General features: G+C 61.5%; 210 protein-coding genes and 7 pseudogenes (2 of these 217 only partly in view). 112 read left to right on the forward strand and 105 right to left on the reverse strand.

The genetic code is table 11. From position 1 onward, the window contains the following. Positions 1–333, reverse strand: partial view of a GatB/YqeY domain-containing protein gene (locus J2J99_RS15510; RefSeq protein ID WP_077991780.1) — the 5' portion only. 120 nt of this gene lie to the left of the window's left edge; 333 of the gene's 453 nt are visible here — the first part of the coding sequence; its start codon is at positions 331–333; its stop codon lies beyond the left edge, outside the window. Positions 334–603: 270 nt separating this feature from the next. Between J2J99_RS15510 and carA the strand changes: the two genes are divergently transcribed. Then, positions 604–1809, forward strand: a complete 1206-nt coding sequence (gene carA / locus J2J99_RS15515; protein WP_012484607.1) for a glutamine-hydrolyzing carbamoyl-phosphate synthase small subunit — start codon at positions 604–606, stop codon at positions 1807–1809. A gap of 459 nt (positions 1810–2268) precedes the next feature. On the opposite strand, the gene J2J99_RS15520 is transcribed toward carA, so the two are convergent. From J2J99_RS15520 to J2J99_RS15540, 5 genes are all read right to left on the reverse strand, one after another. Next, a complete protein-coding gene (locus J2J99_RS15520) occupies positions 2269–3975 on the reverse strand; it encodes an adenylate/guanylate cyclase domain-containing protein (RefSeq protein WP_168297499.1) in 1707 nt (568 codons plus the stop codon). 89 nt (positions 3976–4064) lie between these two features. Further along, on the reverse strand, positions 4065–4313 hold the full coding sequence (locus J2J99_RS15525; RefSeq protein ID WP_168297500.1) for a hypothetical protein: 249 nt from the start codon (positions 4311–4313) through the stop codon (positions 4065–4067). Positions 4314–4500: 187 nt separating this feature from the next. Beyond that, positions 4501–5505, reverse strand: coding sequence for an ABC transporter substrate-binding protein (locus J2J99_RS15530; protein ID WP_168297501.1), 1005 nt, complete (start codon positions 5503–5505; stop codon positions 4501–4503). Positions 5506–5546: 41 nt separating this feature from the next. Continuing rightward, the gene (locus tag J2J99_RS15535) at positions 5547–6413 is read right to left on the reverse strand and encodes an ABC transporter permease (RefSeq protein ID WP_168297502.1); all 867 of its coding nucleotides are present in this window, start codon (positions 6411–6413) and stop codon (positions 5547–5549) included. Between the two features lie 13 nt (positions 6414–6426). Beyond that, positions 6427–7206: an ABC transporter ATP-binding protein gene (locus J2J99_RS15540; RefSeq protein WP_168297503.1), complete on the reverse strand. Its 780-nt coding sequence runs from the start codon at positions 7204–7206 to the stop codon at positions 6427–6429. A 102-nt stretch (positions 7207–7308) separates the two neighbouring features. On the opposite strand from J2J99_RS15540, the gene J2J99_RS15545 reads away from it, so the two are divergent. Further along, positions 7309–7974, forward strand: a complete 666-nt coding sequence (locus tag J2J99_RS15545) for a response regulator transcription factor (protein WP_168297504.1) — start codon at positions 7309–7311, stop codon at positions 7972–7974. Continuing rightward, positions 7961–9328 carry a sensor histidine kinase gene (locus J2J99_RS15550; RefSeq protein WP_246638829.1) on the forward strand — a complete coding sequence of 456 codons (1368 nt, stop codon included), beginning with the start codon at positions 7961–7963 and terminating at the stop codon, positions 9326–9328. Before J2J99_RS15545 ends, J2J99_RS15550 begins: the two co-directional genes overlap by 14 nt. Before the next feature lie 45 nt (positions 9329–9373). On the opposite strand, the gene J2J99_RS15555 is transcribed toward J2J99_RS15550, so the two are convergent. Next, positions 9374–9763, reverse strand: coding sequence for a limonene-1,2-epoxide hydrolase family protein (locus J2J99_RS15555; RefSeq protein ID WP_168297506.1), 390 nt, complete (start codon positions 9761–9763; stop codon positions 9374–9376). Positions 9764–9843: 80 nt separating this feature from the next. Further along, on the reverse strand, positions 9844–10584 hold the full coding sequence (locus J2J99_RS15560) for an SDR family oxidoreductase (RefSeq protein ID WP_168297507.1): 741 nt from the start codon (positions 10582–10584) through the stop codon (positions 9844–9846). 105 nt (positions 10585–10689) lie between these two features. On the opposite strand from J2J99_RS15560, the gene J2J99_RS15565 reads away from it, so the two are divergent. Together J2J99_RS15565 and J2J99_RS15570 are read left to right on the forward strand one after the other, a co-directional pair. Then, positions 10690–11631 (forward strand): LysR family transcriptional regulator, encoded by a 942-nt coding sequence (locus J2J99_RS15565; RefSeq protein WP_168297602.1) that lies wholly within the window; start codon positions 10690–10692, stop codon positions 11629–11631. A gap of 271 nt (positions 11632–11902) precedes the next feature. Further along, positions 11903–12189 (forward strand): annotated as a pseudogene (locus J2J99_RS15570) (elongation factor G); the annotation flags it as partial. On the opposite strand, the pseudogene J2J99_RS15575 reads toward J2J99_RS15570, so the two are convergent. Continuing rightward, a pseudogene (locus tag J2J99_RS15575) lies at positions 12148–12360 on the reverse strand (adenylate/guanylate cyclase domain-containing protein); the annotation flags it as partial. The pseudogenes J2J99_RS15570 and J2J99_RS15575 overlap by 42 nt on opposite strands. A gap of 143 nt (positions 12361–12503) precedes the next feature. Continuing rightward, on the reverse strand, positions 12504–13085 hold the full coding sequence (locus J2J99_RS15580) for a dihydrofolate reductase family protein (protein ID WP_168297508.1): 582 nt from the start codon (positions 13083–13085) through the stop codon (positions 12504–12506). A gap of 233 nt (positions 13086–13318) precedes the next feature. Between J2J99_RS15580 and pdxR the strand changes: the two genes are divergently transcribed. Further along, a complete protein-coding gene (gene pdxR, locus J2J99_RS15585; protein ID WP_205918916.1) occupies positions 13319–14764 on the forward strand; it encodes a MocR-like pyridoxine biosynthesis transcription factor PdxR in 1446 nt (481 codons plus the stop codon). Between the two features lie 518 nt (positions 14765–15282). Then, entirely contained in the window at positions 15283–15603 is a 321-nt protein-coding gene (locus J2J99_RS15590) for an antibiotic biosynthesis monooxygenase family protein (RefSeq protein WP_168297510.1), read from the forward strand. A 16-nt stretch (positions 15604–15619) separates the two neighbouring features. On the opposite strand, the gene J2J99_RS15595 is transcribed toward J2J99_RS15590, so the two are convergent. Both J2J99_RS15595 and J2J99_RS15600 read right to left on the reverse strand, forming a co-directional pair. Further along, complete coding sequence (locus J2J99_RS15595; RefSeq protein ID WP_168297511.1) at positions 15620–17023, reverse strand: MATE family efflux transporter; 1404 nt, start codon at positions 17021–17023, stop codon at positions 15620–15622. Between the two features lie 145 nt (positions 17024–17168). Continuing rightward, positions 17169–18413: a TCR/Tet family MFS transporter gene (locus tag J2J99_RS15600; RefSeq protein ID WP_168297512.1), complete on the reverse strand. Its 1245-nt coding sequence runs from the start codon at positions 18411–18413 to the stop codon at positions 17169–17171. 333 nt (positions 18414–18746) lie between these two features. Here J2J99_RS15600 and J2J99_RS15605 point away from each other — a divergent pair, with 333 nt between their 5' ends. Then, positions 18747–19739: an aldo/keto reductase gene (locus tag J2J99_RS15605; protein ID WP_168297513.1), complete on the forward strand. Its 993-nt coding sequence runs from the start codon at positions 18747–18749 to the stop codon at positions 19737–19739. A gap of 69 nt (positions 19740–19808) precedes the next feature. On the opposite strand, the gene ypfJ is transcribed toward J2J99_RS15605, so the two are convergent. Next, positions 19809–20729, reverse strand: coding sequence for a KPN_02809 family neutral zinc metallopeptidase (gene ypfJ / locus J2J99_RS15610; protein WP_168297514.1), 921 nt, complete (start codon positions 20727–20729; stop codon positions 19809–19811). 231 nt (positions 20730–20960) lie between these two features. Between ypfJ and J2J99_RS15615 the strand changes: the two genes are divergently transcribed. Together J2J99_RS15615 and carB are read left to right on the forward strand one after the other, a co-directional pair. Further along, positions 20961–21989, forward strand: a complete 1029-nt coding sequence (locus J2J99_RS15615) for a zinc-dependent alcohol dehydrogenase family protein (protein WP_168297515.1) — start codon at positions 20961–20963, stop codon at positions 21987–21989. A gap of 169 nt (positions 21990–22158) precedes the next feature. Further along, on the forward strand, positions 22159–25647 hold the full coding sequence (gene carB, locus J2J99_RS15620; protein ID WP_168297516.1) for a carbamoyl-phosphate synthase large subunit: 3489 nt from the start codon (positions 22159–22161) through the stop codon (positions 25645–25647). A gap of 113 nt (positions 25648–25760) precedes the next feature. On the opposite strand, the gene J2J99_RS15625 is transcribed toward carB, so the two are convergent. After that, complete coding sequence (locus J2J99_RS15625; RefSeq protein WP_168297603.1) at positions 25761–27215, reverse strand: UdgX family uracil-DNA binding protein; 1455 nt, start codon at positions 27213–27215, stop codon at positions 25761–25763. Continuing rightward, on the reverse strand, positions 27215–28447 hold the full coding sequence (locus J2J99_RS15630) for a putative DNA modification/repair radical SAM protein (protein ID WP_168297517.1): 1233 nt from the start codon (positions 28445–28447) through the stop codon (positions 27215–27217). Before J2J99_RS15630 ends, J2J99_RS15625 begins: the two co-directional genes overlap by 1 nt. Positions 28448–28711: 264 nt before the next feature. Between J2J99_RS15630 and greA the strand changes: the two genes are divergently transcribed. Continuing rightward, entirely contained in the window at positions 28712–29188 is a 477-nt protein-coding gene (greA, locus tag J2J99_RS15635) for a transcription elongation factor GreA (RefSeq protein ID WP_004672775.1), read from the forward strand. Between the two features lie 28 nt (positions 29189–29216). After that, a complete protein-coding gene (locus J2J99_RS15640) occupies positions 29217–30275 on the forward strand; it encodes a glycosyltransferase family 4 protein (RefSeq protein ID WP_168297518.1) in 1059 nt (352 codons plus the stop codon). A gap of 222 nt (positions 30276–30497) precedes the next feature. On the opposite strand, the gene J2J99_RS15645 is transcribed toward J2J99_RS15640, so the two are convergent. Continuing rightward, complete coding sequence (locus tag J2J99_RS15645; protein ID WP_168297519.1) at positions 30498–31832, reverse strand: dicarboxylate/amino acid:cation symporter; 1335 nt, start codon at positions 31830–31832, stop codon at positions 30498–30500. A 225-nt stretch (positions 31833–32057) separates the two neighbouring features. On the opposite strand from J2J99_RS15645, the gene J2J99_RS15650 reads away from it, so the two are divergent. Both J2J99_RS15650 and J2J99_RS15655 read left to right on the forward strand, forming a co-directional pair. Further along, the gene (locus J2J99_RS15650; protein WP_168297520.1) at positions 32058–33932 is read left to right on the forward strand and encodes a sensor histidine kinase; all 1875 of its coding nucleotides are present in this window, start codon (positions 32058–32060) and stop codon (positions 33930–33932) included. A gap of 2 nt (positions 33933–33934) precedes the next feature. Then, positions 33935–35281: a sigma-54-dependent transcriptional regulator gene (locus J2J99_RS15655; protein WP_168297521.1), complete on the forward strand. Its 1347-nt coding sequence runs from the start codon at positions 33935–33937 to the stop codon at positions 35279–35281. A 1-nt stretch (position 35282) separates the two neighbouring features. Here J2J99_RS15655 and J2J99_RS15660 read toward each other — a convergent pair whose 3' ends face one another. Continuing rightward, positions 35283–35750, reverse strand: coding sequence for an Lrp/AsnC family transcriptional regulator (locus J2J99_RS15660; protein WP_009992419.1), 468 nt, complete (start codon positions 35748–35750; stop codon positions 35283–35285). Positions 35751–35981: 231 nt separating this feature from the next. On the opposite strand from J2J99_RS15660, the gene trxB reads away from it, so the two are divergent. The 5 genes from trxB to J2J99_RS15685 all read left to right on the forward strand — a co-directional run bounded on the left by trxB (position 35982) and on the right by J2J99_RS15685 (position 40859). Further along, the gene (gene trxB, locus J2J99_RS15665) at positions 35982–36956 is read left to right on the forward strand and encodes a thioredoxin-disulfide reductase (RefSeq protein WP_168297522.1); all 975 of its coding nucleotides are present in this window, start codon (positions 35982–35984) and stop codon (positions 36954–36956) included. Positions 36957–36978: 22 nt separating this feature from the next. After that, positions 36979–37875, forward strand: a complete 897-nt coding sequence (locus J2J99_RS15670; RefSeq protein WP_004671024.1) for a LysR family transcriptional regulator VtlR — start codon at positions 36979–36981, stop codon at positions 37873–37875. Between the two features lie 563 nt (positions 37876–38438). Continuing rightward, a complete protein-coding gene (locus tag J2J99_RS15675) occupies positions 38439–38732 on the forward strand; it encodes an ArsR/SmtB family transcription factor (RefSeq protein ID WP_168297604.1) in 294 nt (97 codons plus the stop codon). A gap of 124 nt (positions 38733–38856) precedes the next feature. Continuing rightward, on the forward strand, positions 38857–39981 hold the full coding sequence (locus J2J99_RS15680; RefSeq protein WP_168297523.1) for an alkene reductase: 1125 nt from the start codon (positions 38857–38859) through the stop codon (positions 39979–39981). Between the two features lie 77 nt (positions 39982–40058). Continuing rightward, complete coding sequence (locus tag J2J99_RS15685) at positions 40059–40859, forward strand: aminoglycoside phosphotransferase family protein (protein WP_168297524.1); 801 nt, start codon at positions 40059–40061, stop codon at positions 40857–40859. Here the strand turns inward: J2J99_RS15685 and J2J99_RS15690 are convergent. Then, positions 40856–41881, reverse strand: coding sequence for an NAD-dependent epimerase/dehydratase family protein (locus tag J2J99_RS15690; RefSeq protein ID WP_168297525.1), 1026 nt, complete (start codon positions 41879–41881; stop codon positions 40856–40858). The two genes, J2J99_RS15685 and J2J99_RS15690, sit on opposite strands and share 4 nt — an antisense overlap. A gap of 92 nt (positions 41882–41973) precedes the next feature. On the opposite strand from J2J99_RS15690, the gene J2J99_RS15695 reads away from it, so the two are divergent. Together J2J99_RS15695 and J2J99_RS15700 are read left to right on the forward strand one after the other, a co-directional pair. Then, positions 41974–42879, forward strand: coding sequence for a LysR family transcriptional regulator (locus J2J99_RS15695; RefSeq protein ID WP_168297526.1), 906 nt, complete (start codon positions 41974–41976; stop codon positions 42877–42879). A 246-nt stretch (positions 42880–43125) separates the two neighbouring features. Further along, complete coding sequence (locus J2J99_RS15700) at positions 43126–43641, forward strand: GrpB family protein (RefSeq protein ID WP_168297527.1); 516 nt, start codon at positions 43126–43128, stop codon at positions 43639–43641. A 2-nt stretch (positions 43642–43643) separates the two neighbouring features. Here the strand turns inward: J2J99_RS15700 and J2J99_RS15705 are convergent, their stop codons facing one another. Then, positions 43644–43925 (reverse strand): DUF2188 domain-containing protein, encoded by a 282-nt coding sequence (locus J2J99_RS15705; protein WP_004671042.1) that lies wholly within the window; start codon positions 43923–43925, stop codon positions 43644–43646. A 227-nt stretch (positions 43926–44152) separates the two neighbouring features. Here J2J99_RS15705 and J2J99_RS15710 point away from each other — a divergent pair, with 227 nt between their 5' ends. After that, positions 44153–45250 (forward strand): calcium:cation antiporter, encoded by a 1098-nt coding sequence (locus tag J2J99_RS15710; RefSeq protein WP_168297528.1) that lies wholly within the window; start codon positions 44153–44155, stop codon positions 45248–45250. A 25-nt stretch (positions 45251–45275) separates the two neighbouring features. On the opposite strand, the gene J2J99_RS15715 is transcribed toward J2J99_RS15710, so the two are convergent. The 3 genes from J2J99_RS15715 to J2J99_RS15725 form a co-directional block, all read right to left on the reverse strand. Beyond that, a complete protein-coding gene (locus tag J2J99_RS15715) occupies positions 45276–46145 on the reverse strand; it encodes a 3-deoxy-manno-octulosonate cytidylyltransferase (protein WP_168297529.1) in 870 nt (289 codons plus the stop codon). 44 nt (positions 46146–46189) lie between these two features. Then, positions 46190–47092, reverse strand: a complete 903-nt coding sequence (locus J2J99_RS15720; protein ID WP_168297530.1) for a glycosyltransferase family 8 protein — start codon at positions 47090–47092, stop codon at positions 46190–46192. A gap of 260 nt (positions 47093–47352) precedes the next feature. Then, positions 47353–48555: a pyridoxal phosphate-dependent aminotransferase gene (locus tag J2J99_RS15725; protein ID WP_168297531.1), complete on the reverse strand. Its 1203-nt coding sequence runs from the start codon at positions 48553–48555 to the stop codon at positions 47353–47355. A 235-nt stretch (positions 48556–48790) separates the two neighbouring features. Between J2J99_RS15725 and J2J99_RS15730 the strand changes: the two genes are divergently transcribed. From J2J99_RS15730 to J2J99_RS15745, 4 genes are all read left to right on the forward strand, one after another. After that, positions 48791–50464 (forward strand): ArnT family glycosyltransferase, encoded by a 1674-nt coding sequence (locus tag J2J99_RS15730; protein WP_168297532.1) that lies wholly within the window; start codon positions 48791–48793, stop codon positions 50462–50464. A 234-nt stretch (positions 50465–50698) separates the two neighbouring features. Continuing rightward, a complete protein-coding gene (locus J2J99_RS15735; RefSeq protein ID WP_168297533.1) occupies positions 50699–53080 on the forward strand; it encodes a marine proteobacterial sortase target protein in 2382 nt (793 codons plus the stop codon). After that, entirely contained in the window at positions 53070–53843 is a 774-nt protein-coding gene (locus tag J2J99_RS15740) for a class GN sortase (protein WP_168297534.1), read from the forward strand. The genes J2J99_RS15735 and J2J99_RS15740 overlap by 11 nt, the downstream gene beginning before the upstream one ends. A 60-nt stretch (positions 53844–53903) precedes the next feature. Further along, complete coding sequence (locus J2J99_RS15745; protein WP_168297535.1) at positions 53904–55046, forward strand: PQQ-dependent sugar dehydrogenase; 1143 nt, start codon at positions 53904–53906, stop codon at positions 55044–55046. 4 nt (positions 55047–55050) lie between these two features. On the opposite strand, the gene J2J99_RS15750 is transcribed toward J2J99_RS15745, so the two are convergent. Then, positions 55051–55476: a DUF3052 domain-containing protein gene (locus J2J99_RS15750; protein ID WP_168297536.1), complete on the reverse strand. Its 426-nt coding sequence runs from the start codon at positions 55474–55476 to the stop codon at positions 55051–55053. A gap of 125 nt (positions 55477–55601) precedes the next feature. Between J2J99_RS15750 and J2J99_RS15755 the strand changes: the two genes are divergently transcribed. From J2J99_RS15755 to J2J99_RS15765, 3 genes are all read left to right on the forward strand, one after another. After that, positions 55602–56492, forward strand: a complete 891-nt coding sequence (locus tag J2J99_RS15755) for a DMT family transporter (RefSeq protein WP_168297537.1) — start codon at positions 55602–55604, stop codon at positions 56490–56492. Between the two features lie 486 nt (positions 56493–56978). Beyond that, positions 56979–57194: a cold-shock protein gene (locus J2J99_RS15760; protein WP_003561293.1), complete on the forward strand. Its 216-nt coding sequence runs from the start codon at positions 56979–56981 to the stop codon at positions 57192–57194. 148 nt (positions 57195–57342) lie between these two features. Beyond that, complete coding sequence (locus tag J2J99_RS15765) at positions 57343–57804, forward strand: BA14K family protein (RefSeq protein WP_168297538.1); 462 nt, start codon at positions 57343–57345, stop codon at positions 57802–57804. 59 nt (positions 57805–57863) lie between these two features. On the opposite strand, the gene J2J99_RS15770 is transcribed toward J2J99_RS15765, so the two are convergent. Beyond that, a complete protein-coding gene (locus J2J99_RS15770) occupies positions 57864–58736 on the reverse strand; it encodes an oxidoreductase (protein ID WP_168297539.1) in 873 nt (290 codons plus the stop codon). 35 nt (positions 58737–58771) lie between these two features. Here J2J99_RS15770 and J2J99_RS15775 point away from each other — a divergent pair, with 35 nt between their 5' ends. Beyond that, entirely contained in the window at positions 58772–59230 is a 459-nt protein-coding gene (locus J2J99_RS15775) for a winged helix-turn-helix transcriptional regulator (protein WP_168297540.1), read from the forward strand. A 45-nt stretch (positions 59231–59275) separates the two neighbouring features. Here J2J99_RS15775 and J2J99_RS15780 read toward each other — a convergent pair whose 3' ends face one another. From J2J99_RS15780 to J2J99_RS15800, 5 genes are all read right to left on the reverse strand, one after another. Further along, on the reverse strand, positions 59276–60652 hold the full coding sequence (locus J2J99_RS15780) for an ATP-binding protein (protein ID WP_168297541.1): 1377 nt from the start codon (positions 60650–60652) through the stop codon (positions 59276–59278). 77 nt (positions 60653–60729) lie between these two features. Beyond that, positions 60730–61431: a response regulator gene (locus J2J99_RS15785; RefSeq protein ID WP_004680166.1), complete on the reverse strand. Its 702-nt coding sequence runs from the start codon at positions 61429–61431 to the stop codon at positions 60730–60732. Next, a complete protein-coding gene (locus tag J2J99_RS15790; RefSeq protein ID WP_168297542.1) occupies positions 61432–61923 on the reverse strand; it encodes a MarR family winged helix-turn-helix transcriptional regulator in 492 nt (163 codons plus the stop codon). A 672-nt stretch (positions 61924–62595) separates the two neighbouring features. Continuing rightward, positions 62596–62865: a hypothetical protein gene (locus J2J99_RS15795; protein ID WP_168297543.1), complete on the reverse strand. Its 270-nt coding sequence runs from the start codon at positions 62863–62865 to the stop codon at positions 62596–62598. A 207-nt stretch (positions 62866–63072) separates the two neighbouring features. Further along, complete coding sequence (locus J2J99_RS15800) at positions 63073–63690, reverse strand: DUF1236 domain-containing protein (protein ID WP_168297544.1); 618 nt, start codon at positions 63688–63690, stop codon at positions 63073–63075. A gap of 287 nt (positions 63691–63977) precedes the next feature. Between J2J99_RS15800 and J2J99_RS15805 the strand changes: the two genes are divergently transcribed. Then, complete coding sequence (locus J2J99_RS15805; RefSeq protein WP_168297545.1) at positions 63978–64631, forward strand: MBL fold metallo-hydrolase; 654 nt, start codon at positions 63978–63980, stop codon at positions 64629–64631. A gap of 56 nt (positions 64632–64687) precedes the next feature. On the opposite strand, the gene J2J99_RS15810 is transcribed toward J2J99_RS15805, so the two are convergent. From J2J99_RS15810 to J2J99_RS15825, 4 genes are all read right to left on the reverse strand, one after another. Further along, the gene (locus J2J99_RS15810) at positions 64688–65029 is read right to left on the reverse strand and encodes a tRNA-binding protein (protein WP_168297546.1); all 342 of its coding nucleotides are present in this window, start codon (positions 65027–65029) and stop codon (positions 64688–64690) included. 11 nt (positions 65030–65040) lie between these two features. Further along, on the reverse strand, positions 65041–65868 hold the full coding sequence (gene proC, locus J2J99_RS15815) for a pyrroline-5-carboxylate reductase (protein WP_168297547.1): 828 nt from the start codon (positions 65866–65868) through the stop codon (positions 65041–65043). Between the two features lies 1 nt (position 65869). After that, positions 65870–66370, reverse strand: a complete 501-nt coding sequence (locus tag J2J99_RS15820) for a type III secretion system chaperone family protein (RefSeq protein ID WP_004680153.1) — start codon at positions 66368–66370, stop codon at positions 65870–65872. 390 nt (positions 66371–66760) lie between these two features. Next, complete coding sequence (locus tag J2J99_RS15825; RefSeq protein WP_168297548.1) at positions 66761–67021, reverse strand: accessory factor UbiK family protein; 261 nt, start codon at positions 67019–67021, stop codon at positions 66761–66763. A 203-nt stretch (positions 67022–67224) separates the two neighbouring features. Here J2J99_RS15825 and lgt point away from each other — a divergent pair, with 203 nt between their 5' ends. The 6 genes from lgt to J2J99_RS15855 all read left to right on the forward strand — a co-directional run bounded on the left by lgt (position 67225) and on the right by J2J99_RS15855 (position 73212). Further along, entirely contained in the window at positions 67225–68073 is an 849-nt protein-coding gene (gene lgt, locus J2J99_RS15830) for a prolipoprotein diacylglyceryl transferase (protein ID WP_168297549.1), read from the forward strand. Positions 68074–68090: 17 nt separating this feature from the next. Next, positions 68091–69191, forward strand: a complete 1101-nt coding sequence (locus tag J2J99_RS15835; protein WP_168297550.1) for a class I SAM-dependent methyltransferase — start codon at positions 68091–68093, stop codon at positions 69189–69191. Between the two features lie 110 nt (positions 69192–69301). Next, positions 69302–70096: a peptidoglycan editing factor PgeF gene (pgeF, locus tag J2J99_RS15840; protein ID WP_168297551.1), complete on the forward strand. Its 795-nt coding sequence runs from the start codon at positions 69302–69304 to the stop codon at positions 70094–70096. A 5-nt stretch (positions 70097–70101) separates the two neighbouring features. After that, positions 70102–71253 carry a M24 family metallopeptidase gene (locus J2J99_RS15845; protein WP_168297552.1) on the forward strand — a complete coding sequence of 384 codons (1152 nt, stop codon included), beginning with the start codon at positions 70102–70104 and terminating at the stop codon, positions 71251–71253. A 102-nt stretch (positions 71254–71355) separates the two neighbouring features. Continuing rightward, complete coding sequence (locus tag J2J99_RS15850; protein ID WP_168297553.1) at positions 71356–72174, forward strand: hypothetical protein; 819 nt, start codon at positions 71356–71358, stop codon at positions 72172–72174. A 105-nt stretch (positions 72175–72279) separates the two neighbouring features. Further along, positions 72280–73212: a ribose-phosphate pyrophosphokinase gene (locus tag J2J99_RS15855; protein WP_168297554.1), complete on the forward strand. Its 933-nt coding sequence runs from the start codon at positions 72280–72282 to the stop codon at positions 73210–73212. A gap of 81 nt (positions 73213–73293) precedes the next feature. On the opposite strand, the gene J2J99_RS15860 is transcribed toward J2J99_RS15855, so the two are convergent. Beyond that, positions 73294–74322, reverse strand: coding sequence for an aldo/keto reductase (locus tag J2J99_RS15860; protein WP_168297555.1), 1029 nt, complete (start codon positions 74320–74322; stop codon positions 73294–73296). Positions 74323–74438: 116 nt separating this feature from the next. On the opposite strand from J2J99_RS15860, the gene J2J99_RS15865 reads away from it, so the two are divergent. Continuing rightward, on the forward strand, positions 74439–75344 hold the full coding sequence (locus J2J99_RS15865; protein ID WP_168297556.1) for a LysR family transcriptional regulator: 906 nt from the start codon (positions 74439–74441) through the stop codon (positions 75342–75344). 53 nt (positions 75345–75397) lie between these two features. Here the strand turns inward: J2J99_RS15865 and J2J99_RS15870 are convergent, their stop codons facing one another. Beyond that, on the reverse strand, positions 75398–76861 hold the full coding sequence (locus J2J99_RS15870; protein WP_168297557.1) for a hypothetical protein: 1464 nt from the start codon (positions 76859–76861) through the stop codon (positions 75398–75400). A gap of 303 nt (positions 76862–77164) precedes the next feature. Between J2J99_RS15870 and J2J99_RS15875 the strand changes: the two genes are divergently transcribed. The 5 genes and pseudogenes from J2J99_RS15875 (at position 77165) to J2J99_RS15895 (ending at position 82325) form a co-directional block, all read left to right on the forward strand. Continuing rightward, entirely contained in the window at positions 77165–77779 is a 615-nt protein-coding gene (locus tag J2J99_RS15875) for a 50S ribosomal protein L25/general stress protein Ctc (RefSeq protein ID WP_168297558.1), read from the forward strand. A gap of 190 nt (positions 77780–77969) precedes the next feature. Then, positions 77970–80321 (forward strand): EAL domain-containing protein, encoded by a 2352-nt coding sequence (locus J2J99_RS15880; protein ID WP_168297559.1) that lies wholly within the window; start codon positions 77970–77972, stop codon positions 80319–80321. A gap of 24 nt (positions 80322–80345) precedes the next feature. Continuing rightward, the gene (locus J2J99_RS15885) at positions 80346–81059 is read left to right on the forward strand and encodes a substrate-binding periplasmic protein (protein WP_168297560.1); all 714 of its coding nucleotides are present in this window, start codon (positions 80346–80348) and stop codon (positions 81057–81059) included. An 89-nt stretch (positions 81060–81148) separates the two neighbouring features. Beyond that, entirely contained in the window at positions 81149–81880 is a 732-nt protein-coding gene (gene pth, locus J2J99_RS15890; protein ID WP_168297561.1) for an aminoacyl-tRNA hydrolase, read from the forward strand. Then, positions 81877–82325: pseudogene (locus J2J99_RS15895) on the forward strand (GNAT family N-acetyltransferase). The gene pth and the pseudogene J2J99_RS15895 overlap by 4 nt, the downstream one beginning before the upstream one ends. Before the next feature lie 25 nt (positions 82326–82350). Here the strand turns inward: J2J99_RS15895 and clpS are convergent. Further along, positions 82351–82662, reverse strand: a complete 312-nt coding sequence (gene clpS / locus J2J99_RS15900; protein ID WP_168297562.1) for an ATP-dependent Clp protease adapter ClpS — start codon at positions 82660–82662, stop codon at positions 82351–82353. Positions 82663–82986: 324 nt separating this feature from the next. Between clpS and ychF the strand changes: the two genes are divergently transcribed. Next, positions 82987–84090, forward strand: a complete 1104-nt coding sequence (gene ychF, locus J2J99_RS15905; protein ID WP_168297563.1) for a redox-regulated ATPase YchF — start codon at positions 82987–82989, stop codon at positions 84088–84090. Positions 84091–84109: 19 nt separating this feature from the next. Here ychF and J2J99_RS15910 read toward each other — a convergent pair whose 3' ends face one another. Continuing rightward, a complete protein-coding gene (locus J2J99_RS15910) occupies positions 84110–85183 on the reverse strand; it encodes a hypothetical protein (protein WP_168297564.1) in 1074 nt (357 codons plus the stop codon). 80 nt (positions 85184–85263) lie between these two features. On the opposite strand from J2J99_RS15910, the gene J2J99_RS15915 reads away from it, so the two are divergent. Together J2J99_RS15915 and J2J99_RS15920 are read left to right on the forward strand one after the other, a co-directional pair. Further along, positions 85264–85752, forward strand: coding sequence for a MaoC family dehydratase (locus J2J99_RS15915; protein ID WP_168297565.1), 489 nt, complete (start codon positions 85264–85266; stop codon positions 85750–85752). Continuing rightward, entirely contained in the window at positions 85749–86216 is a 468-nt protein-coding gene (locus tag J2J99_RS15920) for a MaoC family dehydratase (RefSeq protein ID WP_168297566.1), read from the forward strand. Before J2J99_RS15915 ends, J2J99_RS15920 begins: the two co-directional genes overlap by 4 nt. Positions 86217–86239: 23 nt before the next feature. Here J2J99_RS15920 and J2J99_RS15925 read toward each other — a convergent pair whose 3' ends face one another. From J2J99_RS15925 to petA, 4 genes are all read right to left on the reverse strand, one after another. Beyond that, a complete protein-coding gene (locus J2J99_RS15925; protein WP_168297567.1) occupies positions 86240–86782 on the reverse strand; it encodes an adenine phosphoribosyltransferase in 543 nt (180 codons plus the stop codon). 264 nt (positions 86783–87046) lie between these two features. Next, positions 87047–87931: a cytochrome c1 gene (locus J2J99_RS15930; RefSeq protein ID WP_168297568.1), complete on the reverse strand. Its 885-nt coding sequence runs from the start codon at positions 87929–87931 to the stop codon at positions 87047–87049. Between the two features lie 25 nt (positions 87932–87956). Next, positions 87957–89237: a cytochrome b gene (locus J2J99_RS15935; protein WP_168297569.1), complete on the reverse strand. Its 1281-nt coding sequence runs from the start codon at positions 89235–89237 to the stop codon at positions 87957–87959. 14 nt (positions 89238–89251) lie between these two features. Next, entirely contained in the window at positions 89252–89830 is a 579-nt protein-coding gene (gene petA / locus J2J99_RS15940) for a ubiquinol-cytochrome c reductase iron-sulfur subunit (RefSeq protein WP_168297570.1), read from the reverse strand. A gap of 286 nt (positions 89831–90116) precedes the next feature. Between petA and J2J99_RS15945 the strand changes: the two genes are divergently transcribed. Next, positions 90117–91049, forward strand: coding sequence for an endonuclease/exonuclease/phosphatase family protein (locus J2J99_RS15945; protein WP_168297571.1), 933 nt, complete (start codon positions 90117–90119; stop codon positions 91047–91049). Here J2J99_RS15945 and J2J99_RS15950 read toward each other — a convergent pair. Next, entirely contained in the window at positions 91005–92918 is a 1914-nt protein-coding gene (locus tag J2J99_RS15950; protein WP_168297572.1) for an ABC transporter ATP-binding protein, read from the reverse strand. The genes J2J99_RS15945 and J2J99_RS15950 overlap by 45 nt on opposite strands. Before the next feature lie 161 nt (positions 92919–93079). On the opposite strand from J2J99_RS15950, the gene J2J99_RS15955 reads away from it, so the two are divergent. Next, positions 93080–93310 (forward strand): CopG family transcriptional regulator, encoded by a 231-nt coding sequence (locus tag J2J99_RS15955; protein ID WP_168297573.1) that lies wholly within the window; start codon positions 93080–93082, stop codon positions 93308–93310. 91 nt (positions 93311–93401) lie between these two features. On the opposite strand, the gene J2J99_RS15960 is transcribed toward J2J99_RS15955, so the two are convergent. Then, complete coding sequence (locus tag J2J99_RS15960) at positions 93402–95258, reverse strand: ABC transporter ATP-binding protein (protein WP_168297574.1); 1857 nt, start codon at positions 95256–95258, stop codon at positions 93402–93404. Between the two features lie 382 nt (positions 95259–95640). Here J2J99_RS15960 and J2J99_RS15965 point away from each other — a divergent pair, with 382 nt between their 5' ends. Both J2J99_RS15965 and J2J99_RS15970 read left to right on the forward strand, forming a co-directional pair. Beyond that, positions 95641–96102 carry a tRNA (cytidine(34)-2'-O)-methyltransferase gene (locus tag J2J99_RS15965; protein ID WP_168297605.1) on the forward strand — a complete coding sequence of 154 codons (462 nt, stop codon included), beginning with the start codon at positions 95641–95643 and terminating at the stop codon, positions 96100–96102. A gap of 183 nt (positions 96103–96285) precedes the next feature. Continuing rightward, complete coding sequence (locus tag J2J99_RS15970) at positions 96286–97932, forward strand: Na/Pi cotransporter family protein (protein WP_168297575.1); 1647 nt, start codon at positions 96286–96288, stop codon at positions 97930–97932. 3 nt (positions 97933–97935) lie between these two features. Here the strand turns inward: J2J99_RS15970 and J2J99_RS15975 are convergent, their stop codons facing one another. Continuing rightward, entirely contained in the window at positions 97936–98193 is a 258-nt protein-coding gene (locus J2J99_RS15975) for a hypothetical protein (protein WP_168297576.1), read from the reverse strand. A 178-nt stretch (positions 98194–98371) separates the two neighbouring features. Between J2J99_RS15975 and hemF the strand changes: the two genes are divergently transcribed. From hemF to J2J99_RS15990, 3 genes are all read left to right on the forward strand, one after another. Then, on the forward strand, positions 98372–99283 hold the full coding sequence (hemF, locus tag J2J99_RS15980; RefSeq protein WP_168297577.1) for an oxygen-dependent coproporphyrinogen oxidase: 912 nt from the start codon (positions 98372–98374) through the stop codon (positions 99281–99283). Positions 99284–99386: 103 nt separating this feature from the next. Then, positions 99387–99650 carry a hypothetical protein gene (locus tag J2J99_RS15985; RefSeq protein ID WP_168297578.1) on the forward strand — a complete coding sequence of 88 codons (264 nt, stop codon included), beginning with the start codon at positions 99387–99389 and terminating at the stop codon, positions 99648–99650. A 112-nt stretch (positions 99651–99762) separates the two neighbouring features. Continuing rightward, positions 99763–99948: a DUF1059 domain-containing protein gene (locus J2J99_RS15990; protein WP_010029983.1), complete on the forward strand. Its 186-nt coding sequence runs from the start codon at positions 99763–99765 to the stop codon at positions 99946–99948. A gap of 71 nt (positions 99949–100019) precedes the next feature. Here J2J99_RS15990 and J2J99_RS15995 read toward each other — a convergent pair whose 3' ends face one another. The 3 genes from J2J99_RS15995 to J2J99_RS16005 are packed head-to-tail and all read right to left on the reverse strand — an operon-like array spanning position 100020 to position 102540. Next, the gene (locus tag J2J99_RS15995) at positions 100020–101273 is read right to left on the reverse strand and encodes a CCA tRNA nucleotidyltransferase (RefSeq protein ID WP_168297579.1); all 1254 of its coding nucleotides are present in this window, start codon (positions 101271–101273) and stop codon (positions 100020–100022) included. Then, positions 101270–101920, reverse strand: coding sequence for a CoA pyrophosphatase (locus J2J99_RS16000; protein WP_168297580.1), 651 nt, complete (start codon positions 101918–101920; stop codon positions 101270–101272). The genes J2J99_RS15995 and J2J99_RS16000 overlap by 4 nt, the downstream gene beginning before the upstream one ends. Next, entirely contained in the window at positions 101917–102540 is a 624-nt protein-coding gene (locus tag J2J99_RS16005; protein WP_168297581.1) for a DUF1285 domain-containing protein, read from the reverse strand. The genes J2J99_RS16000 and J2J99_RS16005 overlap by 4 nt, the downstream gene beginning before the upstream one ends. Positions 102541–102698: 158 nt before the next feature. On the opposite strand from J2J99_RS16005, the gene J2J99_RS16010 reads away from it, so the two are divergent. Genes J2J99_RS16010 through J2J99_RS16030 form a run of 5 tightly spaced genes read left to right on the forward strand, consistent with a single transcriptional unit; the run spans position 102699 to position 109950 of the window. Beyond that, positions 102699–103709 carry an AAA family ATPase gene (locus J2J99_RS16010; RefSeq protein WP_168297582.1) on the forward strand — a complete coding sequence of 337 codons (1011 nt, stop codon included), beginning with the start codon at positions 102699–102701 and terminating at the stop codon, positions 103707–103709. 13 nt (positions 103710–103722) lie between these two features. After that, complete coding sequence (locus J2J99_RS16015) at positions 103723–104643, forward strand: DUF58 domain-containing protein (RefSeq protein WP_168297583.1); 921 nt, start codon at positions 103723–103725, stop codon at positions 104641–104643. Next, positions 104640–107456 (forward strand): DUF4159 domain-containing protein, encoded by a 2817-nt coding sequence (locus J2J99_RS16020; RefSeq protein WP_168297584.1) that lies wholly within the window; start codon positions 104640–104642, stop codon positions 107454–107456. Before J2J99_RS16015 ends, J2J99_RS16020 begins: the two co-directional genes overlap by 4 nt. Before the next feature lies 1 nt (position 107457). Continuing rightward, positions 107458–109530 (forward strand): hypothetical protein, encoded by a 2073-nt coding sequence (locus J2J99_RS16025; RefSeq protein WP_168297585.1) that lies wholly within the window; start codon positions 107458–107460, stop codon positions 109528–109530. Between the two features lie 3 nt (positions 109531–109533). Next, a complete protein-coding gene (locus J2J99_RS16030) occupies positions 109534–109950 on the forward strand; it encodes a GNAT family N-acetyltransferase (RefSeq protein WP_168297586.1) in 417 nt (138 codons plus the stop codon). On the opposite strand, the gene J2J99_RS16035 is transcribed toward J2J99_RS16030, so the two are convergent. After that, a complete protein-coding gene (locus J2J99_RS16035; RefSeq protein WP_168297606.1) occupies positions 109951–110514 on the reverse strand; it encodes a GNAT family N-acetyltransferase in 564 nt (187 codons plus the stop codon). A gap of 264 nt (positions 110515–110778) precedes the next feature. Here J2J99_RS16035 and J2J99_RS16040 point away from each other — a divergent pair, with 264 nt between their 5' ends. Next, entirely contained in the window at positions 110779–111765 is a 987-nt protein-coding gene (locus J2J99_RS16040) for a glutathione S-transferase family protein (protein ID WP_168297587.1), read from the forward strand. Positions 111766–111771: 6 nt separating this feature from the next. On the opposite strand, the gene J2J99_RS16045 is transcribed toward J2J99_RS16040, so the two are convergent. Further along, positions 111772–112251 carry an NUDIX domain-containing protein gene (locus J2J99_RS16045; protein WP_168297588.1) on the reverse strand — a complete coding sequence of 160 codons (480 nt, stop codon included), beginning with the start codon at positions 112249–112251 and terminating at the stop codon, positions 111772–111774. Positions 112252–112321: 70 nt separating this feature from the next. Between J2J99_RS16045 and J2J99_RS16050 the strand changes: the two genes are divergently transcribed. From J2J99_RS16050 to J2J99_RS16065, 4 genes are all read left to right on the forward strand, one after another. Then, the gene (locus J2J99_RS16050) at positions 112322–113230 is read left to right on the forward strand and encodes a metallophosphoesterase family protein (protein ID WP_168297607.1); all 909 of its coding nucleotides are present in this window, start codon (positions 112322–112324) and stop codon (positions 113228–113230) included. 159 nt (positions 113231–113389) lie between these two features. Further along, the gene (locus tag J2J99_RS16055; protein WP_168297589.1) at positions 113390–113950 is read left to right on the forward strand and encodes a tetratricopeptide repeat protein; all 561 of its coding nucleotides are present in this window, start codon (positions 113390–113392) and stop codon (positions 113948–113950) included. A gap of 187 nt (positions 113951–114137) precedes the next feature. Then, positions 114138–114647, forward strand: coding sequence for an RNA polymerase sigma factor (locus J2J99_RS16060; protein WP_168297590.1), 510 nt, complete (start codon positions 114138–114140; stop codon positions 114645–114647). Position 114648: 1 nt separating this feature from the next. Then, positions 114649–115491, forward strand: coding sequence for an anti-sigma factor family protein (locus tag J2J99_RS16065; protein ID WP_168297591.1), 843 nt, complete (start codon positions 114649–114651; stop codon positions 115489–115491). Between the two features lie 42 nt (positions 115492–115533). On the opposite strand, the gene J2J99_RS16070 is transcribed toward J2J99_RS16065, so the two are convergent. Further along, a complete protein-coding gene (locus tag J2J99_RS16070; RefSeq protein ID WP_168297592.1) occupies positions 115534–116511 on the reverse strand; it encodes a quinone oxidoreductase family protein in 978 nt (325 codons plus the stop codon). Between J2J99_RS16070 and J2J99_RS16075 the strand changes: the two genes are divergently transcribed. Then, complete coding sequence (locus J2J99_RS16075) at positions 116510–117001, forward strand: winged helix-turn-helix transcriptional regulator (RefSeq protein WP_205918920.1); 492 nt, start codon at positions 116510–116512, stop codon at positions 116999–117001. The two genes, J2J99_RS16070 and J2J99_RS16075, sit on opposite strands and share 2 nt — an antisense overlap. A gap of 12 nt (positions 117002–117013) precedes the next feature. Here the strand turns inward: J2J99_RS16075 and leuA are convergent, their stop codons facing one another. The 3 genes from leuA to J2J99_RS16090 form a co-directional block, all read right to left on the reverse strand. Beyond that, positions 117014–118738, reverse strand: coding sequence for a 2-isopropylmalate synthase (gene leuA, locus J2J99_RS16080; protein ID WP_168297594.1), 1725 nt, complete (start codon positions 118736–118738; stop codon positions 117014–117016). 333 nt (positions 118739–119071) lie between these two features. Further along, positions 119072–120271 (reverse strand): benzoate/H(+) symporter BenE family transporter, encoded by a 1200-nt coding sequence (locus J2J99_RS16085; protein WP_168297595.1) that lies wholly within the window; start codon positions 120269–120271, stop codon positions 119072–119074. 412 nt (positions 120272–120683) lie between these two features. Further along, complete coding sequence (locus J2J99_RS16090) at positions 120684–121268, reverse strand: ATP-dependent Clp protease proteolytic subunit (protein WP_168297596.1); 585 nt, start codon at positions 121266–121268, stop codon at positions 120684–120686. Between the two features lie 229 nt (positions 121269–121497). Between J2J99_RS16090 and J2J99_RS16095 the strand changes: the two genes are divergently transcribed. Continuing rightward, positions 121498–122271, forward strand: coding sequence for a DUF2076 domain-containing protein (locus J2J99_RS16095; protein WP_168297597.1), 774 nt, complete (start codon positions 121498–121500; stop codon positions 122269–122271). Between the two features lie 146 nt (positions 122272–122417). Here J2J99_RS16095 and queF read toward each other — a convergent pair whose 3' ends face one another. The 6 genes and pseudogenes from queF to J2J99_RS16125 form a co-directional block, all read right to left on the reverse strand. Then, on the reverse strand, positions 122418–122882 hold the full coding sequence (queF, locus tag J2J99_RS16100) for a preQ(1) synthase (protein WP_168297598.1): 465 nt from the start codon (positions 122880–122882) through the stop codon (positions 122418–122420). Next, positions 122882–123796 carry a CDF family cation efflux transporter EmfA gene (gene emfA, locus J2J99_RS16105; protein WP_168297599.1) on the reverse strand — a complete coding sequence of 305 codons (915 nt, stop codon included), beginning with the start codon at positions 123794–123796 and terminating at the stop codon, positions 122882–122884. Before emfA ends, queF begins: the two co-directional genes overlap by 1 nt. 182 nt (positions 123797–123978) lie before the next feature. After that, the gene (locus J2J99_RS16110) at positions 123979–124656 is read right to left on the reverse strand and encodes a DUF2161 domain-containing phosphodiesterase (RefSeq protein WP_168297600.1); all 678 of its coding nucleotides are present in this window, start codon (positions 124654–124656) and stop codon (positions 123979–123981) included. Between the two features lie 14 nt (positions 124657–124670). Beyond that, positions 124671–124910 (reverse strand): hypothetical protein, encoded by a 240-nt coding sequence (locus J2J99_RS16115; protein WP_168297601.1) that lies wholly within the window; start codon positions 124908–124910, stop codon positions 124671–124673. 144 nt (positions 124911–125054) lie between these two features. After that, a complete protein-coding gene (locus tag J2J99_RS16120; RefSeq protein WP_168300634.1) occupies positions 125055–127244 on the reverse strand; it encodes an anthranilate synthase in 2190 nt (729 codons plus the stop codon). A 398-nt stretch (positions 127245–127642) separates the two neighbouring features. Continuing rightward, positions 127643–128341 (reverse strand): annotated as a pseudogene (locus J2J99_RS16125) (TonB-dependent receptor plug domain-containing protein); the annotation flags it as partial. 194 nt (positions 128342–128535) lie between these two features. Between J2J99_RS16125 and J2J99_RS16130 the strand changes: the two are divergent. Next, positions 128536–129510: an extensin family protein gene (locus J2J99_RS16130; protein WP_221111308.1), complete on the forward strand. Its 975-nt coding sequence runs from the start codon at positions 128536–128538 to the stop codon at positions 129508–129510. 112 nt (positions 129511–129622) lie between these two features. Here the strand turns inward: J2J99_RS16130 and J2J99_RS16135 are convergent, their stop codons facing one another. Continuing rightward, positions 129623–131302: a formate--tetrahydrofolate ligase gene (locus J2J99_RS16135; protein WP_168300632.1), complete on the reverse strand. Its 1680-nt coding sequence runs from the start codon at positions 131300–131302 to the stop codon at positions 129623–129625. Positions 131303–131390: 88 nt separating this feature from the next. Between J2J99_RS16135 and J2J99_RS16140 the strand changes: the two genes are divergently transcribed. Beyond that, positions 131391–131849: a YqhA family protein gene (locus J2J99_RS16140; protein WP_246735418.1), complete on the forward strand. Its 459-nt coding sequence runs from the start codon at positions 131391–131393 to the stop codon at positions 131847–131849. 11 nt (positions 131850–131860) lie between these two features. Here the strand turns inward: J2J99_RS16140 and J2J99_RS16145 are convergent. Then, positions 131861–132790 (reverse strand): annotated as a pseudogene (locus tag J2J99_RS16145) (COG3904 family protein); the annotation flags it as partial. Positions 132791–133120: 330 nt separating this feature from the next. Between J2J99_RS16145 and J2J99_RS16150 the strand changes: the two are divergent. After that, a complete protein-coding gene (locus tag J2J99_RS16150; RefSeq protein WP_168300631.1) occupies positions 133121–133846 on the forward strand; it encodes a helix-turn-helix transcriptional regulator in 726 nt (241 codons plus the stop codon). Between the two features lie 122 nt (positions 133847–133968). On the opposite strand, the gene J2J99_RS16155 is transcribed toward J2J99_RS16150, so the two are convergent. The 3 genes from J2J99_RS16155 to J2J99_RS16165 all read right to left on the reverse strand — a co-directional run bounded on the left by J2J99_RS16155 (position 133969) and on the right by J2J99_RS16165 (position 136979). Next, positions 133969–135099, reverse strand: coding sequence for a DUF2333 family protein (locus J2J99_RS16155; protein WP_168300630.1), 1131 nt, complete (start codon positions 135097–135099; stop codon positions 133969–133971). Between the two features lie 134 nt (positions 135100–135233). Then, entirely contained in the window at positions 135234–136307 is a 1074-nt protein-coding gene (locus tag J2J99_RS16160) for a hypothetical protein (RefSeq protein ID WP_168300629.1), read from the reverse strand. Between the two features lie 69 nt (positions 136308–136376). Continuing rightward, a complete protein-coding gene (locus tag J2J99_RS16165; RefSeq protein WP_168300628.1) occupies positions 136377–136979 on the reverse strand; it encodes a thymidine kinase in 603 nt (200 codons plus the stop codon). A 236-nt stretch (positions 136980–137215) separates the two neighbouring features. On the opposite strand from J2J99_RS16165, the gene J2J99_RS16170 reads away from it, so the two are divergent. The 6 genes from J2J99_RS16170 to aptA all read left to right on the forward strand — a co-directional run bounded on the left by J2J99_RS16170 (position 137216) and on the right by aptA (position 142940). Beyond that, positions 137216–138172 (forward strand): choline ABC transporter substrate-binding protein, encoded by a 957-nt coding sequence (locus tag J2J99_RS16170; protein ID WP_168300627.1) that lies wholly within the window; start codon positions 137216–137218, stop codon positions 138170–138172. Between the two features lie 76 nt (positions 138173–138248). Beyond that, entirely contained in the window at positions 138249–139094 is an 846-nt protein-coding gene (choW, locus tag J2J99_RS16175; protein WP_168300626.1) for a choline ABC transporter permease subunit, read from the forward strand. Continuing rightward, positions 139091–140143, forward strand: a complete 1053-nt coding sequence (gene choV / locus J2J99_RS16180; RefSeq protein WP_168300625.1) for a choline ABC transporter ATP-binding protein — start codon at positions 139091–139093, stop codon at positions 140141–140143. The genes choW and choV overlap by 4 nt, the downstream gene beginning before the upstream one ends. A 31-nt stretch (positions 140144–140174) precedes the next feature. Further along, complete coding sequence (locus J2J99_RS16185) at positions 140175–140924, forward strand: HugZ family pyridoxamine 5'-phosphate oxidase (protein WP_168300624.1); 750 nt, start codon at positions 140175–140177, stop codon at positions 140922–140924. Positions 140925–141033: 109 nt separating this feature from the next. Beyond that, positions 141034–141351 (forward strand): ArsR/SmtB family transcription factor, encoded by a 318-nt coding sequence (locus tag J2J99_RS16190; protein WP_168300623.1) that lies wholly within the window; start codon positions 141034–141036, stop codon positions 141349–141351. Positions 141352–141614: 263 nt separating this feature from the next. Continuing rightward, positions 141615–142940: an omega-aminotransferase AptA gene (gene aptA / locus J2J99_RS16195; protein WP_168300622.1), complete on the forward strand. Its 1326-nt coding sequence runs from the start codon at positions 141615–141617 to the stop codon at positions 142938–142940. A gap of 76 nt (positions 142941–143016) precedes the next feature. Here the strand turns inward: aptA and J2J99_RS16200 are convergent, their stop codons facing one another. Next, on the reverse strand, positions 143017–143931 hold the full coding sequence (locus J2J99_RS16200; protein ID WP_168300621.1) for an HD-GYP domain-containing protein: 915 nt from the start codon (positions 143929–143931) through the stop codon (positions 143017–143019). Between the two features lie 462 nt (positions 143932–144393). Here J2J99_RS16200 and J2J99_RS16205 point away from each other — a divergent pair, with 462 nt between their 5' ends. Together J2J99_RS16205 and ade are read left to right on the forward strand one after the other, a co-directional pair. Beyond that, positions 144394–145497 (forward strand): branched-chain amino acid ABC transporter substrate-binding protein, encoded by a 1104-nt coding sequence (locus J2J99_RS16205; RefSeq protein ID WP_168300620.1) that lies wholly within the window; start codon positions 144394–144396, stop codon positions 145495–145497. A 118-nt stretch (positions 145498–145615) separates the two neighbouring features. Then, positions 145616–147313 (forward strand): adenine deaminase, encoded by a 1698-nt coding sequence (gene ade, locus J2J99_RS16210; protein WP_168300619.1) that lies wholly within the window; start codon positions 145616–145618, stop codon positions 147311–147313. Between the two features lie 49 nt (positions 147314–147362). Here the strand turns inward: ade and bglA are convergent, their stop codons facing one another. Beyond that, entirely contained in the window at positions 147363–149057 is a 1695-nt protein-coding gene (bglA, locus tag J2J99_RS16215; protein ID WP_168300618.1) for a beta-galactosidase BglA, read from the reverse strand. Positions 149058–149341: 284 nt separating this feature from the next. On the opposite strand from bglA, the gene J2J99_RS16220 reads away from it, so the two are divergent. The 7 genes from J2J99_RS16220 to J2J99_RS16250 all read left to right on the forward strand — a co-directional run bounded on the left by J2J99_RS16220 (position 149342) and on the right by J2J99_RS16250 (position 156410). After that, positions 149342–150922, forward strand: coding sequence for a peptide ABC transporter substrate-binding protein (locus tag J2J99_RS16220; RefSeq protein ID WP_168300617.1), 1581 nt, complete (start codon positions 149342–149344; stop codon positions 150920–150922). 48 nt (positions 150923–150970) lie between these two features. Continuing rightward, positions 150971–151894, forward strand: a complete 924-nt coding sequence (locus tag J2J99_RS16225) for an ABC transporter permease subunit (protein ID WP_168300616.1) — start codon at positions 150971–150973, stop codon at positions 151892–151894. Continuing rightward, the gene (locus tag J2J99_RS16230; RefSeq protein ID WP_168300615.1) at positions 151891–152808 is read left to right on the forward strand and encodes an ABC transporter permease; all 918 of its coding nucleotides are present in this window, start codon (positions 151891–151893) and stop codon (positions 152806–152808) included. Before J2J99_RS16225 ends, J2J99_RS16230 begins: the two co-directional genes overlap by 4 nt. Before the next feature lie 2 nt (positions 152809–152810). Further along, on the forward strand, positions 152811–153818 hold the full coding sequence (locus J2J99_RS16235) for an ABC transporter ATP-binding protein (RefSeq protein ID WP_168300614.1): 1008 nt from the start codon (positions 152811–152813) through the stop codon (positions 153816–153818). Continuing rightward, the gene (locus tag J2J99_RS16240) at positions 153811–154797 is read left to right on the forward strand and encodes an ABC transporter ATP-binding protein (protein ID WP_168300613.1); all 987 of its coding nucleotides are present in this window, start codon (positions 153811–153813) and stop codon (positions 154795–154797) included. Before J2J99_RS16235 ends, J2J99_RS16240 begins: the two co-directional genes overlap by 8 nt. A 159-nt stretch (positions 154798–154956) precedes the next feature. After that, a complete protein-coding gene (locus tag J2J99_RS16245; RefSeq protein ID WP_168300612.1) occupies positions 154957–155298 on the forward strand; it encodes a hypothetical protein in 342 nt (113 codons plus the stop codon). A gap of 224 nt (positions 155299–155522) precedes the next feature. After that, positions 155523–156410: a sugar kinase gene (locus J2J99_RS16250; protein ID WP_246638841.1), complete on the forward strand. Its 888-nt coding sequence runs from the start codon at positions 155523–155525 to the stop codon at positions 156408–156410. A gap of 84 nt (positions 156411–156494) precedes the next feature. Here the strand turns inward: J2J99_RS16250 and gstI are convergent, their stop codons facing one another. Continuing rightward, positions 156495–156686 carry a glutamine synthetase translation inhibitor GstI gene (gene gstI, locus J2J99_RS16255; RefSeq protein WP_168300610.1) on the reverse strand — a complete coding sequence of 64 codons (192 nt, stop codon included), beginning with the start codon at positions 156684–156686 and terminating at the stop codon, positions 156495–156497. A 431-nt stretch (positions 156687–157117) separates the two neighbouring features. On the opposite strand from gstI, the gene J2J99_RS16260 reads away from it, so the two are divergent. After that, positions 157118–158158 (forward strand): glutamine synthetase beta-grasp domain-containing protein, encoded by a 1041-nt coding sequence (locus tag J2J99_RS16260; protein WP_168300609.1) that lies wholly within the window; start codon positions 157118–157120, stop codon positions 158156–158158. A gap of 241 nt (positions 158159–158399) precedes the next feature. After that, positions 158400–159581, forward strand: a complete 1182-nt coding sequence (locus J2J99_RS16265; RefSeq protein WP_168300608.1) for a glycosyltransferase family 4 protein — start codon at positions 158400–158402, stop codon at positions 159579–159581. Positions 159582–159587: 6 nt separating this feature from the next. Here J2J99_RS16265 and J2J99_RS16270 read toward each other — a convergent pair whose 3' ends face one another. Then, positions 159588–160601, reverse strand: a complete 1014-nt coding sequence (locus tag J2J99_RS16270; RefSeq protein WP_168300607.1) for an alpha/beta hydrolase — start codon at positions 160599–160601, stop codon at positions 159588–159590. Between the two features lie 159 nt (positions 160602–160760). Here J2J99_RS16270 and J2J99_RS16275 point away from each other — a divergent pair, with 159 nt between their 5' ends. Further along, the gene (locus J2J99_RS16275; protein WP_168300606.1) at positions 160761–161198 is read left to right on the forward strand and encodes a MarR family winged helix-turn-helix transcriptional regulator; all 438 of its coding nucleotides are present in this window, start codon (positions 160761–160763) and stop codon (positions 161196–161198) included. Positions 161199–161368: 170 nt separating this feature from the next. Here J2J99_RS16275 and der read toward each other — a convergent pair whose 3' ends face one another. From der to J2J99_RS16290, 3 genes are all read right to left on the reverse strand, one after another. Further along, positions 161369–162790, reverse strand: a complete 1422-nt coding sequence (gene der / locus J2J99_RS16280) for a ribosome biogenesis GTPase Der (protein WP_168300605.1) — start codon at positions 162788–162790, stop codon at positions 161369–161371. A 16-nt stretch (positions 162791–162806) separates the two neighbouring features. Then, the gene (locus J2J99_RS16285) at positions 162807–163490 is read right to left on the reverse strand and encodes a tetratricopeptide repeat protein (protein ID WP_168300604.1); all 684 of its coding nucleotides are present in this window, start codon (positions 163488–163490) and stop codon (positions 162807–162809) included. A 105-nt stretch (positions 163491–163595) separates the two neighbouring features. After that, entirely contained in the window at positions 163596–164180 is a 585-nt protein-coding gene (locus tag J2J99_RS16290) for an NnrU family protein (protein WP_168300603.1), read from the reverse strand. Between the two features lie 121 nt (positions 164181–164301). Between J2J99_RS16290 and J2J99_RS16295 the strand changes: the two genes are divergently transcribed. Continuing rightward, entirely contained in the window at positions 164302–165291 is a 990-nt protein-coding gene (locus tag J2J99_RS16295) for a polysaccharide deacetylase family protein (protein ID WP_168300602.1), read from the forward strand. Between the two features lie 210 nt (positions 165292–165501). Here J2J99_RS16295 and sbmA read toward each other — a convergent pair whose 3' ends face one another. After that, positions 165502–166767, reverse strand: coding sequence for a peptide antibiotic transporter SbmA (gene sbmA, locus J2J99_RS16300; RefSeq protein WP_168300601.1), 1266 nt, complete (start codon positions 166765–166767; stop codon positions 165502–165504). A gap of 125 nt (positions 166768–166892) precedes the next feature. Further along, positions 166893–168107, reverse strand: coding sequence for a YbfB/YjiJ family MFS transporter (locus J2J99_RS16305; RefSeq protein WP_168300600.1), 1215 nt, complete (start codon positions 168105–168107; stop codon positions 166893–166895). A gap of 137 nt (positions 168108–168244) precedes the next feature. Between J2J99_RS16305 and J2J99_RS16310 the strand changes: the two genes are divergently transcribed. Beyond that, positions 168245–168805 carry a PadR family transcriptional regulator gene (locus J2J99_RS16310; protein WP_168300599.1) on the forward strand — a complete coding sequence of 187 codons (561 nt, stop codon included), beginning with the start codon at positions 168245–168247 and terminating at the stop codon, positions 168803–168805. Positions 168806–168954: 149 nt separating this feature from the next. Here J2J99_RS16310 and map read toward each other — a convergent pair whose 3' ends face one another. The 7 genes and pseudogenes from map to glpK all read right to left on the reverse strand — a co-directional run bounded on the left by map (position 168955) and on the right by glpK (position 175299). Next, on the reverse strand, positions 168955–169713 hold the full coding sequence (map, locus tag J2J99_RS16315) for a type I methionyl aminopeptidase (protein WP_168300598.1): 759 nt from the start codon (positions 169711–169713) through the stop codon (positions 168955–168957). A 37-nt stretch (positions 169714–169750) separates the two neighbouring features. Next, the gene (locus J2J99_RS16320) at positions 169751–170812 is read right to left on the reverse strand and encodes an LLM class flavin-dependent oxidoreductase (RefSeq protein ID WP_168300597.1); all 1062 of its coding nucleotides are present in this window, start codon (positions 170810–170812) and stop codon (positions 169751–169753) included. Positions 170813–171026: 214 nt separating this feature from the next. Then, a pseudogene (locus J2J99_RS16325) lies at positions 171027–171319 on the reverse strand (GIY-YIG nuclease family protein). A 177-nt stretch (positions 171320–171496) separates the two neighbouring features. Beyond that, the gene (locus tag J2J99_RS16330; RefSeq protein WP_168300596.1) at positions 171497–171964 is read right to left on the reverse strand and encodes an SRPBCC family protein; all 468 of its coding nucleotides are present in this window, start codon (positions 171962–171964) and stop codon (positions 171497–171499) included. A gap of 98 nt (positions 171965–172062) precedes the next feature. Continuing rightward, complete coding sequence (locus J2J99_RS16335; RefSeq protein WP_168300595.1) at positions 172063–173322, reverse strand: RNA polymerase sigma factor; 1260 nt, start codon at positions 173320–173322, stop codon at positions 172063–172065. Continuing rightward, positions 173319–173693, reverse strand: coding sequence for a YciI family protein (locus J2J99_RS16340; RefSeq protein ID WP_168300594.1), 375 nt, complete (start codon positions 173691–173693; stop codon positions 173319–173321). Before J2J99_RS16340 ends, J2J99_RS16335 begins: the two co-directional genes overlap by 4 nt. A gap of 112 nt (positions 173694–173805) precedes the next feature. After that, positions 173806–175299: a glycerol kinase GlpK gene (gene glpK / locus J2J99_RS16345; RefSeq protein WP_168300593.1), complete on the reverse strand. Its 1494-nt coding sequence runs from the start codon at positions 175297–175299 to the stop codon at positions 173806–173808. A gap of 154 nt (positions 175300–175453) precedes the next feature. Here glpK and J2J99_RS16350 point away from each other — a divergent pair, with 154 nt between their 5' ends. From J2J99_RS16350 to xdhC, 4 genes are all read left to right on the forward strand, one after another. Then, positions 175454–176230, forward strand: coding sequence for a 3-hydroxybutyrate dehydrogenase (locus J2J99_RS16350; protein ID WP_168300592.1), 777 nt, complete (start codon positions 175454–175456; stop codon positions 176228–176230). A 28-nt stretch (positions 176231–176258) separates the two neighbouring features. Beyond that, the gene (gene xdhA, locus J2J99_RS16355) at positions 176259–177725 is read left to right on the forward strand and encodes a xanthine dehydrogenase small subunit (protein ID WP_168300591.1); all 1467 of its coding nucleotides are present in this window, start codon (positions 176259–176261) and stop codon (positions 177723–177725) included. A 223-nt stretch (positions 177726–177948) separates the two neighbouring features. Further along, entirely contained in the window at positions 177949–180288 is a 2340-nt protein-coding gene (gene xdhB, locus J2J99_RS16360; protein WP_168300590.1) for a xanthine dehydrogenase molybdopterin binding subunit, read from the forward strand. Positions 180289–180408: 120 nt separating this feature from the next. Beyond that, positions 180409–181221 carry a xanthine dehydrogenase accessory protein XdhC gene (xdhC, locus tag J2J99_RS16365; protein ID WP_168300589.1) on the forward strand — a complete coding sequence of 271 codons (813 nt, stop codon included), beginning with the start codon at positions 180409–180411 and terminating at the stop codon, positions 181219–181221. On the opposite strand, the gene J2J99_RS16370 is transcribed toward xdhC, so the two are convergent. Continuing rightward, positions 181197–181391, reverse strand: coding sequence for a hypothetical protein (locus tag J2J99_RS16370; protein WP_168300588.1), 195 nt, complete (start codon positions 181389–181391; stop codon positions 181197–181199). The two genes, xdhC and J2J99_RS16370, sit on opposite strands and share 25 nt — an antisense overlap. A 101-nt stretch (positions 181392–181492) precedes the next feature. On the opposite strand from J2J99_RS16370, the gene J2J99_RS16375 reads away from it, so the two are divergent. Then, positions 181493–182389 (forward strand): LysR substrate-binding domain-containing protein, encoded by an 897-nt coding sequence (locus tag J2J99_RS16375; protein ID WP_168300587.1) that lies wholly within the window; start codon positions 181493–181495, stop codon positions 182387–182389. A 55-nt stretch (positions 182390–182444) separates the two neighbouring features. Here the strand turns inward: J2J99_RS16375 and J2J99_RS16380 are convergent, their stop codons facing one another. Together J2J99_RS16380 and J2J99_RS16385 are read right to left on the reverse strand one after the other, a co-directional pair. Continuing rightward, positions 182445–182777: a hypothetical protein gene (locus J2J99_RS16380; protein WP_168300586.1), complete on the reverse strand. Its 333-nt coding sequence runs from the start codon at positions 182775–182777 to the stop codon at positions 182445–182447. Positions 182778–182939: 162 nt separating this feature from the next. Then, a pseudogene (locus J2J99_RS16385) lies at positions 182940–183565 on the reverse strand (Type 1 glutamine amidotransferase-like domain-containing protein). 125 nt (positions 183566–183690) lie between these two features. Between J2J99_RS16385 and J2J99_RS16390 the strand changes: the two are divergent. From J2J99_RS16390 to J2J99_RS16400, 3 genes are all read left to right on the forward strand, one after another. Further along, on the forward strand, positions 183691–184929 hold the full coding sequence (locus J2J99_RS16390; protein ID WP_168300585.1) for a urate hydroxylase PuuD: 1239 nt from the start codon (positions 183691–183693) through the stop codon (positions 184927–184929). Further along, positions 184926–186260 (forward strand): guanine deaminase, encoded by a 1335-nt coding sequence (gene guaD / locus J2J99_RS16395; protein WP_168300584.1) that lies wholly within the window; start codon positions 184926–184928, stop codon positions 186258–186260. Before J2J99_RS16390 ends, guaD begins: the two co-directional genes overlap by 4 nt. A gap of 84 nt (positions 186261–186344) precedes the next feature. Next, on the forward strand, positions 186345–187487 hold the full coding sequence (locus tag J2J99_RS16400) for an alpha-hydroxy acid oxidase (RefSeq protein WP_168300583.1): 1143 nt from the start codon (positions 186345–186347) through the stop codon (positions 187485–187487). Between the two features lie 73 nt (positions 187488–187560). On the opposite strand, the gene J2J99_RS16405 is transcribed toward J2J99_RS16400, so the two are convergent. The 3 genes from J2J99_RS16405 to J2J99_RS16415 are packed head-to-tail and all read right to left on the reverse strand — an operon-like array spanning position 187561 to position 191122. After that, positions 187561–188001, reverse strand: a complete 441-nt coding sequence (locus tag J2J99_RS16405) for a hypothetical protein (protein WP_168300582.1) — start codon at positions 187999–188001, stop codon at positions 187561–187563. Then, on the reverse strand, positions 188001–189326 hold the full coding sequence (locus J2J99_RS16410; RefSeq protein WP_168300581.1) for a phosphatase PAP2/dual specificity phosphatase family protein: 1326 nt from the start codon (positions 189324–189326) through the stop codon (positions 188001–188003). Before J2J99_RS16410 ends, J2J99_RS16405 begins: the two co-directional genes overlap by 1 nt. Positions 189327–189337: 11 nt before the next feature. Continuing rightward, the gene (locus J2J99_RS16415) at positions 189338–191122 is read right to left on the reverse strand and encodes a bifunctional alpha/beta hydrolase/class I SAM-dependent methyltransferase (protein WP_168300580.1); all 1785 of its coding nucleotides are present in this window, start codon (positions 191120–191122) and stop codon (positions 189338–189340) included. Positions 191123–191322: 200 nt separating this feature from the next. On the opposite strand from J2J99_RS16415, the gene J2J99_RS16420 reads away from it, so the two are divergent. From J2J99_RS16420 to J2J99_RS16435, 4 genes are all read left to right on the forward strand, one after another. Continuing rightward, positions 191323–191934, forward strand: coding sequence for a CDP-alcohol phosphatidyltransferase family protein (locus J2J99_RS16420; protein ID WP_168300579.1), 612 nt, complete (start codon positions 191323–191325; stop codon positions 191932–191934). Positions 191935–192118: 184 nt separating this feature from the next. Continuing rightward, the gene (locus tag J2J99_RS16425; RefSeq protein WP_246735417.1) at positions 192119–193258 is read left to right on the forward strand and encodes a PspA/IM30 family protein; all 1140 of its coding nucleotides are present in this window, start codon (positions 192119–192121) and stop codon (positions 193256–193258) included. A gap of 5 nt (positions 193259–193263) precedes the next feature. Further along, entirely contained in the window at positions 193264–193911 is a 648-nt protein-coding gene (locus tag J2J99_RS16430; RefSeq protein ID WP_168300577.1) for an OB-fold-containig protein, read from the forward strand. Further along, on the forward strand, positions 193908–195629 hold the full coding sequence (locus J2J99_RS16435; protein ID WP_168300576.1) for a flotillin family protein: 1722 nt from the start codon (positions 193908–193910) through the stop codon (positions 195627–195629). The genes J2J99_RS16430 and J2J99_RS16435 overlap by 4 nt, the downstream gene beginning before the upstream one ends. A 27-nt stretch (positions 195630–195656) precedes the next feature. Here J2J99_RS16435 and J2J99_RS16440 read toward each other — a convergent pair whose 3' ends face one another. From J2J99_RS16440 to J2J99_RS16475, 8 genes are all read right to left on the reverse strand, one after another. Then, the gene (locus J2J99_RS16440; RefSeq protein WP_168300575.1) at positions 195657–196397 is read right to left on the reverse strand and encodes a metallophosphoesterase family protein; all 741 of its coding nucleotides are present in this window, start codon (positions 196395–196397) and stop codon (positions 195657–195659) included. Continuing rightward, entirely contained in the window at positions 196398–196754 is a 357-nt protein-coding gene (gene uraH / locus J2J99_RS16445; RefSeq protein ID WP_168300574.1) for a hydroxyisourate hydrolase, read from the reverse strand. Beyond that, positions 196751–197251: an ureidoglycolate lyase gene (locus J2J99_RS16450; protein WP_168300573.1), complete on the reverse strand. Its 501-nt coding sequence runs from the start codon at positions 197249–197251 to the stop codon at positions 196751–196753. The genes uraH and J2J99_RS16450 overlap by 4 nt, the downstream gene beginning before the upstream one ends. Before the next feature lie 5 nt (positions 197252–197256). Then, a complete protein-coding gene (locus J2J99_RS16455) occupies positions 197257–197619 on the reverse strand; it encodes a HepT-like ribonuclease domain-containing protein (protein WP_168300572.1) in 363 nt (120 codons plus the stop codon). Continuing rightward, positions 197616–198116, reverse strand: a complete 501-nt coding sequence (gene uraD / locus J2J99_RS16460; protein ID WP_168300571.1) for a 2-oxo-4-hydroxy-4-carboxy-5-ureidoimidazoline decarboxylase — start codon at positions 198114–198116, stop codon at positions 197616–197618. Before uraD ends, J2J99_RS16455 begins: the two co-directional genes overlap by 4 nt. Then, positions 198116–199039, reverse strand: coding sequence for an allantoinase PuuE (gene puuE / locus J2J99_RS16465; RefSeq protein WP_168300570.1), 924 nt, complete (start codon positions 199037–199039; stop codon positions 198116–198118). The genes uraD and puuE overlap by 1 nt, the downstream gene beginning before the upstream one ends. 113 nt (positions 199040–199152) lie before the next feature. Next, entirely contained in the window at positions 199153–199860 is a 708-nt protein-coding gene (locus J2J99_RS16470; protein WP_168300569.1) for a DUF1045 domain-containing protein, read from the reverse strand. Positions 199861–199975: 115 nt separating this feature from the next. Then, positions 199976–201154, reverse strand: a complete 1179-nt coding sequence (locus J2J99_RS16475) for an NAD(P)/FAD-dependent oxidoreductase (protein ID WP_168300568.1) — start codon at positions 201152–201154, stop codon at positions 199976–199978. Here J2J99_RS16475 and mnmC2 point away from each other — a divergent pair. Then, complete coding sequence (gene mnmC2, locus J2J99_RS16480; RefSeq protein WP_168300567.1) at positions 201153–201881, forward strand: tRNA (5-methylaminomethyl-2-thiouridine)(34)-methyltransferase MnmC2; 729 nt, start codon at positions 201153–201155, stop codon at positions 201879–201881. The two genes, J2J99_RS16475 and mnmC2, sit on opposite strands and share 2 nt — an antisense overlap. 26 nt (positions 201882–201907) lie before the next feature. On the opposite strand, the gene J2J99_RS16485 is transcribed toward mnmC2, so the two are convergent. Beyond that, on the reverse strand, positions 201908–205303 hold the full coding sequence (locus J2J99_RS16485) for a response regulator (RefSeq protein ID WP_168300566.1): 3396 nt from the start codon (positions 205301–205303) through the stop codon (positions 201908–201910). A 342-nt stretch (positions 205304–205645) separates the two neighbouring features. Between J2J99_RS16485 and J2J99_RS16490 the strand changes: the two genes are divergently transcribed. Then, positions 205646–205954, forward strand: a complete 309-nt coding sequence (locus tag J2J99_RS16490; protein WP_207600929.1) for a hypothetical protein — start codon at positions 205646–205648, stop codon at positions 205952–205954. Between the two features lie 72 nt (positions 205955–206026). Beyond that, positions 206027–207142: a DNA alkylation repair protein gene (locus J2J99_RS16495; protein ID WP_168298482.1), complete on the forward strand. Its 1116-nt coding sequence runs from the start codon at positions 206027–206029 to the stop codon at positions 207140–207142. 59 nt (positions 207143–207201) lie between these two features. Here the strand turns inward: J2J99_RS16495 and J2J99_RS34490 are convergent, their stop codons facing one another. After that, positions 207202–207333 carry a hypothetical protein gene (locus J2J99_RS34490; RefSeq protein ID WP_259664568.1) on the reverse strand — a complete coding sequence of 44 codons (132 nt, stop codon included), beginning with the start codon at positions 207331–207333 and terminating at the stop codon, positions 207202–207204. 55 nt (positions 207334–207388) lie between these two features. Between J2J99_RS34490 and J2J99_RS16500 the strand changes: the two genes are divergently transcribed. From J2J99_RS16500 to J2J99_RS16510, 3 genes are all read left to right on the forward strand, one after another. Then, complete coding sequence (locus J2J99_RS16500) at positions 207389–209077, forward strand: DEAD/DEAH box helicase (RefSeq protein ID WP_168298502.1); 1689 nt, start codon at positions 207389–207391, stop codon at positions 209075–209077. Positions 209078–209341: 264 nt separating this feature from the next. After that, positions 209342–210331 carry an AraC family transcriptional regulator gene (locus J2J99_RS16505; protein ID WP_168298480.1) on the forward strand — a complete coding sequence of 330 codons (990 nt, stop codon included), beginning with the start codon at positions 209342–209344 and terminating at the stop codon, positions 210329–210331. Between the two features lie 56 nt (positions 210332–210387). Next, entirely contained in the window at positions 210388–211596 is a 1209-nt protein-coding gene (locus tag J2J99_RS16510; RefSeq protein ID WP_168298478.1) for an MFS transporter, read from the forward strand. A 125-nt stretch (positions 211597–211721) separates the two neighbouring features. Here J2J99_RS16510 and J2J99_RS16515 read toward each other — a convergent pair whose 3' ends face one another. Next, positions 211722–212621 carry a DMT family transporter gene (locus J2J99_RS16515; RefSeq protein ID WP_168298476.1) on the reverse strand — a complete coding sequence of 300 codons (900 nt, stop codon included), beginning with the start codon at positions 212619–212621 and terminating at the stop codon, positions 211722–211724. A 414-nt stretch (positions 212622–213035) separates the two neighbouring features. On the opposite strand from J2J99_RS16515, the gene J2J99_RS16520 reads away from it, so the two are divergent. The 3 genes from J2J99_RS16520 to J2J99_RS16530 are packed head-to-tail and all read left to right on the forward strand — an operon-like array spanning position 213036 to position 216223. Continuing rightward, a complete protein-coding gene (locus J2J99_RS16520; protein ID WP_168298474.1) occupies positions 213036–214445 on the forward strand; it encodes a circularly permuted type 2 ATP-grasp protein in 1410 nt (469 codons plus the stop codon). Further along, complete coding sequence (locus J2J99_RS16525; RefSeq protein WP_168298472.1) at positions 214445–215386, forward strand: alpha-E domain-containing protein; 942 nt, start codon at positions 214445–214447, stop codon at positions 215384–215386. Before J2J99_RS16520 ends, J2J99_RS16525 begins: the two co-directional genes overlap by 1 nt. Before the next feature lie 12 nt (positions 215387–215398). Continuing rightward, positions 215399–216223, forward strand: a complete 825-nt coding sequence (locus J2J99_RS16530) for a transglutaminase family protein (RefSeq protein WP_168298470.1) — start codon at positions 215399–215401, stop codon at positions 216221–216223. A 104-nt stretch (positions 216224–216327) separates the two neighbouring features. Here J2J99_RS16530 and araD read toward each other — a convergent pair whose 3' ends face one another. From araD to chvE, 6 genes are all read right to left on the reverse strand, one after another. Continuing rightward, the gene (gene araD, locus J2J99_RS16535; protein WP_168298468.1) at positions 216328–218067 is read right to left on the reverse strand and encodes an L-arabinonate dehydratase; all 1740 of its coding nucleotides are present in this window, start codon (positions 218065–218067) and stop codon (positions 216328–216330) included. A 63-nt stretch (positions 218068–218130) separates the two neighbouring features. Beyond that, positions 218131–219564, reverse strand: coding sequence for an aldehyde dehydrogenase family protein (locus J2J99_RS16540; RefSeq protein WP_168298466.1), 1434 nt, complete (start codon positions 219562–219564; stop codon positions 218131–218133). A 69-nt stretch (positions 219565–219633) separates the two neighbouring features. Further along, positions 219634–220629, reverse strand: a complete 996-nt coding sequence (gene araD1, locus J2J99_RS16545; RefSeq protein WP_168298464.1) for an AraD1 family protein — start codon at positions 220627–220629, stop codon at positions 219634–219636. Positions 220630–220744: 115 nt separating this feature from the next. Beyond that, positions 220745–221956, reverse strand: a complete 1212-nt coding sequence (gene mmsB / locus J2J99_RS16550; RefSeq protein ID WP_168298462.1) for a multiple monosaccharide ABC transporter permease — start codon at positions 221954–221956, stop codon at positions 220745–220747. Next, the gene (gene mmsA, locus J2J99_RS16555; protein ID WP_168298460.1) at positions 221953–223491 is read right to left on the reverse strand and encodes a multiple monosaccharide ABC transporter ATP-binding protein; all 1539 of its coding nucleotides are present in this window, start codon (positions 223489–223491) and stop codon (positions 221953–221955) included. The genes mmsB and mmsA overlap by 4 nt, the downstream gene beginning before the upstream one ends. A 96-nt stretch (positions 223492–223587) precedes the next feature. Beyond that, positions 223588–224652 (reverse strand): multiple monosaccharide ABC transporter substrate-binding protein, encoded by a 1065-nt coding sequence (gene chvE, locus J2J99_RS16560; RefSeq protein WP_004668889.1) that lies wholly within the window; start codon positions 224650–224652, stop codon positions 223588–223590. A gap of 271 nt (positions 224653–224923) precedes the next feature. Here chvE and J2J99_RS16565 point away from each other — a divergent pair, with 271 nt between their 5' ends. Next, positions 224924–225928: a LysR family transcriptional regulator gene (locus J2J99_RS16565; protein WP_168298459.1), complete on the forward strand. Its 1005-nt coding sequence runs from the start codon at positions 224924–224926 to the stop codon at positions 225926–225928. A 151-nt stretch (positions 225929–226079) separates the two neighbouring features. Next, positions 226080–226550, forward strand: a complete 471-nt coding sequence (locus J2J99_RS16570) for a hypothetical protein (RefSeq protein ID WP_168298457.1) — start codon at positions 226080–226082, stop codon at positions 226548–226550. Here J2J99_RS16570 and J2J99_RS16575 read toward each other — a convergent pair whose 3' ends face one another. Next, positions 226551–226835, reverse strand: coding sequence for a hypothetical protein (locus J2J99_RS16575; RefSeq protein WP_168298500.1), 285 nt, complete (start codon positions 226833–226835; stop codon positions 226551–226553). 198 nt (positions 226836–227033) lie between these two features. On the opposite strand from J2J99_RS16575, the gene iolG reads away from it, so the two are divergent. After that, entirely contained in the window at positions 227034–228026 is a 993-nt protein-coding gene (iolG, locus tag J2J99_RS16580; RefSeq protein WP_168298455.1) for an inositol 2-dehydrogenase, read from the forward strand. 794 nt (positions 228027–228820) lie between these two features. Here the strand turns inward: iolG and J2J99_RS16585 are convergent. Continuing rightward, positions 228821–229068, reverse strand: partial view of an ROK family transcriptional regulator gene (locus J2J99_RS16585; RefSeq protein ID WP_168298453.1) — the final stretch only. It continues 976 nt past the right edge of the window; 248 of the gene's 1224 nt are visible here — the last part of the coding sequence; its start codon lies beyond the right edge, outside the window; its stop codon occupies positions 228821–228823.

Here is a 229068-nt window from a genome sequence, read left to right on the forward strand (position 1 = left end):
GGCGATGATCGCCGAGACGTTGGCACGCACTTCGCTCTCCGACAGCTGCTTCGGCATGAAATCCTGGATGACGGTGATTTCGGCGCGCTCCTTGGCGGCGAGTTCCGGCCGGGAATTCTCCTCGTAGATCTTGGCCGATTCGTCGCGCTGCTTCACCATCTTGGCAAGAATCTGCAGGATTTCGTCGTCGCTCGCCTGCTCCTTGCCGGCGCCGCGATTGGCGATATCGCGATCCTTGATCGCGGCCTGAATCAGCCGGACGGTAGAAAGCCGCTCCGAATCCTTGGCCTTCATCGCCTCTTTCAGCTGGGTGGCGAGTTGATCGCGCAGCATGGTCTCTTCTCCGTTTTTGATGCCGTTTCATAAACCACGCCGATGCAACGGATCAAATAAATTGCGCGATCGGCGAGATAAAGAGCAGGAAAACGGCCGTAATCCCGGTTACAAAGATTGACGCTCAGCGTTTGCGTGGCTATCTACCGCCACCTGCACCAAAATTCGTGATCAGGACTGAAGCGCGCGGCATTGCCGTGCCCAGACGCCTGCGAGATCAAATGGCAGCCAGCGCGGCAACGCGCATCGGCCGCCGGAAACGGGATGAAGATGACCGCGACAGCACCCTGGACAATCGAAAAGCCAACCGCCCTGCTCGTTCTCGCCGACGGCACGGTGATCGAAGGCAAGGGCATCGGCGCCACCGGCAAGATCCAGGCCGAGGTCGTCTTCAACACGGCACTGACCGGCTATGAAGAGATCATGACCGACCCTTCCTATCTCGGTCAGATCGTCACCTTCACCTTTCCCCATATCGGCAATATCGGCACCAATGATGAAGACATCGAAGATCTGACGCCTGCCGCTCGCCACGGCGCCGTCGGCGTCATCTTCAAGGCCGACATCACCGAACCTTCGAACTACCGCGCCGCCAAGCATCTCGACCAGTGGCTGAAGGCCCGCGGCATCATCGGTCTCTGCGGCATCGACACCCGCGCCCTGACCGCTTGGATCCGCGAGAACGGCGCTCCCAACGCAGTGATCGCCCACGATCCGAACGGTGTCTTCGACATCGAGACGCTGAAGGCCGAAGCCAAGGCCTGGAGCGGCCTCGAAGGCCTCGACCTTGCCAAGATCGCCACGTCGGGCCAGTCCTCGCAATGGACCCAGACGCCCTGGATCTGGAACGAAGGCTACGGCGAGCTCGGTGCCGCTGATGCCAAGTATCACGTCGTCTGCCTCGACTACGGCGTCAAGCGCAACATCCTGCGCCTGTTTGCCGGCCTTGACTGCAAGGTGACCGTGGTGCCGGCGACGACGAGCGCCGAAGACGTGCTCGCCATGCAGCCGGACGGCATCTTCCTGTCGAACGGCCCCGGCGATCCGGCGGCAACTGGCGAATATGCCGTGCCGGTGATCAAAACGCTTGTTAAGACCGATATCCCGGTCTTCGGCATCTGCCTCGGCCATCAGATGCTCGGCCTCGCCCTCGGCGCCAAGACCGAGAAGATGCACCAGGGTCATCACGGCGCCAACCATCCCGTCAAGGATCACACGACCGGCAAGGTCGAGATCGTCTCGATGAACCACGGCTTCGCGGTCGACTCGAAGTCGCTGCCCGATGGCGTTGAAGAGACTCATATTTCGCTTTTCGACGGCACCAATTGCGGCCTGCGCGTCCTCGGCAAACAGGTGTTCTCCGTCCAGCACCATCCGGAGGCCTCTCCCGGCCCGCAGGACAGCCACTATCTCTTCCGCCGCTTCATCAACATGGTGCGCGAGAAGAAAGGCGAGCCGGCGCTCGCCGAACGCTGATTTCAAGAACTGCCGATTTCGCAAGAGCCCGCTAAACCGGCAGCCACTAAAGTGACGTGGAATCTCTTGAATCTTGAAAGGCAGCGATGAGAGGAAGGACCGCTTTCTGCCGAAGCGGTCTTTCTTCGTTATACAAAAATAAGGCTGCTTCGTGCCCCCATTTCGAACGTTGAAGCAGACCTGGCCCTGCCGGAAAGCAGATATTGTCTAGTTTCAAGGTAACGGCATCTCGGCGAAGCTGCATAAATGTTTCGCAAGCATCCTGTCTTCACTCTGGGTTACGGCTCATCGCCACCATGATGCAAGGCGGTCCAGCGGAAAAGTCATGCGAGGCTCGGGCTGGTTAACGCGTTTTGTGGAGCGTCTGAAGAAGCTTGACACTGCGATCCAGACCGCCGTTCTCGCGCGCGCTCCCTTGATCACGCCCTTGAACGCGCCGGAGATTGTTCCCGCCCGCTGTCACGTCTCCGGCAGGCCAGCCTTTCGGAAGCCGTCGACAATGTGGTCTCGTACAGATGCATCACGCAGCGGCTGGGAGTTCAGCCAATGACCGATGGTGAAATGAGGGTGGGCGATCAGGAACAATTCTGCTTCTCGCCGCGCCTCCTCATTGTGGCCCAACTGCGCAAGCGCAGCGGCCAGGAATTTCCGTGAGTTCGTACGATACGTGTCTTTCCTGCGGAGTGTAGCGGTTGCCGCCTCATAGTCACCCGCGGCGTATTGCGCCTGACCAAGATGACAAAGATACCAGCACGCCGGATAGGGATTGAGCCGCAGAGCTTTTTCGATCTGCGCCAGTCCGTCGGCAACCCTGCCGTCCAGCACGGACATATCAGACATGGCGGCCCACGTGTCGGCGTGGTTGGGGTCGAGTTTCAGGGCCATGGCAAAGGCGGCCTCCGATTCCTCCCATCGCCGTTCATAGGCCAAAATAGTCCCCAGAACATAACGGCAGCCCGCATCATTGGGATCCAGGTCGACCGCCTTCTGGGCTGATGTCACCGCCATGCGACGGTTAGGATCTTCGGGCTCGCCGAAATGAGTCCAGGCTAGCCAACGGTTATAGGCGAGCAGACCGAGCGCCTCGGCATATGTTGGCTCGAGCTTGACCGCGCGTTGGAGCAGCATATAGGCCTCACGCTCGGTTTGCGGCGACTCCTCCGTCAGGAGACGGGCGCGTACACACAGATCGTAGGCCTCGAAGTTCCTCGGCCGATTGCGCGGCGTCGGGATGGTCAGCCGGCCGACGAGGGCTTCAATGATCTTGGCATTGACCTCATCCTGTAATTCGAAAACATCTTCCACCGTCCTGTCGAACCGTTCGGCCCACAAGTGCTGGCCGCCATGCGCGTCGATCAATTGGGCATTGATGCGGACACGGCCCATTGCGCGTCTGGCGCTCCCCTCCAGGACGTAGCGGACGCCGAGTTCCTGGGCGACCAGCTTTACGTCGACCGGCTTGCCCTTGTAGCCCCACACGGAATTGCGCGCGATGACGAACAGGCCCGCCGTGCGGGAAAGGTCGGTGATCAGGTCTTCGGTCAAGCCGTCGACGAAAGGCGCGTCCGCTTCATCCCCACTCATGTTCGTGAACGGCAATACAGCGATCGAGGGACATTCGGGCAGCGGCAAAATGCTTTGCAGCGCATCCGGCCAATGCCACAGGTGGACCGGGCGAGTGAGGTTCTTCAGGTAGCGTTCGCCTGCATCGAAGAACCGGTCGCCGATCTTGCCGACGATCTCGCCATGAACGCTGGCTGAAATGCAGATGCCTCCCGGCGCGGCCAGCGTCTCGAGGCGCGCCGCGACATTGACGCCGTCGCCGAGGACGTCCCAACCCTCGTCAATGACATCTCCCAGATTGACGCCGACACGCAAAAGCAGGCGCCGGTCCCCGGAAGCCTCAACAGCAGTGGTGGCCCGTTGCATTTCCAAGGCTGCGGCGACCGCTTCCACCGCGCTGCCGAATTCGATCAGGAAGCCGTCGCCCACGACCTTGAAGATGCGACCGTTGTGACGCATCACAGCCGGCTCGATGACGCCGGAACGGAGTTCCCTGAGATTCGCCAGCGTTGCGACTTCATCAGCCTCCATCAGGCGTGAATATCCCACCACATCCGCAACGACGATGGCGGCAAGGCGACGCTGAAGAGATTGGTCCGTCATGTGAGGACAAGCCCAACGACCAAACTCCCAAGGTATTGTTCAAGTGCCGGCGAGTCAACAAGCAGGCGACCTCCACCTCCATCAAGCCGTCATCCCTCTTTGTGACCGACGGCGTCGAAGTGGACGACGCGGAGATAAGTATCCACGGAAAGCGGACGGTTCTTGAACGTCTGGTGATGACCGGCGAACGGCTGGTCGCCAGCGGCGGTTTCCGCTGAGATGGGAGTGAAAAGCGCGCGCTTCCTCAGCACGCGCATACTTGGATACCGGTCCACCCACCCTCCGTCGTCCTCGGGTTTGATCCGAGGACCCACGTCGGCGTCTTCGGCTGTGGCCATGGATTCCAGGCTCATGGCCTGGAATGACGGAGGCCGGAGGTGCGTTTCCGCCCAACTCGCCGGCGGCGCGGACCGGAGAGTTTCGATGCGCTTGCCGCGATGTCATTTGCGACAACCGTATCAACCGCACTGAGAAAGTTGACGAAGGCCAAGACATCGGAATGTCTCGACCCTCGCTGGGAGGGCCTTAGCTGCCTTTGCGATCCGCAAGCTGTGGCACGAACATATCGCTCCACTTGCTTGGCACGTTCTTGATCAGGCCGGCGCGGTGCATGAAATCGGCAAAATTCATGATCCCGTTCGGGGTCGTATCAAACTTCGCGTCCTTGTCCTCGATCATCTCCTGCGCATCCGCGGGCTCGACCTTAACCTTGGAGCTTTTGGAGAAGATTTCCGCCGCCTGCTTCTTGTCCTTGGCAATCAGGCCGTTGGCTTCATCGAGCGCATCGATGAAGGCCTGCGTCATCTTGGGATTGGCATCGACAAACTTCTTCGGTGCGAAGGTGACGTCGAGTGTAATGTTGCCGAGATAGTCCGTCGAGCTCAGCACCCGGTGAACGTTTGGCGACTTGGCTTCGATGTACTGGAAGGGAGGGGACGTAAAGTGGGCGTTGATTTCGGTTTTCCCACTCACGAGAGCGGCCAATGCTTCGGGATGAGGAAGGCTGACCGTGAGAGGATCGAGCTTCGCGTAGTTCTCTTCGCCGAACTCCTTCGCGACAATCATCTGCAGCACGACGGCGGCAAGTGATGTCTTGATGCCTGGAAGTGCGATCTTATCGCTACTCTTAAAGTCTTTGAGCGACTTGATCTCGGACTTGTTCGTGTTGAGCCACAGCGAAGTGGAGCTCATGCCCGAAACGCCAACGACTTCAACGTTGGGGATGCCCTTCGCCTTGGACCACAGCGTAACGAAGCCCGGAGCACCCGTTCCGGCAAAATCCAAGGTACCGGCCATCATGGCGTCGTTGATGACATTGCCGCCATCAAGCGAGAGCCAGGAAACCTTGACGTCGCCAAGACCGGCTTCCCTGGCATGCTTCTCGAGAAGTTTCTGATTCTCCATGACGATCAAGGGCAGATAGAGAATGCCGAAGCCCTTGGAAATCCTGACTTCGCTGACCTCCGCACGCGCAGCAGTGGCGAGCAAACCAGCTGCAATCAGACCTAAAAATGCCTGTTTCAGTTTCATGTCTTTCTCCTCCTTGTAAACATGAATTCTTCGTTCGATGACTAGTGTTGCATGCCCCAGCGGCGAACCGTTTTGCGCTCGATGGCTGCAAAGATGATATTTTCTACAAAAAGGCCGATCAGGATGACGGTGAACAGGCCAGCGAACACATTTGCCGTTTCAAGCTGATTGCGGTTTTCGTAAATGAACCAGCCAAGTCCACCTGAACCGGACGACACACCAAAAACCAGTTCCGCTGCGATCAAGGTGCGCCATGCGAACGCCCAGCCCACCTTCAACCCGGTCAAAATGGCGGGAAAGGCTGCGGGAATAAGGATGAGTCGGACAAGCGTGAGGCGCTTGAGGTGGTAGTTCTGGCCGACCATCTTGAGTGTGGGCGAGACGGAGCGGAAGCCGGCATGGGTGTTGAGTGCAATTGCCCACAGGACTGAGTGAACCAGAACGAAGATAACGCTGCCGGAACCAAGACCGAACCAGATAAGTGCCAGAGGCAGAAGCGCGATCGCCGGAAGCGGATTGAACATCGAGGTCAATGTCTCGAGCAGGTCCGCACCCAGCCGTGATCCAATTGCAAGGGTGGTCAGCAATGAGGCGAGAACGATACCGATGCCGTAACCGACGATCAGCGTTCTGAGCGATACGATCATACGATCGGGAATGACGCCGTTGACGATATTGGAGACAAAGGCTTCAACCGTCTGCCCGAATGTCGGGAACAGAAGAGGATTGGCAAGCCAGCGGCCATAGATTTCCCACATGAGGGCCAGAATCAAGAGAATGAAGGCTTTTCGCAGAAAACCGAGGCGATAGACGCGTTCGAACGCACTGACAGACTTGGCGACAATCGGAGCGTTGCCGGAATTCACGTCGTTTATGATTTCCGGTCTGAATGTGAAAAGATCGGTCATTTTGGTCATCCCGTCAGTGTGATGCGAACAGCATGTCGTTGATGCGGCTCTCGAGTTCCGCCTGTCTGGCAGTTCCGAGTTGATCCGGCGCGATGCTGTTGAGCTCGGCCTTGACCTCGCCAGGATGGGGCGACAGCAACAGAATGCGTGTACCGACGCGGATTGCTTCTTCGATCGAGTGCGTGACAAAAAGAACGGTGAATTTGGTATCGTCCCACAGACGCAGGAGCTCGTCCTGCATCTTGCGGCGAGTCAGCGCATCGAGAGCGGCGAAAGGCTCGTCCATGAGAAGGACATCGGGCTCCATAGCCATTCCGCGTGCAATTGCCACGCGCTGCTTCATGCCGCCAGAAAGCATGTGCGGGTAGCTGTTCATGAACCTCGCCAGCCCCACTTTTTCGATGTAAGACTCTGCGCGGTCACGCGCTTCGGCACCCGAAAGGCGGCCCGACGCGGTGAGCGCGAACCTGACGTTCTCGAGAACCGTCTTCCACGGAAGCAGTTGATCGAACTCCTGAAAGACCATCATGCGGTCTGGACCAGGCTCGGCAACCGGGCGGTCCTTGATCGTGATTTCACCTTCCGTCACAGGAAGATAGCCACCGATCGCCTTCAACAGAGTGGATTTGCCGCAGCCCGACGGGCCAAGAAGAATGAAGCGGTCGGAATTGTGCACATCGAAGCTCACGCGGCGGGTCGCGGTGATCAACGCGTCAGGTGTTTTATATTGTATCGTGACGCCTTCAACGCGCAGCAAAGGTGCCGGCGTCACGCCAGTGGATAGCGTGTCCATCAATCCTCCCAAGATATAGTCTGCAACTCCTCTAGTGCGATTTGAAGGTTACCAAGCTATTCTGACTCTTGTCTGACTCAGGCAGCGGGGAGGCGTGGGAGCGTGCGAGTTTTAATCGTGGAGGATACCGAGGACATTGCGAAAGCGATCTCTATCCGTTTGGAAAATGCGGGCCACGCCGTGGATCTGGAAGCCGATGGAGCCAATGCCATCGATCTCCTGAATGTTCAGACGTACGATCTGGTTATTCTCGACCTGACATTGCCTGGCTGCGACGGGCTCGAGGTTCTGCGCAACATTCGCTCCCGCCGCGTGAAAACGCCGGTTCTTGTGCTGACGGCACGCTCCGAAGTCAACGAGAAGATCAGCGCTCTCGATCTGGGTGCCGATGACTATTTGACCAAACCTTTCGACTATGGAGAACTGGAAGCGAGAGCGCGAGCCTTGATGAGACGCAATGACGGGCTGGCGGATAATCGCATTTCTTTCGGCGCTCTTGTGGTGGACCGCAAGGCGCGAGTGGCAGCGGTCGATGGCCAGCCGCTCAGCCTCACACGAAGGGAGTTGACCGTTCTTGAAATACTCGCTTCAAGGCCGGAGAGAATTTTCTCCAAGGAAGAATTGGTCGATCAGCTTTTCAATTTCGATCAGGATCCCAGCTCCAACGCCGTCGAGCAATTTGTCGCCAGGATAAGGCGAAAGCTCAGTGGCTCTTCCGTGGAGATCCGAACGTTGCGCGGCCTTGGGTATCAAATTGTCTCTACGTGAATTCAGCCGATCGATCAGGGTCAGGATACTCGGGCTTGTTGCAGGCGTTCTTGCTGGTGGAGCTGTCATTTTAGGCTGCATGGCGTTTTACGCTGCCAATACCGCAGCGCGAGAGGCCTATGACCGGCTCCTTGGAAGCGGTGCAGTCCAGTTTGCAGAAAACGTCTTTGTGCAAGGCGGTGTCGTGACGCTGGACCCTCCAGCCTCGACCATCTCAGCCCTTGCTGCCTACGATCTTGTCTTCTATCGCATTGTCGACCCACGGGGTATTGTCGTTGCAGGGAGCGAGGACCTTTCCCACACGGCGCTGCCTCAGCAGACGCAGAAAGAGTTGGTTTTCGAAGATGGCGTCTATGCGGATCAGCCCGTGCGCATGGCCACGATCTCGAAGAAAATCGAAAATCCCGCCGTTACCGGCTGGGCAGAGATCACGGTCGCACAGACGATACATGCTCGCATCGGCCTCGCCCGTAGGCTGACATACGAGGCGCTCGTAGTGATCGGTGTGATGTTCTTGCTGGCCGTGTCGGCGACCACGCTCTCGCTGCGATTTGCCCTGAAACCGCTCATACAGATCGAGCACGAGATCCAGTCGCGCGATCCTGACGATCTGTCACCGATTCATGCCGAGCCTCCGGTCGAGATACGCAACCTCGTCCAGTCCATCGACGGGTTCATGCGCCGACTGTCCGAGCGAATCGCGATGTTCCAGAGGTTCATCGGAGATGCCGCACATCAGATGCGCACACCGCTCGCTGCACTCGACGCACAGGTCGAGATGCTTTCAAATGCGAAGTCCGATGCTGCAATAAAGGATTCAATCTCACGGATAAGGGAAAGGAACAACGAACTGGGGCGCCTCACCGGCCAATTGCTCGATCATGCCATGATCCTCCACCGCATCGATGCGGCTCGATTTGATCCCGTGGATATCAACGAGTTTGTCAAGCTTGTAATGTCGAAAGCGGTGCCACTTTCGATGTCGAGGGAGATTGACGTCAGCTTCAGGCCTACAACCCCTGATATCGTTCTTTCCGTCGATGCGGTCAGCCTCCGGGAGGCAATCTCAAACCTCATCAATAATGCCTTGGCTCACGGAGCGACCTCCAAGCTGGAAGTGGAGGTCAAACCTCTTCCAGGAAGCGTGAGCATCATCATCCGTGACGACGGAGATGGTTTCGCTGCCGACCCACAATCGCTGCTTGCTCCGTTCGAAAAAGGGCCCAAATCCCGCGGCTCGGGATTGGGCCTGACAATCGCGTCTGAGGTCGCGAAAGCGCACAACGGCTCACTGCTTTTTCGACGAGAAAATGATTTCACCGTTGTTCAGCTCATTCTGCCGGTGCCGCCCTGATGCTGAGACGTTGTCGTCCATAAGCAGCCAATATATTCTATCGAGTTATTTCGCGATGAGAGCCAACTGCCGATCGAAATCAGAGGGATCGAAATAGTCGCGCCATACGGTGATCACTCCCTCCACGACCGTCAGCGTCCCCATGACCGGAAGTATGATTTTTCCACCGCCCTCATGCAGGAACACATCAAGCCGTTCGTTAAGGACGACATTTCCGGCCGCCGCGATCTGTGTGACCGTCCAATCAACCGTGAATGTCGTTCCAATTCCGAAATCCCGGTGAAACTTTCGGACATTCTCACGCCCGACGATGTTCGGGAACGGTACGTTGTCATACAGCAGTTCTTCGGAAAGCATGGCGATCGCCTCGTCGATGTGGCCGGTGTTCCAGTGGCCGAAGAAGGTCAGGGCTGCCTTGGTTGGGTCAGTCGACATTCAGTGAATTCCTTCTAGACGGGTTCGAAAACCCTAGCGACAAATTTCGGAGAGTTCTGGCTCGCAAAGCTGAAAAGCATTCAGACCAGCCGCGATCCACCGTCGAGGTTGAGCGTCGCGCCGTTCATCCAGCCATTCGCCATGAGGAATACGACTGCCGCCCCGGCTTCCTCGGCGCTCCCGAGACGATGTAAAGGCAATGTTGCCCTGAGACCCTGGACAAAGGCGTCGCGACCGTCGCCAAGTGCCTTGCCGAGCAGTGGAGTATCGATCGGACCCGGCGAAAGGGTGTTCACCCGGCGCGGCGCGAGTTCCAACGCAAGGCCGCGTGCCAATGCTTCCATCGCTGCCGAAGCGGCAGCGAGAACCGCGGTCCCATAGGCATTCGGCCGGTCGCCCAGCGCTCCGGAGATGAATGTCACCGAACCGTCGGCAGCGAGCCGGTCTCCAAGGGACCGAAGAATATATATCGCCGCCCAGACGCGCTCTTCGAACGCGCGGCGGAGATGGTCGACATCGGCTTCCAGCACCTGGCCGACGACGAAGCTTCCGGCCAGCAAGACGAGGTGATCGACATGTTCGATGTCAGCGAGCGCGGATTCGATAGCGGCGCGCTTGGTCACATCAGCCGCCCTCCAGCCACTGAGGCCATGTTGTTCTGCGGCTTGTCTTGCCCGTTCGGCGTCAGATCCGACCACGATGACTTTTGCGCCGAGGGACTTGGCTTGAGTGGCTGCGGCGAGGCCGATCCCCGAGGTGCCGCCGACGATGAGAATGGTTTTGCCTGAAAGGGTATCCGAGATGTTTGATTGAGCGCCCATCGCTCTGGCTCCGTTTTGGAGGCGCTCGATTGCGCCGATGGCCAGAAAGTAATTCCAACTCCTTCGATTGATAATTGGCCCAATATTCGCTTTACTCATGCCATCATGGCACAAATCGGTATAGAACGTCTCACTGGCCTGATTGCTTTTGCGCGGGCCGCGTCCCTTGGAAGCTACACGGCGGCAGCCCGCGCGCTTGCGGTGTCACCGTCGGCCGTCAGCAAGAGCGTCCAGCGGCTCGAGCAGCAGCTCGGCATTGTCCTGTTCCTCCGCACCACGCGCTCTCTGACGCTTACGCCGGAGGGCCGCGATCTGCACGATCGCGCGCTACGTCTCTTGCGGGAGGCCGAGGATATCGAGCAGGCCGCAATGGCCGCCCGCGCCGAACCGTCCGGCATTCTCCGGATATCCGCACCACTTCCGGTCGGCGTGCATATACTCGGTCCCGCGCTTCCTCGCTTGCGCGCACGCCATCCGAAACTCGCAATCGATCTGCGCCTGGGAGATCAGTTCGTAGACATGATCGAGGAGGGTATAGATGTCGCCATTCGGGTTGGAGCACTGGCCGACTCGCGTTTGAAGTCCCGACGGCTTGCGTCGCATCGCCTTTGCGCCTTTGCTTCGCCCGAGTATCTGAGACGACGGGGTACGCCTCGACATCCTGACGAACTAGCGGCGCATGACTGCGTCAATTTTCGCTTCCAGAGCTCGGGCCAGACACTTCGCTGGCCTTTTGCATCAGGAAAACGAGTCTTCGAGGCCACGCCAGAGATTGGGATCACGGTGGACACAAGCGATGGTGTCGCCGCTGTCCTCGTCGCCGGCGGCGGCGTCGGCATCTCTCCAACCTACATCGCCGCGCCCTATGTGAAACGCGGCGAACTCGTGCCGATCCTCGCCGCCTTCGCCGTCGACCGCTCCAGCATGATTGCGCTCTGGCCAGAGAGCCGCCGCGCCAATCCGAATGTCAAAGCATTTCTGACATTTCTCGATGAGGTTTTCCCGGCGCGCCCACCTTGGGATGAAGTGGTGTTTGCCGGACAGTAGTGTTGCGGGCTCGGATGGCGCTACCGGGAAGGCCAGACTTCGGCCCTGATCGCAATCCCCGAAAACGCCGCCCGACCGGCTTGGCCGTAGGTCTGGGCTAGATTCAAACAGCCCGAAAGGCTCGAGGCCGGAGCTTGTAAAATCCGCGTGGGAGCAGAACACCGGTTCCTCTCCAGGTCATTGTGGAGCTGAACACCTCTGGCGCCTTGCAGCGGTTCAGGGCATCCTATGATGGCTGAGAATTGTGGTTATGGCAGTTGGAGGATTGCCGATGCGCTGCTTTACCGTGCTTGGACCCTCACAGACCGGAAAATCGACAGTCGTGGAAAAGCTCGGCTCGCTGGAGGGCACGCCGAGAAATCCAGCTCCCCTTATGGACTGAACCTCACGGAATTCACCTTTGGAAATGAGGCGTGGTGTGCACTGGATGCGCCGGGACCCAACGAAGCTTTGGTGCATGCGCAGCAGGCGCTTCTTGCCAGCGACGCCTGCATACTGTGCGTTTCATCGGCACCCGAGGAGGCTGTGCTCGCCGCGCCCGACAGCAGCGGTGGCCCGTTGCATTTCCAACGCTGCTGCGACCGCTTCCACCGCGCTGCTGAATTCGATCAGGAAACCGTCGCCCACGACCTTGAAGATGCGGCCGTTGTGGCGCATTACAGCCGGCTCGATGACGCCGGAACGGAGTTCCCTGAGGTTTTCAAGCGTTGCGACTTCATCAGCCTCCAGTGCCGGCGAGTCAACAAGCGGTAAGAGGGCCGGATCGGTGTCGGCACCAGACGGGGTCTCGCCGCAAACGGCCCTTTGCATCGAGCAGATGTTCGTGGCTGGCCAGCTTCAAGGCATAGTAGAGCGCCCCGTCTCGTCAGACCCTAGAAACTGGCTTGGCGACGGACACGATAGCGGATGTGTGTCGCCGCCGGCGTGTCGATTACCCTGACAAGCTCCAGCTCGATCTCTGACGGCAAAACATCGAACAGCCGGCGGCCGTGACCGAGCAGCACCGGGATCAGATGGATCTGGATCTCGTCCAGCACCCCGGCCCGGAGTGCTTCTTGCGCCGTGTAACCACCCCGCAGTTGCACGTCCCGATCACCGGCCGCGGCCTTCGCCAGCGCCATCGCGCTCTCGATTCCTTCGTTCACGTAGGTCACCAACGGATAACCCCAACGGGCAGCGGGCGGCGGAGGCCGGTGACTGGGCACGAAGATCGGAGCGCCGCCATGACTGCCTCCCCAGTGATCCATGAGCTCGGCAGTCCGCCTGCCAGCAAGAACTGAACCGGCCGCCTTCCATTCGGCCTCGAATTCACGGACAGGCCCGGCTTGAGCGGATCCCTCGTCCGCATCCGCCCAGTGGTGCAGCCGCTCTCCATCCTCGCCTCCAAGATAATCGTTTTCGTCGGCGATATACCCATCGAGTGACATCGACATGTCGAGGATGGATTTGGACATTTCGTTCTCCTATGACGACTGAAGGTCAAGTGTGCGAAGGCTGCTGTCGGCAGGTGCGGTGGGCGCCGTGCCTGGGTCCGATCATTCAGGTTCGTTAGACCAATTCACGACGATCAATGTTGCACGGAGATTGGACTGTCGAAAGGACCGATTATCACAAAATCCATGGAACCAATCTTCGTGATGCGGTAGAGGTGCTTGACGCAACCCCTCAGACTTGGTGGAGACCCAACTTGGTCCTTGCGCTGGAGCTTGATATTCGGCTGCCCGACAAAAACACGGGCCAGCTTGTCAGCCAATTGCATCGACAACTTCGGACAGCGATCGTCAGCGGTCGGTTGCGCGCTGGAACGCAATTGCCCCCCACTCGGAAGTTGGCGCTGGAGCTCGGGATTTCCCGCAATAGCGTCGTCGCTGCGTACGACCTGCTGCTCAGCGAGGGTTATCTGAGCGGCAAGGTAGGGTCCGGGAGCTTCGTCAACGAGATGCGGGGTCTTCGTTCCGGTCAACGAAGACGTCCTGACTCAGATTTCACCTCGCTGATTGCGCCGTTGTGGCGACGCCCACCGACAATTCCCAGCACCAGCGTGCCAAAGACCGTCAGCTACGATTTCAGGTTCGGACACCCGGATGTTGCGCATTTCCCTCATCACATATGGCAACGGCTGTCAGGTCGCGCGATGCGGCAAGCCCTTCGGCGAGGTGAAGAGGCCGGTCCGCCTGAAGGCCTCCAGGTCTTGCGTGAGGCCATCGTGCAGCATGCGTCGTTTTCCCGCGCGATTTCCTGCCAGCCTGAGAACGTCGTGGTAACCAACGGCGCGCAACAAGGCTTTTCGCTGCTCGCACAAGTCCTCGTGCAATCAGGCAAGACAGTCGTTGCGATCGAAGATCCCGGCTACCGCCCAGCGAGGCTTGCGTTCGCGACCGCCGGCGCAAGGATAATGCCGGTGCCCGTCGATGCCGAGGGCATCGTGGTCTCCAAACTGCCGCGAGACGCCGGCGTCATCTATGTCACGCCGACGCACCAATCTCCGCTTGGCGTGACTATGTCCGCCAGGCGGCGAACCGAGTTGCTCGCTTTTGCCGAGACACATTCGGCCGTCATTGTCGAGGATGACTACGACAGTGAATTCCGATACGGCGACCGCCCGCACGACGCCCTGCAGACTTTTGATGAGTCTGGGGTCGTCTTCTACGTCGGCACCTTTACGAAGAGCATGTTTCCCAGCTTGCGGCTGGGCTTTGTGGTATCCCCACCCTGGGCAAGCGACGCGCTGATCGCCGCCAAGCGCGTTGCTGACGGGCAATGCGCGGCGATCCTGCAAGCCACGTTGGCAGACTTCATTCTTGAGGGCCATCTGGCGCGCCACGTACGAAAAATGCGCAGCGTCTACAGCACCAGGAATGATACCGTGCTCAAATCGCTGATTGAGCATCTCCCTGACTTGCTGGAGCCGATTCCAACGTCGGCCGGGATACACTGTGCTGCGTTTTTCCGAACACCGGTCGACATCAATGACGTGATCAACCGAGCGACGAACGCAGGTATCGCAATAGAAGATCTTGATCGGTTCTGGGTTGCGCCTCCACCAAGATCGGGCCTGGCTTTCGGATTCAGTGCAATAGACGAAAGCCGGATCAAAGACGGTATCGCCTTGCTGGCAAAGATCTTGACCTAGGACCCACGTGTCTTGCGCGACGTCATTCTCGATGGCACGTGGCGCCGGTTTTCCCGCTCCGCTCAATCGCCGGGCCCTATGGTGCTGTCGCCTTCGATGAGGCGACCGGGCGTTGGTTGTTGTTGGCCGTCTCTTGCTTCTTGAACGTCTGGTGATACGCGGCGAGCGGGGCTTCGGCGGAAGTGCCCGGTTCTGTTCGCGAAATGGGGTTCTGGGGAGACCCGAACTGCACCTGCGCTAAGTCTGCATTTCTGACTAGCTCTCCAGATGCGGCCAGTCTCCTTCCGGCCCCAAAACGGTCGTTCTTTCACGTCGAGCCCACCGACCGCTGCTGGCGCACAGTTGTTACCCAGCTAAACCACGATATAGGACGCAATGCCGTCAATCTGAAACACGACGGCTTCAGGAAGCGGTCGCAATTCCAGGTGAGTGACCGGACGTCTTCGCTTCCATATTGACCTCAACCATACTTGAGGAATTACAAACGCCCCGCAGACATCCGATGCAGGAGAAAAGGGATGAGCGGAGCTTTTTATCGTGTCGATAAGTTCGTCGTGCCGGCTGCGGCGCGCGAGGAATTTCTCGTCAAAGTGATGATGACCCACAAACTGCTGGAGGCGCAGGAGGGTTTCATCGATCATAGGGTGCTGGAGCAAGTCGCCGGTCCCGGCGAATTCAATTTCGTCACCATTGCCGAATGGGAAAATACCGAGGTCGTCGAGCGTGCGCGGGCAGTCGTCGCGGCCGCCCACAAGGCCGCCAATTTCGATCCGCAGGAGATGTTTGCCCGTCTCGGCATTCGCGCCGATATCGCCAGCTACAAACCTGTCGCCGCTTGAGGAAGGACGGCGCGCCTCAAGCGCCGGCCGGCGCGCCTTCCCGGCGAAGAAGAAGGTAGAAGCGAGCGCAGAGCATGACGGCGGCAGCCGCCAGTCCGACGAGGAAGCCGAACCAGATGCCAATGCCGCCGAAGCCGAGCGGGAAGGCAAAGGCCCAGGCAAGGAAGAAGCCGATCGGCCAATAGGCGATCAGCGCCATGATCATCGGCACGCGCGCATCTTTCAGGCCGCGCAGCAATCCGTTGGCGATCACCTGCAGCCCGTCGACGAGCTGGAAAAGCCCGGCAACGACGATCAGCGGCCCGGCATAGGCCAGCACTTGCGGCGCCTCGGGCGAGCTGACGTCGAGGAACCAGCTGCCGAGGAATTGCGGCATCGTGGCAAAGAACACCGAACCCACCGCCGAGATCGCGCAGGCGATGACGACAACCATGATCGAAGCGCGCACCAGCCCGTCATAATCGCCCTGCCCGTGCGCGACGCCGACGCGCACTGTCGCCGCCTGGCTGAGGCCTAGCGGAATCATGAAGGCGATCGAGGCCCACTGAAGGGCGATGCCGTGGGCGGCAAGCTCGATGGTGCCGATGTAGCCCATCAAGAGCGATGCCACCGTGAACAGGCTGACCTCGGCAAGCACGGTAACGCTGATCGGCAGGCCGAGTCGGATGACTTCCAGCAGTGCATGCCAGTCGGGCTTCCAGAACCGCACGAAGATCTCGTAGCGGCGTGTCTCCTCCCGCTTCTGGACGAAGGCAAGGATGAAGAGGAAACCAGCTGTCTGCACCACGACCGACACGATGGCCGCGCCTTCGAGCCCCATTGCGGGGAAGCCGAAATGGCCGAGCACCAAGGCATAGGCGAAGATCGCATTCATCACAAGGGTGACGATGGTGACATTGAGGATGATGCCCGCCTTGCCGATGGCGCTGACGAGGGCCCGCATGACGTTGAAGAGCAGCGCCGGCAGCACGCCGAACTGGCCGATCATGATGTAGCCATGGGCAAGCTTCGCCACCTCCGGCTTCTGTTGCGCGAAAAGAAGGATCTGCTCGGAATTGAAGAAGGCGGGCTGCATAATGACCCAGTACCCGATCACCACCCAGAGGCCCATACGCAGCGCCCGGCGCACGGAGACGATGTCGCCGCGGCCATAGGCCTGCGCCACCATCGGGATGACGGCGATGGCAAAACCCGATCCGAAGATCAGGATCGTGAACAGGAACTGGGCCGACAGCACCATCGCCGCCAGATGCTCGGCGCCGAGACGCCCGACAATCATAACGTCGGTGGTGTTGATGCCGAGCTGAGCGAGCTGGGCGCCGATCAGGGGAATACCGAGCGCCAGCGTTGCGCGGAAATGTGCGCCCCAACGGTTATCGTTTGTCGGCGCAAGCCTGCGCGCGTCGATCGGCGTGTCCATGACACCAGTCCTGTGATTGAAATCTGCAACGCCGCGCAAGTATGCGGCAAAATATCCTTCGGACTTAAATCAAAGCCTCGCAAAGAACTACCCCAGAACGGGCAGATGATGAAAAATTCATCATGGCATCACTATTTCTGATTGATCAGCCGGCCGCTTCCAGCGCCTCGGCCGGCTCACGGACCCGAACCCTGGTGAGGAATACCGCGGCGGCCAAGAAGATGAGCACGGCGGCGGTGAGATAAGGCGCACCGGCAAAGGTGACGGCCGCCTCGGGCCGCGTGAAATAACCAAACATCTGTGTGAAGATCAGCGGCCCGACGATCGTGGTGATGCTGCTGAGACTGGTCAGCGCGCCCTGCAACTCGCCCTGCGCCGAAGGCGGCACCTTGCCGGCGGCGATGCTGCGCAGCGGCGGATCGGCGACGTTTTCCATCACGGTCGCGACGATGACGACGTAGACGACCCACCCCTCCCAGGCGAAGGCATAGCCGGTCAGCCCTGCAGCCGAGAAGCAGAGGCCGAGGACAGCCGTCTTCCACTCGCCAAGCAGCGGCACGATCCGCGGCAGGACAAGCCCCATGACGAGCGCGGCGCCGATCCCGTAGATACCGAGCGACAGGCCGATCTGCCCCTCGCTCCAGCCGTAACGATAAGTCGAGACGAACGACCAGACGGAGGGATAGACGGCATGCGCAAGGAAAAACAGGAACATCACGAGGCTGACCCAGCCGATGCCAGGGTAGTGACGCATCTGGCGAAGCGCGCCGAGCGGGTTGGCGCGCTTCCACTCGAAGCGGCGGCGGTTCTTCGCTTCCAGCGTTTCCGGCAGCAGGAAGCAGGCGGCGATAAAATTGAGGAGCGACAGCGCTGCCGCGCCAAGGAACGGCACACGCGGCCCGAACTCTCCGAGGAACCCGCCGATGACGGGGCCGATCGTGAAGCCGACACCGAAGGCGATGCCAATCAACCCGAAATTCTTCGCCCGGTTCTCCTCGGTGCTGATATCGGCGATGTAGGCCGAGCAGGTGGCGAAGCTGCCGCCGCTGATGCCGGCGAGCACGCGGCCGACGAACAGCATCCAGAAGCTGGTGGCGATGCCGCAGATGAAATTGTCGATCGCAAAGGTCAGCACCGAAAGCAGAAGCACCGGCCGACGGCCGAAACGATCGGACAGGTTTCCGAGCAGCGGTGCGAAGAGGAATTGCATCCCGGCGTAGACGAGCATCAGCCAGCCGCCGTCGATCGCCGCATCGCTGACACTGCCGCCGGTCAGTTGCTCCAGATAGGCGGGCAGCACCGGCATGATGATGGCGATGCCGATAATGTCGAGGAAGAGAATGACGAAGACCAGGAAAAGGCCGCGGCGAACGAATTTCGGGTCAAGCATAAGGCATCTCTACAGCGAATTGTTTCTGAAAAGACGATCTCGTCGCCGCTCAAGTGACATAGCTCAGAAAGAAACGTGAAACAATCCGTGAACATTTCAAAGTTTTTGATGCAGCAGCACGGGAAGTTTATGAAATCCCTCAACCGCCGGGCGCAGCGGGGTCGTGGTCAGCTATTGCCCTCGCGGCAACGGCGTCCAGATCACAAAGAGCAGCGTCATTCATTGTGCATTCCCATGCACAGCCCGTTCGGCATCCATCGGATTATCGCCGAGTTGCTTAGGCAGTAAAACGGCATGCGACGGCGCCGCACGGCGCAAATCAAGGAGAAGACAATGCAGACCTATCGCTTGGGAAAGACGGGACCCGAAGTCTCGGTCATCGGCCTCGGCTGCATGGGCATGTCGGGGATGTATGGCCCCTCTGACCGCGCCGAAAGCATCGCGACGATCCATGCCGCGCTCGATGCGGGCGTCAACCTGCTCGACACCGGCGATTTTTATGGCATGGGCCATAACGAAATGCTGATCGGCGAGGCTTTGAAGGGCCGCAGGCGCGAAAATGCCATCATTAGCGTCAAGTTCGGCGCGCTGCGCGATCCTGCCGGCAGCTGGGACGGCATCGATGCCCGCCCGGTCGCGGTGAAGAACTTCCTCGCCTATTCGCTGCAGCGTCTCGGCCTCGATTATATCGACATCTACCGCCCTGCCCGCCTCGATCCGAATGTGCCGATCGAGGACACCGTCGGCGCCATCGCCGATCTGGTGAAATCCGGTCATGTCCGACATATCGGTCTGTCGGAAGTCGGCGCCGAGACGATCCGCCGTGCCGCCGCTGTCGCGCCGATCGTCGATCTCCAGATTGAATATTCGCTGGTCTCTCGCGGCATCGAAGAGAAGATCCTGCCGACGACACGCGAGCTCGGCATCTCGATCACCGCTTACGGGGTGCTCTCGCGCGGCCTCATCAGCGGCCACTGGCAGAAGGGCTTGGCCGCGGCCGGCGACTTTCGCGCCTACAGCCCGCGCTTCCAGGACGGCAATATCGAGCAGAACCTCGCCCTCGTGGAAAAACTCCGCGAGATCGCCGAGGCAAAGAGCGTCTCGGTCGCCCAGATCGCCATCGCCTGGGTCGCCGCCAAGGGCAAGGATATCGTCCCGATCATCGGCGCGCGCCGCCGCGACCGGCTCACCGAAGCGCTCGGCTCACGTGCGGTGGATCTGTCGGCAGACGATTTCGAAGCCATCGAACGCGCCGTGCCGAAGGGCGCTGCCGCCGGCGGGCGTTATCCGGAGCAGATGCTGCAGCATATGGATAGTGAGAAGTAAGGCGTGGGCCGAGGGGCCTGAAGCGAAGGTTTACGCGTGTCGCCCCCTCACGGCAGAACCTTTGCGACCTTAAACCGGCCCCGAGAACGTGTCACAAGCTGATAGCTGGCCGCTGTCGAAGCCGCGTTTGAACCATCGGACGCGCTGCGCAGAGGTGCCGTGGTTGAAACTCTCAGGCACGACGTAACCCTGCGACCGTTTCTGCAGCGTGTCGTCACCGATCTGCTGGGCGGCGTTCAGTGCTTCCTCCAGGTCGCCGGACTCCAGCAGCCCCTTCTGCTGGGTAAATTTGCCCCAGATGCCGGCAAAGCAATCGGCCTGCAGCTCGACGCGCACCGACATCTTGTTGGCATCCTCCTCGCTCATGCGCTTGCGGGCCTCATTGAACTTCGGCAGGATGCCGAGCAGGTTCTGCACATGGTGGCCGACCTCATGGGCGACGACATAGGCTTCGGCGAAATCGCCCGAAGCGCCGAACCGGTCGGAGAGTTCCTGGAAGAAATCCGTGTCCAGATAGACCTTATGATCGCCGGGGCAGTAGAACGGCCCGGTCGCTGCCGATGCCGAGCCGCAGGCCGATGCTGTCGCGCCCGAGAACAGCACGAGGCGCGGCTCCTCGTAGGTCCGGCCCTGCGACTGGAAGATCCCGTTCCACGTATCCTCGGTCTCGGCGAGCACAGTGCGCATGAAGGCGGTCATTTCGTCATTGGCGGGCGTGCGCGTGCCTTCGGACTGGCTCTGCTCGTAGCCGGGGCCGCTCGTCATGCTGCCGGTGTCGAGCACCTGCAGCAGATCGACGCCCATCATCTTGAAGATGAAATAGATGATGACGAGGAAAATGATCGTGCCGATGCTCAACCCGCCGCCAGCGCGGCGAACGCCGCCGCCGGAAGGAAAGCTGAAGCCGCCGCCGCGGCCGAACCCGCCGCTGCTCGGATCGCCGCGGCGATCTTCGATATTGTCGGACTGACGCCGGCCTCTCCATTCCATCTTTTCTCTCCCGGCAATGCCCGTGCTTGCACTCAAGGAATCTATATATCCGTCGACGCAGGGAATTCCAGCTGCTTCATCGGGCGATAGGCCGGCTCTTTGGCACGGCGATCGCAGCGCGGATGCAGCCGGTCGGCACCCGGCTTCACATAAAGAAGACGTCCCAAGCGCTTGACGGGACTCCGGCTTTGGCTCTTCCTGATGACGAGGAGAAAACGGGAGGACAAGCCGATGAAGGCCGTACGCCTGGAAGCAACAGGAAAGTTGGGGCTGTGCGAGATCGAAAAGCCGGCACCAGGCCCGGGCGAACTGCTGGTCCGCGTCGAAGCCTGCGGCATCTGCGGCACCGACCGCCATATCTTCCATGGCGAATTTCCTTCCAAGCCGCCGGTGACGCTCGGCCATGAATTTGCAGGCATCGTCGAGGCGGTTGGAGCCGGCGTGACCGATTTTCTCCCCGGCATGCGCGTGACCGGCGATCCCAACATCTCTTGCGGCGGCTGCGAGGAATGCCGGCGCGGCCGCGTCAATCTCTGCCGAAAGCTGCAGGCGATCGGCATCCACCGCGACGGCGGCTTCGCCGAATATGTCTGCATGCCTGAAAGTCAGGCCTTCGCTCTGCCGACCGATCTCGATCCGCTTCACGGCGCCTTCTGCGAGCCGCTCGCCTGCTGCATCCACGGCGTCGATCTCGCCGGGCTGAAAACCGGCTCGTCGGCCCTGGTGCTCGGCGGCGGCGTCATCGGCCTGCTCACAATTCAGCTGGCACGGCTTGCCGGCGCGACCCGCATCGTGCTGGTGACGCGCAGCGCCGAAAAGCGGCGGCTGGCCGAAAGCCTTGGCGCGACGGCAACGGCCGATCCCGGTAACGTCGATCTCGTTGCCCGTATCATCGCCGAAGACGGGCTTCTGCCCGGCGGCGCCGACGTCGTCTTCGAATGCGCCGGTGTGGCCGAGACGATGCAGCAGGCGCCCCGGCTTGCCCGACGCGGCGGCACCGCCGTCATTCTCGGCGTCATGCCGCAGGGCGCCACGATCGAGATCGAACCCTTCGATCTGCTGTTTCGCGAAGTCGCGCTGATCAGTTCCTTCGTCAATCCCTTCACCCATGCCCGCGCCGCCGATCTCATCGCCTCCGGCAGCGTCAGAGTCGACCCGCTGATATCCAGGCGGATCGGGCTGGAGGAGGCCCCGGACGCGATCACCAATCCGGCCCGCAGCGGCGAAATTCGGGTGCTCGTCGTGCCGGACGAGAAATAGGTTTCACGCCATATCCGGATTCCTGTCGATTCCGCGATTTATGGGGTTCCGTTTGCAAATACATTTGCCTATAAGCCGCTTCTAGCCTGAAAAGACCCAGCATGCGCAACCGACCCGGTGATCTCCACCCTGGCCGGCTTTCTGCGCAGCCAGACAATGGATATCGCCCATGCCGAAGCGCCAAGACATCAAATCGATCCTCATCATCGGCGCGGGACCGATCGTCATTGGCCAGGCTTGCGAATTCGATTATTCCGGCACCCAGGCCTGCAAGGCGCTGAAGGAGGAAGGCTACCGCGTCATCCTCGTCAACTCCAATCCGGCGACGATCATGACCGATCCGGGCTTGGCCGACGCCACTTACGTCGAGCCGATCACCCCCGAGGTGGTCGCCAAGATCATCGCCAAGGAACGCCCGGATGCGCTGCTGCCGACCATGGGCGGCCAGACGGCGCTGAACACCGCGCTTTCGCTGAAGCGCATGGGCGTGCTCGACCGCTACAATGTCGAGATGATCGGCGCCAAGCCCGCCGCCATCGACATGGCCGAAGACCGCGCGCTGTTCCGCGAGGCGATGGCCCGCATCGGCCTGGAAACGCCGCGCTCTATGCTGGCGAACGCCACCGATATCAAGGACCTCGACCGCAAGACGCACGAGGCCGAGCGCAGCAAGCTGCGCGAAAGCCTCTCCGGCTCCGACCTCGACAAGGCATTGGACGAGCTGGAAAACCAGTGGAATCTCGGCGAGAGCGACCGCAAGCAGCGTTATTTGAACCACGCCATGGCGATTGCCGCCCAGGCGCTCGACCATGTCGGCCTGCCTGCCATCATCCGCCCCTCCTTCACGCTCGGAGGCACCGGCGGCGGCATTGCCTATAACCGCTCGGAATTCTTCGAGATCGTCGGCGGCGGCCTCGACGCCTCGCCCACCACCGAAGTGCTGATCGAAGAATCCGTGCTCGGCTGGAAGGAGTTTGAGATGGAGGTCGTCCGCGACAAGGCGGACAACTGCATCATCATCTGCTCGATTGAGAATATCGATCCCATGGGCGTCCATACGGGCGATTCGATCACCGTCGCCCCGGCGCTGACGCTGACCGACAAGGAATACCAAATCATGCGCAACGCATCGATCGCGGTGCTGCGCGAGATCGGCGTCGAGACCGGCGGCTCGAACGTGCAGTTCGCCGTCAACCCGAAGGACGGTCGCCTCGTCGTCATCGAAATGAACCCGCGCGTCTCGCGCTCTTCGGCGCTGGCGTCCAAGGCCACCGGCTTCCCGATCGCCAAGGTCGCTGCGAAGCTCGCCATCGGCTATACACTCGACGAACTGGAAAACGACATCACCGCCGGCGCGACCCCCGCCTCCTTCGAACCGTCGATCGACTATGTCGTCACCAAGATTCCGCGTTTCGCCTTCGAGAAATTCCCCGGCGCCTCGCCGGTTCTGACGACCGCGATGAAATCGGTCGGCGAAGTCATGGCGATCGGCCGTACCTTTGCCGAATCGCTGCAGAAGGCGCTGCGCGGCCTGGAAACCGGCCTGACCGGCCTGGACGAAATCGAAATCCCCGATTTCGAGGAAGGCGAATCCAGCCAGAACGCCATCCGCGCCGCCATCGGCACACCGACACCCGATCGCCTGCGCATGGTCGCCCAGGCGCTGCGCCAGGGCCTCAGCATCGAAGAGGTGCACGAAGGCTGCAAGATCGACCCCTGGTTCATCGCCGAACTCAAGAACATCGTCGACATGGAGGCCCGCATCCGCGAACATGGCCTGCCCGGCGATGCCGCCAACCTGCGCATGCTGAAGGCGATGGGTTTCTCCGACGCGCGCCTTGCGACACTCACCGGCAAGCGCCCGAAGGAAGTCGCCGAACTGCGCAACGGCCTGAACGTCCGCCCTGTCTTCAAGCGCATCGACACCTGCGCGGCCGAATTCGCTTCGCCGACCGCCTACATGTATTCGACCTATGAGACGCCTTTCGTCGGCGCTGCCCGCTCGGAAGCTCAGGTCTCCGACCGCAAGAAGGTCGTCATCCTCGGCGGCGGCCCGAACCGCATCGGCCAGGGCATCGAGTTCGACTATTGCTGCTGCCACGCCGCCTTCGCGCTGAAGGATGCGGGCTATGAAGCGATCATGATCAACTGCAACCCGGAAACCGTCTCGACCGACTACGACACGTCCGATCGTCTCTATTTCGAGCCGCTGACGGCGGAAGACGTGATCGAGATCCTCCGCGCCGAGCAGGAAAAGGGCGAAGTCGTCGGCGTCATCGTCCAGTTCGGCGGCCAGACGCCGCTGAAGCTTGCCGAGGCGCTGGAAAAGAACGGCATTCCGATCCTCGGCACCGCGCCCGACGCGATCGACCTTGCCGAAGACCGTGACCGCTTCCAGAAGCTGCTGATGAAGCTCGACCTCAACCAGCCGAACAACGGCATCGCCTATTCGGTCGAGCAGGCGCGTCTCGTCGCCGCCGAAATCGGCTTCCCGCTGGTCGTGCGCCCGTCCTACGTGCTCGGCGGCCGCGCCATGCAGATCCTGCATTCGGAGGGCCAGTTGCAGACCTATCTGCTCGACACGGTTCCGGAACTGGTGCCCGAGGACATCAAACAGCGTTATCCCAACGACAAGACCGGCCAGATCAACACCCTGCTCGGCAAGAACCCGCTGCTTTTCGACAGCTACCTCACCCATGCTATCGAAGTCGACGTCGACTGCCTTTCCGACGGTACCGATGTCTATGTCGCCGGCATCATGGAGCATATCGAGGAAGCCGGCATCCATTCCGGCGATAGCGCCTGTTCGCTGCCGCCCCGCTCGCTGCCTGTCGAACTGCTCGACGAACTGGAGCGTCAGGCCAAAGCCATGGCGAAAGCGCTGAATGTCGGCGGCCTGATGAACGTCCAGTTCGCCATCAAGGACGGCACCGTCTACGTGCTCGAAGTCAATCCCCGCGCCTCGCGCACCGTGCCCTTCGTCGCCAAGACCATCGGCGCGCCGATCGCCAAGATCGCCGCCCGCGTCATGGCCGGCGAGAAACTCGACGCGACCTTTGCCGCCTATGGCGAAAAGCCCGATCCGCGCAAGCTGACGCACATCGCCGTCAAGGAAGCCGTCTTCCCCTTCGCTCGTTTCCCCGGCGTCGACACGCTGCTCGGCCCGGAAATGCGCTCGACCGGTGAAGTCATCGGCCTCGACACCGATTTTGCGCTCGCCTTCGCCAAGTCGCAGCTCGGCGCCGGCGTCGAGCTGCCGCGTGACGGAACGGTCTTCGTCTCGGTGCGCGACGAGGACAAGCCACGCGTGCTGCCGGCGATCCGCATTCTCGTCGAACAGGGTTTCAAGGTGCTGGCGACCGGCGGCACCGCCCGTTTCCTCGGCGAAAACGGCATCACCGCCACCAAGATCAACAAGGTTCTGGAAGGTCGCCCGCATATCGAGGATGCGATCCGCAACCGCCAGGTCCAGCTCGTCATCAACACCACCGACGGCAACAAGGCGATCTCGGATTCCAAGTCGCTGCGCCGCGCGACGCTGATGCAGAAGGTGCCCTATTATACGACGATGGCCGGCGCCGAAGCCGCCTCCCAGGCGATCAAGGCGCTGAAGGCCGGCAATCTCGAAGTCCGGCCGCTGCAGAGCTACTTCGCCTGAGATCAGGGCAACTCCAGCAAAACTAAGCCCGCGATTTGCGTCCGGAATAGAGTATGAACTGGAACAGCGTCGGCGCTCCTTGAGCGCTGACGATGGGCTCAACCAGAATCAACTTATGCGGACGCCCTCATAAGCCGCTGAATCTCCACCATATCCTCGCGATAACGCGCCATTTCCTCCGCCTTCAGCCGTTCATCGCGAATGCGCAGCAGATAGGACGGATGCACCGTCACGAAGAGCGTGCGCCCGCCTTCGATCGCCATCGCCCTTCCTCTGACATCCTCCAAGCGCTCCTTCACATCGGTCAGCGCCGCAAGCGCCGTCGCCCCCAAAGCGACGATCAGTTTCGGCTTAACGAGCGCTATCTCCAGATCGAGCCACCAGCGGCAATGCTTCACCTCACCCATATTGGGCTTCTGATGGATGCGCCGCTTGCCGCGCGGCTCGTATTTGAAATGCTTGACGGCATTGGTGACATAAAGCGTCGATCGGTCGATGCCCGCCTCCGCAATTGCCTGATCGAAAAGCTTGCCCGCAGGACCGACGAAAGGGCGCCCTGCAATATCCTCCTGATCGCCCGGCTGCTCGCCGACGAACATCACCGCCGAATCGTGCGGCCCCTCCCCGAATACGGTTTGCGTGGCTTTGGCGTGAAGCGGACAACGGGTGCAGACGGCAGCCTCGGCGCGCAGCGCCTCCAGCGTGCCGGCCGGCGCTTCAGGTTCTGGGGGAAGGTTGCGCGCAGCCTGCTGCAGCCGGTCGTGAAACGGCAGCGATCGCGTTGCCTCCCTTGCCGCCATCTTTCGCACCTTGCTTTCGGCCGATGCGATCAAGCCAGGAATGAGATCGGCTTCCGGCAGGTTCTTCCAGTATTTTTTCGGCATTTCCGCCTGCATCGCCTTCACCTTCACCCGAGCCGGATTGAAGATGCTGGCATAATAGGTGCGCCAAAGCTCATCGGTTACGTCGGTAAGATTGAGCTTCTCGCAGGGTTCGTCGCGGATCGTCAGCCGCTCGCCGTCCCAGGCGGCCGAGCCCTTGGGCGTGGCGATCAACCAGTCCATGTCGGTGAAACGCCGTTGGAAGAAGGGTGCCGTGCGCCGGACGATGTGGTGGTCCGGCTCGAACCAGGCGATGAATTTACGCCGCCCGGCCGAAACCGCGCCAACCTCCTTGAAGCGGACGAAGGCGGTCATCTTGTGCGCGTCGCGATGCACGTTTTTCGCCATCAGCCGGGCACGCACGACATCCTCGTCGGAGGTCACTTCGAGCAGCTGCCGGTCCAGCTGCAGCCGCCAGAGCAGGCGGTAAAGCAGGCAAAACCGCGCCGGATCGGAGTGACAGAGAACCGTCTCGGCAAGCTCGATGAAGGCGGGCGACACGGTCATTGGCTTGGATGACGCCGCCGGCGCCGGCGGCATGGCGTCGCGTTGAAACGAGAGATCGGCCTCCGCGCTTCTTTCGCGCCAGTCGATGTCGTCGGGCACGATGCCGGCGGCCGCCAGGGCACGTGCGGCGTCGCGCCATTCGCCAAGTTCACCGCGTCCTGCAAGCACGACCCGGCGCATCACAGCAGAGACAATTGTTCAGGCTGCGGCTCGAACATGGCGCGAAGGTCCGGCCTGTCGATCAGCCGGCGCGGCGACCAGCCTTCCGCCGAGATGAAGGACTGGACCTTCTTGATCGAAACGCCGAGCCGCGAGAGATCATCGAGCCGCAGGCGGCGAAACCGGCGCGCCGAAACGATCGCCTTGACGGTCTTGGTGCCGAGACCGGGCACACGCAGCAATCGTTCACGTTCGGCCCTGTTGATGTCGACGGGAAATTCGCCCCGGTTGGCGAGCGCCCAGGCGAGCTTCGGGTCGAGATTCAGATCGAGCATGCCGCCCGCCTGGTTGGCGGTGATCTCGTCGATGCCGAAGCCATAGAAACGATAGAGCCAGTCGGCCTGGTAGAGCCGGTGTTCGCGCATCAGCGGCGGCTTGATCAGCGGCAGGTTTTTCGACGAATCCGGGATCGGGCTGAAGGCGGAATAATAGATACGCTTCAGGCCATAGCTGCTGTAGAGCCGGCAGCTGGTCGCAAGGATGGTCGCATCACTCGCGCCGTCGGCGCCGACAATCATCTGCGTGCTCTGACCGGCCGGGACGAAACGCTGACGTTTCTTGCTTTTCAGCGTCCGCTCGCCGGCGGCCTCGATCTTCAGCCTGAGATCAGCCATCGAACGCCGGATATTGGCAGGCTTCTTTTCCGGCGCCAAGCGGGTGATGCCGGTATCCGTCGGCAGTTCGATATTGAGCGACAACCTGTCGGCATAAAGCCCCGCCTCCTCGATCAGCCGCGGCGACGCCTCGGGGATCGATTTCAGATGGATATAGCCACGAAAATTATGGGCCACCCGCAATTCGCGGACGATGCGGACCATCTCCTCCATGGTGTAATCGGACGAGCGAATGATGCCGGAGGAAAGGAAGAGACCTTCGATATAATTGCGGCGATAGAATTCCAGCGTCAGCCAGATAACCTCTTCGGGCGTAAAACGCGCCCGTTCGACATTGCTGGACGAGCGATTGACGCAATAGGCGCAGTCGTACACGCAGAAATTCGTCAGCAGGATCTTCAGGAGCGAAATGCACCGCCCATCCGGCGCGTAAGCATGGCAGATGCCCGATCCCTCGGTCGAGCCGAGCCCGCCGCTTGTGCCCGAATCGCGTTTCACCGTGCCGCTGGAAGCGCAGGAAGCGTCATATTTGGCGGCGTCCGAAAGAATGGCCAAGCGTTCTGCGAGCGACTTCTTCATCCCTATGTTCACTATATGTTCTAACGCATGATGTCAATCCGTCGGCTCCCGCCTCTGCTGTTTTCCGGCGCAGCAGTCGATCTCGCAGGGGGTTGCGTTTCATCCATGCGAATTTTCTGGAAATCGACCTTGGCGATCTGCTATAAGCACGTAACTAGGATTGTGGCACGGTTCCGAAGCTCCCCTTCGGGACCTGTTTTCTTTTGTGTGTACCCGACTGCGCGGAGCAAGGGCCGGCGGCCACAGGGAGTGAAGGACAGAAAAATGGTTGATAAGGTACCGATGACACAGGGTGGTTTCGTCAAGCTGCAGGAAGAGCTGCGCTGGCGTCAGCAGGAGGAGCGCCCGCGAATCATCGAGGCGATCGCCGAAGCCCGTGCTCATGGCGACCTTTCCGAAAACGCCGAATACCACGCCGCCAAGGAAGCCCAGAGCCACAATGAAGGCCGCATCACCGAGCTGGAAGACCTGACGGCGCGCGCCGAGGTCATCGACCTGACGAAGATGTCCGGCGACAAGATCAAGTTCGGCGCCAAGGTGAAGCTCGTCGACGAGGACACCGAGGAAGAAAAGACCTATCAGATCGTCGGCGACCAGGAAGCCGATGTCAAAGCCGGCCGCATCTCCATCTCCTCCCCGATCGCGCGTGCGCTGATCGGCAAGGAAGTCGGCGATTCGATCGAGGTCAATGCTCCCGGCGGCTCCAAGGCCTACGAAATCCTCCAGGTTTCCTGGGGCTGATCGCCCGCCCAGCCACGAGACCCATCCCTTGCCTGATATGCGTGACGTCGAGATCATCGCGCCCAATTTCAAGCGCCGGCTCTCCGGCGTCACGTCGACCATCGTCCAGCTCATTCCGTGCCAGATCTGGCTCGGCATGAGGATCGCGACCCTCGGTCCCGGCCTGCCGGAAGGCCTGCCGAAACTGAGATGGTCACAGCTCCCTGGTCTGTGGCGCAGGCCGGCGCGCCGGCGCCATCGCGTCTGGCACGCCCGCCGCAACAATGAGATGGCCGTCGGCATCCTGCTCCGCCATCTCCTGCGCATGCCGCTGAAGCTCATCTTTACCTCGGCCGCGCAACGCCGCCACACCGCCTACACGAAATGGCTGATCCGCCGCATGGACGCGGTGATCGCGACCAGCGACCGTTCCGGCTCCTTCCTCGAAGTACCCCATACCGTCATCCAGCACGGCGTCGATCTGTCCCTGTTCCACCCGCCGGAAACGGCCGAAGATGGCATCGCCGCGACGGGTCTGCCCGGCCGCTATCTTGTCGGCTGCTTCGGCCGCGTGCGCCATCAGAAGGGCACCGATCTGTTCGTCAAGGCGATGATCGAGCTGCTGCCGCAGCACCCGGATTGGACGGCGGTCGTCTCCGGCCGTGTAACCGCGGAGCACGTGGCCTTCGGCGATAAATTGAAGGCCGAAGTCGCCGCCGCAGGCCTCGCCGACCGCATCATCTTCCTGGGCGAAGTGCCCGATATCAAAGTCTGGTATCGCCGCCTGACGCTTTACGTCGCCCCTTCCCGCAACGAGGGCTTCGGCCTGACGCCGCTTGAAGCCATGGCCTCGCGCACCGCGGTCGTGGCCTCGGACGCCGGCGCCTATGCCGAACTCATCGCCGAAGGCGAGACCGGCTCGGTCGTCGCCGCCGGCGACGGTGAGGCGCTGACGCGGGCAATCGCTCGCTATGCCGCCGATCCCGCACTGGCGATTGCCCATGGGGAGAACGCGCTGCGCCACGTCAGGGCGAATTTTGCCCTGGAAAAGGAAGCAACCGCCATAGGCGCCGTCTACGACCGGCTTCTTGGCGGCAATCGCGGCTGAGTGGAGCGAGAAGCGGCCGTCAAATAACGGGGCCGCTGAAAAAATCCGCCAACACTTCCTTTGGCATGCCCAGGCTTGCCCCTGAGCATCTGCCTCGGGTCGATAGGGCAGCAGATCCTCGGCACAGGCCGAGGATGACGACGAGTAGAGAACAAACTCTCAATAAGCGAACGGCCCGTCGGATAACGGGCCGCTGCAAAGATTACCAACAGTCGGGCGGGTTTATTCAGCTGGTTGCAGCCCAGCCGCCGGAGCCGTCTCTTCCGTCTGTCCGCCGAGCGCCGCTGCGAGCTGCGCCGTGTCCAGCTCGTTTTCCCAGCGTGCCACGACGATCGTCGCCACCGCATTGCCGACGAGGTTGGTCAGTGCCCGGCACTCCGACATGAAGCGGTCGATGCCGAGGATGAGCGCCATGCCGGCGACCGGCACGGAGGGCACGACGGAGAGGGTGGCCGCAAGGGTGATGAAGCCGGCGCCGGTGATGCCCGCAGCACCCTTGGAGCTCAGCATCGCTACCAGCAGCAGCAGGATCTGGTCACCCCAGGAAAGATTGATGCCGGTTGCCTGGGCGATGAAGAGGGCTGCCAGCGTCATGTAGATATTGGTGCCGTCGAGATTGAAGGAATAGCCTGTGGGAATGACGAGGCCGACGACCGAGCGCTTGCAGCCGGCCTTTTCCATCTTGTTCATCAGGCCCGGAAGTGCGGCTTCAGAGGACGACGTGCCGAGCACCAGCAGCAGTTCTTCCTTGATGTAGCGCAGCAGCGCCACGATCGAGAAGCCGTTGTAGCGGGCGACCGCGCCGAGTACGATGAAAACGAAGAGCAGCGAGGTGAGGTAGAAGGTGCCGATCAGCATGGCGAGGTTGGCGATCGATCCGACGCCGTACTTGCCGATCGTGAACGCCATGGCGCCGAAGGCGCCGATCGGGGCGGCCTTCATCAGGATGGCAACGAGCTTGAAGACGGGGGCCGTCAGGGCGTTGAGGAAATTGACGACCTGCTCGCCCTTTTCGCCGACCATGGCCAGCGCGATGCCGAAGAGCACCGAGAAGAACAGCACCTGCAGAATATCGCCATCGGCAAAGGCGCCGACGATCGTCGACGGGATGATATTCGTCAGGAAGCCGACGATGCTCTGCTCATGCGCCTTATCGGCAAAAGTGGCGACGGCCTTCGGGTCGAGCGATGCCGGATCGATGTTCATGCCGGCGCCGGGCTGGACGACGTTGGCGACGATCATGCCGATGACGAGCGCCAGCGTCGAGAAGGTCAGGAAGTAGAGCATCGCCTTGCCGGCGACGCGGCCGACCTTCTTCAGGTCGCTCATGCCGGCAATGCCGGTGGCCACCGTCAGGAAGATGACCGGAGCGATCACCATCTTGACGAGCTTGATGAAGGCGTCGCCGAGCGGCTTCAGTTGGGTGCCGAGGTCGGGATAGAAATGACCGAGAATGATACCCGCAGCGATAGCGGCGAGAACCTGGACGTAGAGATGGGAATAAAAGGGCTTTCTACCCTTGCTGTCCGCGACTGCATCGAGTGGTGCTGCGATCATGATGTCCTCCTAAAGGCTCGTCCGGAACGAACTCCGGCCTCCCGAGCCGTTCGCTTCAATCCAACAGCTCAGCCGTTGTTGCACTGATCTTCGCAATCGCCGTGCCAGTTTCGTGCCATCCGCCTAAACCGTTGTGTTTATGTCAGAAAAATCTTCTGACAGGCCAGCGGCCCATCCAAGCAATGCGAAAACCCACACAAATCCATTTGCGTCGCGTGCGGAAAAATGCACAAATCCGCCATGTCCTTGTCAATCTCGCAAAGGCTTTGGCCCTCCCTGCCCTTGCACCACCGCATTCGCCGGATGTGGTGGGCCTATGCGGTGATTGCGCTCTCAGTCGTCGCCGCAGGTCTCTTGGCGGGTGGCGAGGTCGGCCGGCGCCGGGCGGAGGCTGCCCTGGAGGAACAAGCCCGCACCGATGCGAGGATGAACGTGGCGCTGCTGCGCACCGTCCTCGAAAAATACCGGGCGCTGCCCTTCGTGCTGTCGCAAGATGCCGCGCTCGCCGCCGCCCTGGCTGGACGCGACGCCGGCACGTTTCAGCAGTTGAACCGGAAGCTCGAGACACTGGCCGCCGGCACGAAGGCCGCCGTCATCTATGTCATCGACAAGGGCGGAATCGCGGTTTCAGCCAGCAACTGGCGCGAACCGACGAGCTTCGTCGGCAACGACTATCGCTTCCGCGAGTATTTTCAGGGCGCTGTCGCTCGAGGGCAGGCCGAGCATTTCGCGCTCGGCACCGTCAGCAAGAAGCCCGGCCTATATATTTCCGAGCGGATATCAGGCGGTGACGGTCTCCTGGGCGTTGTCGTCGTCAAGGTCGAATTCGACGATATCGAGGCGGATTGGAATGGCTCGGGCGCCCCGTCCTACGTCATCGACGATCGCGGCATCATCCTCATCACCAGCATTCCCTCCTGGCGGTTCATGACGATCGGCCGTATCGCCGAGGATCGGCTGACCGCGATCCGCGAGAGCCTTCAATTCGGCGACGCACCGCTTCAACCGCTGCCGCTCGATACCGTCAGGCACCTTGGCGACAGGCTTGATGTCGTCGAGATCGTTACGCCCGGCGGCGCCGGAAAAACCAGCTTCCTCGATGTGGGGATGCCGATCCCTGCGACCGGCTGGCATCTGCAGCATCTTGTTGCATTGGGGCCGTCCGTCGATGCCGCGGTCCGCGAAACGCGCATGCTGGCGGTGCTCTTGCTTTTGCCGCTCCTGGCGGGTGCAGCCTTCCTCTTGCGCCGCCGCCAGACGACCACCCTCCGAATCTTCAGGGAGCAGCAGGCGCGCGAAGAACTGGAACGGCGCGTGGCCGAGCGGACGCTTGATCTCAGCCAGGCGCGGGATCGGCTGCAGGCCGAGATCGCCGGTCACCGCAGCACCGAGCAGAAGCTGCAGGCCGTACAGCAGGATCTGGTGCAGGCCAACCGGCTGGCAATCCTGGGCCAGGTGGCCGCCGGCGTCGCCCATGAGATCAACCAGCCGGTGGCGACCATCCGCGCCTATGCGGACAATGCCCGCACCTTCCTCGACCGCGGCCAGACGGCGCCCGCCGGTGAAAATCTTCGGAACATCGCCGCTCTGACGGAGCGCATCGGCTCGATCACCGAGGAGCTGAAGAGCTTCGCCCGCAAGGGCCGCGGCAGCGCCGAACCGACAGGCCTGAGGGACGTCATCGAGGGCGCAGTGATGCTGCTGCGCAGCCGCTTTGCCGGCCGCATGGATACGCTCGACATCAAGCTGCCGCCGGCCGAACTGCAGGTCATGGGCAGCAGGATCCGTCTCGAGCAGGTGCTGATCAACCTGCTTCAGAATGCGCTGGAGGCCGTGGCCCCGAAAGCCGACGAGGCGCGCGTCGAGGTCAGGACATCGAATGACCAGGAGATGGTGACGCTGACGGTCGCCGACAACGGCCCCGGCATTTCGCCCGATATCCGCAAGGGCCTGTTCACGCCCTTCAACACCTCGAAGGAAAAAGGTCTCGGCCTTGGACTCGTTATCTCCAAGGATATCGTCGGCGATTACGGCGGCCGGATGGAGGTAGAGAGCGACGGCAGTGGGACAAGGTTCATCGTTCATCTGAGGAAGGCTTGATCATGGCCACACCGATGCCCGTTGCGCTGATCGATGACGACAGGGATCTGCGCCGTGCCACAGCCCAGACCCTCGAACTCGCCGGCTTCTCCGTCTCGGCCTATGACGGCGCGAAGGCCGCGCTGGCGGAACTAACGGCCGATTTTGCCGGCCCCGTTGTCACCGATATCCGCATGCCCGAGATCGACGGGCTGCAGCTGTTCGCCACGCTGAAGGGCATGGACGGCGACCTGCCGGTGATATTGATGACCGGCCACGGCGATATTCCGATGGCCGTTCAGGCCATCCAGGACGGCGCATATGATTTCATCGCCAAACCCTTCGCTGCCGATCGGCTCGTGCACAGCGTACGCCGCGCAGGCGAGAAGCGGCAGCTTGTTCTGGAAAACCGCGTGCTGCGCCGGGCCGCCGAAGATGCGCAGGAGACTTTGCCACTGATCGGCCAGACGCCTGCCATGGAAAACCTGAGGAAAATTCTGCGTCACATCGCCGATACCGATGTCGACGTGCTGATCGCCGGCGAAACCGGCAGCGGCAAGGAAGTCGTCGCCCAGATCCTGCATCAGTGGAGCCACCGCCGGAAGGGCAATTTCGTGGCGCTGAACTGCGGGGCGCTGCCTGAAACCGTCATCGAAAGCGAGCTGTTCGGCCACGAGGCCGGCGCCTTTACCGGCGCTCAGAAGCGCCGCACCGGCCGCATCGAACATGCAAGCGGCGGGACGCTTTTCCTCGACGAGATCGAAAGCATGCCTGTCGCCACGCAGGTCAAGATGCTGAGGGTGCTGGAGATGCGCGAGATCACCCCGCTCGGCACCAACGAGGTACGCCCGGTCGATCTGCGCGTCGTCGCGGCCGCCAAGATCGACCTTGGCGACCCCGAGGTGCGCGGCGATTTTCGTGAGGACCTCTATTACCGGCTGAATGTCGTGACGATTTCGATTCCGCCGCTGAGGGAACGCCGCGACGATATTCCGCTGCTGTTTTCCCACTTTTCCGCCCGCGCCGCCGAGCGCTTCCGCCGCGATGTGCCGCCGCTTTCGGAGGCGGTTCGCCACCACCTTGCCACCCATTCATGGCCCGGCAACGTACGCGAACTCTCCCATTATGCCGAACGCGTGGTGTTGGGCGTCGAAGGCGGCGCAGCCCCATCCCCTCCCCCGCAGCCGACCGGCGGCACGCTGCCTGAGCGGCTGGAACGCTACGAGGCGGAAATCATCCGCGACGCACTCGCCAGCAACGACGGCGACGTGCGCCGCACCATCGAGGCGCTCGGCATTCCGAGAAAGACGTTTTACGACAAGCTCCAGCGCCACAGCATCAACCGCGGCGGTTATGCCTCGCGTAAATAGCTCAGACTTCCACCAGCCCGAGCTTCTTCACCTGGCGGATCGTCAACATGGTGCGCACGGTATCGACATGTTCGTTCGCCGTCAGCACCTCGATGACGAAGTCCTGGAAGTGGGTCAGATTTTCCGCTACGCAATGCAGCAGGAAATCGCTGTCGCCCGAAACCATCCATGCCTGGCGCACCAGCGGCCATTCGGTGGTGGCGGCAGCGAAAGCCTTGAGATTGCCTTCCGACTGATGCTTGAGCCCGACCATGCAGAAGGCGACCAGATCGAAGCCGAGCTTCGGGCTGTTCAGCATGGCGTGATAGCCTTCGATGATGCCGGCTTCCTCCAGCTTGCGCACCCGGCGCAGGCAGGGCGGCGCCGAAATGCCGACGCGATCGGCGAGCTCGACATTGGTCATGCGGCCGTCGGCCTGCAGCTCGCGGAGGATCTTTATGTCGATGACGTCGAGTTCGGTGCGACCCACATCATGGCCTTTCTTTAATTCTCCGCGGCGAGCTTCTATATAAAGCGGCGGAATACGCAAGAAAGTTTCACGCTGATGACCGATTCTTGCACAACAGGGTAATTTGCCTTGTTGGTAACGCAAGGCTGCCCTTGAATAAAAGCATTGGTCGTTCATAAATGGCGCATGGACCGCGAAACGGCCGCATTCGCTATTTAGCCGCCGCCCTCCTGCCAGTCGAAAGGAAATGACATGCCCGCCCGCCACACCAAGGTGCTCATCATCGGTTCCGGACCCGCGGGCTATACCGCGGCGGTCTATGCCGCGCGCGCCATGCTGAAACCGGTGCTGATCGCCGGTCTCGAACAGGGCGGTCAGCTGATGATTACCACCGATGTCGAGAACTATCCGGGCTTCGCCGATCCGATCCAGGGTCCCTGGCTGATGGACCAGATGCTGCAGCAGGCAAAACATGTCGGCGCCGAGATCGTCAACGACCTCGTGACCGAGGTCGATCTGAACCAGCGTCCCTTCGTCGCCTGCACCGACAGCGGCCAGGTCTGGACCGCCGATACGCTGATCATCGCCACCGGCGCGAAAGCCAAGTGGCTCGGCATCGAAAGCGAACAGCATTTCCAGGGCTTCGGTGTTTCGGCCTGTGCCACCTGCGACGGCTTCTTCTACCGCAACAAGGATGTGATCGTCGTCGGCGGCGGCAACAGCGCCGTCGAAGAGGCGCTCTACCTCTCCAATATTGCCAAGTCGGTCACTCTCGTCCATCGCCGCGATACCTTCCGCGCCGAGAAAATCCTGCAGGAACGCCTGTTCGCCAAGGAAAACGTCAAGGTGCTATGGAATACCGAAGTGGCCGAAATAACCGGCATGCCGGCCAAGCCCCCGATGCCGCAATCCGTCTCCGGCGCCCGCCTGCGGGACGTCAGAACCGGCGCGATCACCGAGATGGCGATCGACGGCGTCTTCGTCGCCATCGGTCACGCGCCGGCAACCGAGCTCTTCAAGGACAAGCTGAAGCTGAAGGGTAACGGCTACCTCTGGACCGCGCCGGATTCGACCGCGACCAGCCTCGAGGGTGTCTACGCCGCCGGCGACGTGACCGACGACACGTTCCGTCAGGCCGTCACCGCCGCCGGCATGGGGTGCATGGCAGCTCTCGAAGCCGAGCGATATCTGACGGGCCACATGCCCGTCGCCGTGGCCGCGGAGTAAGATCGGCATGAGAGGCGGGGGAATGCCACTGGATTGGGACAAGCTGCGTATTTTCCACGCAGCTGCCGAGGCGGGTTCATTCACGCATGCGGCGGATAAACTGCATCTGTCTCAATCCGCCATCAGCCGCCAGGTGAGCGCGCTGGAGCAGGATGTCGGCACCAAGCTGTTTCACCGCCATGCGCGCGGCCTGATCCTGACGGAACAGGGCGAACTACTGTACCGCACCGCCCATGACGTGCTGCTGAAGCTCGAAACCGTGAAGATGCAGCTCACCGAGACGACCGAGACGCCGTCCGGAAAGCTGCGTGTGACGACGACTGTCGGCCTCGGCCAGGGCTGGCTGACCGACAAGATCCAGGAATTCCTGCAGCTTTATCCCGATGTGCAGATCCAGCTCATCCTCGACAACGAGGAAGTGGATGTGAACATGCGCCATGCCGACTGCGCAATCCGCCTGCGTCAGCCGCAGCAATCCGACCTCATCCAGCGCAAACTCTTCACCGTGCACATGCATGTCTATGCGGCGCCCTCCTATATCAATCGTCATGGCGAACCGCAGAAGATCGAAGATCTCGACAATCACCGCATCATCACCTTCGGAGAGCCGGCGCCGAGCTACCTGCTCGACGTCAACTGGCTCGAAGTCGCCGGCCGTTCGTCCGACAACAAACGCATCCCGCATCTGCAGATCAACAGCCAGACCTCGATCAAGCGCGCCTGCCTGCTCGGAATCGGCGTCGCCTGCCTGCCCGACTACATCGTCGGCCGCGACCCCGGCCTGATTCAGCTGGCGATCAATGCCGATGTCCCCTCTTTTGACACCTATTTCTGCTACCCTGACGAGATCAAGAACGCCGCCAAGCTGAAGGCCTTCCGCGATTTCATCGTCAGCAAGGCCAGAAACTGGAACTTTTGAGCCAATCTTGAACCAGTTTTATGGAATGATTTCCATACTATGCAGAGAGCGCATGACTGGCATGCACAAATGTGGGTTGCCGTTTGCCCATTAAACCACCATATCGCACATAGCTGATGCACATGGTGGCTTTTCCTCCCAGTTCCACCGCATTGGCTGTTCCCCTCTGGAGGTTTTTGACCTTCACAATTATAAGGGCCCTGGTTTTCCAGCGGCCCTCTTTTTTTGCTTTTGCTCACCGAGAAATGCCGCATCGCAAAAAAATTGTGCGGCGCATAGCAGGCATGCACAAAAAAGCATTGAAACCTGCCTAAGGAAGCACCATATCCCCCTCAGCTGATGCATTTCGTGGTTTCTCTCCCAGTACCACCGCATTGGCTGTTCCCCTCTGGAGGTTTTTGACCTTCACAATTATAAGGGCCCTGGTTTTCCGGTGGCCCTCTTTTTTTGCCCAAATTTTGCGCACCCAGCGACAGGCTGCACCTCACGTCTCCGTGATTTGCATATCGACCAGCATCGATCCATATATCGAGAAAATACGATTTATGGATCGACAAACCGCGATGGACAAAGACGAGATCATCAAGGCGCTCGCGCATCCCACCCGGATGGCCATTCTGAGCTGGCTGAAAAATCCCGAGCAACATTTTCTCACGCAGGAACATCCATTCGAAATGGGGGTTTGCGCCAGTCAATTCGAACGGTGCGGCCTGTCGCAATCGACGGTTTCTGCCCATCTCGGGACACTGCACCGCGCCGGTCTCGTCACCACCAGACGCGTGGGACAGTGGATCTTCTACAAGCGCAACGAGGACACCATCGCAGCCTTCCTCAAGCAGCTGACACAGGATCTGTAAAATGCCCGCCGCAGCCCTGGTTGCCCTGATCGGCCTGGACGCAACGGCGCTCGACCATCTCTCCGCCAGGGCCCGGGCCGCCCTTGCCCCTGCTGAGTGATCCCCCGCAAAAGAAAGGACCATCATGGCCAAGCTTTTCAAACCCACCAAGGTTGGCGACATCACCGTCAAGAACCGCATCGTCATGGCGCCGCTCACCCGCAACCGCTCGCCGGGCGCGATCCCCAACGACCTCAACGTCGAATATTACCGCCAGCGCGCCACGGCAGGGCTGATCATCACAGAGGCGACTGCGATCACCCATCAAGGCCAGGGTTATGCCGACGTGCCCGGTCTTTATAGCAAGGAAGCGCTTGAAGGCTGGAAGCGTGTGACCGACGCGGTTCACGCCGCCGGCGGCAAGATCGTCGTTCAGATGTGGCATGTCGGCCGAATTTCGCACACGACCCTGCAGCCGGATGGCGGCAAGCCGGTCTCCTCGACCAATCGCGTCGCCACGGCCAAGACCTATCTGGTCAACGCCGACGGCAGCGGCAGCTTCGCCGATACCTCAGAACCGCGCGCGCTCGAAATCGCCGAAATCCCTGGGATCGTCGAGGATTACCGCAAGGCTGCCCGCGCCGCCATCGACGCTGGCTTTGACGGTGTCGAGATCCATGGCGCCAACGGCTATCTGCTCGACCAGTTCATTCGTGACGGCGTCAATGACCGCACCGACCGATATGGCGGCTCGATCGAGAACCGCACGCGGCTCGTCTTTGAAGTCGTGGATGCCGTCGTGAGGGAAATCGGTGCCGGCCGCACCGCAATCCGCATTTCGCCGGTGACTCCATCGGGCGAGAGCTACGATTCCAATCCGCAGGCCACCTTCACCCATGTGGTCGAGGGACTGGCCAAATACGACCTCGCCTATATCCACGTCATCGAAGGCCAGACCGGCGGCGACCGTGATTACCAGCAGGGCGACAATCCTCCCTTTGACTACAAGGCGCTGCGCCAAGCCTATCAAACGGCCGGCGGCAAAGCCAACTGGATGGTCAATAACGGCTATGACCGCGACCTAGCGGTCGATGCCGTCGAAAGCGGCCGCGCCGATCTCGTCGCCTTCGGCAAGCCCTTCATCGCCAATCCCGACCTCGTCGAACGGCTGGCGAAGAACTTGCCGCTCAACACGCCCGACCAGTCCACCTTCTACGGCGGCGGCGCCAAGGGTTACATCGACTATTCCCTTGTCGAGAAGGTCGCCTGAGCCCTTCGGATCCGAATTGGGAAATCCCGCCGAGAGGCGGGATTTCCATTTCCGCTGCATCTTTGTAGGTTGTCGCCATGTTCGCTCCCTATCTCGACCGCTGGTCGCTCATATCAGACGGCGAGCCGATCCTCACGCATTCGAGCCGCCTGCTGCCGGTCCTCTGGCAGGAAAGGCCCGCGATGCTGAAGGTGGCGACCGATAAAACCGAACGATATGGCGCGCTGTTGATGCAATGGTGGGACGGCGACGGCGCGGCCCATGTCTACGCCCATGAGGGCGACGCCGTGCTTCTGGAACGGGCGACCGGAAAACGCTCGCTGCTTGCCATGGCGATGAAAGACGAAGACGACGAGGCAAGCCGCATCCTCTGCCGGACGGCCGCGAGGCTGCACGCGCCGCGGCAAAAGCCGCTTCCCGACCCGATACCACTCACCCGCTGGTTCCGAGAACTGGCACCGACGGCCGATAAAGTTGGCGGCACATTTGCCGATTGCTCGACGGTCGCCAATGCCCTTCTTTCCGACCCGCGGGATGTGACGATCCTCCACGGCGACATTCACCACGGCAATATTCTCGATTTCGAGACGCGCGGCTGGCTGGCGATCGATCCGAAGCGCCTTCATGGCGAACGCGGCTTTGATTTCGCCAATATTTTCGCCAACCAGGAACTGCCTGTCATCACCGATCTCACCCGTTTCCGCCGCCAGCTCCCCATCGTCTCGATGGAAGCGAGGCTGGAGCCGAAGCGGCTTTTACAGTGGATCGCCGCCTATTCCGGCCTTTCCGCCGCCTGGTTTTTCGGAGATGCAAACACGCCTCAGGTCGAGACGGCCCTGACGGTCGCCCGGCTCGCTCTTTCCGAACTTGTGGCTTAACGTCCATCCTCCAGAGAATGCCCGATAAGGGCAGGCACCGTCTGACGGTGCTGCGGTTCGGACAGGCAGCCGAGCGCCACGAGCGTCGCCTTGACGGCCTCGTCGATCGGTGTGTGCGGTTCTTTTCCCAGTTCAGCCGTCAGTCTGGTGTTCGACATCCGCAACGGCACCTTCCACAGATAGCGCATCTCCTTGATCTCCCGCATCATGGGAAGGAAGGGCGCTGCGAGCGGCACGATCCACCAAGGAAAACGCCCGATCTTCGCCTTGCCGCCGGCAACGCGCCTGATCGCTTCTGCCATCTGCATTCCGTCGGCATCCCAGAACCCGTCCATGTGATAGACCGCAAAGGACGGCAGCCGATCAGCCCGTTCGATGAACTGCACCATGGTTTCCGCCATGTCGGGCAAGTAGGTCCACTGATGACCGACGCCCCGCCGTCCAGGGTTCTTGATCGTGGCGACGGGCTTGCCCGGCGTCACGAGGCCGGAGGAGAACCAGCTGTTGGCAGTGGCGCCCGGACCGAAGAAATCGCCGGCGCGGACGATGATGACGCCGATGCCGGCTTGCGCCGCCGCCTTCAACCGTTCTTCCATCTCGACCCGGATGGCGCCTTTCCGGGTCACCGGATGCTGCGGGCTCTCCTCCGTCGGCATCGGCAGGGCATCGGGACCGAAATTATAGACGTTGCCGGGCAGCACGATGCGCGCGCCGACAGCGCGAGCAGCGGCAATGCTATTGTCGAGCATCGGCAGCACCAGCCTGTCCCAGTCGCGGTAGCCCGGCGGATTGACGGCATGAACAATTAACCCGACGCCCTCGGCCGCCTTCAGAACATCGCCGGCATTCATCGCATCGCCCTGTACCCATTCGAAAGCCGGCTCTTTCCCCATCGCCCGTTGCGCATCACGGTTCAGCGCACGAATCCGCCAGCCACGCCCCAACAGCTTTCGCGCAACCGCGCCACCAATCCCACCGGTCGCGCCGAGAACAAGGGCGGTCATTTCTATCTCTCTGCTCATCACATGCTCTCCTTCGTTTGCATGAAATGAATATGCTCCGCTCTCAGATAAACGAAATTGACGAAATGAGTGCATCCAATATACAAAAATATATGGACTCCGAACCTAGCTGGGATTTCTATCGCAGTTTTCTCACCGTGCTCCGGCACGGATCGCTTTCGGCCGCCGCCCGCGAGCTGGGGTTGACGCAGCCGACCATTGGCCGCCATGTCGATGCCCTGGAACTGGCGATCGGCGCCGAGCTCTTCACCCGATCGCCGAACGGTCTGCTGCCGACCGACGCGGCACTGGCGCTGAAGCCTTATGCCGAGACGCTGGCGGCAACCACGGCCGCACTTTTGCGCACCGCATCCAGCCAACGCGAACGCGTCGCCGGAACGATCAGGATCAGCGCCAGCGAGGTCATCGCCGTCGAAGTGCTGCCTGCGATTCTCGGGCCGCTTCAGGACGCCCATCCCGAGCTCCAGATCGAGCTTTCGGCTTCCGATGCGGTCGAGGATCTGGTGAACCGCGAGGCCGACATCGCCGTGCGCATGGCCGAACCGCAACAGGATGCACTCGTCGTGCGCCGCATCGGCGATATCCCGCTGGGCTTCCACGCCCATCGCCGCTATCTCGAACGATATGGCATTCCGCAAAGCGTGGCAGATCTCGCCAATCATCGGCTTATCGGCTTTGACCGGCAGACCGCCTATGTCCGCCTGGTGATGAAGCGCTATCCGGTGCCCGATGGCATCAAATTCGCCTACAGGACTGACAGCAATCTTGCCCAGCTTGCCGCGATCCGCGCCGGCGTCGGCATCGGCCTCTGCCAGATCGGGCTTGCACGGGAGAATCCTGACCTCGTGCACCTCCTGGCCGATGCTTTCAACATCCCGCTCGGCACGTGGGTGGCGATGCACGAGAGCCTGAAATCGTCGCCACGCTGCCGCGTCACTTTCGACGCGCTGGTCAACGGCCTGCAGGATTACTATCGGTACTCGACTAGAACAGGATGATTTTAGGCCCGGTCGGCCTAAGATCTGAATCCTGTTCTATTTCGTCCGAAAACCGCTCACACTTTTCGGCATCATGCTTCAGCGGATAGTCGCAAATCGCAATCGATTTCCGAAGGGAATCATGCACAATTCAATGCATCCGGCGGTCCCCACCGCGATGTGGCGTCACTTTATACCTTTGTTTTTCATGGCTTCCTGACACCAGCCGCATCACCATTTTGCTGAACTTGCTCTAACAGGATAAAGATGACACCTCACAATCCGGTGGAACTGGTGCCTTACGATCCGCAGTGGCCGGCGGATTTTCGGCGCATCCGCAGCCGATTGCTCACCTGGCTGCCGCAGGCGCTGTGCATCGAACATATCGGCAGCACGTCGATACCGGGCATGACCGCCAAGCCTCTCATCGATATCGACATCGTCCTTCCCGGCCTCGAGCATATCGCAGATGCCACAGCGTTGCTTCTAGCGGAAGGCTATGAACCGCGCGGCAATCGCTATGACGACGAGGTCTGGGCGTTTTTATCGAGAGGTTCGGTACCGGCGGAGCGTGTCTATCTTTGCCCGGCCGGCAACGGCACGCATCGAAACAGGCTGGCTTTCCGGGATTATCTCATCGCGCATCCGAAGTCGGCGAGCGAGTATGCCGCGCTGAAACGCAGACTGGCAGCCGAGTTCAGGACGGACGGCGATCGCTATACCGCGCAGAAGCGTCAATTTGTCGACACGATCGTTGCGCGGGCATTGAAGGGCAATGCTTAGCGTCATGCGCCGTGCGGGGCTCCGGCCGCGCGATCCTGCCACAGGCCGTCCACCACTTCCGTCTCCGGCCGGTCTCCGCCCTCGGCGTATTCCTCATGCCACTTGCCGTTTTCATCCTGCCAGCTGATCTCGGCGGAATCGCCGCCGACTTGCTGTTCGGCCGCAACAATACGCGCAGCTTCAAGCGCCTCGGCATGGCTCGGAAACGCTTCGGAATAGACGCCTCCCAACCTGTAGGCCCAGCCGCCGTCATGCGGCACGACTTCGTAGACCACCTTGATCATGCATCCGTCTCCTCATTTTTTGCGCATACACACGCTTCCGGACAGGATCCGGATCATCGCGACCGCTTGACGAGAATACGAGGATGCCGCGATCTGCTTTCCGGCCCCGATTGCGGTCAGTATTCCATTAAACGCCGAAGACTGCAAATAGCAGTGCGCCGTGGCGCGCTTCCCATCCGGAATCAGTGACTTAGTTAAGAGGCATGGACCGGAACCGGAGCTGAAACTTGGCCATCACTTCACGCTTTAAAGAGGAAAAATATCTGGTCGCCGCACTTGCCGTTGCGGCGATCGCCTATGTCCTGGAGCATACTGTGCTCGAAATGGGACGCGGTGTCGCGCTGCTTGCCGCCGCTGCCTTGGTCGGCACCATCGTGCTTGCGTCGATCCGCGTCGCCCATCACGCCGAACTGCTCGCCGTCAAGGTCGGCGATCCCTACGGCACGATGATCCTGACACTCTCAGCGCTCGCCGTCGAAGTCATCATCCTCGCCATCATGATGACTGGCGAGAGTTCTCCGACGCTGGTGCGGGACACGATCTATTCGGCCCTGATGCTCGACATCAACGGCATTCTCGGCCTCGCCGCCCTTCTCGGCGGCCTCAAGCACGGCGAGCAGCCCTATAACGACAATTCGGGCAAGACCTACGGCGTGATGATCCTCACCGCCATGGGCATTTCGATGATCGTGCCGGAATTCGTGCCTAGGGATAGGTGGCACTACTATTCCGCCTTCACCATCGTCGCGATGATTGCGCTTTACGGCCTCTTCCTGCGCATGCAGGTCGGGCAGCACAGCTATTTCTTCAGTTACAGCTACCCGCGATCCGAGCGGAAGAAGGAAAGTCACGGCGAACGCGGCAGCGAGGCGTCGGCCGCGGTCTCGATCATGACGATCCTCGCAGGCGTCGTCATCATCGGCCTGTTGGCGGAGTTCATGTCGGTTTTTATGGCTGAGGGCCTGCGCGATAGCGGCGTCCCGATCGCGGTATCCGCGGTCGTCGTCGCGGCGATTTCAGCCGCACCCGAGATTCTGACTGCCTTGAGAGCAGCACTGAGGAACCGCATGCAGGCGACGGTCAACATCGCCATGGGCGCCTCGCTGTCGACGGTAATCCTGACGGTACCCGTCATGGAGGCGATCGCGCTCTACACCGGCCAGCCCTTCATCATGGCGATGACCCCGGTGCAGACGGTGATGGTCGCGATCACGCTGATTGCCGCGGCAATCAATCTCAACGACGGCGAGACCAACGCCATCGAGGGCATGACGCATTTCATCCTGTTTTCCACCTTCGTCATGCTGACGGCGCTGGGGCTTTGAAGACAGAACAACGCGGTGAAGCAGCTTATCCCTTCGACTTTTCGAGGAAGCGCTCTTTACGGGTTTTCGGCTTGAAGCGCCGGAAGAAGTTTTCAACGGCGCGAATGGATTTGGTGACCGACATCAGCCTGTCGATCTGGCCGTTGGCATTGTGGAGCCGTTCGGACAAGACTTCGGCCGCCGTCATCGCGATCTCGATCGGCGGGACGTCAGGAAACCTTTTGGCCAGCGCCGAATAGGGGCTGGCATCGACGCCGCCCATCATCGAGATCGAGCCCATTCTGGCAAAAAGTCGCAGGAAGATCTGTTCGAACGTCCAATCGTGCACGTCGAAGACCTTCCACTTCTCGCTTCTCTTGGCCGAAAAGCCGGCAAGCAGGATCTTGCCCGGCAGCTTCAGATCGGCAAGCCAGAGCGCCATCGCAAAGCCGCTGGTGGCGATCCTGCCCGCCGGGTAGAGATCGCCAAGCATTTGCGTCAAGTCGAGGTGGCGGGCCTTGGCGTCCTTGAAGCGGCTTTCCTCGCTGAAGTTTTCCTCCGGGGAGACGCGAATATTGATCACACCCAGGAAGTCATCGCCGGCAAAGAAGCGCAGAACATCGCCCACCTCGCGCCGGTGGACGATATTGGCGCCCATCACGCCGCTGCGGACAACCAGCACCGCATGGCCGGCGAAGGGCTCGTCGAGCACCTTGTAAACCTTGTTGAAGAAGACATAGAGCGCCGTCTCCGGCAACTCGCTTCGCAGCCGCTCAAGATCGACCGCTTCGCTATTCGCCACAAGCACGATATGGGAATAGCGCGACAGCAGCGCCTTCCACCCTTCCGGTGCCAACAGATTCAATCCGCCATCTTCGGCGGCCGTAGTCCTGATATCGCTCGGAATTGATTCCATGGCTCACATGCACTTTCCAAGGACGATGCGCTCGCGGCGTATCACTAGCTGTTGCTGAAATAGGCGCGCATCCGTGCAAGCCGCGTCAGCCCGCCGATCTGCTTTCCCACATGAGAGAAGAAACCGGCAACTCGGCCCGCCGCCGACGGCTGTCTGCAGAAGGAGACCCACGGCGTGTTGCGGAGATCCACAGCATAACGCTCGGCCATCCGACGGTGCACCCAGGGAACGGTCGCCTGCCACGGTTTCTTGCGGCCGGTGAAATGGAGGATCGCCGGCCTGGCGATGAACGGCAGCAGTCCCGTCTGCGTGTTCCAACGCGGATCGAGCGCCAGCCAGTCGCCGTCGAATGTGACGTTCAACGCATCCTGGTCGTTGTTCTCGAACAGATGCGAGCGCTCCTCGAAGATTTCCCGGGTCCTGGCAAAAAGCCCCTTCGCCCGGCAGACCGACCAGTCGAACAGCAATACGCCGGCGTTGAAGTAGCGCCCGCCGCTCATGCCGATCTTTCGCTGCCGTGCGCCGGCTTTCTCCGGGAAGGCCATGACATAGTCGTCGACCGCGGCAAGCGCCTTGCCCTGGAGGTTCCGCGCGAAAAGTTCATCGACAGACGCCACCGCCAGTACATCGGCGTCGAGGTAAAGCAGGCGCTCGATATTTTTGGGAATTTGCAGATCCATATAGAGCCGCGCCAGCGTGGCCGCCGACCAACGGCCGCGCGCCTGGCGCGCCGTATCCGGCGTCGCATAAGGCAGCACATTGATTGTCATGCCATGCAGTCGCGCGAAATTTTCGACCTCGGTGACCTCGTTCGGCTTCAGGTCGATGCCGAGAAGCAGAAACTCCACACCGGGAATGTCGAGATTGCGCTTGACGGAAAGCAGGGTGCAGCAGGCAGCCGGCAGCATGTTAACGTCAGAACAGACGATGACGGCACTCTGTTGCAAAATCCGGTCTCCGAAAGCGGCAGCTTGAACTTGATGCCGGGATATCTAGTTGGTTTGGCGGCCGCCCGCAACCTGAGTTCACCCGCGCCGCCTGCGCTCCCCGTCACGATTTGAATCGGAATTCAACGACTTGCGCGGCAAAGCGGAATCGATTCCGCAAGGTCTTCAATCAGGATGTGAGCCTATAGCCGCATCGTCAACGCGCCAACAAAAAGCCCGCCGTCGCCGGCGGGCTTTCGATCGATGTTATCGCAACCGGCTTACTTGCAGGCGGCGCAGAAGCGCTGGATACGGCGGCAGGCTTCCTCGAGCAAATCCTCCGACGTTGCGTAGGAGATGCGGAAGTTCGGACCGAGGCCGAAGGCCGAACCGTGAACGACGGCCACTCCTTCCGATTCCAGAAGCTCGGAGACGAAATCCTCATCTGACTCGATGACCTTGCCGGAGGGTGCGGTCTTGCCGATCAAGCCCTTGCAGGACGGATAGACGTAGAAGGCGCCTTCCGGAACCGGGCAAACGATGCCCTTGGCCTGGTTCAGCATGGAGACGACGAGATCGCGGCGGCCCTCGAAGATCTTCTTGTTGGCGGGAATGAAGTCCTGCGTGCCGTTCAGCGCCTCGACGGCCGCCCACTGGGCGATCGAGGTGGCGCCTGAAGTCTGCTGGCCCTGGATCATATCCATCGCCTTGATGAGCTGGATCGGGCCGGCCGCATAGCCAATACGCCAGCCGGTCATGGCATAGGCCTTGGAGACGCCGTTCATCGTCAGCGTGCGGTCATAGAGCTTGGGCTCGACTTCGACAGGCGTGACGAACTTGAAGTCGCCATAGGTCAGGTGCTCGTACATGTCGTCAGTCAGCACCCAGACATGCGGATGCTTCATCAGCACGTCGGTCAGCGCTTTCAGTTCGGCATGCGTATAGGCAGCCCCCGTCGGGTTGGACGGCGAGTTGAAGATGAACCACTTGGTCTTCGGCGTGATCGCCTTTTCGAGATCGGCGGCCTGAAGCTTGAAATTGTGCTCCTGGGTCGCGGAAACGAAAACCGGCGTGCCGCCGCAGAGCGCCACCATTTCAGGATAGGACACCCAGTAGGGCGCCGGGACAATGACTTCGTCGCCGGGGTTCAGCGTCGCCATGAAGGCGTTGAACAGGATCTGCTTGCCGCCGGTGCCGACGATCGTCTGCTCCCAGGAATATTCCAGACCGTTCTCGCGCTTGAACTTGGCGGCGATCGCCTTGCGCAGTTCGGGAATGCCGGAAACCGGCGTGTACTTCGTCTCGCCGCGGTTGATCGCGTCGATGGCGGCCTTCTTGATATTCTCGGGCGTATCGAAATCCGGCTCGCCGGCGCCGAGGCCGATGACGTCGCGTCCTTTTGCTTTCAGCTCGCGCGCTTTCTGGGAGACGGCGATTGTGGCTGAAGGCTTCACACGGGAAAGAGCATCGGCAAGGAAGGCCATGATATCGGTCCTAATGGTTGAAACGGGCAGAAAGCCGGGACCGGAGTTCTGCGGTTAGCTCTATGTCCAATGTATGACGGCATTTCAAGCGCAAAGGCGTGATGGGGGCAATGATTCTTATTGATCCTTCGGCCATAAGGGCTAGCCGGGCTTGATGACAATTATGCAAGAGGATTAGAGTCAATACTCAATTTGGATGAATTGCTTTTCAAGCCGCTGCTGATGAACTGCCGCCATGACAAAGCCGCCCCGCAAGCCCTCCACGCCACTGCGTCTCGCGCCGGACGACCTGGAATTGAATCGGTCCAAAAGTCGGCAGGACCCGCAGGACACGATCGACCGGGAAACGGCTGCTCGCAGCTACCTCAACCTCGACACGGCGATCCTGCTGGGAATTCTGCTTATCGCGGTGGTCTTGAGGTTCCACAAGATCACCTTGCCGCTTGTCGACGGCTTCAGCTGGCGCGAGACAAGCACGGCTATGATGGCCGACAATTTCCAGCAGCGCAGTTGGAACATCTTCTTTCCGGAGGTCAGCTGGACCGGGCCCGGACCAGGTTATCAGGGCCGCGAGTTCCAGATCGTCAGCTATATCACTGCCCTGCTCTACCAACTCTTCGGCTGGCACGACTGGTTCGGCCGTGTGGTTGCAGCCCTTTTCGGGCTGGTGACGGTGTTCTCGCTGCACAGGCTGACAGCGCTGTGCTGGGGTGAGAGGCATGCCCATGCGGCGGCGCTCGCCTACGCGCTGATGCCGGCGGCGATCATGATCGACAGCTCGTTTCTTCCCGATCCCGCCATGCTGGCCTTGGTCACTCTTGGTATCTGGCTGTTCGTCAAATTCTGGGCCAGCGGTAGCAACTGGCTCCTGCCGCTCGCCACGGCCAGCTTCTCGCTCGGCGCGCTGTCAAAGCCGCCGGGCATCGCTGCCGGCGCCGTCATCTTTTACCTGATGGTCTGCTGGATCCTGGAGAAGAAGTGGAAACCGGCGCGCTTAGTCTTCCTGTCGGGGCTTTTGAGCCTGGCCATTATCGGCGCTTATTTCAGCTGGGCGATCTATCTTGCCCGCAGCTATCCGCCGTTCCATTTCGCCGGCAGCGGCGGCTATATCTGGGATTACGGCGTCTGGTCATACGTCAAGGACAGGTTCTACTTCCAATCCGCATGGAACACTTCCGTCCTGTGGTTCTATGGCTATCCCTTCATGCTGCTGTTCGCGGTCGGATTGTGGATGCCGCCCAAACCCGCCGAAGATCCGAAGCAACGTGTTCTTTCGGCCATTCCCTATGTGTGGCTGGCTGCCGCATTGATTCTTTATCTGACGGCGGCGGGCGAGATCACCGCGAATGTGTGGAACTTCCACATCTTCCATGTGCCGGTCGCGATATTCTGCGGCCATGGCGCGCTTCTTCTGGCAACGCTTGCATCGAGAACCTTTTTAACGCCGGCGGTGGTGCTTCGTTTGATCTGCATCGTGGCCGTAGCGCTCGGCTGGTCGACCCTTCCGCTCGTCAGGACCATGAAGAAACCAATCGCGATGAAGGGCAAGCTGCTTGGCGAGGAACTGGCACGGCTGAGGCAACCGGGCGACCTCGTCGTCGCCATCGCGCCCGAAGTCGGCGATCCCGTCGCAGTCTACTACAGCAGGGCGCGCGGCTGGGTGTTCCCACCCGGCGGAGGCGATACGGAGTGGTCGAAATTCGTCGCCGATGACGCCACCGCGATCGCACAGCTCGAGGAACTGCGCGCGCAGGGGGCGGATCTGTTCGGCGTGACCAAGAACGCCACAGACAAGCAGGACCTGCTGTTCGTCGAGCATCATAAGGGCGTGATCGACTATCTGGACAGGACCGCAACCAAGCTTACCGATTCAGACGATTTGCTGGTCTACAGGATCACCCGCCCATGAAAGCCGCGACAGAGAGGCATGCTCTGTGACCCTTTTCACCACCGGCACTTTCGCGGTGGCGACGATCGCGTTTTCGTCGCCTAAATCTTTTGAAATCAGACAGATCGGCGGGTTTCGTCATCGCCACGAATAAGCCGCAACAAATGCCGCACACCGCCGCAATTCGGTCGCGAGCGCGCCGAGATCGAAGCCTCATCATTGCGTTATCCAAAATTGGTTATTGAGGGTACGCCAATGTTTCTGGAAGATGAGCTCGCCATCGGGCGCATCCGCATGCGCCGGATTTCCATTTCATTTCTTGTCGCCGCCACCGCCTTTGTCGCCTGCCTCGCAGCCATACTCGGGCTTGCCTCCGCCGCCCGTGCCGAGGCGCAGCAGACATCCGGCCAGCTCGCGGCCCTTGTGCGGCCGAACGACGTCAATAGCGGTTCGCTGCTCTTCCCGTCGAAAGAGCCCGGCTTTTATGTCGAGGCGCCGCGGCTGAAGACCGACGTCGCCATCGATGTCTCCGGCCCGCTCGCCAGGGTGAAGGTGACGCAGCGCTTCCAGAACCCAAGCCAGGGCTGGGTCGAGGGAACTTACGTCTTCCCATTGCCTGAGAATTCTGCCGTCGACGCGCTGAAGATGCAGGTCGGCGAACGCTTCATCGAAGGCCAGATAAAGCCGCGCCAGGAAGCCCGGGAGATCTACGAGCAGGCCAAGGCCGAAGGCAAGAAGACGGCGCTGCTCGAACAGCAGCGGCCGAACATTTTTACCAATCAGGTCGCCAATATCGGCCCCGGCGAAGAGATCGTCGTACAGATCGAATACCAGCAGAGCGTCCAGCAGTCGGGCGGCGAGTTTTCGCTGCGCTTTCCGATGGTGGTGGCGCCGCGCTACAATCCGGCGCCGATCGTCCAGACCGTCGAATTCAACAACGGCGCCGGCTTCGCCACGCCGCGCGATCGGGTGGAAGATCGTGAGAAGATCGAATCCCCTGTGCTCGATCCGCGCGAGAATGCCAAAATCAACCCGGTCTCGCTGACCGTCGACCTCAAGGCCGGCTTTCCGCTCGGCGACGTCCAATCGTCCTTCCATGCGGTTGATATCCGGCGGGACGGCGACGAGGCGAGAACCATCGGCTTGAAGGGGGATTCCGTCCCCGCCGACAAGGATTTCGAACTAACCTGGAAGGCCGCTCCCGGCAAGACGCCGAGCGCTGGGCTCTTTCGCGAGGTGAAGGACGGCAAGACCTATCTCCTCGCTTTCGTCACCCCGCCGACGGCGCCGGACGCGGCAGCGCCGGCAAAACGCGAGGTGGTCTTCGTCATCGACAATTCCGGCTCCATGTCAGGCCAATCGATCGAGCAGGCAAGACAAAGCCTGGCGCTCGCCATCTCCAGATTGAACCCGGACGACCGCTTCAACGTCATCCGTTTCGACGACACGATGACCGACTATTTCAACGGCCTCGTCGCCGCCACCCCTGATAACCGCGAGAAGGCCATCGCCTATGTCAGGGGTCTGACCGCCGACGGCGGCACGGAAATGCTGCCCGCCCTTGAGGATGCGCTGCGCAACCAGGGACCAGTCGCAGGCGGAGCGCTACGCCAGGTCGTGTTCCTGACAGACGGAGCGATCGGCAACGAACAGCAGCTCTTCCAGGAAATCAGCGCGAACCGCGGCGATGCCCGCGTCTTCACCGTCGGCATCGGCTCGGCGCCGAACACTTATTTCATGACCAAGGCCGCCGAGATCGGCCGCGGCACTTTCACCGCAATTGGCTCGACCGACCAGGTGGCAAGCTGCATGGGCGAGCTTTTTGCCAAGTTGCAGAACCCAGCCATGACCGATATCGCTGCCACCTTCGAAGGCACCCAGGCCGAGGACATCACGCCGGACCCGATGCCGGATCTTTATAGCGGCGAGCCCGTCGTGCTGACCGCGGAGCTGCCGCGGGACAAGCCCGCCGGCAAGCTGCAGATCGTCGGCAATACGGGCAACCAGCCCTGGCGTATCGAGATCGATATCGCTCACGCCGCCGACGGCAACGGCATCTCCAAGCTCTGGGCGCGGCGCAAGATCGACGATTTCGAAGCCCGCGCCTATCAACGCCAGGATCCTGCCGCACTCGACAAGGATATCGAGACGGTGGCGCTGGCCCACCACCTGGTTTCCCGCGTCACCAGCCTCGTCGCCGTCGACGTCACCCCGTCGCGACCGGCAAACGAGCCGCTCGGGGCGGCGAAGCTGCCGCTCAACCTGCCCGACGGTTGGGATTTCGGGAAGGTGTTCGGCGAAAATGCTGCGCCGCTTGGCGGCGGGCAAGACCATGGCTCGACCACGCCGACGGAGGCTTCCGGATCGCAGCAGGCTACCGCCGTCATCCAGGGGCGCCGCGCAACGCCCGAGATCGCGAACCTGATGGCCGCAGCGCCGACCGCGAAAGCCGCCACCATGATCGCGCAGAAGACATCGACCGTGAACCTGCCGCAGACGGCGACCCGCGCCGACAAACAGATCATCCGCGGGCTTACCATGCTGATCTTGGCGCTGACGGCGGCAAGCGGACTAGCCGTCTGGCGCCGTCGTCTCAAAGGCGTCTTCACCGTCGGAGGCAGGCGCAATGGCCGCTAGTCGCCCTGCCCGCGGGAAACAGGAGGCGGCGGAATTCGAGCCGCTTCCGAGCTACCTGGAACTCGCCATGGCCGCGGCCACAGCTCACGACAGACCGAAGATGCGCCAGAAGAAGGGCTTCTTCCTCTGGCGTCTTTCGTCGATCGAAAAGGCGATCGCCATTGGAATTGCCGGCCTTGCGCTCTACGGCCTGGCCCTGATCGGCGACGGTTTCCTGCTGAAGGCGAAGGCAGACCTTTCCCAGGTCCTGCTGAAACGCGCCTTCTCTGCCGAACTGCGGGGCGAAGCGACGAAACCCTGGCCCTGGGCGGACTTCACCACGGAAGCCAAGGTGCGCGCACCGCGTCTCGGAGAGGAGGCAATCGTGCTTTCCGGCGCTTCCGGCGAAGCCCTCGCCTTTGGTCCTGCCTGGCTCGCCAATACGCCGCAGCCAGGCGATGAAGGCACCGCGGTGATCGCCGCCCATCGCGATACTCACTTTCGCTGGCTGCAATATATAAAACCGGGCGACGCCATCGAAGTCACCCGCCGCAACGGCAAAGTCCTGACCTTCAAGGCCGGCGAAGGCCGCATCGCTCCCTGGGATGCCAGCGGCATCGATCCCGCCTCCGACGGCCGCCACTTGGTGCTGACCACCTGCTGGCCCTTCGACGCGACCGAACGCGGGCCGTTGCGCTACATCCTCGAAGCCGAACTTGTCGATAGCGAGGCCACAGGTTCCGTTCAACCGGCAAACACAAAGCCGTTATTGCAGGTGGAATGAGGGTTGAAGCCCTCCCCTGTCCGCTCCAGCTTTGAGGCTTAAGAGACGACAGGGAATAAGATGAAGAGACTGCCCGCCTTCCATTTCGCCACAGCCCTTATTTTGTGCGGCGCCGCATCGGCTGATGCCGCCGATACCGTCAACACGCAGGGCCCCACGGTCCGTGTCGAAAAGCTCACCGACGGGCTCGACCATCCGTGGGCAGTCGAGGTCCTGACCGACGGCGCCTATCTCGTCACCGAGCGGCCGGGCCGAATGCGTGTCATCCGCGACGGCAAGGCCTCCGACCCGATCGCCGGCATACCCAAGGTCAGCGCCCGCGGCCAGGGCGGGCTGATGGATGTGGCGCTCGCGCCGGATTTTGCGACATCGAGAAAGCTCTATTTCACCGCCGCCGTTGCCAATGCCAAGGGTTCCGGCACCGAAGTCTTCAGCGCCACGCTGTCCCGTGACGAAAAGCGACTCGACGCCGTCACACCTGTTTTCACCATGCGGCGCTTTACCTCGGGCGACATTCAGTACGGCTCGCGCATCGCCATCGCGACCGATGGCACGCTCTTTATCAGCGTCGGCGACCGCGGCGACCGCAATCGCTCGCAGGACTGGCAGGACGACGCCGGCTCGATTATCCATATCAATGCCGACGGCAGCATTCCCGCCGACAATCCGTTCAAGAACGGCGGCAAGGCGCTGCCGGAAATCTGGTCGAAAGGCCATCGCAACCCGCAGGGCATCACCTTCGACATCAAGGACGGCAAGCTCTATACCGTCGAACACGGTGCGCGCGGCGGCGACGAGATCAATGAGCCCGAAGCGGGCAAGAATTACGGCTGGCCGATCATCACCTATGGCCGCGACTATTCCGGCGCCGAGATCGGCGAAGGCACCGCCAAGAAAGGTCTGGAACAGCCACTGTATTACTGGGATCCGTCGATCGCGCCGGGCGCGATCGCCGTCTATCGCGGCGCCATGTTTCCGGAGTGGGACGGCAATTTCATCGTCGCGGCGCTGAAGTTCCAGTTGCTCTCGCGCATGCAGCGCGACGACAGCGGCGCCTTCGTCGCCGAAGAACGCCTGTTCGAAGGCGAGTACGGCCGCATCCGCGACGTCGTCGTCGCGCCCGATGGCGCGCTGCTGATGGTGACCGATGAAGATAACGGATCGCTGCTCAGAGTTTCGCGCGCTGGGGCCGATAACGGATGACAGATCATAACGCCGCGCGCAGCTCCTTGCGGATGACGAATTTCAGCCCGGACCAGATCGCGTCGATGGCGCAAACCTTGACGTCGACGAGACCGGTCGGAAGGAGGATCTCCCGCAGCACATCCTCGATGACATCGGTCGGCACCCGCGAACTCTTTTTCGGCCAGGAGATCCAGAGCATGCCGTCCGGCTTGAGAACATCGAAGAGCTTAGTCGCGACAGCCTCCAGCGCCGCCCGTTCGGTCACAAACAGATGCACATAGTCGAATTCTCGCCGAGGTGTTTCAGGAAGCGCGCGGACCACCGAAGTGAAACCGTCGAAACCATTGATGTCGCCGATCGTTTCCGGAACGTCGAGAAGTGCGGACGCCTGCCCACGCGCGAGCCCAAGCTTCGTCGCGAGCGGCGTGCCGGAATAGCCTGCTGTCATATTGCTCGCCTTTCCATGTGTCGCATGCCTTCACCCGCCGACCGGGATGAAGTCTTCATCCTTGCCGAAAGGAAACGCAACTGCTAACCGCATAACTCATATTTCCCTGCACCATCGAGGCCGACATGACGCGCGTCCAGGCGAACCTCCTTCTGTTGCTTGCAGCCGCCATTTGGGGCGGCGGCTTCGTCGCGCAGTCGACGGCGATGAAGGCGATCGGCCCCTTCTGGTTCATCGGCCTGCGTTTTGCCGTCGCCACATTTGCCGTACTGCCTTTCGTCCTTTTCGAAGCACGCAAGACCAAGGCGAAGACAAGCAAGCGGCATGCGGGACTCTACGTGCTGACTGGCCTTGCCCTTTTCGCCGGCGCCGCCACGCAACAGGTGGGATTGCAGACGACGACGGTGACGAATTCAAGCTTCATCACCGGTCTCTATGTCGTCTTCGTGCCGCTGATCGCCGTGCTCTTCCTGCGCCGTGCCCCGCATTGGATCATCTGGCCGGGCGCTCTGATGGCTGTCGCGGGCATTTACCTCCTGTCCGGCGGTCATCTCTCAGCGCTGACGTCGGGCGATCTGCTGACCGTCGTCTGCGCCATCTTCTGGTCGATTCAGATCACTCTTGCCGGCACGACGGTTTGCGAGACCGCAAGGCCTCTCGCGCTTTCCGCCACGCAATTCGCCGTCACCGCGATCTGCGCGCTGGCAATTGCGACCGTCGCCGAACCGGTCAGTCTTTCGTCCGTATGGGCAGCAGCCCCGCAGATCCTCTATGTCGGCATCTTCTCCTCGGGGCTGGCCTTCGTGCTGCAGGTGATCGGCCAGCGCTACACGACGCCCTCGCAGGCGGCGATCTTCCTCTCTTCCGAAGCTCTCTTCGGCGCATCGCTCGCAGCGCTGCTGCTCGGAGAGTCGATGTCGGCGACGGGCTATACAGGTTGTGCGCTAATGTTTATCGCTATGCTTGTAGTCGAATTCGTGCCGAGCTTCGCCCGCCGGGGCCTGCGGGCCGCCTGAACACGCGTCCAAATATGGTTGGATGGCCGGTCTAAAAAAAAATTCACGGAACCGCAAAGACGCGCTCACGTTGCATTCTTGGCAAAATCTGCCCGAAATTTATATTGCAGACGATACAAAACGTTAATCATGCTCGTTCAGCGAAGGAAATTTTGCGTTTTTGAGCAAAATGGCCCTTGGCGGGAGTGTGCCCTGAACGACACGTTAAAAAACTTTTGCTTGCCAAAATCCCGGAAACGCCGCACTCTCGCCTCGTTCGGGCATTTTGCGAGCATGGGAAGTCCTTAAGTATTTGCGCGCCGGAAACGCTAATATTCCGGTCAGCCGGTTCCGAAAAAGGCAGGCGAAAGTCCTGTCTGGGGCAGGCCGAGGTAGAGGGGACCTTTTTCTCACATTTCAAGAATTGCCTGCCAACACCTCCCGCAAGGAGGCAATGCTATGATGCTGCCCGTGTGGATGGCGGGCAGAGAGAAAAGGACCTGACGCATGGCCGAGACTGGCACTGTAAAATTCTTCAATACCGACAAAGGCTTCGGCTTCATCAAGCCGGACCGGGGCGGCGCCGATATCTTCGTTCACATTTCTGCCGTCCAGGCCTCCGGGCTGGCCGGTCTGACGGAAAACCAGAAGGTAAGCTTCGACACGGAGCCGGATCGCCGCGGCAAGGGCCCCAAGGCCGTCAATCTGCAGATTGCGGGCTGAACCCTTAACAAGGCCGTCGAATTTCGAGTTGAAGCCCGGCAGCAATGCCGGGTTTTATCATTCAGCCTTCGTTCAGCTAGCGGGCTGTACGTCTAGCATCATCGAGAAAGGAACCGGGGTTCGGTTCCCGGGATTAGGATTTATGCTGATGAACAGGCTCGCAAAAACTCTCCTGCTGACGGCAACGGCTGCTGCACTTACCCTTTCTGCCATCGGCGAGGCATCGGCTGGCGATCGCCATTGGCACCATCATAACAACAATGACGCCCTCGTTGGCGGCGCCGTTGGCCTCGCCACCGGCCTGATCGTCGGCTCGGCTATCGCCAATGCCAATAACGGCCCTGTTTACGATGAACCCCGCTACATCGACCCGCCCTACCAGCCCGGCTATTACGAGCCCGCTCCGGTCTATCGCGCCCCGCGTCGCGTCTATGTCGAGCAGCCGCAATATGTCGAAGAGCCGCGATATTATGCGCCGGTCCGCACCGCCGTGGAGCCCTGGTCGCCGCAGTGGGAGCGTTATTGCTCTTACCGCTACCGCTCCTTCGACCCGCGCAGCGGCACTTATATCGGCAATGACGGCCGCAGCCATTTCTGCACCGCCGGCTGATCTTCCGACAATTCATCATAAAGCGCCGCTCCTGGGCGGCGCTTTTGTTTTTGGCTTCGTCAGCCGGCCTTCTTCTCCCACGGCATCGGCTGCACCTCGGCATCCGGCTCGAAATCAGTCGAAACGCTGACGGCGCGCCATTCCCGATCGGCCGCGATGCGCGCGGCATCCGCCTTCTCGACATTGCGCACCGCATCGGTGCCGAGCAGCAGCCGCAACGGCGGCTCGTCGAGACCGGCGATATGGAGGACGACCGCCGCCGCTTTGGCTGGGTCGCCGGGCTGGCGTCCGTCATATTCGCGCTGGAAGCGCACCGTGGCCCCGACCGTCTCCGAATATTCCGCCCGTCCCTCTGCAAGCACCGTCGAGGCGCCGGCGAAATCCGTCCTGAAGCCGCCGGGCTCGATCACCGTCACCTTGATGCCTAACGGGGCAACCTCCTTGGACAACACTTCTGAAAAGCCCTCGACAGCGAATTTGGCGGCCGAATAGGCGCCGCGCCCGGCAGGTCCGATACGCCCGCCGACGGAGGAGAACTGGATGATATGCCCCGCCCCCTGCCCACGCATTAGGGCGATCACCGCCTTGGTCATGATGATCGTACCGAACAGGTTGGTCTCGATCTGGGCGCGGAAATCGGCAAGGCTGGTATCCTCGATCGAGCTGACATTGCCGTAGCCGGCATTGTTGACGAGCACATCGATGCGCCCGAACCGCTTCACGCCGGCCTCGACCGCCGCTGCCGCTGCCGCCTCATCGCTCACGTCGAGCGCTAGCGTCAGCACCTGGCCGCCATACCGCTCCGAGAGATCGGCAAGTTGGAGGGGATCGCGTGCCGTCGCCACCAGATTGTCGCCGGAGGCCAGAACAGCCTCCGCCAGCGCCCGGCCGAGACCGCGCGAACTCCCCGTAATCAACCAGACCTTCGACATTGGAAACCTCTCCTTCATTGGCTCCCAACCCATGTATGTTCTATTCTTTCCGATCGAAAGAAGGTACCGAAACGATCCATACACACCTCGAGGTAACTGAAGTGGTCGGCGACATATTCGATTTCTGCTGCGATATGACGGATGAACAGGATGCGCGGGCGCGCGCCTTGATCGAGCGGGCGGCGGCGAAGTGGCCGCTGCGCATTCTGCACGTGCTCTCCGATGCAGGCGCTCCTCTGCGCTTCTCGCGCCTCATGGAAAGGGTCGAGGGCATCAGCCAGAAAGTGCTGACACAGACGCTGCGCACGCTCGAAAGCGACGGCCTCATCATCCGTACACTCTACCCGCAGGTGCCGCCGCGCGTCGAATATGAATTGACGCCGCTCGGCCGCGACCTCCTGATAGAAGTCGCAACACTTTGGCGGTGGATCGTCGAGCGGCTCGGCGATTTCGATGCGCGCAAAGCCGCAAAGCTCGCTGCGACGAGCGCCTGAAGCAAATCCAGGAAAAGTGAAGCCGCTTGAAAAGCCGAGACCGCTCTAGGCCGGGATGCGGATCGTCGCCCTCAAGCCTCCGAGCGGGCTGTCGCTGAGCGTGACGTTGCCGCCGTGGCTGCGGGCTATGTCACGGGCGATGGCGAGACCGAGCCCGGTGCCTGACGCATCGAGATTGCGCGCCGCATCCAGCCGGAAGAACGGTTTGAACACGTCCTCGCGATTCTTCTCCGGAATGCCCGGCCCGTCATCGTCGAAGACAACGGTCAGCCATTTTGCGTTGTGCTTGGCCTCGATATCGAGCCTAGTGGCATAGCGGCGCGCGTTCGAGGCCAGGTTGGTGACGAGACGCGTGAAGGCGTTCGGCCTGACCGATATCTCGTCGTCGCCTTCGATCGAATAGGCGAATGTCTTGCCGTGCAGGGCGAAATCGGCTTCCAGTTTGGCGAAGACCTCGCTGAGCTTCAGTTCGCCGACATCCTCTTCGACCTCGCCGCGTGCGAAGGCCATATAAGCCTCCAGCATCGTCTGCATATCATTGACGTCATCGTTCAGACCATGCAGATCGGGATTGTCGCCGGCAAGCGCCAGTTGCAGTTTGAAGCGGGTGAGGATGGTGCGCAGATCGTGGCTGACGCCGGAGAGCATCGCCGTGCGCTGCTCAATCTGCCGCTCGATGCGCTCGCGCATCAGAATGAAGGCAAGGCCGGCGCGGCGGACTTCGTCGGCGCCGCGCGGATAGAAATCATCGGGCTTCTGCCCCTTGCCGAAACTTTCGGCCGCCCGCGCCAGCATCAGGATCGGGCGTATCTGTCCGCGCAGGAAGAGGATCGAGATACCGATCAGCACCAGCGAGGTGCCGACCATCCAGACGATGAAAATATGGGTATTCGAGGCATAGGTCTGACTGCGTTTGGCCAGTACCCTGAGAATCTTGTTTTCCAGCTTGATGCGGATTTCGACCAGATTCGAGTTGCCGACCGTATCGATCCAGAAGGGCCGGTGAATCTCGTTGCTGATCTCGTCGGTGAGGATGCCGTCAAGGATCGAGAAGAACGGCTTGACCCGCGGCGGCGGCAGGTCGCCGTCGGGCTCAATCGAGATCTGCAGGTTGAGTTGGTCACGCGCAATCCGGATGATCTCGCCATAGTCCGAATTCTGCGGATAGGTCTCGACGATCTCAATGATCGCGGCGATGTCGCGGGTAACGGCGAGCGACAGCCGCTCCGTCACCATCTGCCAGTGCCGCTCCATGAACACGGCGGCGACGACGGATTGCAGGAGCACCATCGGGATGATGATGATCAGCAGCGAGCGCGCGTAGAGACCGGTCGGCAATCGGCGCCGCAGCCAGCGGGCGATCCAGCGCCAGCCAGCAACAGGAGCGCGGTCTTCCCGCCGCAAGCTGTCCATTGTCGCCATCAGCGTCGGTCCTGGCCTTTCAGAGCATGGCGCCGGAAAGTGGGAATGTTATCGGCATCACGTTCGCTTCCTCAAATCTAGTCGATGCTCAGCCTGTATCCGATGCCGCGCACTGTCTGCAGCCAGACGGGGTTGGCCGGATCCTCCTCGATCTTGCGCCTGAGCCGGTTGATCTGCACGTCGATCGTCCGCTCGCCGACCTCGGTGTCGTTGCCGATCAGTTCGTGGCGGGGGATTGTGTCACCGGCGCGCCGCGCAAAGAGCAGCATGATTTCCTGCTCGCGGTCGGTGAGCCGGATCACCTCGCTGGCCTTCTTCAACTCCTTGCGGGTCAAGGAGAAAGTATAGGGCCCGAACATGACCTGTTCGATCTTCAGCCCCTCACCGCCGGCATTGCGGCGCAGGATGTTGTTGATGCGCAGCACCAACTCGCGCGGATCGAAGGGCTTGGACAGATAGTCGTCAGCACCGGCCTCGAGGCCTTCAATGCGGTTGCCCGATTCCGCCAGCGCAGTCAGCATGATGATTGGCACGTTCTTGATGGCGCGAAGCCCGCGGGTGACGTCGATGCCGGATTCACCGGGCATCATCACATCCATGATGATGAGATCGAAATCGAGACCCGCCAGCTTGCGTTGCGCCTCGGCGCCGTCGGCCGCGACGGTGACGCGAAAACCGTTCTCCGCAAGATAACGATTGAGCAGCGCGCGGATGCGGGAGTCATCGTCGACCACCAGCAGATGTGCCGCATCATCGGAAATACCTGTTTTGACCGCCATTCAATCTGCCTTCTTTCTGTCCCGCATACCCCCGAGGAAGGCCTTCACGCCCTCCCGCATCTGCGCAGAGGCTCCTTCGAATGCCCGCTCAATGCGGCGCGATTGCGGCTCCGCAAGCGCAAGCGCCAGCTCGCGCCCCGATTTCGTCGGATAGAGCTTGCGCTGCCGCCGGTCCTCAGGTCCGGCCACCTGGCGAATATAGCCTGAATCGATCAGCTGTTTCAGCACCCTTGCAAGACTCTGCTTGGTGATCTTCAGCGTGTCGAGAAGATCGGCCACCGTCATGCCGGGATTGCGGTTGACGAAATGAACGACACGATGATGCGCCCGGCCGAAACCGCTCTTTTCGAGGATGGCGTCGGGATCGGAAACGAAGTCGCGATAAGCAAAGAAGAACAGCTCGATGATCTCGAAATCGATCGTGTCGGTATCTTCCATCGGCGTGGCCAGCGGCTCCGGCTTGCCCGCTTTCGAACCGGTCTGTCGTGACACTCGGCTTTCCTTTCTCTTCCCCGCGCTGCGGGAAGGTTTCGCGGGGACAGGTCGGTTTTGTTGACTTTTGCGTCGATGAGAGCTCTTTCCGAACTCTGCGGGAGCCGAGCCCCGCACGGACTTTTATTGCCGTGGCATTTTCATGGACCCAAGGCCCATCGGCATTCCGGCGCACCGCGCAATTTCCCCCTGCGTCTGTGGATAAAACGTAATGGGGATAACAATCAACAGGCATGGCGCGGTTGAAGCGCCGGAGGAGGTTCAAGGACGGCTTCATTTCCCTTCGACCAGGGGAGCGCGCCTATGGCGCCTGGTGTTCGAGCTCACCCGATATAACCAACGCCTGCAGAGATCCGTCGAGATTTTCGGTTTCAAGGTGCCCTATTCGGTCGACGAGCTCGACGCGGCGACCGCCGCAATTCCTGGAGCGTCAAGGTTTCCAGCATGGCTATGTCATGCCGATTGCCTGGCGCGGCAGCGATGTAATGGGCAGTCCAGCCATCAAAGTCGGCGACCATCTGCAAAACGCTGATGAAGGACTGCATGAAGAAGTCTCTCCGGCGGCAGTTTCCGCCGGATAAGACCTCATCAACTCGGTCCGGTGCTATGCGACCGCGTCGTTTGCGCGCCTGAGAAAATGCGCAGCGCTGTAACGCATGCCCGTCGGACCCTTTACCTGTGTGCCCGCGCCATGACTAGGCCGGCAAGTGTCGAGAGGATGCCGCCGCCGATCAGTCCGCCGATACCGTCGGCGATCAGACCGGTCATAGCGGCGTCCCCGCCGACCATGCCGAGCAGCATGCCGCCGCCGACACCGCCGATCGCGCCTGCGATCGTACGGGCAACGACGTTGATTGCATGCTGCTTCAAGGCGGCGCTCGCAGCGTTGCCGCCGATGGCACCGGCAATCATTTGAACGACGAACGGAAGTAGCGCTTCCATGATTTCCTCCTTTGGCGATCTCCCCGATCGCCGCTAAATGCCGAACCTTCGACATATTAGCATTTTATCATATTCAAGAGGAAAGCGTGAAGAAAAATCAACCGATGCGAGATTAAGGCGGAAAGACAGCGAGCCACCGGGGTCGCGAGGCGTTCTCAAACGAGAGGCGGCCCGGGGGCCGCCTCGCTTGAGCTTTGATCGATCACATCATTGATAGACATAGACGATCCGGCGCGTGCCGGGATCGACCAGCACGGGACGATCATTGATCCTGGTATAGCGGTATTCATAGTCCGGGATGGTCTGGAAGGTGACATCATCCGGCACCTCCGCACCGACGACGACATCGCCCCCGAGCCGCACCGTCTCGGTTGGATTGGTTTCGATATAGGTGCGCACCGTCTCCGGCGGAGTGATGGTCTCGACAGCCCCGACCGGACCGATCAGTTCGTCGCCCGGCGCCGGCTGCGGCTCAGCCGGGACGACGCTGGCGGTCGACTCGTAAGTGACGACGGGAACGCCGATTTGGGCGCGATGCTGCTCGACGATCACCTGGTTGCCGCCGTAATCCATCTGCAGATAATCGGCATAGACCCAGCCGCGCATGCCGTTAACGTCGACGCGGCACCAGCGGCTGCCTTCGATGCAGCCATCGAGCACCGCGGTCGAGCCGCGGGTGGCAAGGCCGACGGCCGGGTATTGCGGGCCCGGACCTGCGCGGACGTTGAGGTCGTTGACCGTGGTCGCCACCATCTCCGCCTGAGCCAGACCGCCGCTCGCCAGGAGCACGGCTCCAGCCAGTAGGATGTTTCTCTTCAAGATCATGTGAGCGTCTCCTTGGTTTTGATGGGCGCACAACGCGCGGCGTTCCACGATGTTCCGCCATGTTGCCTCCGACAAAACGGCGGCTCCGGAGGGAGAACGCACAAGCATTTGAAAAATTGAGATAAAGCTTGGTTCCACCGCTGTATGGGGATGGCGGAAAGCGTCATAAATTTGTGTTTCAGTCGGTCTTTCCGCCGTGAAACAGGTCGTGGCAGCAGCAGATTCCGGCTGTCCTTGTCACCGTTTCGAACTATACCTGGGTACCCGAGATACCAAGCGAGGCGCTTATGGGCATGCTCCAGGCCGGCATCATTCCGGTGACACCTTTTCAACAGAACTGCACGGTCTTCTTCGATCCCGACACCGGGGAAGGCGTCGTCGTCGATCCGGGTGGCGACGTGCCACTCATTCTCCAGGCGGTCGAGAAAAGCGGGCTCACCATCAAGGAAATCTGGCTGACGCACGGTCATCTCGACCATGCCGGCGGCGCCAAAGAGTTAAAGGAGGCCCTAGGCGTCGACATCATTGGCCCGCACCAGGACGACCTGCCGCTTTTGCAGCGAATCGAGGCCCAGGCGGCGAATTACGGCATATCAGGATTGCGCAACGTCCTGCCCGACCGCTGGCTGAAGGATGGCGACAGGGTCTCCTTCGGCGCCCACGAGTTCGAGGTCTATCATACGCCCGGCCATGCCCCCGGCCACGTCATCTATTTCAACCGCGCGCAGAATTTCGCCCATCTCGGGGACGTGCTCTTCAACGGCTCGATCGGCCGCACCGACCTGCCGGGCGGCAATCATCAGCAACTGTTGGATTCGATCCGCGACAAGGTCCTGCCACTCGGCGACGAGGTCGGCTTCATCTGCGGCCACGGCCCTGGCAGCCGCATCGGCGACGAACGGCGCAGCAATCCGTTCCTGCAGGAGATCAGAAACGCGTGACGGCTCGGGTGTGGGCAAATCAGGCGAAACGTCCGATGATGGATGTGAGCTCAGGCTCACATCATCTTCCGGCCGTTCGGAACCGGTTGCTCGACCGCGGCGAGCACGATCGCGCCGTTCTCATCCTCGAACCCCAGCGTCAGCACGTCCGAGCGGAACGGCCCGATCTGGCGTGGCGGGAAGTTGACAACGCCAAGCACCTGCCGGCCGATCAGGCTTTCCGGCGTATAATGCACGGTGATTTGCGCCGAAGATTTTTTCGTGCCGATATCAGGGCCGAAATCGATGACCAGCTTGAACGCCGGCTTGCGCGCTTCCGGAAAGGGGCTGACCTCGATGATCGTGCCGACGCGGATGTCGACACGATCGAAATCGGCGTAGGTGATCTCCTCGGCCATTGGTTCTCTTTTCAGCCGGCCAGTTCCTCGGCCCGCTTGCGCGCTGCCGCGAGTGCCGTGTCGAACAAGGGCTGCATGCCGTTTTCGGCCATCAGCACCGCGAGTGCGGCGGCCGTCGTGCCACCGGGAGAGGTCACATTCTGCCGCAGCCGCGAGGGATCGTCGGGGGACTGGTGCAAAAGTTCACCAGCCCCCGCGACAGTTTCCCGCGCAAGACGCATGGCGAGGTCCGCCTGCAGGCCGAGCTTCCGGCCCGCCTCCGCCATACATTCGACGAGATAGAAAACGTAGGCCGGCCCACTGCCGGAAAGCGCCGTCACGGCATCAATATCGGCTTCCGCAGGCACCCATTCGACCGGACCGGAGACGCGCAAAAGGGAATGGACGCACTCGCGCTGCTGATCGCTGACCGCTGAATTGGCATAGGCCCCGGTGACGCCGCGGCCGACCATGGCCGGCGTGTTCGGCATGGCCCGTACCATGGCGGCCTGCCCGAGATGTTTTTCGAGAAAACCGAGCGTCTTTCCGGCGGCGACCGAAACGACGACCGTCTCCGGCCCGACAGTGCTTTTCACCGCCGGCAACACCGCCTCCATCACCTGCGGCTTCACCGCAAGGAACAATACGCCAGCCTTCAACGCGGCCGGAACCGCCGTAAGATGGGTCGCTCCCGCCTCGCCGATCGTCGCCAGCATCGCCGTCGACGGTCCGGGATCGACGACGATGACGGCCGAGCCCGGAACGCCGCTCTTCAGCCAGCCAGAGAGCATCGCGCCGCCCATATTGCCGGCGCCGATCAAAACGACGGGATGTTTCGAGGAGAAAGCCTTGGCTGGCATCCTATGCCTCGCCGACCGTTTCGAACAGCACGGCCTCCATTGCCTTGGCCGCATCCATGCCGGACCAAACGACGAACTGGAAAGCCTGGAAATAAGCCTCGCAGGTGTCGAGCGCGCTGGAAAGCAGCACTTCCACCTGGCGGTTGGTGGGCTCGGCGCCGCCGGCAAGCAGCAGCGACTGCCTGAAGATGACGACGTCTTCCTGGCGCCAGAGGTCGAAATGCCCCATCAAGACCTGCCCGTTGATCGCCGAGAGCAGCTTGACCACCTCGTTGACCCTGATGTCGGGGACCTTGATATCGAATGCGCAACCAAGATGCAGCGCCTCGAATTCCTCCATCCAGGAGAAGGAGACATGATAGTCCGCCCAGCGCCCCTCGACCGTCATCGCGATCTCGTCCTCGCCGGACCGTTCGAACGACCAGTCATTGTTGGAGGCCACGTACTCGATCATATCGACCGGGTTCGACTGACGCTCGACTTCCAATTCCATCAGGTTCATGCAGCACCTTCTTGACCGGAATGAATGCGACTTAACTTCGTGTACGAACACAAGAAAGACACACGCAAATACCGGAAACCACCACCGGATGATCGTTGAACCGCTGCCAGACTTAACGCAGATAACCTGCCCGGAGCTTACCAAGTCGCTTCGAATCATCATTTAAAATCAGTGTATAATGACCCTTGCCACCTGCCAGCCCCCTGAGAGGAAAATACGGACGGGCCGTTGTGGAAAGCTCTTCGAAACTCAATTCAGAAGGGAGAATAAGCGACTCTGCGAATTGGCTTTTTTGGCAGTGTCCACAGGTGGAAAACTCACCTGGAATTTTTTGTGACAGACGCGACGCGTGGCAAGAAGGCAACGCCGCGTCTGCACCGTACCGGGATATCAGCGATCCTCGCCGGCAAGCTTTGCTTCCAAAGCCGCGATGCGGGCGGCAAGCGCGTCGTTTTCGTCGCGTGCCTTGATCGCCATCTCGCGCACGGCCTCGAATTCCTCGCGTTTGACGACGTCCATGCTGTTCAGCCAACGCTCGGCCTGAGCGTTGAAAGCCGTCTCGATCTCCTTGCGGACTCCCTGGGCAGCACCTGCCGCGTCGGTCATCAGCTTGGCGAATTCATCCATGATGCGGTTCGTTCCGGTCGTCATGGCGTTTTTCTCCCTTCGCATGCGGTGAATTCGGCCCTTCAGGGCCTCGAAGATTGAGGTAGGGCTTCGCCATCGGCGATGCAAGCGCTTTGCACGGGTTAGTCCTCGCCGGGCCGGGTTGCGAAAGCGAGATCACGAACAATGGACTTGACCGTCCGGGATCGCAGCGGCATGTTCCGCCGACTTCAACGGATGGGAAAACCTTGCCGATAGCCGCCGATCTCCTTGCCATCATGCCTTTCCCGGACATCGATCCGATCGCCTTTTCGATCGGTCCGCTGGCGATTCACTGGTACGGTCTCGCCTATGTCGCCGGCATTCTGCTCGGCTGGGCCTATGCGCGCCGCATCGCCGCCAATGACAGTCTCTGGCCCGGCAACGCGTCGCCGATATCAAGAGTGCAGCTCGACGATTTCATCGTCTGGGCAGCCCTCGGCGTCGTCCTCGGCGGTCGCCTTGGCTATATCTTCTTCTACGATCTCTCGGCTGTGCTGGACAATCCGGTGCGCGCGGTTCAGATCTGGAACGGCGGCATGTCCTTCCACGGCGGCCTGACCGGCACGACGATCGCCATGATCCTCTTTGCCCGACGCCACGCAATTCCGATCTGGAGCCTCTTCGACATCGTCGCCACGGTCGTTCCCTGCGGCCTGTTCTTCGGCCGCATCGCCAATTTCATCAATGGCGAGCTCTGGGGCCGGCTGACCGACGTGCCCTGGGCCGTGGTCTTCCCGACCGGCGGTCCTTTCGCCCGCCACCCGAGCCAGCTCTACGAGGCCGGCCTCGAAGGTATCGTTCTGCTTCTGGTGCTCGCCGCCTTCGTCTACGGCATGCGTGCGCTGAAATGCCCAGGCTTCATCACCGGCGTCTTTGTCTGCGGCTATGCGCTGTCGCGCATCTTCGTCGAATTCTTCCGCGAGCCCGACGCCCAGCTCGGCTACCTGCTCGGCACCACCTGGCTGACCATGGGCATGGTTCTCTCCTCGCCGATGATCCTGCTTGGCCTCTGGGCGATGCTGCGCGCGCGTCGCCAGGCTGCGCTGCAGCTCTGATACGGCGGATAAACGATATGACCACCGCCCTCGGCGAAAAGATCAAAGCGATCATCCAGGCCAACGGCCCGATCAGCGTCACCGATTATTTCTCGCTCTGCCTCGCCGATCCCGAACATGGCTATTACCGCACCCGCGAGCCCTTCGGCCGTTCCGGCGATTTCGTCACCGCACCGGAGATCAGCCAGATCTTCGGCGAAATGATCGGCGTCTTCATCGTTCATGCGTGGCAGCGCCACGGCACGCCGGCGGATGTGCGCCTCGTCGAGATCGGGCCTGGCCGCGGCACGATGATATCGGACATGCTGCGCGTCATTTCGCGCATCGCCCCGCCGCTTTTCGACACCATGACCGTGCATCTCGTCGAAACCAGCGAGCGCCTGCGCGACGTCCAGAAGCAGACCCTCGAAGACCACGGCGACAGAATCGCCTGGCACGACGACTTCGACGAAGTCCCGCCCGGCTTCACCCTGATCGCCGCCAATGAATTGTTCGATGCGATCCCGATCCGCCAGTTTGTCCGCACGCAGACAGGTTTCCGCGAGCGGATGGTCGGGCTCGGCGCCGACGGCGAGCTGACTTTTGCTGCCGGTGTCGCCGGTCTCGATCCCGCGCTGCTTCCCGAACCGGTGCAGAACCTGCCGCTCGGCACGCTTTTCGAGATTTCCCCTGCCCGCCAGGCGGTGATGTTGGCGATCTGCGAGCGGCTGCGCGCCTTCGGCGGTACGGCGCTTGTCATCGACTACGGCCATCTCGTCACCGGTTTCGGCGATACGCTGCAAGCGGTGCGCATGCATGAGTTCGACCCGCCGCTAGCCCACCCCGGCGAAGCTGATCTGACCAGCCACGTCGATTTCCAGCAGCTCGCCGAAACGGCGCTGACAGCCGGCCTGCATCTGAACGGCGCCCTGCACCAGGGCGATTTTCTGACAGGCCTCGGCATTCTCGAGCGCGCTGCCGCTCTCGGGCGTGACCGCGAGCCCCAGACCCAGCAGGTCATCCAGACGGCGGTCGACAGACTTGCCGGCGCTGGTGAAGGCCGGATGGGCGAACTCTTCAAGGTCATGGCCGTCTCGCATCCGGCTGTCGATCTCATGCCCTTTCGTCCGGTGGATTGACAGGGCGCACGCGGCTGAGCCAACATCCCCGCGAACAGCAACTTGAAGCGCGCCGCCGATGCGATGCGCTCGGGACAACAACAAACCTCTCGAAAAGCCCGGAATCACAAATGCAGGACGCGGCCTCTCCCGCACCGATCGAAAGTGCGCTGCTGAACGAAGCGGCCGGCACCGCCATCCGCCACGGTTATTTCACCCGGGCCGGCGGTGTTTCCGAAGGGATCTATCGCGGTCTCAATGTCGGCCTCGGCTCCAGCGACGAGCGGGGGAAGGTGATGGAAAACCGCCGCCGCGTCGCGGCCTGGTTCGATCTTCCGATCGAGCGGCTGGCAACCGTCCATCAGGTCCATTCTCCAGATGTCGTGACGGTCGGCGCCGACTATGACGGCGCCCGTCCCGATGCCGATGCGCTGGTGACGGCGGTCCCCGGCATTGCGCTTGGCGTGCTTGCCGCCGATTGCGGCCCCATCCTCTTTGCCGACCCCGAAAATCGTGTCATCGGCGCCGCCCATGCCGGCTGGAAGGGCGCGCTGACCGGAGTGCTCGAAAACACCGTCGCAGCCATGGAAGCCCTGGGCGCAGACCGCGGCACCATCGTGGCCTGCCTCGGCCCCTCGATCAGCCAGGAGAGCTACGAAGTCGGACCGGAATTCGTCGATCGCTTCGTCGCCGAAAATCCCGATTACGAGCGCTTCTTCATGCCTTCCGCCACGCCGGGCCACGCCATGTTCGATCTGCCGGCACTGACCATAGACAGGCTGACCCGGGCCGGCGTGCGGGCCGAAAGCCTCGGTCTCTGCACCTATCCGGACAGTGAGCGCTTCTTTTCCTATCGCCGGACGACACATCGCAAGGAGCCGGACTACGGCCGCCAGATTTCAGCGATATCAATCAGGGAGACTTGAGCAGAATGGCACTGCACTTCGAAAAGGCCGAGTTCGCAAGCCGACTTGCGCGCCTCACCGAGAAGATGAAGGAAGAAAAGCTCGACGCCCTGCTGCTCTTCGCCCAGGAAAGCATGTACTGGCTGACCGGCTACGACACCTTCGGCTATTGCTTCTTTCAGACGCTCATCGTCAAGAACGACGGCGCCATGGCGCTGATCACCCGCTCGGCCGATCTTCGCCAGGCTAAACACACGTCGATTCTTGAGGATATTCATATCTGGGTCGACAGGGTCAATGCCGATCCGACGCTCGACCTGAAGAACCTGCTGGTCGAGATGGATCTGCTGGGCGCCCGCATTGGCGTCGAATATGATACGCATGGCATGACCGGCCGCGTCGCCCGCCTGCTCGACGCGCAGTTGACCACTTTCGGCCAGATCGTCGACGCCTCCTATCTCGTCAGCCGTCTTCGCCTGGTCAAGAGCCCGACCGAGGTCGCCTACGTCGAACGAGCTGCGGACCTCGCCGACGACGCGCTCGACGCGGCGATCCGGCTGACGAAACCGGGCGCTGACGAAGCCGACATCCTCGCCGCCATGCAGGGCGCGATATTTTCCGGCGGCGGCGACTATCCCGCCAACGAGTTCATCATCGGCTCCGCCGCCGACGCGTTGCTCTGCCGCTACAAGGCCGGCCGCCGCAAGCTCGACGCCAATGACCAGCTGACGCTCGAATGGGCCGGCACCTACGCGCATTATCATGCCGCCATGATGCGCACGATCGTCATCGGCGAGCCGATGCAACGCCATCGCGAGCTCTACAATGCATGCCGCGAAACCATCGAAGCGATCGAAACCGTGCTGAAGCCCGGCCACACCTTCGGCGACGTTTTCGATATGCACGCCAGGATCATGGACGAGCGCGGCCTCGCCCGCCACCGGCTGAATGCCTGCGGTTATTCGCTCGGAGCCCGCTTCTCGCCCTCCTGGATGGAGCATCAGATGTTCCATGTCGGCAATCCGCAGCCGATCGAGCCGAGCATGTCGCTCTTCGTGCACATGATCATTGCCGATTCCGATACCGGGACCGCGATGACGCTCGGACAGACCTATCTGACGACGGCGGACGCGCCGCGCGCCCTGTCGCGTCATCCGCTTGATTTTATCGGCCTTTGAAGCCCGGGATTGACCGGTGAGAATCCGGAATTGACAGACGACCATCCCCGCCCGCATAAATCCGGCCGGGCTGATGTGATTGTGGGAAGGACGGACCACCGGATGACGCGCGCTGCGACTGTGCCCACGCTCCTGTTCGTCATGGCCCTGCTTGCCGCCTGCAATACCACCGACGCGCTGACGCCGCTGGTCGGCATCGGTGAATCCTCCGGAGGTCCGCCGTCAAGTCCGGTGACCCAGCGTGAGGCCGAAGGTTTGGCGGGTACGCGTCAACCGGTTTTCGCCGCAGGCTCGGAGCCGAATGGCTATCATCCGGCCTTTAATCAATCTCAGGGAGCCTACCGGCCGGGCAGCGGCGCACCGCCGACAACGATGCAGGAACAGGCAGACGCCCTGTCGAGGAACAGCACCTCGCCCGCCGCCTCCGCCCCGATCGAGGGACAGACGCTGCCGCCGGCGGTCCCCAATGCCGCGCCTCAGGCACAGTCCGGCCAGAGGCTCGACGCCCAGCCACAGCAGACCGCCGCCCTCACCCCCGGCGCCTCTTTCGCTCCCGGCAATACCGTGCGCTTCCTGCCGATCATCGGCGCGCCGGTGCAGGCCGTAACGCCGCTCTCGCGCCAGCTTGGCGCCGAGGCGCGGGCGCACGGCCTTTCCATCAAGAGCTCGAACGATACGAGCAGTGACTATATCCTTAAAGGCTATCTCTCCGCATTCAGCGACGAGGGCAAGGTCACCGTGGTCTATGTCTGGGACATTCTCGACAGCGGCGGCGCCCGCCTGCACCGCATTCAAGGGCAGGAAAGCGTGCCGGCGGCCGCGGCCGACCCCTGGGCGGGCGTTCCGGCTTCGGTGATGCAGCAGATCGCCTCGAAAACCATCGCGGAATTCACTTCCTGGCGGCAGGCACGGGGCGGTTAGTCACAAACTTTTTGCAAATATGGAAGCCTGTGGCGCCTTTGCCCTTGCATTCACGGGGAAGCTGACTAAAAAGCGCGGCTATCAGCGCATAACAGGCGGACCAACATGAAGGTTTTCGCAGGCAATTCGAACCGGCAACTCGCCGAAGCGATCTGCAACTATCTCAACGTTCCCTTGGGGAAAGCCAGTGTCCGAAGGTTTGCCGATCAGGAAATCTTCGTGGAAATCCAGGAAAACGTCCGCGGCGAGGACGTTTTCCTCGTACAGCCCACGTCCTATCCTGCCAACGACCATTTGATGGAACTGCTGATCATGATCGACGCCATGCGTCGCTCGTCAGCCCGCCGCATCACGGCCGTTCTTCCCTATTTCGGCTATGCCCGCCAAGACCGCCGCGCCTCCGGCCGCACCCCGATCTCGGCCAAGCTCGTCTCGAACCTGATCACGGAAGCCGGCGCCGACCGCGTCATGACGCTCGATCTCCACGCCGGTCAGATCCAGGGTTTCTTCGATATTCCGACAGACAATCTCTACGCGCTGCCTGTCCTGACGCGCGACATCAAGAGCCACTATGACCTCAGCAACGTCATGGTCGTCTCGCCCGATGTCGGCGGCGTCGTTCGCGCCCGCGCGCTTGCCAAGCGGCTGGACTGTCTTCTGTCGATCGTCGACAAGCGCCGCGACCGGCCGGGCGAATCCGAAGTCATGAACATCATCGGCGACGTCACCGGGAAGGACTGTCTGCTGATCGACGATATCGTCGATTCCGGCGGCACGCTCTGCAACGCCGCCGATGCGCTGCTCGCCCAGGGCGCTTCCAGCGTCACCGCCTATATCACCCACGGCGTGCTGTCCGGCGGCGCCGTCACCCGCGTCACCTCGTCCAAGCTGCGCGAACTTGTCATCACCGACTCGATCCAGCCGACGACGGCCGTACAGTCCGCCCATAATATCCGTGTCGTGACGACCGCTCCGCTGATCGGCGAAGCCATCACCCGGACGAGCCAGGAAGAATCCGTCTCCAGCCTCTTCGACTGACAAGGCCTGCCTGCAGGCAATTTCCAGTGAAGGCCGTCCGCATGATGTGTGGACGGCGATTTCAATTGCGATGTTCTCTGCTCAGCGGCTGAAAGCGGTCTTCTGCTGCTGATCAACGAGATTGTCGATGAACCAGTTCGGATAGACCCGCGCCGGCTCGGTTGCAGCGTCGAGCCCTGCGAGATCGCCTTCGTCGAGCGTCAATTCTACCGCCCCGAGATTGTCGGCCAATTGGTGTGGCTTCGAAGCGCCGAGCAGCACGCTGGAAACCGCCCTCTTCGCCAGCAGCCAGGCGATCGCCACCTGGGCAACGCTCGCTCCGTGTGCTGCCGCGATTACCCGCATCCGCTCGACCAGTGCGAAACCCTGTTCCTTGTCGAAGGGCAGGATATCGAAGCCAGAATAACGGTTGTCGGGATCGCCGAGCGTCTCGCGGGTATATTTGCCGGAGAGAAAACCGGAGGCGAGCGGGCTCCAGACGGTAAGGCCGAGACCGTAGCGCTGCATCATCGGCAGAATGTCCCGCTCAATATCGCGACCAAGCAGCGAATAATTCATCTGCCCATGGGTGAAGGGCGTCAGCCCATTCGCCTTCTGGATTTCAAGCGCTGCCGCCACCTTCCAGGCCGACCAGTTGGAAAAGCCGATATAACGGACCTTGCCGGAGCGCACCACCGCGTCGAGTGCCGACAGCGTCTCCTCCAGCGGCGTGAACGGATCTTCCTTGTGAACGATATAAACGTCGATCCAGTCCGTTCCGAGCCGCTTCAGGCTTTCATCGACCGACCAGAGAATGTGGCGGCGGGAGAGTCCAGCCTGGCCGAGCGCCGCACCGGTGCGGAAGCCGACCTTCGTCGCGATCACCACCTCGCTGCGGCGCGCCTTCAAGACCTGCCCAAGGATCGTTTCCGACTGGCCGGAGGCATAGGCATCAGCGGTGTCGAAGAAGTTGACGCCGGCATCGAGCGCTTGGCCGACAAGCGCGTCGGCGACGTCGGCCTCGGTCTTATAGATCGAACCCATGCTGCGGTCGCCCGATGTAAAGGTCATCGCGCCGAAGGCAAGCCTGGAAACGGCAAGACCAGTTTGTCCGAGGGTCGTGTACTGCATGTCATCCTCCATCCGTTGGATTGTTTGATCGGATGAGCAGACAATGCACCAGAGCATTATTGCGAGAAACCTGCCGGATCGATAAGCCTTATGAAGTTTAACTTCACAATCGAACCATGCCACCCGATCCCTTCACCGGACTGACCGAATTCCTGGCGGTCGCCGACGCCAGGAGCTTCACTGCTGCCGCCGCATCGCTCGGCGTGACACCGACCGCCGTCAGCCAGACGATCCGAGCGCTTGAGAAAAGGCTTGGCGTGCCGCTCTTCGTCCGCACCACACGGCGCGTCGCGCTCACCGAAGCGGGCGCTGCCCTCTTTCATCGGATCCGCCCCGCCGCAGCCGACATCGCCGATGCCTTCGACATGCTGGGTGGCTTCCGCGACCGCCCGCTTGGACATCTGCGCCTCACCGTGCCGCGCATGGCCGTGCCGCTGATCGTCACACCGCTATTGCCGCGGTTCCGCCAAGCCTATCCTGACATCTCGGTCGAAATCTCGGTCGACGATGCGACGATCGACATTACCGAACGCGGCTTCGACGCCGGCATCCGTATCGGCGAGGCGATCGAAAAGGATATGATCGCCATGCGACTGACATCGGATATAACCTGGACGGTCGTCGGTTCGCCCGACTATTTCGCGCGGCATGGCCGGCCGGCGACGCCGGAGGACCTCACCCACCATCAGGCGATCCGCTACCGCTATCCGACCTCGGGCGCCGTCTATCGCTGGGAATTCGAACGCGACGGACGCGACTTCGCGGTCGATCCGCCCGGCGGCCTGATCGTCAACGATTTCCTGCTGCTGCTCGAACTCGCCGAAGACGGGCTCGGTCTCGTCTACTTGCCGGATATATCAGTCGCGAAAGCGGTGGCCTCAGGGCAGCTCGAGCGCGTGCTCGAGGCCTTTCTGCCGACGACGCCCGGTCTCTTTGCCTATTTCCCTGCCCGCTCGCAAACGCAGCCGAAACTGCGCGCCTTTCTCGACATGGCGTCGACGCTGCTGCGCCCCAAGGGGTGATACCCGCGCGGCGCGTCTTTTCGTCCTGCGAGGCTCTTAACCGTCCGGCATGATTACGGCTGCGGATCCGCTTCCTTGACCATCTGGCCGTTGACGGAAATCGCGCCGTCGCGGCTGATGCTGATATCCCAGCGCGAGCGGCCGTCCGGATCGGTCTTGGCGAAACCCTTCACCATCATGATGCCGAACGAGACCTGGTTGAGGTCGGGGTCGGTCTTGGCAAGTTCCTGAACCGAGGCGATCGTCTTGTCGAGATCGCGGGCAAGAATTGTCGCCTCCATCGAATAGTCCTTCTCGGTGTCGACCCGGCCTTCGATCTTGCCTGTCATGTCGATGTCGTAGACATCGGACTTGGCACTGATCTTCGGAAACTCGACAGCGAGACGGCCGTCCCGGAAGAGCTTCTTGCCCATCTCCTCGCCGCTCTTCTCCGCCGCCTTGTCGTTGAAATCCATTGCCATGAAGGCATCGCCGAAGCTTGCGAAATCCAGGTTGGGAACGGCGAACTGCAGATCGAGACTGGTCGGCATAAAGGCCGAATAGCTCGACGGCATCAGCGGCGTGTCGACACTGATGTCCTGCGCGTTGAAGCCGAAGCCGAAACGCATGGCGTCGGTCGGCCCGTCCATGGCGACGTTGTAGCCGAATGCCTTGGCGCCACCCTTGCCCACTTCTGTGCTGACGGTCAGATTGTTGGCCCCGATCGTCTCACTGAACGAGGTAAGAAGCGGGAAAGCATCCTTCACGATTCCCTTTATCTTGGTTGTGTTTTCGGGGCTCAATTCCTTCTCGTCGACATGGTCGAGAACGAAGAAGATCATGTCGCGGATCTGTTTGGCCGGCAGGCCATTCACCTTGCCGTCGAAATTGACCGTGTCGGCGCGGAGTTCGACAGGTGGCGTCCGCTGGCCGGAAACCTGCTCGAGGAAGCCCGACACTGAACCGCCCATAACGAAATCGATACGCCCGTTGCCGCCGGCGCTGTCGGTGGAGCTCAGCTTCTGCTCCATGCTGGCCACGCTGGCGCTGACTTCCTCGGTATCGGTCTTGCTTGTGACCTTGATGTCCTTGACCGTGGCGCTGCTCGAACGCAGATAGCTGATCGCGGGATCGAAGACGCCGGTGTAGGCGAGCGAAGCGATCGAATAGGTGAAATCCGTCGGCTTCTGGTCCTTGCCCTTGAGGTGGCCGGAGACGTTGAGGCTGTTATCGCCCTCGATGTTCCAGAGGCCGCTGTCGAGCGGTGTGGCGAATGTCGAGAATGGCGTCAGACCGTTGATGGTGAAGGTCGCCGGATCGACTTTGATCAAAAGCTTGGCCAGGTCGTAAATGATCTCGTAGCGCGTGCCGGCCGGATTGACGGTGATCAGACCGCTCTTCGCCAGATCCTCGGGAAGCAGCTTCGTCAGAGTGTCCTTGACTGCATTGGCGCCGTCCTGGTTGATTTCGACGCCCTGGGCTGTCGTGACAAGACAAAGTGCCAGCAAGCTCGTTGCCGTGACAAGTTTGAGACGCATAGTCCGATTTCTCCTCAGCCGCTCTTTTGATTGCGGCCATCCAAAGATGAGAAGCGCGTCCGTGTCAATTTGCGCTTTCGCGGAAAAGACAATTTTGCCGCTCGTTTCGGCGGCGGATTTCGCGCACGACCACGCCGGAATCAGCAACTTGCGTTTCCAGGCGACTTATAATATAGGCCACCGGTCCGCGTAGACACCCTTGGAGGCAACGCGGATGAGGATGGGGAAACCCGCCTCCGGTTCGACGGAACAAAGCCTTTTGGCCACCGCCGAACTCTCCAAATAACCTCGAAAGGAATAGCCATGAGCCAGGAAACTTACGAGCTCAAGGCCGAGGCGCGCGAACGGGTTGGTAAGGGGTCCGCCCGTGAACTTCGCCGCAACGGTTTGATTCCCGCTGTCATCTATGGTGACAAGCAGGCCCCCATTGCCATCGCTCTCAACACCAATGAGGTGACGAAGCGCATCCACGCCGGCGGTTTCATGACCACCGTGGCAACGATCGAAGTCGACGGCAAGAAGTACAAGGTGCTGCCGAAGGACTACCAGCTCGATCCGGTCCGCGATTTCACCATGCATGTCGATTTCCTGCGTGTCTCGGGCAACACCCAGGTGAGCGTCGAAATCCCGGTTCACTTCACCAACGAAGCGAAGTCCCCGGGCCTCAAGGTCGGCGGCGTTCTGAACATCGTCCGCCATGAAGTCGAAGTTCACTGCCCGGCCGACGCGATCCCCGAATTCTTCAGCATTGACCTCAGCGGCAAGAAGATCGGCGACAGCATCCATATTTCGGAAGTCACCCTTCCGAAGGGCGTGACCCCGGTCATCGACCGCGACTTCACGATCGCGACCATCGTCGCTCCGGCTGGCGGCGTCGACGAGAGCGCCGTCGAAGGTGAAGGCGAAGCCGAAGCCTGATCGCTTCGACCAATTGTAAAACATATGACCCGCCTTCCCGTGAACTGGGGAGGCGGGTTTTTCGTTGCCCGCAAGACCTCCGTTTCAGCAACATTTAACGTATTCGTGAAAGCATGCCCCGTCAGTTGCGATGAAGCCGGCCCGAACGCGCGACAGCAAATATGGCCGGCCTGGGGGAGTAGACGGAACCATGAACAATTCCGTTGAGAACAGGTTTTTTGGGATTGTTTGCGGAGCACTGCTTGTTTTTGTCGCTCCTCTCTTTGTCCTCTTTCTTTTTCTCTCCTCGGAACGAGCCGACAAGGAAATACGCGACCATATCTCGGTTCTTCTTGTCGCCAACGCCCAGGCGCTGGCAAAACCCCTCTGGGACCTCGATGAAGAAAGCGTCACCCAGATCAGCGCGACGGTCGTTTCCCAGGGCGCCATCGTCAAGGTCGAGGTGCGCGACCAGTCCGGTCAGCTCGACGTCAGCCAGTCCACCATTCCGCGCTCCTTCGATGGCAAGCTCGTGCAGGTGTCGCGCGCCATCATCTACAACACCATCGACGGCCCGAAGAATCTCGGCAGTATCAGCGTCTACTATCCCGCCCTCGGCCTGTTTTCCGGCCTGAAGCAGGAAGAGGTCGTCTTCATTTCGATCTTCATTTTCGCGGTTCTGACCGTTTTCGGCACCGCGCTGATCGGCAACCGCTTCTTCGTCATCCAGCCGCTGATGCGGCTGACGGCGGCGATCGAGGCCACACGCCAGCTCGGCTCCCGCCATCATGTCGACTGGCAGTCGAACGACGAGATGGGACGGCTTGCCCACAGCTTCAACGAGATGCAGACTAAGCTCGAAAGCGAGGAGAAGGAGCTGAAGCTCGCCCATCGCCGCGCCACCGATATCTACAACCTCACTCCCGCCATGCTCTTCTCGCTCGACGAGGAAGACCGCATCACCGCCGTCAGCGACTACTGGCTGCTTGCTACCGGTTATAATCGCGCCGCCGTCATCGGCCGCAACTTCGCCGATCTCGTCACGGCAAACACCCGTGACAGGTTCGTCAATCGACGCCGGGCCGAGAGCGCCATGGCGGTTACCGTCAAGTTCGTCTGCCTGGACGGCCGCACCATGGACGTCCTTATCATGGAATCGGAAGCCGGCGCCGACGCTCACGATCGACTCTCGCTGTCGGTCATGACCGATGTGACCGAGCTCAAGGCCTCCGAGGACCGCAACCATCGCCAGGCAATCACCGACCACCTGACCGGGCTTCTCAACCGCCAGGGTTTTGAAGCCGTGCTCGACAGCAAGATCGCCGCGGCAGACGCCGCTGGCCAGGAGCTCGCCTGCCTCTTCGTCGATCTCGATCGCTTCAAGTGGATCAACGACAATATGGGCCATGCCGCCGGCGACAGGGCGCTGGTCGAGCTGGTTGAGCGCCTGAAGACCCATCTCGCTGTCTCCGACGAGGCGGCCCGTCTCGGCGGCGACGAGTTCGCCATCCTGCTGCCGGCGAAGGACGCCGGAAGGCGAGCCAAGGCAATGTGCGAGCAGATCGCCTCCATCTTCGAAACCCCATTCGCCCCGGATATGCATCTCAGCGCATCGATCGGGATCGCCATCTATCCGCACCATGCCGCGACCGCGGCCGAATTGCTGCAGAAATCCGACATGGCGATGTATGCCAAGAAACGCGACGGCAAGAATGGCGCGCAACTCTTCGACAATGCCATGCTCGACCGCGCCCGCAGCCGCGCCGAAATCGAGGCCAATATCGAATTCGGCCTCGTCGACAACTGGTTCGAGGCTTTCCTGCAGCCGATCGTCAACTTGAACGGCCGCAGCATTGCCGGCTTCGAAGCGCTGATGCGTCTCAGCCACCCGCAGAAGGGCCTGATGCCGCCGGCCGAGATCATCAGCGTCGCCGAAGAGACCGGAAAAATCGTTCGCGTCGGCAACATCATCATGGAGAAGGCGATCGCCAATCTCGCGAAGATTTCCCGCATTTCAGGCATGCAGGATACCTATCTCGCCATCAATTTCTCGCCGTTGCAGTTCGAGCCGGCGTTACCGGCCCGGCTTGCCGCCATTGTCGGCCGTCACGGCATCCGCCCCGAACGCATCGTCGTCGAGATCACCGAAGCCGTGCTGATGCACGACAATCCTGATATTCGCATGATCGTCACCGAGCTTCGCCAATTCGGCTGCCGCATCGCGCTCGACGATTTCGGCACCGGCTATTCGTCACTGAGCTATCTCAACCGCTTCCCTGTCGATATCATCAAGATCGACCAATCCTTCACGCGCGCTATCAACGACGGCGACGATGACGTGCGACTTAGGAGCCGCATGCTGATCGAAGGCATAACGACCCTGTCCCACAAGATGAACTGCACCGTAATCGCCGAGGGCATTGAGACCGAAGAGGAATGCCGCACGCTCCACCAGATGGGGCTGGACTATGGCCAGGGATATCTCTTCCATCGCCCGCAGCACGCAGCCAAGCTCATCGAGGAACTGATGACCCCGCAATCGGCCGTCGCACGCGCCTCGTAAACGAAGAACGAAGGAGATGATCCGATGAAAAAGCTCCTGCTTCTCGCATGCCTGGCGCTGCCCTGCGCCGCCCATGCGCAGACGATCAATTTCACAACCGAGGACTACGCTCCCTTCAACTATCGTGAAGGCAAGGTGATCAAGGGCGCGACAGTCGAACAGGTCGAAAAGGTGATGGCCGCGATCGGCGTCGACTATACGATCGAGGTCATGCCTTGGGCTCGCGCCTATGGCCTTGCCCGCACGGCGCCGATGACCTGCGTTTTCGCCACAGCCCACAACAGCGAGCGCGATCCGCTGTTCAAGTGGATCGAGCCGCTGCTCGTCGACCGCAATATCCTGATCACCCGCAAGGGCTCGGGCGTCACCGCCAGCAATCTGGACGAGGCGAAGAAATATACGGTCGGCACCCAGCGCGAGGACTATACCGAGACGATCTTGAAGGATAAGGGCTTCTCGAAACTCGATGTCGCCAGCGATTTCAACGCGACGCTGCGCAAGCTGCTCAGCGGCCGTATCGACATGATGCCGATCTCGGAGCTCTATTTCGACAAGCTCAAGGCCGACCAGCCGGTAGAGATGGTAACGGTGCTCTCCGCCCAGCCGATGGGCATCGCTTGCGAGAAGAGCTTTCCGGACGATCTGCGCGCCAAGATGCAGGCCGCCCTCGACAAGCTCATCGCCGATGGCGATCAGAACCAGATCTTCCTGAGATACGGCATGAACCTCTCGGAATGACGCTGCCGGCGGATCTGCCCTTTCCGCTTGACTTTGCTCTCGTTTCCGGGTGGTGAACCTCGGAAAAGCTTAAGTGAGGACGACAGGTCATGCTGATCATCGCGGGTCTTGGCAATCCAGGCGGCAAATATGCCGGCAACCGCCACAATATCGGCTTCATGGCAGTCGACGCCATCCATCGGCGCCACAGCTTCTCGCCCTGGTCGAAGAAGTTCAAGGCCGAGATCGCCGAGGGCGAGCTCGGCGGCGAGAAAGTGCTGCTGATCAAGCCGCAGACCTACATGAACCTCTCCGGCGAGGCGGTCGGCGAAGCGATGCGCTTTTATAAGCTCCAACCCGCCGACCTCGTCGCAATCTACGACGAGCTCGACCTTCCCCCGGGCAAGGCCCGGCTGAAGACCGGCGGCGGCCATGGTGGCCACAACGGCATCAGGTCTCTGGACGCCCATTGCGGCAAGGAGTACCGGCGGCTGCGCCTCGGCATCGGCCATCCCGGCGTCAAGGAAATGGTGCAGAACCATGTGCTCGGCGATTTCGCCAAGGCCGACAGGGACTGGCTGGAGCCGCTGCTCGACACGCTGGCCGACAATGCCGAGATGCTGGTGCGGAATGAGGATTCGCAGCTGATGAACAAGATCGCGCTGGCGCTCGGCAGTACGGCCGAGGAGGAAAAGCCGCGGAAGGAAGGCAAGGAGAGCGACAAAAGGTCGACCGGCCAGTCGCATATCCGCCAGGCCCGCAATCACAATCAGCCGAAGCTGCCGGCCACTGGCCCGATGGCCGAGATGCTGAAGAAGATATTCGGCAACAAGGGAGAATGAGGCCGGATTTCGCCATCCACCCCGCAGCCGCTGGCGATCTCTCGGGGTTGATGGCCCTCTACCGGCATTTGAACCCGGCCGATCCGCTCCTCGACGACATGACCGCCGAGAAGCGCTTCTCGACCGTCCTTGCGCAGCCCTGCATGACCGTCTTGACGGGCTTTACCCGTGATATCGCCGTCGCCACGTGACCCTCGTCATCGTGCCGAACCTGACGCGGGGCGGCGCTTCCTATGCGCTCCTCGAAAATGTCGTCACCCATGCCGACCACCGCCGGCGCGGCTATGCCGGAGCCGTCATCGGCCATGCGGTGACCGAGGCCTGGAAGGCCGGCTGCTACAAGGTGATGCTGCTGACCGGCTCCAAGAACCCGGCGACGCTGCGCTTCTATGAGAATTGCGGCTTCCTGCAGGACAAGACCGGCTTTAAAATCGGCCGGCCCTGAGCCTTGAGCATGTCCCGGCGCTCGCCTACTCCTCGGGCTCCGTCGTGAACATCAACGGAAAGCCCATCTCCTTGGCAAGATCGATGCCCTCTTTGGCCTTGGTCTCGGCAATGTCCTTGGCGCAGACCACGACCACGCAGGAGCCGAGCTTATGCGCCGTCATCATTACCCGGTAGCCGGTCTCCTCGCTCATGCGGAAGACGACCTTCAGGATCACGATGACGAATTCGCGCGGCGTATAATCGTCGTTGACGAGGATGACCTTATAGAGCTTCGGCTTGTCCAGCTTTGGCTTCACCTTGGTCTTCGGCTTTAGGACAACGTCGTTGTCACTCATCGGAAATCCACCCGTTGATGACATGGTCAGGAATCTTCAAAACAACTAATCATTATCGATGACGAATTTTCGACGGTGCACTGTGGCTGCCCGCCTCGATCGGGAGGGAATTGGCCGCCGAGTTGAGGCCGGATCATTGCGGCCGGCAGGCGCGACCAGGCTCTGACGAATCCGCACTGCATCGAAATTGCGATCACGTTCGAAAATAGGCCGGCAGCGTTCCTTGGGCAAGTGAGCAACGTTAAAGGCTCGCTAAGACTTGACCACATTGCTCCTTTATCCCATAGGCACCAGCAAGAAATTCAAGAACAGCAGGTTTTAGCCATGGGCTTCAAATGCGGCATCGTCGGTCTGCCGAACGTCGGCAAATCGACCCTCTTCAACGCGCTCACCAAGACGGCGGCGGCACAGGCGGCCAATTATCCATTCTGCACGATCGAGCCGAATACCGGCGAAGTCGCCGTGCCCGATCCGCGCATGCGCAAGCTTGCCGACATCGCCAAGTCCAAGGAATTGATCCCGACCCGCATCTCCTTCGTCGACATCGCCGGCCTGGTGCGGGGCGCCTCGAAGGGTGAAGGTCTCGGCAACCAGTTCCTCGCCAATATCCGCGAAGTCGACGCGATCGTGCATGTGCTGCGCTGTTTCGAAGACAGCGATATCACCCATGTCGAGGGCCGCATCAACCCGGTCGCCGATGCCGAGACGATCGAAACCGAGCTGATGCTTGCCGACCTCGAAAGTCTGGAGCGCCGCACGGAGCAGACGCGCAAGCGCGCCACCGGCAAGGACAAGGATTCCATGGCGATGCTGCCGATCATGGAAGCGTCGCTGAAGCTGCTCAACGAAGGCAAGCCGGTGCGTACGCTGCTGTCGAAGCTCGCCGCTGATGAGATCGCCGTCCTCAAGGGCCTCAACCTGCTGACCTCGCATCCGGTGCTGTACGTTTGCAACGTCGCTGAAAGCGACGCCTCGACCGGCAACGAATTCACCGCGGCCGTGGCCGCCATGGCTAGGGAACAGGGTGCCGAAACCGTCATCATCTCGGCGGCGATCGAAGCTGAGGTGGCCCAGCTTGCCGAAGAGGAAGCCAAGGAGTTCCTCTCCGCCCTCGGCCTCGACGAAGCTGGCCTCGACCGGCTGATACGGGCCGGCTACAAGCTGCTCGACCTCATCACCTATTTCACCGTCGGCCCGAAGGAAACGCGCGCCTGGACGATCGAGCGCGGCACCAAGGCGCCGCAGGCGGCCGGCGTCATCCATTCCGATTTCGAGCGCGGCTTCATCCGCGCCAACACCATCGCCTATGACGACTACATCAAATTCAACGGCGAAGTCGGCGCCAAGGATGCCGGCAAGGCGCGCGACGAAGGCAAGGAATATGTCGTGCAGGACGGCGACGTCATCCACTTCCGCTTCAACACCTAGATAAAAGAGCGCTGTCGCCTTAACCCGGCGGCAGCCTGTTCTCGATGGCCGGCGGCAATGCCCTGAGCACCAGCCGGCGAAGCGGCATCCAGCCAGTGCCGATGATCAAGACGATCGCGCCGACGATAATGAGCGTCGTGAAGATGTACGTGTTGACCGTGGCGCTTCCCTGCCGGAAGACGCTGAAAATCGCAACGCCGAGCGACAGCAGCCCCGAGGTGACGAAGGCGCGCCGGTCGATGACGAGGCCGATCAGCATCAGCACCGCCACCGTCGCGACGACCACGGGCGTCCGGGCCGACATGTTCGCCAGGTCGAAGATACGGCCGCCTTCTCCGAAAGACATGAGGGAAACGCTGCTGTAAAGCAGCGCCGGCGCCGCGCCGAGATGCAGCCAGAACGCAATATCCGAGCGCGTGGTCCGGCGCAGCCGATCGCCGAGATCGAAATAGAGTGCCGTGGCGAAGAGGCCGAGCGCGCAAATAAGGGCGATCGCCGCCAGCAGAGCAAGATGATCGACGAAGAATTCCGGATTGCCGCTTAGCCATTGCACCAGGCGCAACAGCAGGGTGAGTGCCAAGGCAAGCGTCGACATGATGGCAAGCGCCAGCGACAAGGGCACGCGATAGCGGGCATAATAGATGCCGAGAAGCACCGGGAAGCCGGCAACGAACTGCGTCAGCCCTGCCCCGATTTCGGAGGTCCACGGCGTGAAGACGCGGGACATCAGCAAGAATGTCCAGCAGAACAGGGCGATCGTCAGGCTGACGGCCGGCAAGGCGAGCCGCTGGCGGCGCACCAGGATTTCCGAAAGGACTAGGATCGCGGGCGGCACGGCATAAAGCGGCGCAAGCCCCCAGAGTCCGACGAGCGCGACGACGACGCCGATGGTGATCAGCACGTCGTGGAAACCGCGCACGAAGCGCGGCGTCTCCGTATCCGACCAAGCCTGCTCTTCGGCTGCCGGTGCAGGCTGCGGCTCGATGACAGCCACGCCGCGCTCGATCAGGAAGGGCAGAAGCCGCCCGCCCGCCTCCGGCGAAATCAGCCCCTGGCGCACCGCCTCGTCGAGTATCGACCTCAGTTCCGTCATGCCGGTTTATCTCCCCGGAATCATTGAGCCTGCGCGGATGCTATTGTAAGCATGGTGCACTGCATATGGCGGAGGAGCGAATGTCGGCAGAAAAGCTTTCCTTCGAGGATTTTGAGCCCGGTCGCCGCTTTCCCCTCGGCCCGAAGCTGGTGAGCGCCGGGGAGATTATCGAATTCGCGCGGGAATTCGACCCGCAGCCGATGCATCTCGACGAGGCTGCCGGCCGCGCCAGCATTCTCGGCGGTCTTGCCGCCTCCGGCTGGCATACGTCCGCGATGCTAATGCGCATGATGGCCGACAGTTACATCCTGAACGCGCTCTGCGAGGGGGCGCCCGGCATCGATCTGATGGAATGGCGAAAGCCGGTGCTTTCAGGCGACACGCTGCAGGGTCACTCGACCGTGCTGGAAGCCCGGCCGATGCGCTCACGTCCTGGCATCGGCATCGCCAAGTTCCGCCACGAGGTGGAAAATCAGCGCGGCGAGCTTGTCTGTCTCTCGGAAAATTCGGTCATGATCCGCATGCGCCCTATCCCAGGCATCATCGTGAAGCCGGAGAGTACAGCATGAGAATGTCTGAACTTTACGCCGTTGGCGAAAAGGCGGAGATCGGCAGCTACGCCTTCACCGAGGAAAACATCATCGACTTCGCGACGCGCTACGATCCGCAGCGCTTTCACGTCGATAAGGAAGCCGCCAAAGGAACCCTGTTCGGTGGCCTTTGCGCTTCGGGCTGGCACACCACCGCCGCCTGGATGCGAACCTTCCTCGCCTTCTGGAAAAGTCAGAGCGTCGCCCTCGCGCAAAGAGGGCTGACGGCGCCGAACCTCGGTCCTTCGCCGGGCTTCCAGAAACTGCAATGGCTGCGGCCCGTCTTCCCGGACGACGTCGTGACCTACTCCGTCGCCCTCCTCTCCAGCCGGCCGCTCGCGTCGCGGCCGGGCTGGCACCTCAACACCATCCTGTGCGAAGGCGTCAATCAAAACGGCGATCCCGTCATGCGCTTCGAAAGCGGCGTGCTGGAATTCGACTGACGCCACCGGCACTGGATGCGGGCTCAGTGCCCGGAGAATTCGACCAGCGTGTGCACTTTGACGCCGAGCTCTTCCAGCTTCCTGCGGCCGCCGAGGTCGGGCAGATCGATGACGAAGCAAGCGCCGACCACCTCCGCGCCGATCTGGCGCAGAAGCTGGGTGGCACCGACAGCCGTGCCGCCGGTGGCGATCAGATCGTCGACCAGGATCACCTTCTCGCCGGGCTCGATCGCATCACGATGCATCTCCATCTCGTCCACGCCATATTCCAGGCTGTAGGCGATGCGCACCGTATCGTGCGGCAGTTTGCCCTTCTTGCGGATCGGCACGAATCCCGAGGAAAGCTGATGTGCCACTGCCCCACCGAGAATGAAGCCGCGCGCCTCCATGCCGGCGATCTTGTCGATCTTCGTGCCGGCATAGGGCTGCACCAGTTCATCGACCGCCCGGCGGAAGGCGCGGGGATTGCCTAGCAGCGTGGTGATGTCGCGGAAAATGATTCCGGGCTTCGGATAGTCGGGGATGGAACGGATGCTGGCTGCGAGCTCCGACGTCGTATTGTCCATGAAAAGTCCATATCTGCGAGGGCATGAAACGGCCCGCACCCTACTGCATAATTCCTCAAATCGAAATCGATTCAGGGATAAAATAATCCGGCGGTGTAAGGCGCTAAGGCGCCCTTTGCGCGTTAGAAAGGACGCGCGCCGCTGAGACGCATGACGCTTGGCGCACGAGCGGCTTTCGACAAGGATACCTCGGTGAGCCCATGGGGTCGCCTGCAACAAAAAAGGCGGCCCGTGAGCCGCCTTTCGAATTCAGACAAGGAAGGCTCAATGCTCCTTGTTGGCGTAGACCGAGCGCTTCGTCAGGTAGATCAGAACCGTGAAGATCGCCAGGAAGATCATCACCATGAAGCCGGTGCGCTTGCGCTCCTCCAGATGCGGCTCGGCAGCCCACATCAGGAAAGCGGAAACGTCCTTGGCATACTGATCGACGGTCGCCGGCGCGCCGTCGTCATAAGTGACCTGGCCGTCGGAAAGCGGCTTCGGCATGGCCAGCACGGCAGCAGCGTGGAAATACGGGTTGTAGTGTCCGCCCGCCGGGACCTCGAAGCCGGCCGGCGGTTCTTCATAGCCGGTCAGTAGCGCGTGGATATAATCCGGGCCGTTTTCCTGGTACTGCGTGAAGATGTCGAAGACGAATTGCGGAAAGCCACGCTCGACTTCGCGGGCCTTGGCGATCAGCGAAAAGTCAGGCGGAGCAGCCCCATTGTTGGAAGCTTTGGCTGCCTCCTCATTGGCGAAAGGTGCCGGGAAGTGGTCCGAAGGCACTGCCTTGCGGGTAAACATCTCGCCGGCCGCGTTCGGTCCGTCCTGAACTTCGTAATTCGCCGCGAAAGCCTTCACCTGCGCCTCGGAATAACCAAGCTCGTCGAGCATGCGGAAAGGCACGAGGCTCATCGAATGGCAGGCGGAACAGACTTCGGTATAGACCTTGAGGCCGCGCTGGAGCTGAGCCTTGTCGTAATGGCCGAACGGGCCGGCAAAGGTCCATTCCTGCTCCTTCGGCTCCTTCAGCGGATAGTGCGGCGTCGCACCTTCCTCGTGATGGGCAGGGGCTGCGCCATTCGCAGGCGTCGCCTCCTCGGCGAAAGCGGCGCTGCCGATCACAGCGGCGACGGCGAGCGGCAGAATGCTTGCAACAAGCGTTTTCATAGTTCTATTCCCTTCCGTCGCTCGCTTAGGCATTGGCCGCCGCACCGGCAGCAGCAGTCTTGTTGCGCTTTTCGAGCACCGCTTCGGTGATCGAGTTCGGAATGCGGCGCGGTGTTTCCACCAGGCCGAGAACCGGCATCGCGACCAGGAAGAAAGCGAAGTAGAGCAGCGTGCAGATCTGTGAAACGATCACGTAGCTGCCTTCCGCCGGCTGTGAGCCGAGCCAGCCGAGGATGATCGCGTTGATCACGAACAGCCAGAAGAACAGCTTGTACCAGGGACGGTAGACCGCCGAACGAACCTTCGACGTATCGAGCCAGGGCAAGAAGAACAGCACGATGATCGCGCCGAACATCACCAGCACGCCGCCGAGCTTGGAGTCGATCGGGCCGATGTTGAAGGTGATCGAACGCAGCATCGCGTAGAATGGCAGGAAGTACCATTCCGGAACGATGTGGGCCGGCGTCTTCAACGGGTCGGCCGGGATGTAGTTGTCGGCATGGCCGAGGAAGTTCGGCAGGTAGAAGACGAAATAGGCGTAGACCAGCAGGAAGACGGAGACGCCGAGCGCATCCTTCATCGTCGCATAGGGCGTGAAGCGCACGGTGTCCGTCTTCGTCTTGACCTCGACGCCGGTCGGGTTCGTCTGGCCGGTGACATGCAGTGCCCAGATATGCAGGACGACGACGCCGGCGATCATGAAGGGCAGCAGGTAGTGCAGCGAGAAGAAGCGGTTCAGCGTCGGCTGATCGACGGCAAAGCCGCCGAGCAGGAACTGCTGCACCCATTCGCCAACCAGCGGGAAAGCCGAGAAGAAGCCGGTGATGACGGTCGCGCCCCAGAAGGACATCTGGCCCCAGGGCAGCACGTAGCCCATGAAGCCGGTTGCCATCATCAGGAGGTAGATGACCACGCCGAGGATCCAGAGGATCTCGCGCGGCGCCTTGTAGGAGCCGTAGTAGAGGCCGCGGGCGATATGCAGGTAGACGGCGACGAAGAAGAAGGATGCGCCGTTGGCATGCAGGTAGCGCAGCAGCCAGCCGTGGTTGACGTCGCGCATGATCTTTTCAACGGAGTTGAACGCGATCGTCGTGTCGGCGGAATAATGCATGGCGAGCGTCACGCCCGTCAGGATCTGCACGATCAGCATGACGGCGAGCATCGCGCCGAAGGTATAGGCATAGTTCAGGTTCCTGGGAACCGGATATGCCACGAAGCTGTCATAGACCATGCGCGGCAACGGCAGGCGCGCATCGACCCATTTTTCGAAGCCGGTTGATGGCTCGTAGCTGGAATGGCCACTCATGAATCAGTCTCCCCTCAACCGATCTTGATCTTGGTGTCGGACAAAAATGAAAAGGTCGGAATCGCCAGGTTCTGCGGTGCAGGACCTTTTCGGATGCGGCCGGCCGTGTCGTAGACCGAGCCATGGCAGGGACAGAACCAACCATTGTACTCGCCGGCCTGACCGAGCGGCACGCAGCCGAGATGGGTGCAGGTGCCGATCATGACGATCCAGTTTTCCTTGTCCTTGCCGCCTGAACGGTCAACGCCCGTTGCCTGAGCCTCGGGCGGCAGGTTGGCATTGCGGGCGACCGGATCCTTGAGATCTGCCAGCGGAACATCGGCGGCCGCCTTCACTTCTTCAGGCGTACGGTTGCGGATGAAGATCGGCTTGCCGCGCCACTTGACCGTCAGCGACATGCCGGGCTCGAGGCTGGCAACATCGACTTCGATGGAGGCGAGCGCCAGCGTCGACGCATCCGGCCGCATCTGGTCGATGAACGGCCAAGCAACCGCAGCGGCGCCCACAGCACCCGCCATACCAGTGGTGAGATAAAGGAAATCACGGCGAGTAGGCTCTGTCGAAGCCTCGCTTGTCGTTACGTGTTCGCTCACGGCTTAACCATCCTCTGCGCAATTATCGCGGAATTCCGCCCTGCCCCCTCTGCCGGCGAATCGATCTGGACACATTTCGGCCATAGATTCCCCGGCAATCCGGCGCGTTCTAAGCTTGATCGCAAATTATGTCCAGCCTTGACAAGGAGACGAGGGCACAATGTCGCGGGAAATTTCAGATGAATTTTTTAAGGCAAACACGAGCTTGCCGGCATGCTGCATTGCAACAAAAAAGCCGCCGTGATAGGCGCAGTCGCAATCACCCCAGCGAGCCGGACCGAAGCGGATGAGAGACACGATTTTTTGCGTATTCAGCGTCCTCACGACCCTGGTCCTCGCCATCATCTCTCTGCGGTACGTCACCGATTTTTATCTGCTTTCCTTCTTTTACAGCTTCCAACTCCATCTGGCGGCGGCCGCTGCGCTCGCCTCCCTCGCGGCCTTGCTTGTCAAGCGCCATTGGTACGGCCTGCTGACGCTCGGCATATCGCTGGCTCTTGCCGTCCATGGCATCGTGATGACCCGCGAATTTGCTCAGTCCGCCGTCGATGAACACCGCCCGGTTCTTTTCCGGCTGATGTCGTTCAATATCGAAAACGATAATTTCGCAAACGGTGCCGCGATCGCCGACATGGCGATCGCCTCGGGCGCCGACGTCGTCAACATCCTCGAGGCCGAGCCGATTCTCTCGGAACTGCCGCGGCTTCTGAAAACCTATCCCTATTATGTCGGCTGCGGCATCGGCATGCAGGAATGCGATACGCTGGTCCTGTCGAAGCGCCCGCTCGTCGAGCCGCGCATCCGCAGTCTCGGCCTGCTGTGGCGTAACCGGCTGACGATCTCGACGGTCGATTTCGACGGCCGCAAGGTCAATTTCCTGACCGCTCATCTAACCAAACCCTATTACGACGAGTTCTACGGTCTGGAGCTCGAAGACCTCGCCGCGATCGCTCCCACCCTGCCGGGACCGCTAGTGCTGGCCGGCGATTTCAACTCGTCTATCCTGACGCCGGGGGTACAAGACCTTCTGCGCAAAGAAGGCTTCGGCACCGTATCGCTGGAACCCGCGACCTGGCCGATCGCAGCCGGCGCCTTCGGCATTCCGATCGACCACATCTTTGCGAGGGCGCCCCTGCGGCTGAAATCGGTCCGCCGTATCGTCGACAGCTTCGGATCAAACCATTTTGGCCTCATGGCGGAATTCGCCGTCGACCCCTGAGCCGAGATCCCCGTCCACCGCGAGGAAACCGCCGGACTGGCGCGCCCAAAGTTCGGCATAGAGCCCGCCTTGGCGAAGCAGTTCCTCGTGGCTGCCCTCCTCGATGATCCGGCCGAGATCGACGACGATCAGCCGGTCGAGCGCAGCGATCGTCGACAGCCGGTGGGCGATCGCAAGCACGGTCTTACCCTCCATGATTCGATGGAGATTGGACTGGATCGCTTCCTCCACCTCCGAATCGAGCGCCGACGTCGCTTCGTCCAGAACCAGGATGGGAGCGTCCTTCAGCATCACCCGGGCAATGGCGATGCGCTGCCGCTGGCCGCCCGACAATTTGACGCCGCGTTCGCCGACATGGGCATCGAAGCCTCTGCGGCCCTGCTGATCCTGCAGGTGAGCGATGAAATCGATGGCTTCGGCGCGCCGGGCCGCTTCGACCAGTCGCTCCTCGCCCGCGTTCGGCCGTCCGAACAGGATATTGTCGCGCACCGAACGATGCAGCAGCGAGGTGTCCTGGCTGACGACGCCGATCTGCATCCGGAGCGTTTCCTGGGTCACGGCCGATATGTCCTGGCCATCGACCAGAATGCGGCCCTCCTGGAGGTCGTAGAGGCGCAGCAGCAGGTTCATCAGCGTGGATTTTCCCGCGCCCGAACGGCCGACGATCCCGACTTTTTCGCCCGGGCGGATGGTCAGGGAGAAATTTTCAACGACCGGTTGTTGATCCTTGCCGTAGCGGAAAGAGACATTGTCGAAGCGAATGCCGGGCTGGCGGATCACCAGGCTTTTCGCATCGGCACGGTCGACAAGGCCGAGCGGCTGGGAGATCAACTCGGCGGCATTCTGGATGGTGCCGAGATTTCGCATGATGCCGTTGAACTGCGTCATCAGCCGTCCAAGCAGGAAATTCAGCCGGAGCACCAGCGCCAGCGAGAATGCGACCGCACCGGAGCTGACCAGGCCGCGCAGCCAGAGATCGACGCTCAAGCCTGCCATCGTCACGATCATCAGGCCCGAGAGCAGCGCCATCGAGGCCCTGACGCCGGTGATGAACCGAGTGAAGCGTAGCACCGTATCCTGGTAAATATCGAAGCCTTGGCGCATGTAGCGGTCGCTCTCTTCGTCGCGGGCAAACAGCTTCAGCGTCTGCATATTGCTGTAGGAATCGACCATCCGGCCGTTTAGCATCGATCCCGCTTCCGCCGTCTCGCGGGAATGACGGCGAATCCGTGGGACGAAGTGGCGGGCAAGCAGGCTAAAGGCGCCGAGCCAAAACAGCACGACGGCGGCAAGGGAAAAGTCCAGCCGGGCGACCAGCACCAGCGTCGTGACCGCATAAATTCCGACGAACCAGACGCTTTCCATCAGCGAGGTGACGAGATCGCCGGTTGCCTGGCCGGCCGACCAGACCTTGGTAACGATGCGCCCGGAGAAATCGCTCTGAAAGAACGACAATGATTGCCTTGAGACGTGGAGATACGATTGCCAACGTGCTAGATTGTAGAAGCCTGGGGTGATCACCTGCTGATCGACGAGGGCAATCAGGAAGGCGACGACGAAGCGCACCAGCCCGATCAGAGCAAGCATGCCGAACAGCTCGCCGCCATGGGCCGCGAGAAGACCGCTCCAGCCCGCACCGGGCGTAATGCTGGCGAGGATATCGACGAGGCGTCCGACGAACCAGAAAAGCGCGGCTTCGATTGCCGCCGATGCGCCGCCGAGTATGAGCATGGCGATAAACGGCATCCTCGTCTGGCCGATATAGAACCAGATGAAGCCGAGCGTTCCCGGCGGCGGCTGAAGATTGGCGCGCGGGCTGAACGGATCGATCCAGGTCTCGAACAGGCGGAAGATGGGTCGCAGAAACATGGAAGCGATATAGGCGGATTGGGTAAAGCGGCAAAGGGAATGATCAGCGGTCGCAATCTTATATTTTTGTAATGATCGATAACATCGGCGGCATCGCCATTGATTGCCCGCCAACCGGTCACAATCTGACGATACGATCGCGCTTCAACGGAGGGACGGCAATGGAAACGAAAATGCTCGATGCGCATATTCCGCTTCCGCTTGCAGAAAGGCTGGATGCCCTGGCTCTCGATCTGGCGCTGGCGCGCGACGTGATCGTCACCGCGGCCATCACCGCCTGGCTCGACAGCGAGGAACGCCGCCGCATCGCCACCCTGCGCACGCTCGCGGCAGCCAACACCATTGTGGTCGTCGAACATGACAGGGTGATCGACTGGGCCGACAGTCTTTGAACATGGGAAACAGCGCCCCGTTCCCCATTGGCAGGTGGAAATCAGATTACCGATTTAAAAGGCTCTCCCCGCTCTCGCAGGGAGGGCTTGATTATTCCGCCGCCTCTTCGGCTTCCTCGGCGTGATCAGAGAGGAAGCCGCCGGACTGGCGGTTCCAGAGGTCGGCGTAGATGCCGCCATTGTCGATCAGTTCGGCATGCGAGCCGGACTCGATGATCCGGCCCTTGTCGAGCACGATCAGCCGGTCCATCTCGGTCAGCGTCGACAGCCGGTGGGCGATCGCGATCACCGTCTTGCCCTCCATCAGCGCGAAGAGGTTTTCCTGGATCGCCGCCTCGACTTCCGAATCGAGCGCCGATGTTGCCTCGTCGAGCACCAGGATCGGCGCGTCCTTCAGGAAGACGCGGGCGATCGCGATGCGCTGCCGCTGGCCGCCGGACAGTTTGACACCGCGTTCACCGACCTGTGCGTCGAGCCCCTGGCGCCCCTGCATGTCGACAAGCCCTTCGATGAACTCCCAGGCATTGGCGCGTTTGGCGGCCTCGATCACCTCGGCATCACTCGCCTCCGGTCGACCATAGGCGATGTTGTCACGAATCGAGCGATGCAGCAGCGAGGTATCCTGCGTCACCACGCCAATCAGCGAGCGCAGGCTTTCCTGCGAGACGCCGGAGATATCCTGGCCGTCTATGGTGATGCGGCCGCCCTCCAGATCGTAGAAGCGCAGCAGCAGGTTCATCAACGTCGTCTTGCCGGCGCCGGAGCGCCCGACGAGACCGACCTTCTCGCCCGCCTTGATGTCGAGCGACAGGTTATCGATGACACCCCTGCTCTTGCCGTAGTGGAAGCGGATGCGCTCGTAGTGGATCGCGCCCTTCTTCGCCGTCATGGAAGGCGCGCCCGGCTTGTCGACGATGTCGTGCTGTTTGCTCATCATTTCCATGCCGTCATAGACGGTGCCGATATTCTCGAACAGCGCCGAGACTTCCCACATGATCCATTGCGACATGCCGTTCACGCGCATGGCAAGACCAATGGCAATAGCGATCGCGCCGACTGAAATCGCCCCGTTCAGCCAGAACCAGATCGACAGGCCGGAGACGACGAACAGCGCAACGCAGTTGTTCAGATAGACGCTGATGTGGAAGAGCGTCACCTTGCGCATCTGCCTGTGCACGGTCTGCAGGAACTCGTCCATGCCCTCCTTGGCATAGACCTCCTCGCGGCCGGCATGCGAAAACAGCTTGACGGTGGCGATGTTCGTATAGCTGTCGACCACGCGCCCCGTCATCATCGAGCGTGCATCGGCCTGCTGTGCCGCGATCTTGCGAAGCCGCGGCACGTAATAAGAAACGATGCTGACATAGACGGCGAGCCAGACGAGGATCGGGATCATCAGCCGCCAGTCGGCGGCCGCAATCACGATGATCATCGTCAGGAAATAGCTGACGACATAAACGAAGACGTCGAGGATCTTCATCACCGTTTCGCGCACGGCAAGCGAGGTCTGCATCACCTTTGTTGCGACACGTCCGGCAAACTCGTTGGCGAAGAACGTCATGCTGTGGCGCAGCAGGAAGCGGTGCATCTGCCAGCGGGCGCTCATCGGATAATTGCCGAGCAGCATCTGGTGCATGATGAGGGAGTCGAGGCCGGCAGCCAATGGCAGGCCGACCAGCACCAGCGCCGCCATCCAGAAAAGTTTATGGCCTTCCGTCTGCAGGAACGTGGCGCGGTCGGCATTGGTCAGCCAATCGACGATGTCGCCGAGAAACTGGAAGAGCGCCACTTCGCCGACGGCGATCGACGCCGTCAGCATCGCCATCAGGCCGAGCCAGGGTGCCGCCGGCTTGCTGTAGTGCCAGCAGAAGGCAAAAAGACCTCTGGGCGGAGCGACGGGCTCCTCGCTCGGAAAGGGATTGAGTCGCTGTTCGAACCAGCCAAACATGAAATTGCTCCGAAACATCCGCGTCTCGGCTCCCGGCTTCGCGCCATCTGAGCGCCATGCAAGCACATATGGGAACCGTACGTTCAAGAGGCGAGGCTGAAACAGCCGCACAATAGATCAAAAGGGGATTTCAGGATGAAATGCGCACTAGCGGCGCCGTGTCGCCTTGATCGGCATCACGGCGGGAAAGCGCATATGGAGCAAAATATTCATGTCGGCCCTCCCTGCTGGCGATTGAAGACGTGCATGGATAACGCGAAAATTGCGAAATTTCCAGCCCCATAATGGCGTAAATTGAATGTTCCGGGCCAAAATGCGGCCTGTTGCGGCGAAATGCCGGTTGCTTTAGGTGTCTCGCATCCCACGGAAGAAACGGCGCATGATGACCGACTTCAGACTGGCACTCTACCAGCCGGATATTCCCGGCAATACCGGGACGATCCTGCGTCTTGCCGCCTGCCTCGGCTTCGCAGTCGATCTGATTGAGCCCGCCGGCTTCGATGTTTCCGATCGCAACCTGAAACGATCGGGAATGGATTATATCGCTGCCGCCGCGCTGACCCGCCATGTCAGTTGGGATCGCTTCGAAGCATGGCGCGCGACAACCGGCCGGCGCTTGATCCTCGCTTCGACCAAGGCGGCGGATCGCTACACCGACTTCACCTTCCGTTCAGACGACATCCTGCTTCTCGGCCGGGAAAGCGCCGGCGTTCCGGACCATGTGCATGAAAGGGCCGATGCCCGTATCCTGATCCCGATGGTCGAAGGCCAGCGCTCGATCAACGTCGCCGTCTCGGCCGCGATGATCGTCGGCGAAGCGATGCGCCAGACCGTCTGGGCTTGAGCCCGGGCTTGCGCGAAATGGCCGAAGCCCGAGATGTGTCGCAAATCGACATTGCCAATCCGCCAGATTGACCTATATTCATTAGCCGGGCAATCAAAAAAAATGCGTGGCGGCCGCGATTTCAATAGCTTGGAGAGGCATTTCTCGTCTCTCCAGCAGATGAAGGAAGAATAAAAGCAAGAAATGGATTCCACGGTCATCATGATCAACCTGTTCGGCGCCGTCGCTTTGCTGCTGTTCGGCCTCGCGCAGGTGAAGGACGGCGTGTCCAGAGCCTTCGGCGCCCGGCTCAGGACAGGACTTGCGACGGGCACGCGCGGCAGCCTTAGATCCTTCCTGTCGGGCCTTGTCGCAACCGTCGCGCTGCAAAGCTCGACGGCGACGGCGCTGATGACCGCCTCCTTCGTCGAACGTGACCTGATCAAGCCGCGCATGGCGCAGATCGTCCTGCTTGGTGCCAATGTCGGCACTGCGATCACCGCGTGGATCGTCGCAACTGGGATAGAATGGCTCTCTCCGCTTCTGATCTTGACCGGAATTGTGCTCTACCGCGGCCGCTCCAGCGCCCGCCAGGGCGGTGGTGCAGCTCTGATCGGCATTGGGCTGATGCTACTGTCCCTGCATCTCCTCGGCCTTGCAACGGAGCCGATGCGGGCCTCTCCCGCCCTTGCCGCATTCATCGGCCTGCTGAACGGCGCCCTGCCCGTCGCGCTGCTCTTTTCGGCGGCCCTTGCCTTCCTTTCCTCGTCGAGCCTGGCGGTGGTGGTTCTGATCCTGTCGCTCGCTTCCGCCGGCATCATCTCGCCCGAACTTGTCATCGTCCTGGTGCTCGGCGCCAATCTCGGCGGCGCCATCCCGCCCGTTATCGCAACTTTGGGCGGCCCGGTTTCGGCCAGGCGCGTAACACTTGGCAATCTCGCTGTCCGCACCCTCGGCTGCCTCATCGCCCTGCCCCTTGCGGGCTACGGTGCCGAGCTCATCCAGATGCTGCCCTTCGGCCCGGCCAAGCTGCCGGTAGACGTTCATCTGACCTTTAATCTTCTGCTTGCCGCGCTGGCTTGGCCTTTCTCCCGGCCGCTTTCCACCCTGATGGCCCGACTGGTGCCGGATCAACCCGAGCCCGATACCGCACCGAAATATCTCGATCCGCAGGAGCTTTCGGCACCCGTCATCGCTCTTGCCAGCGCCACGCGTGAAGTGCTGGGGATCGGCGACCTGATCGAGCGCATGCTGATGCGGGTTTCGGAAGCCTTCGAGCAGAACAATGCCTCCAAGCTTGCCGAAATTGCAGCCCTGGAAGAACGCGTCGACACATTGCAGCAGGCAGTGAAGGTCTATCTGTCGAAACTTGGCCGCGAGGGCCTCAGTGACGAAAACGCCCGCCGCTCGATTGTCGTCATCGATTATGCGATCAATCTCGAACATATGGGCGACATCATCGAGAAGGGGCTGTCGGAGCAGGTGGCGAAGAAGATCTCGCTCGGCCTGAGATTTTCCGAAGATGGGCATCGGGAACTGAGAACGCTATTCGACCTGACGATCGACAATCTGCGCGTCGCCCAGACGATCTTCGTCACCCGCGACTTCAACCTCGCGCGCCAGATGATGGAGACGAAAGTTGAGGTGCGCCGGATGGAGAAGCAGTCGGCCGAGCATCATTTGGAACGCCTGCGTGACGGCCGTGCCGAGAGCCTGCAAACGAGCTCTTTGCATCTCGACATGCTGCGTGACCTGAAGAGAATCAACGCCCATATCGTCTCGGTGGCGCATCCGATCATGGATGAAAGCGGCCTGCTGATCGAAAGCCGTGTGCGGCCGGCGGCGGAGTGAAGGTCAATCGGCCGAAGGCAGGCGGCGCATGGTGAACTCGATCCGGTCGCCATCGAGCTGGCGCCAGCTCTCCACCTCGGTCCAATAGGCCGCTTTCGGAAATTCGTCGAACCATTCGCGCGCCTTGGCGCGTGCGTCGATCAGACCGAGGCAATATGTCTGACGCACGAAATGGTCTTTGCGGGTCGGATTTTCCGCCCGGTGTTTCGCCATTCTGCGCTTCAGGCCGTCGAAGGACGGAGGTCCTGGAATTTTCGCCATTAAACCTACCTCTGCAGAGGAAAGGTAGTATCGAAATCGCTGATTTGCGAGTCGAATCTTGGCGGCACATGCCCGGGCCTGCCGGCTTGGCGAGATGCGGCGCCACCTGCTAAGCCGGAGGTGCAATCAAGAATGAGCGAGTCGTTTCCCTAGCGGAGCCGGCCGTTGGAGGCGTGATATGGAAAGACCGGAACTGCCGATCGGCTTGCCTGACGATATCGAAGAGAAGAAGGAAGCCGCCCGCAAGTGGTTCGAAGGGCTGCGCGATACGATCTGCGCCTCCTTCGAAGCGCTTGAAGACGAGCTGGAAGGCCCGCTCTCCGATCAGGAGCCCGGCCGGTTCGTCGCCAAGGATTGGTCGCGCGAAAACGGCGCCGGCGGAGGCGGCCGGATGTCGATGATGGAAGGCCGCGTCTTCGAGAAGGTCGGCGTCCACACCTCCACCGTATACGGCGAATTCTCCCCGGAATTCCGGGCGCAGATACCCGGCGCCAAGGACGATCCGCGCTTCTGGGCGTCCGGCATCTCGCTGATCGCCCATCCCGTCAATCCGAACGTCCCGGCAGTGCATATGAACACCCGCATGGTGGTCACCACCAGCCGCTGGTTCGGCGGCGGCGCTGACCTGACGCCGGTGCTGGCGCGCCGCCGCACCCAGGAGGACGAAGACAGCCAGCTCTTCCACAAGGCCATGGAGATCGCCTGCCGAAACCATGCCGTCGCCGACTACGACGCCTACAAGGCCTGGTGCGATGACTATTTCTTCCTGAAGCACCGCAACGAGCCCCGCGGCATCGGCGGCATCTTCTATGACTGGCTGCATTCAAGCGAGGAATCGGGCGGCTGGAACGCCGATTTCGCCTTCACCCGCGATGTCGGCCGGGCTTTTGCGATGGTCTATCCGAAGATCGTCCGTTCCAACTTCAACAAGCTGTGGACGGAAGCTGATCGTGACGAACAATTGATCCGCCGCGGCCGATACGTTGAATTCAATCTGCTGTATGATCGCGGCACGATCTTCGGCCTGAAGACCGGCGGCAACGTCGAGTCCATTCTCTCCTCGCTACCGCCCGTCGTACGTTGGCCGTGATAGTGTGAGATCTCATCGATAATTTTGAACCGAGGGACCTTCATAAAAATTCAGTGAGTCCTAACTTTATATGTACGTGCGTAACAATCGGAGGAGGATTGTCATGACGACACAAAGCGGCTCGCCTGCGTCCACGGATGTCCAGGAAACATTCCGTGCCATCGACACGCCCGAGTTCCTGATACGCATCGCCGAGAAACTGCGGGCCAAGAGCGGCTCGGATCTGCCGCTGTCCTGCTTTATCGAGCAGGTCAAGTTACAGCTTGCCGGCGGTAAGTCGCCGGAAGAGCTGCAGAACGACGCCGCCAACAGCAACACCCCCGGCCATCTCTCGGATACCTTCAAAGCATGGGCAATGCCCGACTGAAAGACCTTCTCCGGTCGTCATCCTATGCCGGCCGGAACCTTCCCTTCCTCCGCACATTCATCAATCGCGTGCAAATGCGATGGCCGTTGTGTTTCAGATAGAGGAGAAGACCATGCGACTTTTCGAATGCGGAACGCTCGTTCCCGGCTGCGCCTGGCACACCCGGGCGGATAATGACGCAGAAGTGGTCCGCCGCGCCGTCGAGCACCTGAAGACCGCTCACGGCGAAACCACCATACGTGAAAACATGGTTGATAATATCAAGGCCCGCATCCGCGACGAAGCCACAGCCGCCTGACGGCCTGTCGCCGCCGCCTGGCACCAGCGACGTTAGCAGCGCCGCGTCCACCGGACGCGACGCGGTGTTAGCTATTGCGCAAGTTGCTGCAGCCGGGCGAGCAATGCTGGCCTGTCGGAAGCGAAGTCCTCCTCCACCCACCGGCTTTCCAGCACTGCAAGCAGTTCGCCGACGCGCGGGCCGGATGGGATGCCCGCGGCGATCACATCCGCGCCATTCACAGGAAACTGCGGCTTCTTCCACTTCATGGCCCGATCCAGGAGCTTGCCGAGCCGCGCCGAGCGCGCCATCTCGCCGAGATCACCCTCGGCCTTCCCCCGTGCGACGCCGAGCGCCAGCTTCAGGCGCATGATGATGCCGTCCGCACCGTTGCGGTAGAGCAGCCGTTCGAAGGCCGCCGGCGACATCTCGTCGTTGACCGGTGCCGCCAGCGCCCAGGCCTTGAGAGTGGCAGCTTCAGCGTTCGACAGCTTCAGCCGGGCAGAAAGCGCTTCCATCCGCCTCGCATCGGGCGGCACGATCGCCACAAGGCGCAACAGCGGGTCGGGCGCCCAGCCGAGCGCCTTTTCGGTGGCGATCAATGACGGGATCGCATCGATCCCCCATTTCTCCGATTCCGGCAATATCTCCGACAGCACCGCCACCTGCCGCATCCAGAGCAGCGCTCGGCTGGGATCGGCGGCGCCCAGCAGCTTTCTGAGTTCCGACCAGACGCGTTCCGCCGACAGCGTCTTCAGTTTCGAACGGGCCGCCGCACAGGCCCTCAGCCCCTCGGCATCCGGGCGCCCGGAACCGTAATAGGCAAAGAAACGGAAGAAGCGCAGGATGCGCAGATGGTCCTCGGCAATACGCCTTGCCGCATCGCCGATGAAGCGGATGTTGCGTCTCTCGATATCGGCAAGCCCGCCGACAAGATCCACCACCTCGCCCTCGGCATCGGCATAGAGGGCGTTGATCGTCAGGTCCCGGCGCTCCGCATCGGCCTTCCAGTCCGCGCTGAAGGCAACCTTGGCACGGCGCCCGTCGGTCTCGACGTCGGTGCGAAGCGTCGTCACCTCGAAAGGCTTACCATCGATGACAAGCGTCACCGTGCCGTGTTGCAGGCCTGTTGGCACCGCCTTGATGCCGGCCGCCGTTGCTCGCTCGATCACGATCTCGGGCGTCAACGTCGTGGCGATGTCGATATCGCTGACCGGCAGGCCCATCAGGCTGTTGCGCACCGCGCCGCCGACCACCCGAGCTTCTCCATCATCGGCGTTGAGAAGCGCAAGGATCCGGCCGAGCGCCGGGTCGCGGAACCATGCTTGGTCGGCAATGCCGGTCATGCATAAAGCCTTTCGTAAAGCGTGCGGACGATGCCGGCGGTGATGCCCCAGATCATCCTGGTTTCATAGGGTACACGGTAGAAATGCCGGTCGATGCCGTCGATGACGCGCCTGTCGCGGCGGTGGTTGGCCGGGTTCATCAGGAAGGAAAGCGGCACTTCGAACACATCGTCCACCTCGGCCGGATTGAGCGTCAAATCGAAGCCCGGTGTCACGACACCGAGCACCGGCGTGATGCGGAAGCCCGTCGAGGCGAGATAGTTCGGCAGCCGCCCGACGGTTTCGACGAAGGAGCCGGCAAGGCCGATCTCCTCCTCCGTCTCGCGCACCGCCGCCATTTCGGGCGAGATATCGGCGGGATCGATCGAGCCGCCAGGAAAGGCGATCTGGCCGGAATGCTTGCGCAGCGTAGTGGTGCGCTTGGTGAAAATCACCTGCGCCTCATCGCCGTCGTCGACGACGGGCACGAGCACCGCGGCATCGCGCAGCTTGAAGGTGGCCACTTCAGCCACAATGTCGGGATTGAGAACATGGTCGCCATGATCGCGCCAGGCATGGTCGACCGGCCCGCCATTCTGATTGAGCGCACGTCGGCGGAATTCAGCTGCGGAAAACAGCGGATGACGTTGGGTGATCGCATCGTTCATCGGGAAAGCGCATCCAGTTCGTCGGCCGGCATCACTGGGAAGACCTCGCCGGCGGAGCGGATGGCAAACATCGCCCGCCCCTCCACGTCGAGGATCTCACCGAGTGCGACCAGTTCATACATCACCGCACGCGACACCAGCGCCTCCAGCCGCCCGCGCACATGCAGATAGGGTTTCAGTTCGGCATTGCCGCCCGCAATGGCAAAGCGCAGCCGATGCTCTCCTCCCGCCTCGACGACGTCGCCGACATTGGTGCGAAATGTCAGCAGCTGATTACTTTTTGCGCCCGTCACGCTCACCTCGACGGCGATGAAAGGAGCGTCGGCGACCCTGATCCCGACCTTTTCCACAGGAGTTACGAGATAGGTCTTCTCATCCTCGTCCTTGCGCAAAACCGTGGAAAACAGCCGCACCAGCGCCGGCCGGCCGATCGGCGTGCCCATGTAGAACCACGTGCCGTCGGCCCTGATCTCCATGTCGATATCGCCGCAGAAAGGCGGATTCCACCGGTCGACCGGCGGTAACCCACGTTTTTTGCCGCTGCTTTCCTCAGACGCGCGCGAAATCAGCGCGGCAAGCCCCGCCACATCCGCCTGTCCGCTGATTTCCTCGGCTGCCATTCTTCCGTCCCGGTTTGTCCTTAACGAAGTGAAGTCACGAGATAGTCATTCGTAACGAACTTGTCAGCCCGTCGCATCTCCATAACTCTATCGAGTATGAGGCAGATGTATAAGTCCGCCGATTCGCTGCCGAATGATTTCAGCCGTTGGAGATGCCCATGGGTATGATGAAGACCGAAGCCAGCCTCGATGAAAAGGCGATCGTCGCCGCCGCCGAGAAGGCGCTCTCCGATATCGCCGCCATTCGCGGAGAAGTTTCGAAGGTGATCTTCGGTCAGGAAAGCGTCGTCGAGAACACCATTCTCGCCGTGCTCTCCGGCGGGCATGCCCTGCTCGTCGGTGTCCCCGGCCTTGCCAAGACCAGGCTGGTGACGACCCTCGGCGAAGTGCTCGGCCTCGCCGCCAACCGCATCCAGTTCACGCCCGACCTGATGCCTTCCGATATTCTCGGCTCCGAAGTCATGGACCAGGACGAAAGCGGCCGCCGCTCCTTCCGTTTCGTCAAGGGCCCGGTCTTCGCCCAACTGCTCATGGCCGACGAGATCAACCGCGCCTCGCCGCGGACCCAGTCGGCGCTCCTGCAAGCGATGCAGGAATATCATATCACGATTGCCGGTCAGCGCTACGACCTGCCGGCGCCCTTCCACGTGCTTGCCACCCAGAACCCGCTGGAGCAGGAAGGCACCTATCCCCTGCCCGAGGCCCAGCTCGATCGTTTCCTGCTGCAGGTCGACGTCAACTATCCCGAGTTCGCCGCCGAGCGCCAGATCCTGCTCGAGACGACGGGCCTCGGCGAGACCCGGCCGGAGGCGATCATCGATGCGCAGCGGCTGATCGAAATCCAGACCCTGGTGCGCCAGATGCCGGTGAGCGAGACGGTCGTCGACGCCATCCTTTCGCTGGTGCGCTCCGCCCGCCCCGGACAGGGCAACGCTTCGACCGACAAGAACGTCGCCTGGGGTCCGGGTCCTCGCGCCGGCCAGGCGATGATGCTCTGCGCGCGCGCCCGCGCGCTCTACGAAGGCCGTCTCGCCCCATCTCTCGACGATATCTTCGCGCTTGCCGAACCCATTCTCCAGCACCGCATGGCGTTGACTTTCGCCGCCCGCGCCGAAGGCATGTCGGTCCGCGACGTCATCGCCGGCCTGGTGAAGCAGGCAAAGGGATAAGGAAGCCGGACGCGTGGCATCTATCGGACAGATCGTCAACCCGACGTCAGGCAGCGATGCCCTTTCCCGCGCCAGGCAGCGGGCCGCGCTGATGCCGGACTGCCTGGTGGAAGCCAAGCGCATCGCCAACACGGTCATCGCCGGCTGGCATGGCCGCCGCAAGCGCGGTATCGGCGAGAATTTCTGGCAGTTCCGTCCCTATGCCGAGGGGGAGAGCCTGTCGCGCATCGACTGGCGCCGTTCCGCCCGCGACGACCATACCTATGTGCGCGAGCGCGAATGGGAGGCGGCGCATACGATCTGGCTCTGGTGCGACATGTCGCCTTCGATGATGTACAAGTCGAGCTATGGCAGCGCCTCCAAGGAAAGCCGGGCGCTGGTCGTCATGCTGGCGCTGGCCGAAATCCTTTGTCGCTCCGGCGAACGCATCGGCTGCCCCGGCATCATGGAACCTGCCGCCACCCGCACCGCAGCAGAACGCCTCGCCTCCGCGCTCATGCACGCGCCGCTGACCGGCGGCTTGCCGGAAACGGGGATGATCCGCGGCTGGAGCGACCTTGTCCTCATCGGCGATTTCCTCGACGACGCGCCGGCGATCATGGAACGGCTCGGCCCGCTTGCCCGCCGCGGCCTGCGCGGCCATGTGGTCGAGATTTCAGACCCCGCCGAGGAGATCTTCCCCTATAGCGGCCGCACCCAATTCACCGATCCCGAGACCGGTGCCAGGCTGATCTCCGGTCGCGCCGAACATGTCCGCGAGGCCTATCGCAACGCCTACCTCGCCCGCAGGGAGAGCCTCGGCCAGTCGCTGCGCCACCTCGGCTGGACCTTCACGAGCCATCGCACCGATCATCTCGCCTCCGAAGCGCTGGTCGCGGTGCACATGTATCTGTCCGGCATGCCGGCCAAGGCGACGCATGGAGGGCAGCTGTGAACGCCCTTCCCTTCGCTTTCGCCTATCCTGTCATTCTCGGCGCCCTCGTCGCCCTGCCCGTGATCTGGTGGCTGCTGAGGCTGACGCCGCCACATCCGAAGAGCGAGGTCTTTCCGCCGCTGAAGATCCTCGCATCGGTGCTGAAGCGCGAGGAGACGCCAGCCCAGAGCCCCTGGTGGCTGACACTGCTGCGCATGCTGCTCGCCGCCACCATCATCTTCGCGATCGCCGATCCGGTCTTTAATCCGCGCACCAGTTCGCTCGCATCGGGCGGCCCGCTCGCCCTCTTCATCGACAACAGCTGGGCGGCCGCACCCGATTGGGAGCGCCGCGTCCAGACAGCCGACGCGCTGATTGACGATGCCGAAGCTGCCGGCATGCCCGTGTCGATCGCCTTCACTGCCGATCCGACCAACGACGCCGTGCCCGGCACCGCGGCGGCCGCCCGCGACAAGCTGCGCGCCGCCGAGCCGCGGCCGCTGGTGCCGGACCGCGAGCGTGCCTTCCAGGCGCTGCGCTCCGCCCTGAACGGCATCAAGCCCGGCACCCTCGCCTTTCTGACCGATGGCGCCGCCGCCAAGGCCGACGACGCCACGGTCCGTCAGCTGGCCGAACTCCAGCCCGCTGATCTGCGCCTGATCGAGGGTGACGCCGCGCGAACGATTGCGATCACCGCGGCCAACAACGCGGCTGATGCCATGACCGTCAAAGTCACGCGCCTCAACGCTTCGCATGCCGCATCCGTGGCGCTGAACGCCGTCGACAGCCAGGGCCGCTCGATCGCCAACGGCAGGGTGGACTTCCGCCCGGGCCAAAGCGTCGCGACGAGTTCGATCACCGCCCCCTTCGAGATGCGCAACGATTTCGCGCGCATCAGCGTCGACAATGGCGCGACGGCAGGCGCGGTCCATCTTCTCGACGACGCATTTAAGCGCCGCCGTGTAGTGCTGCTGTCGGGAGCCGGCGGGGATGAGTTCCAGCCGCTGCTGTCGCCGCTCTATTATATCCAGCGGGCGCTGCAGCCCTATGCGGATCTGATCCAGCCCGGCGATTCCGACCTTTCGGTCGCCATACCGAAACTTCTCGCCAATAATCCCTCCATCATCATCATGGCCGATATCGGCCGACTGCCGGAGGACACTTACGAACCCCTGACGCGCTGGATATCGAATGGCGGCATGCTCTTGCGCTTCGCCGGCCCGCGCATGGCGGCAGCCCCTGCCGACGATCCTCTCATCCCCGTCATTCTGCGGCAGGGAGAACGGGCGCTGGGCGGCACATTGTCCTGGAGCGAACCGCAGTCGCTGGCCGAATTTCCGAATTTCGGGCCTTTCTCGGGCATAGCGCGTCCTGCTGACGTCGTCATCAAGCGGCAGGTGCTTGCTGAACCCACCCCCGATCTTGCCGAACGCACCTGGGCGAGCCTCGCCGACGGCACGCCGCTCGTGACGATGAAGCCGCTCGCATCCGGCCAGATCGTTCTGTTTCACGTCACCGCCGAAGCGACATGGTCGGATCTGCCGATTTCGGGCACTTTTGTCGACATGCTGCGTCATCTCCTCCAGATATCGCGCTCGGGCGGCGTAACGCCGGAGGCCCGCGGCAATGCGCGTGTGGCCGAGACCCTGCCGCCATTCCGCATGCTGACGGCCAAGGGCACTCTCGTCTCCGAGACGGGTTCGGCGCGGCCGCTCACTCCAAAGGCCGGAACGGAGCCGACGGCGAATTTCGACAATCCGCCCGGGCTTTATGGTTCGGAAGATGGTTTCACCTCTTTGAACGTGCTGCCCGAGGAGGCCGAACTGAAGCCGCTCGACACGGCAGGGACGACGGCCGTCCGCGAAGGCTTGATCGGCGGCGAAAGCTGGTCGGCAAAACCCGCGCTCTTTCTCGCCGCCTTTCTGCTGCTGCTGGCCGACAGTCTGATCGTCCTCTTCATGAACGGCGCCTTCTCGCGCTTGCGCCCGGCTGTGCGCATCATGAGCGTGATCGCAATAGCGCTCAGTGCCGGCTTCCTGCTGCAGCCCGGCCCGCTGCACGCCGACGATTCTCAGCCCGGCGATGACCTCATCTTGCAGCGGCTCGACAACACCCACCTCGCCTATGTCGTCACCGGCGAACCGGAGGTCGACAATATATCCGAGCGCGGCCTCGAGGGCCTCACCCAGTTCCTGACCTTCCGCACGACGCTTGAGCCGGCGCCGCCTGTCGGCCTCGACCTCACCAAGGACGAACTCGCCTTCTATCCGATCATCTACTGGCCGGTTTCGGCAACGGCGCCGATGCCGTCGTCGGCGGCGATCAGCCGCATCGACGCCTATATGCGCAACGGCGGCACCGTGCTTTTCGATACCCGCGATCAGATCAGCGCATTGGACAATGGTGGCAATGTCAGCGCCAACGGCCAGAGGCTGCAGGAGATCCTCGCCAATCTCGACATTCCGCCGCTCGAGCCGGTGCCATCAGATCACGTGCTGACGAAATCCTTCTACCTCCTGCAGAGCTTTCCCGGCCGTTATGCCGGCAGCCCTCTGTGGATCGAGGCCCGGCAGGGCGGCGGCCGCGAAACCACCGAAAAGACGGCGGCGACGGCCGACGGCGTTTCGCCGATCCTGATCACCGGCAATGATTTCGCCGGCGCCTGGGCGGTCGACGACAACGGCGTGCCGATGCTGCCGACCGTGCCCTCCGACGAAGGCCAGCGCGAATATGCCTATCGTTCCGGCGTCAATATCATGATGTATATGCTGACAGGCAACTACAAGACCGACCAGGTTCACGTTCCCGACCTCCTTGAACGGTTAGGACAATGAGATGACCTTCGACTTTTCACCTTTCCTGCCCTGGCCGGTTCTGGCGGCGCTGGCCGCCATCGGCGCGCTCATCGCCGCCTTCGCGATCTGGCGTGGCATCCGCGGCGCCTGGATCAGGACGCTGGCGGCACTCGCCCTGCTGACCGCGCTCGCCAATCCCGTGCTGCTGCAGGAGGACCGGGATCAGCTGTCGACGATCGTCCCCGTTCTCGTCGACCGGAGCCAGAGCCAGCAGACACCCGACCGGGTCAAGATGACCGACGATGCGCTGGCAGCCCTGAAGAGCCAGCTCGCCCGCTTTCCCCAGATCGAGCCTCGCTTCATCGATGTCGAAGGCGACGTCAATTCCGACGTGCCGTCGACGCGCCTGTTCGATGCGATGGCGGCCAACATCGCCGATGTCCCGCCGTCGCGCATCGGCGGCGCCATCATGCTGACCGACGGCGAAGTCCATGATGTTCCGGCCGCCAATCAGGCGCTCGGTTTCGACGCGCCGATTCATGGCCTCATCACCGGCAAGGCCAACGAATTCGATCGCCGCATCGAGGTCATCAAGGGGCCGCGCTTCGGCATCGTCAACGAGGAGCAGCAGGTCGTCCTGCGCGTCTTCGACGACGGCCCGAGCCCTGGCGGCACCGCCGACGTCACGGTAAAGCTCAACGGTGACGAGATCGCCACGCTGCAGGCGACACCCGGCCAGGATACGCCTTTCTCCTTCAAGGTGCCGGGAGGCGGCAGCAACGTGCTCGAATTCTCGGTCGCCCCCCTTCCCGGCGAAGTCACCACCGCCAATAACCGTGCTGTCCACGTCATCGACGGCATCCGCCAGAATCTGCGCGTCCTGCTTGTCTCCGGCGAACCGCATGCCGGCGAACGCGCCTGGCGGAACCTCTTGAAATCCGACGCCTCGGTCGATCTCGTCCATTTCACCATTCTGCGCCCGCCGGAAAAGCAGGATGGCACGCCAATCAACGAGCTGTCGCTGATCGCTTTCCCGACACGCGAGCTCTTCATTGACAAGATCAAGGATTTCGACCTGATCATCTTCGACCGCTATCAGGACCGGGCGAATGTGCTGCCGATGCTCTACTACGACAACATCGCCCAATATGTGGAGAACGGCGGAGCGCTGCTGATCGCCGCCGGTCCGGAACACGCAAGCCCGGAATCGATCGCGATGACGCCGCTCGCTTCCGTGCTGCCGGCAGAGCCGACGGGCCAGATGATCGAGAAGGCCTTTTACCCCCGCCTCTCCGAGGAAGGCCGCAAGCACCCCGTCACGCGCGGCCTGGACGGCTCGGGCGAGGACCCGCCGCATTGGGGGCGCTGGTTCCGCAGCGTCGACGTCGAGCGGCCGCAGGGCGAGACGATCATGCTCGGCGCCGATAACCACCCGCTCTTGGTGCTGAACCGCGCCGGCCAGGGCCGCGTCGCCATGCTGCTCTCCGATCAGGGCTGGCTCTGGGCCCGCGGCTTCGAAGGCGGCGGTCCGAATGTCTCCCTCTATCGCCGCATCGCCCATTGGCTGATGAAGGAACCGGCGCTCGAGGAAGAAGCGCTGACGGCGCGCGCCTCCGGCCGAACCCTTGAAATCACCCGGCAGACGATCGGCGACAATCCGGGCAATGCCACCGTGCGCTACCCCTCCGGCAAGACCGAAAACTTGCCCCTGACCCAATCCGAACCGGGCCTCTACAAGGCGGAGAAGCGGATGGACGAGATCGGCCTCTTCGAAATCCGCAACGGCAAACTGTCGACCCTTGTCCATATCGGCGCCGTCGACGCGCCAGAATTCAAGGCGATGATCTCGACGACAAATGTGCTGAAACCTGTCGTCGAGAGGAGCAAAGGTCTCGTGACCCGCGTCGCCAGTGAGAAGGGCACGATCACCGTTCCCCCGATCCTGCCGGTGCGCGGCCAGGTCCGCGTCTCCGACAATGACCGCATTATGATCCGCATGACCAGCGAGACGGTCTTGAAGGGCATCAACACACTGCCGCTCTTTGCCGGTTTTGCCGGCGTCGGCATATTGCTGCTCGCCTTCGGCGCTATGTGGTGGCGCGAGGGGCGGTAGACCATGGCGGAATTCGAGTTCACCGCCTCGCCCTCATCGGAGGAGCTCGCGGCGATCACCGATGCGCTTTCCGCCTTCAACACCGGCGATGTCGGCCCCGCAGATCGCCGGCCGCTTGCCATCCTCATTCGCGATACCGACGGCAACGTGACCGGCGGTCTGTCTGGCTTTACCGCCTGGGGCTGGCTCTTCATCCAGATGCTCTATATTCCCGAGACGCTGCGCGGCACCGGTCTCGCCGGCAAGCTCCTGGCAAAAGCCGAAGACGAGGCCAGAGCCCGGGGGTGCCGCGGCGCTTGGATCGACACATTCAGCCCGCAGGCTCTCAGCGCCTATCTGCGCCAGGATTATGAAGTCTTCGGGGAGCTCGAGGATTTCCCGAAAGGTCGCACGCGCAGTTTCCTCCGGAAAAAACTATAGTCATCCGCGCCAAGCGATGGTGCCCGTCAGCCGTTCATGCACGCCCTCGGCGATCGGAACGACGAGCACACGGCCGGGATCGACGGGGCCCGGAAAAGAAAGCGCGTTATAGGCGACCTTCTCGAAGCCGAGCGGGCCATAATAGGGCGGGTCGCCGACAAGGATGACGGCTTCCGAACCTTTACGACGCGCCGCTTCCACCGCGATCCGCACCAGTTCCCGGCCGATACCCATGTTCTTGTGCGAGGGGCGCACGGCAAGCGGGCCGAGAAGATGACCTTTAACCGTGCCAGCGAGAACCGGCGTCATCCGCACCGAGGCGATCGTTTCGCCGTCGTCGGCGCAGATGAAGGAGAGCGACAGGTCATGCGGTCCCTGCTCGCGAATGCGTGCGGCCGCCCGCGTGAAGCGGCCGGGGCCGAAGGCTTCTTCGTTGATTTGCTCGATGGCGGCGTCGTGGGACGCGTCTTCGGTGAGGTAAACGAGATCGTGCTTGTACATGATGACAGAAACCGGATGGACAGATTGATGGGTCTCGAACACGCCTTTGGCGTTCGGGAGCATCAGCGTCGTCGCGGGTTTCTGGTAACGAACATCACGCAAGATCCTAAAATCGTGGAGAGGCCGATAGCAGGAAAAATTTCCGCCGTCCAACGTAAAATGCACACCACATCGCCGGGCCTCTTTTCAAGCGCTCAACGGACGCTGGAGCGCTCTCGATGATGCCGTGCCCGAACGGCGTGACACACTGTTCAACCTTTACCACCTGCAAAGCCCCGCTATCTCAGCTAACTTCGGCTCCGACACACAATCGAGGGAATGAAGTTCATGGGAATGCTGGTGGACGGCGTCTGGCATGACGTCTGGTACGACACGAAGAATGGCAATGGCCAATTCAAACGGCAGCCCTCGCAGTTCCGCAATTGGGTGACGGCAGACGGCGCGGCCGGGCCTACCGGCAGCGGCGGCTTTAAGGCCGAGCCCGACCGTTACCATCTCTACGTCTCGCTTGCCTGCCCTTGGGCGCACCGCACGCTGATCTTCCGCAAGCTGAAGAAGCTGGAGGAGCTGATTTCGGTTTCCGTTGTCGATCCGCTGATGGTCGAGAACGGCTGGGAGTTCAAGATCGGCGACGGCGCGACCGGCGATCATCTCTTCGGCGCGGCGACACTCTGGCAGATCTACGTCAAGGCGAATCCACACTATTCCGGCCGCGTGACGGTGCCCGTCCTCTGGGACAAGAAAACCGGCACAATCGTCAACAACGAATCCGCTGAGATCATCCGCATGTTCAATAGCGCCTTCGACGGGTTGACCGGCTCAAAGGCCGATTTCTATCCGGAGGATCTGCGCGCCGACATCGATGCGCTGAACGCTATCGTCTACGACACCGTCAACAATGGCGTCTACAAGGCGGGCTTTGCCACCGCCCAGGAAGCCTACGCCGAAAATGTCACCAAGCTGTTCGAAACACTCGACAGGCTCGACCAGCGCCTCGGCAAGAGCCGCTACCTTTTCGGAGACAGGCTGACCGAAGCCGACTGGCGTCTGTTCACGACGCTGGTGCGTTTCGACCCGGTCTATGTCGGCCACTTCAAGTGCAACATCCGCCGCATCGCCGACTACCGCAACCTGCCCGGTTACACCAGAGATCTCTACCAGACGACAGGCGTCGCCGACACGGTGAACCTGAAACACATCAAGCAGCACTATTACCGCAGCCACAGGACGATCAACCCGACCGGCATCGTTCCCGTCGGCCCGGCGCTCGATCTCGACAGTCCGCATGGACGTGAAAGGATCTACGCGGCCTGAGGCCTCTTACCAGCGGTGGCCGGGCTGCTGTTCGCCTCGAAGCTCGGCGAGGCGGCGATGGGTCGCCTCGGTCGTGCCGGCGGGCAGGCTGTCGAGGGAAAAGAAACCGCTGTCGGAAATCTCCCAGTCTGGCGGACGCGGTGCCGTCTGCTCGACGGTTACCCGGTAGAAGACGACATGGTCGCGCCGCGTGGTTGTCGTGTTGAAATAGACCTGGATCAGCTGCGGCTTGCCGATGATCCTGAGGTTGCCCTCCTCGCGCAACTCCTTGGCCAGCGCTTCTTCGACCGTCTCGTTGCGTTCCAGCCCGCCGCCCGGCATATGCCAGCCGCCGACATAGCTGTGGCGGACGAGAAAAATCCGCCCCTCTGCATCGAAGCAGGCGGCTCTGACACCCATCGTCATGCCCCGGGCGAAGGAGAAATAGACATGCAGAAGGCGCAGGGCCGTCCTGATATGAAGGGGCCGCTTTTCTTTATCCACCATCGCTCCGTTTCAGCTCTTCATCGCGCCGGATGTGTTTGATTTGTCAATAAGCTGGTCTATGTCTCGTAGCATGTTCAAGCTCGCGCATATTTCCGACGTCCATCTTGGGCCGTTGCCCCGTCTTTCCATCCAGGAGCTGTTTTCAAAACGCATAACGGGCTTTGTGAACTGGCATCGAAATCGGCGCAAGCATCTTTTCGGCAGCACGCTCGATCTGTTGCTCGATGACATCCGCGCCCATCGGGCCGATCATCTGGCCGTCACCGGCGACCTTGTCAATCTGGCAAGCGGCATCGAAATCCGCGCCGCTGCCGCCTGGCTGCGCGAACTCGGCGATCCCGCCGACACCTCGGTCGTTCCCGGCAACCACGACGCCTATGTGCCGGGTGCCTATGAGAAATCGATGCGGGCCTGGTACGACTATGTCCGTGGCGATCTCGCCCCGTCGCAATGGCAGGAGGACCGGCACATCTTCCCCTATCTGCGTGTCCGCGGCAAAGTCGCGATCGTCGGCTGCTCGACGGCGGTCGCCACGCCTCCCTTCGCCGCCTCCGGCTTCTTCGGCGCGCGCCAGGCACGCGATACCGTCAACATGCTGCGCGCGGCCGGCGAAGCCGGCCTCTTCCGTGTCGTCATGATCCATCATCCGCCGATCCGCGGCGCCACGACTTTCTACAAGCGGATGATCGGGATCCGCCGCTTCGCCGCCGTCATTTCGACGGGCGGCGCCGAACTCGTATTGCATGGCCACACACACCTGAATACGCTGCACTGGCTGCGCGGCCAGGTGCAGCCGGTGCCCGTCGTCGGCATCGCGTCGGCCTCGCAGGGACCGGGCAGCATCAAGCCCGCCGCAGCCTACAACCTCTTCTCCATCGACGGCTCCCCCGGTGCCTGGGAGCTGAGCGGCGAGCGCTTCAGCCTGAACCGGGCCGGCGACGCCGTGATTCCGGAAAGCGTTGATATTTTCGCGCCTTAGCGCCGGATTCGAACTCCTTTCATTCAGCACTTGAATCAATCTGCGAAGACATCGGATCATCGTCGCAACATTTGCCATGGAGGTTGCTTATCCTCTTGGTATTTTCGGCGGTAAGCGTACAATCCGCGCAACTGCATCGCCTCAGAATGGAGCCTGCCGATGACCTTCTCCTTCCATCGCCTTGGCAGAATTTCGCTTGCCACGGGCTTTGCCTTCAGCATCGCCACGGCCGCTTTCGCGGTCGGCGGCGGCAACGACGACACCAACCCGCCGCCGAAGACCGAGACGACCAAGACCTGCACCGGCGGCAAGGTCTGGGACAAGACCAAGAAGGAATGCGTCACCCCGAAGAAGAGCAGCTTCAACGACGACGACCTTTACAATTTCGCCCGCGAATTTGCCTATGCCGGCCAGTATGAGAACGCCATCACCGTGCTCAATCTCGCCCGCAATCAAAACGACCCGCGCATCCTGAACTATCTCGGCTACGCCAACCGCAAAGCCGGCCGCATGGAACTCGGCATGTCCTATTACCGCAAGGCGCTGCAGGCCGATGAGAACTACATCCTCGCCCGCTCCTACATGGGCATGGCGCTGGTGGAACAGGGGGACATCGAGGGCGCCCGCGTCCAGCTCATCGAAATCCGCGATCGCGGCGGCGAAGGCACCTGGGCCTATCGCGCTCTACTGCAAAGTTTGAACGGCTACAGGACATATTGACGCAAGCTTTGCAGGCTATGATTACGAAAATTCCCTGGGAAAGGGGACTGGAAACGACCGGATGCTTGCGAAGTGGGGGAGAGTTGCTCCATAAAGCACATGCATTACCGGCGACAAGAAGGCCGGATTCGCGTCCGATCGCGGAAGCGTCGTCCGCGAAACTACTGTGAGTGCTCCTGGATAGACAATGCGTCAGCCCGCAACGACCATCGACCTCCGCCGTGATCTCGTCGGCCTTCTGCCGCGCCTTCGCCGCTTCGCGATCACGCTCGCGGGCGAGGCGAATGCGGCCGACGAACTTGTCCAGGCCGTCTGTCAGCGGGCTATCTCCAAGGGTCATCAGTGGAGCGGCGAAGGTCGTCTGGAAAGCTGGATGTATACGCTTGCCCGCCAGCAATGGGCCGACGACAGCCGCAAGCGCAAGCCGAAGGCTTCCGTCCGCGGAAACGTCACCGATATTCGCGAGGCCGCGCGCGAGCGCTCGGCCGCGGTCGATTCCGACGCCATCCATCGCATGATCGCCGATATGCCGGACGGCGTTTCCTCGGTCTTCCTGCTCGTCGACGTCGAAGGCCACAGCTACCAGCAGGCGGCCGACATCATGGGCATCCCGGCCGCGACCGTCGCCTCGCAGCTCGCCACCGCAAGGCTGCATTTCGCAGGCCTTGCCGGCACCCACCCGATCCACAGGTACTGAATTGCTCGATCTCAGGAAATTGTCGCTCGAAGCCCAGCTCACCGCCCTCCTTGATGGCGAAGTCTCGTCCGAACAGCGCCACGAACTGGAGCAGCGCCTGGCAAATGACGAGAATGCGCGCCGGCTGCACGAAAAACTGCGCCACGGCGCCGATTTCGGACGTCGCCGCCTCGACGATGTCCTGAAGGAGCCGGTACCCCTCGCCCTCGTCCGCTCGATCAAGAGCACGCAGCCGCCGAAGACGCCGATCGCCCAGCGCGCCACGCGCCCGCAGGTGAAGCTGGCGCCGAGCGGCCCGCAAGCGCTGGCTGCCGCCCTCATCCTCTTCGTCCTCGGTTGCGGCATCGGCTATTTCGTCGCCACCGCACCGGATGCCGTCGAGGTCGCCACCACGACCTCGACAACGGCGCCAGCCAATACCAGCGACTGGCTGGGCGACGTCACCGCCTATCAGCGCCTGCTGATCCGCCAGCCCCGCCACCTTGTCGAAGTGCCCGCCTCACAGGCCGAGGAAATCTCCAGCTGGCTGACGACAGCCATCGGCGTGCCCTTCCGCGTGCCCGATCTCAGCGCCGAATCCTGGACCTTCCAGGGCGCCCGCGTCATTCTCGGCGACAACCGCCCTGTCGGCCAGCTCGTCTATTCCAATTCCGACGGCGACATCATCTCCATCTGTTTCCGCAAGGACGCGCAGCCGCCCGAGACCGACGACTTCAAGGAAACGATCAAGGATGAGATCGGCCTCGTCACTTGGCACAATGCCGGCACCTCCTATGTGCTCGCCGGCCCCTCCGCCGAAGCGACTCTCGGCCAGCTCGCCATGAAGATCGCTACGGCGATCTAAAATGCGAGAAGGCGGCGCCGCGTCGCATCCGCCGTCTTCGATTTAAGGCACCAGCACCACCTTGCCCACCGCCCTTCGCTCCTCGATGGTGCGATGGGCTTCCGCCGCCTGGTCCAGCGGGAAGCGACTACCTTCGACGACCGTCAGCCGGCCCGTTGCCGCAAGATCGAAAAGCTCGCCGAGATCCTCCCGAAGCCTGCGGGGCGTCAGCAGCGGCAACAGCGAAAACCCCTTGATCGATTGGTTGTCGCCGAGCATGCGCTCGATCTCCTCCGCCTTGAGTCCGAACCTCCCCATGGCCGCCAGAACCAGCTCGCCACGAGGCGCCAGCGCATCGACCGCCGCTTTTGAGGACACACCGCCGACAGTTTCGTAGATGATATCCGCTCCGCGCCCGCCGCTATGCTTCCTGACCTCTTCCTGCCAGCCAGGCGCGGTATAATCGACGGCATGATCGGCCCCGAGCGACAGGGCAAGCGCCCTCCTCTTCTCGCCGCTCGCCGCCGCGATCACCAGGTCTGCTCCGTTGCGCCTCGCCAGTTGCAGAAGCAGCGAGCCAACGCCGCCGGCTGCGGCGCTCACGAGTACGCTCTTGCCTTTCGGAAGGCTGCGGCGCGTCAGATGCAGCGCCGTCAGCCCCTGCACCATCAGCCCCACAGCCGCCTCAAAAGAAATTGCATTCGGCAGCCGCAACACCGATCCGCCGTCGACCGCGACGAATTCCGCATAGCCCCCGCCGCGCCCGATCGCGAAGAGAGGAACCGCCACGCGTGTGCCGACCAACGATATGTCGGCGTCCGGCCCCGCCCGTTCGACGACACCGGCGATTTCGACGCCGGGAAACATTGGCAGCTCCGGCGTCACGGCATAACGATCGGCCCGCATCAGCACCTCGAAGAAGTTGACGCCCGCCGCATGGACACGGACCAGCACCTCATCGCGCCTGAGCTCAGGAATCGGCAGCTCCACGAGTTCGAGAACATCCGGCGCACCGAAGCGAGCGAATTGGATGGCTTTCATGGCAGGGAACCTCACGTCTGATTGGCGTGGGGCAGGTTTAGCAATAGGATGGGAAGCAAGAATACATACTCTTTCGTGCCCTACCCACCAGGAGGTGACCATGGCCGAGCCGATGAAAAGACTGCCGAAATTGCCGGTCGAGCGGGCACTGAAAGTGATCTCAGGGCGCTGGAAACCCGTCATCCTTTACTATGTCTTCTCCGGCCCGAAGCGTCTTTCCGAGCTGAAGCGCATGATGCCTGCCATCACCCAGAAGGTGCTGATCCAGCAGCTGCGCGAGATGGAAGAGCACGGTCTGGTCACCCGCCAGGTCTTTGCCGAAGTCCCGTCCCGCGTGGAATACAGCGCAACCGAACTCGGCCTCGAACTTGAGCCGGTGCTGCTGGCGCTCTGCCGCTGGGGCCAACGCCATGCCGAGGCGAACGACGAAGCCGGCATGATTGCCGATTGTATCGTCAGGCCGCGCCATATCAGTACGGTCGCGGCCTGAGTCTTTCCGGGATCAGGCCTTGCCGGATTTCACATCCAGCACGCGGTTGGCGGCCGAGACGATCGCTTCCAGCGAGGCCGCGACGATGTTGGTATTAATGCCGGCGCCGAAGAGCTTGCCGCCGGGATAGGAGGTCTCGACATAGGAGATCGCCGCCGCGTTAGAGCCATGCTGCAGCGAATGCTCGGAATAGTCCTCGACCGACATTTCGATGCCGAGATAATGCGACAGCGCGTTGATGAAGCCGTCGATCGGGCCGTTGCCGCGGCCTTCGATGCGCTTGATCTCGCCATTGTCTGATATCTCGGCCGCGACGATCCGTTGGCCTTTGCGCTCAGTGTCAGGATAGGTGTGATGATCGACGAACCTGAGGCGCGCATCGGGCTGGGTCACGTATCGCTCGATGAAGCGGTCGTAGATGCGCTTCGACGGAAGCTCCTTGCCCTCGACATCGGTGATGCGCTGGATGTCCTCGCGGAATTCGACCTGCAGGTTGCGCGGCAGGTTGAGCCCAAAATCCTGCTGCAGGATATAGGCGATGCCGCCCTTGCCGGACTGCGAGTTGATGCGGATGATCGCTTCGTAGGAGCGCCCGACATCGCGGGGATCGATCGGCAGGTAGGGCACTTCCCAGACGGGATGGTTGGCGACCTGTGCGGCCTTCATGCCCTTGTTGATCGCATCCTGGTGCGAGCCGGAGAAGGCCGTATAGACCAGCTCGCCGACGTAAGGGTGACGCTCGCTGATCGCCATCTGGTTCGAATATTCGAACACCTCCTTGATGCGCTCGATGTTCGAGCAATCGATGCCGGGATCGACGCCTTGCGTGAACATGTTCAGCGCCATGGTCACGACATCGACATTGCCGGTGCGCTCGCCATTGCCGAACAGCGTGCCTTCGACGCGGTCGGCGCCCGCCAGCAAGGCCAGTTCGGCAGCGGCAATGCCGGTGCCGCGGTCGTTATGCGGGTGTAGCGAGACGATCAGGTTCTCGCGGTTGTCGAGGTTGCGGCACATCCACTCGATCTGGTCGGCATAGACGTTCGGCGTCGCCATCTCGACGGTCGACGGCAGATTGATGATGAGCTTGTTGTCGGGCGTCGGCTTCACCACCTCGATGACGGCATTGCAGATCTCCAGCGCCACTTCGAGCTCGGTGCCGGTAAAGCTCTCGGGCGAATATTCGAACCGGTAGCCGCCGCCGGCCTTGGCGGCCATGTCGGTGATCATCTTGGCGGCGTCGACGGCAATCTGCTTGATGCCCTGGACATCCTTGGCGAAAACGACGCGACGCTGCAGCTCGCTGGTCGAGTTGTAGAAATGAACGATCGGCCGGTTTGCCCCTTCCAGCGCTTCGAAAGTGCGGGTGATCAGTTCAGGCCGGCACTGCACCAGCACCTGCAGCGAGACGTCTGCGGGAACATTGCGCTCCTCGACGCACCAGCGAGCGAAATCGAAATCGGTCTGCGAAGCCGAGGGGAAACCGATCTCGATTTCCTTAAAGCCCATCTCCAGCAGCAGATGGAACATGCGTGCCTTGCGGTCGTGGCCCATCGGATCGACCAGCGCCTGGTTGCCATCGCGCAGGTCCACCGAACACCAGACAGGCGCCTTGATGATCGTCTTGGTCGGCCAGGTGCGGTCGGGAATGTTTACCTGCGGATAGGGCCGGTACTTCACCGCGGCATCGGGCATGCCCTTGGCGCCTGCGGAGGATCGGCTGGTGGTGTTGTCCATTGTCTTGTCTCCTCGTCCCGGCATTTGTCCCGCCTCTTAGCCGATCGCATCGGGCTTGGCGACAAACAAATGCGGACCTTCGTCGGTCGTTACGTCAATTTTGAAAATGAGTCGCGAGGAGCGATGCCGGGCGGGCTTTCGGCCGCCGGGCGCTCCTCAACGGACCCGGCAACCGCGCGTAAGGCCGAGGAGAAGAAGCGAGGTCAGGGCGCGCGTATTGTCACGCAGGGCGATGCGGCCGCGTGCAATCGAGTCGGAAATCTTGGCGCCTGTGGTCTTCATAGCCGCGCTTATAGCGTTGAGCGGCAGAGCTGGCAAGGCCTCGCCCTTGCATTATCTCGGTGACGCTCGTTCTTTCCAAGCCTTCACCAGCTGCGACAGCGCAAGCATCAGCCCGCCGGCAATCAGGCCCCAGAAGGCGCCGGAAATGCCGCCGAAGGAAACGCCGGATGCCGTGACGAGGAAGGTGATCGCCGCCGCCTCACGCGATTCCGGCGCCTGGAAGGCCGACATCGCCGAGGACGAAAAGGCGCCTACGAGTGCCAGCCCCGCCACCGCCTCGATCAGAACAGGAGGCGCCAGGGCGACAAAGGCCGTCACTGCGCCGGCAAGCAGCCCGAGGACGATGTAACCCGCGCCGGCGATCAGCGACGCCCAATACCGCCGCTTCGGATCGGCATGGGCATCCGGCCCAGCGCACATGGCCGCGGTGATCGCCGCCAGATTGACGGCGTGACCGCCGAACGGCGCCGACAGCAGTGAAAAGAAGCCAGTGACGGCAAAGAGCGGGCCGGGCTTCGGATCGTAGTGGTTGACCTTCAGCACGGCGATACCGGGAATGTTCTGCGAAGCCATGGTGACGATGAAGAGCGGCAGCGCGATCGACACGAAACCGGCAAGATTGAACACCGGCCGGACGATTTCCGCCGCCGGCACCAATGACTGCTGCAGCGACATAAGCGCGCCGTCGGGAATATCGACGCCGAAGGCAAGCACCAGCACGAAGGCTGCGAGTGCCGCCGGCACCGCCCAGAGCCGCTTGAAGGCGCCGACCACGATCCAGGCAATAATGATCGGCAGCCCGAGCAGCGGATTGAAGCCGATTGCCTTCACCGGTGCAAAGCAGAGGCCGATCAGCACGCCTGATAGCATGGCATTGGCGAGCGGTGCCGGAATGGCCGCAACCGCCCGGCCGAGCGGTTTGAACAGCCCGGCGACAACGATCAGCGCCGCGCAGATGAGAAACGCCCCGACCGCGGCATTGAAGCCGCCCTCGATCGCGCCGGTGCTTGCCAGCAGTGCCGCGCCGGGTGTCGACCAGGCGATGCTGATCGGCAGTCGGGTTACGGCGCTGAGCACGATCGCGCAGACACCCATGGAGATCGACAACGCCATCAGCCCCGAGGCTGCCTGAACCTCTGTCGCGCCGACGGCCTGCAACCCATGCAGCACGACGGCGAAGGAGCTGGCGGAACCGACAAAGGCGGTCAGCAGCCCCATGAACAGGGCCTGGATGGAAAAATCTTTGAGCATGACGGGACTCGGGCTGCGGGAATGGCATGGAGCACGACGGTTGGCGCGCAGGCAAGTCCAGATTCAGCGTTTTCCGTTCAGCCGCCGCCAAACAACGCCTTTGCCTGCCGGCGGCGCACGCTTAAAGTGATCTCCAACCTATGAGACCGGGGGATAGGTGAATGGCTGGCGAAGCGCGAACGATGCTCGTTACAGGGGCAACCGGAGGCATTGGTGCGGCAGTCTGCCTCCTGTCGCACTTCTGCGACCATATGACTGGGCTGAATATCATGTACGACGTCGGTTTCACACGCTCGTATTGAAGGCGCGGCAGCGATCTCTTCTCCCGACCCGAATCCGCCCATGAAAATGAAATGCCCCCGCCTGCTGTCTGCGGGCAGGGGCATTTCTTGGTCGTTTTGGCCGCGAAAACCTAGATATCGGCCTGCGACGTCACGATCCGCGAAACGAGGCCATAGTCCTTTGCCTCTTCGGCAGAAAGCCAGTAATCGCGATCGGTGTCCTTGGCGATCTTGTCGAGCGGCTGGCCGGTGGCTGCCGCCATGATCTTGTTCAAGCGCTCGTTCATCTTGATGATCTCGCGGGCCTGGATCTCGATGTCCGATGCCATGCCGCGCGTGCCGCCCGACGGTTGGTGCAGCAGGAAGCGCGTGTTCGGCAGGCAGATGCGGCGCTCCTTCGGAGCGGCGACATAGATCAGCGCGCCGGCCGAAGCGACCCAGCCGGTACCGATCATCCAAACCTTCGGCTTGATGAACTTGACCATATCATGAATGGAATCGCCGGATTCGACGTGGCCGCCGGGCGAGTTGACATAGATGCGGATGTCCTCGTCGCCGGCTGCGGCAAGTGCCACGAGCTGCGAGCAGACTTTCTGCGCCAGTTCCTGATTGATCGGTCCATAGATGAAGATCGAACGCGACTTGAAAAGATTCGCCTCCGTTTCCTTGCCGAGCGGCAGTTCCTTCGTCTTGTCGTCCTGTTCTTCGTCGTTCATTCGAACCTCTCGGAGATGAATTCGGGTTCCTCGCACATAGTGCGACTCAATGCCTAAAACAATGCGGGAAAAACACAAGGCACCGAAGCGGTGGAGATATCCTTAAGAAGCCGCGCGCGGTTCCGCAAGCCTTACTGAAATGTAACGGTGAAAGGCTTTGAAAAGCCTGAATCGCTTCCTACCTCACCCCTCACGCGGCAATGCCGTACGAAATAACAGGAGACAAGACATGTCACCCGAAGAACGCCAATTGCTGACCGGCCTGTTCGACCGCGTACGCACCGCTGCGGCCACGCCGCGCGACCGCGAGGCCGAGGCCCTGATCGACGAGGCGACGCGGCAACAGCCCTCGGCCACCTATTATCTGGCTCAGGCCGTGATCGTTCAGGAAAAGGGGCTGGAGGCGGCCGCCAGCCATATCAAGGAACTCGAAGAACGCGTGCGCCATCTGGAAGCCGGCAGTAGTGAACACCGCCAGGCCGAACAGGGCGGCGGCTTTCTGAGCTCGATCTTCGGCAACACCCAGACGCAGCAGCCCGCTCCGGTTCCGTCAAGTCCCAATCCCGGTCCCTGGGGCCAGCCTTCCCGCGGCCATGACGAACCCCGCGGCTACGACAGCGGCGCTCGCCAGATGCCGCAGCAGCCGACCGGCCCCTGGAGCCAGCAGGCCTATGCGCCATCGGCAGGCGGCAGCTTCCTGCGCGGCGCGCTCGGCACAGCAGCGGGCGTTGCCGGCGGCATGCTGCTTGCCAATTCGCTGAGCGGCATCTTCGGCAACCACATGTCCTCGCTCGGCTGGGGCTCGCCCTTCGGCGCCAATCCGTTCGACAACGCCAGCGCGCCCACTGAGGAAACCGTCATCAACAATTATTTCGGCAATGATGACACCCGCCAGGCGTCCGACAACGCGGCCGATGAGAACGACGATAATCTGCAGCAAGCGGATTACGACGATGGCGATGATTATAGCGATGACTCGTCCGGCGATGTGACGGATGTGTGAGAACCGACGCTGAAGCCTTGACGGCCGGCGGTCGGACAAGGGACAGAGGTTGCCGCACCCTCGCCCGGCCCTTCGCTTTGGCTCAGGGCGTTCGCTGCTGCAATCGATTCACTGGATCGATGGCTCGGGCTGTGCCCGACCGCAGCTCACCCACGTCCGCGATAGGTGGCCACACCTTGATCCGGCAGCCACACGCCTTCCGGCGGCTTGCCCGTCTGCCAGAAGACATCGATCGGAATGCCGCCGCGCGGATACCAGTAGGCGCCGATCCGGAGCCATTTCGGATCGAGCAGCTCGACGATGCGCTTGGCGATATAGATCGAGCAATCCTCGTGAAAGGCGCCGTGATTGCGGAAGGAATGCAGAAAGAGCTTCAGCGACTTCGATTCCACCAGCCATTCGCCCGGAATATAGTCGATGACGATATGGGCGAAATCCGGCTGGCCGGTCATCGGGCAGAGCGAGGTGAATTCCGGCGCAGTGAAACGCACGACATAATCGGTGCCGGCATGGTTGGACGGCACTTTTTCAAGAACCGCCTCCTCCGGCGAATTGGCGGTTGCGGTCTGCTGGCCCAGCATCGACAGGCTGGAAACATCGGTATTCGGCATCATGCCTCCTTGACGACTTTGACGCGGATGCCATGGGCCTTTTCGCCCTCCGGCTCCACATGAATGGCTATTTTGGCGCCCTCGTGCACTGTCCTGATGGCATCCTCAAGGCGGTCGCATATATCATGCGCCTGTCGCACGGACATAGTTCCCGGCACCACCATGTGAAAATCGATGAAGGTGACGGTGCCCGCCCGCCTGGTCTTCAGATCATGCACGCCGATCGAGCCCGCCGCATGCGTGGCGATCGCCTGCTTGATCGCTTCTTCTTCCTGCGGGGTGACGGCCTGGTCCATCAGGCCGCTGATCGATTGCGAGATCACCTTCCAACCCTGATAGAGGATATTGACGGCAACCAGAATGGCAAGCACCGGGTCGAAGATCGCGTAACCGGTCGCCAGCGCCAGCAGCAGGCCGGTGAGCACGCCGACGGAAGTGATCACATCGGACATGATATGCTGCCCGTCCGCGGTCAGCGCTGCCGAGCGATGTTTGCGTCCGGTCCGGATCAACAGCCGCGCCCAGACAGCGTTGATGACGCCTGCCGCCAGATTGATCGCCAGGCCAAGCACCGGCGCATCGAGCATACGGGGCTCGGCGAGATAACCGATCGCCTCGTTGACGATCAGCAGCGCCGCGACGACGATCAGCACGCCTTCGGTGACGGCGGACAGATATTCCGCCTTGTGATGGCCGAAGGGATGGTCGTGGTCGGCAGGCTTCTGCGCGTAGCGGATAACGAAGAAGGCAATAAAGGCGGCAACGACATTCACCGTCGATTCAAGCCCGTCCGACAGCAGCGCCACCGACCCGGTGACCCACCAGGCTACCATCTTCAGCCCCATGACGCCGAGCGACAGCGGAATCCCCCACATCGCCAGATTCCGAACCGTAAGATCGCCGTGGTCACTCATATCGTCCTCCTGCGGTTGCGAACGAATTGCAGGGTCTAAGCCTTTGAAACGCAAAACCGCCCACGCGAATGTCGCGCAGGCGGCCCAGTTGAGGGTGATATGGGCGATGATACAGGATTTGTCAAAGAGAATGACGCGTCCTTCACAGCGGCCGCCCGCAACTGAAACGGAGCGGCAGCAAACTATACGGAATCCGAAGCGGGATCGGCGACAGGCTGCGGCCAGCGCAGGAGAGCGGCCTGCCCGGCCGGCGTCAGCGCGTAGACGCCCTTCTCCTTGCGCTCGAACCATCCGTAGACATTGTCGAGCAGGATCCGGCCTGCATTGGGCGTAAGCGCCTTCATATCCCGCGGCCGCGCCACACCCTGGTCGAGCGCCATCGCGCAGAGCAGCGCCTGTTGGCGATAGGCAGTCATGATCGGGGTACGTGCGCCGCCACCGACGGCAGGATCGCCGCGACGGCGCTGGTGCTCCCCGACGAGGCGCGTGCGCCGCTTCGGATTAGTGCGCGGCATCGGCGAGACGGAACTGACGATGACGCTGACCTCGCCGCCATCGGCGACGCCGAGCATGCCGATCCCGAGCCGCCGGCAGAGGTCGCGGTAGCGCTTATCGGCTTCCCGCCCGCGCCCCTTCGCCGAAACGCGCGCCGCGATCCACACCTCGTCGCTCATCGACGCCCGGTCGACCGCCTGGAGCAGCAGTTCGAGATTGAAGGAAAGCTTGAGTTCGCAGATCACCACAACAGGCGGCTCACCGTCGCTTAAACCCACGAGATCGCATCCGCCAACCTCCCCCTTGACCACATAACCGGCCGCTTCCAGGAACGCTTTGACCGGCAGGTAGAGCGAGGTTTCCATCAGAAAATCGCGCCTCAGGCAGCGTTGAGATCAGCAATCTCACCATAACGCGCGAGCAATCGCGGCGAGGTCATGTCGCCGGTCTCCTCGTCGACGATGACGGCGTAAGCCGCGACGCCGACAAATCGCCCAGCCATCGCCGAGGCGATCTTTTCCGCGCTGACGGCATTCGATGCCTGCCGCATTTCGCCGGGCACGAGATTGCCGCGGTTCTTGCGGTAAGGAAGGACGATGAACTTCTGGGCATTGGCCACGGCGATAATTCCCGGTTGATCGTTCCGGAAATGTTCTGATTTGTCCGATAAAGTCAACCGGGCTCTGCCGTAGGAACGCCCGCCCCGCCCTTCGAGACTCCCCCGCCCCTCCCACAAGCAGGAACGGCGAGATGGCATTGCGGGTCAGGCGGCCTTGGTCTTCACCTTGCGCGCCAGATGCGCCACGACGTTCTCGATCATCCGCATGCCGGCATCGCCGCCGAGCGTCATGATCGATTCCGGATGGAACTGCACCGCGGCGATCGGCTCCTTGGCATGCTCGATGCCCATGATCGTGCCGTCCTCGCTCTCTGCCGTGATGATGAACTCAGGCGGCAGCGTCGAGGGATCGGCGAAGATCGAGTGGTAGCGGCCGACCGTCACCTCTCTGGCGAGGCCGGAGAAGACGATGCCCGGCTCCAGCACACGGATTCGCGAGGGCTTACCGTGCATCGGCAGCGCCAGATGACGCAGTTCTCCGCCATAGGCTTCGGCGATTGCCTGCAGGCCGAGGCAGACGCCGAAGATCGGCAGGTTCCGGGCCCGCGCCTTCTTGATCGTCGCCTTGCACTCGAAATCCTTGGGCGTTCCCGGCCCGGGAGACAGCACGACCAGATCCGGATTCAGCCGGTCGAAAATCTCCTCCGGCACCGGCGTGCGCACGGTCGAAACCGTTGCCCCGGTCTGGCGGAAATAATTGGCGAGCGTGTGGACGAAGCTGTCCTCATGATCGATCAGCAGAATGCTGACGCCCTTGCCGACGCTGGCGACGTCTCGCTGGATCTTGCCGGAATTGCCGGTCTTGGCGTCTCGGATGGCGGAAAGCATGGCGGAGGCCTTCAATTCGGTTTCGGCTTCTTCTTCGTGCGGGTCGGAATCGTTGAGCAATGTCGCACCGGCACGCACCTCTGCGATGCCGTCCTTGATGCGCACGGTGCGCAGCGTCAGGCCGGTGTTCATATCGCCATTGAAGCCGACCATGCCGATTGCCCCGCCATACCATGCGCGTGGGCTTTTTTCATGGCTCTCGATAAAGCGCATCGCCCAGAGCTTCGGGGCGCCGGTGACGGTCACGGCCCAAGCGTGACTAAGAAAACCGTCGAAGGCATCCATGTCGTCGCGCAGCCGGCCTTCTATATGATCGACCGTGTGGATGAGGCGCGAATACATCTCGATCTGCCGGCGGCCGATCACCTTGACGGAACCCGGCTCACAGACCCGGCTCTTGTCGTTGCGGTCGACGTCCGAGCACATGGTCAGCTCGGACTCGTCCTTCTTCGAATTCAACAGCTTCAGGATCTGTTCGCTATCGGCGATCGGGTCGTCGCCGCGCTTGATCGTGCCCGAGATTGGGCAGGTCTCGATGCGCCGTCCGGATACGCGCACGAACATTTCGGGCGAGGCGCCGACCAGATATTCCTGATTGCCGAGATTGATGAAGAAGGAATAGGGCGACGGATTGATCGCCTTCAGCCGCTTGGAAATGTCGGAAGGCTTGCTTTCGCAGCGCTCCATGAACTTCTGCCCGGGCACGACCTCGAAGAGATCACCCTTGCGGAAGCTTTCCTTCGCCTTGACGACGAGCTCGGCATATTCGCCCGGCCGATGGTCGCTCTTCGGCGGTATGGCATCCGTTTGCCTGAAAGGCTCCGGCGCAATCTGCTCGGCCTTGCCCTCGGTCGTCACGCCGCCTTTTTCGAAATCGTAGCGGTCGATCCAGGCTTTCGCGGCGTAATTGTCGACGACTAGGATCTCGTCCGGCAGGTAGAGCACCATGTCGCGCTGGTCGGAGGCTCGCTTCAGTTTCAGATCGATCGCGTCGAACTGGAAGGCGATGTCATAGCCGAAGGCGCCGTAGAGCCCGAGGCTCGCATCCGCCTGCGAGTAGAAAAGGTCGGTCACGGCGCGCAGCACTGTGAACACCGTCGGAATCTTCGAGCGCTCTTCCTCGGTGAACACCCGGTCCGGCGTCTTGACGGAGAGGTCGAGCCGCCGGGCTGAGGAAGCGCCGAGCACGAGGTCGGGCACGGTCTGCAGCCGTTCGGTCACGAAGCCGAGGAGCACCTCGCCGCGTTCATTATAGGCTTCGATCCAGACGTCGCGCCCGAAGGAAGAGATGCCGAGCGGCGGATCGACGACGGCGGTATCCCAGCGCGTATAGCGGCCCGGATATTCGTAGTTCGACGAGAATACCGCGCCGCGGCGCTCGTCGAGCTTGTCGACATAGGAAGAGACGGCGTCGCTGTAGGGGATCGCCCGCCGCTGCCGCGTGACCGATATCCCGCCTTTGGTCTCGTAGATTTCCGCACCATCATCCCGCAGGATCGTTACCATAGTTTCACTCCATTATCGGGGCCCGGACGACAGGCGGCGATAAAACAAAAAAGCCGCCTCGAAGTTTCGGGCGGCTCACTCGTCGTCGTCTTTGGACACGATTGGTCGAGGCCGCCTCAGCGAGCCCACCACCAAACAGCAATGTTCAAGGACTTGATCATGGAAAAATTGTTAGCCTGAGATCAGCCGCCGCGCAAGAGGCGATCGCACGAATGAAACGGCGGCCCGAATGCCGCCCTCACCCATCCTTGAACCGTGTCAACGATCAAAACGTCTTGGTGAGCGAGACCTTGTAGTACGGCCAGGCTCGAAATACCAATCGCGCGGCTGCGACGTGGTCGCCGAGCTGAGATTGACGCCGCGCACGGCGAGCGCGTTGAATATTCCTGGTCGAAGATGTCGCATTCATGGCCTTTGCGGTAGCCGCCCTGGAACAGGATCGAGGTGCCGCCGATCTTCTTGGCAGCGGCAGCCGAGCCGGAAAGGCTCCTGTCTTCGCTGTCATAGGTCGATTTGACGATCGCACCCCAGTCACGGCCTTCAAGAATGAAAATCCTCCGGTTCCAGCGTATTGAGAACCGACGGCGCCGCCGAGCATGCCCGAGCCGCCCTTGCTCGAATCCGCGCCAGGCACGATATCGAGCGAGGAGAGCGAGTTGAAATCGAAGGTGTCGCCGCCGCCTTTGGCGTTGGCCGGCGCAAAAGCACCCTGACGCGAGCTGTTCGAAACATAAGGAATCGGAATGCCGTCGATGGTGGTCAGGATGCGTGCGCAGGAAAGGCCGCGCAGATTGAAGCCCGCATCCGCGCGCCAGTAGTTCACGCCTGCATCGACCCTGCGGCCGATGACGTTATAGTCGGTCACCTGCTTCTCTTGTAGCTGCTTGGCGGTGACCTCGCTTGCCAGCGGCGTGTCGGCGACGCTGCCCGGCGCCGCGCGTTTGCCCTTGACGACGATCTTCTGCAGAACGGGGCAGTCGTCGGCAGTCGTCTGAGGTGTGGCTGCCGGAGCGCTTTGCCAGAGACTGCGAAACAGGAAGAACAGCCGCAACTGCCGTGCAGACCAATAGAACCGAACACCAATGCCGGACGATTATCACCTACCCTCTCATGATGATTACCGGGCTGCCTGGTCGTGGCGTGTCGAACGCTCGAGGGGCTGGCTGGGCTTTTACGGATGCAGGCGAAGCAGAATGTTGAATAATGTCGTGATGTTTTAATGGTCTTCCCGGACGTTGCGCAATTGCAACGAAAACCGCCATGGCGCGTTATTCCTTCCGCTATCGACACCATGGAATCGGATGCGTTGAGAAAACTTTCGATACTGGCGATCCTTGTCGCCGCAGCCGCCCTTCTTGCTGGCGCCCGCCTGCCTCCGCATGGTCCCTTGCCCCAACCTCGACCCGACGCCGAGGCCACAGCCAGTCCTGCTCCGCTCCCCGAAAAGACTGAACCACTCGCGCCGGAGGATGTGCCGGCTCCGCAGCCGAAGCCTGACGTGAAACCCGAGACGCCGGCGACGAACCAGCCATCGGCACCGACCGAACCCGCAAAGCCCGAACAGGCAAAGCCGCAGCCGGCAGAACCGATGCAAGGCCCGCCGCTGCCGCCGGGCGGGCTCGAAAGCCCGAAGACGCCCGCGGAAGAGAACAAGCCGCCTGCCGAGCAGACGCTCGAAGAGCAGCATCTGACGATCGAACCCGAAAGCGACGCCGAACACGCAGAATGCAACGCCGCACTCCGAGCCTTGGGTGTCGTCTTCAAGGAGACGCCGCGCATCGACGACGGCAACGGCTGCGGCATCGACAAACCGATCATCGTCTCCGAAGCACTGCCCGGCATAAAGCTGAATCCGGAAGCGACGATCCGCTGCCCGGCGGCACTCGCCCTCGCTCGCTGGATAAAAGAGAGCGTCATCCCGGCCGCCTCCGCCGCGCTGCCGGAACAAGGGCGCCTGACGACCGTCAACCAGGCGACGGCCTATATGTGCCGCCTGCGCAACGGGGCTCAAACCGGCAAAATCTCCGAGCATGCGCGCGGCAATGCCGTCGACATTGCAAGCTTCCATTTCGAGAAAGGCGAAGACGTCGCCATTCGCTCCCGCCGCGAAGACTCGACGCTGACCGGTGCCTTCCAGCGCACCGTCAGCGCCGCCGGCTGCCTCTATTTCACCACCGTCCTCGACCCCGAAAGCGACGCCGCCCACGAAACCCATTTCCATCTCGATGTGATGGAAAGGAAGGGCGGCTATCGTTATTGCCATTGAGCATTTCAAGCGCTTGAAACATTTCACCAAGCGGGAGCTGGCGTGGAACCAAGACGATGCGGCATATCCTCTTCTGCCCAGCGGGAAGAATGGGGAACCTTCACACGCCAGGTCAGAACAACCCCTCGATATAACCCTGGTCGTTCAGAAAAATCCGCTCCGCCGACGGTGATTTCGGGAGGCCAGGCATCGTCATGATCTCGCCGGTGATGGCGACGACGAAGCCGGCGCCGGCCGAAAGCCGCACCTCCCGCACCGGGACGATGTGCCCTTCCGGCGCGCCGCGCAGGTTTGGATCGGTGGAGAAGGAATATTGCGTCTTCGCCATACAGACCGGCAGCTTGCCATAACCCTGCTCCTCCCAGGTCTGCAACTGGTCGCGCACCGCCTTGTCGGCCGTCACCTCGCCGGCATGGTAGATCTTCGAGGCAATGATCTCGATCTTCTCGAACAGTGAAAGATCGTCGCCATAGAGCGGCTGGAATTTCGCCTGACCCGATTCGGCCAGTTCCACCACCTTGTGCGCCAGTTCTTCGATGCCGGCCGAACCTTTCGCCCAGTGCTGGCACAGGATCGCCTCGGCGCCGAGCCGCGAGACAAATTCCTTCACCGCCGCGATCTCGGCGTCGGTATCGGAGACGAAATGGTTGATCGCCACGACCACGGGAACGCCGAAACGGCGGACATTGGCGACGTGGCGGCCGAGATTGGCGCAACCCTTCTTCAACGCCGCGACATCCTCGGTACCGAGGTCCTCCTTCTTCACCCGGCCATTCATCTTCAGCGCCCTGACGGTCGCGACGATGACCGCCGCATCCGGCTTCAACCCGGCCTTGCGGCATTTGATGTCGAAAAATTTCTCAGCGCCGAGATCCGCCCCGAATCCCGCTTCCGTTACGACATAATCACCGAGTTTCAGCGCCGTCTTCGTCGCCGTCACCGAATTGCAGCCATGGGCAATGTTGGCGAAGGGACCGCCATGCACGAAGGCGGGATTATTCTCCAGGGTCTGCACCAGGTTCGGCTGCATCGCATCCTTGAGCAGCACCGCCATGGCGCCGTCAGCCTTCAGATCGCGCGCATGCACCGGCGTCTTGTCGAAGCGATAGCCGATGATGATGTCGCCGAGCCGCCGCTCGAGATCCTTGAGATCGGTGGCGAGGCAGAGGATCGCCATCACCTCGGAGGCGACGGTGATGTCGAACCCGCCTTGGCGCGGGAAACCGTTGGCGACGCCGCCGAGCGATGAGACCATGCTCCTCAGCGCCCTGTCGTTCATGTCCATGACCCGCCGCCAGGTGATGCGGCGGATGTCGATATTCTCCTCGTTGCCCCAGTAGATGTGGTTGTCGATCATCGCCGCCAGCAGATTGTGCGCCGCGGTGATCGCATGGAAGTCGCCGGTGAAATGCAGGTTGATGTCTTCCATCGGCACGACCTGCGCGTAACCGCCGCCGGCCGCCCCACCCTTGACGCCGAAGCAGGGACCGAGCGAAGCCTCGCGTATGCAGATGATGGCCTTCTTGCCGATCCGGTTCAGCCCGTCACCGAGCCCGACGGTGGTCGTCGTCTTGCCCTCGCCCGCCGGCGTCGGGTTGATCGCCGTGACGAGGATCAGCTTGCCATCTTTCTTGCCCGCCTGTGCCGCGATGAACTCGGCGCTGACCTTGGCCTTGTCGTGACCGTAAGGCGCGAGTTGCTCGACCGGTATGCCGAGTTTCGCCCCGATCTCGAAGATCGGCTTCTTGGCCGCCGCGCGCGCGATTTCGATATCGGATTTGATTGACGGCATGGATGCTCCCCTCCCTCCGCGGCAGCGGAGCCGACGTTCCCTCTCATCGGGATAGCGAAATATCGGCAGGGTGTGAATATCACGCTCGATGTTTATCTGGCGCTCAACGATTGCCGCCGTCTCCTTCGGCTACAAGTTCCTGAAGATCGCCTCCGGTGTCTTCGACCTCGACGAGGCCGAGATGATTCTTGCCATGCTCGGACTGATCGACGCAGCCCTCGTCGCCAGCCTGATCGTCATGGTTATGATCTCGGGCTACGAGATTTTCATCAGCCGCTTCGATGAAGCTAGCGAAGCCGATAACGAGGTCTCCTTCATCGGGAAGCTCGATTCCGGTAGCCTGAAGATCAAGGTCGCCTCATCGATCGTCGCCATCTCCTCGATCCACCTGCTGCAGGTCTTCCTCAATGCCGACAAATATGCCGACAGCAAGATCATGTGGCTGACGCTAATGCACCTCGCCTTCGTCGCCTCCGCCATCATGCTCGGTTTCCTGGAGAAGCTGATGAGCGTGACGTCGAAGAATGACCTGCAGGACAAGGCTTAACCGCCCGAGGGAGCCGCCGGCGGCGCCTCGGCTGGCGGATGGCCATGGCAGACAGCCTCGGGCGGCGCATCCGGCGCACAAAGCGACATGCCGGGCCATTCGTTGTAAGCCAGCATATCCGTCATCAGTCCGATACGCAGCGCTTCCGCGGGTGGTATGATCTTGATGCTGTCGGGCGTGGTGCTCATCATGTGATCAATCACGTCGTCGTCAACGCCCATTTCCTTCAAATAGGCCGTCAAGGCAGCGATGCTCTTTTTTCCGAGCTTGGTGGAACTGGTCTGACCCGCAACCTTGCGTCCTACCTCTTTGCGAGAGATTTCCTTCTTCTTGCCGTTCACGATCTTGTATTCGATGCGGTAGGAAATGCGCATCCTGTTATAGATCGTCGTGATCTGGTGCACGCCGATGAACGCCCATTGCGATGCGACGCGCGAGGTGCCACCGGCAAAGGCCAGCGGACAGGCGGAAAAGCAGTATGCACCGGCCGAATAGGTGTAACCGATCGAACTGCCGTCCTTTGCGATAGCTGCGTCGCAGCGCGGATCAGCAGTTGGGCAACCTTTCAGCCGCGTGCCGCCGACTGCCGTTTCCAATCCGGCCTTGCGGATCATCCGGCCCATTGCATAGGCGGCATCGACATCGCCGCCCTCCGAACGGAAGACGACCGGCAGTTTTCGCCCGCCCGCCGCCTTGAGAATTTTCTTCAGCCGAGCCGGCGTATCGGAGGTTATTCGTCCCTCAGCCGATATCCATTCCGGGCAGTTTTCCTGGCAGAGAAGGCTGCGGACGATGACGAAGCGCATGGGCGGCTGAGCAGCCTGTTTCTGTTGCTCGGCGGCCTGCGACGTTACGGCCGCAGGCGGCAAGATCAGAAGAAGAAAAGCAAGTAACGACTGGGAAAACAGACACTTCAGACAAAAGCTATTCGCAAAGCGCACGATCAAACCGCCCCGGCTATACATCATAATAGATTTAGCAACTGCATTGATCGGCAGCAAGGCGGATTTCGGCCCCCTCGCCGCCCAGGCTCCTTCGGCATGATTCTCTTCCTGTCCGGCGTCGAAGATATCCACAGCTGTCGGCATCAGGAGAAGTCAAAAATACCACAGCGCTACTAGCACAAGCCACAGCTCAACCGAGACGCGCGCGATTGTGACTATTTCTTCACGATTAGAATCAATCGGCCTCCGCAAACTCGATAAGGTCTAGCATCCGCCGGCAATTCTGTATTTGATAGCGTTAACATTAAGGCTCCCGGAGGCGTAGAAATGTCTTACATGACCACCTCTGAAAGACAGTCGTTGCTTTCGGCGGAACTCGCAGTTGCCGGAACGCGTGGCCTTTTTGCCCAGGCACTCGGTAGGGTGGCTGCGGCTTTCGGATTGTCTCACGCGACGCTGATGCACGCCCCTTCGCCCGAAGACCTCCTGCTGAAACCGCTGCTGATCGAAAGCTCGCTTCCCGCCGCCTATGTCCGAGATTTCGACCGCGCCAATATGATGCGTGGTTGCCCTTTCGGCCTGCGGTTGAGGGAGTCGGCCGTGCCGCTAGCCTGGCACCTCAACGATGCTGTCGATGGTCAGGCCTTTCCCTCTGAACTGCGCGCCCTGATGCTACACCATGCGATACCCGCGGGTGTCGCCATGCCGGCGATTGCAGTCGACGGCCGCCGCCTGGTCTTCTGGTTTTGCGGCGAACGCGCCGCACTCGGCCAGAGCGAAATCAACGAGCTGGCGGTCATCATCCTCCACGCCCTCGATGCATATAATACCGTCAGACGTAACGAGGAAAGCACCCATAATGCGCTGTCGGCGCGTGAACTCGAAGTCGTGCGCTGGACCGCACAGGGCAAGACCTCGATCGAAATCGGCCAGATCCTGACGCTGTCGGACCATACCGTGAATGCCTACATGACCAACGCGATCAAGAAACTCGATTGCGTCAACCGCACCCAATTGGTCGCAAAAGCAATTCGATTGAAGCTGATCAACTGAGGGGATCAGACGAGCTCCAGCACGTCCTCGACAAGATAGTACGGTCCCGCGCCCATATCGGCGTCACCGATGCGGAAATCGTCCGGATGCTCGGGGCTATTGCCTTTTCGGTTTCCGGCGGCCTAACGATCGAGCACCGACCGGATTTCCACGAGGTTCGAGCGCACCCTCAAAATGTAGAAGCCCATGGTGGCGAGGTGGCTCGGCATGATCCACCCATCCTCGCGCCCGTTCGAGATGATCGCCGGCTGGATGCGCAGCGCCGCCTGGAACTGTCGCATCGTGCCGCCCCAGACTGCGCCGAGATTGCGCTCCTGCACCACCTGCGAGAAATCCGACTGCGCAGCGGCAAGAATGGCATAATAGGCATAGAGCTGACCGTAGGCGAACCAGAACCGGTCGTCGGCGCGCGTATCGAACCAGCCGCGATTGTGGTTCTCCGAGCGCTCGGCAAGCATGTCGGACGTGCCACCGAGATCGTTGGCGACGCGGTCAATGAACTGCATGAGATTGTCGGCGCGGCCGTCGAAAATGACATTGCAGGCGGAAAGATCGGTGTTGAACTTGCGCAGGCTGCCAATCGCCGAGCGGTAATAAGAGGGCGTCGGCGTCTTTGGCCCGAAGGGATTGAGCCCGAAATACCAGCTATGTTCGTCGAACTGCAGATTGCCGCGCGCGCTCTGCAGATCATTGTTGATGCCCGAGGTGCCACGGACGCGCCCGAGCGTATCGACGAGTTCCGCCGAGGTTCGCCGGACTGCCTGGTTGATGCCACGCTGGAACGACGCCTTGTTGTCGAGGAAGGGCGTGTGATCCCAGTCGATCCCGAAGAAGCCCATCTTGTAGAGCAGCATGGAGGAAATCCATGCATTCTGATTGACGTTGAAATCGGTAAGATCCGCCGTGACGTCAACGATGGCCGAGCGCTGGCAGGTCTTGGCAGTCCCGGTACTCGACCCATCAGCAAGGGGCAGTTCCTGCCCGGCGGGAACCTTGCGTTCGGAAAGCCGGTACTGGTCGACGAAGGCGGTGTTGAAATTCGTCCAGACCTGCGTCTGCCAGAAAAAATAACCGTAGAGCACGACAAAGAACGCCATGAGCGCAACGACCGGCAGCCGGATTATCCAGCTCCGGCGCTGGTACCAGCCGTGCGCGGCAAGGAAGGGCCAAAAGGCCCAGGCGGAAAACAGGCGGGCCCAGCGGCCGATCGTCCGGCCGATCAGCCCGAAAAAACCGGCGATCCGGTCAAGCATCGTCGTCTCCTGTCAGGCAAGGCGAACATCGGGAGATTGCCGCCCGTTGCATCCACATATGCGCTCGGTGGTCCGAGCACAACACAAGCCTCTCGATTTTTACCAATGAAAGCAGCGCGGACGGCGCCTCGGCCTCAGGAACGCAGAAAAGGCAGGCTGAAGCGCAACGGCCTGCGGGCCGTATCGATCAACGGCGCCCCTGGTGCTTCGGTCGATGGGTTGGCATAGGCAGGAAGCCGTCTCGCGACCTCGAGATCGGCGCGGCCCTTGCGCCGCTCCAGATCCTGGGCGACCAGCATGCCCTTCTCGAACAAGCGGATCGGCGCGGCGATATTCGGAAAGAACTCCGGCTTGATCCTGACCTTCATGCCCGGCCGGTCGGTATCGACCTGCGCCTGATAGATGATCAGCCGCTCCTCGACATCGATCATCAGCTTGTACAAAAGCACGTTGCAGGCGGCGATCTGGTTGTTCATCGCATCGACGAAGGACTGAAACAGGCTGATGAAGCGCTCCCGCCGCTGGCTGTCGTCGCGCATCTGGTGCTCCTCGGCGGAGATGCGCTCGGCCTCCGCCTTCAGCGCCCGCCGCTCCGCCTCCATCTGCTCCCAATGCGTCCTGTTGCCGTAGACGCCGATGCGACCCTGCGTCGTCAGCGCCTTGGCTTTGAGCTCTTTCATCCTGAGCCGCGCGATATCGATGGAATCGACCAGCCGGCGACGGTGCTCAACGATGCTGACGAGATCGTGTTCGGCCGCCTTGTGGCGTTCGATGAGCGCAGCGCGCTGTGTGGTGATCAGCCTCGCGACGGCATCCGATTTAGCCAAAAGCTCGAGCAGCCGCTCGATGACAGGCGCCGCGCGCACACGCTCGGTATACATCCGCCACATCCGTTGGCGCGACGTCCAGCCGGCCATTTTCTCGCGCAACGTCAGTCCCCGGAAACTGTCGAGGTCTGCCGACACCTCCGTCGTCAACCGGTCGAGGGAGAAGACGAGCTCGGCCAGCAAAGCGTCCAGCGCGGCGCTATCTGCGATATAGTCTTGAAAAAGCACATTCTGTTCGAGGAAGACCTCGTCGGCCGAGTGTTTCTCGTCGCTGTCAAACGTCCGGATGCAGGCTGCGCAATGGGCTCCATCGGCCGCGATCTTTTCGGCGAAGCCGCTTGCGGCTTCATAACGGCTGTCGAATGGCGGGGCTTTGCGCACCTGATTTCTCCAGGGAATCTCCTGCCCGCAGGCTAGTCGCTTATGGCGACAAAGAAAACAGGCTCCCCTTCAGACCGGCTCGGCGAACCAGGCCCCGTTCATTTCGTCGTCCCAGTGCCGGCGGCAGAGCGAGACATATTTCTCGTTGCCGCCGACATCGATCTGCGCGCCTTCGTGCAACACCTTGCCGTGGGCGTCGAGCCGCACCACCATCGTCGCCTTACGGCCGCAATGGCAGATTGTGCGCACTTCGCGCATCTCGTCGGCAATCGCCAGCAATTCCTGCGAGGCCGGAAACAGTTTGCCCTGGAAGTCGGTCCGGAGCCCATAGACCATCACGGGGATGCAGAGCCGATCGACGACACGCGCAAGCTGCCAGACATGGGCGGCCGTCATGAAATGCGCCTCGTCGACGAAGACGCAGGAAATCGGCGCCCCGTCGCCGCACAGCCCGGCGATCAGCTTGTACAGATCTTCGTGCGGCTCGAAGGGGATGGCGCTCGCTTCCAGCCCAATCCTCGAGCCGATGACGCCCCGGCCGGCGCGCTCGTCGAAGGCGGCGATGAGTTGCACCGTGCGCATGCCGCGCTCCTGGTAATTGTAGGAGGCCTGCAGCAGCAGCGTCGACTTGCCGGCGTTCATCGTCGAATAGTTGAAATAGAGTTTTGCCATCCGATGTCTCCTTGCTCGGCTTATTGAAAGCTCACAACGGCAAAGAAAAGCCCCGTGACGGCTATAATCACAGGAATCCATGCAAAAACACCACTGAAAGTCACCAAAACGCGGCGCTGAGAAAAAATCGTCGACGTCGCAATCGCATAGGTCGATACGCCGCAAACGCAATGAGGTCGCTTGTCAAACTCGGCTATTGATGGTTGGCTTGGGAACCTAAAGACTGGGAGTCTAAAATGAAAACAACAAGCACATTCAAACTCGTCACTGCAACTGCCGTCGCTGCCCTTTCCGTTGCGACCGCCGCCTTCGCCGCCGATCCCGACAGCTGCTCCACCGTTCATTTCTCGGACGTCGGCTGGACTGACATCACCGCCACCACGGCCACCGCATCCGTCGTCCTGAAGAGCATCGGCTATCAGACCGACGTCAAGGTCCTCTCGGTGCCGGTCACCTATACCTCGCTGAAAAACAAGGACATCGACATCTTCCTCGGCAACTGGATGCCGACACAGGAAAAGGACGTCCGCCCCTATATCGACGACAAATCGGTCGAATCCTTCGGCCCCAACCTCGTCGGCGCCAAGTACACACTCGCCACCAACGCCAAAGGCGCGGAACTCGGCATCAAGGATTTCAAGGATATTGCCGTCCATAAGGACGATCTCGACGGCAAGATCTACGGCATCGAGCCCGGCAATGACGGCAACCGCCTCGTCATGGACCTGATCGAAAAGAACACCTTCGGCATGAAGGACATGGAAGTCGTCGAATCCTCCGAACAGGGCATGCTCGCCCAGGTCGCCCGTGCCGAGAAAGCGGGCAAGCCCGTCGTCTTCCTCGGCTGGGAACCCCATCCGATGAACACCAACTTCAAGCTGACTTACCTGACCGGCGGCGACGACGTCTTCGGGCCTGATTTCGGCGGCGCCAAGGTCTACACCAATGTCCGCGCCGGTTATCTCAATGACTGCCCGAACGTCGGCGCGATGCTGAAGAACCTGACGTTCTCCCTCGACATGGAGAACCAGATCATGGGCAAGATCCTCGACGACGGCAAGGAGCCGGAAGCGGCGGCGACCGAATGGCTGAAGGCCAATCCCGCCGCGCTCGAGCCCTGGCTTGCTGGCGTCAAGACCCGCGACGGCAAGGGCGACGCGCTGGCGGCCGCCAAGACCGGCCTCGGCCTTTGATGATATGAACGTGGGCGGCACGCCGTCCCCGTTTCATTTTGTCCGATTGTTGATTTTTTGTGGATAGGCGCGCCCCTTGAATTGGATCACCGACTCTAAGATTCCCATCGGCTCATGGGCCAAAGCCTTCGTGGACTGGCTGACCTCGAACGGCGAGTGGTTCTTCAACCAGCTCGCCTTCCTGCTGTCGCACGTTATCGACGGCCTGCTCTTCGTGCTGCAGAAACCTCACCCGCTGATCGTCATCGCCGTCATCTCCGCTCTGGCCTTCTGGCTGCGCCGGTCGATCGCCATCACGCTCTTCACCTGTCTTGGTCTGCTGCTCATCATGAACCAGGGCTATTGGAAGGAAACGACGGAGACGCTCGCCCTCGTGCTCGCCTCCACCTTCGTCAGCATGGTGATCGGCATTCCGCTCGGCATCGCGGCGGCCCGCCGCGCCTGGGTCTATGCTGCGATGCGACCCGCGCTCGATCTGATGCAAACCATTCCGACCTTCGTCTACCTGATCCCGGCCCTCATCCTGTTCGGCCTCGGCATGGTTCCAGGCCTGATCGCCACCGTCATTTTCGCGATCCCCGCCCCGATCCGGCTGACGCGCCTCGGCATCATTTCGACGCCACCATCCCTGGTGGAAGCCGCCGTCGCCTTCGGCGCGAGGCCGATGCAGGTGCTGCGCAAGGTCGAGCTTCCCTTCGCCACGCCGCAGATCATGGCGGGCCTCACCCAGACCATCATGCTGTCGCTGTCGATGGTTGTCATCGCCGCTCTTGTCGGCGCCGACGGTCTGGGCGTGCCGGTCGTGCGCGCGCTGAACACCGTCAATGTCGCGAAAGGCTTCGAAGCCGGTCTTTGCATCGTCATCCTGGCGATCATACTCGACCGCATGTTCCGCACGGCGGGTGAAGGAGATGGCGCATGACCGCGGTAAGCTTCAAGGATGTCAGCATTATCTTCGGCGATCGGCCGGAAACTGCGCTGGCCATGGTCGACCAGGGCAAGACGCGCGATGAGATCGGCGCGACCACCGGCCTGGTGCTCGGCGTCGCCAATGCCTCGCTGACGATCGAGGAAGGCGAGATCCTGGTGTTGATGGGTCTTTCCGGTTCCGGCAAATCGACGCTGCTGCGCGCCGTCAACGGGCTCGCCCCCGTGGTGCGCGGCGATGTCGCGGTCTCTACGGCCACCGGCTTGGTCAATCCCTATAAATGCAATGCCAAGGCTCTGCGCGACCTGCGCACCCACACCGTCTCCATGGTGTTCCAGCAGTTTGCCCTTCTGCCTTGGCGCAGCGTCGCCGAAAATGTCGGCTTCGGCCTCGAGCTTGCCGGGATGCCGGAGGCCGAACGCAAGGTGCGCGTCGGCGAGCAGCTCGAACTCGTCAACCTGACGAAATGGGCCGACCGCAAGGTCAACGAACTGTCAGGCGGCATGCAGCAGCGTGTCGGCCTTGCCCGCGCCTTTGCCACCGGTGCTCCGATTCTCCTCATGGACGAGCCTTTCTCGGCGCTCGACCCGTTGATCCGCACCCGACTGCAGGACGAGCTCCTGGAGTTCCAGCGGCGGCTGAAGAAGACAATCCTCTTTGTCAGCCACGATCTCGACGAGGCCTTCCGCATCGGCAACCGCATCGCCATCATGGAGGGCGGGCGCATCATCCAGTGCGGAACGCCGCACGACATCGTCAAGAACCCTGCCGACCAATATGTCGCCGATTTCGTGCAGCATCTCAATCCGATCAACATGCTGACGGCCGCCGACGTCATGCAGCCCGGCCTCGGCCAGACTGCCGCCGGCATGAGCGTCAGCGCCACGGCCCGCGCCGCCTCCCCGCTTGTCGATATCCTCGACGCGCTTGCCCGCCAGCCCGGCAGCATCGGCATCGTCGAGAACGGCACAATCATCGGCACCATCTCGGCCCAGGACGTGGTCGCAGGCCTTACCCGCCATCGTCGCAAGGAGGACGCTTGATGTTTTCAAGCCGCTTTGTCACAAAGCGGTTATGAAAGATCTGCCCTCGGCCTTACGCGAAACCGACGATGAAGCCCGCAAGCTCGCCCGCGTGCTGTTGCGCTCCGCACGGCACGCGGCGATCGCCGTTCTCGAGCCAGAGACCGGCTTTCCCTTCGCCAGCCGCGTCCTCCTCGCCACCGATATAGACGGCGTCCCCGTCATTCTCGTTTCGAGGCTTTCGGCTCACACAAAGGCGCTGGCAAGGGACCCACGCGCCTCGCTGCTCACCGGTGAGCCGGGCAAAGGCGATCCCCTCGCCCATGGTCGGCTGACGACCCAATGCATGGCGGAGCCGGTCGAGCATGGCCATCGCTTCCACGAGCGCATCCGCACGCGTTTTCTCGATCGCCATCCCAAGGCAAAACTTTATATCGATTTTCCCGACTTTCTCTTCTTCCGTCTCAATCCGGAGCGGGCGAGCCTCAATGGCGGCTTCGGCCGCGCCTACCATCTCGATGGACGAGACCTCGTCATTCAATCGCCGGCAACCGAGGAGATCGCCGCCAGAGCGGCCGAAGCAGTGCGAGATTTAGTAGAGTGCCATCCCGACGTGGCGGCAATGCTTGCAGTGCGCCTAAATGCTCCGGAATCGCCTTCTTGGCGCATCTGCGGCGTCGATCCGGCGGGTTTCGAGATCATTTCCGGGGACTTTTTGGTGCGATACGAATTCGAAACTCTCGCTTCGGATTCCGATCACATTTGTTCAAACATATCTAAAATAGCATACTCGATACCTTAAATTTAGGTATATACAATCTTCGAGCCCAATTGCTAGTTTTGGCCGCCAGCTCCGGCAGGCGGCCTGTCCCCGACAGATGATGTACGTTTCGCATTAGGAAGATAACAATATGGAAACCCCTGATTTGGCTGACCACACGAATGTGGCGGCAGCACTATTGTCAGCCATGGCCAACCCCAAAAGATTGCTGATCCTGTGCAGCCTGGTAAAGGGCGAAGTCGCCGTCGGCGTGCTTGCCACACAAGTCGGCCTCAGCCAGTCGGCACTTTCACAGCACCTTTCGAAACTGCGCGCGCAGAAGCTCGTCAAGACCCGCCGCGACGCCCAAACCATATATTATTCAAGCGCATCCGAGCCGGTCATGAAGATCCTGGCGACGCTCGAAGACATTTACCTCGTTCCGAGCAGAAGCAGATCCGCAGCCTGATGATAGCGCTGACATGACCGTCGGCCATGTCCGGTGGCGCACGGGAATCCTTCCGGAAGTCTCGGCAACGATATTTCAGTACCTGAACCTTAACGCCACGACCGGCAAATCTCGCGTTTGCCGGTCGTATCCTTTGGCGAGTTCTTTCCGCGCTGAAGCATGTGAGGTGTTGACGCCCTGAGATGCCCTGATAATTTGACCGGGCAGTAAAAATTCGGGCGATCGGCCCTTGGGAACGGGCCGTCGACGGCCAGGAGAACAGCATGTCCAACCGCCTCAATGCACCGAATGATCTTCGCGCCTTCTGGATGCCGTTTACGGCAAATCGCCAGTTCAAAAAGGAGCCGCGGCTGTTCGTCGCCGCCAAGGACATGTATTACACCACCCATGACGGTCGTCAGGTATTGGACGGCACGGCCGGCCTCTGGTGCGTCAATGCCGGTCACTGCCGCCCGAAGATCACAGAGGCGATCCGCGAGCAGGCCGGCGAACTCGATTACGCCCCGGCCTTCCAGCTCGGCCATCCCAAGGCCTTCGAACTGGCCAACCGTCTGGTCGACATCGCCCCGGAAGGCATGAACCACGTCCTCTACACCAATTCCGGCTCCGAATCCGTCGAGACCGCGCTCAAGGTGGCGCTTGCCTATCACCGCGTGAAGGGCAATGGTTCACGCTTCCGGCTGATCGGCCGCGAACGCGGCTATCACGGCGTCAATTTCGGCGGCATTTCCGTCGGCGGCATCGTCGCCAACCGCAAGATGTTCGGCACGCTGCTCACCGGTGTCGATCACATGCCGCACACCCACCAGCCCGGCAAGAATAACTTCAGCCGCGGTGAGCCTGAGCATGGCGGCGACATCGCCGGCGAACTCGAGCGCATCGTCACGCTGCATGACGCCTCGACCATCGCCGCTGTCATCGTCGAGCCGGTCGCCGGTTCAACCGGCGTCCTCATCCCGCCGAAGGGTTATCTGCAGAAGCTGCGCGAGATCTGCACCAAGCACGGCATCTTGCTGATCTTCGATGAAGTCATCACCGGCTTCGGCCGTCTCGGCGCCCCCTTCGCGGCACAATATTACGACGTCAAGCCCGATATGATCACCACCGCCAAGGGCCTGACCAATGGCGTCATTCCGATGGGCGCCGTGTTCGTCACCTCCGAGATTCATGACGCCTTCATGAACGGGCCCGAGCACATGATCGAGTTCTTCCACGGCTACACCTATTCCGGCAACCCGATCGCCTCCGCCGCCGCCCTCGCCACGCTAGACACCTACAAGGAAGAGGGCCTGCTCACCCGCGCTGCCGAACTTTCCGACTATTGGGCCGATGCGCTGCATTCGCTGAAGGACTGCCCCAACGTCATCGATATCAGAAACACCGGCCTGATCGGCGCAATTGAACTCGAGCCGATCGCCGGCGAGCCCACCAAGCGCGCCTTCACGGCTTTCCTGAAGGCCTATGAGAGCGGGCTTCTGATCCGTACCACCGGCGACATCATCGCGCTCTCTCCGCCGCTGATCATCGAAAAGCACCATATCGACGAACTTTTCGGCAAGCTCAGGACCATCCTTCAGAACAACATCTGAAGACGCGCCCGAAGATCCGCTCAAGGCCCGCGATGGACAATCCCCTCGCGGGTCTTCTCGTTCGAAGATGCAAAGCTCAAGTCACAGAGGCGACGGAAAGGCAGAGGGCGAACTTTTTCAGCAACTGGCGATCGAAATGCCCTTCAGCGCCAAGCATCCATTTCAGCGCCTCGCTGGCGCTCCATGGCGCCTTGTACGGCCGCACCGAAGTGATGGCGTCATAGACATCGCAGATCGTGGCAATCCGCGAATGAAGGCTCACCTCGCTACCGGACAAGCTGCGCGGATAGCCTTTGCCATCGATGCGTTCGTGATGATTGAGGCAAACGTCGAGAACGATCTCCGACATGCCCTTCTGCCGCGACAGGATCGCATGCCCCTTCTCCGGATGGCCCCGGAGCAAGCTGATCTCATCCCTTTCCAGAGGCCCTTCCTTGTTGAGGACTTCAAGCGGAATATCAAGCTTGCCGACATCGTGCAGCAAACCCGCGGTGCCGAGCATCTGGATCGTATGTTCGTCGAGCGCGAGATGGCGGCTGAAAAGGATCATCAGCGCGCTCACCGAAATGGAATGCAGGAAGGTCACTTCGTCTTTAGACTTCAGGCGCGTGACGCTGAGGAAAACCGAAGGGTTCTCGTCCATCGATTTGGAGACGGAAGAAATCACCGGCGTCAGGTGATCGACGCTGATTGCCTCGCCGTTGCGCAAACGCCCGAAAGCCCCTTCCAGCAGCGGCACGGATTTTTGGACAGTCTCGCGCGCCGCCCGGATATCGATCTCGGTGTCACGGCCCGGCAACCCGTTGGTGTCGAGCCCCTTGCTGGTATTGATAATGACGCTGACGGTGCCGCATTTACGAATTTTTGCGGCATCGGCTTCGCGGCGCAGGGGAAATCTGCGCTTGGATAAAAGCGGATCGTGCCACAGCCCCTCGACAGCCTCAACAAACATTCCGATACGCACCTGACCGGCATCGATACGCTTGAGCATCCAGATCTCTATTTCCCGATATGTCTATGCAGTTCTTTATGCGGTCTCTTTTTCAATGCTGCCGTATTTGAGTATCTTGGGATGCTACTGCCATTGGCCAAACTAACGGTTAACAGGAAAGCTGAAGAGAACCAAAGGCAGGTATTTTGTTATCCGACGCAGGACCGTGGACTTCACCTCGCTTCTGAAAAATCCCCGCAACCGCAGAAAATGATCCCTTCAAGCGCATTCCCGGTCGGATCGACCGTATTCTCCGTTCTATTTGTTATGAACTTGCGCAATCTCATCAAAATTCCTAGAAATCTGGCCATGAGCCTCCTCGAGTCAAACATGGCCGGCCGGCTCGCTGATCGCGCCCTTACCGATCGTCCTTGGCACGGCCCCCGACGGGCCGTTGAATGGTCGGGAAAGCCGGCGCGGCGCCTCATCGTGGGTCGCAGACCCCATCCAAGGAGACAGACAATGACCCTCAAGACATTGACGGCGACCCTCGTCGCGTCACTCGCTTTTGCACCGCTTGCCCATGCCGATATCACTGTCGGGTTGATCGCGCCGCTGACCGGTCCAGTCGCCGCCTATGGCGATCAGGTGAAGAACGGCGCCCAGACCGCCGTCGACGAGATCAACAAGAAGGGTGGGATTCTCGGCGAGAAGGTCGTCCTCGAATTGGCCGATGATGCCGGCGAACCGAAGCAGGGCGTTTCCGCCGCCAACAAGGTCGTCGGCGACGGCATTCGCTTTGTCGTCGGCCCGGTGACATCGGGTGTCGCGATTCCGGTGTCGGACGTTCTGGCTGAAAATGGCGTCCTGATGGTCACCCCGACGGCAACCGCCCCCGACCTCACGAAGCGCGGCCTCACCAATGTGCTGCGCACTTGCGGTCGCGACGACCAGCAGGCGGAAGTCGCAGCCAAATACGTGCTGCAGAACTTCAAGGACAAGCGCATTGCCATCGTCAACGACAAGGGCGCTTATGGCAAGGGTCTCGCCGACGCCTTCAAGGCGACGCTGAACGCCGGCGGCGTCACCGAAGTCGTCAATGACGCGATCACGCCCGGCGACAAGGATTTCAGCGCGCTCACCACCCGCATCAAGTCCGAGAAGGTCGATATCGTCTATTTCGGCGGCTATCACCCGGAAGGCGGCCTGCTCGCCCGCCAGCTGCATGACCTTTCCGCCAACGCGACGATCATCGGCGGCGATGGCCTCTCCAACACCGAATTCTGGGCCATCGGCACGGATGCGGCGGGAGGCACGCTGTTCACCAACGCCTCCGACGCCACCAAGAACCCGGACTCCAAGACGGCCGCCGACGCGCTCGCCGCCAAGAACATTCCGGCCGAGGCCTTCACGCTGAACGCCTATGCCGCCGTCGAAGTTCTGAAGGCCGGCATCGAGAAGGTCGGCAGCGCCGAGGATGCAGAAGCCGTCGCCGCCGCGCTGAAGGACGGCAAGGAAATCCCAACCGCCATCGGCAAGGTCACTTACGGCGAAACCGGCGACCTGACCTCGCAGAGCTTCTCGCTCTACAGGTGGGAAGGCGGCAAGATCGTCGCGGCCGAATAAGCCAAGACATGAGAGACTGCGATCGGGCGCCATTTGGCGCCCGGTTTTGTTTGTGGGCATCGCATGTCGCGGCAGATCGGTTATAAGTTTTGGAATCGGTTGCAATGTGAGCGGTGCCATGACCAACAGACTCGAACGTCTCATCGACCAAGGTGCGGGCCGCGTGCCCGCCGATATAGTTCTGAAGGGCGGCAACTTCTTCGATCTTGTCACCGGCGAAATCGTCCGGTCCGATATCGCCATCGGCGCCGACCGCATCGTCGGGACTTCAGGCAGCTATAGGGGTGAGACCGAGATCGACATATCGGGCCGAACGGTCGTTCCCGGTTTCATCGACACGCACCTGCACATCGAATCTTCGCTCGTCACGCCGCATGAATTCGACCGCTGCGTCCTGCCCTATGGTGTCACCACGGCGATCTGCGATCCGCACGAGATTGCCAATGTGCTCGGAACCGCCGGCATTGAGTTCTTTCTCGACTCGGCGCTGGAGACGATCATGGACATCCGCGTCCAGCTCTCTTCCTGCGTGCCGGCGACCCATCTCGAAACGGCAGGGGCCGACCTGCCGATCGAGCGCCTCCTGCCCTTCCGCGACCATCCGAAGGTCATCGGCCTCGCCGAATTCATGAATTTTCCCGGCGTGATTCACAAGGATCCCGTCTGCATGGCCAAGCTCCAGGCTTTTCAGGGCGGCCATATCGACGGTCATGCACCGCTTCTGTCCGGCAACGACCTCAATGGTTATCTCGCAACCGGCATCCGCACCGAGCACGAATGCACGACCGCCACTGAGGCGCTGGAAAAAATCCGCAAGGGCATGCATATCCTCGTGCGCGAGGGCTCCGTGTCGAAGGATCTCGCCGCACTGATGCCCATCATCACCGAGCGGCTATCGCCTTATCTCGCGCTCTGCACCGACGACCGCAATCCGCTCGATATCGCCGAACAGGGCCATCTCGATCACATGATCCGCACCGCGATCGCCAACGGTGTCGAGCCCTTGGCGATTTATCGCGCTGCCTCGATCTCCGCCGCCCGTGCCTTCGGCCTCAGGGATCGCGGCTTGGTGGCGCCGGGCTGGCGCGCTGATCTCGTGGTTCTGGACAGCCTGGAAAACTGCCGCGCCGACATGGTCTTCTCCGCCGGCCGCCGCGTCAGCGATGCGCTCTTTTCCACGCGCAAGACGGTCGCCCCGATCGGCCTCGATAGCGTCAGGGCCAGGCCGGTCAACGCCGCCCATTTCGGTGTGCCGGTCGCCGAAGGCGAAACGCCTGTGATCGGCGTCATGCCGGGCAAGATCATCACCGAGCATCGCCGCTACCGGCTCCCGGTGAAAGGCAACGAGACGGCGGTCGATCTTGCCAACGACATCATCAAGGTCGCCGTCATCGAGCGCCACGGCAAGAACGGCAATCACGCCAACGGCTTCGTCCAGGGCTTCGGCCTTAAGAAGGGCGCGATCGCCTCCACCGTCGGCCATGACAGCCACAATATCTGCGTCGTCGGTGTCGACGAGGACGACATGGCGTGCGCCGCAAATCGCCTCGGCGTGATCCGGGGCGGCTTCGTCGTCGTCGAGGACGGCAAGGTGACCGGCGAAATTGCCCTGCCCATTGCCGGCTTGATGAGCCTCGAGCCCTATGAGACAGTCCGCGATACGCTGCACCAACTGCGCAAGGCCGCCTTCGCGCTTGGCGCAACGCTGGAAGAACCCTTCCTCCAGCTCGCCTTTCTGCCGCTGCCCGTCATCCCGCACCTGAAGATATCCGACCGCGGCATGGTGGACGTCGATAAGTTCGCGCTGATCGGGTGAGCAGCGCCACGACGACGCTGTCTACTGCCAGGCTTCCGGCAATTCGCCCTCAACAGGTTTCGCATCGGGGCACCTTGTCAAGCAATTTCGAGAGGCCATTGACCCGCGCACAAAACCCATCCAGCGCCGCAAGCTTCACGGTTCCCGTATCGTTCACCGCCTCGTAGCCCGGCAAGGCGAGCGGCTCCCCGAGGACCATAGCGTCAGGCAGGCGGAATTCCGCCGGTTTGCGCGTCAGGTTGAAAACGAAGAGCAGTTTTTCCCCGCCCTTCTCGCGAGTGAAGGCGAGCAGGTCCTGGTTGGTGCCGATGAAGGTCATATCGCCGTCAACAAGCGCCGGATGGCTCTTCCGGAAGGCGAGCGTCCTTCGGTAGTGATGAAGCACCGAGCCGTCGCTTGCCTCCTGTGTATCGACGGAAAGCGCTGCCTGCTCGTAAGGCACCGGGAGCCAGCTCTTTTCTGCCGAGGTGAAGCCGGCATGCGCCTTGCCGGCCTCCCAGGGCATCGGCGTGCGGCATCCGTCGCGGCCCTTGAAAGCCGGCCAGAAGCGGATGCCGTAGGGGTCACGCAGATCCTCGAAGGCAAGCTCCGCCTCCGGCAGGCCGAGCTCCTCGCCCTGATAGAGGCATATCGAGCCGCGCAGCGCCGCAAGCACCGAGATTGCGAGCTTGGCGATGACAGGCCGCTCCTCCTCCGTCAGCGCAAAGCGGCTGACATGGCGCATGACGTCATGGTTGGAAAAGGCCCAGCAGACCCAGCCGTCGGTCACCGCCTTCTGAAAAGCCTCGACACAGCCGCGGATATGGTTGGCGGTGAACTCCGGTCCGAGCAGATCGAATGTGTAGCACATGTGCAGCTTATCGCTGCCGCTCGTATAGGCGCCAACCGTCTTCAGCGATCGCGCGCCGTCACCGACTTCGCCGACGGTGGTGCGATCCTCGTAGCGGTCGAGCAGCGACCGGAAACGCTTGAGGAACTCGATATTCTCCGGTTGCGTCTTGTCGTAGAGGTGGTTCTGCATACCATACGGATTGCTGTCTGGCGCATCGAGGCCTGCGTCATCCTCGTCGGGCTCATGCGGCGGATTGCTTCTGAGCTGCTTGTCGCAGAAATAATAGTTGACCGTATCCAGCCGGAACCCGTCGACGCCGCGGTCGAGCCAGAATTTCACCGTTTCCAGCACCGCATCCTGCACTTCTTCGCAATGGAAATTGAGGTCCGGCTGCGAGGTCAGGAAATTATGCTGGTAATATTGGCGGCGCACGCCGTCCCACTCCCAGCCCGGCCCGCCGAAGATCGACAGCCAGTTGTTCGGCGCCGTCCCGTCCGGCTTCGGATCGGCCCAGACATACCAGTCCGCCTTCGGATTGATCCGGCTCGTCCGGCTCTCGACGAACCAGGGATGCCGGTCGGACGTATGCGAGATCACCTGGTCGATGATGACTTTGAGACCGAGCCTGTGCGCCTCGGCCATCATCTCGTCGAAATCGGCGAGCGTCCCGAAGATCGGGTCGACATCGCAATAATCGGAGACGTCATAGCCCATATCGGCCATCGGCGATTTGAAAAAGGGCGAGAGCCAGATCGCGTCGACACCGAGGCTGGCGATATGCGGCAACCGGCGGGTGATACCCTTGAGATCGCCGAGCCCGTCGCTGTTGGTGTCCTGAAACGAGCGCGGGTAGGCCTGATAGATCACCGCGCCGCGCCACCAATCCGCATTCCCGCCTGCCTGCAATATCATCGGCCACGTCTCCTGCCTTGTTCGCACCCGCCACACTAAAGCGGACGAAACAAAAGACAACCATATGAAGTCTTCGTGAAGGTGCGTCGAAGGCTCTGAAATTCCGTCGCGTTTTAACAAGGGGCGACGTGTATAGGCTTGTCCACAACCGATTTCCCCACTCCGGATTTGCGCTTGCAACGCGATTCCTTTGCGATAAGGTGCGCACTGACCTGCACGTAAGAGGTCAAACACCGGGAACAAATGTCTAATAAAGGCGAAAAGCCTAGAAAGGTGGACCCACAATGAACCAGTTCACGAAAAAATTTCTCGCCTCCGCGATGCTTGGCACATTGCTGGCGTTTTCGGCGCATGCCGCCACGCTCAACATTCACAATGGTGGCGACCCACAGTCGCTCGATCCGCAGAAGCTTTCCGGTGACTGGGAGAATCGTATCGCCGGCGACATTTTCGAAGGCCTCGTCACCGAGGACGCCAAGGACAATCCGGTCCCCGGCCAGGCCGAAAGCTGGACCATTTCGCCCGACGGCAAGGTCTATACCTTCAAGCTTCGCGACGGCATCAAGTGGTCCGATGGCCAGCCGGTCACGGCAGGAGACTTCGTCTTCGCCTTCCAACGCCTCGTCGACCCGAAGAATGCCGCCGACTACGCCTATCTGCAGTTCACCATCAAGAACGCCGAAAAGATCAACAAGGGCGAGATCACCGATCTCAACCAGCTCGGCGTCAAGGCGATCGACGACAAGACGCTCGAAATCACCCTGGAAAACCCGACCCCCTATTTCCTCAATGCGCTGATGCACTACACGGCCTACCCGCTGCCGAAACACGTCGTCGAGGCCAAGGGCCAGGATTGGGTCAAGATCGGCAACATCGTCACCAACGGTCCCTATAAGCCGACCGAATGGGTTCCGGGCTCGCATGTGACGACTGTCAAGAACGACCAGTGGTACGGCACCAAGGATCTGAAGATCGACGGCGCCAAATTCTTCGTGCTCGAGGATCAGGAAGCCGCGCTGAAACGTTACCGTGCCGGCGAATTCGATATCCTCACCGACTTCCCGACCGACCAGTACGAGTGGATGAAGAAGAACCTGCCGGGCCAGGCGCATGTCGCCCCCTTCTCCGGGCTCTATTATTATGTCGTCAACTCGCAGAAGCCGCCCTTCAGCGACAAGCGCGTCCGCCAGGCACTGTCGATGGCGATCAACCGTGAAGTGATCGGCCCGCAGATCCTCGGCACCGGCGAGCTGCCGGCCTATTCCTGGGTTCCGCCGGGCACCGCCAATTACGGCGAGCCGGCCTATGTCAGCTGGAAGGGCCTGCCGTATAAGGACAAGGTCGCCGAAGCCAAGAAGCTGCTCACTGAGGCCGGCTTCGGCCCGGACAAGCCGCTTCACGCTGTTCTCAGCTACAACACCAACGACAACCACAAGCGCATCGCCGTTGCGATCGCATCCATGTGGAAGCCGCTTGGCGTCGACGTCGAACTCGTCAATGCCGAAACCAAGGTGCATTACGACCAGATGCAGCGTGGCCAGGTCGAAATCGGCCGTGCCGGCTGGCTTGCCGATTACAACGATCCAGACAACTTCTTGAACCTGCTGGTAACAGGCGTCCAGATGAATTACGGTCGCTGGTCCAATCCCGATTACGACAAGCTGATCAAGGACGGCAACGCCGAAACCGATCTGAAGAAGCGTGCCGAAATCTTCAAGAAGGCCGAGCAGCTGGCGCTTGATGAATCCGCCGCCCTGCCGATCTATTATTATGTCTCGAAGAACGTCGTCTCACCGAAGGTCGAAGGCTTCGTCGACAACATCCAGGACATCCACCGCACGCGCTGGCTGTCGATGAAAGAGTAAGGGAAAACGGTCCTTCCCGCCCCGCGCGGGAAGGACCGGCCCACGACCATGATCAAATACGCTCTCCGTCGCCTGCTGTCGACGATCCCCGTCATGTGGATCGCCGTGACAGCCTCGTTTTTTGTTTTGCGCCTTGCCCCCGGCGGCCCCTTCGATGGCGAAAGGCCATTGCCGCCTGTGATCCTCAAGAATCTCGCCGCCCACTACAATCTGGACAAGCCGTTGATCCAGCAGTACCTGCTCTATGTCGGCGACCTGCTGCGGGGCGATCTCGGCCCCTCCTTTGCCAGCGAGGATTTCACCGTCGCCCAGCAGATCATGATCGGCCTGCCCTACACCTTCACCATCGGGACGGCAGCCTTTCTGATCGCCATCATCGTCGGCGTCGCCGTCGGCTGTCTTGGGGCGCTTTACCAGAACAAGGCGCCGGATTACATTCTCGGCGCGCTGATCCTGGTCGGCGTCGTATTGCCCAATTTCCTGATCGCGCCGATCCTGCAATTGATCTTCGGCATCCACCTTGCCTGGTTCCCGGTCGGCGGCTGGGGTGACGGCTCGATCAAATACCTGATCCTGCCGATCGTCGTCCTGGCCTTGCCGCATGCGGGACGCATCTCACGCATTACCCGCGGCTCGATGATCGAGGTGATGAACCAGAACTTCATCCGCACCGCCAAGGCCAAGGGCATCGGTCCGCGCCTGACGGTGATACGCCACGCGCTGAAGCCCGCCATGATGCCGGTCGTTTCCTATCTGGGTCCGGCGGCAAGCTATCTTCTCACCGGCTCGCTGGTTGTCGAAAGCATCTTCGGATTGCCCGGCATCGGCCGCTATTTCGTCAATGCAGCCCTCAATCGCGATTACGGCATGGTTCTCGGCACGGTCATCTTCTACATGGTGCTGATCGTGTTCCTGAACCTTCTCGTCGACATCGCCTATGCCTGGCTCGATCCGAAAGTGAGAAACCGATGATCCTCAACCCCGCGAAACGCGAGTTGCTTGCCCAGGAGCTTCTCGAAGCGGAAGGCCTTGCGCCCGAAGGCCGCTCGCTCACCCGGGACGCGCTGCGTCGGCTCGGACGCAACAAGGCGGCCGTCCTGTCGATCGCCGTGCTCGTGCTGCTAATCCTCGCCGCTTTCCTCGGCCCCTGGTTCATCCCGTTCAATTACGAGGATCCCGACTGGGCCGCCTTTCGAATCCCGCCCTCAATCGAGACCGGCCATTATTTCGGCACTGACCCGAACGGCCGCGACCTTCTTGCCCGCGTCCTTTACGGCACCCGCGTGTCGCTTGCGGTCGCACTGACAGCAACCGTCGTCTCGGTCGTCATCGGCGTGCTTTACGGCGCGATCTCGGGCTATATCGGCGGCAGGCTGGATGCGATCATGATGCGCTTCGTCGATATCATGTATGCGCTTCCCTATATCCTCTTCGTCATCCTGCTGATGGTGATCTTCGGCCGCAACGTCTATCTGCTCTTTGCCGCAATCGGTGCGCTGGAGTGGCTGACAATGGCCCGCATCGTGCGCGGCCAGACGCTGTCGATCAAGCATCGCGAGTTCATCGAGGCGGCGCGTGCCTCGGGACAGCGGCCGTTCAAGATCATCGTCAAGCACATCATTCCGAACCTGGTCGGTCCGGTGGTCATTTTCGCGGCGCTGACCGTGCCTGAAATCATCGCCACCGAAAGCTTCCTTTCCTATCTCGGCTTCGGCGTGCAGGAACCACTGACCTCGCTCGGCACGCTGATCGCCGAGGGAACTGACGCCATGGAAAGCATGCCCTGGCTGCTCATCTTCCCGGCCAGCTTCCTCGTGGCCCTGCTGCTCAGCCTGCTCTTCATTGGCGACGGCCTGCGCGACGCATTCGACCCGAAGGATCGCTAAGAATGCCCCAAGAAATGCAAAAAGACATCCTGCTCGAACTCAACGACTACTCGATCACCTTCGAAACGCCTGACGGCGAGGTGAAGGCGGTCTCGAATATGAACCTCACCGTGCGGCGCGGCGAGCGCGTAGCGATCGTCGGCGAGTCCGGCTCCGGCAAGAGCCAGACCTTCCTCGGAATCATGGGTTTGCTGGCCAAGAATGGCCGGACGACGGGCCAGGCGCTGCTCGAAGGCAAGGACGTGCTGTCGCTGAAACCGCGCGAGCTCGATCAGATTCGCGGCAAGGACATGGCGATGGTCTTCCAGGATCCGATGACCGCCTTGAACCCGTCGCTGAGGATTTCCCGGCAACTGACCGAACAGCTCGAGGTTCATCGCGGCCTGACGGCCCGCGCGGCATCGGACGCTGCCCTCGATATGCTGAAACGCGTCGGCATTCCTGATCCGACCCGGCGGTTCCACCTCTATCCGCACGAACTCTCCGGCGGTATGCGCCAGCGCATCGTCATCGCCATGGCGCTGCTGACCAAGCCGAAGCTACTGATCGCCGACGAACCGACAACGGCGCTCGACGTCACTATTCAGGCGCAGATCCTCGATCTCTTCAACGACCTGACGGCGGAGATGAACACGGCGCTGGTGATGATCACCCACGATCTCGGGGTGGTCGCAGGCCTCGCCGACCGCGTCGCCGTCATGTATGCCGGCCGTATCGTCGAGGAAGCCCCCGTCGACGAACTCTTCGACAACCCGGCCCATCCCTATACGGCGGCGTTGCATGCCTCCATCCCGCGGCCGGACCAGGATGTGGACGACCTCGTCGTCATTCCCGGCCGCCCGCCGAACCTGCAGCACCTGCCGAAGGGCTGCAATTTCTCGCCGCGCTGTTCGCAGGTCCAGAACGATTGCCTCGACCGTCCGCCGCCGCTCGAAACGCTGGCGCCGCGCCACTGCGCCGCCTGTTACCACCCGTTCCCGCGTCGTGAGGAGTTGCTGAACCATGGCTGAGCGATCGCTGTTGAGGGTCGAGAACCTGACGACCCAATTCGAACTGCCGGCAAAAGGCTTGTTCAAGCCGCCGGTCTTCCTCACCGCCGTCAACAATGTCAGCTTCGACCTCGCCGAAGGCCGCACGCTCGGTATCGTCGGCGAATCCGGCTGCGGCAAGTCGACACTCGGCCGCTCCATTCTGCGGTTGTTGAAATCGCAGAAGGGCCGCATTCTCTGGCAGGGCCGCAATCTCCTCGACCTCAGTGAAGAGGAGATGCGCGCCGCGCGCCGCGACATGCAGATCATCTTCCAGGATCCGATCGCCTCGCTCGACCCGCGCATGACCGTCGGCGACATCATCGCCGAGCCGCTCACGGTCTTCGAGCCGAAGCTTTCGAAGGGCGAGCGCACCGAGCGGGTGCGCCAGATCATGGCTGCCGTTGGTCTTGTTCCGGAGATGATCAATCGCTATCCGCATGAATTTTCCGGCGGACAGGCGCAGCGCATCGGCATTGCCCGCGCCGTCGTCACCAAGCCGAAGCTCATCGTCTGCGACGAGCCGGTTTCGGCCCTCGACGTCTCGATCCAGGGCCAGGTGATCACGCTTCTGCGCAAGCTGCGCAAGGAGTTCGGCCTGACGCTGATCTTCATCAGCCACGACCTTTCGGTCGTGCGCCTGATCTCCGACGATGTGCTGGTGCTCTATCTCGGCAGGGTGGTCGAGGCCGGCGACTGCGCCACCGTCTTCGATCATCCGGCCCATCCCTATACGCAGGCGCTCTTTTCCGCCGCACCGATCCCGGATCCGAAGCTCGCGCGCCTGCGCACCCGCATCCGCCTGCAGGGCGATCCGCCCTCGCCGCTCAACCCGCCGAAAGGCTGCGTCTTCTCGCCGCGCTGCTGGAAGGCGACCGACATCTGCCGCACCGAAATGCCGCCGATCGAGGACGTTCGCCCCGGCCAGAAGGCCGCCTGCTATCATATGGACAGGCCGTGAGCCGAAGGAAGGCCGCTCAGGGCGGCCTTCGCCTTTCGAAGTGTTGATGGCAGGATGTATCTTGGGCTTATCTGGGAATCTAAAATCCTCGATAAGAAAGCTTTATAGGAGCATATGCTATCCCATCTCCGCCTAATCTTGGGCCAGGGGAACGCATACATGAAGTCGAAACTGTCAGGATCGATCGCGCTTGCTGCCGCGATCGTCGCCGCCTCCACCATATCTGCGCATGCGGAAGATCTGAATTTCAAGCTCACCAACGGAACGAACTCCGTACTGACCCGCTTCTACAGCTCGCCGACCGGCGTCGACAGCTGGGAAGAAGACGTCTTCGGCCAGAATGTCCTCAATCCGGGCGAGACCGTGAACATCACCATCGCCGACGGCCGCACTGTCTGCAAATACGACATGCGCTTCGAGTTCGACGAAGACTCGAACCTCGACACGACCGAAGATACGCAGGACCTCTGCGAGCTCGGCAGCTACACCATCCACGAATAATCAGCCTTCGCCGAAGCCCGCCTTCGCCTTGTCCGCGAAGGCGGACTTTTCAGTTCCGGCGATACCGGCGCCCACAACAACATCAATGCTTGTCACTCCGCCCGGCTCCGCGTATCAGCGGATGAAGCTTCAATTCAAAGCGACAGAGCGGCCTGTTGGATCAGCGGCGCTCGTGCCGGGAGGACAAGGTGAGCGGAAGACGGTTTCTATCGATCGGTGAATGCATGGTGGAACTCTCGCAGGCCGGTGACGGCCTGCTGCGCAAAGGCTTTGCCGGCGATACCTTCAACACCGCCTGGTATGCCCGCGCCTGCCTTGGCCCCGACTGGTCGGTCGATTATTTCACTGCCCTCGGCGACGACACCATGTCGGACGAGATGCTCGCCTTCATCGACAAGGCAGGCATCGGCACGAGCCTCATCCGGCGCATCAAGGGCAAGACGCCCGGCCTCTATATGATCAGCCTGAAGAACGGCGAGCGCTCCTTCAGCTACTGGCGCGACAGCTCGGCCGCCCGCAGCCTCGCCGCCGATCCGGATCGTCTGCGGGACGCGGTCGAAAGCGCCGAGGTCGTCTACTTTTCCGGCATCACCCTTGCCATCCTGCCGCGTGAAGATGCCGAGGCGCTGCTTGCGGAAGTCCGCCGCGCCAAGGCCGCCGGCAAGCTGGTGGTGTTCGACCCGAATATTCGCCCTCGTCTCTGGTCAAGCTACGATGTCATGCACGCGACGATCAGCGAAGGCGCCCGCTCTTCCGTGCTCGTCATGCCAAGCTTCGACGACGAGGCCGCCCATTTCGGCGATGATTCCATCGAAGCGACGATCCACCGCTATCGAACGCTCGGCGCCGTTAATATCGTCGTCAAGAACGGCGCCGAGGGCGTTCACTTGAATTTTGCCGGCGACGAAGCCTTCGTCCCCGCCGAAAAGGTGAAGACAGTGGTCGACACCACCAGCGCCGGCGACAGCTTTAACGGCGCCTTTCTTGCACGCTATCTCGAAACGCAGGATGCGGTTGTCGCCGCACGCTTCGCCGCAGGGGTCGCAGCCCGCGTCGTCAGTGAGCATGGCGCTTTGGTCGCAAAGGTAAAGCTCGGATTGAGCGGGCGTTAAGCCCGCGCATGACGACGAACGTTCGAATGCCATGCGCGGGCGCTCCCCGCCGTATCGGCGTTAACTGCCGTGCGTATCACGCAATCAGGATTTCGTCGGCCGATCCGAATCGCGAACCGCCTCGTCATGATACCAGCAGCTATCGAGCGCCGCGTCGCAGACATCGGCTGCTTCGCGCTCCATCAGCCGGGCGCGTTCGAACCGGCTGGCGGCCCGCATCGGCTTGACGGGAAACTGATAGATCGTAGCGGATTCACGATGGAAACCGGTGGGCATGAGATCGCCTCCATTCAGCTCGGCGCATCGACATTGACGACCGCGACCATAGCACGATGCACATAGTTTATGCAAATTGCATAAAATATACGCAGAACCGTCGGCATGGCTGATCATTATGCTGTCTATGCCGAAAGCGTCCGCCTATTTGTTCAACACTTCATCACCTCGGACTAACGCTGAAATTTTCATCGGGTTCCGAACCGGAAAATATGCTTTCTCAGGAAGATACGGTCTTCGCGCACCCGATCAGACCGGTTTCCCCACCAGGAAAAACGCGTGCCAGCCGGCTGATTCTCGATTTTTCTTTCGCCGCCAATCAAACTGGCACGCCACATGCTTCAAGAGGTTCATCCCCTGGCGGTCGGATGCGCTCACGCGCCGAGATCGCCTCCGGATTTGCGCACCTACGTAGCATTGAGAGAGTCACGATGACAAAATATAAGCTCGAGTATATTTGGCTCGATGGGTACACTCCGGTACCGAACCTGCGTGGCAAGACGCAGATCAAGGAATTCGACGCGTTCCCGACGCTGGAACAGCTTCCGCTCTGGGGCTTCGACGGTTCGTCGACCATGCAGGCCGAAGGCCGCAGCTCCGATTGCGTGCTGAAGCCCGTCGCCATTTATCCCGACCCGGCCCGCACCAACGGCGTTCTGGTCATGTGCGAAGTCATGATGCCCGATGGCGTCACGCCGCACCCGAGCAACGCCCGCGCGACCATCCTCGACGATGAAGATGCGTGGTTCGGCTTCGAGCAGGAATATTTCTTCTACCAGAACGGCCGTCCGCTCGGCTTCCCCGAGCAGGGCTACCCGGCTCCGCAGGGCCCCTACTACACCGGTGTCGGCTATTCGAACGTCGGCGACGTCGCCCGCGAAATCGTCGAAGAGCATCTCGACCTTTGCCTGGCTGCCGGCATCAACCACGAAGGCATCAACGCCGAAGTGGCGAAGGGCCAGTGGGAATTCCAGATTTTCGGCAAAGGCTCCAAGAAGGCCGCCGACCAGATCTGGATGGCACGCTACCTCCTGCAGCGCCTGACCGAAAAATACGGCATCGATATCGAGTATCACTGCAAGCCGCTCGGCGACACCGACTGGAACGGCTCGGGCATGCATTGCAACTTCTCGACAAAGTACATGCGCGAAGTCGGCGGCAAGGCCTATTTCGAGGCGCTGATGGCCCAGTTCGAAAAGAACCTGATGGACCACATCAACGTCTACGGCCCAGACAATGACAAGCGCCTGACCGGCAAGCACGAGACGGCTCCGTGGAACAAGTTCAGCTACGGCGTTGCTGACCGTGGCGCCTCGATCCGCGTACCGCACTCCTTCATCAAGAACGATTACAAGGGCTATCTGGAAGATCGCCGCCCGAACTCGCAGGGCTGCCCCTACCAGATCGCTTCGCAGGTTCTGAAGACGATTTCGGAAGTCCCGCTCACCGGCTCTGCTTCCGCTGCCGCCTAAACCTCCCAAGCGGCGCCGGTCCATGACCGGCGCCATCTTCCTTCCATATGAAAACGACCGTCATCAGCCGCTGACATATTCGCGGCGATCGAGCCGCCGAACGCCCTGAAAATGCTCGCATTCGGCTGTAATATTTCCATCATGGTCATGCCTCAAAATAAGCAGGCGGGAATCGCCATTCCGGAACCCGCTTTTGGGTTAAGCGTTCGCATATCAGTGCAACGCGGATGGAAATCGCGACATGCTGCAACGTCCGGCAAACACTTATAGCGGCGAGAGCTGGGCCAGTGCCGCGGCCGCCGGAAATCTGCCGGAACGGCTGGTGATCGTCACCGACGCCTGGCATCCCCAGGTCAACGGCGTCGTGCGTTCGATCGAGAACACCAATCGCGAATTGGCGAAGATGGGCGTTGAGGTTTCGATGGTGACGCCGGAGCGCTTCAACAGCGTCCCCTGCCCGACCTATCCGGAGATCCGCCTGTCGATCACCAGTTACCGTCGTGTCGCGCGCGAGATCGAAAAGCATAATCCCACCTATGTGCACATCGCCACCGAAGGTCCGCTGGGGCTGACCGCTCGCCGCTGGTGCCTGCGCAAGCGCATGCCCTTCTCCACCAGCTATCACACCCGCTTTCCCGAATATGTTTCCGCCCGCCTGCCGATTCCGCAAAGCTGGCTCTATGCCTTCGTACGCTGGTTCCACAATGGCGGCGCCGGCTGCATGGTCGCGACCCCCAGCCTTGCCCGCGATCTGTCGGCCCGCGGCATTAAGAACCTGATGCCCTGGACCCGCGGTATCGACGCGACGCAATTTCATCCCATGCCGCTCGAAGACAAGCCTTTCGGCCTGTCTCGCCCGATTTTCATGACGGTCGGCCGCGTGGCGCTGGAAAAGAACCTGCCGGCCTTTCTCAATCTCGACCTGCCCGGCTCGAAGGTTGTCGTTGGTGATGGCCCAGCGCGCGTGGAACTGGAGCAGCGCTATCCCGATGTGCACTTTACCGGCGTAAAATTCGGCGAGGATCTGGCAAAAATCTATGCCCAGGCCGACGTCTTCGTCTTCCCGTCGCTCACCGACACCTTTGGCAATACTATCCTGGAAGCGCTGGCATCGGGCGTACCTGTGGCGGCCTACCCGGTCACCGGCCCGCTGGATATCATCGGCGAGGATAGCGAGGTCGGGGCGCTCGATGCGGATCTGCGCGTCGCCTGCCTTGCCGCCCTCTCCGCCTCCCGCGAGAAAGCGCGCGCGCTGGCCATGCAATATTCCTGGGAAGCGGCAACGCTGCAATTCATCAACAATATCCGCGCCGCCAACGGCGTCATCACGCCGAAATGGAAGAAGGCCTGGCAATTCGCCAAGTCGCTTCCGAGAAGCAGAAAGCCCGGCGAAACTGCCGGGCCTCTGCCGTCCGCAGACTGATCGCCCTTACTTATGCAAAGCGTTGCGAAGCGTGTCGTTCGCGACCTTGATCGCGCTGCGGACCGCCGGCGTTTCGGTAATCGCATTCAGCAGCACGAAGTCGTGGATCGTACCGTTGTAGCGGATCGAGGTGACCTTGACGCCGGCCTGGCTGAGCTTGCGGCCATAGGCCTCGCCTTCGTCGCGAAGGACGTCATTTTCATCGGTGATGATCAGAGCCGGCGGCAGACCGTTCAACTGTTCGAGCGATGCCTGCAGCGGCGAAGCGGTCGGTTCCTTGCGCTTGGCCTCATCTGGCAGATAGGCGTTCCAGAACCACTTCATCGCTTCCTTCGTCAGCCAGGGGCCATTGGCGAACTCATTGTAGGAACCATTGTCGAAATTGGCGTCGGTGACGGGGTAGAACAGCACCTGCTGGTCGATGGCGGGACCGCCGCGCTCCTTGGCAAGCAGGGTCACCACGGCCGCCATATTGCCGCCGACGCTGTCGCCTGCAACGGCGAGCCTGCTGGCGTCGAGGTTAAACTCTTTGGCATGCTCGGCGACATATTTGGTCGCGGCATAGGCCTGCTCGATGGCCACGGGATAACGGGCTTCCGGCGAGCGTTCGTAGTCCACGAAGACGACAGCGGCATCAGCGCCGTTGGCGATCTCGCGCACCAGCCGGTCATGCGTGTCAGCATCGCCGAGCACCCAGCCACCGCCGTGGAAATAGAGAATAACCGGCAGCGTACCCTTGGCATGTTCCGGGCGGACGATGCGCAGCTTGATGCTGCCGGTCGGGCCTGATTTGACGACCTTGTCTTCTTCCTTGGCCGCCAGCTTCTTGACATCGCCCTTCTGCGCACCCGCCAGCACATTGCGGGCATCGGCAGGCGACAGCGTGTAGATCGGCTTGGCGCCGGCAAGACTATCGATGAACTTCTGTGTTGTCGGCTCGAGTACCGGATCGGCCAGGGCGCCGGCGGCGGAGGCTGCCAGAAGTGCGGCTGCGGAAATTGCGGTCTTGATGGTCGACATTGTCTTGTCCTCTCGGTTTCAGTGTTCGTCTCGAACACGGTTTACATCGCGCACGATTATTTATCGAGCAACTAAAATTGCGGCATGCCTGCCATGCACAAAACACGCTTGCGATTATTTATCGTGCGATATAAATTCGGTCAGTTTTGGAGATGCCCCATGCAGGATCAGTTGAAGCTCGACAATTTCATCTGCTTTGCCGTCTATACGGCAAGTCATGCTTTGAACCGCGTCTACAAGCCGCTTCTCGACGCGCTCCGCCTCACCTATCCACAATATCTGGCCATGGTCGCGTTATGGGAAAAAGACGGGCAGACTGTCGGCGGCCTCAGCGAAAAGCTGTTCCTGGAATCGAGCACGCTGACGCCACTGCTCAAGCGCTTGGAAAGCGCCGGCTATATCAGGCGCGAACGCAGCAACGAGGACGAACGCGTCGTCGTCATTCGGCTCAGCGAGGCGGGTAATCGCCTGAAGGAAAAAGCGATCGGCATTCCCGGCTGCATCGTGGAAGCGAGCGGCCGTGATGCGGCGGATCTTACTCGGCTCCAGGCTGAGGTCGTGGCGCTGCGTGAGGCGCTGAATAAGAGCATGGTTTAGGCTCAGGGCGATCGAGATCGGTGGTGCTTGGGCCCCCCCCAACCCAGCGCCTTAGAACAGGATGATTTTAGACCCGGTCGGCCTAAAATCTGAATCCTGTTCTAAATTAAAGAGTTAGAGCATGATGTCGTCCGAAACCGCTCACACTTTTCGGCATCATGCTCTAGCCCCTACGTCCGCTTCTTCTTCGACTCGAACGGATTCTCAGCCGAACGGAAATGGATCCGGATCGGCACGCTCGGCATGTCGAAATCGGCGCGCAGCCCGTTGATCAGATAGCGCGTATAGGATTCCGGCAGCGCGTCGGAACGCGTGCAGGAGATCATGAAGGCCGGCGGGCGGGCCTTCACCTGGGTCATGTATTTCAGCTTGATCCGCCGGCCGGAGACGGCCGGTGGCGGATGCTGGATCTGCTGCGTTTCCAGCCAGCGGTTGAGCTTTGCCGTCGAGATGCGCTTGTTCCAGACCCGGTCGGTATCGATGATCGACTGCATCAGCTTGTCGAGCCCCCAGCCGGTCTGGCCGGAGATCGGCACGGCGCGGATGCCGCGCGCCTGCGGCAGCAGCCGGTCGGTCTTTTCACGCAGGTCGGCAAGCACCGCCTGCCGGTCCTCGATCATGTCCCATTTGTTGAAGGCGAGAACGGCGGCGCGCCCCTCGCGCAACACGAGATCGACGATCTGCAGGTCCTGCTTCTCGAAGGGGATCGTCGCATCGAAGACGATGACCACGGTCTCGGCGAAACGGATGGCGCGCAGAGCATCGGCGACCGAAAGCTTCTCCAGCTTTTCGGTTACCCGAGCCTTGCGACGCATACCTGCGGTGTCGAACATCTTGATGGTGCGGCCGCGCCAATCCCATTCGACCGATATGGAGTCGCGGGTAATGCCGGCCTCCGGCCCGGTCAGCAGCCGGTCCTCACCGAGGAAACGGTTGATCAGCGTCGACTTGCCCGCATTCGGCCGGCCGACGATCGCCACCCTGAGCGGCTTGGTGTCGTCGTAGATCGGCTCTTCGTCCTCGCCGTCGGCCTCGTTTTCGCTCGGCGGAATGTCGACATCGGTAACCGCGACATCCTCCTTGGCATAGGCGCGGTCCTTGCCGATCGCCGCGACGATCGCGTCGCGCAGGTCGATCATGCCCTGCCCGTGTTCGGCCGAAATCGGCGTCGGCTCGCCAAGCCCCAGCGTATAAGCGTCGTAGAAGCCGCTGTCGGAGCCGCGCGCTTCGGATTTATTGGCAACGAGCACCACCGGCTTGCCGCGCCGGCGCAGCATTTCGGCAAGAGCGGTATCAACAGGCGTCAGCCCGTTCTTGGCATCGACGACGAAAAGTGAAAGATCGGCCTCATCGATCGCCGCTTCCGTCTGGGCGCGCATCCGGCCCTGCAGACTTTCTTCGTCGGCCTCTTCCAGACCCGCCGTATCGATAATCGTAAAGGTCAGGCCCATCAGCCGCGCATCGCCCGGCCGGCGGTCGCGGGTCACGCCGGGCGTATCGTCGACGAGCGCAAGCTTCTTGCCCACCAAGCGGTTGAAAAGCGTCGACTTGCCGACATTCGGACGACCGACGATGGCGACCGTGAAACTCATACTTTTTCCTTAAAACTCAGCCCTGCGCGGCGGGCGCGTTACCGGATGCGGTAATGAGATCAAGCATCATCTGGGCGCGATTGGCAACAGGACGCGGGCTTTCGGCGTCATCGATAATTGACTGGAACCATTGCCGCGCCTGGGCCATGTTGCCTGCCTTGTAGGCGGCCAGACCGAGTGCCTCGCGCGCCGAATGGCGGAAAGCGTTGCCCGGCACGGCCATTTCCTCGATCGCGGCCGAAACCTGCTCATAGGAGCCGTTCTCGATCAGCAGCCAGCCGGCACGCATTTTGGCGGCGTCGCGCAGGGCAACGGGAACGCCGTTGTCTTTGCCGATCTCGTTGAAATCGGCGATCGCGGCGTTGGCATCGCCCTTCTGGGCCCGGACGGTCGCGGCCCGCATGCGCGCCAGCACCGGATAGGCGCCATGGCCTTCCTTCTCCAGCTTGTCGAGCGCGGCCAGCGCCTCATCGTTCTTGTTCTCGTCGGCAAGCTTCATCGCCGCCAGAAACTGGTCGCCGGCGCTGGAGGAGCGGGTATCATCCCAATATTCGTAGAGAACCTTGCCGGCGGTGCCGAGAACGATCAGAATGGCGACGACAATGATATAGCGGCCGAACCGGCGCCAGACGCCCTTCATCTGGTCTGACCGCAATTCCTCATTGACTTCACGGATGAAGCTGTCGTCGTTGAATGCCATTCTCGTCTCCGGCCGCGGAAATACCTATACGCATGTGCATGACACGCACATTTCCGGCCTTCTACCCCATTTTGCCGCCGTTGTAAGGGGGATGTGAAAGATTCGTCACATGGCGAGCGGCGAAACGCCGATCAGCCATACGTGCAGCTTCCAGATGATCAGCGCCCAGAGGACGATGCCGATAACGGCGGCATAGACGTCGTACTTGGTCGAGACGAAGGGCCGGAGCGTGATTTCCCCCGCCCGCTCGCGGCGCTTGAGCGAAATCCGCACGATCACGCCCCAGGCAAGGAACGCCGCAAACAGCAGCACCGACGACGTCTCGCCATTGGCAAGAAGATGCGCCAGCGCCCAGATCTTCACCGACAGCACCATCGGATGTTTGGTCTTCGTCGCAATATGCCCCGCCGGCAGCAGCGAGGCGACGAGACAGATGATCGCGATCAGCATCAGCGTGATCGTGATATGCGCCATCCAGACCGGCGGATTGTACAGCATGCCGGTCACCTGCCGGGCCTGGCCGAAACCGTAGATCAGAAGGATCAGCGTGGCGATGCTCGCAATCGAATAACCGGCCCGCCAGCCATTCTCGCCGAGGCGCGCGATCATCGAGCGGCGCAGATCCGGAGCCACCACCCGCACCAGATGCACCCCGAGAAAAAGTATGATGCCGACGATAAGCAGTGCCATTGCGGTCCCTTCCGTGCAGTTTGACATGACTTAGCGGTTTGCGGGAAAAAACGCCAGTTGTGACCGCAGCTTCGCCGCAATTCTGTCGGAGGGAAACCACGAACAAATTGTCGCGGTGCCCATGTCTCGTCCTCTCCTCGCCACCTGCCTGGTTGCCTCCCTCGTTCCTCCCGCGGCGGCAGAGGCGGCCGACCCGCCGAAGCAACTCGTCATCATCTCCTTTGACGGCGCCCACGACAACGCGCTCTGGCTGAAGAGCCGCGAGATGGCGGCGAAGAACGGCGCCCATTTTACCTATTTCCTTTCCTGCACCTTTCTGATGAACGAGGCGGCGAAGAAGGCCTATCAGGCGCCGCACCAGAAACCCGGAAAATCCAATGTCGGCTTTGCCCGGAGCGACGACGAGATCCGCGAGCGCCTCGGCAATATCTGGCACGCCCATCTCGAAGGTCACGACATAGCAAGCCATGCCTGCGGCCATTTCGACGGCCGCCTCTGGAGCGAGGCCGACTGGTTCGCCGAATACGCGACCTTCCATGCGACGTTGAAAAACGCCTGGAAGAGCGTCGGCCTCGACGAGCCGGCCGACTGGCAGGACCTTGTCGATCATGGCATCAAGGGTTTTCGCGCCCCCTACCTCTCGGCAACGGCAGGCGCCGATATGATCGCCGCCGAAAAGAAGGCCGGCTTCACCTACGATGCAAGCCTCGTCACCAAAGGCCCGGCCATGCCGGTCGAAGAGGACGGTATCCTCCGCTTCGGCCTGCCGCTGATCCCCGAAGGCCCGAGCGAAAAGCCGATCATAGGCATGGACTACAATCTCTTCGTCCGCCACTCCAAGGGCGAGGAAGACAGGGCGGATTCGAAGGAATTCGAGGATCGCTCCTATGCCGCCTTCTCCCAGGCCTTCGACCGCCAGTACAACGGCAACCGCATCCCGCTCCAGCTCGGCTTCCATTTCGTGGAGATGAACGGCGGCGCCTACTGGCGGGCGCTGGACCGCCTGGTCAGCGACGTCTGCCACCGCGCGGACGTGGCCTGCGTCAGCTATTCCGAAGCGATCCCGATGATCCAGGCGCGGGGCAAGCTGCAGCAGGCGTCGGGGCTCTGACAAGGTATTTGAATGAGGTAAGGTGTGGTGAGGTGCCGTGCTGCCCCCTCAACCCCCCTTCGGGCACCTTGTCCCCGAGGGGTGAAGGGGAAACAAGATGCCGCCTCGAGTCTCTTCTCCCCAGCGGGGAGAAGGTGGCGGCGGCGGGATTAGGGGCCACACGGCACACCAGGCATTAAAGCCACCTCCCATCCGATCAAGCCTTACCCGTCAACCATCGGCGTGCACGACGCCCACTTCGCGTTCCAGATAACGCTGATCGATTTCCGGCAGCGGTTCGTCATCGATGGCCGCCTCGAAGGCCTTCAGACGTTTGTGAATGGAAAGCAGCTCGATGATCGTCGTCCAGGAGTTGACCAGATACTGGAACGAGTTGCTGACTTGGCCGAAGGCGGTCGAGATCTGCTGAAAAATGCCGTAGGTGATGGCGCCCGCGACGATTGTCGGCACCAGCATGAAGACCACGAACAGCGCGTCAGCCTGGATATAGAAATAGCGGGCGACGTTGAAATACATATAGTGGAAATACATGCGGTAATAGTTCCGGCGAACATTCCCGAAGAGCTCTCGGACTGTTGGCGGTTGCGCCCGGTCCGGATGGTCCTCGCCGTAAACCAGTTCCTTGCGATAAGCGGCCTCGACGCGCTGGTTGCGGAAGTTCAGGCCCGGCAGCTTGATGCCGACGACTGCCAGCAGCACCGTACCGAACGCCGACCAGAAGAGCGCCAGCCAGAAGAGCGAATTTGCCACCGGGCCGATGAACGGCAGTTCCGTTACATAATGCGAGAGCGCCAGAAGAATCGGGAGGAAGACCACCAGCGTCATCACCGAGTTGATAAGGCTGATTCCGAGACCTTCGAGGGTGCTGGAAAAGCGCATCGTGTCTTCCTGAACGCGCTGTGAGGCGCCCTCGATGTGCCGCAGCTTTTCCCACTTCGACATGTAGAAATTGTTCATCGCCGTGCGCCAGCGGAAGATGTAGTGGCTGGTGAAGAAGTCGGTCATGATCGACACGAACATGCTGAGGAATGCGATCTGGCAGAAGACCCACATCAGGCTGTAAAAATTGTCGACGGAAATGCCCGGCTGCTTCGACAAGGCGTTCTGCAGAAGATCGCCGAATGGCCGGCGCCAATTGTTGATCACGACGCTGATCTGGACACCGAAATAGGTCACGAAGATGATCAGTGCCGAACCCCAGATCGACCACAGCTTCCAGGGGTGATGCAGCGCCTTCACATGCCATGCGCCGCAGAAGATTACTGCCGACAGAAGAAAATAACTGTAAAACCAGACGTTTTCCGACATCAGGAAAAACGAGAGGTCAATCGCTTGTTGCTCCTCGGGAACCGGTGCGTAGCCGAGCGATGCACCGAGACCGGCGGCAAAAAGATACCAACCAGCAATGGAAACCAGGGTCCAAATGACGAGCGAAGTGAAGAACGCCTTGGGCTGGGGAAAAAACGAATGAAACACGGGGAGCTTTGCTTTCCTGAACTGTGAGTTTCGGCAGTGTCGCGGAACACTGATTGTGCCGGAAACTAAGGCAGTTCGAAGGAAGCAGCAATGGCTTCGGCCGATTGTTACGGAGATGTAACCGGTTAGGCGACTTTCTTGATCACCGGCATCACCAGCGCGCCGCAGACCAGGAGTGCAGCGGCTGCGATCACCGTTGGGACGGTGAAACTGCCTGAGCGTTCGGCGATCCAGCCGGCAACGATTGGCCCCACGATCTGACCGAGGCCGAAGGCGGCGGTCATCATGGCCAGGATCCGCCGCGGACTCTTGGGCGAAAGCTTGCGGCCGATCTGCAGCCCGTAAGCGGTGATCGCCAGGAACGTCGCGCCGAACAGTGCGCCGCCGATCAGCGGTGCGACCGAAGGCGGCAGCGCCACCGTCGCAAGCACGCCGGCCGCCTCGACCAGAAGCGCCGCGACATAGACGCCGCCGAGCCCGAGCGGCCTCACCAGCGGCTTCCAGGCAAACAGCGCCACCGCCGCCGTCACACCGGCGATGAACCAGCAGAGGAATTCAACGAAAGCTCCCGTTGCCGCGAGGCGGGCGATGGTGACGAGGAAGGTCGCGGTGATGACATAGCCGAAGCCGAACAGGCCGTAGGACAGGGTTACCAGCACCATCGGCCGGCTCCAGATGAGCGCCGGCTCCTTGCCCGCCTGCGCCGTTTGCGCCGGCGCCGACGGCAGCAGAAGATAGACGGCGACGAGACTTATCGCACAATAGATCGCCCCGCCGATCCAGTCGGCGCGCCAGCCGCCCGGCCCGTCGTGAAAGCCGAGACCCACCAATAGCACCATCACCGAGGATAGTGCGATCCCCGCCCCCGGGCCGCCGAAATGCGCCGCTTGCACATGGTCGTTGCCGGCCGCCGCCCCGTGACTGAGCACGATCGACGAGGTGAAGACCATCGCAAAGGCGCTGGCGAGGCCGGCCAGGAAGCGGATGACGGCGAAGACCGCGACGGAATCGGTGGCGGCCATGGCCGCGAGCAGAATTGCGGTGGCAAGCAGCGCCGAGAGTGCCACCAGCCGCTCGCGCCCCGCCGCCCAGCCATAGGCCGCAAGCACGGCGCCGACGAGATAGCCGACGAAATTCGCCGAGGCGATGAAGCCCGCATCCGCTGCCGAAAGCGGCACCCCGCTGATCATCCCCGGCAGGATCGGCGTGTAGGAGAAGCGCCCGAACCCCATGGCCGCCGCCATGGCAACGGCGCCGGCACCGGCAGTGGCAACGAGGTTCGGCTGGGAGTGAGGCGGGCGGGAAAGCATGCAGTGCTTATCGCGCCGCAGCACCGGCATCGCAAACGACTATTTCTGATCGGTCGATCAATTTCCGGAAAGGTCGAAAAAATCTCGGCTCGCCTTGAAAGTGAGTATCTTACGACATATGTTTTACGACATATCCAACGATACATCTAGCGATGAAGGGAAAAGCCATGAGAGGTTTTAAAGGCGGCATGTTCGGCGAAGCGTTTCGCATGGGCCGCAAATTCGCGGCAGGCGATCTGCAGCTCGTCATCCTGGCCTTGCTCGCTGAGCAGCCGCGCCATGGTTACGAATTGATTAAGTTGCTGGAGGAGCGTTCCGGCGGCTTCTATGTGCCGAGCCCCGGCGTCATCTATCCCGCACTCACCTATCTTGAGGAAACCGGTCTTGCCGAAGTTGAGAGCGAGGGCACCAAGAAGCTTTATCGCATCACCGAGGCCGGACGCCGCCGCGTCGAGGAAAACCGCGACATGATCCTGCACACACTCGCCAAGCTCGAACGCATCGGCGAGAAGATGGCCTATGTAAAGCGCGTTTTCGAAACCGACCGCCACGGCGCCGACAGCGATGACGGCGACTTCATGCAGGACGGCGGCGACATCCGCGCTGCCCGCATGTTGCTGCGCTCGGCGCTTAGGATGCGCTATCCCTGGTCGAAAGCCGAAGCCGCCCGCATCGCCGGAATATTGGAACGCGCTGCGACGGAGATCTTGCAGGGCGGCAAGCCGTAAACGCGGGGGTGAAGACGGGGCGGTGCCAAGGATGAGGCGCAGGCGACACACGCACAGCCTCCAAGAGAGCCTCATCCTGAGGTACCCCGGAGGGGGCCGAAGGGCAAGGCGGGTGCGCTGACGCCCCACCAAGGAATACCCTGAGCTTCCTACGACCGCCCGTCCGGCAAAGTCAAAATCACCGGTCCGTTGCGAGTCGCGACCACCGTGTGCTCATATTGCACGGTCGGCGCCTTCGGATCGGCATAAAGTGTCCATGCATCGTCGCCGCCCTCGGCCCATGTGGCGCCGAGTGAAAGGAACGGCTCGACCGTAAAGACGAGACCATCCGTCATGACCCGCTTTTCCGATGGATCCGGCCAGGTCGAGAGCTCGGCCGGCTCCTCGTGCAGCGAACGGCCGACCCCGTGGCTCGCCAGATTGGCGACCAGCGTGTAGCGGTTCTTCTGGGCGAAAGCGCCGACCGCGGTACCGATCTTTGCCAGCGGCTCACCCGATTTCACCTGGTTCAGCCCGACCCAGAGCGCCCGCCGTCCGTCGCGGCAGAGCCGTTCGATCTTTGGCTTGACCGGCGGCATAGCAAAGGAAGCGCCGGTATCGGCGAAGAAGCCGTCTTTCTCGGCCGAGACGTCGATATTGATCAGGTCGCCGGCCTGAATGACACGTGGCCCGGGAATGCCGTGGGCGATTTCCTCGTTGACGCTGATGCAGGTGGCGCCGGGAAACTGGTAGCAGAATTCCGGCGCCGAGCGCGCGCCGGAATCCTCAAGCACCTTGCGGCCGATCCGGTCGAGCTCCAGCGTCGTCATGCCCGGCTCCATCGTTGCCGCCATCACCTGGATGGCGTTGGCGCAGATCCGGCCGATCTCCTTGAGCTTTGTCAGTTCATCGTCGTTTGCGATAACCATTCGTATCTTCCGGCCTTGCGGGCGCGGCGCAGCCGCCTCAAGCGGTGGCTTTCGCCCCTTCGTCACTTTCAGTCAATGCCTTTCTGACGATCGGCGCGACTTTCGTCCCGTAGAGCTCGATGCCGCGCATGATCTCAGCATGTGGCATCAGGCCGATCGCCATCTGCAATAGGAAGCGGTCGTTCCTGAAAAGCCTGTGATGAGCGATGATCTTTTCCGCGACCGCCTCCGGATCGCCGACGAACAGCGCGCCGTTCGGCCCGCGCGACAGGTCGAACTGCGCCCGGCTGGTCGGTCCCCAACCGCGCTCGCGGCCGATGCGGTTCATCACTTCGGCCTGCGGCCCGTAAAACCGGTCGGCGGCGGCCTCGGTCGTATCGGCGATGAATCCGTGAACATTGATGCTGGTCTTCAGCTTCGCCTGGTCCTGCCCTGCGCGGCGCGCCGCCTCGCGATAGAGATCGAAAAGCGGAGCGAATCGGCGCGGTTCGCCGCCGATGATTGCGAGCGCCACCGGCAGACCGAGCGCGCCGGCGCGCGCCACGGACTGCGGCGTACCGCCGACCGCAACCCACAACGGCAGCGGATCCTGCAATGGCCTGGGATAGACGCCGCGCCCACGGATCGGCGCGCGAAGCTCGCCTTCCCATTCCACCGTCTCGCTGTCGCGCAGCGCCAGGAGCAGATCGAGCTTCTCTTCGAAAAGCTGGTCGTAATCTTCGAGATTGTAGCCGAACAGCGGGAAGGACTCGATAAAGGAGCCCCGCCCCGCCATGATTTCGGCCCGGCCGTTGGAAATCAGATCGAGCGTCGCAAATTGCTGAAAGACGCGCACGGGATCGTCGGAAGAGAGCACGGTGACGGCGCTCGTCAGCCGGATATTCCTGGTCTTGACGGCTGCCGCCGCCAGTGCGACGGCGGGAGCCGACGCCGCATAATCCGGCCGGTGATGTTCGCCGAGCCCGAAGACATCGAGGCCCACCTGATCGGCAAGTGCGATCTCCTCGATCAGATGCTTCAGCCGTTCAGCCCCCTCCGCTCCCTTGCCGCGGGAAGGGTTAGGATTGACGTCCGCAAAGGTGTAAAGGCCGAGTTCCATTGTCCGCATCCTGTTGCATTCCGCCCGGAGATAAGGATCGCCGAGACCGGGCGCAAATACAAACTCTGGAACAGAATGTTCGAGAATTTCGATAGCGGTGGTATGTCCTATTGGTTGCGTCGTAAAGAGTCTCTGCGCCGTTTGCACAGCGCTGCTGGATTCCTGTGACAAGCAGAGGAATCCAGCAGTCGCGGGTCCACGCGACGGAGACTCGTCACAGACTGAGCAGATGAAACGAAATATGCTCCCACTCAGGATTATCCCGCTCGATCAGATTAAGCTTCCACTGCCGCGGCCATTTCTTGATCGTCTTCTCCCGCGTGATCGCTATCGTCAGCAGATCATGCTCCTCAAACCACACCAGCGTCTTGACGCCATATTTCGATGTGAAGCCCGGTGTCACAGCTCATTCTGATGCTCGTATAATCGCCCGGCTAGGTCCCGCGTCACGCCGGTAGAGAGCGTGCCGTTGAGTGCAGATGCGAGGATGTGGACGTATCCTTTCACGTCTGCAAATTGACACAGGCTACATCCGACGTCGACCGAGACATCGCCACACCCAACTCAACATTCCACTCTAAAATCAACGACTTCACAGCTTCCGCGGAATCAGCTTCCAAGCAACCTCAAACCCTACTTGAAGCATCGGGACGGCGCCGCCCAGCGCGCCACTTTACCCGGCGCTCACATCTTCGCCAGCAATTCCGCCAGCTGGTCCGCAGCCTTGCCCCATCCCTCGTGGAAACCCATCTTCTCGTGCGCTTCCTTGTCCTCGGCCCGCCAGTGCAGTGCCTTGGCCGTATATTTCGTCCTGCCATTGCCGAGGTCCTCGAGCAGGATAACCCCCGTGAAGAAAGGTTTTTCGGCAAGGACCCAGGCGCTGGAATAGGCATCGGTAAAGACGATTTTCTCGCTCTCGACGAGCTCGAGATAAACGCCGCGGTTCGGATACTGATTGCCTTCGGGATCCTGCATGACGATGACATTGGAGCCGCCGGGGCGGACGTCGAGCGTCGCTTCCGCGACACTCCAGGGTCGCGGTACGAACCACTGTTTCAGCAGGTCGGGATCGGTCCATGCCTTATAGATCTTCTCACGCGGGGCGTCGAATTCGCGAACCAGGGTGAGTTCATGTTGCGTGCTTGCGGTCATTTCCACATCTCTCCATTTGAATGAGACTTGTTTCCTGTCAGGTTGTTACAAGGACGTGTCGAACTTCGCCGTTCCGACAGCGCGCCGCTTTTTCCTGACTAATTTGCGATCGGCTGCGTGGGCTCTTCCTGCATCTTGTCGATCTGCCGGCGGATATGGGCCGCCTCGGCCGCCGAATGGGCAAGCGCGATGGCGCGATCGAAGGCTTCGCGCGCCTGGCAGGTCAAGCCGAGCTGCTGCAGCAGCCCGCCCCGCAGGCCGTGATAGTAGAAATAGCCGCCGAGCTTCTCGCCAAGCGTATCAATGAGATCGAGCGCGTCCTTTGGCCCGTGCAATTTGGAAACAGCGACCGCGCGATTGAGCGTCACGACAGGGGAAGGCTGAACACGCTCCAGCGCGCGATAGAGCAGATCGATTTCCACCCAGTCGGTATCGTCAGCGCGTTTCGCACGAGAATGGATGGCGGCGATGGCCGCCTGAAGCTGATAAGGGCCGGGCTGGCGGTGCCGCAGCGCCTTGTCGAGCAGCGCCAGCGCTTCGTTGATGAAGGGCTGGTTCCAAAGCGAACGGTTCTGATCTTCGAGCAGCACGATTTCGCCCTCGGCGCTGAAGCGCGCCGGCCGGCGTGAAATCTGCAGAAGCATGAGCGCAAGCAGCCCCATCAGCTCCGGTTCGGCGGGAAAAATGTGCAGCATCAGCCGCCCCAGCCGAATCGCCTCATCACTGAAGGCGGCGGCTTCATGCTTCGGGTCGGCCTGACTGTAGCCCTCATTGAAGATGAGGTAGATCATCGTGCTGACGATCGAGAGACGTTCGGCCCTCTCCTCAGGACTCGGCGTTTCGAACGGCACGCCGGCCTTTGCGACGCGCGCCTTAGCCCGGGTGATGCGCTGCTCCATGGCGCTTTCGGAGACCAGGAATGCGCGGGCGATCTGCTGCACCGAAAGGCCGGACACGATGCGCAGCGCCAGCGCGATCTGCTGGGTGGCCGGCAGGTCCGGATGGCAGCAGATAAAAAGTAGCCGCAGGATATCGTCGCGATAATTGGAATCGTCCAGCCGCTCGGCGATATCGCTTTCGGCATCCTCGGTATCGGAAATAACATCCTCATCCGGCAGCGCCTGAAGCTTCGACCGCTTGCGCACCGCATCGATCCCGCTGTTGCGGCCGACGAATATGAGCCAGGCCGTCGGATCGCGTGGCGGTCCTTTCTCCGGCCAGGTCCGGATCGCCCTCAGGCATGCCTCCTGAAACGCCTCTTCCGCCGTGTCGAGATCGCGGAAATAGCGCAGCAGCGCACCAAGCGCCTTCGGGCGGGCCGAGGCAAGAGCAAGGTCGATCCAGGCAATATCGGTCATGATGCAGCATCTCCCGGCCTGAAGACGTAGAACGGCCGAATTTCGTAAGAGGTCGAACCGGGATTGACCGATGAAAGCTGCTTCGAGAAGGCCACGGCCTCGTCGAGGGTTTCGAAGTCAACCACGTAGAAGCCGAGAAGCGCCTCTTTTGTTTCCGCAAAAGGCCCGTCGATGACCAAGGGCTCGTCCTTGCCTTTGCGCACCGTGGTCGCAGCCGTCGTCGGCATCAGCCGCCCGACGGGACCGAGCTTGCCGGCTTTCGCCAGCGGCTCCTGCACGGCGTAAAGTTTCTCCATGACGGCAGCCTCCTCCTCCTGGGTCCAGGCGAAGACGGTTTCCTCGTGAGCGTAACAAAGGATTGCATAATGCATCGGGTCACTCCTCTTTCCGAATGACGAAGGAGTAACCGCTTGGCCGACAGGTCGCATCAAAAAATTATCGTGGTCAGCTGCGCCCGAAGGAACGATCGGCCGCAGTTGAAGACTAGCTCTCGCTCAGCGTCCGCCGGACAGCACTCTTCCAACCCTTGAGCTTGGCCGCCCGCACCTTCTCATCCATATCGGGCTCGAACCGCCGGTCGCGTTTCCACGTCGCCGAAAAGCCGTCCCTGTCGGGCCAGACCCCAGCCCGGCTGCCGGCGAGCCAGGCGGCACCGAGCGCCGTCGTCTCGAGAATGACCGGGCGGTCGACGGGGGCATCGAGCAGGTCGGCGAGGCGCTGCATCGTCCAGTCGGAGGCGACCATGCCGCCGTCGACGCGTAGCACGGTATCCTCGGTGCCGTTCTTCCAGTCCTTCTGCATCGCGTCGAGCAGGTCCCGCGTCTGGTAACAGACGGCTTCGAGCGCCGCTCGGGAGAATTCCGCCGGGCCGGTATTGCGTGTCAGCCCGAATATGGCACCGCGCGCCTTGGCGTCCCAATGCGGCGCGCCCAGCCCGGTAAAGGCGGGCACGAGATAGACCTCCTGCGTCGGATCAGCCTTTTCGGCAAGCGTGTTGGTCTCGGCGGCGCTGCCGATGATCCCGAGTCCGTCCCGCAGCCATTGCACCGCTGCGCCGGCGATGAAGATCGACCCCTCGAGGGCATAGGTCGTCTCACCGTTCAGGCGATAGGCGATGGTGGTCAGCAGTCGGTTTTTCGAGCGGACCATATCGGCGCCGGTGTTGAGCAGTGCGAAACAGCCGGTGCCATAGGTCGATTTCAGCATGCCCGGCGCAAAACAGGCCTGACCGATGGTTGCCGCCTGCTGGTCGCCGGCAACGCCGAGGATCGGGATCGGCGCGCCGAAGATATTGGCGTCGACCGTCCCGAAATCGGCGGCGCAATCCTTCACCTCCGGCAGCATGGCGGCCGGCACGCGCAGAATATCGAGCAGATCCTCGTCCCAGCTATTTTCGGCGATGTTGTACATCAGGGTGCGCGAGGCGTTGGTGGCGTCGGTGACGAAACTCTTGCCGCCGGTCAGCCGCCAGATCAGGAAGGTGTCGATCGTCCCGAAGCAGAGATCGCCCTTGGCGGCGCGCGCACGCGCGCCCTTCACGTTGGCGAGCATCCAGGAAAGCTTCGTTCCGGAGAAATAGGGATCGAGGAGCAGGCCGGTCTTCTTGGTGAACAGCCGCTCGAGATCCTGCCGCTTCAGATTATCGCAATAGCTCGCCGTGCGCCGGTCCTGCCAGACGATGGCATTCTGGATCGGCCGGCCCGTCTCGCGCTCCCATACGACGACCGTCTCGCGCTGATTGGTAATGCCGAGTGCAGCAACATCGCTCGCCGTAATCCCGGCGTCGCGCAAAGCCATGTTGACGGTCGAAACGACCGAATCCCAGATCTCCTCGGCATCGTGCTCCACCCAGCCGGAACGCGGATAGATTTGCGTGAATTCCTTCTGGCCCTTGCCGGCGACATGCATATCACCATTGAAGACGATCGCCCGCGTCGATGTCGTTCCCTGATCGATCGCCAGAACATATCCACTCATCAAAGCCCTCCTCAAACATATCATTATCGTTGCAAATCAATAGGACACGGATACCGATGAGAAAAGCGAATAAAGCGGAATTGCCAGTCCGCCGGCTTTGGGCATAACCTCGCCGGCAACGCTGCACCGCGGCATCCGCCCCAGGGAGAAAAACATGAGCAGATCAGTCGTCGTCACCGGTTCCACCAGCGGCATCGGTCTTGCGATCGCCACCGCCTTCGCCGAAGCGGGCGACAACGTCGTCATCAATGGCTTCGGAAATGCCGATGAAATCAAGGCAATCGTCGAACGGCTTGAATCGATGTCGAAGGGCCGGGCGATCTACCATCCGGCCGACATGACGAAGCCCGCTGAAATCGCCGACCTGATCGAAACGGCAGCAAAGCGCTTCGGCACCGTCGATGTCCTGGTCAACAACGCCGGCATACAGCATGTCGAGAAGATCGAGGATTTCCCGATCGAGAAATGGGACCAGATCATCGCGATCAATCTGTCGAGCTCTTTTCACACCATGCGCGCCGCGATCCCGCTGATGAAAACGAAGAAGCATGGCCGCATCATCAATATTGCCTCGGCGCACGGGCTCGTCGCCTCCCCCTTCAAATCCGCCTATGTCGCGGCAAAACATGGTATATTAGGACTCACGAAGACAGCGGCGCTGGAACTTGCCGAATTCGGCGTGACGGTCAATGCCATCTGCCCCGGCTACGTGCTGACGCCGCTGGTCGAAAAGCAGATACCCGATACCGCCAAGGCCCGCGGCATGACCGAGGAAGAGGTGAAGAGCGAGGTCATCCTCAAGGCGCAGCCGACGCGCGAATTCGTCAAGGCCGAAGAGATTGGCGCATTATCGCTCTACCTCGCCAGCGCCGCTGCCCGGCAGGTGACCGGAACGCACATCTCGATTGACGGTGGCTGGACGGCGGCTTAACCATTTGGAAAAAACAACCGGGAATATCATGAACGACAGCATCCGCTTCATCCTGAACGGCGAAGATATCGCGCTCACCCATGTCGGGCCGACCGATACGCTTCTCGATTTTCTCCGGTTGAAGCGGCGCCTGACGGGTACCAAGGAAGGCTGCGCCGAAGGCGATTGCGGCGCCTGCACCGTGCTCGTCGGGCGTCTGGCCGACGGCAAGCTTGCCTATGAAACGGTCAATGCCTGCATTCGTTTCATCGGTTCGCTGCATGCTACCCATGTGGTGACGGTCGAGCATCTGGCCGGGCGGGACGGCGTGCTGCATCCGGTGCAACAGGCGTTGGTCGATTGTCATGGCTCGCAATGCGGCTTTTGCACCCCGGGCTTCGTCATGTCGCTCTATGGCCTCTGGCTGACGAAGGAAAATCCCGGCCGTCGCGAGATCGAAAAGGCGCTGCAAGGCAATCTCTGTCGCTGCACGGGTTACGAGCCGATCGTCAAGGCGGCCGAGCAGGTGAGCCTGACGCGGCCGAGCGCGCTCTTCGATCCGCTGCAGCGGACGCGCTCGGAAATCATTGCGCGGCTCTGGGCCCAGCAGGCGAGCGGCACCATCCGGATCACCTGCGGCGAAGACCGGCTGATCGTTCCGGCGTCGGTTCAGGCTCTGGCGGAAGTCCTATCGCAGGAACCCGAGGCGACCATCGTTGCCGGCGCGACCGATGTCGGCCTCTGGGTGACGAAGCAGATGCGACGGCTGAGCCCGGTCGTTTTCATCAATCATCTGAGCGAATTGCAGTCGGCCAAGGAAAGCGAAGACGGCGTCACCGTCGGCGCCGGTGTCAGCTACACCAGGGCTTTCGAAGCGATCGCCCCGAAAATCCCGGCGCTCGGAAGGCTGATCGACCGTATCGGCGGCGAGCAGGTGCGCAATATGGGCACGATCGGCGGCAATATCGCCAACGGTTCGCCAATCGGCGACAGCCCGCCGCCGTTGATCGCGCTCGGCGCGACGCTGACGCTGCGCTCCCTGGAAGGCCGCCGCAAGATGCCGCTCGAAGATTTCTTCATCGCCTATGGCAAGCAGGATCGCAGGCCCGGCGAATTTGTCGAGAGCGTGTTCGTGCCCTATCCCAAGCCCACCAGCCGCTTTGCCGCCTACAAGATCACCAAGCGGCGCGACGAGGACATCACCGCCGTGCTCGGCGCCTTCCTGCTGACGCTCGATGCGGCCGACATAGTCACCGACATCCGCATCGCCTTCGGCGGCATGGCGGCAACGCCGAAACGCGCTCAAGCTGTCGAAGCCGCGCTGATCGGCAAATCATGGACGGAAGCGACGATCGACGCCGCTCGCCCCGCCTTCGATGCCGACTTCCAGCCCCTGACCGACTGGCGCGCCACGGCGGAATACCGGCAGCTGACGGCGAAGAACCTGCTGACGCGCTTCTATCTGGAAACAGTGGGCGCGCCGGCGGAGCTGAAGCGGTTCGAGGAGGTGGCGTGATGGAGACCGCTCACGTTCGCGCAAGCCAACCCCCTCATCCGGCTCATCCGGCTGCCGCCACCTTCTCCCTGCTGGGGAGAAGAGACAACACGCCGCGTCTCGACCCTCTCTTCTCCCCAGCGGAGAGAAGGTGCCCGATAGGGCGGATGAGAGGGGCGAGCGGCGCTGAGCCGCGAGCGCCCGGAGCATCTGCGACGGGCAATCTTACGGAAGGGAGACGCTAATGGACAAGTCCACCTTCGAAGACCGCAAAGTCGTCATCTCAGGCCCGGTGCACGGTTCGCTGCGCCATGACTCAGCGCATAAACATGTCACCGGAAGTGCCGATTATATCGATGATATTCCCGAACCCGCCGGCCTGCTGCACGGCGCGCTCGGCCTTTCCGACCGGGCGCATGCCGAAATCATAAGCATCGATCTTTCCGCGGTCGCCGCCTATCCCGGCGTCGTCTGGGTTTTCACCGGCAAGGACGTGCCCGGCGTCAACGACACGAGTTCCAACGGCAGCCATGACGAGCCGCTGCTCGCCGAAACCTTGGTTCAGTTCCACGGCCAGCCGATTTTTGCCGTCATCGCCGAGACGCGCGACGCGGCGCGGCGCGCCGCCCGGCTGGCGAAGATCGACTATCGCGACCTCACGCACTGGCACGATATTGACGGCGCGCTTGCCAATGGCGGCCCGCTGGTCATCACCCCGATGACGCTCCAGCGCGGCGAGCCGGAAGCGGAAATGCCGAATGCGGCCATGAGGCTGAAGGGGCAGATGCGCATCGGCGGTCAGGAGCATTTCTATCTCGAAGGCCATGTCGCCGTGGCCATTCCCGGAGAGGACGACGAGGTCACCGTCTGGTCCTCGACCCAGCACCCGAGCGAAATCCAGCACATTGTCGGCCATGTGCTCGATATCCCGTCAAACGCGGTCACCGTCAATGTGCGCCGCATGGGCGGCGGCTTCGGTGGCAAGGAAACGCAGGGCAATCAGTTCGCAGCCCTTGCGGCGATCGCCGCCAAGAAGCTCGACCGTGCGATTAAATTCCGCCCGGACCGCGACGAGGATATGACCGCCACCGGCAAGCGCCATGATTTCCTGGTCGATTACGAAGTGGGTTTCGATGCCGAAGGCCGCATCCACGCGGTCGACGCAACCTATTCGGCGCGCTGCGGCTTCTCCTCGGATCTGTCGGGACCGGTGACCGACCGCGCCCTCTTTCATGCCGATTCCAGCTATTTCTATCCGCATGTGCATCTCCAGTCGAAACCGCTGAAAACCCACACCGTCTCCAACACCGCCTTCCGCGGCTTCGGCGGACCGCAGGGCATGCTCGGTGCCGAGCGTCTCATCGAGGAAATCGCTTACGCCCTCGGCAAGGATCCGCTCGATATCCGCAAGCTGAATTTCTACGGCCAGCCGGGCTCGGGACGGACGCTGACGCCCTACCATCAGGAGGTCGAGGACAATATCATTGCCCGCGTCGTCGAAGAGCTGGAGGATACGTCAGACTACCGGGCGCGGCGCAATGCCATCATCGGCTTCAACCGCGACAGCCGCTATATCAAGAAGGGCATCGCCCTGACGCCGGTCAAATTCGGCATCTCCTTTACCATGACCGCCTTCAACCAAGCCGGCGCCCTGGTCCATATCTATCAGGACGGCTCGATCCATCTGAACCACGGCGGCACGGAAATGGGCCAGGGCCTCTACACCAAGGTGGCGCAGGTGCTGGCCGACAGCTTCCAGGTCGATATCGACCGCGTGAAGATCACCGCGACGACGACGGCCAAGGTGCCGAACACCTCGGCAACTGCCGCCTCCTCCGGCTCGGATCTGAACGGCATGGCGGCCTTCGATGCCGCCCGCCAGATCAAGGAACGTCTCACGACCTTCGCCGCCGACAAATGGGAAGTGGCGCCTTCCGACGTCGTCTTCCTGCCCAATCGCGTGCGCGTCGGCGAGAGCGAGATTCCCTTTTCCGATTTCATCAAGCAGGCCTATTTCGCCCGCGTCCAGCTGTCGGCCGCCGGTTTCTACAAGACGCCGAAGATCCACTGGGACCGCAAGGCCGGCCGCGGCACACCCTTCTATTATTTCGCCTATGGCGCCGCCTGCACCGAGGTTTCGATCGACACACTGACCGGCGAATATCTGATCGACCGCACCGACATTCTCCACGACGTCGGCCGCTCGTTGAACCCGGCAATCGACCTCGGCCAGGTCGAGGGCGCCTTCGTGCAAGGCATGGGCTGGCTGACGACGGAAGAACTATGGTGGGACGACAAGGGGCGGCTGCGCACCCATGCACCCTCCACCTACAAGATCCCCCTCGCCTCCGACCGCCCGAAGATCTTCAATGTGCGGCTTGCCGAATGGTCGGAGAACGCGGAAGCCACCATCGGCCGCTCCAAGGCCGTCGGCGAACCGCCCTTCATGCTGGCGATCTCGGTGCTGGAAGCGCTGTCGATGGCGGTGGCGAGCGTGGCCGATTACAAGGTCTGCCCAAGGCTCGATGCGCCGGCGACGCCAGAGCGGGTGCTGATGGCGGTGGAGCGGATGAAGCGGGTGTAGGATGGGAAGGCGTCCGGCTGGCTTGTTGCTCGAGCGGAACCGGCAGAGTGGGCGACACCCCCCTCTGTCCTGCCGGACAGAGGGGGGTGAGACACGCGCGAGCGCGTCTGCCATCCTCCCATGACCAACCTTTCCACCTTCCTCGCCGCCCACCCCGACAGCATCCTCGTCGACATCACCGGCACCCAGGGCTCCACCCCGCGTGAAACCGGCACCTTCATGCTCGTCTCTCAAACCGCTTTATGGGGCACGATCGGCGGCGGGCAGTTCGAATTCATGGCGATCGCAAATGCCCGGGAGATGCTGGCGGGAACCGGCGGCGCAGCCACCATGGATATTCCGCTCGGCCCCGAAATCGGTCAGTGCTGCGGCGGGCGCACGCAACTGCGGTTTCGGCGGTTGACGCAGGCGCTAACGGATGAGCTCAAGGCAAGGGTTGCAGGCGAGATTGAGCGCCTGCCGGAGGTCTTTCTCTTTGGAGCGGGCCATGTCGGCCGGGCGCTGGCGGCAGCCCTTGCGCCGCTGCCGCTGTCGGTGACGGTCGTCGAAACCAGGCAGGAGGAATTGACCAATCTGCCGGCTGCGATGAAGACCCGGCTGGTGCCGATGCCGGAAGTGCTGGTGAAGGATATTTCGGCCGGTGGCGCGGTCGTCATCCTGACGCATGACCACGCGCTGGACTTTCTCATCGCCCGTGAAGCGCTGGCACGGGAAGATCTCGCCTATACCGGCATGATCGGTTCGGCGACCAAACGCGCCACCCTGGCAAGCTGGCTTTCCCGCGAAGGCGGCGAACGGGGCTGGATGGAGCGATTGACGCTGCCGATCGGCGGCTCGGCGGTCAGGGACAAACGCCCGGAGGTGATCGCCGCAATGACCGCCGCCGAAATCCTGACGGCGCTGGCGGCCTATCGCTTGCAGGCGTCCTCGTAATACGGCTCGCGTCCATCAAGGAAACCAAGATCGCGCTTGACGCGATCAGGCGCAGCATCGAGATCGAGGCGAGGCAGCCGGCAGAACCAACCGACCAGCCGTCCGGTAAGACGCTTGAGCACGCCAATGTTCGGCTGCGAGCGCTTCTCGTCGATAGCAAAGCAATCCATGACGTCACCTCATCAGTTTGATGGTATGAGTTGCAGTTTGCCGCCGAAAATGCTGCAATTCCAATCGAACGACCGTCTGCCTGCATCAAGAGAGCTTATCCATGAAACTGTCGAAGCAATTTCCGCTGAATGCTCTGCGCGTCTTCGAGGCCGCCGCCCGGCTCGGCAGTTTCACCAAGGCGGGCGATGAACTCGGCATGACGCAGACGGCCGTTAGCTACCAGATCAAACTGCTGGAGGAGAATGTCGGCGAGCCGCTCTTCCTGCGCCGCCCCCGCCAGATCGTGCTGACGGAGACCGGCGAACGGCTGGCGCCGAAGGTGACCGAAGCCTTCGCGATGCTGCACGACGCCATGGCGACGGCGCGCGACAGCGTCGACGGCACGCTCGCCATCAGCTCGACCCATACTTTCGCATCGAAATGGCTGGCGCCGCGCCTCGGCTCTTTCCATTTGAAGCATCCGGCCATCGCCGTGCGCTTTCAGGCGACCTCTGATATCATCGATTTTTCCCGCGAGCAGATCGATGTCGCCATCCGCTGGGGCGACGGCAACTGGCCAGGGCTGACCCTGCACCGGCTGATGGGGCTGGAGTTCACCCCGATGCTGAGCCCGAAGCTGGCGGAATCGGCCGGCGGCATCAGGGAACCGCGCGATCTGCTGAAATTCGATCTCTTCGATGCCGGCGACATCTGGTGGAAACAATGGTTCGAGGCAGCCGGCGTCACCGAGACGGATCTCGATCGCCGCCCGCGCAATCAGCTCGGCTCCCAGGCGGTGGAAGCCGACGCGGCGATGTCAGGACATGGCGTCGCCATCCTCAACCCGGCCTTCTATGCGGCCGAGATCGCCCTCGGTCGGCTCTACCAGCCCTTCGAGCTGACCCGCAGCGACGGCAAGGCTTACTGGCTAGCCTATCCCGAAAACCGCCGCAACGTGCCGAAGATCAAGGCCTTCCGCAACTGGATCCTCGAAGAGATGAAGGTGGCCGGTCAGTAGATCATCATGGATTGGACCCGGTTCATCAGCCGGGTCCACTGTTATGATACTCGTCTCAATACCCCATCTCCGGCGCATAAAAACAGCGCGGCGTATCCTCGTTCGGAAACAGACAGAGATGATAGTCGTTGTCGCCGGATTGCATCGCCTTCGTTATTGGCAGGAGGAAGACATGCGCATGCGTGACCAGCCGGTGGTCACCCGGCAGCAACGTTACGCGATATCCGCCCGGCGTCACCGCCACGCTTTTCGAAGGGATCATCTGGCAGTCGCCATTATGACTGTCGCCGTTGCAACAATAGGGGTCATAACTCCACCCTGAGGGTGCGTCGTGAGCCGTCGCCAGCGACGCATATGCAATCATCACACACGTCAGAATGCTGCGCATGGCATCTTCTCCGTCGATGAATGCGCCGCCGCTGATCCACTATTCTTATTTCATTCCGGCGGGCTCAAACATAACTGTAATCGAATCGTCATGGTTTCAAGACCTGCTGCATTAGCAGGCCGGGTATAAGCCGGAGATAATGCACAGCCTTCTCGGCAGCTTTTAGGCACGGGACAGCAGATCGACGATGCGGACACGATCGGCAGCTTCGACAAAACCGTCGGAAATGATCAGCGGAGCGCCGAAGACTTCGACGAGCCCATTGCCGACGATCCGGCCTTCGCCGTCCCGGCACGCGACAATCGGATTAGCCGTGGTCTCACTGTAGCGCAGCAGTGCGGGGAAATAGCCGGGGTCGTCGTTCAGATGCGGAAAGAACTCGAAGGGCACCAGATCGAGAGCCGCGCCATCCCGATCGGCATCCGGCGAACCGCCGGAAAACAGCGCGTCGGCGGCGATCGTCGGCGTCATCAAAATCGCCCCGGCGCTGGTTCCGACGAGTATGCCGTCATCCAGCGCCCAGGCGCGCAGCCTCTCCAGCATGCCGCTTTGGCGCAGCCGTCTCAGGAAATCGCCGGTGTGGCCGCCCGTCAGATGAATGGCATTGCAGGAAAACAGCCGGCCGATCTCCTCGTCGCCGGAAAGCGCATCGAAATCGACGAAGAGATCGAGAGAAAGCCCATAGTTGAAATAATACTGCCGTTTTTCATCGAAGAACTCGCGCCGCGGCTCCGGAGCCGAGGCGCGTTTTCGGCGATGAGCTGATCGCTGTATAGCGCGGTGATCATGTCATTCCTCCCCGGAGTTCACCGCCATTACCGAAATCGGCGTCCTGTGCGGTTCTTCAATCTCCTCTTCCCTCTCCGCCAAAATTTCCGCAATGTCGCGAGTCGGAGGAAGTTAGGGGAATTCGATGTATGAATATGCCATAGCATGGGAATGGCTGGCTTTCGCGGCACGCTGGTTCCATGTCATCACTGCGATCGCCTGGATCGGATCGTCCTTTTATTTCATCGCGCTCGATCTCGGACTGGTGAAACGCCCGCATCTGCCGCCCGGCGCCTATGGCGAGGAATGGCAGGTCCATGGCGGCGGCTTCTATCATATCCAGAAATATCTGGTGGCGCCCGCGCAAATGCCGGAGCACCTGACCTGGTTCAAATATGAGAGCTATTTTACCTGGATATCCGGCTTCCTGATGCTCTGCATCGTCTATTATGGCGGCGCCGACCTCTTCCTGATCGATCGGCATGTGCTCGATATCAGCCCGCCGGTCGCGATCCTGATCTCGCTCGCGTCGCTCGTCTTCGGCTGGATCGTCTACGACCTGCTCTGCAAGTCGCCGCTCGGCCGCAACACCTGGGGGCTGATGGCGGTGCTCTATGTCGTGCTCGTCTTCATGGCCTGGGGTTACACGCAGCTTTTCACCGGCCGCGCCGCCTTCCTGCATCTAGGCGCCTTTACCGCGACGATCATGTCGGCCAACGTCTTCATGATCATCATCCCCAACCAGAAGATCGTCGTTGCCGACCTGATCGCCGGCCGTACACCCGATCCGAAATACGGCCAGGCCGCCAAGCAGCGCTCGCTGCACAACAACTACCTGACGCTGCCCGTCATCTTCTTCATGCTGTCGAACCATTATCCGCTCGCCTTCGGCACGGCGTTCAACTGGGTGATCGCGGCGCTGGTCTTCCTGATGGGCGTCACCATCCGCCACTGGTTCAACACCACCCATGCCAGGAAAGGCCGGCCGACCTGGACCTGGATCGTCACCCTCATCCTCTTCATCCTGATTATGTGGCTTTCGACGGCGCCGAAACTGCTGACCGGCGAGAAGGATACGGCGGCGGTGGCGCCAGCCTTCCAGCAATTCGCCGGCAATCCACATTTCCCCGCCGTCAAGCAACTGGTCGCGACCCGCTGTTCCATGTGCCACGCCGCCGAACCCGTTTATGAGGGCATCGTGCGACCGCCGAAGGAGGTGATGCTCGAAAACGACGCGGAAATTGCCGCCCATGCCCGCGAGATCTATATACAGGCGGGCCGCAGCCATGCCATGCCGCCCGGCAATATCACCGATATCACGCTGGACGAACGCAAGCTGCTCGTCGCCTGGTTCGAAAGCGCAGTCGAAGGCAAGAAACAATGACGACAACACTCCTGCGCGGCCGCCTGCTGTCCTTTCATCGGGCGCCGCTCAGTCTGGCCGACAGCCAGAGTTACCTCTACGAGGAAGATGGCGGCCTGCTGATCGAAGACGGGCTGATCGCGTCGGTCGGCGCCTATGCCGACGTCCAGGCGAAGGCAGCCGCTGACGTCGTCGAGATCGACCATCGCCCGCATCTGATCCTGCCCGGCTTCATCGACATGCACCTGCATTTTCCGCAGATGCAGGTGATCGCCTCCTATGCCGCCAACCTGCTCGAATGGCTGAATACCTATACCTTTCCCGAGGAATGCCGTTTCGTCGAAAGCGCGCATGCTGAGAGGATCGCCACGCATTTCTACGACGAACTGATCCGCCATGGCACGACGACGGCGGTCGCCTATTGCTCGGTGCACAAGACCTCGGCCGACGCCTTCTTCGCCGAGGCGATGAAGCGCAACATGCGCATGGTTGGCGGCAAGGTTATGATGGACCGCAACGCGCCGCAGGGCCTGCTCGACACGCCCGAGATGGGTTATGATGAGACCCGCCAGGTGATCGCGGACTGGCACGGCAAGGGCCGCAACCACGTCGCCATCACCCCGCGCTTCGCCATCACCTCGACGCCGGCGCAGATGGAAGCCACGGGCGCCCTTGCCCGCGAATTTCCCGACCTGCACATCCAGACGCATCTGTCGGAAAATCACGACGAGATCAAATTCACCTGCGAGCTCTATCCCGAAGCGATCGACTATACCGACATCTACGCCCGCTACGGCCTGCTCGGGCCGAAAAGCCTCTTCGGCCACGCCATCCACCTCTCCGAGCGCGAAGCCGATGTCATGAGCGAGACGGGCGCCGTCGCCGTCCACTGCCCGACCTCGAACCTCTTCCTCGGCTCTGGCCTGTTTCCGCTGAAGGCGCTGGCGCGACGCGAAAAGCCGGTTCGTATCGGTGTTGCAACCGATATCGGCGGCGGCTCCAGCTATTCAATGCTGAAAACCATGGACGAGGCCTACAAGATCCAGCAGCTGCTCGGCGAACGGCTGAACCCGCTGGAAAGCTATTACTTAATGACGCGCGGCAATGCCGAGGCGCTGTCGCTGGCCGACCGGATCGGCACGCTGGACGCCGGCACTGAGGCCGATCTCGTTGTCCTCAACGCCGCCGCGACCCCGGCCATGGCGCTGAAGCTGGAAGCGGTGAAGACCCTGCCCGAAGAGCTCTTCCTTCTGCAGACGATGGGCGACGACCGGGCGGTCGCCGAAACCTATGTGGCGGGCGTCGCTTTGAAAACCGGGCTTCAGGATCGACGCAGCGACGGTAGAACGTGAATGATCTGAAACCCGTGCGCAATGTCGATGGATAGAAAGACGCGCTCTTGCTGATAGCCGAATTCAGATATGAAGGTTCAATTCATGGCCACTCCGCTCACCATCGCCGATCTGAAACAGCTCGCGCAGCGCCGCGTGCCGAAAATGTTTTTCGACTACGCGGATTCCGGCGCTTGGACGGAATCCACATATCACGCGAATGAGAGCGATTTCAGCCGGATTAAACTGCGCCAGCGGGTTTTGGTCGACATGGCCGACCGCTCGCTGGAGACGACGATGATCGGCCAGAAGGTGTCAATGCCGGTGGCCTTGGCGCCGACCGGCCTGACCGGCATGCAGCATGCCGATGGCGAGATGCTGGCGGCGCGCGCGGCGGAAGAATTCGGCGTTCCCTTCACCCTGTCGACCATGAGCATCTGCTCGATCGAGGACGTCGCATCGGTAACGACGCGCCCCTTCTGGTTCCAGCTCTACGTCATGCGGGACAAGGATTTCGTCCTCGGCCTGATCAACCGCGCCAGGGCCGCCAAATGCTCGGCGCTGGTGCTGACGGCCGACCTGCAGATCCTCGGCCAGCGTCACAAGGACCTGCGCAACGGCCTGTCGGCGCCGCCGAAATTCACGCCGAAACATGTCTGGCAGATGGCAAGCAGGCCGTTCTGGTGTCTGGATATGCTGCAGACCAAGCGCCGCACCTTCGGCAACATCATCGGCCATGCGAAAAATGTCTCCAACATCGCCTCGCTTGCCACATGGACGCATGAGCAGTTCGATCCGCGCCTTTCCTGGGCCGATGTCGCCTGGATCAAGGAGCAATGGGGCGGCCCGCTGATCATCAAGGGCGTGCTCGACCCGGAGGACGCCAGAGCAGCCGCCGATACCGGCGCCGATGCCATCGTCGTCTCCAATCACGGCGGCCGCCAGCTCGACGGCGCCCCCTCTTCGATCAGCATGCTGCCTGCAATCGTCGATGCCGTCGGCGACCGCATCGAGATCCATCTAGACGGCGGCATTCGCTCCGGTCAGGACGTGCTGAAGGCCGTGGCACTCGGAGCCAAAGGCACCTATATCGGCCGTCCCTTCCTCTACGGCCTCGGCGCCATGGGCAAAGAGGGCGTCACTCTGGCGCTCGGCATCATCCGCAAGGAGATGGACATCACCATGGCGCTCTGCGGCAAACGCGACATCAACGATGTGAACGCGTCGATCATATCGCCGCAAGGCTGAAACACAGAAATCGCCACCGGCTTAACGCGCCAATGGCCGGGCAAGCCCTGCCGGATACGCAACGGCATGCGGTTCAAGCTGGCGGCTGGCCGCTGCTCGCATTTAGCTGAAGAATCGCGAAAATCGCGAGATAGAGGACGAGCGCCAAACGCTGCTGCCAGACGATGCGGCGCGATCCGGCAATCCGCTTCTCGAGGCCACGCGGCGGCCTGTCAGGCTTGCGAAGCTGCATCCGGAACAGCAGGTCGTCGACCGCGGCAAGGCCGGCTTCCTCTGTCTCATGGCTCGCCGCGAGGCGAAACAACAGCGCATCGAAGAGAAGATGGATCGCCAGCGCAAGGACGATCCCGCAGAAAACAAGCATCAGGAGCCAACCGAGCGTTGGAGCGAAACCCCGATATCCCGCGGTGATCGGGGCGGTAATTAGCGGCAACAGCGCCGTCAGCCCGCAGAATATCGAGTTGCGGCCGAGATTTCGCGCCGCCGCGGAGGCAGCGGTTTGCCACGGCGTCATTACACGCCCTCCCTGGCAGCATGGATAGTTTCCATGGGCAGATAAACACGTCGCCCCGCGCGTTCGATCAGTTGCAACGCTTCGGCTGGGTTTTCGCAACGTCGGCTGCTGACCAGCCAACTTACGATGACGCAGGCGCTCCGCTGGAAACCGAGCGCGCAGCAGACGAGGACTGGTCCTTGGTGGCGCGCAGCTTCGATGACATCGGCCGCGGCTCGCGCCTGGATCTTGTCGAGACCTGTAAGATCGAGGGCGGGAAAGCTGCACCATCGCGCAAGCGTCCCGCTCGGGCGCTGAAGTTCGCCGGCGATATCGATCACTGTGGCAAAACGGTTGGCCTCGTGACGACGCGGAAAACGACCGAGATGGACGCCATTGGCGATCACCACGGATGCCGGCATTTTGCGTGTCCAGAGCCAAACGTTGATGGTTGCGCCGAGCCGGTAGGGTGCCAGCAGCAAGCGGCTGGCAGGCAAGGTTCGGCCATCTGCGCGTTTCAGGAATATCTGCGGGCCGGCGCCGAAATATCCGACTGCGACGATCGCCAGCGCAACGGCCGGCCAGAGCATCAGAAGTGCCGCGGCCGTCAGACGGATGCAGAGCGCGGCAAGGACGAGAAATGCCACGGCGCCACCCAGATAGTAGATGCCAAGACGGCGCGACTTTGGATCGCGGCTCAAAGTAAAATTCGCAAGAGGGGAAGTGGCGTCGCGCGGAAAAAGCCAGGCGGCAAACAGACCGAGCAGCATGCCGGTCGGGATGTCCATGACGTGATGCTGCCACGTCGTCAGCACCGAGGCTCCAATCAGGAAACACCAGACGTGCCAGAAAAGCCGCGCCCTGCGCGGCAACCGGCCGCGCAGATGATCCCAGATCACCACCAGCAGCGCGACATGCAGCGATGGCGCCTGGTTGAACGGTTTATCGAAACCGCCGAGGACGTCGAACATGAAACCGGGCAGGCCGCTGGTGGCCGGCCGTACGAAGGTTGCTTCGAGCGGAAATGCGATAAAGCAGGCGATCGCGACTATCTGGATCGTGAGATACCGCCTCGCGAGCATGTCCACATCGCGCGGCGTTGTGTTGATGAACAGGCAAAGGGCGTAGAACAGGTTAATCGACCAGTATGGAATGATCGACCATGCCAGGAACGGAATGGCGCTTTCCCATGCGAAGGCGATGTTCGGCACATGAGCGCTTTGTGAGGCCAGCCAGTTGGCGCCGCCATAGGTCAGATAGAAGAACGGCGCCAGGAAGACGAGCCAGAGCGTCGCCCGCTTCAGGACCGGCGCGGCCTGGGAAAAACGAGAACGTGCCTGTCCCAACGGCTTTGCCCTCAAATTCTTTCCGCCAGCGAGACGGTGAAAATGCCCCACTGATCGATGCGCTGTTCGATCTTGCGGAAACCGGCTGCGGCGACCAGCTGGTCCATTTCTTCTTGCGTCCGCCGCCGCATCACCCACGCCTGGCCGCCGCGGTGGGAGGTCAGGGCGCGGGCGATCATCTCCAGCTGTGGATGCCATGGCTGGTTGGTGTAGATGAGCAGGCCACCGGGCTGCATCGCGCGGGCGATCCCATTGAGCGAAGTGGTAATCATCATATTGTCGGAGAAAAGCTCGTAAAGGCCGGAGACGATTGCGAGATCCGGAGCCGGCGTGATCGCAGCCAGCCCCTCGCCGTCAAAGGCATCCTGCTGGCGAAAGCTGGCGAAATCACCCAGTCCGCGCGTGGCAATGCTGTTGCGCCCGGCTTCGACGTTGATGGGGGAATAATCCTGCAAGCGCGCACTATCGGGACGCACGGCCGCCGCCTCGATCGCATCAAGGACATAACGACCGTGGCCTGCCGCTATGTCGAGCATATGGGTGCTGCGGCCGGCTGCTTTCAGACGCTCCAGCCCGGACTCGATCAGTTCCTGCAAGTGCAGCTTGCGCTGCCTGATGCCGCGCCAGCCGATCGCCTCGAGAAACACCTTGTCGATCAACCGCCCGCCGGGACCGAGCCCCCGCGGGTTGTTCTCATAGACGTAATCGAGCGTCGAGCCGGAATCGAAACCGGTCTCGACCCCGATCTTTATGCCTTCCGACACCAGCGCGCCAAGCCTGATGTTGAGACGGCTCAGCGCCCAGTAGATGCCGCGTGAGGACGTGGCGTCCAGAGGGCTCGCGAGCCGGTCGGCCTCGTCCTTGGTATAGCCCTCGATGTGGGCGGTGCGAAGATCGGCAGGCGCCCGTGGCTCGGCGAAACGTGCATCGATAAAACGGCGGACCTCGGCGAGCGCAATCGCGCGGTCCTTCTCGCCAAGTGTGTCATGATAGAAACCGGCAAATACATGCCGCTCCTTGATGCGGCTGCCGAGGTTTACGTAGAACCGGTGCTGCGGCGCGTGTCGCACCACCCAGTCACTGCCGGAGATCAGCAGTTGGGTCGGAACCGTGATGGCACGGCCGTCATCGACGACGCGGGCTGCGGCTTCGTAAAGCTGCAACAGAATATTGGAGGCGATCGGCCGGGTGATCAACGGGTCGGCTTCAAAGGAGGCGATGCGCTCGGAATCATGCGTCAGAAACCGCGCCTTGACATAGGAATTGACGAAGAATGTCCCCTTGAGCTTTTCCCAGAGCGCAATGCCTTCCCTGGCAAAAGGCACGTAGAGCTTGACGCTGAACGCCGGTGACGCGAGCACGAGCGCACGGATTTGCGGCGCATAGTCGTGCACCCAGGTAGCGGCGAGGACCGCGCCGACGCTCTGCGCAATGACGGCAATGTCTTCGACGGCAGTACCGCTTGTCTCGCTGACATGGCGGACGAAGCAATCGAGGTCACGGACCGAAGCAGCGAAGGATGGCGAATAGCCGCGCTCTCCCGGTGAGCGCCCGTGACCGCGTGCGTCCCAGGCATAGAAGGCAAAATCATCGAGACCGAGTTCGGTGGCAAGATGCGCGACCCGGCCGCTATGCTCGTGGCCGCGATGGAGAAGAATGATCGCGCCCTTGGGTACTGCACCGGTCGCAGGCCACGTCCGATAAAACAGTCGCATGCCATCATGCGACACGAATTCGGATTCACGCATCGGCCTCGCCATCAAGGAGGGTTGCCAACTGTCGGCGGCTTGCAGCACGGTCTACTCCAGTTCTGATCGATTGATGGGTTGCAACCACTGGCGGAACAATGATTTGCATTCATTGCAAAAGTCTAGTCGCAAATGTAAGCCCTATACGAGAACCGCCATGAAGTATGGGCTTCCCGATAAGGACGACGTTCTGCACTGCCGGCACTGGGATAGATTTTTCTGATGCCACGAAACTCTACCGAGGTCGCATGTCTGTTTATCAATTGAAGTCCCGCTTTCAGAATATCCTTCGCCCTCTGGTCCGCGCGCTGGCGGCGCGAGGCGTCACCGCCAATCAGGTGACGACTGTTGCCGCGGCCGTCTCGGTTGCACTTGGCCTTTTCCTGAGCGTCGTACCGCTTCCGCAGTTGTTCCTGCTGGTGCCAGTCTGGTTTCTTCTGCGCATGGGCCTCAATGCCATTGACGGCATGCTCGCGCGCGAACATGGGCAAAAGAGCATTTTGGGCGCCTATCTCAACGAAATCGGTGATGTCGTCTCGGATGCCGCCCTGTATTTGCCGTTTGCGCTGATCGATCCGAACGGCCTGATGCCGGCAATGACAGTCATTTTCCTCTCGGTGCTGACGGAATTTGCCGGCGTTCTGGGTCAAACGGTCGGCGCCAGCCGGCGTTACGACGGGCCACTGGGAAAGAGCGACCGTGCGGTGCTTTTCGGCGCGCTCGGCATCTTCGTCGCGTTTGGCGGTACGTTTGCGGCATGGACTGTGTGGCTTTGGCCGGTCGTGGCTCTCCTTCTCGTATGGACGATCATCAACCGTATCAGCGCCGGTATCCGCGAGGCGCGCACGGCCGCCCGATAGAAAGCAAAGCCCATCTGCCGCCGGTTCGTCGCCGGCAAAGTGATCCGGGAACGGTGCCTCTTGCGAAGTGCTGGATAAATACATCTTCCGATCCCTGCCCCTCCTAACGAGAAATTAAACACAGGTTGTAATTTCCGTGCGTCGCCTCTTGAAAGCACAAAAGCGGTGCTTTATGTTTTTATCCATGGCACCGACGAGCAAGACACCGCATCCATCGCTATTGCGCTACCTGTTGGCGCCTGACGATCAGGCCCGCCAGGCGCTGGACGACACCATTGCCGCCTATCGCAGGATGATCGACATCCTCACCGAACTCATCGACGACAAGGCCGGCGCCAATCTCGTCGTCCTGCATGATCTGGGCTATGAAACCGTCCGCGAGCAGACCGGCCTGCCGGCACGGATGGTGACGCTCGGCCTTCGCGATTTCGCCGCCAATCGGGGCGTCACCCCCGAGCCGTTGCAGTTGCCGCTCGACGACAAGCTCTTCGCCATCAAAGGCCCCTCGGAATTAACCATCGCCACGGTGCACGGACGCGTTGCCGTGCCCTTCGATGTCGCCGGTTACTCCAGGGGGTGGGAGAGTATTTTTCCCGCATACCTTGTAGCGGACCACGATCGCTACGAGATTAACATCGGCGTCACGCCGAATTCCGCTCGGATGGAGGAAAACATGACGAATGAAGGCATTCTTTCACGCATGGGCCGCCTGATCGCGGGCATCGCGAATGCAGCGATCGACAAAGCGGAAGGCGTCAACAAAATCGCAGTCATCGAACAGGCGATCCGCGAGATCGATGCGGCCGCGGAGGAAGCCCGTGCCGATCTAGGGAAGGCGCGCGCCGAGGAATACCGCATCCAGAGCCGCAAGGATGAAATCGTCGAAGACATGAATGTGCTCGATGAGAAGATCCGCCTGGCGGTCTCCTCCGGGCGCGACGATCTCGCAAAGGCCGGCGTCGCCCGTCAGATCGATCTCGAATCCCAGATCGCAGCGCTCGACAAGGCGCTGGCCGATGCGAGCGAGCAGGTGGATGAGGGCCAGAAAGCCCTGCAGGCCGTGCTCGCCACCCGCCGAGAGGCTGACGCCCGCCTTGCCGATTTCAAACGCAGCATCGCCAGACATCCCGAAGAGGCGCTCACCGGTCACAACAGACCAACGCCCGGCGCCGGTGCTGCCCGCGCCGCCGCGGCCGTCTCGCGGCTCACCGGCGTTCCATCCGGCGAACACGCTCATAGTTCCGAGCTGGATGAACTCGACCGATTGCACCGCGAGCAGGCGATAGAAGCCCGCCTTGCGCGGTTCAAGGCGGATAACCGGTAACGCCGATGGGACTTTTTTTCGCTCCTGAATGCCTTCCCTTCGCGATCGCCGCCGCCGTGCTTGCCGGCCTGACCGTGATCGAGATGCTCGCGACCGTCATGGGTTTTTCGATCACCGAGCTTCTCGGAAAACCGGATTTCAACGGCCATGACGGTCTTGCCGGTTACCTCTCCTGGCTGAATGTCGGCGGCGTTCCCCTGCTCATTCTCCTAATGATGGCGCTCGGCTTCTTCGCTATTGCCGGTTTTGCCGTACAGGCGGTCGCCGGCGCCTTCTGGGCCCCGCTGCCCGCCGCTGTCGCCGTCGTTCCTGCCTTGACTGTCACCTTCCCCATGGTCAAGGCATCGAGCCGGACGGTGGCGCGGATCGTCCCGCGCGACGAAACCTACGCCGTCGATCTCGATACGCTTATCGGCCGGACCGGAGAAGTGTCGCTCGGCCCGCTCGACCAGGGACTGCCCGGCCGCATCCGGGTCAAGGACCAGCACGGGAACTGGCATGTTCTGAGAGCCAAGGCTGCCAAGGGCCAGGACTCGCTGAAGATCGGCACGCAGGTTCTCCTCGTCGATCGCAAGGCAGATGTGTTTATCGCCATTCCAGCACTGGTGGATCCCATCGGTGCAAACAATCAATCTTTCAGGGAGCAGCCATGATGTACGACATTCTTCTACCGGCCGGCATTAGCATCGTACTGATCTTCGGCATCGGCTTTGTCCTCGCCTCTCTCTACACGCGCTCCAGCCGTGACGAGGCCTATGTCCGCACCGGCCTCGGCGGTCAGAAAGTCGTGCTCGACGGCGGCTCCGTCGTCCTGCCGATCTTCCACTCGATTGCCAGGGTGAACCTGAAGACGCTGCGCCTCGAAGTCCGCCGCGGCGAAGGTGATGCGCTAATTACCAAGGACCGCATGCGCGTCGATATCGGCGCCGAATTTTATGTGCGCGTGAAACCCGACGCCTCCTCGATCGCGCTTGCCGCCCAGACGCTCGGCAGCCGCACCAACGACGCCGAGGCGCTGCGCATCCTGATCGAGGCGAAATTCGTCGACGGCCTTCGCTCGGTCGCGGCCACCATGAACCTAGACGCGTTGCAGGAGCAGCGCATGGATTTCGTCAAGGCGGTGCAGGAAGCCGTCGGCGCCGATCTGCAGTCTAACGGTCTCGAGCTCGAATCCGTGTCGCTGACGCGCCTCGACCAGACCGATATCAAGCATTTCAACGCCAACAACTTCTTCGATGCACAGGGTCTGGCGGCACTGACGCGCATCACCGAGAGCCGCAAGAAAGAGCGCAACGAGATCGTCCGCGACACCGAAGTCGCCATTGCTCAGAAGGATCTCGAGGCTCGCCAGCAGTCGCTTGCCATCGAGCGGACGAAACGCGAAGCTGAACTCAGCCAGGAGCGCGACATCGCCAACAAATCCGCGGCGACGCGCGCAGAAACCGCCCAGCAGGAGCAGGCGGCAAAACGGGCCGAGGAAGAGGCCCGCATCGCCTCCGAGCAGGCGATCGCCGAACGCGAGGCGGCCGCCAAGCAGGCCCGCGAAAGCGCGAACATCGATGCGGCGCGCGCCGTCCAGCAGCGTGATACCGAAGCCAAGCGCGACCTTCAGATCGTCGCTCAGGAAAGCGCCATCGCCGTCGCCAACAAGAGCCGCGAAGAGTCGGAGGCGAAGGCGGCCGCCGAAACGGCTCGCGCTACCGCGATCGCCGCAGAGGAAAAGGTCGGCACCGCCAAGGCGATCGAGATCGCCGAACGCGAGAAGCAGATCGCAGTCATCGACGCGCGCAAGAAAGCCGAAACCGAAGCGACTGCCGTGACCGTCGGCGCCGAGGCCGAGAAGCAGGCTGCGATCGACCAGGCGGAAGCCATCAAGACGCTCGCGACCGCCGAAGCGGACGCGGCGATCATCAAGGCCAAAGGCATTCTCGAAACCGGCCGGGCTCAAGCTGAAAGCGAGGCCCTGCTCAACGAGGCGCGCAACAAGCTCAGCCAGACCATCATCGAGTTCGAAATCACCCGCGAGCGCATCCGCATCATTCCCGAAGCGCTTGCCGAGGCGGTCAAGCCGATCGAAAAGATTTCCGACATTAGGATCTTCGACACTGGCGGCATGCTCGGCCGCGGCGGCGCGAACGGCGACAACGGCATTGGCATGGGCGACGGGCTGGCCGGCCAGCTGCTCGCCTACCAGGCCAACAAGCCGATTCTCGACAAGCTGCTGAAGGAGGCCGGCTTCGAAGGCGATAATGCGATCTCATCCCTGCTTGGCAATCTTGATGGCGCCAAGCCGGCGGCCCCACCCGTCGTTCCGGCTGCGCCCGCCGCACCGCCGCAGGCGGTTATCGCCGCTGCACCCCCGAAGGAATAATCTCCTGACGCGCGCAAACGCGGCCGGCTACCGCAGCCAGCCGGTCGCCAGCGCACTCGCCCAGTCGGGTCGGCGGTTTTCCGCCGCCAGTCTCGACATCGCAAGATTGTCATAGGCGACGTTCCGGAATTGCCACGTCCATCCCGCGGGTGTCTTTTCCAGAATAGCATAGCCGGCCAGCGGATGGCCGGCTTCGACCTTGTGGTAACAGGGCAGCGTGTCGTCATAGGCAGGGCAGCCGACGCTGCCGGGATTGACGATCAACCGGCCGTCGGAGAGGCGAACAGCGCGCGGGAGATGACTGTGGCCGCAAAGGATCAGCGGCAGGTCGATACCCTCCGCCAGCGCCTCGATTTCTTCGATCGGCTTCGGAAAAACAATGCCTTCCGGCGAGACGGACTCCAGCCAGTAGAGATCGTCGTCTTTCGGCCTTGCGTGGCAGAGATAGGCCTCGCCGCGATAGACGGCATCGACTGGCAGGCTGCGCAGCCAGTCGAAATGGGATGGCGACAATTGCTGATAGGCGGCGGCATCCGAGGCATGCATGCAGGCCGGATCCTGCTCGATCAGATAGCGGTCGTGATTGCCGCGCACCGAAGTCAGGCCGAGCGGCATCAGCAGGTCCGCCGTCCGGCCGGCCTCCAGCGGCCCGCTAAAGATATCGCCGAGATTGACGATCTCCTCGACGCCTCGGGTGCGAATGTCGGCCAGCACCGCCTCGAGCGCAAGATGGTTGCCGTGTATATCGGCGATCGCGGCAAATCTCATCTAGCTACCCCGATAGGTGGAGTAACCATAGGGTGAGATCAGCAGCGGCACATGGTAATGCGCCGTCACGTCGGCAATGCCGAAACGGATCGGTACTAGATCGAGGAAAGCCGGATGCGGCAGCGGCGTGCCGCAGGCTCTGAGATAATCGCCGGCGTGGAAAACCAGTTCATAGGTTCCCACGCGAAAACTTTCCCCGGCGAGGATCGGGCCGCCGTCGACCCGGCCGTCGGCATTGGTCTCGACTGTCTTCAGATGCCTACGGATCTCGCCCTCGAGCTGGAAAAGATCGATCCTGAGGCCTGCTGCCGGCTTGCCGAGGGCGGTGTCGAGAACATGCGTGGTCAGTCCGGTCATGGGGCTGGCTCTTTGATGACAAAGGGGGTTTCGAAGAAGAATTCCTCCAGATTGTTGCCCGGTCCGTCGCGATCGACGACCAGGAAATCGGAGGCTTGGCCAAGCGCCATCAGCGGATGATGCCAGACGTTGCGGCGGTAATTCACCCCCTGGTCCCCGCGCGCCAGAAACACCTGCGGCCGGCCGGGACGCCCGTCCTCGTCCTCGGAGACGACGACGAGGAAGGGCCGGCCGGAAACCGGCGAGAAGCTCTGACTGCCGAAAGGATGACGCTCCATCATATCGACATTATAGGGGAAGCTGCGCGGCTGGCCGCGAAAGAGATTGATGATGACGCGCGCGCCCTCACCCGCCGCCTCGGCTGCCGCCAGTGCGTGAAAGCGTTCGGTCGTGCCGCCATTGATCAGCCGCAGCGAAGCTGGATCGGCTTCGATCACCTCGCCGAAAGGGGCGAAGGCCGATCTGGTCAATGGACGGATATCGAGAAATTCGGGCAACGGCTTCACTCGCCTTCTGCATGCCAGTGACGAATGGCATCGATCTCGACAAGAAGTTCCGGCAGCGTGCGATAGGTTGCCTCCCAGATCACGGAGGGATCGAGGGTGAAGACGTCTTCGAGGATCCGGTTGCCCGTGCCGCAGATTTTCGTCCACGGCAAAGTCGGATGCTCGGTGGCAAATTCCGGATGGGTCACGAGCAATCGGGATGCCGCCGCGCCGATGGTGAAATGGCAGAAGGCAACCGCCTTGAAAGTGAGATTATCCTCGGCGAAGGCCGCCTCATCCATACCGCCGACAAAATACAGCGCTTCGGCCGCCGCCTTCTGCATTTCATCGAGGTATTCGATAGCACGCGGCTCGCTCATTCACCCTCCGGCAACATCGATGTCAGGCGCAGCAGTGCGATCCGTTCGACCTGCGCCGTTGCGGTCGCGAATTCTTCATCCGGCCCATTGCCGATCCGGATCTCGAAGGCCGAAAGGATGTCGTCCTTGCCGAGCCCTTTGACGGCGATGATGAACGGAAAGCCGAATTTTTCGACATAGGCCGCATTGAGTTCGCTGAAGCGGGCATGCTCGGCGGGGCTCAACCGGTCGAGACCAGCACCCGACTGCTCCTTGCGGCTGTCCTCGGTCAATTCTCCTGCTATCGCCAGGCGCCCGGCGAGATCCGGATGGGCGCGGAGCACGCCAAGACGCTCTTGCCTGCTTGCCGCGCGGAAGACGGCGGCAAGCGCAGCATGCACGCCCGATGCCGTCAGCGGCCCCATCACGCTGCCGTTGTCATAGGCACGCTCGGCGATGAACGGTGAATGTTCGAAGACGCCGCCGAACCGGGAAACGAAATCGTCGCGCGACAGCATCAGAGCGCGTCCGGCTGATGGTGCTTGTGCCAATGTTCGGCAATCTCGATGCGACGCGGAATCCAGACCTTGTCGTGCTTCAGCACATATTCGATGAAGCGTTTGAGCGCCGCCGCCCGGCCTGGACGCCCGACGAGACGGCAATGCAGGCCGACCGACATCATCTTAGGGCTGCCCGCCTTGCCTTCCTCGTAAAGCGTGTCGAAAGCATCCTTCAGATAGGTGAAGAACTGATCGCCGGCATTGAAGCCCTGCGGCGTGGCAAACCGCATGTCGTTGGTTTCGAGCGTATAGGGAATGATCAGGAAGGGCTTCCCGTCGACGCCCTTCACCCAGTAAGGCAGGTCGTCGGCATAGGAATCGGAAGAATAGAGGAAACCGCCCTCCTCCTGCACCAGCCGCAGTGTATTGTCGGAGGGCTTGCCCTGATACATGCCGTAGGGCCGCTCGCCGGTCAGTTCGGTGTGCAGGCGCACGGCTTCGAGAATATGCTTGCGCTCGAGATCCTCGGGGAAATCCTTGTATTCGAGCCAGCGGTAGCCATGGCTGGCAATCTCCCAGCCCGCCTCCTTCATCGCCGCGACGGCCTCGGGGTTTCGGGCCATCGCCAGCGTCACGCCGTAGACGGTCGCCTGCACCTTGAGATTGGTGAACATCCGCCAGAGCCGCCAGAAGCCGGCGCGCGAGCCATATTCGTAGATCGATTCCATGTTGAGATTGCGCTGCCCCGGCCAGGCGGCTGCGCCGACGATCTCCGACAGCAGGTTTTCGGACCCGGGATCGCCGTCGAGGATCGAGCTTTCGCCACCCTCCTCGTAATTGATGACGAATTGCACGGCAACGCGTGCCGCGCCCGGCCATTTCGGATCGGGCGTCTTACGCCCGTAGCCGACGAGATTGCGCGGATAAGTCTCGGATACCATCAAATCACCTTCTGAAAAGACGGGGAACGGTATCATCCGCAGCCGGAATGTCGAGACGGAAACTGCGCGGCTGAATTTATCGCCTCTACACAATTACTTAGCTTGACGCGTGGTCAAGCGATCCTGCGCGCGCTGACCTTACCCATGGGATGCAGCGAGTGGACGCGGAAGGGACCACCGGTGCCCTCTTCGATCATCAAAGCGACGTTCGAAACCATCACCGGCTCCTTGAGGACGGGCGCGAAGATCGTCCGCAGCGCCGATTCAATACGGGGCATGTCGATCGCGTTGATGGAGCCTGTCACCGGCATATGGAAGCGGAACTCGTCCATGACATAAGGATTGCCCCAACGATGCAGATTGGCGAATTGGGCCGCCGACAATCCATCCGGGTCGCTGCGCTCTATGTCGGCCTCGCTGAGCGGCGCGCGGTAGCGATCGAACTCCTGGACGATTGCCGAAGCGAGATACTCGATCTGCTCACAAGGAGCGCTCGGCATCAGGCTATAGAAGCTGCCGAGCCGGGCTATTTCGAGACGTGAAATCTGGAACGGAGCGAGTGTCCCGGCAAAACGCATGAGATCGCGCAGGAGTTGCGATTCGGACATATCGCCCGACAGATGGAAAGGCGCCTTTAGAACGCCGTGGAAACCATAGCGCCGCGGCACGGCGGTATGGAAGGCGATCTCGTGAATGCCGAGGCCGCGGACGGCCGGAGGCTCAAGCATATCGCCCGAAAATACGTTTCGTCCAAGCCAATTGGCGGCCACAAGCGACAGCGGATCGCTCGCCGGAGGCGTGAAGCAAATGGCATAGCGCATGCAATTTCCTCCATCAAGGATAGGGAGCGCCGATGATCTCCGGTGCTATCGATGCGCAAGCAGATAGGTGATTTGCATGACAGAATAACGAAACGAAGCTGTATCGAATTCACGTTTAACGTGAAGCCACAGCGATATGGCTTGAAATCGCAAAGCTTTCCGGTAGCAATAATTCGCAATCTGTATCGCCTGCGATGCAAACCGCCGCTTCCGCCAGCCGGTGCGCCAAGCCGAAGCTGACCTTGAATCCGCCGGTCAATGCGACGAGCCGCGGATGGCCGGGATGACGGCCGATCATCGGATCGCGATCGATCGCCTTCGGCCGAAGCCCGGCCCAGCGTTCGACAACCGGCGCGTTGCGAAGCGCTGGCGCAATGCCGCGCGCCATCTCGATCAGCCCGTCGAGCTGAGCGTCGGTCGAGGCGGGGTCATCGAAACGGTTCTCGCTGGTGCTGCCGATCGCCGCATATCCGCCCTCATGCGCGACAATGTAGAGCCCGTCGAGGAAGATCGTCGGCAAGGCCGGGTCGATATCGGCTTTCAGCAGCGCCGCCTGTCCCTTGACCGGCTGGCCGAGCGGCTGTTTCAGCCCTGGTGTCAGCGCATCGAGCAACGGGAAAGACTGGTGGCCGGCAGCCAGCATGCAGTGATCGAAAACCACGCTTTCGCCGCCGATCGCAGCCGTGCCGCGATCGGGATCGAGAGAGGCAACCGTTGCATGTTCGACGATGCGCACATGTTTTGCCCGCCGCAGGAAAGCGACGAGCGCCGCGATCAGCATGCGGGGTGCGACGCGCGCGGCAAGCGTATCGTGCACGAAGCCGCTCTCGCCCGCAGAGTCCTCGACCCAGCCGCTAACCGGCGGACTGTCGAGCACATGCCAATGAAAGCGGTGTGCGCCGGCCCGCCAATGGCGCTCGGCGTCCTCGGAATGGCCCTGTGCTATCTTGTTAAGATGCGGCTTCGGCAGCGGGATCAATCGTCCCGAGCGGCGGTAGCCGGCCAAGAGCCCGGTCTCTGCTTCCAGCGCAGCGATCTCGGCTTCGAGCGACACCAGCGAATCGAACTGGAACTGCTTCTTCTCGGACCACCGGTCCGGCATATGCGGCATCAGCGCGCCGAGCAGGCCGCCGCTCGCGCATCCACCCAATCTGCCGGCGTCGGCAATGACCGTGCCGATGCCGCGACGCTCGGCATGGACGGCCGCCCAAAGACCCATGATGCCGCCGCCGACGATCAGCAATTCGCAGGATGATTGACCTGAGACCGGCTGAGGACTATCGGCTTTTCCCATGACAGACGTGAACCCTGATCAGATTGGCGCGGGCGCGTCGCAGCCGCTCGAATGGCGCGACGGCGATATGCCTTATTCCACAGCCTTTGGCGATCATTTTTATTGTCAGACCGATGGCCGGCTGGAATGCGGTCACGTCTTCCTCGCCGGCAACGGCCTGCCCGAGCGTTGGAGCGGGCGGCAGACGTTCGTCATCGGCGAACTCGGCTTCGGCACCGGCCTGAACTTCGCCGAGACCTGGCGGCGATGGAAGCAGCACCGCGCCGCCGGCCAGCAGCTGCATTTCATCTCCTTCGAACTCCACCCGATGCGCGGCGAAGACATCGGCCGGGCGCTCTCGCACTGGCCAGAGATCGATGCCGAGCGCGAAGCGCTGACAGTGGCCTGGCCGCAAACGCCAGATGGCATCGTCTCGCTCGACCTCGACGACCAGACGCGGCTCAGCGTCGTCTGCGGCCGGGCGCTTGACGGCGTCACCGCGGCAAAACCCGGCTTCGACGCCTGGTATCTCGATGGCTTCGCCCCGTCGCGCAACGGCGACATGTGGTCGGAAGAACTGATGCGTGAGGTCAACAAAAGGACCGCCGCCGGCGGCACCTTCGCCACCTATGCCGCGGCCGGCTTCGTACGCCGCAATCTCATAGCGGCAGGCTTTGCCGTGGAACGCCGCAAGGGTTTCGCCGGCAAGCGCGAGATGCTCTGCGGCGTCAAGGCGCCTGCCGGCTAAAGCTTATCGGCATTCGTCGCTGGAGATCAGTAGCTCGTACGTTCCGCCTGCCGGTCGTCCTTGCCGAGCCATTGCCGGATCTTCTCTTCCAGTAGCTCGGGGCTGATCGGCTTCGACATATAGTCGTCCATGCCGGCGTCGAGGCAGAGCTCCCGGTCGCTTTCCAGCGCATGGGCGGTGACGCCAATGATCGGCACCCGATGGCCCTGCCCCTTTTCCCGTTCGCGGATCATCCGGGTCGCCTCATGGCCGTTCATGACGGGCATCGAGACATCCATCATGATGATGCGTGGCGTGTGGCTCTCCCAGGCGGAAACAGCCTGCTGCCCGTTATTGACAACAAGGAAGGAAAGCCCCGTCGACTGCAGGATATGGGTGAAGACGATCTGGTTGACCTCGTTGTCTTCGGCGACAAGCACGTCGACGAATTCAGCCGCCCGCTTCTGCGGTGCTGGCACAGGGGCCGGCGCCAGCATGGCCGTTTCGGTCTGCAGGCGGGTGATTTCGGCCCGCGAAGCCTGCTTCACGCGCCGGGCGCGAACCACCTCGACAACGGTGTTGCGCAGCACGTTGGCGCGCGCCGGCTTCATCAGATGCGCCTGGCCGTTCAGCGCCGCGAACTCCTTTTCCGTGCCCGAGATGTCCATTGAGGTCAGGAAGATGATCGGCAGCTCGACGAAGCGGGGATCGGCGCGCAGCCGGCGGGCGACATCGGCGCCGTTCATGTCGGGCATGTGATAGTCGAGTATGACGGCATCGACGGTGACGCCGAGATCGGCCGCCGCTTCCAGGATCGCAAGGCCGGTGCCGCCGCCCTCGGCGGCTACGCCGTCGAAGCCCCAGAGCGAAAGCTGCTCGGTGAGGATGCGCCTGTTCACCTCATTGTCATCGACGACGAGCATGCGCGCGCCCTGCACGTTGATCGGCAGCGGCTTCGGCTCCAGGCGGGCAGCCGCCACTGCAAAGGGCAGATTGACGGTGAAGACCGAGCCCTTGCCCCATTGGCTCTCGACTTTCATATATCCGCCGAAGAGGTCGACGAGCCCGGCCGTGATCGCCAGTCCGAGGCCTGTTCCCTCATGCCGCCGGGTCGAGGAAGCATCGACCTGCGAGAACTTGTCGAACACCGACTCCAGCTTTTCCTCAGGGATACCGATACCCGTATCCTCGATACGGACGCTCGCCATGATCTCACCGCCGGCGCCGGTCTCGAAGCCGACATCGACGAAGACATGGCCACGCTCGGTGAACTTGACCGCGTTGCCGACGAGATTGGTGACGATCTGGCGGAAACGGCCGGCATCGCCGATCACGGCGGCGGGCAGGTCGGGTGCGGCCCGCACCAGAAGCTCGATGTTCTTCTCGGCGGCATGCGAGGAGAGAAGGGTCGCCACATCCTCCACCGCTTCAGTGATATCGAAAGCCGCTTTGCGCAGCTTCATCTGCCCGGCATCGATCTTCGAGAAGTCGAGAATATCGTTGATGATCGTCAGCAGCGCGTTGCCCGATTTGACGATAATATCGATGAAGGTTTTCTGGCGCGTGTCGAGATTGGTCTTCGCCAGCAGCTCCGCCATGCCGAGCACGCCGTTCATCGGCGTGCGGATCTCATGGCTCATATTGGCGAGGAATTCGGACTTGGCGCGGTCGGCCGCTTCGGCGCGCGACAGCAGCTCACGCAATTCCTCCTCGCGGCTCTTGAGCTCGGTGACATCGGTAAACAGCGCCACCCAATGCTGTCCCGTGCTGACCGTCGCGTCCATATTCACCCAGCGCTCGCCGCCGACATGGAAGACGGTGGATATCGGCTGCCTCGCCGCGATACTGGCGCGCCACTCCTGCAGGATCTCGTCCGCCGCATCATGGAAATCGCCGCGCGCCGCGCAGAACTCGAACATGTCGAGCCAGCCTTGTCCGGCCTCGATATAATGCGGCGGGATCTGCAGGATATCGGCCATCGCCTCGTTGGACATCTTGATGATGCCGTCCTGAACGATGGCAAGTCCCTGCGACATGGCGTGCGTGGCATCGCGCATCATTTCACCGACCCGCTCCAGCGCGGCGCGGGTCTCGTGAATTTCCTTTTCCCGCTCGCGCACCGCCGAAATATCGGCATAGGTCAGCAGGATCCGGTCGTTGGAGATGCGGCGGCTGTCGAAGATAACCGATTTTCCACCGGTCCAGCCGACCTCGATCGGCTCCGGCTCGTCCGCTTCGAACAAGTGCTTGCGAAAGGCATAGAGCTCTTCCGGGGTTCGCGTCCCGTCATAGCGGCCAAGCTCATGGTTGCGGCGGATGACATCGATGAACGGGCGCCCGTCGAAACGATCCTCGCGCGGCAGCTCCCAGATGCTGTAGAATTCTTCGTTGACGTAGATGATCCGGTGGTCGTTATCGAGGATCAGCACGCCGATCGGCAGCGAACGCAGGATGCTCTCGATATCCCGATGAAGCACTTCTTCCTGCTTGCGCGAGTCGATCAGCGCCTTCTCGCGCTCCTTGAGCGGCGAGATGTCGGAAAAGGAGCCGACGACATAGGTTCGCCCATCCACCGTGACGACGCGGTTGACGCGCGAGATGACGGGATAGACGTGGCCGCCTGTGCTCGGCATCTCGCTCTCGAGCTCCACCGAGATGCCATCTCTGAGCGCCAGCAGGTTTTCCTGGTAGATCGGCTCAGCAGCTTCCGGCCCGAACATCTCGTGTTCGGTCATTCCCAGATACTCGGCGCGGGCTCGGCCACTGAAGGTCTCGTAATATTTGTTGGCATAGATCAGGCGATGCTTGTCGTCGCGTACGAAGACGGCAACCGGCAGATCCTCCAGCACGGTGCGCAGCGCGTCGAGTTCGCTGACGCTTTCACCCCAGGCCCAATCGCCGGCGGCCACAGTCGTCGCGCCGTTGCGATAGGCTGCGTTGACGACCAGCGGGCGTCCGTCCGGTGCAAAGATGCCGATCGGGTGACCGAGATTTTCCAGCGCGTCGCGCACCTGGGCGAGATCGGCGGCAATTCCGGAATCGTTTACAGCCTGAGAGCTGTCTGCGGCCTCCCTGCCGGCAACGACGCGACGCTCGCGGGCTTCAAAGATCCCGAGCACATAGACCCGCTCCGGCGACGGCGAGAAGCTTTCGACATGAATGCGCTCGTGGCCAAGACCCTCGGCATCGAAACAGATGGCGTTTTCCTCGGTGCCGAACACCAGCGCGCGGCGCTCCTTGTCCTCGCGATCCTCTTCTTCGGGCCGGTCGAACAGTTCGCGGCTGCGCCTGCCGATGAAGTCGGAAATCTCTCGGCCGAGGAACTTGGCATAGGCCTCGTTGACTGCGACATAGCGCAGCTCGCTGTTCTTGACATAGGCTGGGGTGTCCAGATCGGCGATCCGGCGGCAAGCCAACTCCAATATGTCCCCGGCTGATTTCAAAAAATTGTCGCTCCCGCAATGAATGAAATATCAACGACAAAGACTATAACGCCAAGGCTTTTAATAAGGTTTTAACCATAAATTTGCGCAGTGAAATTTTGCACGCCGGCTTGATGATCTGAAATAACTTCGATCGGCAGTCCGAGCTCGCCGGGGATTGAAAGGACTCAATCATCTGTGACGCATCGACAAGTCTCAATCAGCGCCTCGTTCACTCGGGATCCCTTCAAATCATGACGAAAATTTAATGCGGCAAGCGCTTGCGTTGCCATCGCGCCGCCGCGTTCCGGGGGGAGTCTGAGCATGGCTTTATGGAAGCCAATCCAAATCAAGGAAAATAGCATGTCCGTTCTTCATAAGACCATGGCGACGGGCCTGATCGCGCTGACCCTTGCCGGCGCCTCCCTCGCCACTGCCACCACTGCCGATGCCCATCCACGCGATGCCTTCTGGGGCGGCCTTGCCGCCGGCGTCGTCGGCGGCGCTCTGTTGTCGGAGGCCGCCCGCCCCGCCTACCCCGTTTATCCGGCCTACCCCGTCTATCGCCCTTATCCCGTCTATGGGACCTATTACCGGCCGCACTATTGCCATATCGAATGGCGGCACGATCGCTGGGGCGAGCCCTATCGCGTCAAAGTATGCCCTGAATAGAGCTTCGGCATCCGGCGCCGCTTGACCTCCCGGCGGCGCCGGTCCAAACCTCCCCTCAGAGGGAGGATCAGCATGCCGGAGCCGCTCAAAAACCTGCTGCATGAGGCGCTGGTCGGCGACATAGCCGATCGCCTCGCCGCCCACGCGCCGTCCTTCGATAAGGCCCATTTCGTGAAGCTCGCGACCGACGGCCTCGTGGCGCTGGAACTGATGGAACGCGCGGCGCTGATCCGCGACGCGCTGTTTGTGACGCTTCCCGAGGACTTTAGCGACGCAGCCGCCATCCTGAAGGCAAGCCTGCCTGCATCAGGCAAGCCCGGGCTGACCGGCTGGATGCTGCTGCCGATCAATCAGTTCATCGCTGCGCGCGGCCTCGATCATTTTGAACTCGGCCTCGACCTCCTCAAGGCGCTGACGCCGCATTTCACCGCCGAATTCGGTATTCGTCCCTTCATCCATCGCGACCAGCAGCGCTCGCTCGCCATTATTTCCGGCTGGGTCGATGATCCCGACCAGCATGTGCGCCGACTGGCGAGCGAGGGAACGCGGCCGCGCCTGCCTTGGGCCATGCGCCTGACGCAGCTCGTCAGGAATCCGGCGCCGATCCTGCCGATCCTGAGCGCATTGATGGACGATCCGGAAGATTATGTGCGCCGCTCCGTCGCCAACAGCCTGAACGATATTGCCAAGGATCATCCGGATATGGTTGCCGCCTTCATCGCCGGCCAGATCGAGGACGCTTCACCCGAGCGCCGCCGGCTGCTGAAACATGCCTCGCGCACGCTCCTGAAGAACGGCCACGCACAGGCGCTCGCGAATTTCGGCTTCGGCTCCGCGGCCTCGCTCGCATGCGAACTGCGCCTCCTGAACGGTGAGGTGGTGTTCGGCGAAGGGCTGGATTTCGCAATGCGGATGACCAATGGCGGCGAAGCCGCGCAATCGGTGATGATCGACTATGCCATCCACCATGTGAAGGCTGACGGCTCGCTGTCGCCCAAGGTCTTCAAGTGCAAGACGATCACGCTGGCTCCCGGCCAGAGCCAGGCGATCGAGCGCCGCCACGCCATTCGACCGATCACGACCCGGCGCTATTATCCCGGCGAACATCGCATCGCCATCCTCGTCAACGGTGCCGAAAGCGCATCGGAAAGCTTCGTCCTCAGAATGCCGTCGATGGATGCCGGTTAAGGCTTTTTGTGCGCCGCACTTGACTTTGTGAGTGAATTAGCCCAAATGCGGCTCAGCTTTCACCCTTCCGGCCGCCGCGTGAGCGTGCCCCTGCTAAAAAATACGAAACGCAGGAAGAAGGGACAAAAGCGCATTTCGATAAAGCGCCGCACTCCCATCAGCGGCCAGAAGCGCTGGAAAGCTTTTTCCAACTTGCAAGTTCCCACTTCACGCGGGGTTCTTGACGCCAGAATGAAACCGGATCGCATGGTGCGTTCCGGCCATAGTCGTTGTGGCGCCCCGAAAGGTTATGCCTTGACTAATTTTGAATCGCTTGGTGTCTCCAAGCCGATCGTCGCCACCTTGTTCCAGCTCGGCATCGAAACGCCGACGCCGATCCAGGAACAGGCCATCCCCCTTCTCCTCCAGGGCCGAGATCTGATTGGCCTTGCCCAGACCGGCACCGGCAAGACCGCCGCCTTCGGCCTGCCGCTCATCGAAAAGCTGCTTGCCGACGAGCGTCGCCCAGACAACCGCACGACGCGGACGCTTATCCTGGCGCCGACCCGCGAACTGGTGAACCAGATCGCCGACAACCTGAAGAAATTCATCCGCAAATCGCCGCTGCGCATCAACGTCGTCGTTGGCGGCGTCTCGATCAACAAACAGCAGCTTCAGCTGGAAAAAGGCACCGATGTTCTGGTCGCTACGCCCGGCCGCCTGCTTGATCTCGTCAATCGTCGCGCCATCACCCTGACCACGGTGCGCTATCTCGTGCTTGATGAAGCCGACCAGATGCTCGACCTCGGCTTCGTGCACGATCTGCGGAAGATCGCCAAGCTGGTGCCGAAGAAGCGCCAGACCATGCTGTTTTCGGCCACCATGCCGAAGGCTATCGCCGATCTCGCCGGCGAATATCTCGTCGATCCTGTGAAGGTTGAAGTCACGCCTCCGGGCAAGGCTGCCGACAAGGTCGAGCAGTATGTCCATTTCGTCGCCGGCAAGAACGACAAGACGGAACTGTTGCGCAAGTCGCTGACCGAAAATCCCGACGGCCGCGCCATCGTCTTCCTGCGCACCAAGCATGGCGCGGAGAAGCTGATGAAGCACCTCGACAATATCGGCTATTCCGTCGCCTCGATCCACGGCAATAAGAGCCAGGGCCAGCGCGAGCGGGCGCTGAAGGCCTTCCGTGACGGCAGCATCAAGACCCTGATCGCCACCGACGTTGCCGCCCGCGGCATCGATATCCCGGCCGTCAGCCACGTCTATAACTACGACCTGCCCGAGGTGCCCGACGCCTATGTCCATCGCATCGGCCGCACCGCGCGCGCCGGCCGCGACGGCATCGCGATTGCCTTCTGCGCCCCCGACGAAGCCAAGCTGCTGCGTGACATCGAGCGCCTGATGGGCATCGACATCGCAGTCGCAAGCGGCGAACCGCCGGCCAATATCAACAATAGCGGCCCCCGCCGCGGCAACGGCAATGGCAACAACCGCAACCGCGGTGGCGGCCAAGGTCGCGAAGGCCAAGGTCGCGAAGGTCATGGCCGCAGCGAAGGCCGTGGCGACGCGAACCGCTCAGAGCATCGCGGCAGCCGTCAGGAACGCCGCCCGCGTCCCGAACGCACAAGCCGCAACGAGGATTTCCGCGGCCAGCGCCGCGGCGAGGCCACCCCGAATCTTGGCCCCGATAACGATCTGGTCTCGACCTCCGACTTCCGCCCCTCGGCAAAGCCGCAGCGTCCTGCCCATCACGGCGCCCACGCCAATGGCGAACCGAGTGGGCATCACCGCGGCAATAACCGCCACGCCGGTCGCCCGGCCCGAAAGCAAGGCGAAGACCGCGGCCCGCACCAGGCCCAGGGCGGCGAACCCCGCCGTGAGGGCAATGGTGGCAACCGCCGCGGCGGCTCCGGCTCCCGCAATGGTGGCCAGCGCCGCGAACGCGCCTAATCGCCGATTGATTTAACGAAGAAGGCCGATCCTTCGGCCATGAATTTGGGGGCCGGAAGCATCGGATGAGATGCCCGGCCTTTCTCATTGTGGTGACGGCAACACCGCAACGGCAGGGGTTGACGAATCGACTTCCTTCGCGCTTTGGCGGAAGCCTTGCGAAATCAATGCGCTGTGAAGCCGCTGTCGACGGACAGCGCGACGCCGCAAGGGACCGCGCTGTGACGGCTTGCATCCCGGATGCTTGAGACCTAACTTGGCTCCATGCTTGACCATCCGTCCCGGCCGTTGTCGCCCTCAACAATCCCAATGGATGCCCTGAGCGAGGTCCTGCAGGACTTTCGCTTGAGTGGAGTCAACTATGGACGCTGCGAGCTCAGGCATCCATGGAGCATCACCTTTCCGCAACAACAACTGCTTCGTTTTCACTTCGTCAGCCAGGGTCCGTGCTGGATCCATACCGAGGTCCAAGGGTGGCAGGAGTTGAATGATGGCGATCTGGTGCTGCTGCCGCAAGGCGTCACACACCGATTGGCGAGCGCGCCGGACGTTGAGGGCGACTCGCTTAAAAGCTGTCAGATTACAAGATTGGGCAGCAACGTCTGCGACGTCTCTCGGGAAGGGACGGGTGCCGCCAGCACCCTCTTCTGCGGCTCCATGGCTTTGGGCGCCCATGCGCTTAACCCCTTGATCGCCCTGATGCCTCCAATCATCAAAGGCTGCGATGTGGCCGGTAATGACCCGATCGTGGGCCCCCTGCTGGCCGCTATGTCAACGGAGGCGACACAGCCCCAGATGGGAAGCGCGACGGTCTTGTCACGTATGGCGGACTTGCTCGCAGCGCGGCTTATCCGCTGCTGGGTCAACTGCAGCGGAGCCTCGACCACCGGCTGGCTCGCCGCCATCCGCGATCCCAATATCGGTCGTGCGTTGGCGGCCATGCACCGGGATCCCGGCCATAACTGGACCCTCGAAAGGCTCGCCGGCGTGGCAGGCCAGTCGCGCTCGATCTTCGCCGAGCGCTTCAGCGCTATCTTGGGAGAAGGCGCGGCACATTATCTCGCCCGCCTGCGTATGCAGCTTGCCCGCGATTTGTTGGCGCAAAACGGCATGTCGGTTGCCGAGGTTGCCTCCCGATTGGGCTATGACTCCGAGGCGTCTTTCGCGCGGGCCTTCAAGCGTGTCACGAACGTCTCCCCCGGAATTGTGCGTCGCACAAGTTCCGGACGAACGGACATGGATTTCGGATTTTAAGATACATATCATCCTGAAAACTTCGTCTATGAAATCTCCGAACAGGAGAGCCTTCAATGACGGATACAACATCAGAGTTCGACGAGGCCGCAATTGGTCTGCAGACAGCTGAATCACCCGCCTGGAGTGGAGCCACTTGGTTTGCCGTCATTTCCATGGCGGCCGCCAGCTTTGCACTGGTGTCTGCTGAGTTCCTGCCCGCGGGCCTGTTGACGCCAATGGCGCGCGATCTCGGCATTTCCGAGGGAACGGCCGGACAGGTCGTCACCGCCACCGCTTCCGTCGGCGCTGTGACGGCCCTTTTGAGCAATGTTCTCATCGGCAGACTGAACCGCAAGGCGGTGCTGGTCAGTCTCAGTGCGTTGGCGATCGGCTCCAATATTCTCGCATCGTTGGCGACCGACTTTTGGCTGTTGCTGTTGGGCCGGGCTGGCTTGGGCATCGCGCTCAGCGGCTTTTGGGCGCTTTCAGTGGCCGTCGTGGCGAGGCTGGTCGGCGCCAATGCGACAGGTCGAGGCATGGCTATCGTCACCCTCGGCGTTTCGCTCGCCACGATAGCTGCACCATCAGCAGGTGCTTTGATCAGCGATTGGCTGGGATGGCGTAGCGCCATGGCGATGACAGCCGGGCTTGCCGCCCTTGCCATGCTGCTGCAGGTGCTCAGCTTGCCGACGCTCCCCGCAAGCACAAGCAACAGTCTCGCTGATGTTTTCCGGCTGACACGACGGGGCGGCGTTCAACTGGGAATGCTTGCCATCCTTTTGCTGATGACCGGGCATTTTGCCGGGTCGGTTTATGTGCGTCCGTTCCTCGAACAAGTGACACTCCTTGAAACCAGATCGATCGCCCTGGCACTGTTGGGCTTTGGCATCGCCTCGGTGATCGGCAATGTTGCCGGTGGGCGGATGGCCGATGCGAGCATCCGCATAGCGCTGGCCGTCACAGCGGCACTGATGGGGTTTGCCGCGCTCGCTCTGGTGCTTTGGGGCACTCATATCGGCGTCGCGTTTGCGCTCGTCGCGCTTTGGGGCTTTGCCTTCGGCATGGCGCCCGTAGTGCTGCCGACTAATCTTTCCCGCGCGGCCCCCGACGCTCTCGAGGCGGTGGGTAGCCTGATGGTCGTCTCTTTTCAGGTGGCCATTAGTATCGGCGCGGTTTTTGGCGGCTATATCGTCGACCACTATGGCGCTGTGGGACCCTCGACTCTTACCGCTCTGCTGGCAGCGTTAACAGTTGTCTTGGCGCTGCTGCAGCCCCGCAACTGATCTTCGCCTCCTGCTTGATGGGCCGAGTAGCGCTCTACGGCGCTCTGGATATGAGGTCGTCGGCAATCGCCGGCGACCTCGGTCAATTGAGGTTCAGGCCATCCGTCCGACCTTGGCCCAGCCATCTATCCGCTCGCCTGCGCCTGCTGAACGACCCTGCGGTTTGTCATATATACGCCCGTCACGACGATCACCGTGCCCACAATCAACGGCAGCGTCAGCCGCTCCCCGAAGGCGATGAGGGCTTCGAGCGCGACGGCCGGCGGCATCAGGTAGATCAGCGAGGCGGCACGCGAGACCTGCCCGCGGCGGATGAGGTAAAGCAGCAGCCCGACACCGCCCATCGACAGGCCGAAGACCGACCAGAGAAGCGCGCCATAGGCCTGCGCGGTGCCGTCGAAATGCTGGTGTTCGAAAATCAGCGACAGCGGCAGAGTGAGGATGAGAGCGCCGACATATTGCAGCATCGCGATGGTCCTGAGGTCACCGGATTGCAGGTGTTTCTTCTGATAAAGCGTGCCGTAGGTGACGGAGCCCATGGCGATGAGGTTGATCGCCAGCGGCACGGTGGCATGCGCGAGATCGGCCGTCGCCGGATCGAAGAGCTTCGGCGAAATCGCGATGGCAATACCGATGAAGCCGAGAGCGAGACCGACCTGCTGGGTCTTCTGCAATCGCTCGCCGATGAGGAAGGGCGCCGCCATCGCCGTCAGCAGCGGCTGCAGTGCCGCGATGATGCCCGATATGCCGGCCGGCACGCCATTGGCAATCGCCCACCAGAGGCCGGCGAGATAGAAGCCATGCAGGAAAAAGCCGGAATAGATGGCCCGCAGCACCGTCACCCGACTCCTCGGCCATTGCGCCTCGGTCACCAGGCAAAAGGCCAGGAAGGCCAAGGCCGATAGTGCATAACGTATCGAAAGAAAGGTAAAGGGTTCGGAATGCAGCGCAGCAAATTTCGCCACGACCCAACCTGTGGACCAGAGAAAAACAAAAACGGCGGGGGCAAAGCGGTCGAGGGTCATGGGCCATCTCGGAAAGATAGAGAGTTGCCGTGCTGATAGCCGCACGCCGCAGCCGCAGTCAAAGGCGAAGCATTGATGCTTACTTGAAATTTTGCTGATGGTTGGCATGGAGAATGAGCGCGACCCGCGTTCCTGCGACGAGCGCAAAAACCGGGGTGCCACGGCACCTCCCCTCCTCGTCACAGGGATGAGAGAGCCTGCGGTTGTACCCGAATCTGCCCATCGCAACTGAACGAAAAAACATCACCTGCCCACATTTTGCGCAGCCGTTGCGGAACACCATCTGGCCCATCACCTCAAACACCCGAAAATCGCCTCCTTTCCCGCAACGCAAATCTTTTCCCCGAACTGCGCATGGTTCTTGCATTGCAATTTGCGTTGTATTCAAATGAACAAAAAAGGGGAGCCGCACCTTTGGCATTTGATGAAATGATTACCGGGGACGAAAGTCCTCGCGCGCCTTATGAGAAATATTTCGAGTGGTACAACAGCCAAGACCGGTCGCATCTGATTGCCAAGTCCCGCGATGCGGAAAACATCTTCCGGAAGACCGGCATCACCTTCGCCGTCTACGGCCATGCCGACAGTTCCGAAAAGCTCATCCCCTTCGACATCATTCCCCGCATCATCTCCGCTCGCGAATGGCGCAAGCTCGCCCAGGGCATCGAGCAGCGGGTGATCGCCCTCAACGCCTTCCTCGATGACATCTACCATAAGCAGGAAATCATCCGTGCCGGCCGCGTTCCGCGCGAGCTGATCGAGAACAATGTCGCCTTTCTGGCCGAAATGATCGGCTTCCGCCCGCCCGGCGGCGTCTACACCCATATCGTCGGCACCGACATTGTGCGCACCGGCGAGGACCAGTTCTACGTGCTGGAGGACAATGCCCGCACGCCGTCCGGCGTCAGCTACATGCTGGAAAACCGGGAAACCATGATGCAGATGTTCCCGGAACTCTTCCACGAGAACAAGGTGCAGCGCGTCGAGGACTATCCCTACTTGCTTCGCCAGAGCCTTGCCTCGCTCGCCCCTCCCGGCTGCAGCGGCAAGCCGCGCGTCGCGGTGCTGACCCCCGGCATCTACAATTCGGCCTATTACGAGCATTCCTTCCTCGCCGACATGATGGGCGTCGAACTCGTCGAGGGCTCGGATCTGCGTGTCATCGACGGCAAGGTGAAAATGCGCACGACCCGCGGCTACGAGGCGATCGACGTGCTCTACCGCCGCGTCGACGACGACTTCTTGGATCCGCTGACCTTCCGGGCTGATTCGGCGCTCGGCATCCCTGGAATCATGGACGTCTACCGCTCCGGCAACATTACCATCGCCAACGCGCCCGGCACCGGCATCTGCGACGACAAGGCAATCTATTCCTACATGCCGGAGATCGTCGAATTCTACACCGGCAGCAAGGCGCTGCTCGAAAACGTGCCGACCTGGCGCTGCTCGGAGGCATCAAGCCTGAAATACGTGCTGGAGCACCTGGAAGAGCTGGTCGTCAAGGAAGTGCACGGCTCAGGCGGCTACGGCATGCTGGTGGGCCCGACGGCGTCGAAGAAGGAACGCGCCGATTTCGCCGAAAAGCTGAAGGCCAAGCCGAACAACTACATCGCTCAGCCGACGCTGTCGCTCTCCACCGTGCCGATCCTCGTCAACAAGGGGATTGCACCGCGCCATGTCGATCTGCGCCCCTATGTGCTCGTGTCGGACAAGGTTCAGATCATTCCGGGCGGCCTCACCCGCGTCGCGCTGAAAGAAGGCTCGCTCGTGGTCAATTCCAGCCAGGGCGGCGGCACAAAAGACACCTGGGTGCTGGAGGACTGATGCTCGGAAGAACTGCAAATGGCCTCTACTGGATGTTTCGCTACATCGAGCGCGCCGAAAATATCGCCCGCCTTGTCGATGCCGGGCTGCGCATGTCGCTGACCCGCAGTAGCGCCGGCGACGACAACTGGGATGGCGTGCTGCAAAGTGCTGGGGTGCGCGAGGCTTATGACGAAGGTCACACGAAGCTGACGAACGCCGAAGCGATCGACTATCTGCTGCGCGATCGCGCCAACCCGTCGAGCGTGATGTCCTGCATCGAGTCCGGCCGCAACAACGCCCGCATGGTGCGCACGGCGCTCACGCGGGAAACCTGGGAAGCCACCAACGAATGCTGGATCGACCTGAAGACGCTGCTCGAGAAGCGCGTGAAGGCCGCCGACCTGCCTGAAGTGATCGACGTCATCAAGCGCCGCGCCGGTCTCATCCGCGGAGCCTTCCATGGCTCGACACTGCGCAACGAGCTCTATAATTTCGCTCGAATCGGGACCTTCATCGAGCGGGCAGACAACACCAGCCGCATTCTCGACGTGAAATATTACGTGCTGCTGCCCTCCGTCTCGGCGGTCGGCTCATCGCTCGACAATGTGCAGTGGGAATCGATCCTGCGTTCGGTCTCCGCCCATCGTGCCTATAGCTGGGCCTATGACGGTGAATACCGGGCCATGAACATTGCCGACTTCCTGACGCTGAACGTCCAGATGCCGCGCTCACTTGCCTATTGTTACGAGAAGATCGTCAGCAATCTCAGTTATCTCGCCCAGGATTACGAGGCGCGACTGCCTGCCCACGATACGGCGGACGCGATCCGCACCACGCTGCAGACCAGAGCGATCCGCGACATCATGGATCAAGGCCTGCACGAATTCCTCGAGGATTTCGTCTCGCGCAACAACCAGCTCGGCGCCGAGATTTCCGACGGCTACCGATTCTACGTTTAAGCGGATCAGACCATGAGACTGAAAATCAGCCACCTCACCGAATACCGCTATGACGAACCGGCGCAATTCTCGCTGCAGCGCCTCAGACTGACGCCGCCGACATCAGTCGTCCAGAAAGTGCTTGGCTGGTCGCTGAACGTCGAGGGCGCGACCCCCGAAGTGGAATATGACGACCAGTATGGTAACCACGTCAACCTTGTCTCGCTGGAAGGCGAGCAGCACGTGACGCGCATTCTGGCCGAAGGCGAGGTCGAGACGGCGGACAATAGCGGCGTCACCGGCCCGCATACCGGCTTCTGCCCGCTCTGGCTCTTCCTGCGCGAAACGCCGCTGACCAAAAGCGGCAAGCTGGTCAAGGAACTGATCAAGGGCATCGGTGGCGACAACGAACTGGCCCGCATGCACGCGCTGATGGCGGCAATCCATGAGACGGTCGACTATAAGCCCGGCACCAGCAACGCCGCGACGACGGCCGAACAGGCGCTGGAGAAGAAAAGCGGCGTCTGCCAGGACCACGCGCACATCTTCGTGTCTGCTGCCCGCGCCCTGCAGGTACCGGCCCGTTACGTCTCCGGCTATCTGATGATGGAGGAAAAGATCGAACAGGCGGCGACCCATGCCTGGGCCGAAGCCCATATTCGCGGTCTCGGCTGGGTCGGCTTTGATCCTGCTAACGAGATCTGCCCGGATGCCCGCTACGTCAGGGTCGCCTCCGGTCTTTGCTATCGCGACGCCGCGCCGATTTCAGGCATGCGCATCGGTACGCCGGGCGAAACGCTGTCCGTGACTGTCAAAGTCGAGAATGGCGGGCAAATGCAAAGCCAGAGCCAGAGCTGAACGCAATCGCGGGTTCAGCGCTTCGACCTGAAGCCGTCTCATTCCAGCAGAAAGGCGGAGCAGAGCCCCGCCTTTTCATCGATGTCCAGGCGGACACGCAGTGCCTAGTGGCTGTCCTTGCCGACAGCGTTTCCGCGACATCCCTTGAGGAAGTCGAGGTCGGCGCCGGTATCGGCCCCTTCGACATGCTGCTGATGCAGGAAGGCGTAGCCTGATTTGGGCAGATCGTGGTTCGGCTGCCATTCGGCAAGCCGCCGCGCCAGTTCCTCGTCTGATATGTCGAGATGCAGGCGACGGTTCGGCACATCGAGTTCGATCATGTCGCCGTTTTTAACGACTGCCAGAGGCCCGCCGACCGCAGCTTCCGGCGACGTGTGCAGCACGACCGTGCCATAGGCCGTGCCTGACATGCGGGCGTCGGAAATGCGCACCATGTCGAGGATACCCTTCTTCAGCACCTTGGGCGGCAGCCCCATATTACCGACTTCGGCCATGCCGGGATAGCCCTTCGGGCCGCAGTTCTTCATGACCATGACGCAATTTTCGTCGATGTCGAGATTGTCGTCGTTGATCTTGGCCTTGTAGTCGTCGATGTCCTCGAACACGACTGCCCTGCCCTTGTGCACCAAGAGATGCGGCGAGGCGGCCGAGGGCTTCAAAACGGCGCCCTTCGGCGCGAGATTGCCGCGCAGCACCACGATGCCGCCCGACGAGGTCAGTGCCTTCTCAGCGGGCAGGATGACATCTTCGTTCCAGTTGACGACATCCTTGACCTCGTCCCAGACCGTTTCGCCCGAGACCGTCAGCGCGTCCTTGTGAAGGAGACCCGCCTCTCCGAGGCGCTTCAGCACGACAGGCAGGCCGCCGGCATAGAAGAACTCTTCCATCAGGTACTTGCCCGACGGCATCAGGTTGACGATCGTCGGAACGTCGCGGCCGCAACGGTCCCAATCGTCGAGCGAAAGATCGATGCCGACGCGGCCGGCGATCGCAAGCAGATGGATGACGGCGTTGGTCGATCCGCCGATCGCCGCGTTGGTGCGGATGGCGTTCTCGAATGCCTGCTTCGTCATGATGTCGGACGGCTTCAGATCGTCCTTGACCATTTGCACGATGCGGCGGCCGGTGAGCTGCGCCATGACCTTGCGGCGCGAATCGACGCCCGGGATGGCGGCATTGCCGGACAGTGCCATGCCGATCGCCTCGGCCATCGACGCCATGGTGGAAGCGGTGCCCATCGTGTTGCAGGTTCCCGACGAGCGGCTCATCGATGCTTCCGCCTCGAGGAACTCGGCCTGCGTCATCTCGCCCGCCTTCACCATTTCGGAGAACTTCCACAGATGGGTGCCGGAGCCGACGCGTTCACCGCGGAAATAGCCGTTCAGCATCGGCCCGCCCGTGACGACGATCGACGGCAGATCGCAGGAAGCGGCACCCATGAGAAGCGACGGCGTGGTCTTGTCGCAGCCGACCAGCAGCACGCAGCCGTCCATCGGCTGGCCGCGGATCGCCTCTTCGACCGCGAGAGCGGCGAGGTTGCGGTACATCATCGCGGTCGGGCGGAAGGTGTTTTCTGAGGCAGAGAACACCGGCACCTCGAGCGGGAAGCCGCCGGCCTCCCAGACACCCGCCTTCACCTTCTCGGCGAGCTCCCGGAGATGACCGTTGCAGGGAGTCATGTCCGACCAGGTGTTGAGGATCCCAATCACCGGCCGGCCGTCGAACAGGTCGTGCGGGTACCCCTGGTTCTTAAGCCAGCCGCGGTGATAGATCACGTCGCGGCTCGTGCCGCCGTACCATTCCTGCGACCTCAGCCTGCGCGGCCATTCCGCTTTCTTTTTCATTTTCTCTGTCCTTCAGGGTGAATTGCCGGGCCGCCTCGTACGGCCCGGGTCATCGGATATGTCTTAAGCCAGCGTGTAGGCCGTCTTGACCACGGTAAAGAATTCGCTCGCATACTTGCCCTGCTCACGCGGACCGTAGGACGAACCCTTGCGGCCGCCGAACGGCACATGGAAGTCCACGCCTGCCGTCGGCAGATTGACCATGACCATGCCGGCCTCGGCATTGCGCTTGAAATGCGTCGCATGTTTCAGGCTGGTCGTGGCGATGCCGGCCGAAAGCCCGAACGGCGTGTCGTTGGCGGTCGCCAGCGCCTCGTCGTAGTCCTTGACCCTGATGACCGAGACGACGGGTCCGAAGATCTCTTCGCGCGAAATCCGCATCTGGTTGGTCGCTTCGGTAAACAGCGTCGGCTGCAGGTAGAAGCCGGGCGTCTCGCGGGAAATCACCTCGCCGCCGAAGGCGAGCTTGGCACCTTCGTTTTTGCCGATCTCGATATAGTCGGTGTCGGTCTTCAGCTGCCGTTCGTCGACGACCGGGCCGATATGGGTGCCGGCCTTCAGCGCGTTGTCGACGACTAGCGTCTTCAGCTTCTCGGTCAATGCGGCGACGAACTTGTCGTGAATGCCTTCGGTGACGATCAGACGCGAGGACGCAGTGCAGCGCTGGCCGGTGGAGAAGAAGCCGGAATTGGCGGCGGCTTCGACGGCGACTGAAAGATCGGCGTCGTCGAGCACGACCATCGGGTTCTTGCCGCCCATCTCCAACTGGAACTTGCGGTTATGCTCGATCGAGGCAGCGGCGACACGGCGGCCCGTGCCGGTGGAGCCGGTAAAGGTGATGCCGGCAACGTCGGGGCTTTCGAGCATTGCCTGACCGACGACCGAGCCCTTGCCCATGACGAGGTTGAGCACGCCCTTCGGCAGCCCTGCCCTGTTGAGGATGTCGACGATCGCCCAGGAGCAGGCCGGCACCAGTTCGGCCGGCTTGAAAACGACGGTGTTGCCGTAGCAGAGCGCCGGCGCGATCTTCCAGGCGGGAATGGCGATCGGGAAATTCCACGGCGTGATGATGCCGATGACGCCGAGCGCCTCGCGGGTGATCTCAACGCCGATGTTCGGGCGCACCGACGGGATGACCTCGCCGGCCAGCCGCAGGGCTTCGCCTGCGAAGAATTCGAAGATCTGCGAAGCACGGATAACCTCGCCAGTCGCTTCCGGCAGGGTCTTGCCTTCTTCGCGGGCAAGCAGCGCGCCGAGCTCGTCCTTGCGCGCCATGATCTCGTCGCCGGTCTTCTTCAGGATGACGTGGCGTTCCCAGATGCCCGAGCGTGACCAAGCCGGAAAGGCGGCCTTGGCGGCGGCGATGGCGTTCTTGGTGTCTTCGGCGCTGCCATCGGCATAGAGGCCGACGACTTCGTTCGTGTCCGACGGATTGATGTTCTTCGTCGCGTTCGTGCCGACCCATTCGCCGGCGATCAGGTTTTGATAAATGGTCATGGGCTGAACAAGCCTCCTTTACCGTTTACGAGCAACGATCCGGCCGCCGAGTGCGGCCAGGTCTTGAAATCAGAGCTGCCTGACGGCGATCTCTTCTTCGGCGGCCACCTTCAGCGGATTCCGGAGTGGCAGGCCGAATTCGGCGACTTCGATCTCGAAGACGTCACCCTCTTCGGTCTTGACGCCCTCGGCAAAGGACAGGGTCGCCGTGCCGAACATATGGACATGCACATCGCCCGGAACACGGAACAGGCCGTATTTGAAATGGTGATATTCCAGATTGGCGAAGGTGTGCGACATGTTCGCCTCGCCCGACAGGAAGGGCTTCTCGAAGATCACCTTGTCGCCGCGTTTGATGCGCGAGATGCCGCGAATATCCTCCGGTGCCGCGCCGACGCGGATCTCAGGGCCGAAGCTTGCAGGGCGCAGCTTCGAATGGGCGAGATAAAGATAATTCATACGCTCGGTGACGTGATCGGAAAACTCGTTCGACAGCGCAAAGCCGATGCGGAACGGCGTTCCGTCCTTGGCGATGACGTAAATGCCGGCCATCTCGGGCTCTTCGCCGCCGTCAAGCGCGAAGGAGGGCGAGACGAGCGGCGCGCCGGGGGCAGCCGCGCCATAGCCGTTGCCCTTGTAGAACCACTCGGGCTGCACGCCCTTTTCGCCAGCTTTCGGCTTGCCGTTCTCAAGTCCCATCTTGAACATCTTCATCGAGTCGGTCAGCGTTTCCTCGGCCGCCTCGCTGGTCTTTTTATGCATGCTATCGCGGGTAGCGGCGGAGCCGAGATGGGTGAGACCGGTGCCGGTCAGATGCACGTGGGCGGCATCGGGATGAGTAATCGGCGGCAGGAAACCGCCTTCCGCATAAGCCTTCTCAAGGTCAACGGCGTCGCCGTAACCATGGGCCTCGATAATAGCGGCAAGCGACTTGCCGCCGTCAGCGGCTTCCATCGCCAGCGCATAGACGCTGCCGGCATTCTTGACCGACCTTGCCGCGCCGCCCTGCTCGCGCACGGCGACGATGATCTCTCCGTTGGCACCCTTGATCTGGGAAATAAGCACGACTTCGATCCTTCTCGTTCCGGCGAAGACAGAAAAAGCTCCGCCTGTCCGGCTCCCACGGGAGCCGGAATCCACCATTCATATGACTGCGAATGCCTGGGCTGCGCTTAGGCGCTCAGCCCTTGTTCTTGTTGTAGACGTCGAAGAACACGGCGGCGAGAAGCACCGCACCCTTGACCATCTGCTGCGAGTCGGTGCCGAGACCGTGGATCGACATGCCGTTGTTCATGATGCCCATGATAAGCGCGCCGATCACCGCACCCGTCACCTTGCCGACGCCGCCTTGCGCCGACGCCCCGCCGATGAAGCAGGCGGCGATGACGTCTAGCTCGAGACCGAAACCACCCTTGGCCGTCGCCGAGTTGAGGCGCAGAGCCACGATGAGGCCAGCCAGACCCGCAAGCAGGCCCATATTGGCGAATGTCAGGAAGGTCAGCCGCTCGGTATTGATACCGGAAAGCTTCGTCGCCTTCTCGTTGCCGCCCATGGCGTAGATGCGCCGGCCGATTGTGGTACGGCGGGTAATGAAGGCATAGGCAGCGACGAGGACGAGCATGACGACAAGCACGTTCGGGAAGCCGCGATAGATCGACAGCTGGTAGCCGAGCCCCAGGATGGCAAGCGAGACTATGATGTTCTGGGCAAGGAAGAAGCCCATCGGTTCGACGTCATTGCCATGCTTTTCGTTCGACAGGCGCTTGCGCCAGGCCAGGTAGAAGAGAGTGACGGCGCCGACGACGGTCAGGATGATCGAGGTCGAATTGATGCCGCCCATATCGATGAGGTTGGGCAGGAAGCCGATGCTGATCAGCTGGAACTCCGGCGGGAACGGACCGATGCTGGTCCCGGTGCCCGATGCCGTCATCACGAACAGCGTCAGGCCGCGGAAAACCAGCATGCCGGCGAGCGTGACGATGAAGGACGGAATCTTGTGATAGGCGACGAAATAGCCCTGAACGCCGCCAACGACCGCGCCGAGAGCAAGACACACGACACCCGCCAGGACATAATTGGTGTGCCACTGCACCGTCATCACGCCGGCGATGGCGCCGATGAAGCCGACGACCGAGCCGACGGAAAGGTCGATATGGCCGGCGACGATGACCAGCAGCATGCCGAGCGCCATGATGACGATGAAGGAGTTCTGCAGAATGATGTTGGTCAGATTGAGCGGCCTGAAGAGAACGCCACCGGTCGAGAACTGGAAGAACACCATGATCGCGATGAGTGCGATGAACATGCCGTATTCGCGGATGTTGCCGCGGATATAGTCTCCGATCGAGACGACACGCCCCTGCTCAGCGATGGGTTGATTGATCGGCGTCATTGTTTCTTCTCCCCTGAGCGCATGATAGCGCGCATGATGGTTTCCTGGCTTGCTTCTCCCTTCGGCAATTCAGCGACGATGCGTCCCTCGTTCATCACGTAGATGCGGTCACAAGTGCCAAGCAGTTCCGGCATTTCCGACGAGATCATCAGAACGCCTTTCCCATCGGCGGCAAGCTGGTTGATGATAGTATAGATTTCGTATTTTGCGCCGACATCGATGCCGCGCGTCGGCTCGTCCAGGATCAGGACATCGGGGCCGGAGAACAGCCACTTCGACAGCACCACCTTCTGCTGGTTGCCGCCGGAGAGATTGACCGTCTCCTGGAAGATGCTCGAGGAACGGATACGCAGCTTCGACCGATAATCGGTGGCAACCCGCGATTCCTTGACGCTGTCGATCACCGAGGCATTCGACACCGCCTTCAGATTGACGAGCGTCGTGTTGTGCAGGATCGTGTCGTTGAGCACCAGGCCGAGTTGCTTGCGGTCTTCGGTGACGTAGGCGAGACCGGCGTCGATCGCCTTGCGCACGGTGCTGACGTCGACCGGCCTGCCGTGCATCAGCGCCTCGCCGGAGACCTTGTGGCCATAGGACTTGCCGAACAGGCTCATGGCGAATTCGGTGCGCCCTGCCCCCATCAGCCCGGCGATACCGACAACTTCGCCCTTGCGAACGGTAACGTTGATATTGTGCAGGACCTGACGGTCGCGGTGCTGCTGGTGATAGGCGTTCCAGTTCTTCACTTCGAGAATGGTTTCGCCGATCGGCACCGAACGCGGGGGATAGCGGTCTTCGAGATCGCGACCGACCATGTTGCGGATGATGATGTCTTCGCTGATCTCGTCGGCGTGACAGTCGAGCGTCTTGACGGTCATGCCGTCGCGCAGGACCGTGATCTGGTCGGCGACCTTGCGGATCTCGTTCAGCTTGTGGGAAATGATGATGGAGGTGATGCCCTGCTTGCGGAATTCCATCAGCAGGGTGAGCAGCGCATCGGAATCGCTTTCGTTGAGCGAAGCCGTCGGCTCATCGAGGATGAGCAGCTTGACGCTCTTCGACAGCGCCTTGGCGATCTCGACGAGTTGCTGCTTGCCGACACCGATGTCGGTCACCAGCGTGTTCGGAGATTCGGACAGGCCGACTTTCTTGAGCAGCTGCTTCGTGCGGTTGAAGGTCTCGTCCCAGCTGATGACGCCGCTCTTGGCATTCTCGTTACCGAGGAAGATATTTTCGCCGATCGACAGCAACGGCACGAGCGCCAGTTCCTGGTGGATGATGACGATGCCGATTTCTTCGGAGTCCCTCAGCGCCTTGAAGTGACGCGTCTCGCCTTCATAGACGATGTCGCCGTCATAGCTTCCGGTGGGGTAAACACCCGATAGCACTTTCATCAGGGTCGACTTGCCGGCCCCGTTTTCGCCTACCAATGCGTGAATTTCACCCTTGCGAACCTTCAGGTTCACGTTCTCCAGCGCCTTGACGCCCGGGAACGTCTTGGTGATGCTCCGCATTTCGAGGATGGTATTGTCCATAGTCAAAGTTCCAGCGTCCCCAGCCCGTCGATGGATGGGTAATCATAAAATCGAAGGCCGGAACCCGCAAGCGCAGGCTCCGGCCTCCAGCTTAACTTACTTCAGCTTGTCTTCGGTGTAGTAACCGCTGTCGACGAGGATCTGCTTATAGTTGGTCTTGTCGACGGCAACCGGCTTCAGCAGATAGGACGGAACGACCTTGACGCCGTTGTCGTAGGTCTTGGTGTCGTTGACCTCAGGCTCCTTGCCGGACATGACGGCATCGACCATGGCAACCGTCACCTTGGCGAGTTCGCGGGTGTCCTTGAAGATCGTCGAGTGCTGTTCGCCAGCGATGATCGACTTGACCGACGGGATCTCAGCGTCCTGACCGGTGACGATCGGGAGCGGCTGGGCAGCCGTACCGTAACCAACGCCCTTCAGCGAGGAGATGATGCCGATCGAGAGGCCGTCATAGGGAGACAGGACGGCGTCGACCTTGGCGTCGGTGTAGTTTGCCGAGAGCAGGTTGTCCATGCGGGCCTGCGCCGTCGCCGGATCCCAACGCAGGGTGCCGACCTTGTCCATGCCGGTCTGGCCGGACTTCACGACGAGCTTGCCCGAGTCGATGTAGGGCTGCAGGACGGACATTGCGCCATCATAGAAGAAGAAGGCGTTGTTGTCGTCCGGCGAACCGCCGAAGAGTTCGATGTTGAACGGGCCCTTGCCATCCTTGAGGCCGAGGCCGTCAACGATGGAATTTGCCTGGAGAACGCCGACCTGGAAGTTGTCGAAGGTGGCGTAGTAGTCGACGTTGCCCGAATCGCGGATCAGACGGTCATAAGCGATAACCTTGATGCCGGCATCGTGAGCCTTCTGGAGAACGTCGGAAAGCGTGGTGCCGTCGATCGAAGCGATGACGAGAACCTTGACGCCCTTCGTAACCATGTTTTCGATCTGCGAAAGCTGGTTCGGAATGTCGTCGTCGCCATACTGCAGGTCCGTGCCGTAACCGGCAGCCTGGAGCTGCTTGACGATGTTGTTGCCGTCGTCGATCCAGCGGGCCGAAGCCTTGGTCGGCATAGCAATGCCGACGGTGCCCTTATCCGCGGCCATTGCCGGTGCAACGAACGAAGCGACGCCGAAGGCAGCCGCAGCCATCAATGAGATAATGGATTTCATTTCTCTCTCCCTTGTTAATAGAGCAGCGGACGGAAAACCGCCCGCCCCGAAACTGTGGCAGGTTCCGTATTGGATAGTTACTTCAGATGGTGAGAAACGAAGTAGGTCTCCTCCACGATCTCACACGTGTTGAGTGCCAACCAGCACACGGCGGCAAACTGGTATGGATTCCTATAACTGTCAAATAGAATAAGTGGTAAAGTGCATAACAATTTTGGTATATCGTTAAAAAGTATTACTTTTAATGGAGCGCAGCGGGGAGGCTGCAACCATGACGATCGTTTCAGAGCCAATTTCGATGGATCACGTTGATATCCACAGCGACAGTTTCGGCGATGACAGCCTTTTACGGGCAGGACTTAAGCTGAATCACCTCCGAATGATCGTCGCAATCGAAGATAGCGGACAGATTTCCGCGGCTGCGGAAGTCCTCAACATCTCGCAGCCCGCCGCATCGCGCATGCTGTCCGAAATGGAATCAATCACCAAGACACAGCTCTACGAGCGGGTGGCCCGCGGCGTGGTGCTGACGACCTTCGGCGCGGCGCTTGCGAGACGCGCGCGCAAAATCCTTCTGGAGCTGCGCGAAGCGAGCCGCGAGATCGGTGAATTGAAGAGCGGCAAGGGCGGCTCGGTCTTCATCGGTGCAGTGACGGCGCCGGCCATGAGCCTCGTGGTGCCGGCGATCAACAAGGTGCGCAAAGCCTATCCCGGCATCGAGATCAATATCCAGGTGGAGACCAGCAACGTGCTCGCCCGCGAACTGCTCGCCGCCCGCCACGACTTCATCATCGGCCGCATTCCCGACGACCTCAACCCGCGCCTGTTCGAGGTGACCGAGATCGGCATCGAACGGGCCTGCCTGATTGTGCGCAAGAGCCATCCGCTGCTAAAGCAGAAGGTGAGCAGCCTTGCCGACGTCAGGGATTACGACTGGGTGTTTCAGCCGCCGGGTACGCTCTTGCGCCGGACGATCGAGGACATTTTCCTGTCGCGCGGCGTAGCGCTGCCGGAAAATATCGTCAACACCTCCTCGCTGCTGCTGACCTGCGCCATCGTCTGCGAGACCGATGCGATCGCCCCCGTCGCGATCGACGTCGCCCATTTCCTTGCCAGCCAAGGCGCCAAGGCCTCCGACGTGCGCGTCCTACCGATCGATTTCGAGATCAACGTCAAGCCCTACAGCCTGATCACGGCCAGCGAACGGGCGCTGCCGCCGAGCGCAAGGCTGCTTTATGACATGATCCTGGAGGAAAGCCTGAAGCAGGCGGGATAGGCCCGCAAGCCCGGCGCCATCTTGCCAGGTCCTAATGGGGCCGGAGCAATTCCGGCAAACTGCGCAGCGGTTTTTTGCGCCCGGAAATTGCGTGAAAAAATAGAGCACGTTGGCCGATCGCAGAAGCCGGAATGCTCTCCAGGGAAACGGGATGCTGTTCGGACAATCGGTATTTCAATCAGTGCTCGAGCGCCTGAAGGCGGAGGACCAGACGGCAGAAGATGACGCCGAAGTGCCGGCCGCCCACCGAGTGGCGGGTCTCGGCACCGGCTTTGCCTTCGATGTCATGGAGGGTGTCTCGGTCGCCTCGCAGCGGATCGGCGAAGCCTATTTCGACAATCTGGACCTCGATGCCGCAGAGGGACCCGTGGAAAAACCGCGGCCTCTGCTTCCACCCGAGCCTGTGATGCCGGATCACCTCACCCGCACGACCCCGCAAGAGGTTGCCGGCGAACTGGCGATCTCGGCTGCCGATACGCCGCTGACGCTCGGCGAGAAGCGCCGCGCGTTTGCCCGCGCCAACCACCCCGACGGCGTCGCCCTGCCCTTCCGCGACAATGCGACGAAGCGGATGATGCTCGCCAATCTCCTGATCGACGAAGCGCTGCGGCGATTGCGCTGATTACTCCGCCTGCACGTCCTTCGACGGCTTTTCCGAGGTCGGCGCTGCTGGCTCTTCCTCGTCGTCGGCGTCGGGTGCGACCGCCGGCGCTACGGCCTCAGGCTGGGGATTGAAGGTCCAGAACAGCATATAGAATGCATAAGCGCCCGCGGCGGCCGAAAGCACCGCCCAGAAGGGATCGCCGCCGATGATCTCGATCGTGGCCCAGCCGAAGCAGACGGCAACGATGGCAATCCGCACCCAGAGGCGCCGGTATGCCGGATGGTTCGGATCGATCAGTTGCATCTGTGCCCCGCGGTCGGTTATGTCACGCATGCCCCCGGCATGCGTCGCACAGCCCATGGCCTGTGTCGCGCTTGTCTTTAGTTTGAATCTTGCAAATGTGAAAGAGCCGCGGGCTTGACGCGACGCAGAGAAGATGGAATGAAAATTCCAGTTTTTTGGTAATTCGGTTTATTTGTTCCGAATTCAAGGGAGGTTGAAATGACAGTGAGATTCGGTCTTCTCGGCGCCGGCCGCATCGGCAAGGTTCACGCCAAGGCCGTCAGCGGCGACGCCAATGCGAAGCTGGTTGCGGTCGCGGACGCCTTTCCGCAGCCAGCTGAAGCGATCGCCTCGGCCTATGGCTGCGAAGTCCGCACCATCGAGGCGATCGAGGCCGCCAAGGATATCGACGCCGTCGTCATCTGCACGCCGACGGACACCCATGCCGACCTGATCGAGCGTTTCGCCCGCGCCGGCAAGGCGATTTTCTGCGAAAAGCCGATCGATCTCGACGTCGCCCGCGTCAAGGCCTGCATCAAGGTGGTGGAAGACACCGGTGCCAAGCTGATGGTCGGCTTCAACCGCCGATTCGATCCACATTTCATGGCGGTTCGCAAGGTCATCGATGACGGCAAGATCGGCGATGTCGAGATGGTGACAATCACCTCGCGCGATCCCGGCGCCCCGCCGGTCGATTACATCAAGCGCTCGGGCGGCATCTTCCGCGACATGACCATCCACGATTTCGACATGGCCCGCTTCCTGCTCGGCGAAGAGCCGGTCTCGGTGCTGGCGACCGCCGCCGTGCTTGTCGACAAGGCGATCGGCGAAGCCGGCGATTATGATAGCGTCTCGGTGATCCTGCAGACTGCCTCCGGCAAGCAGGCCGTCATCTCCAACTCCCGCCGCGCCACCTATGGCTACGACCAGCGCATCGAAGTGCATGGCGCAAAGGGCATGGCGGCAGCCGAAAACCAGCGCCCGGTTTCGATCGAGGTGGCCAACGGCGACGGCTACACCCGCCCGCCGCTGCATGATTTTTTCATGACCCGCTACACCGAAGCCTACGCCAACGAGATCGCCGCCTTCATCGCCGCGATCGAAAAGGGCTCGAAGATCTCACCGTCGGGCGCCGATGGTCTCGCTGCGCTGGCGCTCGCCGACGCGGCGGTGCAGTCGGTCAAGGAAGGCAAGCGGATCAAGGTTGGCTGACGGCCCTATCCCGAGCGGCCGCCACGATGAGATGGCCGGGCACACGCCCGGCCGTTTGCGTTTGGGCCTGGTAAAGGCGGCGAGAGCCATACCGTGCACCGGGTACCGCCCGCTCGAAACGCCAACAGCTCGTTTGGCGGCAACACGCCCCAACCTCCGTCATTCCAGGCCTTGAGCCTGTAATCCACAGCCCCCGCGCGTCCGCGCGATGAATTGAACCTATTCGCCCTCGAGGGAGTCTCCCGCGCCGAAGGACTTGGCGCTCAGATTCCTGCGGCGAGCCCAGGAATGAGGAAGCGAGAGAAGATTTGAACTGCCCATGGTCGCTGGAGGATGCGGTGTGGATTCTCGGATCAAGGCCATGCAGGACGGAGGGTGGCCGTGGATTCCAGGCTCAAGGCCTGGAGTGACGGAGAGTGAGGGTTGCGTTTGCGCCAAAGTTGCCGTCGGCGAGGCTAAGGCGTCCCGATTCCCGGTCAAAAGGCGGTGCTATGCCGGTGCCGAAAGCGCCGCCCACAGTCCGCAACATCGACGGCTCGTTTGGCGGCAAGACACCGCCGACCTCCGTCATTCGAGGCCTTGAGCTGGGAGCCAGGGCCGCGGCCAGTCGAGGCGGGCAGTTGTGCAGTGGTTCGGACCTTTGAACGACCCCGCCCCACAAGGAGAGAGGGCCTTATCCGCGGCAGCGCTTCGGCCTGACGCAGCTTCACACAGCATCGCTGGATTCAAAATGCGGCGAGTGCGACACGGTAGCCCCTCCCCTTGTGGCGAGGGGTTGGGGAGGTGTTTTGGCGCTACTCGCCACTCTGAACGCCCGAGACCATGATATCCTGGTCGATGACCGAGAGCGCCCGGTTGAGATGGCCTTCGAAGACGAGGATGGGTTCTTCGGGGACGATGCGGATTTCGGGCATGCCTTCCATGCGCACGATATGCGACTGGCCGAGGCCCTCTTCGATGCCCTGGCGCAGCAGGTCGTAATAGCGGGTGCCGGGGCCGGTGATGGCGATGGGCATGCGTTCGGTGAGGCTGAGCACGCGCG

This window comes from Rhizobium binae, assembly GCF_017357225.1.
Taxonomy (GTDB): Bacteria; Pseudomonadota; Alphaproteobacteria; order Rhizobiales; family Rhizobiaceae; genus Rhizobium; species Rhizobium binae.

Bases quoted from the DNA above. Each gene is read 5' to 3' on its own strand.
- carA (WP_012484607.1), top strand. From the start codon at position 604: ATGACCGCGACAGCACCCTGGACAATCGAAAAGCCAACCGCCCTGCTC.
- J2J99_RS15520 (WP_168297499.1), bottom strand. From the start codon at position 3,975: ATGACGGACCAATCTCTTCAGCGTCGCCTTGCCGCCATCGTCGTTGCG.
- J2J99_RS15525 (WP_168297500.1), bottom strand. From the start codon at position 4,313: ATGGCCACAGCCGAAGACGCCGACGTGGGTCCTCGGATCAAACCCGAG.
- J2J99_RS15530 (WP_168297501.1), bottom strand. From the start codon at position 5,505: ATGAAACTGAAACAGGCATTTTTAGGTCTGATTGCAGCTGGTTTGCTC.
- J2J99_RS15535 (WP_168297502.1), bottom strand. From the start codon at position 6,413: ATGACCGATCTTTTCACATTCAGACCGGAAATCATAAACGACGTGAAT.
- J2J99_RS15540 (WP_168297503.1), bottom strand. From the start codon at position 7,206: ATGGACACGCTATCCACTGGCGTGACGCCGGCACCTTTGCTGCGCGTT.
- J2J99_RS15555 (WP_168297506.1), bottom strand. From the start codon at position 9,763: ATGTCGACTGACCCAACCAAGGCAGCCCTGACCTTCTTCGGCCACTGG.
- J2J99_RS15560 (WP_168297507.1), bottom strand. From the start codon at position 10,584: ATGGGCGCTCAATCAAACATCTCGGATACCCTTTCAGGCAAAACCATT.
- J2J99_RS15565 (WP_168297602.1), top strand. From the start codon at position 10,690: ATGGCACAAATCGGTATAGAACGTCTCACTGGCCTGATTGCTTTTGCG.
- J2J99_RS15580 (WP_168297508.1), bottom strand. From the start codon at position 13,085: ATGTCCAAATCCATCCTCGACATGTCGATGTCACTCGATGGGTATATC.
- J2J99_RS15590 (WP_168297510.1), top strand. From the start codon at position 15,283: ATGAGCGGAGCTTTTTATCGTGTCGATAAGTTCGTCGTGCCGGCTGCG.
- J2J99_RS15595 (WP_168297511.1), bottom strand. From the start codon at position 17,023: ATGGACACGCCGATCGACGCGCGCAGGCTTGCGCCGACAAACGATAAC.
- J2J99_RS15600 (WP_168297512.1), bottom strand. From the start codon at position 18,413: ATGCTTGACCCGAAATTCGTTCGCCGCGGCCTTTTCCTGGTCTTCGTC.
- J2J99_RS15605 (WP_168297513.1), top strand. From the start codon at position 18,747: ATGCAGACCTATCGCTTGGGAAAGACGGGACCCGAAGTCTCGGTCATC.
- ypfJ (WP_168297514.1), bottom strand. From the start codon at position 20,729: ATGGAATGGAGAGGCCGGCGTCAGTCCGACAATATCGAAGATCGCCGC.
- J2J99_RS15615 (WP_168297515.1), top strand. From the start codon at position 20,961: ATGAAGGCCGTACGCCTGGAAGCAACAGGAAAGTTGGGGCTGTGCGAG.
- carB (WP_168297516.1), top strand. From the start codon at position 22,159: ATGCCGAAGCGCCAAGACATCAAATCGATCCTCATCATCGGCGCGGGA.
- J2J99_RS15625 (WP_168297603.1), bottom strand. From the start codon at position 27,215: ATGCGCCGGGTCGTGCTTGCAGGACGCGGTGAACTTGGCGAATGGCGC.
- J2J99_RS15630 (WP_168297517.1), bottom strand. From the start codon at position 28,447: ATGAAGAAGTCGCTCGCAGAACGCTTGGCCATTCTTTCGGACGCCGCC.
- greA (WP_004672775.1), top strand. From the start codon at position 28,712: ATGGTTGATAAGGTACCGATGACACAGGGTGGTTTCGTCAAGCTGCAG.
- J2J99_RS15645 (WP_168297519.1), bottom strand. From the start codon at position 31,832: ATGATCGCAGCACCACTCGATGCAGTCGCGGACAGCAAGGGTAGAAAG.
- J2J99_RS15650 (WP_168297520.1), top strand. From the start codon at position 32,058: ATGCACAAATCCGCCATGTCCTTGTCAATCTCGCAAAGGCTTTGGCCC.
- J2J99_RS15655 (WP_168297521.1), top strand. From the start codon at position 33,935: ATGGCCACACCGATGCCCGTTGCGCTGATCGATGACGACAGGGATCTG.
- trxB (WP_168297522.1), top strand. From the start codon at position 35,982: ATGCCCGCCCGCCACACCAAGGTGCTCATCATCGGTTCCGGACCCGCG.
- J2J99_RS15670 (WP_004671024.1), top strand. From the start codon at position 36,979: ATGCCACTGGATTGGGACAAGCTGCGTATTTTCCACGCAGCTGCCGAG.
- J2J99_RS15675 (WP_168297604.1), top strand. From the start codon at position 38,439: ATGGACAAAGACGAGATCATCAAGGCGCTCGCGCATCCCACCCGGATG.
- J2J99_RS15680 (WP_168297523.1), top strand. From the start codon at position 38,857: ATGGCCAAGCTTTTCAAACCCACCAAGGTTGGCGACATCACCGTCAAG.
- J2J99_RS15685 (WP_168297524.1), top strand. From the start codon at position 40,059: ATGTTCGCTCCCTATCTCGACCGCTGGTCGCTCATATCAGACGGCGAG.
- J2J99_RS15690 (WP_168297525.1), bottom strand. From the start codon at position 41,881: ATGAGCAGAGAGATAGAAATGACCGCCCTTGTTCTCGGCGCGACCGGT.
- J2J99_RS15695 (WP_168297526.1), top strand. From the start codon at position 41,974: ATGGACTCCGAACCTAGCTGGGATTTCTATCGCAGTTTTCTCACCGTG.
- J2J99_RS15700 (WP_168297527.1), top strand. From the start codon at position 43,126: ATGACACCTCACAATCCGGTGGAACTGGTGCCTTACGATCCGCAGTGG.
- J2J99_RS15705 (WP_004671042.1), bottom strand. From the start codon at position 43,925: ATGATCAAGGTGGTCTACGAAGTCGTGCCGCATGACGGCGGCTGGGCC.
- J2J99_RS15715 (WP_168297529.1), bottom strand. From the start codon at position 46,145: ATGGAATCAATTCCGAGCGATATCAGGACTACGGCCGCCGAAGATGGC.
- J2J99_RS15725 (WP_168297531.1), bottom strand. From the start codon at position 48,555: ATGGCCTTCCTTGCCGATGCTCTTTCCCGTGTGAAGCCTTCAGCCACA.
- J2J99_RS15730 (WP_168297532.1), top strand. From the start codon at position 48,791: ATGACAAAGCCGCCCCGCAAGCCCTCCACGCCACTGCGTCTCGCGCCG.
- J2J99_RS15735 (WP_168297533.1), top strand. From the start codon at position 50,699: ATGTTTCTGGAAGATGAGCTCGCCATCGGGCGCATCCGCATGCGCCGG.
- J2J99_RS15740 (WP_168297534.1), top strand. From the start codon at position 53,070: ATGGCCGCTAGTCGCCCTGCCCGCGGGAAACAGGAGGCGGCGGAATTC.
- J2J99_RS15745 (WP_168297535.1), top strand. From the start codon at position 53,904: ATGAAGAGACTGCCCGCCTTCCATTTCGCCACAGCCCTTATTTTGTGC.
- J2J99_RS15750 (WP_168297536.1), bottom strand. From the start codon at position 55,476: ATGACAGCAGGCTATTCCGGCACGCCGCTCGCGACGAAGCTTGGGCTC.
- J2J99_RS15755 (WP_168297537.1), top strand. From the start codon at position 55,602: ATGACGCGCGTCCAGGCGAACCTCCTTCTGTTGCTTGCAGCCGCCATT.
- J2J99_RS15760 (WP_003561293.1), top strand. From the start codon at position 56,979: ATGGCCGAGACTGGCACTGTAAAATTCTTCAATACCGACAAAGGCTTC.
- J2J99_RS15765 (WP_168297538.1), top strand. From the start codon at position 57,343: ATGAACAGGCTCGCAAAAACTCTCCTGCTGACGGCAACGGCTGCTGCA.
- J2J99_RS15770 (WP_168297539.1), bottom strand. From the start codon at position 58,736: ATGTCGAAGGTCTGGTTGATTACGGGGAGTTCGCGCGGTCTCGGCCGG.
- J2J99_RS15775 (WP_168297540.1), top strand. From the start codon at position 58,772: ATGTTCTATTCTTTCCGATCGAAAGAAGGTACCGAAACGATCCATACA.
- J2J99_RS15780 (WP_168297541.1), bottom strand. From the start codon at position 60,652: ATGGCGACAATGGACAGCTTGCGGCGGGAAGACCGCGCTCCTGTTGCT.
- J2J99_RS15785 (WP_004680166.1), bottom strand. From the start codon at position 61,431: ATGGCGGTCAAAACAGGTATTTCCGATGATGCGGCACATCTGCTGGTG.
- J2J99_RS15795 (WP_168297543.1), bottom strand. From the start codon at position 62,865: ATGGAAGCGCTACTTCCGTTCGTCGTTCAAATGATTGCCGGTGCCATC.
- J2J99_RS15800 (WP_168297544.1), bottom strand. From the start codon at position 63,690: ATGATCTTGAAGAGAAACATCCTACTGGCTGGAGCCGTGCTCCTGGCG.
- J2J99_RS15805 (WP_168297545.1), top strand. From the start codon at position 63,978: ATGGGCATGCTCCAGGCCGGCATCATTCCGGTGACACCTTTTCAACAG.
- J2J99_RS15810 (WP_168297546.1), bottom strand. From the start codon at position 65,029: ATGGCCGAGGAGATCACCTACGCCGATTTCGATCGTGTCGACATCCGC.
- proC (WP_168297547.1), bottom strand. From the start codon at position 65,868: ATGCCAGCCAAGGCTTTCTCCTCGAAACATCCCGTCGTTTTGATCGGC.
- J2J99_RS15820 (WP_004680153.1), bottom strand. From the start codon at position 66,370: ATGAACCTGATGGAATTGGAAGTCGAGCGTCAGTCGAACCCGGTCGAT.
- J2J99_RS15825 (WP_168297548.1), bottom strand. From the start codon at position 67,021: ATGACGACCGGAACGAACCGCATCATGGATGAATTCGCCAAGCTGATG.
- J2J99_RS15835 (WP_168297550.1), top strand. From the start codon at position 68,091: ATGACCACCGCCCTCGGCGAAAAGATCAAAGCGATCATCCAGGCCAAC.
- pgeF (WP_168297551.1), top strand. From the start codon at position 69,302: ATGCAGGACGCGGCCTCTCCCGCACCGATCGAAAGTGCGCTGCTGAAC.
- J2J99_RS15845 (WP_168297552.1), top strand. From the start codon at position 70,102: ATGGCACTGCACTTCGAAAAGGCCGAGTTCGCAAGCCGACTTGCGCGC.
- J2J99_RS15850 (WP_168297553.1), top strand. From the start codon at position 71,356: ATGACGCGCGCTGCGACTGTGCCCACGCTCCTGTTCGTCATGGCCCTG.
- J2J99_RS15855 (WP_168297554.1), top strand. From the start codon at position 72,280: ATGAAGGTTTTCGCAGGCAATTCGAACCGGCAACTCGCCGAAGCGATC.
- J2J99_RS15860 (WP_168297555.1), bottom strand. From the start codon at position 74,322: ATGCAGTACACGACCCTCGGACAAACTGGTCTTGCCGTTTCCAGGCTT.
- J2J99_RS15865 (WP_168297556.1), top strand. From the start codon at position 74,439: ATGCCACCCGATCCCTTCACCGGACTGACCGAATTCCTGGCGGTCGCC.
- J2J99_RS15870 (WP_168297557.1), bottom strand. From the start codon at position 76,861: ATGCGTCTCAAACTTGTCACGGCAACGAGCTTGCTGGCACTTTGTCTT.
- J2J99_RS15875 (WP_168297558.1), top strand. From the start codon at position 77,165: ATGAGCCAGGAAACTTACGAGCTCAAGGCCGAGGCGCGCGAACGGGTT.
- J2J99_RS15880 (WP_168297559.1), top strand. From the start codon at position 77,970: ATGAACAATTCCGTTGAGAACAGGTTTTTTGGGATTGTTTGCGGAGCA.
- J2J99_RS15885 (WP_168297560.1), top strand. From the start codon at position 80,346: ATGAAAAAGCTCCTGCTTCTCGCATGCCTGGCGCTGCCCTGCGCCGCC.
- pth (WP_168297561.1), top strand. From the start codon at position 81,149: ATGCTGATCATCGCGGGTCTTGGCAATCCAGGCGGCAAATATGCCGGC.
- clpS (WP_168297562.1), bottom strand. From the start codon at position 82,662: ATGAGTGACAACGACGTTGTCCTAAAGCCGAAGACCAAGGTGAAGCCA.
- ychF (WP_168297563.1), top strand. From the start codon at position 82,987: ATGGGCTTCAAATGCGGCATCGTCGGTCTGCCGAACGTCGGCAAATCG.
- J2J99_RS15910 (WP_168297564.1), bottom strand. From the start codon at position 85,183: ATGACGGAACTGAGGTCGATACTCGACGAGGCGGTGCGCCAGGGGCTG.
- J2J99_RS15915 (WP_168297565.1), top strand. From the start codon at position 85,264: ATGTCGGCAGAAAAGCTTTCCTTCGAGGATTTTGAGCCCGGTCGCCGC.
- J2J99_RS15920 (WP_168297566.1), top strand. From the start codon at position 85,749: ATGAGAATGTCTGAACTTTACGCCGTTGGCGAAAAGGCGGAGATCGGC.
- J2J99_RS15925 (WP_168297567.1), bottom strand. From the start codon at position 86,782: ATGGACAATACGACGTCGGAGCTCGCAGCCAGCATCCGTTCCATCCCC.
- J2J99_RS15930 (WP_168297568.1), bottom strand. From the start codon at position 87,931: ATGAAAACGCTTGTTGCAAGCATTCTGCCGCTCGCCGTCGCCGCTGTG.
- J2J99_RS15935 (WP_168297569.1), bottom strand. From the start codon at position 89,237: ATGAGTGGCCATTCCAGCTACGAGCCATCAACCGGCTTCGAAAAATGG.
- J2J99_RS15945 (WP_168297571.1), top strand. From the start codon at position 90,117: ATGAGAGACACGATTTTTTGCGTATTCAGCGTCCTCACGACCCTGGTC.
- J2J99_RS15950 (WP_168297572.1), bottom strand. From the start codon at position 92,918: ATGTTTCTGCGACCCATCTTCCGCCTGTTCGAGACCTGGATCGATCCG.
- J2J99_RS15955 (WP_168297573.1), top strand. From the start codon at position 93,080: ATGGAAACGAAAATGCTCGATGCGCATATTCCGCTTCCGCTTGCAGAA.
- J2J99_RS15960 (WP_168297574.1), bottom strand. From the start codon at position 95,258: ATGTTTGGCTGGTTCGAACAGCGACTCAATCCCTTTCCGAGCGAGGAG.
- J2J99_RS15965 (WP_168297605.1), top strand. From the start codon at position 95,641: ATGACCGACTTCAGACTGGCACTCTACCAGCCGGATATTCCCGGCAAT.
- J2J99_RS15970 (WP_168297575.1), top strand. From the start codon at position 96,286: ATGGATTCCACGGTCATCATGATCAACCTGTTCGGCGCCGTCGCTTTG.
- J2J99_RS15975 (WP_168297576.1), bottom strand. From the start codon at position 98,193: ATGGCGAAAATTCCAGGACCTCCGTCCTTCGACGGCCTGAAGCGCAGA.
- hemF (WP_168297577.1), top strand. From the start codon at position 98,372: ATGGAAAGACCGGAACTGCCGATCGGCTTGCCTGACGATATCGAAGAG.
- J2J99_RS15985 (WP_168297578.1), top strand. From the start codon at position 99,387: ATGACGACACAAAGCGGCTCGCCTGCGTCCACGGATGTCCAGGAAACA.
- J2J99_RS15990 (WP_010029983.1), top strand. From the start codon at position 99,763: ATGCGACTTTTCGAATGCGGAACGCTCGTTCCCGGCTGCGCCTGGCAC.
- J2J99_RS15995 (WP_168297579.1), bottom strand. From the start codon at position 101,273: ATGACCGGCATTGCCGACCAAGCATGGTTCCGCGACCCGGCGCTCGGC.
- J2J99_RS16000 (WP_168297580.1), bottom strand. From the start codon at position 101,920: ATGAACGATGCGATCACCCAACGTCATCCGCTGTTTTCCGCAGCTGAA.
- J2J99_RS16005 (WP_168297581.1), bottom strand. From the start codon at position 102,540: ATGGCAGCCGAGGAAATCAGCGGACAGGCGGATGTGGCGGGGCTTGCC.
- J2J99_RS16010 (WP_168297582.1), top strand. From the start codon at position 102,699: ATGGGTATGATGAAGACCGAAGCCAGCCTCGATGAAAAGGCGATCGTC.
- J2J99_RS16025 (WP_168297585.1), top strand. From the start codon at position 107,458: ATGACCTTCGACTTTTCACCTTTCCTGCCCTGGCCGGTTCTGGCGGCG.
- J2J99_RS16030 (WP_168297586.1), top strand. From the start codon at position 109,534: ATGGCGGAATTCGAGTTCACCGCCTCGCCCTCATCGGAGGAGCTCGCG.
- J2J99_RS16035 (WP_168297606.1), bottom strand. From the start codon at position 110,514: ATGCTCCCGAACGCCAAAGGCGTGTTCGAGACCCATCAATCTGTCCAT.
- J2J99_RS16040 (WP_168297587.1), top strand. From the start codon at position 110,779: ATGGGAATGCTGGTGGACGGCGTCTGGCATGACGTCTGGTACGACACG.
- J2J99_RS16045 (WP_168297588.1), bottom strand. From the start codon at position 112,251: ATGGTGGATAAAGAAAAGCGGCCCCTTCATATCAGGACGGCCCTGCGC.
- J2J99_RS16050 (WP_168297607.1), top strand. From the start codon at position 112,322: ATGTTCAAGCTCGCGCATATTTCCGACGTCCATCTTGGGCCGTTGCCC.
- J2J99_RS16055 (WP_168297589.1), top strand. From the start codon at position 113,390: ATGACCTTCTCCTTCCATCGCCTTGGCAGAATTTCGCTTGCCACGGGC.
- J2J99_RS16060 (WP_168297590.1), top strand. From the start codon at position 114,138: ATGCGTCAGCCCGCAACGACCATCGACCTCCGCCGTGATCTCGTCGGC.
- J2J99_RS16075 (WP_205918920.1), top strand. From the start codon at position 116,510: ATGGCAGGGAACCTCACGTCTGATTGGCGTGGGGCAGGTTTAGCAATA.
- J2J99_RS16070 (WP_168297592.1), bottom strand. From the start codon at position 116,511: ATGAAAGCCATCCAATTCGCTCGCTTCGGTGCGCCGGATGTTCTCGAA.
- leuA (WP_168297594.1), bottom strand. From the start codon at position 118,738: ATGGACAACACCACCAGCCGATCCTCCGCAGGCGCCAAGGGCATGCCC.
- J2J99_RS16085 (WP_168297595.1), bottom strand. From the start codon at position 120,271: ATGCTCAAAGATTTTTCCATCCAGGCCCTGTTCATGGGGCTGCTGACC.
- J2J99_RS16090 (WP_168297596.1), bottom strand. From the start codon at position 121,268: ATGAACGACGAAGAACAGGACGACAAGACGAAGGAACTGCCGCTCGGC.
- J2J99_RS16095 (WP_168297597.1), top strand. From the start codon at position 121,498: ATGTCACCCGAAGAACGCCAATTGCTGACCGGCCTGTTCGACCGCGTA.
- queF (WP_168297598.1), bottom strand. From the start codon at position 122,882: ATGCCGAATACCGATGTTTCCAGCCTGTCGATGCTGGGCCAGCAGACC.
- emfA (WP_168297599.1), bottom strand. From the start codon at position 123,796: ATGAGTGACCACGGCGATCTTACGGTTCGGAATCTGGCGATGTGGGGG.
- J2J99_RS16110 (WP_168297600.1), bottom strand. From the start codon at position 124,656: ATGGAAACCTCGCTCTACCTGCCGGTCAAAGCGTTCCTGGAAGCGGCC.
- J2J99_RS16120 (WP_168300634.1), bottom strand. From the start codon at position 127,244: ATGGTAACGATCCTGCGGGATGATGGTGCGGAAATCTACGAGACCAAA.
- J2J99_RS16130 (WP_221111308.1), top strand. From the start codon at position 128,536: ATGGAATCGGATGCGTTGAGAAAACTTTCGATACTGGCGATCCTTGTC.
- J2J99_RS16135 (WP_168300632.1), bottom strand. From the start codon at position 131,302: ATGCCGTCAATCAAATCCGATATCGAAATCGCGCGCGCGGCGGCCAAG.
- J2J99_RS16140 (WP_246735418.1), top strand. From the start codon at position 131,391: ATGTTTATCTGGCGCTCAACGATTGCCGCCGTCTCCTTCGGCTACAAG.
- J2J99_RS16150 (WP_168300631.1), top strand. From the start codon at position 133,121: ATGTCTTACATGACCACCTCTGAAAGACAGTCGTTGCTTTCGGCGGAA.
- J2J99_RS16155 (WP_168300630.1), bottom strand. From the start codon at position 135,099: ATGCTTGACCGGATCGCCGGTTTTTTCGGGCTGATCGGCCGGACGATC.
- J2J99_RS16165 (WP_168300628.1), bottom strand. From the start codon at position 136,979: ATGGCAAAACTCTATTTCAACTATTCGACGATGAACGCCGGCAAGTCG.
- J2J99_RS16170 (WP_168300627.1), top strand. From the start codon at position 137,216: ATGAAAACAACAAGCACATTCAAACTCGTCACTGCAACTGCCGTCGCT.
- choV (WP_168300625.1), top strand. From the start codon at position 139,091: ATGACCGCGGTAAGCTTCAAGGATGTCAGCATTATCTTCGGCGATCGG.
- J2J99_RS16185 (WP_168300624.1), top strand. From the start codon at position 140,175: ATGAAAGATCTGCCCTCGGCCTTACGCGAAACCGACGATGAAGCCCGC.
- J2J99_RS16190 (WP_168300623.1), top strand. From the start codon at position 141,034: ATGGAAACCCCTGATTTGGCTGACCACACGAATGTGGCGGCAGCACTA.
- aptA (WP_168300622.1), top strand. From the start codon at position 141,615: ATGTCCAACCGCCTCAATGCACCGAATGATCTTCGCGCCTTCTGGATG.
- J2J99_RS16200 (WP_168300621.1), bottom strand. From the start codon at position 143,931: ATGCTCAAGCGTATCGATGCCGGTCAGGTGCGTATCGGAATGTTTGTT.
- J2J99_RS16205 (WP_168300620.1), top strand. From the start codon at position 144,394: ATGACCCTCAAGACATTGACGGCGACCCTCGTCGCGTCACTCGCTTTT.
- ade (WP_168300619.1), top strand. From the start codon at position 145,616: ATGACCAACAGACTCGAACGTCTCATCGACCAAGGTGCGGGCCGCGTG.
- bglA (WP_168300618.1), bottom strand. From the start codon at position 149,057: ATGATATTGCAGGCAGGCGGGAATGCGGATTGGTGGCGCGGCGCGGTG.
- J2J99_RS16220 (WP_168300617.1), top strand. From the start codon at position 149,342: ATGAACCAGTTCACGAAAAAATTTCTCGCCTCCGCGATGCTTGGCACA.
- J2J99_RS16225 (WP_168300616.1), top strand. From the start codon at position 150,971: ATGATCAAATACGCTCTCCGTCGCCTGCTGTCGACGATCCCCGTCATG.
- J2J99_RS16230 (WP_168300615.1), top strand. From the start codon at position 151,891: ATGATCCTCAACCCCGCGAAACGCGAGTTGCTTGCCCAGGAGCTTCTC.
- J2J99_RS16235 (WP_168300614.1), top strand. From the start codon at position 152,811: ATGCCCCAAGAAATGCAAAAAGACATCCTGCTCGAACTCAACGACTAC.
- J2J99_RS16240 (WP_168300613.1), top strand. From the start codon at position 153,811: ATGGCTGAGCGATCGCTGTTGAGGGTCGAGAACCTGACGACCCAATTC.
- J2J99_RS16245 (WP_168300612.1), top strand. From the start codon at position 154,957: ATGAAGTCGAAACTGTCAGGATCGATCGCGCTTGCTGCCGCGATCGTC.
- J2J99_RS16250 (WP_246638841.1), top strand. From the start codon at position 155,523: ATGGTGGAACTCTCGCAGGCCGGTGACGGCCTGCTGCGCAAAGGCTTT.
- gstI (WP_168300610.1), bottom strand. From the start codon at position 156,686: ATGCCCACCGGTTTCCATCGTGAATCCGCTACGATCTATCAGTTTCCC.
- J2J99_RS16260 (WP_168300609.1), top strand. From the start codon at position 157,118: ATGACAAAATATAAGCTCGAGTATATTTGGCTCGATGGGTACACTCCG.
- J2J99_RS16265 (WP_168300608.1), top strand. From the start codon at position 158,400: ATGCTGCAACGTCCGGCAAACACTTATAGCGGCGAGAGCTGGGCCAGT.
- J2J99_RS16270 (WP_168300607.1), bottom strand. From the start codon at position 160,601: ATGTCGACCATCAAGACCGCAATTTCCGCAGCCGCACTTCTGGCAGCC.
- J2J99_RS16275 (WP_168300606.1), top strand. From the start codon at position 160,761: ATGCAGGATCAGTTGAAGCTCGACAATTTCATCTGCTTTGCCGTCTAT.
- der (WP_168300605.1), bottom strand. From the start codon at position 162,790: ATGAGTTTCACGGTCGCCATCGTCGGTCGTCCGAATGTCGGCAAGTCG.
- J2J99_RS16285 (WP_168300604.1), bottom strand. From the start codon at position 163,490: ATGGCATTCAACGACGACAGCTTCATCCGTGAAGTCAATGAGGAATTG.
- J2J99_RS16290 (WP_168300603.1), bottom strand. From the start codon at position 164,180: ATGGCACTGCTTATCGTCGGCATCATACTTTTTCTCGGGGTGCATCTG.
- J2J99_RS16295 (WP_168300602.1), top strand. From the start codon at position 164,302: ATGTCTCGTCCTCTCCTCGCCACCTGCCTGGTTGCCTCCCTCGTTCCT.
- J2J99_RS16305 (WP_168300600.1), bottom strand. From the start codon at position 168,107: ATGCCGGTGCTGCGGCGCGATAAGCACTGCATGCTTTCCCGCCCGCCT.
- J2J99_RS16310 (WP_168300599.1), top strand. From the start codon at position 168,245: ATGAGAGGTTTTAAAGGCGGCATGTTCGGCGAAGCGTTTCGCATGGGC.
- map (WP_168300598.1), bottom strand. From the start codon at position 169,713: ATGGTTATCGCAAACGACGATGAACTGACAAAGCTCAAGGAGATCGGC.
- J2J99_RS16320 (WP_168300597.1), bottom strand. From the start codon at position 170,812: ATGGAACTCGGCCTTTACACCTTTGCGGACGTCAATCCTAACCCTTCC.
- J2J99_RS16330 (WP_168300596.1), bottom strand. From the start codon at position 171,964: ATGACCGCAAGCACGCAACATGAACTCACCCTGGTTCGCGAATTCGAC.
- J2J99_RS16335 (WP_168300595.1), bottom strand. From the start codon at position 173,322: ATGACCGATATTGCCTGGATCGACCTTGCTCTTGCCTCGGCCCGCCCG.
- J2J99_RS16340 (WP_168300594.1), bottom strand. From the start codon at position 173,693: ATGCATTATGCAATCCTTTGTTACGCTCACGAGGAAACCGTCTTCGCC.
- glpK (WP_168300593.1), bottom strand. From the start codon at position 175,299: ATGAGTGGATATGTTCTGGCGATCGATCAGGGAACGACATCGACGCGG.
- J2J99_RS16350 (WP_168300592.1), top strand. From the start codon at position 175,454: ATGAGCAGATCAGTCGTCGTCACCGGTTCCACCAGCGGCATCGGTCTT.
- xdhA (WP_168300591.1), top strand. From the start codon at position 176,259: ATGAACGACAGCATCCGCTTCATCCTGAACGGCGAAGATATCGCGCTC.
- xdhB (WP_168300590.1), top strand. From the start codon at position 177,949: ATGGACAAGTCCACCTTCGAAGACCGCAAAGTCGTCATCTCAGGCCCG.
- xdhC (WP_168300589.1), top strand. From the start codon at position 180,409: ATGACCAACCTTTCCACCTTCCTCGCCGCCCACCCCGACAGCATCCTC.
- J2J99_RS16370 (WP_168300588.1), bottom strand. From the start codon at position 181,391: ATGGATTGCTTTGCTATCGACGAGAAGCGCTCGCAGCCGAACATTGGC.
- J2J99_RS16375 (WP_168300587.1), top strand. From the start codon at position 181,493: ATGAAACTGTCGAAGCAATTTCCGCTGAATGCTCTGCGCGTCTTCGAG.
- J2J99_RS16380 (WP_168300586.1), bottom strand. From the start codon at position 182,777: ATGCGCAGCATTCTGACGTGTGTGATGATTGCATATGCGTCGCTGGCG.
- J2J99_RS16390 (WP_168300585.1), top strand. From the start codon at position 183,691: ATGTATGAATATGCCATAGCATGGGAATGGCTGGCTTTCGCGGCACGC.
- guaD (WP_168300584.1), top strand. From the start codon at position 184,926: ATGACGACAACACTCCTGCGCGGCCGCCTGCTGTCCTTTCATCGGGCG.
- J2J99_RS16400 (WP_168300583.1), top strand. From the start codon at position 186,345: ATGGCCACTCCGCTCACCATCGCCGATCTGAAACAGCTCGCGCAGCGC.
- J2J99_RS16405 (WP_168300582.1), bottom strand. From the start codon at position 188,001: ATGACGCCGTGGCAAACCGCTGCCTCCGCGGCGGCGCGAAATCTCGGC.
- J2J99_RS16420 (WP_168300579.1), top strand. From the start codon at position 191,323: ATGTCTGTTTATCAATTGAAGTCCCGCTTTCAGAATATCCTTCGCCCT.
- J2J99_RS16425 (WP_246735417.1), top strand. From the start codon at position 192,119: ATGGCACCGACGAGCAAGACACCGCATCCATCGCTATTGCGCTACCTG.
- J2J99_RS16430 (WP_168300577.1), top strand. From the start codon at position 193,264: ATGGGACTTTTTTTCGCTCCTGAATGCCTTCCCTTCGCGATCGCCGCC.
- J2J99_RS16435 (WP_168300576.1), top strand. From the start codon at position 193,908: ATGATGTACGACATTCTTCTACCGGCCGGCATTAGCATCGTACTGATC.
- J2J99_RS16440 (WP_168300575.1), bottom strand. From the start codon at position 196,397: ATGAGATTTGCCGCGATCGCCGATATACACGGCAACCATCTTGCGCTC.
- uraH (WP_168300574.1), bottom strand. From the start codon at position 196,754: ATGACCGGACTGACCACGCATGTTCTCGACACCGCCCTCGGCAAGCCG.
- J2J99_RS16455 (WP_168300572.1), bottom strand. From the start codon at position 197,619: ATGAGCGAGCCGCGTGCTATCGAATACCTCGATGAAATGCAGAAGGCG.
- uraD (WP_168300571.1), bottom strand. From the start codon at position 198,116: ATGCTGTCGCGCGACGATTTCGTTTCCCGGTTCGGCGGCGTCTTCGAA.
- puuE (WP_168300570.1), bottom strand. From the start codon at position 199,039: ATGGTATCCGAGACTTATCCGCGCAATCTCGTCGGCTACGGGCGTAAG.
- J2J99_RS16470 (WP_168300569.1), bottom strand. From the start codon at position 199,860: ATGCGCTATGCCATTTGCTTCACGCCTCCGGCGAGCGATCCGCTGTCG.
- mnmC2 (WP_168300567.1), top strand. From the start codon at position 201,153: ATGACAGACGTGAACCCTGATCAGATTGGCGCGGGCGCGTCGCAGCCG.
- J2J99_RS16475 (WP_168300568.1), bottom strand. From the start codon at position 201,154: ATGGGAAAAGCCGATAGTCCTCAGCCGGTCTCAGGTCAATCATCCTGC.
- J2J99_RS16490 (WP_207600929.1), top strand. From the start codon at position 205,646: ATGTCCGTTCTTCATAAGACCATGGCGACGGGCCTGATCGCGCTGACC.
- J2J99_RS16495 (WP_168298482.1), top strand. From the start codon at position 206,027: ATGCCGGAGCCGCTCAAAAACCTGCTGCATGAGGCGCTGGTCGGCGAC.
- J2J99_RS16500 (WP_168298502.1), top strand. From the start codon at position 207,389: ATGGTGCGTTCCGGCCATAGTCGTTGTGGCGCCCCGAAAGGTTATGCC.
- J2J99_RS16505 (WP_168298480.1), top strand. From the start codon at position 209,342: ATGCTTGACCATCCGTCCCGGCCGTTGTCGCCCTCAACAATCCCAATG.
- J2J99_RS16510 (WP_168298478.1), top strand. From the start codon at position 210,388: ATGACGGATACAACATCAGAGTTCGACGAGGCCGCAATTGGTCTGCAG.
- J2J99_RS16515 (WP_168298476.1), bottom strand. From the start codon at position 212,621: ATGACCCTCGACCGCTTTGCCCCCGCCGTTTTTGTTTTTCTCTGGTCC.
- J2J99_RS16525 (WP_168298472.1), top strand. From the start codon at position 214,445: ATGCTCGGAAGAACTGCAAATGGCCTCTACTGGATGTTTCGCTACATC.
- J2J99_RS16530 (WP_168298470.1), top strand. From the start codon at position 215,399: ATGAGACTGAAAATCAGCCACCTCACCGAATACCGCTATGACGAACCG.
- araD (WP_168298468.1), bottom strand. From the start codon at position 218,067: ATGAAAAAGAAAGCGGAATGGCCGCGCAGGCTGAGGTCGCAGGAATGG.
- J2J99_RS16540 (WP_168298466.1), bottom strand. From the start codon at position 219,564: ATGACCATTTATCAAAACCTGATCGCCGGCGAATGGGTCGGCACGAAC.
- mmsB (WP_168298462.1), bottom strand. From the start codon at position 221,956: ATGACGCCGATCAATCAACCCATCGCTGAGCAGGGGCGTGTCGTCTCG.
- mmsA (WP_168298460.1), bottom strand. From the start codon at position 223,491: ATGGACAATACCATCCTCGAAATGCGGAGCATCACCAAGACGTTCCCG.
- chvE (WP_004668889.1), bottom strand. From the start codon at position 224,652: ATGAAATCCATTATCTCATTGATGGCTGCGGCTGCCTTCGGCGTCGCT.
- J2J99_RS16565 (WP_168298459.1), top strand. From the start codon at position 224,924: ATGACGATCGTTTCAGAGCCAATTTCGATGGATCACGTTGATATCCAC.
- J2J99_RS16570 (WP_168298457.1), top strand. From the start codon at position 226,080: ATGCTGTTCGGACAATCGGTATTTCAATCAGTGCTCGAGCGCCTGAAG.
- J2J99_RS16575 (WP_168298500.1), bottom strand. From the start codon at position 226,835: ATGCAACTGATCGATCCGAACCATCCGGCATACCGGCGCCTCTGGGTG.
- iolG (WP_168298455.1), top strand. From the start codon at position 227,034: ATGACAGTGAGATTCGGTCTTCTCGGCGCCGGCCGCATCGGCAAGGTT.